This is a genomic window from Echinicola salinicaeni, from assembly GCF_014280965.1.
Classification (GTDB): Bacteria; Bacteroidota; Bacteroidia; order Cytophagales; family Cyclobacteriaceae; genus Echinicola; species Echinicola salinicaeni.
The window spans coordinates 230,686-461,371 of sequence record NZ_JACODZ010000002.1; the positions used below are offsets into that span (position 1 = coordinate 230,686).

Here is a 230,686-nt window from a genome sequence, read left to right on the forward strand (position 1 = left end):
TTAGTTTTGATCAGGTTGGCCAGGCCTCTTCACAGCTCGGTCTATGGCTAAGCCCTGGTTGTCTTTTTGGTGCCCAGAGGGCTGCCAAGAAACTGGGAGAGCAGGGTTTTGAGTTATTGGGTAATTGGATGAGTATGGCTGGTCCTAAGTACATGGGCCTTTTGGAAAAAAGAATGCTGGAACTTACTGAAAGTGGTATTTCCTATTTTAAGTTAGATGGAGTTTTTGGTCATTTAAACATCAGGGAGTTCGAATTGAATGGTAAAGATTATGGTGTTCCGACAATGCCACAATTGGCTACAGCTGGATTAAGTCCCTCGGATTCCTTGCTCAATGATCCCAAATACGATGAATTGAAAACCTACTACCTGGTAGCAGGTACAGAAAGGCTGATGGAAATATTCAAAAAGCAGCATGAAATCAATCCTGAAGTGTATATCGTGATATCCAATGGCGCTTATTTGAGTCCGTGGTGGTTAATGTATATTGATGCTGTATGGATGATCAATGCTGGTGACGCAGCAAGAGGTAGTTCAAGAACGGAGGAATTGGTGTATAGGGATGGGGTATACTATGATATTTGGAAAGAGGAAAAAACACAGTTTCCAATGAATTCTATTTTTAACCATGAGCCTAAAAAGGTCAAAACTGGAGAGAGTAAAGAGGGCTTTATGCAGTACCTATTGATGAATTTGTCCAGAGGGACGGGTTTTGTGGAATTATACCTGAAGACCCCACAATTATCCGAAGATGATTGGGATGTATTGGCCGATGGCTTGAAATGGGCGCACCATGCTTTCCCATATTTTGAGACAGTAGCCATGCATGGTGGTGATCCAAAGGAAATGGAAGTTTATGGGTATACTGGCTGGAATGAAAAGGGCGGTTATTTTTCCATTCATAATCCTAATAAAAATGAAGCGGTTGACTATTCCATCGATCTGGGTTCTGAATTGGTTATGATGGAAAAATCAGGAAATTATGGATTGAAGATGGTGATCGGAGACATGTCTGAAAACAAAGCCTCATATAAGTTGGGTGATAAAATAAGTGTGAATCTAAAGCCTGGAGAAGTGAAGATACTGGAATTTGAACTCATAGATTAATAGCGCATTTCGTTACGACTGGCTTTTTAATAGAGTTTTGTTTAAACTTTTTTGAGCTGCCCTGTAAGGAATTGTAGGGCAGTTTTTTTATGAATTAGATGATTTAAGAATTGAATTAGTAAGAGGTTTTATTAAATCAAATCTTTTAAGTTATTTAGACGAATTAATTAGTTTTTGATCTTAAGTTTAGTAATATGAGTTTTTACAGATTATTGATTTTCTTTTTCTTCATTCTTTTTAATAGTTCAGTATTCGCGCAAAAGCCAAATTCGCTTCTTTTACAAAAAGTGAATATTGAAGAGCTTTCTGGAAGAAATTTTACCTTATCAGGGAAAGTCCTTATAGAAAAATTCAACCATAATTCGGGGGTGATTCCCGTTGCCTTTAATTCAACTGGAACAGAAATTTTGGGAAAGGCAATCATGGACTTAAGTGCTATGGACAAATTTTTCAAGCCAAATGAATGGACAACTTTTACTTTAAAAGGAAAAATTGATAAAAACAGTAAAGAGCTTGCTGTCGGCTTTATGTATTCTGGTAAGTGTAGAATGTATTTTGATGATTTGGAATTGTTTGTTGATTCAAAAAAGGGGAATGGGAAGAACATATTAAATAATGCTGGATTTGAGGATGGGAAGTTATTTCCTTGGTTCCTGTCTAATAAACCAGATGAAACACAGGTAAAAATTGATTCGGAAAGGATCTTTTCAGGAAATCAATCCTTTTTAATTGATAATAGCAGTTTTAAGAGTTTTGAATTGGGTGAAAACTCTAAAGCTGGAAGGTTTAAGTTAATAAATGGCGTAAACCTTTATTATGAAATCTATGGTGAGGGCAAACCTTTAGTGTTGCTGCATGGGAACAATGAATCCATTTCATCTTTTTCTCAACAGGTAAAAGTGCTGTCAACGCAATATAAAGTTATTGCTCTTGATACCAGATGTCACGGTCAGTCCAGTTGCAATGAGGAAAGCCTTAGTTATGAATTATTTGCCGAAGATGTTAATGGACTGTTGGAGGAATTAAATATTGATAAAGCCTATATTTTGGGATGGAGTGATGGGGGAAATACAGGGTTGATTTTAGCGCATCAATATCCTGAGCGAGTGGAAAAGTTGGCGATTATGGCTGCTGTGCTTTATAATGATGATTCTTCTGTAGATAAAAAGGTAAATAGAAATCTACAGCGAAAAATTGAGGAAATGGAATCTCAAGGGATTTCAAAAACTGATATTAATTTCCGATTAACCAAGCTTTTATTGGAAGAGTCCAATTTGGATGCGGAATATTTGAATGAAATAGATTTGCCAGTTTTGGTAATGGCCGGTCAAAAGGATATTGTGAAGTTTGGGCATACTAAATTGATTGCTGAGAATCTGCCGAATTCAAAATTGAAGATTTTCAAAAAAGTAGGGCATGAGGCTCCCTTAGATATCCCTGACATATTTAATAAGACTATATTAGAATTCTTTAATGAATAAGGGCCAAATTCAAGAGTTTTCTAGAATTCCCTTACTGTGTAAAATGAAAAAATCCCGGTCTCAATTAAGACCGGGATTCTTTTTTTGGGATGATTTATTTAAGCAACTATTCTATTTCAATGGTTTGAATTGGTGCATTCCAGCCTCCAATTTCTATCAAGGCATTTGTGCTTTTTAATTGATCATAGTCCAAGGTGATGGTTTTTTCGCCACCTGGAACTATAGATATATAATTATCGCTAAAGAAGGTAGGTAGAAGCCTTTCTTTGGTCTTAGCATCAATTAAAGAGATACGGTTAAAGAAAGAAACCGTGTTTTCAGCATCATTGCTCAGGATCAGGCTTATTTCTGAATCTGATATCTTTTTGGCAGTTGCTGTAACTTTCGCCTCTTCCATATTTTGTAATCCTGAATAATTGCCTTCAGCATCCGGCAACCAGTAGAAATTGTCAGATATTAGTTTTTGGTTTACATCTAGTAGTTGCACAGAAAGGAACATGCCTTCCTCGGCACTCATTTCATCAATCCTTTTCTTCAGGGACATGATTAATCGGATGCTGCTTGGTTCGATATAAGTAAACACTTGCGTCAATTGCTTGCTGTTTCCTTTCATATCATAAGCCGTGACCCGTAGCATAATATCATGTTGCTGCTCAAAGCTATTATTGGCGATCATGATATTGCCTTTAACAGGATCATACATGCCGTGTACAGCTTCACTTCCGTTGCGTAATCCATATAGACAGGCATTAGGATCTAGATAGTAGTCATACATTTGTCCTCTTAAAGCCGTCCAAGGGTTCTGGGTTTTCCATATGATAACTCCAGTATACCAGTCCCACATATGCGCTGAGAATCCTTCCATTAATCCGCGGTATTGGTTGTAGTTGACCAGTTGGGCCTTCTCGGCAAAATCCTCCATGTCCTTTGGGGTGCCATATGGTTCAAGGGAGTTACTATAGTCGATATATTTGTGGTAAGTCCAAACTTCGTCTTTGATCTTTTCAGTGCCTTCTATCTCTACAGGAACTACATGGTTTTCCTCTGGCAGGAACCTTTTCAAGGATACAGCATCTCCTGTTCCAACAGAACCTACTTCAGAATTGAATGGCCAAGTGCGTTCTGCCCAAAATGTAGAGATATCCTGAATACCATAAGGACCGTCACCATTTCCGCCTTTGAAATTATAGGACATTTCATCGGAGTTGGAGTAGTCTATAAACCAACGGGTGCCATCATATTTAGGTAAAATTTCATTTTTAATGGCATGCATAATATCTGCAGGGGGAGTGATTTCATTACCCCCGCACCACATGGCCAAAGATGCGTGGTTTCTCAAAAGCTTTACCACATCCTCAGCGGATTGAATAAATAGGTTGTGATCATCTGGATATTGTCTTCTGGTCCATTGGTCATCCTTTTTCTTAGGATCCAACCATCGGCCATTACAGTCACCGGAAATCCAAAAATCCTGGATCACCAATAAACCGTATTTGTCACAGGCTTCATAGAATTCCGGTCTTTCTGGTAATGCTCCGCCCCAAATACGGATCAAGTTAAGGTTCATGTCTCTATGGAACCTGATTTCTGCATCATAGCGTTCTTTGGAGAATCTTAACATGGCATCGGAGATGATCCAATTACCACCCTTAATGAATATTTTCTGTCCATTTACCGAAATTTGCTTGCTTCGGGTGTGGCTGTTCCATTCAGTTTGTATCTCTCTTATACCAAAATTAATTTTTTCACTGTCTGAAATATTTCCATTGATAGTGAATTTAAGGTCTAGATCATAAAGGTTTTGATCTCCATATCCACTTGGCCACCACAATTTTGGATTTTCAAAACTAAAGTCAGGCAAGGCGACTTCTTTGGTCTCATTTGCTCCAAGAGTTACTGATTGGCTAATCGTCTTTCCATTCAAAATATATTGCAAGGTTCCGTTTACAGGCCCATCTTGGGTGTTTTCCAATTCGGCAGAAACCTTAATGGTAGCGGGTTCTTGAGGCTCTCCTGGGAAACGCTGCCCATCTACCAATGTGACGATGTGAGGGTTCTTCAGGTTGACCGCTTGGGTTTTTTCTATAAATACCTTATCCCATATTCCTGTGTTACGGTCACGAACAGGCTGGATCCAGTCCCATCCAGCTGTATATTGAAGGGCTACTCCTTTTGCTATGGTGCCATCACCACCTTGACCGCCATTGGGATTGCCTACATGATCAGCAGGATGAACCAATACTGCCAAACGGTTTTGGCCATTTTTGGCCAATAGCTCCGTGATATTAAATTGTTTACGCAAGTACATGCCCTTGAAAGGTTCTTTGTTGACTTTTTTTCCGTTAAGGTAAACATCAGCACTGTAGTTGATGCCTCTAAAGTTCAACCAAACCTGCTCGCCTTCCTTGGCAGTTTCTGGAAAGTCTTTTACAAACCAATAAGTATAGTATTCCCTACCAGTATCATAAATATCTTTTATCTTTTCATTGTTCATTCCATAAAAAGGATCGGGTACTTTTCCATTGTTTAACAAGGTGGTCAATACCGTTCCGGGTACAGTGGCAGGCATCCACTTTTTAAGTTTATAGGAAGTATTGGAAATTTCGATTCCATTGGCTTTGGTATCACTTATTGGATTGCAATACCATTCACTGTTCAGCTCATAAATATGCTGTGCGCTGGCTAACTGGATAATGCAAAGGCTAAAAATCCAGATTTTAATGATGAGAAAGTAAGATTTCATAGGCTTGAATAGGTTGTGTTTTAAATATGTGTTTTGTTAAAATTTAACAAAAGGCCCTTAAAGATAATTAATAAAATATAAATAGTATGTTATAGTTGGATAATATAGTGTCGTTTTTGACTTGTTTTATTTGTTTCTGGTGTAAGTGTCTGAAAATAGGTTGTGAAAATAACCTATGATAGGACTTGTTTCGGGTTGAAAGGTGTTTACTGGTTTTTTTTGAAATTCGGACTAAACATGGAGTCATGTTTAAGTTTGATAGGAATTCTATGGAATTGCTGGTTTTTTGTGGAATTATATTCTTTGGCTTGATGATTTTTTCCTATTTTAGATGGCGTTTAAGCATGCTTCATCAATGGGATGGTTGCTGTGAGTTTTTAAACTTGTTCATCTTAATGAAGTAAGCTTAAATTGAAATGAAAGCATCTGCTTTTTCTTGTTAAAGGATGGTTTTTAGCAGATGATTTTCCTTCCCCTACAAGCCCTAATTAAACTGTGTTCGTTTATTATAATCCTTTCAAATGAGGCAGTTTACCATTATTTAATGAATTAAAATCTATTGAGCAAAAGACTTTATGTCTATAAGTCTTCAAGGAAGGGTTTTGTCTAATTAATCAACAATGAGTTCCTTAATATTAATATCAATAATGAATAATATAATTAAAAAAGTAGGCATTTGTGGGATCTTTCTTTTGTTCCTTCAATGGCCAAGTTTTGCGCAACAAGTGATTCCTAAAGACACGGTAAATTGGAATGGCTTTGAGAGGGTAAACCTAGAATTGGATGGTCGAAGTGTAAGAATCATTTCGCCTGAGTCCAGCTTGGAAGGAAAGCCTTGGTTATGGCGGGCAAGGTTTCCAGATTGGCATATTGAACAAGACTTATTATTATTGAAGGAAGGGTTCCATATAGTTTATATTGATACGGATAATTTGTACGGGAGTCCTCAGGCAGTTGAGATTTGGGATAAGCTTTATCAATGGTTGGTAAACAAAAAGGGCTTTAATCCCAAACCAGCACTTTCAGGAGTCAGTCGGGGAGGGCTTTTCGTTTATAATTGGGCAAAGAAAAATCCGGATAAGGTTGCCTGTATATATGCTGAAGCACCTGTTTGTGATTTTAAAAGTTGGCCTGGAGGGCAAGGCAAGGGAAAGGGGAGTGAAGCAGATTGGGAAAGATTAAAGTCTATTTATGGTTTTACTGATGATCAGGCGGCGCAGGATTATAATGACAATCCCATTGATGGTTTGGAAGAGCTGGCAGAAAATAAGGTTCCCATTCTTCATATGATAGGGTTGAACGACCAGGTGGTTCCTCCAGAAGAAAATACTTTTGTTTTAGTAGATCGGTATACCAAGTTGGGCGGTCCAGCTACTGTGGTACCCTGTACAGAAGGTGAGCAAGATCTTTATGGCCATCACTTTCCTATAGAGTCGCCGCGATTGGTAGCAGATTTTGTAAAGTATTATGCGGCGAAGGGACTCAGGCTTTCTTCCTCCGATTTTTATGATTTAAGAAAGGGGCTGAAGAATTCCCAGATCAAATTTGAAAAGAGCAAAAAGGGAAGAGTAGCTTTTCTAGGTGGATCTATCACTTATAATCATGGTTGGAGAGATAGTGTCATGAACTATCTTCAGGAAAGATTCCCGGAAACTGACTTTGAATTTATTGCTGCTGGAATCCCTTCCATGGGGACTGTTCCAGGGGCTTTTAGATTGGAGAGGGATGTTTTGTCCAAGGGACCTGTGGATTTGCTTTTTGAAGAGGCTGCTGTGAATGATGAGTCCAATGGGAGAAGCAATTCCGAACAAATAAGAGGAATGGAAGGTATTGTAAGACATGTGCGGAAGGCAAACCCTTCTGCAGATATAGTGCTGTTCCATTTTGTAGACCCAGATAAAATAGAAACATATAATAAAGGTGGAGTTCCTGAAGTGATCAAGAACCATGAAAGTGTGGCAGAACACTATGATTTGCCTTCCTTAAATTTGGCCAAGGAGGTTACAATGAGGATTGCCAATGAGGAATTCACCTGGGAGGATGATTTCAAGAACCTTCATCCTTCGCCTTTTGGGCAACAGGTATATGCACAGTCAATGATCCATATGCTGGACGCTGCATATTCTGGTCATTTGGACCCAGATGATAAATTTGAAGCATATCCCTTGCCTGAAAAACTGGATGAGGGTGCGTTTGATCATGGAGAATTATTGGAAGTAGAAATTTTCAAAGGTGTCAAAACCTGGAATTTCAATCCTTCTTGGGAGCCAAGTGACGGAAAGGGTACTAGGGCAAATTATGTGAAAGCACCGATGTTGCAAAACGAGGGGCCCGGCAGTAAACTAAAAATCAATTTTGAAGGAAATGCTGTGGGAATTGCTGTGGCAGCAGGGCCTGATGCAGGCATAATCTCCTACAGGATTGATGGAGGAGAATGGCAGTCACAAGACTTGTTTACCAGATGGAGTAGCAATTTGCATTTACCTTGGTATTATGTATTGGGAGCTGATCTTGAGGAAGGAAAGCATAAATTGGAACTGAAGGTCTTGGAAGAAAAAAATCCGAACAGCACAGGTAATGCCGTTCGGATCAGGTACTTCTTTATCAATAAATAAAGGTCAAGTAATGTGGCTATTATAGGGATTATGGTTTGATGCCTACCCTGTAATAGCTGCCTTTATTGCCTGTTTCAAAGGCTTCTTCTAGCTCATCCAATGGATATTCGATCCCTACCAACTCTTTGAAGGGATATTTTTTGTGGGATTTTTCCAAGAATGAAATGGCATTGGCCAAGTCTTCTGGAATATAATTGTGGAGCCCTCTAATCGTCAATAGGTTTCTGACCAGATATTCCGCATTGATGGCCAAATCCCTTTGGGAATATACTGATCCCACCAAAACGATGGTGCCACCAATTCCCAGCAGTTGAATACAATTTTCTATGGCTTCAGGAACACCGGAGGTTTCGATGACCACGTCAATATTTCCATGTTCTTTGGCAAAGTCCTTTAGCTCTTCTTCCCCAAAACTGAATGCTTCATCCGCACCGAATGATTTGGCGTGATTGGCTTTTTCAATATTGATGTCTTGTACCCAAACATTGGAAGCGCCCAATTCTTTGGCCATTGCTGAGGCAGAGAGTCCAAGCATGCCTACGCCATTGATCAAAACATTTTTTCCTGTCAAGTTTCCAGCCAGACGCATGGCTCCGGCAATAGTGGCATGGGTGCAATTGATTGGAGCCGCTTCTGTGTCTGTTAGTGCCGCTGGCAGTTTGAATATTGTGGTTCCTTTACGAAGGTGGCAATGGCTGGAAAAACCTCCGTTAAGTTGGTATTTCTCGCTGATTTGTTCATGTCCGTATTTGTAAAGTCCCTCTGACTTTTGCGGATATCCCTTTTTGGAAGTTGTTGAATTCGGATCATGAGCGTATACCGACCAGGTGATTTTATCTCCTGCTTTTAAAGGAGTCCCATAATAATCCAAAACACCTTCTTCTGAGATCTCCTCAATGATACCGATGATTTCATGTCCCAATATGCTGTGGCTGCAAGAGTGCCTTCTACCATAAAAAGTATGTAAATCACTAGCGCAAATTGTCGCATAGCTTGTTTTGACCAAGATTTCTTCTTCTCCTAAATCGGGGAGGGCTATGCTTGATTTGGTAAAGGGTGTTTCAGCTTTAATAAATACTTTTGCTACAGCTTCTTGTTTCATTTTATGGTGTTTATCTAAGTTCTATAAAGTAAATGACCAGAATGATGGCCTCGGAATCAGTAGTGTTTACAGGCACATGGGGAATATTCCCATTAAAGAATAGAGAGTCTCCTTCTTCCAAGTCGAAGTTCTTGTCTCCCAATTCATATTTGAGGCTTCCTTTTATGACATATAAGTATTCAAATCCTTCAGTGGAAACATGGCTTCTCTGGGCATCAGGCTTGATGGTCAAGAGAGATATTTCCATCGAAGATCTTTCTATTTTGTGATTTAGAATAAGTTGGTAATCAAATCCTATAGATTCTTCTTCCTTTTTAATAGATTGGTAATCAGTTCTTTTTTTGATAATGTATCCTGGGAATTCCTTATCGCCTTTTAGGTCGGCAAAGAACTCGTTTAAATCCACATTCAAGGTGTTGAGCACTTGAATGAGTGAAGGCAGGGTAGGAAAGACACGGCCGTTTTCTATTTTGGAAAGCATGGCAATACTGATGCCTGTCTTATCGGCGAGTTCTCCCAATTTGAGGTTTTGGGATTTTCTTATTTCTTTGATTTTAGCGCCAATCCAAGTGGTTAAGTATTCTGAATTATCCATAGTGTTATTATTGCTTTAACTATGTGAAAGTACGGCTGTTTTTCTTAATATGAAAATTCTTAATGATTGCAATGTCGATATAATTTTCCTTATATGAAAATTAATTTCCGTTAATGAAATATTAACTCATTGATAATACATTTAATTGATATGGGGTTTAGGTATGGGCTTACCTTTGAATAAATCAAGGTTCTCTGGAGATCAAGCTTGATTTTAATTAAAAGGAAAAAAGTGTATGACCAATCTCAATAAAGTATCAATTACCAAAACAGATATATTGCTTATAGGTACTGCTTTTGTGGCTTATACGGGGATGTATGCGGTTAGGAAATCATTTTTAGCAGGTCAATTTGAGGACTTTGAAATTATTGGAGGCTTTCATTATAAGACCATTTTGATCATCAGTCAGGTAATTGGCTATATGTTGTCCAAGTTTATAGGGATAAAGGTGGTTTCTGAGGTTGCTGGAAAGGATCGATTTAAGGTTTTGGTGGGCTTGGTAGCCTTTGGGCTGGCCATGTTATTGGCATTTGCTTATTTACCTGCTAATCTAAAACCCGTAGCCTTGTTTTTTAATGGCTTGCCATTGGGGATGATATTTGGATTGGTATTGGTTTATTTGGAGGGAAGAAGAAATTCCGAATTGTTGGTCGCTGGGCTGAGTGCTACCTTTATTTTTTCCACTGGTTTTGTGAAGTCTATTGGAATTTGGCTTATGCAGGAATTTCAGGTGAGTGAGCTGATGATGCCTTTTATGACCGGACTGGTGTTTTTTCCATTGTTCGTTTTGGCAGTTTATTTTTTAAGTGTTTCCAAGGGACCGGATGATATGGACAAGCAATTACGTACAGAGCGAGTTTCCATGGGGAGTACAGAAAGAAAGGACTTTCTAAAAAGGCACGGCTTTTCATTTCTTGGCTTAGTATTGATATATGTATTGCTTACTGTGGTAAGGGACTTTAGGGATAATTTTATTGTTGAGTTTTGGGGAGACCTTGGCATGTCTGATCAGCCGTCTTTGATGACTTTGACAGAAATTCCTATTGCTGTGGTGGTCCTGATCATTTCTGCCTTGGGAATTCTTGTTCTTAGTAACCAAAAGGCATTTTTATTGGGAATGGCCGCTACATTTATAAGCGCTGTGTTAATGATTATCACTACCCTGCTTTTTCAAGAAAAAATGGTGGGTCCGGTATTTTGGATGATCAGTTCTGGTTTCAGTGTGTATTTACCTTATATCCTATTTCACTGTCTGGTATTTGAACGGTTTATAGCTTTGTTGAAATATAGGGGTACGGTAGGCTTTTTGTTTTATATCGCTGATGCTTTTGGCTACTTGGCCAGCGTAGGAATTATGATCTATAAAGAGATCTCTGGTTTCAATTATTCCTGGGTTAACTTTTTTACCCAACTCAATCTTATTGGTGGAATGTTGATGGCCTTTTTGGTGCTTATTTCTCTGATAATGGTGCAGAGTGACCGAGCAAAGGTGCGCATTAGAAAATTAATGAAATTATATAGTGGAGGTTAAAAGTGGATTTGGTGTGTATGAATTTTTTATATGTATATCCGCAATTGCACCAGTAAGTTTTACCATTCAAAACATTGCCTATAAAGAGAATACATGTCTCTCAGAAATACTAATTTAAATCTGTGTAGATCCGTGGAATCTGTGAGAAATAAGTTTACTGGTGTTACAGCGGATAATCATAATTTTTTATATCCTTTTTTTTACACTAATAATAATATTTCTCAAGGATTACACTGTTACCTACAGATTTAACTAATCAATTTTCATAGGTCTATTTGCTTTTAAAGGAAGAATGGAGGCACTGCTGTCGTAATTCTGGGTGTGGAGAGCTTATATAAACTTTGAAGGGATTTACATAAGGAACTTAGGCAAAATACCTCATGATCATTCAGTTTGGAGTGGTTTTGTGTATTTAATCTAAGCTTGAATGGAAAGAAAAGAAAGGCAGCAGCCAAGGGCTGATGCCTTTCATGATTATGTTAAAAACAATTACTAAGATTTTAAATTTCTGTTGGATATTTTAGATACAATAGGATAGACGCTCAAGCTTGTAGGGATTTTCATGTCTTCAGGACTTGGTCCTACCCAATCAGTTTTTCTTCCTTCGACACTGACTTTTCCTTTTGGAGATATTTCTACCAATGCCCAAAGTGGTTCTTTATAGGGTGCGGTATATTTGATCCAAGGATTGGTTTCATCCACCTCTTTGGAATATCTTATTGTTTTATACTTATCGCCCAACCAGTAATAGCTTGCGCTATTGATTTGTACATAATGAATATCATTGATGTGGTTATAATAATCTTGATGGTGGTGACCAGAGAGAACTAGGATGACTTTTTGGAATCCAGCTTCTTTATTGGCTATTTCCAAAGCATATCTAACTGCCATCCCATTTTCTATCCCAGCCATTTCGTTGTCTAGTCCCTGGTGACAAAAAACAATGGTAGGGAGATTGGTTTGGTTAAGGTCTTCCTCAAGCCATTTTAGCTGTTCAGGTGAAATATAGCGGGCATAGCCTTTTGGACGGTTTGGACTTTCGTTATGTTCGTTTCCATCCAATACCACAAAATGGTATCCGTTTTTGTCAAAGGAATAATATTTTGCTTCAGCATCCCAAAATTTTACTACCTGATCCCTGTTAAAGCCTCCATCGGTGTCATGGTTTCCTATTACATGGTGCTTGTCCCCTTTGAACTTGTTCCAAGTATCCATTAGGGGCTTGTTTTCTGATTTAGGAACGCAAAAGTCTCCTAATTGGATGATGAAATCCGGTTGGTCTTCATTCATCTCATTGATAAATGCGGAGATCCTTTCCTGTCCATCATGCATGATATCATAATGCAGGTCAGTGATGATGCCAAAACGAATGTGCTTGTTTTTCCTCTCTGCAGTGAAAGCCAAAGGGCTAAAGGACATGGCCACTGTGCCTAAAGCTCCAATTTTTATAAATTCTTTTCTATCCATCTTCTTTGTTGTCTTATTTCTCCATGAATATCCCTGAAGGAACCTTGCCAATCCATGATTCAGGAGTTTGATTAATGCCAAATAATTTTGCCACAACAGCAGCGGTGTTGGCGTTTGAATTAGGTGATCTTAGTTCCTTTCCTTTTTGGATTCCCGGGCCTTTTATCATCCACGGAACTTCCATTTCTTGGATACTTGTTCCCCCATGTCCATTTCCAATGCCTCCATGGTCGGTGAAAAGCAAGAAATGGGTGTCTTCATAAAGGCCTTCTGCTTTTAATTTTTCGACAAACTCTCCAATTTTTTTATCTACTTCTTCAATTGCAGTAATGTATTCTGGGGACATCCATTGATGGCTGTGTCCAGCATGGTCCACATGCACTGAGTATAGAAAGGTCAAGGTTGGATTATCTTTGTTTGCAGTCAGGAAATCTAGGGCAGATTGATAATTGCTGTCATATTGGTCATCTTCTTCAAATTTCACTTCATCGAGGTATTTTTCATTGAAGGGTTTGATTAGGCTTTTCCAGTTAAAATAAAATGCAGTCTTAATATTGGGGATATTGTCCTTGGTTACTTTAAATATGGAAGGGTAGTAGCCGTCAGCATCCATTTCCTGAGGATCCAAAGGGTGTTTTTCTTTTTCCCAACCATTGCCGAATACACCATGTTGCTCTGGCCCACCTCCTGTTAGGTGGCTTGTCCAGTTGGGCATGGTGACTGAAGGTATTACTGTTCTGGTATTCGTGGAAATTACTCCATCAGCAAAAAGTGTATCTATATTGGGATGTTTTGCAGTCTGGTATCCTTCCAGGCTAAAACCATCCAATCCGATGAGAATAACATGCTTAGCCCTGGGTGGCTCGCTGGAGCAGCCAATGCTGGAAATCAAAATGAAACATAACAAAAGAAAAGATGACGGATTTTTTAGCATAAGAATATATGATTGAGGTTTAGATAGTCTATTATTTTTCTTTAAAAGAAAAATAATTTGGATCTAAAGGTATTAAAATTTCTGAATAAGAAAAACAATTTGTTTTTAGCCTAATATTATTTAATCTTTAATGAATTGAATATTAGTTTTATTTAGCTTGAATAGAAGCCTAAGTAATTAACATTTTCCGTATTGGAACGATGATTTTTTTGTAATCTGAATAATGAATGTAATTTCTTTTAAGGAAAATATTACGAATAGTTCTTTTTAAAAATGACTTAATTTCATTTATTTACGGAAATATCAAGTCTTTAAAAGCTGTTTGATCTGATTAATAGTGGATTAAGTCTTTGTGGTATTCTTATTATTTGGAGTTAGAAATGCTTTAATTCCTAAAATTAATTGCTTGATAAATGCTTAACTGGATTCAGAAAATTTTACTTGCAAAACATAGACTGCTATTCATTGTATGGTGCGTGGTTGCGTCCTTTGGTGCTTATTTTAGCATGTATGCCTACCGGAAGCCATTTATAACAGGGACTTATGAAGATCTATATTTGTGGGGCCTTGATTACAAAACTGTATTGATTATTGTGCAGGTTTTGGGATATATGGTTTCAAAGTTTATCGGTATAAAAGTAATATCAGAAATGAGGCCTTCTCAGCGAATAAAGCTGATCATGGGATTAGTATTATTTGCTGAATTGGCTTTGCTTGGATTTGGTCTCGTTCCACACCCTTACAATTTTTTGTTTTTGTTCCTGAATGGTCTGCCATTGGGGATGGTATGGGGAATCGTTTTTAGTTTTTTGGAGGGCAGGAAATTTACGGAGGTATTGATATTCGGACTGAGTATAAGTGTGATAATAGGCTCTGGATTATTGAAAACCATTTATTTACAGGTTCAGGAGTGGTTTCCTTTCATTTCGGAGGTTTGGATGCCTTTCACTATGGGCGGAATATTCCTGCCCTTTTTCCTGTTATTTGTTTGGATGCTTTCTGTGATTCCAGCACCCTCTGCGAAGGATATAGCTTTAAGGACTGAAAGAATTCCTATGGACAGAAAAAGAAAGAAGAAGACCTTTTCCTTTTTTAGTGGTGGGCTGATCGGAATGGTACTGATCTATGCTCTGCTATTGACCATGCGGGATTTTAGGGATAATTTTTCAGTGGAAATATGGAATGAGATTGATCCTGATTGGGAGAAAAGTGTATTGTCCATTACGGAACTGATTTCTGGGGTGACGGTCTTGACCTTGATAGGTCTCCTTTCTTTGATAAAAAACAATAGGCTTGGCTTCTGGGCGACGGCCAGCTTGGTTGCATGCGGTTTGCTTGGTGGAGGTATGGCTACTTATTTATATCAAGTGAATTTTTTGTCTCCCTTTTATTGGATGGTATTCTTGGGCATATTCCTGTTTATGGCCTATACCCCGATTCAGACGGTGTTTTTTGATAGGATGCTGGCTGTGTATAAGTTTCGTGCCAATGCTGGCTTTTTTATTTATATCTGCGATTCTATAGGGTATTTGGGCAGTGTATCCCTATTGTTGTATAAAGAGTTTTTTATGGGAAATATGGATTGGCATTTGGTATTGGTGTATTTCAGTTATGGGGTGTCCATTATTGGGAGTCTGCTGTTATTTATGGCAATGATTTATTTTAAAAGGATCTATAACAAGCAAAATTCCGTGCAGGGAAGTGAAATGGTGTCAAAAGTTGTTGAAACGAATTTTCAAATAAAGGAGGTAAATCTATAATGCTTTGATTGATTTTAGCTATTGAAGGTGTTATTAAGATTTTTTAGGCCATTTGCCTAGTTTTTTAATGATTAAATCACGAGTTTTATAGAATTTGAATTTGTAGGATGTATTTTAGTGGGGCAAATATCATTTGTTTTTATACCCAATAACCATAAATAAAATGAAAAAACATATACTTTGTTTATTGCTTTTTTTGATTGGCTTTTCTGCCAAAAGTGAAATCTGGCTTCCTTCCATATTATCTGATAATATGGTTTTGCAGCAAAACTCCAAGGCAATGATCTGGGGCTGGAGCACGCAGACAACTGAAAAGATAGTCGTTACAGGATCATGGAATAACCAAGCTGTAGAAACCAAAGTCCATCAAGGAAAATGGTCTTTGGAGCTGCCCACGCCATCTCATGGAGGACCTTATACCATCAGTATTAAGGGACATCAGGAGATCGTATTGGAAAATATTTTGATAGGGGAGGTTTGGCTGTGTTCTGGGCAGTCCAATATGCAATGGAGTGCCAATAACGGATTTGACAATGCCGAGGAAGAAGTAAAGGCGGCCAATTATCCAAATATCCGTTTTTTTACGGTTCCAAGACACGGAGCAATTACCCCTCAGGATGATGCTCCAGGCCAATGGTCCGCCTGTACACCTGAAACCATGAGGGACTTTAGTGCCGTGGGCTATTTTTTTGGAAGAGAACTGAAAGAAAAATTGGATATTCCTGTGGGATTGATCAACAGCAGCTGGGGAGGAACACCGGTGGAGATCTGGAGCCCTGCCAACTCGGTGAAAAATCCAGAACTCTTGAAGGAGGCATCTTTGGAAATTGCAGAAAACAGTTGGTATGACAGAAGCCCTGGATTTGCTTATAATGCCATGATCCATCCTCTGGCTCCATTTACAATTGCAGGTTATTTATGGTATCAAGGCGAGTCCAATCGTCAAAACGCAGATTATTATTATAAGACATTTCCCATGCTGATAGAGTCTTGGAGAGAAGAATGGGGTAACCCGAACCTGCCCTTTTATTATGTGCAGATTGCTCCTTTTGATTATGAAAACAATAATAGCGAGGATATCGCTCCTGCTATTGTAAGGGATGCTCAGCTGAAGACCATGGATGTACTTGATCATACAGGAATGGTGGTGACCAATGATATTGGGAACCTTAAGAATATCCACCCAGGAAATAAGCAGGAAGTGGGCAGAAGGCTGGCCTTATGGGCCCTGGCCAAAACCTATGGACTAAGTGATATAGATCCTTCAGGACCAACTTTCAAATCCATGGAAATTAGGAAAAACAAAGCCTTGGTAACTTTTGAGCATACTGGAGGTGAATTGCAGGCTAAAGGAAAAGAAATCAAGGAATTCTATATAGCAGGTGAAGACCACAGGTTTTTCCCTGCCAAGGCCAAAATCAAAGGTGATATGGTGGAGCTTTCTTCTAAAGAGGTGAAAAAGCCAGTTGCAGTGCGCTTTGCCTTTTCTGATATTGCCTTGCCCAATTTGTTTGGCAAAAATGGCTTGCCTGCTTCGGCCTTTAGGACAGACAATTGGGAGCTTGAGTGATTTCATGCCCAAGCAATAATGATCTGAATCCTTTTAATTCACTCAAAACAAATACTACTGATTTGACACATTTTCTTAAAACCGCCCTATTTATAGTATTGATAGGTTTCATTAGGATCCAAGTTGGTTTTGCCCAGGATGCTCCAGAAAAACTACATATTCAGGGTCACCTCGAGGCCATAACCGAAGACAATGTCTTCCTTACTGAAGATTATTTCAACTGGGGAGGCTCTATTCTTAAAGGTGAGGATGGTCTTTACCATATGTTTTACAGTAGATGGCCAAAGGCTACCAAATTTACAGGGTGGTTGCTTTATTCTGAAATTGCCCATGCTGTATCTCCCCATCCAAGTGGTCCTTGGACCTATAAAGAGACTGTTTTGAAAGGTAGAGGAAAGGGATATTGGGATGCCATAACGGCCCACAATCCTAAGATCAAATATTTTGAGGGTAAATATTACCTCTACTATATCTCTACGAATTTGGGAGAGAGACAGGATTATACGGAAGAGGAATTGATGGAAACCAGCCACACAGGGTATTCTCATCCCAATTGGAAACTTCTTAGGCCGAATCAAAGAACCGGTGTAGCGGTGGCGGAATCCCTTAATGGAGAGTGGGAGCGTTTTGATAAGCCCTTAATAGCGCCTTCGGGACCTATTACTACGCTGACCGTCAACCCCGCTATTGATAAGGGAAAAGATGGTAGGTATTATTTGATCATAAAAGGGGATAAGCCCAATGAAACCAAATTTATAAGGAACCAGGCCATGGCTATTGGCGACAGCCCTATAGGGCCTTTTGAAATCCAATCTGAACCGGTTATTGATTATTTGGATACGGAAGATATGTCCCTTTGGTACGATAAGAAGCGAGACAAATATTACGGGATTTTTCATACCCATGGTTTTATTGGCTTGGTGAATTCTTCAGATGGTATTCATTGGAAAAAGGCGGAAGAATTTGAGCTGATGCCGAAGGTAATAAAAAAGCAGGATGGCAGTTTAATCAAGCCCGATAGGATGGAAAGACCTTTTGTTTATACCCAAGATGATGAGGTAGTGACGATAGGGGTGGCCTGTAAAAAGGGAAATGAATCTTTTATTGTGACCATACCAGTCAAGCCATAGTATAGGCTTGGTGTATAGAAATTAAAATTATGCCTTACAGAATTTATTCAATCGTATTGCTGCTTTTGATGGCAGCTTGTGCTCCATCTAACCAAACAAAGGAAATATTGCCCATACCTTCTTCTGAACCCAGTCAAGAACAGCTGGCACAGATCAATAGAAAATACGGTATGTTTATTCATTTTGGGATCAATACCTTCCATGATATGGAATGGACAGATGGTTCCAAACCGGTTGCATCTTACCAGCCTACAGCGGTAGATGCGGAACAGTGGGTGCGGACTGCCAAGGATGCAGGGATGAAATATGTCATCCTCATTACCAAACACCATGACGGTTTTTGTCTTTGGGACAGTGAGTATACGGAATACGATGTTGCAGCTTCTCCCAATACCACCAATGTGGTGGAGGCGGTGGCCAAAGCATGTAAGAAATATGATATTGGATTGGGCTTGTACTATTCATTATGGGATAGAAATCTGAATGGAGAGGTGAAGGATGAAACTTTGGACAGTGCCTATAATCAGTATATGATTGATCAGATGGATGAGCTGATCGACATTACCGAAAGACATACAGAGTTGGTTGAATTTTGGTTTGATGGAGGCTGGTTAAAAGAAAATCACCGTTGGCCAATAAAAGAATTGTACCAAACCATTAAGTCACGAGAACCAAACTGTCAGATAGGGGTGAATTGGTCCATAGGACTTCCTAACGATCCTGACCATCATCCTGTCAAGCCTGAAGAGCAGGAGAGGGGTTATCCTATCAGGTACTTCCCAAGTGACTTTAGGCTAGGAGATCCATTTCTGCCTGCTGAAGATGATCCAAAAGTCTTTACCCATGAAGGAAAGGAATATTATATGCCTTGGGAATCTACGGTTTGCATGAGCCAAAGGTGGTTTTATAATACCCAAGATACCGTATGGAAATCCATTGATGAGTTGGAGGCCTTGTATAATAGGGCCACTGCAAATGACAATATTCTTATCCTCAACTGTCCACCAAACAGGGATGGAGTAATCCGCGAGAAGGATGTTCAGGTTTTAGGTGAATTGAAAGAAAGATTAAGTTTGTAGATACTTTCGTTTTCCAGAGCAGCTTGTAGGAAAATAAAAAGGCCTGAGCAGTAAGTCCACTGCTTAGGCCTTTTTAAGTTTAATTTATAATGGGATATGATTATCCGTTATTACACCAGTAAACTTATTTCTCACAGCCTGCATAGATTTATCGGGAGATTCCACAGATCTACCTGGCGGAAGACAGGTTTGCACGGAATAAAATATCGTTTCTTTGGACTTTTGTGTTCTTACTGAAAGAATATCTTATTTACAAAAAGATACTGGTGTCTTTGCGGATATACAGATAATGGGAAATTGCTGGGTTTAGATTAGAGCAAAATGGTTTTTAATTCTGCTAGGCTGTTCAGTATATAATCAGGCTGGGCGACTTTCAATTGTTCTTCTGTCTGTGCTCCACTCAATACACCAATGGTTAGCCCACAGTTGGCATTTTTTCCTTCTTCAATATCAATGGTAGAATCGCCCGCTTTCAATACTTTTGAGCTGTCTTTGATTCCACAGATATCCATGGCTTTTTGAATCATGTCTGGATGAGGTCTGCCATTGATCACATCATCCGCAGTAACCAAACCGTCCATGTCTTCACCAACTTTCCAGTCCAATTTCGCCAATAGGGAAGTGGCAGTTTTTTTGTCATAACCCGTGTTGAGTACGACAAAGATTTTCTCAGCCCTAAGGCTTTCCATCAATTCCTTCACTCCGGCAAAGGTTTTGACATCCAATTCTTCGTAAGCTTGCTTAAGTTCTGCTTTGAAATTGGCGAAGGCATCTTCGGCAAGCTCCGTAATGCTTTTGGTATCTGTGCAAGCGGACAAAACATCCTTAATGGCCTGCAGCTTTTCTTTCCCAGCCCCATACTCTAATACCTGCTCCAAGGAAACATCAAAGCCTTTGTCATTGATGACCTTTTGGACGGTTTTGTAAACTACATTATCCTCATCTATGGTGGTTCCTGCCATATCAAATACGGCCAATTCAATTTTGCTCATTTTTAAAGATTTAGAATTTTTGAAATATTTTCTTTGGCAAAGCCTGCGCTTCCCGTCATCCCCTTGCCGCCAATGCCCGTGACGATGTGAATATTTTCATCGATGGTTTCTTGGAACAGGTCCTTAGTTTTACACTGGGAGTACATACCATACCAGCGATGGGCAATATCATAAGTGGGTAGGTCGATGATTTTCTTGGCTTCTTGGATCATAAAATCATCAATGTCCATGTCTAAGTCATAACCAAGATCATCAATGTCCTTGGCGTCTGCATATTGGTGGGAGTCTCCCAAAATGACAGATCCATCCGTTGCCTGCTTGAACAAGATATGCACGCCCCATTTCTTTTCCAGAGAATCACTGGACTCCTTGGCCTTGATCTTGGCAAATGAAGGACATTCATAAAAGGCTTCATAGCGACGGATAGAAAGGCCCGTTAATACTGAGCCTGGCAAAATATATCCTTTGTTCTGGGCCTTGGTGCGCATCATCTGGAGTTTTGAAACTTCCAGGTCGCTATTCGCGAATAAAGTGGGGTACAGGAATTTGAAGTCCTTGCCATTACAGACTATCACTTTGCCTGCTTCTAAGGAAGTCCCTTTTGCTGTTTCCACCTTGACCTTATCGCCCGTATTTTCACAGGCCATGACTGTTTCATAGGTAAAGACCTTAAGTCCTTTTTCCTGAATAAGATAGTCCAATAATTTGTGGATCATCTGTGTAGGTTCCACTGTCACTTCTTGTGGGAAAAACAGACCAGCTTTTACATAGTCGCTTCTCAAACCAGGGTATTTTTCTAGACATGCTTCCTTGGTCAAGAGGGAGGATGTATAGGCATTGCTTTGGTTGATGCTGTGAAGCTCTTCGATCAGCTGGATTTCTTCGTTATTTGAAGCAAGGTAGACCGTGCCATTATTTCGAATGGAAATATCAAATTTGGATTGGATATCCTTGTATATCTCCAGGCTTTCCCGCCCGTATTGTTGCCATTTGGAGTTCATCCCGGAAGGTACTACCTGCCCAAAGTTCTGGGTGGTAGCACTTTGGGGGGCTTTGTCTTTTTCTATAAGGGCTACCTTAAAACCTTTTTCAATGGCATGGTAGGCGTGAAAAGCTCCCAGTACACCTCCTCCGATAATAATGATGTCAAAAACTTGGCTTTTGTTCATGGCTAATATTGTAATTTCTGATTAGAAATTGATAAAGAATAAATGTCTAATGTAATTGCTGTTTTCCTGTCAGGAAATTTTACCTGCAAATATGGTTATAATATTATCAAAAAATTTACTCAAAGGAAAAGTTTTGATCAATATTAATAAAAATTAATATAGCTGAAACATTGAATTAATTAATGATTAATGCATGTGTAAGCCTTGTTGATGCCTGTTTTTAATGTCGGTTCAAATTTTAAGGGCAGTGTTTTGTTGTTTTCTTTTTAGGAAAAATGAGTGTTTGACTTTTTAAATAGCGGGAAAAAAATAGAAATGGGCGGAATTATTTGACTAAGTAATGAATGAATCCTGCTTTACGATTATTACTAAATAAATTGGTGCCTATAATTAAAATATGGCTACAATTAATATCTTCAATTTTGAAATTATTGAAAAGCCAGTTTTTATCTAACCTAAACCCATAATAAGCCATGAAAACCTATTTACTTTTATCTATAGTTTTTTTAATCAATTTTTCATCGTTTTCCATAGATGATAAAGAAGCATTTAAGGCAGATGTGGTTATTTATGGAGGTACTTCCTCTGCGGTAATAGCTGCTGTGGAAGTCACTAAATCGGGCAAATCTGTATTATTGGTCTCTCCGGACAATCACCTGGGAGGTCTTTCCTCAGGAGGGCTGGGCTTTACGGATACTGGCAAAAAGGAAACCATTGGTGGCTTGGCCAGGGAATTTTATCATAGGGTTTATCTACACTATCAAGAAGATAATGCTTGGAAGTGGCAAAAATCTGAAGAATACGGAAATAAGGGGCAGGGCATCCCTGCTATTGACGGGGAAAACCGGACCATGTGGATTTTTGAACCTCACGTGGCTGAGCAGATTTTTGAGGATTTCATTGCTGAAAACGATATTCAGGTATTTCGGGATGAATGGTTGGACAGGGAAAATGGGGTGCAAATGGAAGGAGGGGAAATCCAAAAAATCAGCATGCTCTCTGGAAAGAGCTTTGAAGCAGAAGTATTTATTGACGCCACTTATGAGGGTGATTTGATGGCAGCATCAAAAGTCTCCTATCATATTGGCAGGGAATCCAATGAGCAGTATGGAGAAACTTGGAATGGGATCCAAAAAGGAGTCTTTCATCATGGTCACCATTTCAAAAGTCCTGTAGATCCCTATTTGGTAAAGGGAGATCCCAGTTCTGGTCTTTTGCCATATATTCAAGCCACTGAATATGGTGAAAATGGTCAGGGAGATAATAAAATTCAAGCCTATTGTTTCAGGCTATGCATGAGCAGCCATCCTGATAACCGTGTCCCTTTTCCAAAGCCGGAAGATTATGATCCAGCCAATTACGAGCTTTTGGCCAGGGTCTTTGAGACAGGCTGGGATGAATGGTTCAATAAGTTTGATGCCATTCCCAACAGGAAAACCGATACCAATAACCATGGTCCTTTCAGTTCTGATTTTATTGGGCAAAACTATGCCTATCCTGAGGCTTCCTATAAAGAGCGCAGGGAAATTATAGCTGCCCATGAACGCTACCAAAAGGGGCTGCTTTATTTTGTTTCCAATGATCCAAGAGTTCCTGAGAAGCTAAGGGAAAGCATGCAGCACTGGGGACTGGCCAAGGATGAATTTAGGGATAATGGGAATTGGCCACATCAGCTTTATATCAGGGAGGCCAGAAGGATGCTGGGGCAGGAAGTGATGACAGAATTAGAGGTGATGGGCAAAAAGGAAGTCAAGGAATCCATAGGAATGGGGTCCTATAGCATTGATTCCCATAATGTACAGCGTTATATTACGGAGGAGGGATATGTGCAAAATGAGGGCGATATCGGCGTGCATCCCAAGCAACCTTATTCCATATCATTTGGGTCTATTTTGCCCAAGGAGGAAGAATGTAAAAATCTATTGGTTCCCGTTTGTGTCTCCTCTAGCCATTCGGCCTTTGGATCGGTAAGGATGGAGCCTGTTTTTATGATCTTGGGCCAGTCTGCTGCTGCTACTGCTGTTTTGGCCATCGAAGCTAAGTCTTCCGTGCAGACAGTAGATTACCAACGATTGGAACAAAAGCTGCTAGAAGAAGGTATGGTGCTGCACTTGGATTAGCTTTGTCAGGGCTGTGCCTTGCTCATATTTAATTGTCGGTATTTTTCAAGTTAATATCCGCTTGGATTTTTGTTTATTATCAATGTATTGAGAGGTCGGTATTCATTTATCTCTATTCCAAAATAGCGCTGGATTGCTATGACTAAAAAGAACAAATGATTAAAAGACCATTTGCTCAGGTTACTCTATTGCATGTTGATTTGGGTCAGATTAAGTTATGTTTTGAATGAATTGTGACATTTTAAAACCGATTTTTAATATTAAAATCAAATTTTAATACCCTTCTTTGTAGTCGATTTTAACTAACATCAATTCAACAATAACTATTTTATGGAATTTGCCATTTGGGACAAAATAATCTTTATCACTTATGGACTGATCATTATCGGTATTGGTCTGTGGGTCTCCAGAGGAAAAGGAGGAACTTCAGAGGACTATTTTCTTGCCAGTAAATCACTGCCTTGGTGGGCAATTGGTGCCTCATTGATTGCAGCCAATATTTCGGCCGAACAGTTTATCGGGATGTCTGGTTCCGGCTTTGCCGTGGGACTGGCCATTGCCTCTTATGAGTGGATGGCAGCACTGACCTTATTGATCGTAGGGAAGTATTTTCTGCCGGTCTTTATTGAGAAAAAACTCTATACCATTCCGGAGTTTGTGGAGGTGCGATATAGTACCACCCTAAAAAGTATTTTGGCAGTATTCTGGATCTGTCTATTTGTATTTGTCAACCTTACTTCGGTATTGTACCTAGGTGCTACGGCTTTGGACACCATTATAGGAGATGGTTCCGGTTCTATTTTTACCTACTGTATTTTTGGCTTGGCCTTATTTGCTGCGGCCTATTCCCTTTATGGAGGGCTTTCAGCTGTAGCATGGACAGATGTGGTGCAGGTAGTATTGCTCGTTGCAGGTGGATTTATCACGACCATCATCGCCCTTTCCCATGTGACCGAAGGTGGTGGAATTATCGATGGCCTAGTAACCATTTATGAGAAGGTTCCTGAGAAATTCTCCATGATCCTTGAGAAAGGAGAGATCATCACACCGAACGGGAAAGATGCTTGGTGGGATCTGCCAGGGCTTGCTGTATTGGTAGGAGGGCTTTGGGTAGCCAACCTTTATTACTGGGGTTTCAACCAGTATATTATCCAGAGAACCCTGGCAGCGAAGAGTCTTAAGGAATCCCAAAAGGGGATTGTCTTGGCAGCTTTCTTGAAGCTATTGATTCCTTTGATCGTCGTTATCCCGGGCATCGTGGCCTTTGTATTGAACAGTAGCCCTGAGGGTGCTGTAGGAGCCATGCACACGGACGGTTCTTTTATCAGTGAGACAGGTGCTATTATCAATGATAATGCGGCGCCATGGTTGATCAAGCAGTTTGTGCCAACCGGATTGAAAGGCTTGGTGCTGGCCGCATTGGCCGCAGCCATCGTTTCTTCTTTGGCTTCAATGCTAAACTCTACCGCAACCATCTTTACCATGGATATTTTTAAGCCTTATTTCGGCAAAAAAGCTTCCGAGCAAAAACTGGTAAATGTAGGCCGTCTTTCTGCATCCATTGCCTTGGTGGTTGCGGTGATTTTGGCGCCCCAGTTGAAGAGCTTAGGACAGGTTTTCCAATATATCCAGGAGTATACCGGGATTGTCAGCCCGGGGATTTTGGCCGTGTTTATGCTGGGATTATTCTGGAAGAAAACCACCAACAAAGCCGCTATTTGGGGTGTGTTGATATCCATTCCATTGGCCTTCTACTTCAAGGTAGCTCCTAATGGCTGGTCAGAAAGCACCTTCTTCCTGAACTTGCCATTTATGGACCAGATGTTCTATACCTGGATTTTGACCATGATCTTTATGGTGGTGTTTAGCCACTTGGAAACCAATGGCAAGACACATCCAAAAGCCATTATCATTACCAAGAACCTGTTCAAAACAGAACCCATCTTCAATATCTGTAGCTTTGCTATTATATTGATTTTGGTGATGCTTTATGCCATGTTCTGGTAAAGGTATTTAAAGAGTTAAATGAAAAGGCAGCTGATCAATCAGCTGCCTTTTTTGGTTTAAAGGGGGATTAGGTCTTTTGATAATTTGTTTGTTTTTTTTTCAGGTATATATAGACTTTTAAAGGTCATCATGAATGCTTCGCATTTCCATGGATGAAAAGAACAGAAGACAAATTAGATCATATAAGATTTGTATACCTGCAAGATTGTGGATAGATATGTTATTAAATATTGCGAAATATAAAATAGCGCAGAAATTTGGAACATAGGTATTATATCAAGTCTCGGGGGCAACAAATTCAAATTCAGTTTTTGATTGGTTTTGCGGCCATGCTGCTGGTGCTTATTGGCTTTTTGATTTCCTGGGCTACGGGGATTTACCTTATTGGGGTTTTGGTCTTTACGATTATCTTGTCCATCATAGCTCCCTTTTTTGATGTACCTTCCTTAAGGGAAAGCGGAAAGCTGAGGTACCATTCCCTGCTGTTTTTTTCAGAAAAGCCAAAAAATGGAATCGTTCAAATTCATGGGGGGACTTTATTTGATTATGTGTTTGTGATCGATCGGAAGTTGCATGGCAAAGAGCGGCAGCGATTGATTATCCAGCAATATCTGGAGGGGCTATTGGACTTGATAGAAGAAATCGAAAGCCAGCAAGCGGATGATATGATTATCCGTGGGACAAGCTATATCATTAATGAAAGAACTGCCAGGAAAATGGGCTTTAAGCTGGTAGAAACGGATTTTTTACAAAAGCTGATTTTGCTTTATAATTTCTTCAATATCATGATAAGTGCTTCCATTGCCAAGGGGAAATTAACCCTTCCCAAATTGAGGGATACCCAAACCTTTGAGGCGAGTCTTCATGAGCTGGTAAAAAGGAAAGCCTATATCAGCAGCTTAAATGAACAACTGAAAAATGTCCTGGATTATACCCTTTGATAAAGCTGTTGGGCTTGTTCAATACCTCAATTTTATACCTAAAAACATCCCTTAAAAATACTATTCAAGTATAGGCCATAGAGGAGGTATAGTGGGCACATAGAGGAGACATAGAGGAAACATCGTGGGAACGTCTAGGGAACGTCCAAATTTTATTTGGTTGTGACTGATTGCTTTATTTTTGCATATTTCCAAGAAATAATTTACCTGTAGGTAACGTATCCCCAAGGAAACCCCAAGGTATCTACTAGGTAAAGGCTAGATAGCAGGTAGGTTGTTTGAAAATAGAATTCTGCCAAATTCAGTCAAATAATGTTTTTCTTCTGATGAGTAGTCAGCTGTGTCTTGGGATTTGGTAATGGATGATTTGATATTTTAGTCGGATGGGACCGATCTAGTTCCCGCGGTTCCAAGTCTTTAGCGTAGCGGTGACTTGGAACGATAAATAAAGGGAGGTTGTCTCAAAATATGTCATTTCTACATTAGGAGAAATCTCTAGATTTGTTTGTTACTGGAAATCAACTCTATGAGATTCTTCCTTTCGTCAGTATGACACAAAAAACCAACTTATGAGACAGCCTCTAATTTTGATCTATCTACCAATCGGCTGGCTTTGTTTTGGGACATTGTTCGACCCCTTTGGGCTCGTGGTTTTTTTTGTGATATGACGTTTACGTATGTTTTACCCCTTTGGGGTAAGTAGCAAATTGATTTTAGGTCAATAAACTGCTAGCCAATTGGTAAATGTTTATACTGGCATTTGTTAACACCGCAAAAATTACTCATCCGGTCAATATTTTAGGCTCTCCTGTATATAGAACTACCCTTCCTGTATCCCTTAGGGTGCTTCCTGTATGTTCGTCTACGTTTCCTGTGCCCCTTGAAGGGCTTCCTGTAGCTTTGGGAGGCCTTCCTGTTTGACCGGAGCACCCTTAGCCCTTACAGGAAGGGCCCATAGTACTACAGGAAGCTTAGGTAAGCCTACAGGAAGGGGGGATATACCTACAGGAAGCCTATATGTCCCTACAGGAAGGCTGACTTTAGCTACAGGACGGGTACTTTGCCTACAGGAGACTAAATTTATCTACAGGACGGTGTTTTGACTTACAGGAAGGGTCTATGGGGGTACAGGACGGCTAAAATTTCTGCTGTAAGGAGGCATGTTTGTCAGGAATCTGAACTAATCAAGTATAAATTCATATCCTCGGGAAGGACTTTTGTGAAGCTGGTTTTAAGGGAATTGGGCAAGCCGTTAAGAAAATGAGCTAGCTCGTGTCGTAGAATATTCCGGTTCTCCGGGGTTCTTGTGGCAATCTACTCTTTTGTCAATTGGCCATTTCAAATGGCATACTAAAGAGAAAGGTGCTAGATGCAAAGGGGGATATTAAGGCGTAGATGCCATCTACACCTAGACTAAGGAAAAGTACAGAAAAATTAAAACTTAAGCATATGAAAATCTAATTCTACATGCAAAGCGCTGAACAGTCATTTTTTATATTTCCCTTAATCCGCCTTTATCCTCATAATTCTCCTTAAATTAGTTTAGAAGCTGAGGCTGTCATTTAGCTAATTGTGAAATTTATCAGAGGCCATACCATTGAATTGGTTTGACGGCCTTGCAGGTATTGAGCGTTAAGAAATTTAAGAAGTGGGTTGGAAAAGATGCAGGCATGGTTGACGTGTTGCTGCTCGCAAAAGTGATTGGCAGATAAACAGGAGGAGTTTGTCTGCATGAGGGAGGACTTCAATTTTAGCTCAATAGATGTACAGCGGCGGGGTTTTTTGGTTACTTTGTGTGTCCTGAAGCAAAAAAGTAACAAAGTAGATGATAGCTAAAATGTCATAAAAGGCGAATTATGGTGAATATGGCACACATTTAAACTTTAGAATACCGTCAATTTAGAATGAAAATTTGTCAAAATGGACACCAAGGTATTAGTAAAGGAACTTTCGGAAATTCTTGCTGAGATCATTGGCAGCGAAACTTTTATCGATGACTATATCAAAAAGGTCCATCCCTATTATCAGCTCAGCGCCAAAAACCTCATGCGCTACCTGGTCCTGCGCAATAAGGATCTGAGGAAATACCATGGTCCCTTGTCTGACCTTGGAATTTCTTCCCTGAGATCTGGGGAAGGTTATGTCTATAGCAACCTTTTTAATGTGGTCAGGAACCTGCACCTGATCCTAAATACCCCATTCTCCTTAAAATATGATTTGGAAAGCATCGGCTATACTAAGAGTTTTGAGCTTATCCGCCTGCATGCCAACAGCCTATTCCACGAAGCCAAGAAGGAGCATTTCACAAAAATCATGGTCACCCTGCCTGATGAAGCCGCCGAGGACAAGGGCTTGATCAAGGATATGATATTGAGCGGTATGGAGATAGCTAGGATCAACCTTAGCCATGGGGACATGGAAATATGGAAAAAGATGATTGTCAATATCCGGGCAGCAGAAAAGGAAACCGCTCGTAAGATCAATATCTATATGGACTTGTCTGGCCCTAAGCTCCGCACGGCTAAAATTGAATATGTTTCCAAGAAGGGCAAAATCAAAAAGAGTATGCCTGTAGAGTTGGGCGAGGAAATTATACTGGTCAAAAAAGAAGCTTCTCATAAAAAGCAGGACAAGGAGGGAAAGGTGATCCGCGTACAACTCAATCAGGTGGTGGATGATGCCAAAATAGGGGATACCATTTTATTTGACGATGGGATGGTGAAAGGAATCGTTATTGATAAAAAGGAAGATCAACTTAAGCTGGAATTGACCGAATGTCATAAATCGAAAATAGGCTCCCACAAAGGGATCAACCTGCCTCAAACCCAGCTGAATCTTCCTGCCCTTACCAAAAAAGATCAAGCGGACCTTTCTTTTGTTTGCGAATATGCAGACATACTGGGGTATTCTTTTGTCCGGACGGCAACGGATGTCCAGGTACTATATGAGGCGTTGGAAAAGCAGCAGGCAGAACATTTGGGCATTGTCTTTAAAATAGAAAACCAGGAGGCTTTCGAGCATCTTCCGGAAATTTTGATCAAGGGTATGGAGCGGGATAAGATCGGGGTGATGATCGCCCGTGGGGATTTGGCTGTAGAGATAGGCTTTGAAAGGATTTCCGAGGTGCAAAATGAAATTCTATGGCTATGTGAGGCGGCACATATCCCGGTGATCTGGGCCACCCAAGTCCTAGAAAATCTGGCCAAGACAGGTATTCCCACCAGGGCAGAGATCAGTGATGTGACCCTGTCGGTACAGGCGGAATGTGTCATGCTGAACAAGGGCCCGAATATCCTCCATGCCATCAGGGTATTAAAAGATATCCTGTTTAGGATGGAAGACCATAGCCATAAGAAAAAGAATGCCATGCGGGCGTTGAATGTAGCGAGCCAGTTTATAAAAAAGCAGCGGCCTGGGGGATAGGTGGAAACGTTTTTGTTTTTTAACCACAGAGGACACAGAGAGCGCTGAGGAAGAAGGTGTTTCGATGAAAGGGTGGGCTTAAAAGCTGTCATCCTGAAGATAGGAAGGATCTCTTCCTGTAATGATGTAGAAAGAGATTATCTCTCCGCTGTTCCAAGTCTTTAGCGTAGCGGTGACTTGGAACGATTAATACTGGGAGTCTCCTGACTCCCTATTTCGGTCATCTCTCTACTTATCACTTCTCCATGAGGCTCCATAATTCAGGTGCCATTTGAGGCCATTGTTCGACCCCTTTGGGGTCGCCTAGATTTTATGAAATATCAGGTCTACGTGTGTTTTACCCCTTTGGGGTAAGTAGCAAATCGATCTTAAGTCAATATACCGTTAGCCAACTAAGGCAGCTTTAATAAATCCAGTAATTCTTCAACTTTTATCTGTGTTAATCCTAGTGTTGCTGGATATGAGGTAGGGAATATCTGTGGTTTAAATACTTCTCGCTGTTCCAAGTCTTTAGCGCAGCGGTGACTTGGGACGATAAAAAAGGGAGTCTCCTGACTCCCAATTTCGGTTTTATCCGTGTTTATCCGTGGTAAAATATTTTACCCTATCCTTTATAAATCACCCAATTCCTTGAACTGAAATTTTTCGGTTGCTGCAGGAGTATGTTCCTCCTTCATGATGGTGGCAATCTTGGAAGTGATTTCCGGGAATTCCTTGGCGATATCATTTTGCTCTTGGGGATCCTTTTCCAGGTCATAAAGCTCAATGTCCATATTGCCCTTGAAAATATCCTTTCGGATCCCTTTCCATTTGCCCATTCTTACAGCTTGTTGGCCTTGGTAAGAAGGGAATTCCCAGTAAAGGAATTCATGTTCTTTTTGGTCAGACTCACCCAATAACTCCGGTAAGAAGCTGATGCCATCGATGTTTTCTGGAGCCTCGGTTCCAGCTACCTCTGCTAGGGTTGGCATTACATCCCAGAAGGCAGAAACCAGGTCAGTGGTGCTTCCTGCTTTGATTTTTCCTTCCCAAGAGGCAATCATCGGTACGCGGATACCGCCCTCATGCACAAAGCCCTTGCCCCAGCCATACTCACTTTTGAAAGGTTTTGCGCTGTCGAAGAATGGTGAGTTGGTGCCCCCATTATAGGTAGGGCCGTTATCGGAAGTAAAGATGATCAAGGTGTTTTCATATTGTCCGGTTTCCTTGAGCTTGGCCACGATTTCTCCCACTTGTGCATCCAGGTAGGTCACCATGGCCGCATAGGTAGCCTTTGGATATCTTGTAGGGAAGTACCCTCTATTGCCCAAATAAGGCTCCTCATCCCCAAATTTCTCTACATACTTGTCCACATATTCCTGCGGCACCTGCAAGGGAGCGTGGGTGAGTGGCGTAGCATAGTACATAAAAAATGGCTTATCCTTATTGTCTTCAATAAAGGCAAGAACTTCCTGCTGCATCAGTTCAGGGGCATAGTCCTGTTGGAAAAATTTATCATAGCTGGCCAATTCATAAGGATCGGCTCCTTCTGCTAATTTGGTGCCTGGGGCGACGATTTCATTGTCCAACCAGACTTTTTCCTTGTTTTTCCAAAGGTGTTTAGGGTAGAGATTATGGGCCTGTCTTTGGCAATTATAGCCATAAAAGAAATCAAATCCCCTGTTATTGGGAATTCCTTCGGTCATGGGGGCACCCAATCCCCATTTACCCACAATGCCGGTGGTATATCCAGCACCTTGCAGGACTTCTCCAATGGTGGTTTCTTCTTTTGGAAATGGTCTTTGGCCTTCTAAATTAGGATCATTGATGGCTTTTTCATAGTTCCAGACATCTCCTCTGGAGGTCCATTCGTCATTTCCTCGAATATAGGCGTGTCCCAAATGCTTGCCGGTCAATAATACAAACCTAGAAGGGGCACAAACTGGAGCGCCGGAATAATGATCTGTGAAGCGCATGCCATTGGCTGCCAAGGCGTCCAAGTTAGGTGTTTCTATGAGTTCCTGCTCATAACTTCCCAATTCGGCATAGCCCAGATCATCGGCAAGGATATAGATGATATTGGGTTTTTCATTTTTCGCTTCCTCGTTCGAAGTGGAGGACTGGCAATTGCTGAAGAGCCCAGTGACTGCAAGGCTTAGCAAAGCAATTAAATAGGAATGTTTCATTGATTTTAGCAATTATGGTATTTTACTACTTCTAGTACGTTTTCAATTTTCTATTAGGAAAATTCTTTAATTTTTTACCAAAACACCCAAGTATTCAATAATAAGTATCACTTGTTTTTGAATGGTAGGAAAATTATTGAATTTCTAAAAGAAAAGGAAATATAAGTAATTGTTTTCGTAATTGCTTGTAAATATGGCTAAATACTGTGTTTAATAGAAAGTAATCGAAAAATAAGTGTCCTGATTTTTCTAATTAAGAAAATTAGGCGAAGACGCTATGCTATATTGTCCTCCTATTTTTTAGAATTAAACAGTTCATAGAAGGGGGGGAGTCCTTGTGTAGAGTCCGCAGTCCATGCCCCGATGGTCATAGGGACATGGACTATTTTCTCTTGGGAGGCGGCTTGGTTTCTTTTCATCGAATGAAAAGTACAATAGGTAAATTGTTATGGCTTAAGCAAGTAAACTTCTCGATAAGCTGATTACTTCAACTTACTCAAAATCTTATTGAACTTACTGCTCTCCTTGATCTCATCAAACATAGGTTCGTTGATCAGTTCTGTCTTGGTCAGGTCAGATAGTTCGATGGACATTTCCAGGTCCTTCAGTGCCTCGCTTTTATTGCCCAGTTTGGCATTGGAGCAGGCACGCTGCCAGTAGGCTAGATAGTATTCCGGATCAATTTCTATGGCCTGATTGGAGAGGGAATTGGCCCATCTGATTTCTCCAATGTCCAGGAGTCCATCTGCCTTATAGGTCAAGGCTTCCACATTATTGGGTACCAATTCCAATATTTGATCGTAAAGGTGGATCTTTTCTTCTATTTTGTCCTCTATGGACACCCTTCTCCAGATACTTTGGATTTGGTTGGTGACGGCCAGTTTTTCCTGGGTTTTCATCAGTTCATTAGTCCGCTTTTTCAGGTCTATTTCTAATTCGGTCAATCGCTTTTCATAGTCGGTAGTAGCCTTATTGATCTTGTCTTCTGTGATTTGTTCCACCCTTCTTTTGATATCACTCAGGGAACGCCAACCGATGACCACCAAAATAGAGGCTGCAATGGTGATGATATAGAATATATTATTGGTGGTGTCCGTGGTGTATTTCATGGCACGGTCAGCACTGTTCAGCTCGGCAGCAGTAATTTTTTCTATGGTTTGCTTTTTAAGATCAGCCTGGTTTTCTCTAAGCGTTTTGAGTTCGTCTAGGATATAGCGCTCAATAAAAGGCTTGAAAAGGGGCTCTTCAAGCTTGTCGGTACTGTCACTTTTTTGTGCCAAGGCATTTAGCTGCAATGACAGCAACAGGAAGAAGGTCAATGACAAGGACCTTAAACAGGTGTTTTCTTTAATCAATAGGGGTACTCTCATAGCGTTGGCAATATTCTATATCGCTGATTAATAATAAATTGAGCTGATCAAAACAGGGTCTGATCAGCTCAATTGGCCGGCGAATATAGTTCAAGAATTTGAGCTTGCCAAAGCTTTGAAGATGAAGCTGCTAATTATTTTTTTTGAAGGGAAAACTGGTAAGCTCCCGAGCCTATTTCCAGGACCACTTGGTCATTTTCTTTTTTGATGCTATGGATGGATTTTATCTTTTCCAAGGCGGTTCCTCCTTCGCTTATGTCTGCTGGGGAATCGACAGGGAAATAGACCTTGGCGGTAGTATTGGCAGGAATATTCAAGTCCACGGAAATCTGTTTCCCTTCTTTCTTCCAGTTACTGCCAATGGTACCGTAATAGGTTTCAAGTTCAGCCTTTACTTCATCGACTGGTTGTTGGACTTTATCCCTTACTTTTTCTGAAAGGATATTGTTGTCCCAATGAGGTTTAATGATAATGGTTTTATATCCGGTTTCACCAGGTTTTTCACTGGAGTTAATGCCTGCCAAAGTCCTGTACATCCAATCCCCAATGGCGCCATAGGCATAATGGTTAAAAGAATTCATGCCCGGGGTCTGGAAGCTGCCGTCGGGCTTTTGTCCATCCCAACGCTCCCAAATGGTGGTGGCCCCTTGAGATACGGGATAAAGCCAGGAAGGATAGCTGGGTTGCATCAATAGGGTAAAGGCAAGGTCATGGTAACCAAACCTGCTCAGCACATGGCACAAGTATGGGGTGCCCAAGAAGCCAGTGGTCAGGTGGTAATTATAGCTTTTGATATTGTTGGCCAATCTTTCTGCAGCCTGTGGTCTAAGGGCTTCCGGGAGCATGTCAAATTGGAGGGCCAGCACATAGGCGGTTTGGGAGCTGGAAACCATTCGGCCATTAGGTGTGACAAATTCCTTCAGAAAGGCCGCTTTGATTTGCTCCAATTGTTGGGAATATTTTTGCACATCTTCCTGCTTGCCCAATACCTCGGCAGTATTGATCAGCAATTGGGTGGAATGGGCAAAGAAACACTGGGCAATCAGGTGCTTGTCGGTTAATGCGGATCTGCCATCATTGTCATCATCTGGTCTATAAAATAGCCAGTCACCAAAGTGGGAACCGGTATTCCAAAGCATGTTTTTACTGTTGTTTTGAATATATGCTACCCAGGATTTCATACTTGGGTATTGCTTTTCCAACACGGCTTTATTGCCATATAGCAAATACATTTCCCATGGAATAATGGTGGAGACATCCGCCCAACCAGCGGAACCTACAGCTGCATCTCCCAGTACATTGGGGATGACATGGGGCACGGCGCCATCTGGGCGCTGGTCGGCAGCTAAGTCCTGCATCCATTTGCTGAAGAAATTGTCCACCTGCATATTATAGGCTGCGGTTCTAAAGAATACCTGTGCATCTCCAGTCCAGCCCAGTCTTTCATCCCGCTGCGGGCAATCGGTGGGTACATCCAAGAAATTGCCTTTTTGTCCCCACTGAATATTATGTTGCAGCTTGTTGAGCTTATCATTGGAGGTCTCAAATGATCCCGTTTTGGCCATGTCGGAATAAAGGGCTACTGCCTTGAAATTGTCCGTATTGATTTCTCCCTCTATGCCTGTGATTTTCACATAGCGGAAGCCTTGCCAGGTAAAGTGGGGCTCAAAATGTTCCTTGCCCTTTCCACTGAGAATATAGGTGTTCTTCTGATCTGCCCCCCTAAGATTGGTTGTATAAAAATTACCTTCCTTATCCAATACCTCCGCATGTTGCAAGGTGATCTTTTCTCCTTTTTGTCCTTCTATATCCACTTCTACAAAGCCTACTAGGTTTTGGCCAAAATCCAGTACTTTTTCTCCTTTTGGCGTGGTGATGAGCTTTACAGCTTGAAAGGTCTCTTGCTTTCTGATGGGCTCATTATAGGTGGCAATAAGGTTGGCATAGCCAAAGTTGGCAGTTTTAGCATTGGGCCATTGGCTATCATCGAAGCCGGTGGTGTTCCAATTTTTCTGGGCTTCTCTGGCGTCAATGGTCTCACCATCATAAATACTGCTGCTTTTGATGGCGCCGGTATTGGATTTCCAGCTGTCATCGGTCCCGAAAGTCTGGCTACTACCATCTGCATAGTGGAGCTCTATCTGCATCAATAGGGCAATATCACTGCCGTAAATATTTTTATTGTCACCCCATGCCAAGGTACCTCTGTACCAACCTGAACCTAATATGGCGCCGATAGCATTGGTGCCAGGTTTAAGCTGCTCGGTAATGTCATAGGTTTGGTACTGCAGTCTTTTATTATAGCTGGTCCAGCCAGGGGTGAAATAGGCATCACCAATACGCTGGCCATTGATATGGGCTTCGTAAATTCCATGGGCTGTGATATAGGCGGTGGCGGAAACCACTTTTTTATCTATTTTGATTTCTTTTCTGAAAATGGGACTTGGCTTTGAGTCTTCAGGTTCTTTATATCCAGGAGTAATCCATTCCGCTTTCCAATCAGATTCCTCCAAAAGGCCCATTTGCCAAGTATGGACTTTTGACCAGGCAGAATTGCCTTTATTGGTGCCTACTTTTACCCGATAATAATAGGTCTTGGAGGAAGCAAGCTTTGGCCCTTTATAAGGGACTTTTACAGATTGGTCAGCGCTGATCCTGCCACTTTTCCAAATGGTATTGCTGTTGAATTTTTTTGGGGAGGTGCTTACCTCAATTTCATAGTGGGTTTGTACAATGTCCCTGGAGGAGCTGGAGATTATCCAAGTAAACTTCGGCTGGGAGGTAGCTATGCCCAAGGGGTTTTCCCTATTTTCTACAAGTAATTTTTCGATTTTTATCTGTTGGGAAAAAACTTGGAGAGAAAAGAAAAATAGACATATACAAAAAATATGTCTGAGAAAAACGGTGTTCATACTTATTGGTTATTTAGGTTAACTATTGTCAAAAAGAACTGAAATAACAGTTGATCAGTTATGAGCAACTGTTGGTCGGATATTTTTATCATACTGGAAAATATAAGCTGTAGCTTATATTACTATCCTGTACTATCGGGGAACATGGTTTAATAAGGACCTAAGCAGTGGTGGGCAAGGAGGAATGGTATTGTTGCCAATAGGGCTTGTTTAGAAATCTGTTTTCCATTTGATAAAAATATTGTCTTTGGGATTGGTTATGCCTGTACACCTTTTTAATTTTTTCTGAATATTGATTTTGTCCATGCCCATTTTGCTCCATTGCATTTTTTATGGTCTCAGCCCCAATGATTCCAGAGTACATGGCGAAGAACATGCCTTGTGAGGATATTGGGTCAAAGGCAAGACAGGCATCTCCTATAGATAACCAATTTTTTCCAATTGGCTGCTCAAGCCTGGATGCACTGGCATCTCTGGCAATGATTTTTTCCAATAATAAATCAGTATCAGTTTCATAGGGAATTAACTGGGCAGCATTGAAAGATAAAAAGAACTGATTGGGGTTTTTCACTTTAAAAGCTATGTCCTTGGGCAATCCATGGAAGACGATTACCCTTGTTCGATCTGGTAAAAGTGCTGTATACCACCAGCCATTGGGAACTGTTTTGATTTTTGTTTGCTGGTCCTGGTCCGATTCTGGTGTTTTGATCCATGCAATGGCGGCAAATTGCGAATGGCTTTGTAGTTGTTTAACACCAAAATGTTTGGCGAGTGAACGTGATCTACCCGTTGCATCGATAAGCCAATGAGCTTTTATCTGTTCGGCTTGCCCTGTTAGTGGACTTTTAATGAATAATCTATGGCCTGTTTTTAGGGATTCGATTTTGCCGAGTTTTGTTGGTAAGAATACTGCCCCCATGGTTTGTGCCTTTTTCAGTAAGGATAGATCGAATTCATTTCTTAAAATATGCCAGCCTCCTCCTTCAGGGTTCCTCATGGCATCAGAATATTGCCAGTGTTCTGATCCCCAAGAAGAAATATTCCCCATACAAGCTTGGAAGCTTTCGTCATCCATCAGCTCATCCAGACCGGAAATGCCCAAGCTGTTCAATAACCTTAAAGCAGCTCCTGGGAGGGATTCTCCGATTCGTCTTTTGGAAAAATCCCTGACATCCATCAGGCAGACCTTCAAATTGTTTTGTCTTAATTTAATAGCCGCAGCAGTGCCGGCTGTACCGGCACCTACTATGGCTACATCAAAATTGTGTTTATCCATTAATTGCCCCGTCTTTTTATGGTCAAAAACTCATTTCGCTGCTCTTCACTGAACCAACCTGCTTCAGCGATAGCTCTGTTTTCAGGTCCGAGTTCGCTGTAGTTTTTCTTGAATACCTTAAGGGCTTCTTTGAGTTCTTTTTCTTTGGTCTCACTGAGGTTTTCCACATAAATATGGTCAGGAAGCCAATCGATATCCTGAGGCTTTTCTTTGGCTTCGATAATGCCCATCTCACCAAAATGCTGTATCATATACATCATTTGTTCCGGCGCAGGATCCTGGGCAGGCAATTGCCTCAGCCAGCTTGGTCGATTATGGAAGGCAGCTATTCTTTCTTCCATCGGCTTGGAACTATCACACAGTGTGTTATAATCCAATTGGGTCAAGACCTGGTTGGGAACCCTCGCAGGCCAAAATGTTGGCAAGTAGGGATCGTACTCCATATCATAGCCCGATCTGCAGAAGGCGGTGTCTCCTTGCCAAGGCAGGGCCATCCACCTGGTAAGGTCTCCAGGGCCCTGTTCGTATAAGGGGCCGCTCATGGACAATACATTGCTGTTGGTCAACATACTGCCATAGCTTGGCTCATCTTTTCCAGCTGCCCTTATTCGGATGCGGTAAGGAGCCCTGTACATAGAGGAATTTCGCATGGGCCAGGTCAGCTCTGCCCCTGGATGAAAAGCATCTGCAAGGCAAAAATGCATGGCCGCTTGGTCCAGCATGTCAGGTTGTTTTTGCAGGTCAATTTCCTCTAAATGGTAATAATGATTGGGCTTTTCCTCAAAATCATCGACAAAATTACCCTCTACCCATTTGCTGAGAATATAATCATACATCTCTGGGAGCTTAAGGTATTTGTTGGGGGAGGGGGCTTTTGAAGGATCCGGATCGGTATATCCAAAGGCATCTCCATAAACCCAAGGCCATGCACCCTCTTCAACAGTCCTGGAATCAGTAGCCCTGAAACTATTATAGATAGTTCTTCTCAATTCCATATAGGGATCAGGATACAGTTGGCTTTCTGGGGCTTTGGCCAATTTTTTTAATAAAGCCTGATCTGAGAAATCCATAGGGGATCCAGCACCAAACATGGCCAGGAATCCTTTGTTTACCCACTGTAGTTTATTCAATCTTTCTAGAATAGGTCTTACCTGATGCTGAAAGGAAATTCTTTCCGGCATCTTCAGCATACCTGATTGAAGGTAGACATTTTGCATCAGGTCATTCATGGTACGCCAGCCTACCAAGTCTGGGGCAAAGTTGGGCGGTCCGGCAATCACCCAGGCCGGGTCAGCTTCGAAATCCTTGCCTCCAATGTTGACTTTAGCATTTACAGGACCATCAGAAATATCATCATACCATCCGGCAGCATTATTGAAACTGTTGGGTTTGGCAGGATTGAAAACGGGTTTGTTGGAAGGACTTGCTGATTTCCCATGGCCAGCCAAGAATAAAAGACGGCCCATTTCATCCGTGCGTAACTCTCCTAGGCTGACAGGGGTCCCTTGGAAATTGCCTGTCATGATATAGCTGGAATCCTTCATATTGATACCCATGATTTTTTTCTCTCCTGGGTCAATGATCAAAGCATCTCTTCCACCACCTGTTACATCCGGGTTTCTTAACGGGACGGTCAGTTGTACCGTGGCAGGAATATCCATGGCGGCATTGAATTCATACCAAGCAGCTTTTTTATTGGCCACATGTACTTGCCATTCAATGCTGGTATTTTCTGATTGCTGGATTTCAGCCACTATATTTCCATTCTTGTCATAGCCGTAGACCCGGAATCTGGCGGCTTGTCTTTTGATCGCGCCGCTTTTATCCCGGGTGCTTCCAAACTTTGTTGGCGCAGGATTGGTCATTTCTGGGCCTATATAATAGTCGGAGGTGCTGTTGCCCACACGGGCCACCCCGATTCCGGGATGAATCCTTACATGGGTTATTTGTTCGATTTGGGTTTGGCTAAGTGCTTTGGGTTTGTCCGGCGCCTTATGGCCTGGAAAGGGACATACCGGATTTTTGATTTTCGGCTTTCCTGGGCTTGATGGCTCTTTTAGACTTTGTTCATTCTTTTCCCTTCTGTAGTTTGCACTGGTTTGGTAAACGCTCATCCTCGCTTCTGCAACGCTGCCCACAGGAGCATTTTCAAGAGGCACCCGACCGACATTGAAAGAGAGCCAGTCTCCATAGATTTCTTGCTCAGACTGAGAAATATCCTGTTTTGGGAAGCTAATGGTAGCTACTTTCTGGGGGATGGCGATTTTTTCATCCCAAACTACAGTGGCTTTGTCCAGTGGAAAATGTTCATCTATATAGCTGCTGCTCATCTCCTCACTGGGTGCTGGTCTTTTTTGTATATATAGGTCCAAGCTGGCTTGTCCAAGAGACATCCTGCCATGGAGGTCTTTGCCTAGAAAATTTGGATCATCCGTGTCAGGTTCTTCAAAAAAAGTAGAACTGCCAGGCCGGACAATATATTTGCAAAATCCTTCTTTGCCCAATTTGAAGGGAACTACACTCCATAGAGAGGTGTCAAAAACCGAACGGATGGGCTTAGCCAGGTCGTTTAACAGTTGGGTCGTTTTGGGAGAATTTTCTTGGATCCATTCATCTCCCCAGCCTTCAAAGGAAGCTTTGGTGAAGCCACACATATCCCTGGCAGTGTCAACAAAGAAATAGGGTACATTTTGGAAGATAAGATCAGCAGTGTTGGCGCCATCGTCCTCGATAAGTTTTTTTCCTGGTATATCGAATAATTTTAATCCTAGCCCTATGGTACTCATCCAGTCAGGCCTTCCATCTGCCAGATCAGAAGAATACCTCGCGTAAACAGGATGTTCCTTGCTTTCTGAAAAGATGCCTTTTTTAAAAGTATCAGGTATGCCCTCCAGAATTTTGATGCTCCCTTTTATGATGCCATGGGTTCTTAAAAATACGGGTCTTCTTGCTGGGCATTGGCCCTCTTCTACCACTCTTCTTTCCTGAGTCATGGTGCAAAACATATGTCTTAAACAGTCGATGGGATCATCACAAGAACAAGTGTGATTGAACTTTTTGCTTTCATTAAAGATGCTTTTCATTGCTTGGTAAATGTTTGGTGATAAAAGAAAAATGCCTAAGAAATCCAGTCTGTTTCTCTGCTGATTATGTAGGGAATGACTGAAATTTGCTTTGTAAATAAATAGCGCGCTTTAAAGAGAAAAGAATGGTAGGATATCCTTGATGTTCAAAAATAAAAGAGCACCTACTGCCTTTCTGTAATACTTTGACCCATAATTTAAACAGTATTATGGTTTGTTATCAAGTAAATATAGGTTAATGCTTTTCTATTGGCAAATTAAATATGGTTCTATGGGGTGTTTATCTATCCGAATAATTGAAGGAATAGCCTAAGGAAAAATAGGCGCGTAGTTTATCGTCATTGGTATTACTGCTTATCCCCACAGTAATAGGTCCTAAAAATGAATTTAAGGAAGCGTCTATGCCATAGCCAAAAAGGAATTCTTCATGGAAGATACTGTCAATTTTCATTTCATTTATGGGAATGTGTTGATGCAAACCGATGATGGATAAACCAGTTCTGATATAAAGGTTTTTTACAGGGGTATATTGGGGAGAAACTCCCAAGGTGAAAAAGTTGGGACTATCCACTTCTGCATAATTATATCCCCATGCACGGGTATCATTGAATTCTACTTTCTGGAATCCTCCAACTTGGAATTCGTTGAATGATTTTTGTCTTGATTCATCGGATATGGTTATTCCTGTGGCAATATTGCTGATAAGCTGAAATTTTGGGTGCAGGGCAGAATACCTGATATGGCTAAAGTATAAGCTTAAGTAGCTGGAAGGTGTGATGTCATCGATTACTTGGTCTAATAGTTCTTTAGGGATTTTTATGGGTTCCCCATCTAAATCAAGGGTTAGGGTGTCGATTCCATTATCCAGTTTGATTTTATAATGGTTGTATAGGTTGAATTTTGTTTCTAGGATTGTTTCTAGTCCTTTGGTAGGGAAGTTTCTGTTATTAAGTGAGTTTTTATTGTAAATAAAACGGATGCCGTAAGAGGAGAAACTACCGGATTTTACTTCAGAGGGAATGGATATGTCGAATTTGGACCTTGAGCGGATCTTTTCATAAAATGCACCAAAGGCAATGCTGCTCTTTAAAGAGTGGGTAGAAAGAATATTGGCATGGACATTCGTGTTTCTATTGATATTGATGTCGGTACTTTTTCCATTTTCATATTCAGGGATCTGTTGTGACAGGTAATCATAGCGAAGATTGAGGGCGTATCTTTTTTTGTTCCCCAGGTATTTGTAATGGTCAATGCGGAACTTTGGGTTTTCTGAAATGTCCGCTATTCCTACTGTTCTTGTTTGTCTTCCGAATAAATCCCTTACAGTAAGGTTGAGCAGGAATCCTGCAGAAAACAGGTTGTCATAATGGAAAGCACTTGAGATAACCGCTTCGGTCTTTTCTTTGGTTTTGATCAATAGTTTGAAATGATCATTGTTTTCAGGGACCAAGCGATAGTCTACCTTTTTGAAGCCATTCATGCCAAAGATTCTTTGGATCCCTTCCCTTAGTTCAGGCCTGCTGACAGTGTCATTAGGGGCTATATCGAGTTTGGAAATGATCAATTGGTCGGAAAAGAGTCTATTGTCTTCAATTTGGATATCAGTGATGATAATGGGCTTTACTTTTAGGCTAATCCCATGGTTGATATCTTTTATGTTTAGGCTATCAGCTAACTGTTTTAGTTTTTGGAAATTGGCTTCGCCGCTTATCTTTCCCAATTGCAATATCTCCTTGTAATTTGAAAAGCTGGAGGTACTATTTCCTTTCAGGTCAGGCTTGATATAGATATCGCAATCATTGATGTTTTGCTGTAGCTTGCTATTGGAAGTGGACATGGCGATTTGCATCAGTATGCTGGAAAATGAACCGAGTTTTTCTGGTGAGAGAAAGCCTTCATCCCCGACATTGACACCAATGATGATTTCGGCGCCCATTTTTTTTGCTTCGTCAACAGGGAAATTGTTCACTACGCCACCGTCCACTACTATGGTGCTGTCCAAGTCAAAAGGAGTGAAGGCAGTTGGGATAGCAAGGCTGCTTCTTATGGCATCGGCCAGGTAGCCGGACTTGAATACGAGATCTTTTCCGTTTCTCAAATCGGTGGCAATACATCTAAAGGGGATGGGGAATTCATCGAATGTTTTATATTGATTGGCTGGCCAAGTATAATAATGTAGGGTTTCAGAAAGCTTTTGGCCTTCTATTAAGCCTGTTGGGACCGTGATTTTTTTGTCGACTATGGGTAACTCAAGCAAGTATCTATTATAATACTCTTTCTCCTCAAAAGCGATATTGTTAAAATTTACCCTGTTAGAGATAATCAAGTCCCAGTTTACTGTATTGATAATGGTTTCGAGCTCATCGGCATTATAGCCAATGGCATAAAGTCCACCTATAACGGCTCCCATACTTGTGCCTACGATATAATCTGGTCGTATTCCAGCCTTTTCCATGGCTTTCAAAACGCCGACATGGGCGATGCCTTTTGCACCACCACCACTAAGTACTAAGCCTATTTTGGGAGGCGCTTTTTGGATTTGGGTTTGGGTTTGCGCATTAAGCAAATTCCCCATCATGGCGATAAGGGATAAGCAAATGATTATGAAACATTTTCTTATTCGAGCCATAAATCCATATTGATTGGAAATACAAAATAAGAAACTTTGGATTATGAATATATAAAACAATGTATTAATTATGTGTTTAGTACAATTAAATCTTGTTTAATTTTAAGTGTTTAGGTTTATTGGTTTGAAAAGACAAAATATAATTTCATAAAATATAACTTGTCATGAGTTTTGAAAAATTTTCCAGGGTTCTGTCGGATATGACAAAATGTCCTGCTATTACAGTGTCTTTTTTTCATGCTCAAAAAAGTACTGACTAATTTTCAGTAATTTTTTTTACTGGTAAAAAACACTAATTTAGTGTTTATACAGATGATAAACTGTTAAAATAGTCTATATTAGCGATAATAACTGTGCCAAACAGCCTGTTTTGGGAAGAAAAAAAAATATAAAATAAAGTTTTTATCAATAAGGGCATCCCCGCACGATGATTGTGGCATAGGTGCTTGTAAAGATTGACAGGGATAGTCCCTGTACAAAATTTAAATAACCTTTCTAATAAAATCATGAAAGTTCTTGTAATCGGTGGAGGCAATATGGGATTGACTTATGCCGAGGCTATTGCCAAATCAAAATTTTTAAAAAATAAGGATCTTATGATCCTTGACAGTGCCAAAGAAAAAACGGAAGAGCTAAAAAAGCGCAGCCACTTTGCGGTTTTTGAAAAGCTTGAAGATTGCGTTCCTCTGGCGGATGTGATTTTTATTGCTGTAAAACCTTATCATGCCAGTTCCTTAATGGAAGATATGAGATCTTTTACTGCAGAAGGTCAGATTTTCATTTCATTAATGGCAGGTGTGTCTATTGAGGCTATTCAAGAGGGCCTTGGTAGAAAGAAAGTGGTGCGTGCCATGCCTAATTTACCTGCTCAAGTAGGAAAAGGCTTGACATCCTTTACTGCTTCAGATGAAGTTTCCCGTTTGGAACTGTCTACAATTGAAAATCTTTTGGATACGACTGGTAGGTCCGTACACTTGGATTCTGAGGCGGATGTAGATGCATCTACTGGTATTTCAGGTAGTGGTCCTGCTTATATTTTCTATTTTATGCAGTCCATGTTGGAAGCTGCATGGAAAATGGGTTTCTCAAAATACGATTCTAGGGTATTGGTAGAGCAAACATTTGCCGGTGCTGTTGAGTTATTTTCTTCATCAGACCTAGATCCTGAGTCTTGGATGGACAGGGTTGCATCCAAAGGCGGAACTACCCGTGCTGCATTGGATTCAATGGAAGATAATAATGTTAAAGAATTAATTAAGGAAGCTGCCTATGCTGCATTTAACCGTGCGGTGGAATTAGGTAAGGAATATAAAAATGCCTAAGATGGAAGAACCAAAAAGAATAGTAATTAAAGTAGGTACCAATGTGATGACCAATAAAGACAACCGTATTGTCAATACGGTGTTGAAAAAGTTGGTGGATCAAATTGCTGCTTTGTATGAGAGAGGAATCATGTCCGTGCTCGTTTCTTCAGGTTCTGTGATCGCAGGAAAGGAAGTCTTGGGAAACAAGGTGGACATCACCGATAAAATCATCCGAAGACAGGTGTTTTCAGCCGTGGGACAACCACGAATGATGCGCCATTATTATAATATTTTCCAAGACTATGGGATGAGATGTGCCCAAGTTTTGGCTACGAAGAGGGATTTTGATCCTGGTAAGCATAGAGAAAATATGATCAATTGCTACGAAGGATTACTCTCTGAAGGTATTATACCTATTGCCAATGAGGATGATGCAGTATCCCTATCCATGTCCACGTTTACGGACAATGATGAATTGGCCAGTCTTGTAGCGGAACTTATCGAAGCAGATATGTTGATATTGCTAACAGACACTGATGGGCTTTATAATGGTCATCCAGATGATGATGATACCCATAGAATTGCTCATGTTGGTACGGATGAAAAAGTAGAACATTTTATCCAGGAGTCCACCAAAGGAGAGGCAGAAGGTAGAGGAGGAATGAAGTCTAAACTGAATGTGGCGAAAGAAGCTGCCCGAAAAAACATACCTACTTATATTGCCAATGGCAATAAAGATAATATGATATTAGATATCGTAGATGGTAAAGAAGTGGGTACCAAGGTTTCCGATGATTAACATACTGAGCTCATTTCCAAAGAATAGTGCTTTGGAGGTGAAATGCTAAAATTAGAATCCTTGAACTAAGAAAAGATAATAAAATGAAGATACTAAGCACAGAAAAAAAGAATAGTGTGTTGGCGTCCATGATCGAGATCATCGACAAAAACCGCGAAAAAATAATTGCTGCCAATAAGGCGGATCTGGATGCTTTTCAAAGAGATGATCAGGCCCTTTTTGATCGGCTAGTAGTGAATGATGCCAAAGTGGATGGTATGATTCAGGCGGTCAAAGAAGTGATGGAGCAGGAAGATCCTGTGGGAAAGGTGATTTCCAAAAGGAAATTGGACAATGGCTTGGAAATAGTCAATCAAACCGCTCCATTCGGGACCATCATGATCATTTATGAATCCCGTCCAGATGTGACCATTGAAGCAGCTGTGCTGGCCTTTAAGGCCAACAGTAAAATTTTGCTCAAAGGTGGAAAAGAAGCCGTTCATTCCAATAAGGCACTGGTGGAATGCTGGCATGAAGCCTTAGAGGAAAATGGATTGGAAAAAAGTTGGATTGAACTGTTTACCTTGAACAGGGAACAAACCCAGGAATTCCTAAGGAATCCATCTGAAAAGCTGGATTTGATTGTTCCTCGAGGAGGTGAACGATTGATCGCTTTTGTAAAAGAGCATGCCCAATGTGCCGTTTTGGTGAGTGGTAGGGGGAATAACTTCGCCTATGTCGCTGAAGATGCAGACTGGGAGCAGGCCAAAAAAGTGATCATCAATGCCAAAACCAATAAAATCTCGGGTTGTAATGCCTTGGATAAGATTTTGGTGGACGAGAAGCTGCCAGATTTTGAGTCCAAGCTTAAGGACCTAGGAAAGTCATTGGCAGACTATAAAGTAGAACTTCTTGCAGAGGAAGCTTTATTGCCAAATATTGAAGGTGCCAAGGAGATTCCTTCAGAAGATGCTTGGTATGAAGAGTTTTTGGCGCTAAAGGCTTTGATAGGAAAAGCCAATGGTGTGGATGAGGTGATTGAAAAAATCAACCAATACAGTGGAGGGCACTCTGCAACCATCCTCACTACTGACAAAGAGAAGGCAGCCAAGTTTATGGAGCAAGTAGATAGCGCAGCTGTTTACCATAACGCTTCCACAAGATTTACCGATGGCGGTCAAATGGGAGTAGGTGCTGAATTGGCCATTAGTACCGATAAATTGCATCACAGAGGTCCTCTAGGTCTTGAGCAATTGGTAACCAATAAATACTATGTATTTGGTAATGGTCAAGTGAGGGACTGATATTCTTTGAGCATTATATTCTGATTAAGAAGTCCTCCGCGTTTTTGCGGAGGACTTTTTTTATGCACTGAATTTTAGGGGTTATGGGTCTTGGTAAATAAGCAATTATATAAGTTGGATGTCAAAATCTATTCAGCCAATCCAATAGTTGTTCGCTGTAAAGGTATTCAAATCGCCTGTCCAATAATTCAAATTCAGGGTTCAATATCAGCATGGTGGGGGGAGCAAATTGCCCCTTTCTGCTCCCTAGTAATAAAGCAAGGTCATGAATGCCTGCTTTCCTCTTTGAGCTTTGACGGTTAATGAATACCTGTCCATCAAAGCGTATGCTATCTTGTGATTCTGCATCCATCCTTACAGCATAATATTCCTTGTTTATCCTTTTGATGACCTCCGTTTTTGTAAAAACCTTTCGGTCCATTTTTTTACAGTAGGAACACCAGTCTGTATAAAAGTCAATAAATACTTTTTTTGGTTTTACCTCCAAAGTGTCCTCTAACTGCTCAAAACTGATCCATTGAATGGATGCTTCTTGGGCAGGGCTTTGGGACCACTGGAAAGTGAATATTAAGGACAATATGAGGGCTTTGATATAATGCATTGATCAATGGAAATTTCCGACTTTTATTGAGAAGAAATAGGTTCTTGGTCTTGAGGGGCCATAGATATAATTGGAGTCCCTCAATGCGCCGCTGTCAAAATCCTTTTGATAACTGTTGAAAAGGTTTTGTACCCCTGTGCTCAATTCAAGGTGGAAATCCTTCATCAGATCAAAGTGGTAAGCAAATTTTATATTGGTATCCATAAAGGGGTTGCTGTCCACCAAGTCCATGTATCCAGAATCGCTGATGACATGAGGGACAATCATGGAACCAGTATAAGTTCCAGTCAGGTCAAGGGCCAAGTGCTCCGTGATGGACCAGTTGGAGGCAAGGTAGCCATAGATATTCGGTGAGCGAACAAAGTTTTTGATGACTACGGCTGGTTCATTTTCATTGCCTTCCTCAGGCTCAAATAGGACTTGGCCATCTCTGTAGATGGAATGTTGTAAGGTTCCACCAGCTTGGAAAAGTAGGTCAGCTGATGGGGAAATGCTTAATTCTAAATTACTTCCCTGAACATAAGCTCCGGTGCCGTTTCTTACTTCATGGAGGATAGAACCATTGGGAAGGCTAGAGCCCGTGCTTACCGTGGTGAAGGGTCTTTTAAGGTTGGTGTGAAACCCTTCGGCGAGGAAGCTGAGCTGTGTGTCTCCCAGGTTATTGCTATAGTTGAAGGATAGGGTATAGGCATCAGAAAGTTCGGTCTCCAAATCATCAGAAAGAATAACAAAACTTGGTTCACCGCCGACTAAAGAGATATGAAGGTCTTCATTGAAAGCTTGTGGAGCACGGAAACCTCGGGCATAACCTGTTCTAAACTGGAGGTTCTCATGGATATCGTAAAGGATATTGAATCGCGGGCTGAATACGCTTGTGTTGATTTTAGAACTTCTATTAATATCACCAATTCCGTATAGTCCATCTACCATGGTATGATCAAACCTACCTCCTCCGAGTACAGTCAGTTTAGTGCTGGGGCGCCATTCGTATTGGCCATAAAATCCAAGTGATTGTACACTTTGGTCTACCAATCTTTGGTAACCGGCAATTACATCCTCTACAGTGCTTAGTTGGTATTCTGTTCCTAGGATCAAGGCATCATTGTCGCTGAAACTTCTTGAAAACTGTGCTCCTGAAACCAAAGACAGGTCTTCTGTTTTGCCATAGGCGTTGGCAGCCATAACACTGTCTGCTGCTGTTCTTCCTCCTCCGAGTCCGCCGTAATAACTGTCTCTTTGGGTGGTTTGGCCAGAAATATAGGTGGAGAACTTGTTCTTCCTGTCCTTGCTAAACAATTCATAGGTTAGTCCTCCGATAATGGTATTATGGTCTAGCTGTTCCGTGATATCCGTAAAGTGTGGTGCCAGGTCCAATTGATCTCCTCCTCTTCGATACTCTTTGATAGCACTAAAGTCCAGGGTGATTTTACTTAGCTCTGTGGGCTTAATAAATGACTTTAAGCCGAAAGTGTTGTTCTCCAAAGAGGTTATTTCAGTGAAACCATCTCCGTTAGCATCGTAGCTGTCCCTGTTTCGGAACATCCCATAAAAAGTAACCCCCGTTTTGAGGTCTTCACTGGTAAAAGAACCATTGAAGTTGAGCATATTGTCCGGGCTTTCTCCTCCCACCAAGGCGCTATTGGTGCTGATTTGCCAAGTGTCTTCTACAGGTTCTTTAGTGATGATATTGATGGTTCCAGCAATGGCATTAGATCCGTAAAGGGCAGAGCCACCTCCTCTTACTACCTCTACACGTTCTATAATATTAGTGGGGATTTGATCTAGGCCATAAACACTGTTCAAGGCACTGAATACAGGTCGGCTATTGATAAGGATTTGGGAGTATGCTCCTTGAAGGCCATTTAAACGGACTTGGGTGAAACCACAGTTTTGACAGTTGGTTTCTACTCTTACTCCTGGTTGGTAATTAAGCCCATCAGATAGGGCCAATGATTGGGTAGCATTGAAGATCTTTGAACTCAATACATTAACTACCACTGGAGCTTCTTTTCTGTCCAGTTCGTACCGAGTGGCACTGATCACCACCTCGTTGAGGTTAAGCTTGTCTTCTTTCAATTCAATTTTTAGGTGGGTTGTTTTTCCAGCCTGAATAATTACTTTTTTCTGTGCAGATTGATAACCAACCAACTTTACTTTGATTTCAGCTTCCCCTATAGGGATTTTATTGATTTCAAATTCTCCATTGGCACTGGTCATGGCTCCTAGATGTGTTCCCATTACCTGAACGGCAGCATAAACGGGGTCATCAGTATCTACACTGATAATGCCAGAAAGCTTACCACCTTCCTGTGCTAAAGCAGGAAGAGAAAATAAGAAAAGAAGAATTGTGAGGCTAACTGAGTTCAGTGTCATGCTATTTTGTTTTACTAAATTATTTATTCTGATACACGAAATTAAATATTAAATGAGTAGAAAAAAAATATTAGGTAAGTCTAAAATAAAATTGTGGTTTATTTTTAAACTAGGGTAAGTAGTTCAGGGTCTTAAGTAAAAGGATTGAGAATTGGCCTGAGAAAGAGCGTCTGATGTTCAAATGGGCCTTAGAAGAATAAATGGTCCATATATTCTACAATTAAGCTGATTTTTATTGGAGGCATTTTGTAGGTTGAAAATACCATTCATCGAGGAATAGGGGAGATTAAATTATTTTTATTGGTACGGGATTATTGAAGGATTAATTTTGATTTTAGATAGGCCAAAAAATGGTCCGTCAGTTAATTTTATACATTTTGTAATGAAAAAATTTAACATTTTGCTGGCAATTCTGTGTATGAACTTGTTTGCAGCGAATGCCCAATCCTCCAATGATGGTGGAGCAGTAAAAGGAAAAAAAGAGCTACGATTTAACTTGAATCAAGATGGTAGTCATTATGTGAAAGGGACTTTTTTGGTGCAGACTTGGCTGAGATATACCCAGGCTAATCCTGGCACGGAGGTTTTTGGAACGGCAGATGATCATATTCTGGATATAGGCTTAAGGAGGACCAGGCTTCAGCTTTTTGGACAATTGACAGATAGGGTGTTTTTTTATACGCAGTTTGGACAAAATAACCTGTCCTACAAGTCACCAAGGAAACAGGGGTTGTTTTTTCATGATGCATTGGGCGAATACAAAGTCGTAAATGAAAAGCTTTCCATAGGAAGTGGATTGACTGGCTGGAATGGTGTTTCCAGATTTTCTTCGCCCTCTATTGGTTCATTACTTACTTTGGATGCGCCTTTATTCCAGCAGGCTACCAATGATGTCAATGATCAGTTTATTAGGAAGTTCAGTGTTTATGCAAAGGGCCAGTTCGGAAAATTGGATTATCGATTGGCTGTTTCAAAGCCCATGGCTATTCAAAACTCTACTGTTCAAGGTAGTGAATTGAGAGAAAATGCCACTTTTTCTTCAGAGCCTAGTTATGCTCAGGTTCATGGATACTTTAAATACATGTTTTTGGATAAAGAATCCAATACAAGCCCTTACCATGCTGGTTCCTATTTAGGGTCGAAAAACGTATTTAATATAGGAGCAGGATTTATGACCCAAAAAGATGCCATGTGGCATGAAGCGGAAAACGGGGTGGATACGGTTAGGACAAATTTGTCCTTATTAGCCGTGGATGTGTTTTATGATAAACCATTAAATCCAACTAAGGGAAATGCGATCACTGCTTATGTTTCTTTTAGCTCCAATGACTATGGGAAGAATTATATCCGGAATATTGGGGCAATGAATCCAGCGACTGGCACCAATGCTGAAGGAAGCTATAATGGAGCAGGAAATGCTTTCCCTACTATTGGGACAGGTAATACTTTTTACGGACAGTTTGCTTATTTGTTTGAAAGGGACTTGCTAGGAGGGGCTGGTACTTTGCAGCCTTATATCTCCAGTCAGTATTCCGATTTTGACCTGTTTTCTGATCCCATGGTAATGTATGACGGAGGTGTGAATTGGTTGATTAATGGAAACAAGGCAAAGCTTTCCTTGAACTATCAAAGTCGCCCAATTTTTACAATGAACACTGCGGGTGAATATATTAGTAGTGATAGAAAAGGAATGATGGTGATACAGTTTCAAGTAGCTATATAAGAACCAGTGTTTTTAAGAAACAAAATGTCCTGAAGGCCCATACGCTCTTCAGGACGCTTTGTTTAAAGTTTAAAGGCTTTGATTATTCCAATGTTTAGTCTATTGCTATGATGGATCTGGTTGCCGTTTAAATTTTGATAAAGCGGGTTTTGCCAAAGAAAACTCAAGGTCCAGTCTTTTCTGTTGACGTCCAGTCCCACTTGGGCAAAAAGGACATTGCCCCCTGTAAGGTTCTGTTGTTCCTTTTCCCAAGTATCCTTGTTCGCTTGTTCATAATAGCCACCGATATTTGGAACCAATAAAAAGTCTTTCATGATAGAAATCTGGTGGAAGCCAATCAGGTTGGCATTTAGGCTATTCCCAAATTGATAGTTTTGGGCTCCCTCGGATGATTTTTTATAGCTAAATCCAGCATTTAGACCTGTTTTGATATAGAATAATTGGTAGTTGATCCTTGCGATATAACTCCATGAACCGGTCTCCGGCTGGATAATGGGGTCAATCAAAGTCCCATTATTGGCTACTCTTTTTGATTGCCCGCTAGGAGCGGAAATAGCCATACCAGGACGGAAAGTATGACGGGCTTTTGTATTATAAACATAAAGGATACGGTCTACAGCAAGCGTAAGGTCTCCCCAGCCATGGACTGAAATAGTGGTGTCCTGAACGGGATTGGGAAGCTCAAGCATTTTCTCATAGTGCACCTTATTGGATTCGTAAGGCAATAAGAAGGTGAAATTCCATTTGTTTTTGAACATAAAATTCCCTCTTAACTCTACTGTTTGGTAAGTCTCCCAGTCTTGGTCTGTTTTGTTGACATAAAGGCCAGCACCTTCCGGTTCATGCATGACGATCATATCCTGATTGAGCTGGTCAAATCCCACGACCTTAGCATTTGGACTATATTTAGCAGTAGCCCCGTTTTGAAAAGCATTGGCCAAGTAGCTGTTGGCAACGGGAGGCGGTGAGGTATAACCATACTGGTCATAGCTTCCAAAGGATCTATGCCTGTAAAATAGGCCAATATAACTTCTGTTGTTTAGCAAACTATATTCAAAGAAATTACAACTGTCACAAGCTTTGGCTTCCTTTGAAAAAAGAGGCAAAGCTATTATAAACAGTAATAGAAGCGTATGTTTTTTCATGTTTTGGTGCTTACTTTTGGTAAGCTTTATTATTAATGAATTTGTAATCAGTCAGGGTTTCCAAAAAGGCAAGCAAATCAGCTCTTTCGTCCGCATTTAATTGGATTCCCATTTTCAGTTCTGGAGCAAGGCTTTCATTTACTTTTATGCCATGCTCATAATGGTTCAGCACTTCTTCCAGGTCGACAAAGCGTCCATCATGCATATAAGGAGCAGTCAAAGCGATATTCCTTAGACTTGGGGTTTTAAATGCTCCTTTGTCCTTCTCATCAAAGGAAATCCTGTATCGACCAAGGTAAATGCCCTCAAGTTCTGTCGGATTAGGATAGCTAATGTCAAGTCCGTTATTATGGTATTCCAAGTCGGTAAAAAGCCCTTCTGTATGACAGCTGCTGCAATGCTTTTGATAGAGTTGATAACCCCGGATTTCCGAACTATCGAATATTGCTTCTTTCCGTTTCCATTGATCATATTTGCTGTCCTGAGAAATCAATGAACGCACAAACTGGGCTAGGGCTCTACCGATCAGGGAACTGGTGATGCTATCTGTTTCAAAAGCAGCTTCGAACATTTCCGTATATTGGGCACTGCCATTGAGGTAGTGAATAATTTCCTTTAGATCTGCGGCCATTTCATCAGGATGGGTGAGCGGGCCAAAAACCAATGATTCTAAGTTGGCCGCTCCGCCGTCCCAGAATAGCCCCTTATGCCAGGCCAAATTAAATAGGGGAGGAGAATTCCGGTGAAGCTTTTTCCCTGAAACTCCCTGATCTGAAAGTGCCAACCCATCTGAAAAGGCTAGGTCTGGAGCATGACAAGTGGCACAGGATACTTCACCGTTTTGCGAAAGTGTCGGCTCATAAAAAAGTGTTTTTCCCAAAAGTATTCCTTCCTTGCTCATTGGGTTTCTTTCCAATTGCGGGAAGGTTTCTTGCTGTAATGAAGAGGCAAGGACAGGAGTAAAGAACTCAGGTCCTTGCCTTTCATTTGGGGATGGATTGTCCAGGCAGGAACTTAATGGTACCAATGCAATGAACAATAAGTGATTTATGTTTTTTATGATATTCACTTTCTGTCTGAAATGGAATTATTTTAAACTGAATAGCCCTTCCTTATAGTTATTGGCAATCTGAATGGCTACATCTCCACCCATGATGCTGGTGTTTTCCAGTTCATGAATTTTGATGGAATTTGGATTGATAAACAATTCGCTTAATTCGGCTTCCAAATCCAGGTTTATACTGGCATTGCTTCCTAGGTTTTTGCCTTTTGCCTCAAGATTGATGCTGATAGCCTTGAAGTTTTGCTCATTTTCAGGGTTATTATTGCCGATATGAACGATTAAACCTGAACGGTCACTGGACTGGTATTCCCATACTCCTTCCAATACCAAAAATTTGTATCCTGTATTCCAGTTCCAAACCATGTCATTGTTCGGATCCAGGTCACCAACTTGATCGGTGGAAAGGTTTCTGGCTTTGTCTATGCCTATAAAAAAGGTCAATTTATCATATTCAGCTGTGGGAAGGGTTACACTAAACTCCTTTTTGCCAGCTTGGTCAATCAGGAAATACCCATCTTCAATTTTGTATGCAGCATCATTCTGGCTGTTTTCAAATGTGATGTTGGAGATATAGTATTTGAATTTCCTTGGAATAAAGCTTTCTCCGGCTGGAAGCGTGTAGGTTTGATTTTTCAATTCAATCTCCTCTCCATTAAAGAGATGAGTAAATGAAAAATTCACTTCTGTTTCAGCTGGAATTCGGTCTTTGTCATCGTTTTGACAAGCTGTAAATCCGATGATGGACAATAATAGTATGGCTAATTTTTTCATTTTAATGTCTTATTTAAAAGGGTCCGAGAATTTCGGGTTGGTAATAAATTTTTCGTCTGTAAGGGTGTGGAGAAAGGCGATGATGGCCTCTTTTTCACTGTCAGAAAGATGGAGCTTTATATCTTCTCCTGGCTTGATTGGTTCATTGCTGGCCTCAAGGATAAGGATATCTAGATTGCTGTTCATCTGTATGTGCTCATTATAATGATCGAGCACTTGCTCCAGTGTTTCAAAGCGCCCATCGTGCATATAAGGCGCCGTTAGCGCTATATTTCTAAGGGTTGGGGCTTTGAATTTTCCTCTATCGGTATCCTTTCCTGTGACTGATGCCAGTCCTTGATTTAGATGCTCATCCATATCCAGGCCGTTATTGTGAAATCCAAGAAATCCATTGCGATCACCAGAGGTCAGGAACCCCAGATGACAGTCGCCACAGTTACCTCCTCTTATCTGAAGGGAAGGATCAGGATGGGTAAAGAAGAGTTCCATTCCCGCTTGTTCTGTGGGACTAAGCGCTATCTCGCCCTTTATCCATTGATCAAATTTGGAATCGCCTGAAATTAGCGTTCTCATAAATTGAGCGATGGCTTTACCAATAAATTCAGGACGGATTTGATCCGTTTCAAAGGCTGTTTTAAAGCGCTCAGGATAGTCTTGGTCAGCCTGAAGTCTAGCGACAGCTTCACCGATTTCCAAGTTCATTTCACGAATGTCTGAGATGGGTTCCAAAGCTTGTTCTTCTAGCGTCTTGGCCCTGCCATCCCAAAAGAACCGTGAGGTCCAGTGGAGGTTGGCCAGTGACATGGAGTTTTTGTCTCCCATTTTTCCATTCACCCCTTCGCTAAACTGTAGCCCATCAGTAAAGGCTTTGGACTGTTGGTGACAGGAGGCACAAGAGACAGTGCCATCTGCTGATAGTTGTTTATCATAAAACAACATTCTCCCAAGCTCCACACCTTTTTCTGTCAATGGGTTATCGGCAGGCATGGGGATATTATTTGGGAAGTATTCTGGATGCTGTAATGTTAGTGCAGGGTTTTGTGGCGTAGGTTCTTCAGGGGAAGAATCGTCACAGGCCCATAACATTGCACACACAGATAACCATCCAAGGAAATGAAGGATAGTGTACCGCATATACATAGGATACAATTGACCTAAACATTAAGCTTAAGCCTGTTAATAAATTGATTGTAATGCTCTAAATAAGATCACCGTTTTGTAGCAACTGAGTGACTGAAAAGATCCCAGTTTGGCTTAATATTTCCTACAAAATTGTAGAGGATAGCCTTCAATCTCAGTGCTTGTGATCGGATATTTAGAGGAATGAGGTAACAAATTATGTCAATAAAAGGATATTAAAGCCTCAACAAGTCAAGGAGTAAAATATCATAGTTTAACTATTGATTCTGTTACCTAAGAAATATTAGGCAATACCTTTTGGGGGATGAAAAATGTCTTTGGTCAGGAAGTTTACATTACTTTCCTGATAGGCTGATTTTGCCTTAAAATTAATCAATTGCGCTTTATTGAAAGCGATAAAGTTGTCATGAATGATGTAAATCCCAAAGTCACGGCTAAAATCTATTGCTCCGGGTTGCTGTTCTTTTTGTTCTTGTGCGGCTTTAAGCTTTTCAGCCAAAAAGCATTTTCCGTCACAATTCATTTCAGGTCTTTCCTTATTGACACAGAAATTCTCAGTTATATATTCCTTGTTAATGGCGTAATCCATTTGGATCACCGAAAAGATCATGCTGTTGAGCACAATGACCATAGAAAGCCATATATGGAACAAGGTGTTTACCATTTGTGCGCAAATATAGATAAAAGCAGCTTACACTAATCAGAATTATAATTCTTTTTGTTTTGCGAAGGTGTAAGAAAAATAGGCCCAAACCAGTTTGATGATTCAGGCCCTAGTGCTGGGGTTTTAAATTATTAAGTGTAATAATTTCGTCTGTAGTTTATATTGCCTTACTGAAGACGAACTTCTTAGATTTTTGATTTCTCATTCTATGATCAAATACTGCACAGATATTTCTGATAAAGGGCATGCCTTTCTCCAATATATTAATAGTGCCTTTCCGAATTTCTACCAATTCATCTTTCTGAAATTCCATTAATTCATTGATCGTATCCATGTGCCAATAAGTATCGATCATTTTGGCCTTTCCCTGACATATCAAGGTCATGATGGTATTCCTAGTTTGGATATCTTCCTTGGACATGAGGTGTCCTTTGGTTAACGGAAAGTGTTCCAAGCCTACCTGCTCTTTGTATAGCTCAATGTCTTTGGTGTTTTGGGCATAAGCATAGTGGATGTCGCTGATTGCACTGTTGCCTAGGCCTAGTAACATGCTGGAGGGTTTTGGCGTATAGCCCATAAAGTTCCTGTGAAGTTGTCCCTGTTCCTTAGCTATGAATAAAGGGTCTTCCTTTAGGGCAAAGTGATCCATGCCTACTTCAAAATAGCCCATGTCAAGTAAGAGCTGGTGGCCTTTTTCATAAAGGCTTCGCTTTTCTTCTTGTAAAGGAAGGAACTCTTCAAAACTTTTTTGGGCTGGAAAGACTGAAGGAACATGGGCATAACTATAAAAGGCAATTCTATCAGGCTTTAACCTTGCTACTTGTTCAAAAGTATTTTTGATAGTGTCCACTGATTGGTGCGGTAAGCCATAAATCAGATCAAAGTTGATGGCCTCAAAGCCTACTAGCCTTGCATTGTCCACGGCTGTCTTTACCTTTTCAAAAGGTTGGATTCGGTGGATGGATTTTTGCACTTGCTCATCGAAATCCTGAATGCCATAACTGACCCTCTTAAAGCCAAGTAGCTTAAGGGTTACTAAATGTTCAAAACTGGTATTGTTTGGGTGACCTTCAAAGCTCATGTCTGCATCAGGCAATAAGTCTGAACTCTGAATGATATAATTCAGCATCTCGTACAGATGCTTGGGAGAAAAGAAGGTAGGTGTGCCTCCTCCCAGATGTATTCCTGCCAATTTTGGTTTGCCGGGAAGGATTTTCAAGTATTCCTTCCATTCTTGCATAATGGCTGTTATATAAGGCTCCTCAATATCATGGTTCTTTGTGATTCTCTTATTACAACCACAATAGGTACATAGGCTTTCACAATAAGGAAGGTGGATATATAAACTGATACCTTCTTTCTTTCCAAAGTCTTGAAACGCTTTTTGAACCGTTTTTTTCCACTGAAGTTCGTCAATATTGTTTTCCCAAAGCGGAACGGTCGGATAACTGGTATATCTTGGGACAGCTACATTGTATTTGCGGACAAGGCTATTGAAAGTGCTCATGGAATCAATTTTTATTTAAGCCAAAATTATTTAGAACAGCTTTAATAAAGTTTGATATCCCTCAAGCTAAAAACTGATAAAAGTCAGGTTTTTGAAGGTCGTTATTTGTTTTTCTATAAGATTTTGAAAAAGAAATGAATTTTATTTTCCCGTTAAAAGGTTGAAGATTTGAGAAGAAACAGCTTCCTGCCCACCTATGAAGGTGCTTCTTCTTTTTGTCTATGCGCCTATAAAAAGTGTTTTACCAATTGCTCCCATTCTTCCTCTAGGCTAAATGAAGGCTTTGGTTTACCCGCATTTCTATACCAATAGGAAGCATTCCACTGGTCACCTTCCTTGCGATGGAGGTAGGCATGTACATAAGCTGAATCTTCATCCATCAGGTCATTAACCAAATCATGGGCATGTTCCCAATTTCCCTTCCCGTCAAACCATAATGATTCTAATTGGATGCTAAGGCCAGTTGGAGGCTGGTTATTGTCTAAGCTTTTTTTGAATTCGGATAATGTCACGATTGCACATGTTTTTGGTGAAAACCAAAATTAATTAATCTTCATGTAAATCCCAGTGCTAGGGAAGAAAAGCCCCAGTGATTTATAGAGATAGATTTAACTATTCTTAAGACAATAAATATGCGTTTTTAATCTCCATATGTTTTTTTTGGAGTATGATGTTTTTAATGATTTTTTTGTTTTGGAGCTCCACTGCCAGCGCTCAGGAAGCCTGGGAGACCTTGGACGTTCCTTTGGTTTACGGAGCTCCTGAGATGGGGTGGGGAAAAATAAATTATCGATTTCAACAGCCCTATGATCCTGATAAGCCGATCTTGATGATTGTCGAAGATGCGTTGACGCAGTTTTTGGATGGCCAAGACTTTGTTGGGGAAGCTATGAACCAGTTTAATGTATTGCTCATTAAAGGAAGGTATGCCCAGCCTAATTTTGGAGCTCGTCTTTGGCTGGAAGGTGAAGAGCTTGACTGGGAAATGGCTTATAAGGTCTTTAATAGTAGCCAGCAAATAAAAGACTTGGAAGCAGTCAGGAAATTGCTTTTAAATAACCGATCCATAAGCTTATTGGGAGAATCCTCTGGAGCTGCCATGGCACAGCATTATGTTTCCAGATATCCAGAAAAGGTAAAGAAGATCTTATTGATTGATCCTATGTTATTGGACCTTCAGCAGGCTATGGGACTTACGATTTATAATATTTTGCCTAATGGTTCAAAAAGTTTCGAAGATGTTTTTTGGGAGTGCTATCAAAAGGAGCAAACTTCCTTAAATCGAGGAACAATATATGGTGAGTCAAATGATATTGCTTTACAGGTTAGGATTTTTGAGCATCTTTATACCTATTTGGACACAAAGGCTAAACTGCCCTCGCCTCTAATTTGGTTGGGAGAAAAAGGAGCTTTATTGGTGAAATCCTATCAAGAAGCTCCCTTTTCAGTAGAGGGAATCCATTATGATCATTTAAGGGATTTTAAAGGTAAGGCACTGGTATTATCTGGAGAGAAGGATAAACTGGTAGATCATCGTGTGGATCAAGTTTTAATATCCTATTATGGAGATGGCTCATTCTTTTTGATTAATGATGGACACCGACTTCCGGCTTTTCAAAATAGCAAATACTATTATGACTTGTTGGTTGGATTGCTGGGAGAGGATATAAAAAAGAAACAAAATATATATAAAAAGTTATGGGATGAGGGTTGGATTTATCCAATTGGAAATAGACGAGAGTTTTAGTATTATTGGGCTGTTTGTCACATTATTATCAAGAGCTTTGAAAACCTTCATAGTGTGTGAAGCATGCCAATAATCCGAAAAACCGATAACTTATGAAAGCTCCCTTTACTTTTCTTCTATTTACCTGCTTTTTCTTATTCGTCTTTCAGTTTTTGGAAGCGCAGTCTTTGACCAAGAAACCAAATATTATTGTAGTTTTTGCCGATGATTTGGGCTATGGGGACCTTGGCTGTTTTGGGCATCCCACCATTCAAACCCCCCATCTGGATCAGATGGCACAGGAGGGCATGCGTCTTACACAGTTCTATGTGGGCGCCAATGTTTGTACACCCAGTAGAGCGGCCTTGATGACCGGTAGACTGCCCATCCGTTTTGGTATGGCAGGCCATAAAAGAGGTGTGCTTTTTCCAGATTCCTCAAGGGGAATCCCCCATGAGGAACTCACTATAGCAGAGGCATTAAAAGCTGAAGGTTACGCAACCGGATTGATAGGCAAGTGGCATTTGGGACACTTACCAGAGTTTATGCCTAATAACCATGGATTTGATTTTTACTATGGCATACCCTATTCAAATGATATGCGTCCCAATAAAGCAAAGAATAATAACCGCCCTCCATTACCATTGTACAGGAACGAAGAAGTTATTGAAAGAGGGGTGAACCAGCATACTTTGACCCAAAGGTATACCCAGGAAGCAATCAAGTTTATCGAGCAAAATAAGGAGCAGCCCTTTTTTCTTTATTATCCTAATAACTTTCCACATGTACCTTTATATGCCTCTGAGGATTTTGAAGGGAAAAGTGAGCGAGGAATTTATGGGGATGTGGTCACAGAGTTGGACTGGTCAGTAGGCCAGATCCTTAAGAAATTGAAAGAATTGGGACTGGATAAGAATACCTTGGTGGTATTTACTAGTGATAACGGACCTTGGCTAACGCAAAAAGAAGCAGGGGGCTCTGCTGGATTATTGTTTGAGGGTAAAGGGTCCACCTATGAAGGAGGGATGCGAGTGCCTGCCATTGCATGGTGGCCAGGTGTAATTGCTCCTGGACAGGTCAGTACTTCCTTGGTTACTAGCATGGACTTGTACCCAACTTTCATGGGGATGGCTGGAGGATCCATACCCAATGATCGCGAAATGGATGGGACAGACTTGATGCCCGTACTTAATGGCAAGCAAAAGGAGGTAAGGGAATTGGTCTATTATTATTTCCATGATAAACTGCATGCTATCCGCAAGGGACCTTGGAAAGCCCATTTTACCACCAAGCCATCTTATAGCAGTGAAAAGCCAGTAAATCATGAGATTCCTTTACTGTATAATTTGGAGCATGATCCTTCTGAAAAATACAATGTCAATGAACAGCACCCAGAGATTGTCCGGGAAATACAAAAAGCCTATGAAGAGCATATCAACAGCTTTATACCAGCCCCTTCAATAATGGAAGGAAGAATTGGAGAGTAATGGTCATGGATAGATATTAAGAAACGCTTTATGCCAGTATGAGATGGAGAGAATTTAAGTAGGCAATGATAAAAAGAGACTGTCTCATAAGTTGGTTTTTGTGTCATTCTGATGAAAGGAAGAATCTCAAAGTATTGATTTTTAGAGATAAACAGGTCTTTGGATTTCTCCTTACGTCGAAATGATAAATTTTGAGACAGCCTCTTCTATGTTCAAATTCAGGCTTTATTTCAAGTATAAGGATGCTGATATCCTTCCCTGTAGACTCTTTTCAATAGTTTGCTTGCCTCGGGGTCATTGGGGATCATTTTTTTGACAGGATCATAACTTAGTGGTCTGCCCAATTCCATAGATAAATTGGCCAAGATGCAAGATGCTGAGGATATATGTCCCTGCTCAATATCAGCTATGGGAAGATGATTGTTTTCGATGGCACTTAGGAAGTCCCGCATATGATTACGGGTCGCAGGTGCTGCATGTAGCTCAATATCCTTTTCTTTAAGATCCTCAGGATATTTTTCTTTTTCATAGACTACATCTCCATGAATGGCTTCTCCTTTTCCTTGAGGTACAAAATCATACCTGGTTACACTTGCAGAAAGGGTGCCTTTTTCTCCATAAAGCTTGAAAGACCAAGGGTAGTCAGGGTCAGCAGGAGTCCCCCAAGAGCGGTGCTGCCATACGCAGTTTAGATCATCGTATTCAAATATCGCTGACTGGGTGTCTGCAATATTTGATTTGCCCTCTTTCTGAACGTAGATACCACCTGTAGAGCTGATTTTGCTAGGCCATCCCAAGTCCAACATCCAGCGTACTGTGTCTAACATATGCACGCACATATCACCCATAATGCCATTGCCATATTCCATGAAGGTTCGCCACCATCTTCTGTGTGGGATATCATCATAAGGCCTTAATGGGGCAGGGCCTGTCCAGCTATCATAGTCCAAAAATTCAGGTACAGGTTTCACCTCAGGGTTGCCATTTGCCCTCATATGGTAATAACAGCACATTTCTACATGGGAGATTTTCCCTAGGAGGCCTTGGTCTACAATTTGTTTTTTAGCCTCAATGAGGTGCGGAGTACTTTTCCTTTGAGTACCCACTTGTACTACTTTATTGTGTTTTCTTGCAGTTGCTAATATGGCTTCTCCCTCCAGTACATCTACGCTGATGGGTTTTTGTAGGTAAACGTTGGCGCCTGATTTGATGGCTTCTATAGCCTGAAGGGCATGCCAGTGATCTGGGGAGCCAATGAGAACAATGTCCAATTGGTTTTCTTTAAGCATTTTCCGGTAATCCTTATATGCTTTTGGGGTTTTGCTAGAATTTTGTCTTTCACTGACCAACTTTTGGGCATTTTCCAAATGCTTTTCGTCTACATCACAGAGTGCTATTACTTCCAGAGGGGTGACTTGAATCAATTTAAAAAGATCACTGGTGCCGTACCAGCCACATCCAATGAGTCCAACCCGGTAGTTTTTACGGATATTGGGAATACTCATTCCCATGACGCCAAGTGAGGTGAGGGCTAATGCTGCGGTACTTCCTTTAATAAAGTGACGGCGGTTAAGGTTTTCTAGGGGCATTTTATTTCTTGGGTTATTGTGAAAATAAAAATTCTGATTTTTACCAGTATTTAGTTTAATGCTTCTGAAGATAAATGGTTTGGTACAAAAATAAAAATGGGTTATTATGTTTGGCTATTGACTTGCTTGGGTGGTCTAATAGATCAATATTGGGGGGCTGTGGTGGATTTTTGTTTTAATCTATCCAACAAGCTTGCACTTTCAATGGAGGAACCTTTTATTAGCGGTTGATTTTAACCTAAGCATTAAATAAGCCAATTTTATGATTGATACTATCAGGTTTCCTTTTTTAACTAAAACCTCGAAATCCCAAAAAGGATGGGTGGTTTTATCCGGGGTTGTTTCCCTTTTATGGTTCTCCTCTTGTAATTCAACATCAAGTGATTTTCCAAAGATAGAAGTTGCCAATCCAAGCGACATGGTCAGGAAATCTGAGACGGTTGAACTGGAGGCAAAACAGTTCCAATCTTTGATAGACGAATATGGCACAGATCAATTGGTGATTGAAGACCTGGAAACAGGTAAAAGTTTGATCAGCCAATGGATAGATCTCGATGGAGACAAAAAGATGGATCAGTACCTGTTCCAGACAGACTTGGAACCAACAGCAAGCAAGCAATTCTTGTTGAGGCCTTTGGAGGAAGGGGAGGAACAGCCAGAGTCAGAAATAAAGACTTTTTCTAGATTTGTTCCTGAACGTACCGATGATTATACCTGGGAAAATGATAAAGTGGCTTTCAGAACTTTTGGACCTGATGCCCAACGAAGGATAGAACAAAAATTACCTGACGGTACACTTTCCAGTGGCATTGATGCTTGGCTAAAAAGGGTAAATTATCCGATTATTGACAAGTGGTACAAAGAGAATGATGAAAAGAAGGGGGCTTATCACCAAGATACAGGAGAAGGATATGATCCCTATCATGTAGGTTCTTCCAGAGGAATAGGTGGTACTGGTATATGGGAAGAAGATTCTTTGTATACTTCAAGAAACTTTATTAGCTATGATAGGATTGCTGTTGGACCGATCAGGACAGTGTTTGAATTGAAATATGCACCTTGGGAGGCCAATGGACAGATGGTTTCCGAAACCAAACGCATCAGTTTGGATCTAGGCAGTAACCTGTGTCGCTTTGAGTCTTCTTATATCAGTGAAGGCAACTTGGATAATGTTACTGTTGGGATTACTTTACATGATAAAAAGGGGGAAGTTTTGATCATGAAGGAAGATGGAATTATGCGGTATTATGAACCTATTGATGGCAGCATGTTAGGGCTTGGTGTGGTTATGGACCCCAAAAACGTGAAAGAGATTTTGGACCACAGAGTGGATTATAGGGACGGAAGTCAGTTGCTCATGGTAGCTGAGCCTAATGACCAATCAATTATATATTTTGCTGGTTTCGGATGGGACAAAAGTGGGCAGTTTGATAATTCAGCAGATTGGGATCATTATCTCCAGCAGTTTGCCAAAAAATTAAAATTCCCTTTAAAGGTAACAGTACAATAAGGGATTATCGATAGAAAATACTCCGATTGGACAAGGGAATAGTTAAATAGGAAAAATGACTCCGTTTTGGATGTTCATTTTCTCCTGATAATTGTTAGCTTTGTTTTTAGAGGGTTTTTGATGACCAAAAGAAGAAAGATCGTAATCGTTTTGAATATTTCTTCCAATCTTATTAAGGTAACAATAAACTGAATTCAAAAAGTGTTTTCAGTTTTATTTTGTGAGGTTGGGTAATCGATTGCACAGTTATTGGATATTGAAATAAATTACATAAACAAACATTAGAAAATATGCATACGAACATCGTAACGAGACATGCTTCGCACCCTGATGATGTGAAAGGGTATGATACCCAAAAGCTAAGAGACCACTTTCTTTTAGAGAATATATTTCAGGAAGATCAGATTACGGGTGTTTACACTACTTTTGATAGGCTTATCGTAGGAGGCATTGCTCCAGTTAATAAAGCTTTGGAACTTGAAACTGTTGATCAGCTGAAGGCAGAATACTTTTTGGAGCGAAGGGAATTGGGGATCATTAATGTAGGCGCACCTACATTGGTTACAGTAGATGGTACAGACCATAAATTGAATACTAAGGAGGCCTTGTATATTGGAAGAGGAGTAAAAGAGGTCGTATTCAATCCTTCAGCAGAAGGGAAGACCTTGTTATATTTTAATTCTGCTCCAGCCCATAAAGCTTATCCTACCAAAAAAGTAGGACTGGAAGATGCGGAAAAAGTGGAATTGGGTTCTTTGGAAAACTCCAACCACCGTGTTATCAATAAATTGATTGTCAATAGTGTGGTGGAATCCTGCCAGCTTCAGATGGGGATGACAGAATTGAAACCAGGTAGTGTATGGAATACCATGCCTGCACATACCCATGATAGAAGGATGGAAGCTTATTTTTATTTTGATTTGGCTGAGGATGCTACAGTATGTCATTATATGGGACAGCCTCAAGAAACCAGACATATCTGGATGACCAATCACCAGGCTGTAATTTCTCCTGCTTGGTCTATTCACGCAGGGTCAGGAACTTCTAATTATACCTTTATTTGGGGTATGGCCGGTGAGAACCTGGATTATGGAGATATGGACAAAGTGGCACCTGTAGACATGAAGTAAAAGTCTTATGGTGGTTGACTATTGATCATCAGTGTAGACCTACAGTATTTCAAAAAAGCATTACCAAAACAACTAATAACCAATCAATGAAAGAATTATTTGACCTGACAGGGAAAGTAGCCTTGGTAACCGGTGCTACGCATGGTCTTGGAATGGCTATGGCTAAGGCATTGGGTAAAAGCGGTGCTACCCTGATAGTGAATGGACATACACCTTCTAAAATGGAGGCGGCTATCAAGGCCTATAAAGAGGAGGGAATAGAAGCTCATGGCTACCTCTTTGATGTAACCAGTGAGGAAGAAGTAGATAAAAACATTGCTGATATAGAAGCTAAATTCGGGACAGTCGATATTTTAGTGAATAATGCAGGGATGATCCAAAGAACGCCAGCCATGGAAATGGAAGTGGCTGATTTTGCCAAGGTGGTGAATATGGACTTGGTTTCTCCTTTCATCATGGCCAAAAGGGTTTCTAAGGGCATGAAGGAAAAAGGAGGCGGCAAAATCATCAATATTTGCTCAATGATGAGTGAATTGGGTAGAAATACTGTTTCTGCCTATGCTGCAGCTAAAGGAGGCTTGAAGATGTTGACCAGAAACCTGGCCACGGAATGGGCCAAGTATAATATTCAGGTAAATGGAATCGGTCCAGGCTATTTTGCTACTGAGCAAACTGCGCCAATCCGCGTGGATGGCCACCCGTTCAATGATTTTATTGTGAATAGAACGCCTGCAGGCAGATGGGGAGATCCTGAGGATTTGCAGGGAACTACCATCTTTTTGGCAAGTAAAGCCAGCAACTTTGTCAATGGACAGATTGTTTATGTAGATGGAGGGATTTTGGCTACTATTGGCAAGCCTTCTAATGAAGATTAAAGATTAACTGATTTGAAAAAGCCCTTTCGGTCTTGTTACCGGAAGGGCTTTTTTTGTTTAATTTTTTACATATTTCCGAGAGGGGTATGGCCCATCATCAAATTCATTAAGTGATCTCGAAGGACTCGTATGGTATATGAGGGGAGATTGCTTCGTTAGGTGACACTTCGACTGAGCTCAGTGGCCACTAAACTTAGTATGAAGGGTAGATAACCTCATGTTTATAAACAAAACTCACCTAGTTTTTTTGTATTAATACTTTTTTGGTACCAGTCATTATATACAAACTCAATATCCTTTACGATAAAGCTACCAAAATCATGCTTATTAAATTCATTAACCAACTGAATAAGTCGGGCTTTTTGCTGAAGTGGTTTGGCAAATCTCATAATGGTGGAATGGGCAGTTTGTAAGGTGTATCTTTTGTCCAAACTTTGCTCCAAAGGACTATTTTTAAAATTTTTTCTGAGTTGGTTTCTTAGGTTTTGAAGACTATTACCTTCTGGATATCCTTTTATTAGCACTCCTGCTGGACTTAAAACGGTCCCTTTATATTGAATTTGAAAAGGAGGGATTTCGCTGATACTTTTTTTGATGATCTTGACATAATCGGTAATGGAAATGTTGTTAATAGAAAATTCAGGATAGCAGGAGATGATGGATAAAATGGTGATGTGTAAATCAGCATTAGGGTAGTAATACTGTTCTGGTTCAGTATCTCTGAGCATGGATATGAAGCCCTGAATTTTTGTTTTTGCGCCATTATCAGGACGGGCTAATAAAGTCAAACCACGTCTGGAATCTTTGATATTATCAGTATGCGGATCAATTTCATATTGATCATTTAAAATTATTTCTAAAGAGGATTGCGCTAAACTGAAATAGTGTGCATCTAGATTCATAATGCTATGATAGTTGCAAGAAGGGAGTTTTACAACCAATTTTGATAATAATGGTTAGCAAATTTAAGAATAAAAGCATATTTGATGTATATACATGAATTATATTTATATTATTTTAGTTATGATAGGGAAAGCAGTCAAATGCTATAGAAGGCGGAGCAGAAATATTTATTGATGAATATGAACAACTTAGCTGATTTTAATCGATTTACAGATGATTTGGAGGAAAACGGAAAAATCATGCCTGTATTATTTATCGGTCATGGATCTCCCATGAATGGGATAGAGAATAATGAATTCAGTGATTATTGGAAAAAACTGGGGAAAGAAATTCCTACCCCAAAAGCGGTATTGGTAGTTTCTGCTCATTGGCTAAGTAGAGGAACAAGGATTACGGCCATGGACTTTCCCAATACCATTCATGATTTTGGAGGATTCCCTCAAGCACTTTTTGAGGTGCAATATCCAGCACCTGGTGATCCTGTGTTGGCGGCTTACACAGTAAAAAATATTCATTCTACCCAGGTGGAGCTTGACCATGAATGGGGCTTGGATCATGGAACCTGGACAGTAGTTCGGCATATGTATCCTAAGGCAGATATCCCTGTATTACAGTTAAGCATTGATTATTATCAAAGTCCAATATATCACTATGAATTGGCGCAGGAGCTTTATCAGCTGAGGAAAAAGGGTGTCCTGATTATTGGTAGTGGTAATATGGTGCATAACCTTAGAATGGTCGCTTGGGATAAGCTAAAGGAACCAGAATATGGCTATGACTGGGCCATAGAAATGAATGAAAAATTCAAAAATTTAATCAAGGAAGGCGATCATAAAGCCTTGATGGACTATCAAAAAATGGGCAAAGCTGCTCAATTGGCCATACCTACACCGGACCATTATATCCCGCTTTTATATACGATGGGCTTGAGCAGGTCTCAGGAAGAAGTCAATTTCTTTAATGATAAAGCAGTAGGAGGATCACTGACGATGACATCAGTAAAATGGGGCTGATGTTGAAGTAGCAAGTAGCTAGTATCAAGGACAAAGTGTTGAGAAAGTTTTAGTGTGTTTGAAAGGCTATAAACTAAAAAACCGCGCTGCAAGCGGGGGGTAGAATTTGTCTTTTTTCTTTATTCTATCCTCTTTCTTCTAAATTATTTCCACTCAATTACGATTTTAAAGGAGTAGTTAGTATCAAGTATCAGTGAGAATTTCCACAGTACTTGATACTCAATACTAGCTACTAGGTACTATTACTACTTCCACTCAATTACTGCCATTACTGGAAAATGGTCAGAAGGGTAGAGGTTATGATAGGTGTCCGTCAGGATACCGTATTTTTTTACGTTGAGGTCTTCACTGACAAAGATATGATCAATCCTTCTGTCAGTGCTTTTAGTATTGTCAAAGCTGTTAAAAGTACCGTTATTGGCATAGCGAACATCAGCAGCCTCATAGCAGTCCTTCAATTCTTTTGAGTCTTTTAATAGAATATAGGCAGGGTTTTCTTGGTCCACATTGAAATCACCGGTCAGCATCACTGGGATGCCTGCTTGGGTAGCCTCTTGCATTTTACTTAGGATCAGTTTGCCACTTTCCTGTCTGGCTTCCAGACCTACATGGTCAAAATGGGTATTGAAAAACCAGAACTGTTGTCCACTCTTCTTGTCTTGAAGTTTGGCATAGGTACATATCCTTGGCAAAGCTGCATCCCAGCCTTTTACAGGTTTGCTGGTGTCAGGGGCAAGCCAAAAAGTGTTGCTTTCCAGTACCTTGAATTTATCCTTATTATAGAATATAGCTGAATATTCACCTTTATCCTTTCCATTATCCCTTCCTACACCGACATAGGCGAAGTTGGAAAGATTTTCATCGATGTACTGTACTTGGTGTTTTAACCCTTCTTGGATTCCAAAAACATCGAATCCATGGAACTTGATCAAATCAACCACGACTTCTTTTCTGTTGTCCCAGTTATTGGGCGCATCTTTTGGGTTGTCATAGCGGATATTAAAGGTAGCTATGGTAAGGTTTTCATTTTGCGCCACTGCAGAAAATGTAGTTAAAAATATCCCTAGGGAAAAAATCGCTAGGAATAGCTTGGTTTGTACTGTCCTCATTTTATTGTTATAGCTTTAAGGGTTTAATTATGTAATTAAATAAAGTATCCTGTTAGAAAATTAATAACCACAGATCTAAAATTCCTAAATCTGTGGTTATAAAATTCTTTGGAAGCTTACCAACCTGGGTTTTGTCCCAAATCAGGATTCATCAAAAGATCATTTTCAGGAATTGGGTAAAGATAGTTTTTTTCTTCCCATTCTCTGGTTTGATGGTCCAACCAATGTATTTCACCTTTGTTTTCTTCGGATAACTGTTGAGGGTTGACACCAGAGTCAATATTTTGTGAAACATTGATATAAGTAACGCCATCTACAGGGTTCGCAGGTATGGAAGTAAAGAAGGCCACATCAAGGATCCCATCCTCATTGAGGTCAATTGGAGTATTCAGTTCTGGTACATAGAAGCCATTCCATGGCATTTCCATCAGTTCGCCTTTTTTCCATCTGACTAGATCATAAAACCTGAACCCTTCAAAAACCAATTCAATTCCTCTTTCTCTTCTTACTTCCAAAAGTACCGGATCATTGATCTCTGGGAAATAAGTCTGCTGAAGATAAGGGTCAATAGTTGTTGGTAAGCTTAGATTTCCTTTTATACCAGCTCTTTCTCTCAATGCCCCAATGGTCATTGCCCAGCCATCGGCATCAAGGGAGCCTAGCTCTGCTTTTGCCTCTGCATAGTTTAATAGGATTTCAGCATATCTCATGATGCTGACACTGTTGATATTTCTGCTGCCGCCATCATAGTACATATCATCTAATGTCCATTTGATAGGCTGATAACCGGTATAAGTATAAGAGAAAACAGGAGGTGCTGGAAGGACTGCTCCAGCATTAGTTCTGGTGTAGTCAGCCATTCGAATGGTCTGTTGCAGCCTTTTGTCTCTACCTTTGGTTTCTTCCATAAAGGTCATGGTTTCATGACCACTTAAGTTGGTGAAAGGGAAGCCGTCAGTGTTCAAATACGTTCTCACGAAATCTCTAGTCAAACTTACCCTTGATCCATAGGTTGAGCTTGTCCACCACCAGTTTGCATCGTGGAAAACACTCAATGCGGGATCTATGACCACAGATAGCATTACCTCTTGGGATAGAGGCTTTTCACTGATAAAAAGAGATCGATAGGAAAGGTCTTCTCCAGCTCCCTGATATAGAGAAAAGTCACCACTATTGATTACCTGTCCAGCAGCATCAGCAGCTTCTGACAGCCATTGGTCAGCAGAAGCGGTAAGGTCATAGTTGGTGTGGTATTTTCTGAAAGTTCCCTCAAAAAGACAAATTCTTGATTTAAAGCCTAGGACCACATTTTTGGTGATTAAACTTCTGCTCTCATCATCTGTAGTTTGAATATTTTCTATGGCATAATCAAGGTCTCTCAATACAGAATCCATCACTAAAGTACGGGAATCACGACCATTAAAGAGGTCTGGATCATTGACATCCATGGTTTTATTGATCCATGGAACATCCCCAAAACGTTTTACTTTTTCAAAGTAAAAGTAGGCCCTGAAGAATTTTGCAAGGGCATTATAGTGATTTTTGGTTGCTGGATTAATTTCTTCACTGATATTGTTTTCTAAGAAGAAATTGATGTTTCTTAATTCACTCCATGACCAACCGCTACTTTGGGTAGGGGTGAAGTTACCAGGCCTAAGGAAATCTGGTACCTGGGTTCTTGCAGAATAATCAGCCATGGCATCTCCAGAATGGATTTCTCTGGCTGTTGGCAGGGCATTGTAAAATGAAGTAGAGTAAAGTTCCAAGCCATTTTCACTATTAAAAACAGCTCCACCAGAGGTAGTTGATTCCGGAAATTGGTCCAGTTCAGCACAGCCAGAGGCGATGGCTCCTAGAAATGCTAATGATCCGATTATATTTTTTATGTTTTTCATTTTGAAGCGTTCAATTTAGAAGGTAATAGAAAGTCCCAGGGTTACACTTTTTAGGATAGGGTAGTTATTGCCATTTCCTGAAGTACCAGATGTAAGGGTCAAATCGGAAGGTCCTGTGCTTTCTACATCAAGGTTTTTGGTGACATCATACAGTGGAGACCAAGACAACAGATTTTCTCCGGATAGGTATACTCTAGCGCCGCCCATCTTAAATTTCGATGCTACATGTTCCGGTAGGTTATAACCAATTTGGATATTCTTCATTCTCAAATAAGCTATACTTTGCAAATACCTTGTTTGTGTGGATGAAAGGGAACGGTTGCTACCAATAGCTGAATAGCCCCTGTATCTTGGGAAATAAGCATCAGGATTATCCTCAGACCAAATATTACCAATCATGGATTTAGGAATATCATTATATGGTCGGTTATACTGTCCCCAGAAAAGTCCGGCTTCGCCACCTGGCCACCAATCTCTTTTGCCAACTCCCTGGAAGAAGGTGCTGAAGAAGAAGTTGTTCCAGTTAAGGTCGATATTAAACCCATAAGTGTATCGTGGTGTGGAATTACCAATGATGGTTTGATCTCCAGGATTATCAACCGTATTTAATCCTTTATTGATTACGCCGTCTCCATTGAGGTCTTTGAACTTGATATCTCCAGGCAAGGTAGTTCTGCTGGTAGACGATTGGATATAAGATTGATCAGCATGGGTGTTGATGTCTTCCATGGATTCAAAGAGGCCTTCAGTCTCATAGCCCCAGATTTCACCAACCTTCATGCCTACATAATAGTCGTTCAACCTTTTGTCAGGATTATTGTATTTGGTGATGGTAGAGGAATAATCTGCCATAAAGAATTTCACGCTGTAGTTAAGCGGCTTGGAAGCTAGACTGACTTGGTCTTTCCAGGATACCACAAATTCCCATCCTTTTGTACGAAGATCAGCATAGTTACCCTTAGGGACTGCTGTTCCAAAAACTGCTGGTAGGGAATTACCAACGGTAAACATATCTGTGGTATTCCTGATATAAGCGTCACCAGTGAAAGTCAGCCTATTCTCCAATAGTCCCAAATCAATACCGATATTGGCAGTAGTGGAGGTTTCCCAAGTAAGTCCGTCAGGCAATACGCCTGGTTGTCCTGTATATTGAGGTCTTACGCCATTTAGTATTCTACCAGATTGCGCAATGGAAAATAGCTCTTGGAAGGCATAGGATCTAATATTACCATTTCCAAGTGAGCCATAAGAAGCCCTTAATTTTAGATCGGAAACTGCTTTATCCGCAATATTGAAGAATGATTCATCTGAGATTCTCCATCCTGTCGAAAATGACGGGAAGAATGCATAACGTTGATCTTGAGGGAATTTGGACGAACCGTCATATCGGCCATTTACTTCCAATAAATATTTGCCCGCATAATCATAATTGGCTCTAAAGAAACCTCCTTGTATATCCCATCTTTCCCATCCACCATTTGTGGTTATAGATTGGCCTAAAGCAAGGTTAATGTCTTGCGCGTCTTCAAAGATCAATCCGTTTCTTTGAGCGGTTAGATTGCTAAAAGTGGATGATTCATAATTGTACCCAGCCATGCCTTTCAGGTGGTGCTCTCCAGATAATTTTGGCTCATACTCCGCATAAATATTGGTAGCCAAATAACGGGTCGCTGATCGGCTATTTCTAATGTCATTGGTGTTCATACCAACATATTCGATCACTCCTTGACTTCGGCTGTAAGGGACAGGCACACGGATTCTTTGCTCATTATTTTGAACATCCTGGAAGGTGAAGTTTCCTCGAACTCTAAAGGTATTATCAAAGAACTTCGAATTGAAGCTGGTGATGTTTTTAATAATGCTTCTTTCTGTGTCGATACCATTTTTGCCGTAATAGAAATCACCAACGGTATAAGCTGCTGAATAAGAAAGCGTACCGTCAGGGTTTAATAGTGGCGCCAAAGGGTGGCCTTCATCTGCAATATTCCTCCAAATACTTCCTCCTTCACCAACGTTTAATGGATTATGGTATTTTCTAAAGGAATAATCAGTATTGTTTTCCACGGTCAACCAATCGGTCATTTCCATAGAACCTTTGGCACGGAAATTATATGATTTGAAGTCATCAGAATTATACCTGAATAAGCCTTCCTGATCGTAATATCTTCCTGTGATATAATAGCCTGTTTTACCATTGCTGCCAGATAAGGAAATGTTCTGCTCCATGGCAAAGAGGCTTTTTTTGTATAGTTCCCCATAATAGTCTGTATTGCCATAGTAGATGTACTCTCCATTCGGTCCTATTTCTATTTTAGGCAAACTAGGATCTTCCGACCTCCTCTTTAATTCTGCCAAGTAATCCTGAGAAAATGGAAGGGTTTTATTGGCATTTTGTGGAGTTTGGGAATAGTCATTCCATGCTGTCCAAGCTTCATTGAACATGGAGGCCCAAGTATAGCCATCCGTTACCAGGTCAGGAACTGTAGTTGGCGATTTGATGGAATAATTGGAGGTATAAGTCAAAGTCATTCTATCTTTCGCAGGAGCCTTTGTGGTAATGAGAATTACACCAAAGGCTCCTCTGGCACCATATATAGAAGCCGCAGAAGCATCTTTCAATACAGAAATACTTTCAATATCTGTTGGGTTAATCATCGAAGGATCCCCTTCTACGCCATCAATAAGCACTAAGGCATTTCCTCCTTGCCCGATAGATGTTGTTCCCCTGATATTGAAAGAAGGAGATTGGGTTGGTTTACCATCTTGGATATTGATATTTAAGTTAGGAATGGCCCCTTGTAGGCCCTGCGCAATATTTGGTACTGGCCTGTTTTCGAATACCTCTCCAGTCACTTGGTCTACAGCTCCTGTTAGGTTGACTTTTTTCTGGGTTCCATAACCTACTACCACGACTTCCTCCAATTCATTTGAAATGAGTTTGAAGTGCATTGGCGCTTTGCTGATGGTCATGCTGGCCCCTTGGTAACCTAAGTAGCTAGCCGTAATTTCCTCTCCCAAAAGTTCTTCTGGAATGTTTAAAGACCATTTTCCATCTAAATCGGAAGCAATACCAATACCAGAACCTGCTATAAATACTGATGCCCCTACGATGGGTTCACCTGTGTCACGGTCGGTTACAGTACCTGATATGGCAATGTCAACCTCTACAGCTTTGGATGAGTTGGCTTTTTGGTTTTTTCTAACAGCAATAGATTCATTGACCTGTCTAAAGTTGAGTCCTGTTTGCTCAGCAATTTGGTAAAGTAGACTTTCCAAGTCACTAGGGCCTTTTACTGAAACACTTTGGTTTAACTCGTTTAATTTAGGATTGAAATGGAAGCGGAAGTCACTTTGCATCTCCACTTTTTCTAAAACTTTGCGTAGGAGGATCTCTCCCTTACTGAGCTCAATTTTTGTCTCGCCCATTTGCTGGGCCTCACTTTCATGTGCTAAAGCAAGACTGCTGAAGCAATACATGAGTGTTCCGATGATTAAGAGGTTCGCTGTTGATTTCAAAACAATGCGAAGTAGTTTTTTTTTCATAACTTTGATTAATAAAGGTTTACTTCCTCACTGCTACATGGTCGAAGATGGAAGCAGTTTGGAAAATCGTTTAATCTTTTAAAATCCGGAGATGGTCCATATCACCGGATTTTTTTATTGCCCATGGCAATTGGGGACTTCTATAAGTACTTCTTTTTCATTGATGGAATAATTGATTTTTAGCGCATATTGAATAATGTTTAAGGCATTTTCCAGAGAGGTGTTTTTAAATTCCCCTGTGTAAAGACAGTTGCCAGGTTTTTTATTAAGCTTGAACTGAATGTCATACCATTTGCTCAACTGCTGAATAACCTCATCCATTTTTGCATTTTTGAAGGTGAGGATTCCTTGTCTCCATTTGGCCATTTCCGACGGCTCAAAAGTTTGTGTCTGGCCAAAGCCTGAATTGGTTTTCCAAGTGGTCATCTGGTTTTTGGTCAAATAGATAGTTTTTCCTTCTTCAAAGGCCTCTTTGACGGCAACTTTTCCGGAAAAAACAGCCACTTCCATATTTTCTTCTGGATAGGCACTGATATTAAAGGAGGTACCTAGGACCTGTGTGCTTAGGTTTCCAGACTTGATGAGGAATGGTTTGTTTGGGTTGAGATGGACATCAAAAAATGCTTCACCCTTCAAAGCCACTTCTCTAGTCGCTCCAAACTTTTCTGGATAGGTAAAGGAAGACCCACTACTCAGCCAGATTTTAGAGCTATCGGGCAAAGTAAAGCTGCTGACCTGACCAATCTTATTGCTGATAGTAATCATCTCAACTGGAACGGGGGTAGGTGCTTCATTTTGCCAAAACTGTAGTCCAATTAATGCTGCCACCAAAAATGAAGCAGCAATTTTTACAATTGATGACAAGGAAATGAGTTGGGCTTTTGGCTCCCTTCTTTCTGGAATTGAAGCAGTATTTTGCTTGATGGATGTCCAGGCTGCTATTTTCCTTTTTTCACGGTCAATTTGGGAATGCTGCAATTCGTCCAATTTAATATCATCGTACCAACTGTTAAGCTCCTCTAATTCGTTATCTGAAATGGTTTTGTTAAAAAGCTTTGACACCAGCTTTTTCCAATATTTATTGATTTCCATATTTTATTGATCGGCTTTCAATCAATAGAGAAGAAATATTGGAATCGTGTCTACTCAGAATACGTTATGTAATTTTTAACTATGAATCCTATTGAGTAACCTTGAGGTAATATGACTTAGCTGAAAAGCATCAATAATAATCCGGCTAGTGCGATGTCTTCAGCTAGTTGTTCCTTAAACGTACCGGTTGCTTTGGCAAGATGGGTCCTTACTGTGGAAGGAGTAATATTAAAATTGTTTGCAATTTCTTCAACTGACATATTTTGGGTTCTGTTCATCAGGAAAATCTCACGACATCTAGGTGGTAAGGTTTCGGTGATAATGGCTATTTTGTTATACAGCTCATTAAATTCCATCAAAGAGAATCCGTTTATTTCATGGAAAGGCTCCGGGTTTCCAATAGAATTTAATTCTTCAAATTGTTGGTCTTTTTGAGCGACCATCTTAAAAAATCCATATTTGATCATGGTGACCAAATAGGCTTTTAACTCTGTTTTTATTTTGATGTTCTGTCGGTATTTCCACAAACTGATAAAGACCTCTTGTGTAAGGTCCTGGGCTAAATCAGGGCTTTTGGTTTTATTGAGCGCAATATCAAAAAGGGAGTCCCAATAGCGATTAAAGATTTCTTGGAATGCCGAATGGTCTTCCTTTTGGGCCATTAGGGTAAAAAGTTCGGTGTCACTTACTATTCTGCTCATGAGACTAAGTTTGAGCCAAATTTAAAGTGAAGGATATGAACTTATGGCAGGAGATGAGTTAAGAAAAGGTTAATAAAAATAGAGGCTTGGGATTTATTATCTTTTTTTGATGGCTACATAGCTCTTTAGATGGGATTTTGTTTGGCCACCATAGCTACCAGAGACTGGCAGGGTCAATTCAGGCATATAACTTATGGCCAAGGGAATATGATAAGCATCAGTTAATAGGCCAAGACTTGGGTCTAATCCTATCCATCCAGCTCCTGGGCAGAACACTTCTACCCAGGCATGTAATTCATGATTTTCTTCCAGTTCTGGATTATAAGCATAGCCACTTACAAACCTGCTGGCCAAGCCTATGCTTCTCAGCATATTGATCAATAGCCATGATAAATCCCTACAAGATCCTTTTTTTTCGGCCAATGTTTTCTCAGGGTTCCATACGCCGGATTCATGTCTGATAATATGTTGGCAATCATCATGGATTTCAGCAGTGATATCGACCAAAAATGATACAGTTCCAGTGGCTTTCGCTTTAATGTTTTTTGTTTTGTTAAATAATAAATCTGATTGAGGATCCTTAAGATAGGGAGCAAGAAAATCGATTTCTTTTTTGCTATAGTTAAAGTTTAGTTCCCCTTCTTCATTACTACCCTCAAAGCCATTATCAAGGATAAAATCAAATGGGTTTATAGGAAGGATCTTCAATTCGGTTTTGATATCAATTTCAAAGATTTTAGTTGGCTGGTCAAACCAAATATGCTGACATAAATTCCCCTCCATATCCATGCGGTAATTGATGCCTTGAGGTGAAGGGCTTATCATGGATTCATAACTCAGTACCTTATAATAGCTGCGCGTGGAAGGTGATAGCAATACCTTTTGGGGATTGAGCATGACTTCCTGGTCATAGCTATATTGGGTAAGATGATGTATAGTAAGAAGGTGCTCAGAATTCATTCAGCGGGCTTTCTTTTTTGTGAAAAGCTTTTTTTAGGACATCGGCAGGCAGTTCATTGATGGCACTCTTCAGTCGGCTATTCCAGAAATCAGAGATATGGACCAACTCATTTTGTTCAAATCGTTGTTCTTTGATTTCAAACTTGTCATTTTCCAGAATGACTGTATCTATTGGGAAGGCCACATCATTGGCGGATATTCTCGTCGCATCAAAGGCCAAAAAGGCACTTTTTAAGGCGAAGTCCAAGGTTTCATCATAAGTGAGAGATCTCCTTAGTACAGGATTTCCAAAACCTGTATTCCCAATAATGACAAAGGGAGTGCCTTTTATAATTTCAATCCAGTTTCCTTGAGGATATAGCAGGTAAAGTTTAGGCTCTGAGTCATCTTGTAATTGCCCTCCGATAATCGCATGGAGGTTAAAGTTAAGTCCAGAGGCTTCAAGGTCTTCTTTATCTTCCTTGGCTACCCTTTTTATTTGGTTTCCAAGTTCATTGACTGCTTGGTAGAGCTTATTGAACTGGTCATCCTGATGTTGGATGACCTCTGTGAAATAAGTTATTGCCTTGTCCCGAACAGATCTGAGGCCTGAAGTCATGACAAAATAGGAGTGCTTCCGTTTGTTTACCACATAGACTTTCTTTGCCGTCGTGGTTTCATTTCCAGAAGTAATACGGGTATCAGAGAGGCCTATGATTCCGTGTTTGGTTTTGATGCCTAAACAAAAGGTCATTCTTGTTCTTGGTTTTGAGGGCTCACACTTGGTTTTAATTGGAAGAAATTTAACTCAATTTCCCTAGAAATAATATTTATTTTTTGCTGTAAATCATCTATGGATTCGTGAAGTCCTTGATCGATGATATCACTGATATCACTAAAACCTAGTTTAGACCTGAGTGCACCAATTTCCTTTTCTGCAGAATTCTTGAATTCATTGGTGCTGGATTCAGTAATCATATGAAGGCAATCTTCAGCTTCTTTTAGACAAAAATAAATAGATCTCGGAAATCTTCGGTTAAAGATTAGGAATTCAAGCACTTTACTGGCACTGATGGTGCCATACATTCGGCGGTAAGTATTGAATGCCGTTACAGATTTTAATAGTGCCATCCAGTGCAGAAAATCCAAAGGACTGCCCACTTCTTGAGGAGAGGGCAATAGCATATGGTACTTTACATCGAGTATCCTACTGGTTTTATCGGCTCTTTCCAAGTACATACCCAATTGTCTAAAATACCAGCCTTCTGTTCGGGCCACTGTGCTATCTGTTAGTCCATAGAGAAGTTGGATCTGGTTTTTAATATTGTCAAAAAAGCTTCTTGGATCCTTTTTGTCCCAAATTTTTCTTTCAGAAGCATTGTTGACATAATGGTATAATTCATTGATCTTTTCCCAGGTTTCTTTACTTAGGTTCTCACGGACAATCCTTGAATTTTCCCTGGCATAGGTGATCGAAGATAATATTGAGTTGGGATTTTCCCTATCTAAAGTCAGGAAGTAAATCACCTGCTTTTTGTCAAATCCCTCATTTTTTTTAATATAATTTTCTTGGTCACCCGTAGCAAAGACCAGCGGTTCCCATTGGGCCTTCATTCCAGGGGGAAGATCCAACATCAGATTGAAATTAACGTCTATAAATCGGGCGTAGTTCTCAGCCCTTTCTAGGTATCTTCCTAGCCAATATATTGAGTTTGCAACGCGACTTAGCATAAATTGAATTTAAGTTTAATATAATACCCATGTATCCTTACTTCCTCCACCTTGGGAACTGTTTACCACAAGGGATCCTTTTTTCAGTGCAACACGGCTTAATGCACCTGGAACGGCTTCTATTTCCTCACCATAGAGCACATAGGGCCTCAGGTCGACATGTCTACTTTCCAGTCCCTCATCTGTAAGTGTAGGTACGGTAGATAGTGAGAGGGTAGGTTGGGCAATATAATTATTGGGGTTTTTCTTGATGAGCTCCCTGAATTTTTCATGTTCTTCTGGGCCCGACTTTGGCCCGATCAACATGCCATATCCTCCAGCCGCATTGGTTTCCTTTACTACCAATTCCTCAATATGGTCCAGTACATATTGCCTTTCATCTGGTTTTCGACAAAGGTAGGTAGGCACATTATTAAGAATGGGGGCTTCATTGAGGTAATATTTGATGATATCGGGTACATACGCATAAACAGCCTTGTCATCCGCTACACCAGTTCCTGGGGCATTGGCCAGTGCAATATTTCCCGCTTTGTAGGCTTCGAAAATTCCGGGAATGCCAAGCATGGAATCCGGATTGAAAACAAGTGGATCCAAAAAGGTGTCATCAATCCGCCTGTAAAGTACATCTATAGGTTCAAAGCCTTTGGTGGTTTGCATATAGACCTTTTTGTCCTTTACTATCAGGTCCTCACCTGTAACTAATTCAGCTCCCATTTGCAGGGCCAAATAAGAATGTTCAAAATAGGCAGAATTATAAATCCCTGGTGTAAGCACCCCTACCACTGGCTTTTCCTTATTAGAAAGGTGCTGGAGCATTTGCAATAGTCGGGTAGGATAGTTAGAAACAGGCATTACACCAGCTTTATTGATTAAATCTGGAAAGGCTCTTTTAATGATTTCCCGGCTTTCTAACATATAGGAAACCCCCGATGGACATCTTAAATTATCTTCCAATACAAAATATTCCCCACTGTTATCCCTGATAAGATCTGTGCCTGTAATATGACACCAAATACCTTTTGGAGGGGTAATGCCTATGCATGGCTTTAAAAAATCTTTACTATTTTCGATCAAATCCCTTGGCACCACGCCATCATTGAGGATCTCTTGTTCGTTATAAATATCCTGAATAAATAGGTTGAGAGCCTTGATTCTTTGCCTCAGTCCGGCTTCTAATTGCAGCCATTCCTGGTTGGCAATAATTCTTGGAATAATATCCAGGTGGAGGATCTTTTCCAATCCCTGTTCATTATGGTAAACATTGAAAGTCATCCCCATAGCCAACTGAGTTTTATTGGCTGAGAATTGAAGTTGTTTCAGTTTTTTTGGCCCTGTCTTTTTTAACAGTTTTTCGAAGGTTTTGTAGTGATCCCTGCAGGAACCATTTTCATCGAACATCTCGTCAAAAAGACCTGCACAATCGTAATTGCTTAAATCCATGTGTGGTTTGTTATGGTCGTATATGAAAAATACATTCTCTTTTTAAGCTAATGAAAATGAGACGGATATCAAAATTTTAATAGGGAGATAAAATTAGGCTATTATGAGTTTATAGCTCCTTTTTAAGCTATTATTGCTTAGATGTTTTCTATAATATTGGACGGATTAATAGGGCGTTTTTTATTCGTTAATTACATTTATTTCTAACGGTTTGTTGTAATTGTTTGGTAATCAGATTGATATTGTTCGGTATTGATTAACGTGATTACTTCCTGCGAGACATCTAAGTTTTGATTAAGGAAAATTAATGTTTGAACAAGTTGAAACGTTTTTTATGTATACTAAAATGGTTTAGCATTTGGTAATGATTTGTTAAGTTCATAAGTTTAATGCAGTTTATAGAAAAAATGGTCTCTAGGAGATTGAAATAAACATTAAGTCATAACGTATTGTCCTTTTGATTAATACGGCTTTTAACAATAACCCTATAAACCAAATGATATCCACCAAAGCATTAGAGGATTTTTCAATTTCCGATAGCAATTTTGCGGATGAGGGAAGTTCCAGTTCTGTTAATGAACGGGAACCTGATATTTGGAGGGAGTTCCAGCAAGGAAGCGAATTGGCTCTGGCCAAGATTTTTAATGCATATGCCCATAATTTATATAATTATGGTAGACAATTAACTGCTCATGAAGACTTGGTTAATGATGCAATACAAGATGTGTTTTATCAATTGATCAAGAGTAAGCATAAGATTTCGGCTGCTAATTCAATCAAACACTATTTGTTCAGTAGTTTTAGAAGAAGACTTATGCGCCTTATAAAGCAGAAAAGAAAAATGATTTATGAGGAGAATCTTGAAAGAGAAGGGCAGTTTTTGATAAGTATAGATCCTGATTATCATTCTATCCAAACCATGTTTACTGTGGATCAGAAAAAGATCCTTGAAGAAGCCTGTAACCAGCTTCCTATACGACAAAGAGAGGTGCTTTCCCTGTATTTTTTTGAAGGATTATCCTATAAGGAGATTGCAAGTGTAATGGATTTTTCCCAAGTGAAATCAGCAAGAAAACTATTATACAGGGCACTTGACAATCTTAATGGTAGATTACATAAGCACAAAGACATTTTAAGGATACTGTTTGTGTTTGTAGGTTAGACTTGTATAAAACTAACTTAAGACTTAATTTTTAAAATTGATTATTTGAGCGAAAGAGTTCTTAGAAATGAAGGGGCTGAAGAATCAATACTCATTAAATATTTTGGTTCTATATGAAATGGTGTGGCTAAACTTTAATAAAGAAAACCATCTTAACTAGCCTGTCGCACGCGATCTCAAGTGTATTTGCAAATCCGCCTTACAGATATTGAGCGTTAAGAAATTAAAGAAGTGGGTAAGCAAGTAGGTAGATTTGTCTGACGAAATGCTGAACAAAGAGTTCGAAGGCAGCTATGTAGGAGGGAGGGCTTTAATTTTAGCACCATAGATGTATCGCTGCGGGGTTTCCTCCTTAGGCGGACAGGTTTTTGTTACTTTTTTCACCTGTAGGAAAAAAGTAACAAATGGGATGAGTTGAAAGTAACTCTGAAAATTGAAAGACAAAGTAAAAGTTATCTACACATCATATAGAAATAATATTTTTTAAAAAAAGTTCATTTGAATGGGGTTACTTTTTTAGTGCATGTCTCTTAAAGGATGTAAGAGAAAAATAGACTTTAAAGTAACCTTATCTGTCAATGAAATTTGACCCTAATAATGAATCAGACTTTTTAAAGCACCCACTTTTTCTGAAGTGGATTAAAGCCCCCAATGCAGAGTTGGATAGGTTTTGGAATGCCTGGGTCAAGAAATATCCAGAAAAACAGTCAATGATGCTGAGGGCAAAGGAACTTTCCAAATCCTTGATGTGGAAGAATAAATATGCCATGGAGCAGGAGCGTCACGAGAAGATGCTTGACAATCTTATACTGTTTAATTCTAAATGGGAGCATGAGCAAAAAATAAAGGAAATAAATCATACCAAAGATTCAAGTAAGCTGAAATGGTGGTTGGCTACAGCAGCCTCTATACTTCTACTGGGCTTTTTGACTTTGAGTTATTTTGAATCCGGAAAAGGATCGAATAACCATGAACAAGAACCCGTTTGGATTACAAAAGCAGCAGCGAAAGGAGTGAAGAAAATCGTCCATTTACCTGATGGCTCTGCAATAACCCTTAATTCGGATAGTGAGATACGATACCCTTCCAGTTTTGAAAAGGGGCGTATGGTGGAGTTGAAGGGACAGGCATTTTTTGAGGTTGTCAAAAATCCAGATCTGCCTTTTAGTGTCCAAAGTGGTGATTTAAAGACTACGGTCTTAGGAACTTCGTTTGATGTTAGCGCTTATCCTGATGATCAGGAATTCCATGTGGCGGTGGTGACAGGGAAGGTTAAAGTAGATACAGAAAATGGTGTATCTACCATGATAACTCCCGAGGAAGCTACTTTTTACGATACCCAGAAGCAATCCCTTACTAAAGGTTCCTATGATTATAACCATTTGATAGGGTGGAAAGAACGCATTCTGAAATTTTATGAAGAGCCCTATGCCCGAGTTTTTGAACGCTTATCGCGGTGGTATAATATCGGGTTTGAGTTTGAAGATGGCCCTGGTTTCGTTGGAAAGTACAGTGGTGAGTTCAAGAATGAAAGCCTGGAAAATGTATTAAAGGGTATGCAGTATTCTTTGGGTTTTGACTATGAGATAAAAGACGGAAAAGTAAAGATCATAAAAAAATAAAATGGCTTTGTGGCCAAAGTATATAATTAAAATAATCCCAAAATAATGAAAGAAAAACTACTCGTGTTCAAGAGGAAGTTGCTGTTGCGCTGTTTTCTTTGTCTTGCTTTTTTAGCTGGAGGAGGAATGGCCGGTCAGCAAGCTTTCGCCAACCAGCAAAAAGACCTGGAGAACGTCATCGTTTCCATCAATATGGAGGATGTCCCAGTCGAAAAAGTCCTAAGAAATCTCCAGCAACAGACAGATTTCAAATTTGCCTATGACTTGAATCAAGTCAGGAATACTCCGATGATCAGCATAAAAGCAAAACAGCAGTCATTGCTTTCAGTGTTGGAAGAAATTTCATGGAAGACAAAGTTAACCTTTAAACAGATCAACAGTACCATCCATATTTTGAAAGACAAAGGTGCTATAAGAGAAAATAATGGTCCTGCAAAACTTGACTTGATTGAGATTACTGGACAAGTGGTGGATGAAAGTGGCGAACCTTTACCTGGAGCAACGGTAATAGTGGAGGGAGATTCAGGTTCAGGAACCGTGACAGACCTCAATGGAAATTATTCAATTGACGTTGCCGAGGGGGCTACACTCGTTTTTTCCTTTATAGGATTTGAATCCAAAAAGGTAGTTGTGGGCAATAGTAATGTGATCAATATTACCTTGAATGTGAGCACCTCATCCTTGGAAGAAGTCGTGGTTGTGGGCTACGGTACACAGAAAAAGCTCAGTGTAGTAGGAGCAGTGGACCAAGTAGGGCAGGAGAAATTGGAGGGTAGGCCAGTAGCAACCATGAGCCAGGCTTTGCAAGGTGTCTCGGCGAACTTGATTGTACAACAACGTAATTCAGAGCCTGGAGCAGGGATTAATTTGAATATTAGGGGGATCAGTACTTTGGGAGATAATAGTCCTTTGATAGTAATAGATGGAGTAATTGGCGGTGATATTAACCTGCTTAACCCTTCTGATATAGAAAGTGTATCGGTGCTAAAGGATGCAGGTAGCGCAGCTATTTATGGTTCCAGAGCAAATAATGGTGTGGTATTGATCACCACGAAACAAGGAGAGAAAAACACAAAACCTAAGGTGACCTATAATGGTTTGGTGGGTGTCAATACCCCTCAATTTTTTACCAGTCCTGTACATGGATATCAGAATGCTATGCTTCGAAATGAATCGGCTTTTAATGCAGGTAGGAGTGAGGCTGTATTCAGTCCAGAAGAAATTCGTCAATTCAGGGAAAATGGTGACACGGAATGGTTTGCCAAAGAGATATTCAAAAACGCCATACAGCAAAACCATAACTTATCAGTTTCTGGAGGTAGTGAAAATTCAACCTATCTCGTTTCCGCAGGATATACTGATCAGCGTAGCAATTTCGTGGGACCTGAAAAAGGCTATACTCGATATAATTTCCGTATGAACCTGACCAATGAATTTGGGAGGTTTAAGATGAGTTCTAGACTTGCTTATACCAGAAGGTTGATCAAGGATCATTCTTATTCCAGTGGTACTTTGATGGCAGATGCGAACAGGGTTCCTCTTTATTATAATCAAAAAGATACTTTGGGAAGGTATTTGACCAATGATATTCTTCAGGAATTCAACCCATTGGGGATTTTGGAAAAAGGTGGTTTCAGAGAGCATATTGATGATAATGTGTTTGGTAATATAAGCGGAGATCTTAAACTGACAAATGACCTAAAAATGCGAGGGGTATTTGGCTTCAATATGTATTCTAATAATATGTATGCCAGGACTATGCAGGTAGATTTTTATCCTAGAGGAGTTTATGGAGGTGATAGGAATACCAATGATGAAAATCGAAAAGGTCTTGACCTCAACACGCAATTGATGCTACAATATGACAAGACCTTTGCTGAGTATCATGAGATCAGCGCCTTGGTGGGGGTGGCAAATGAAAATCACAGTGATCGTGGAATAGCTATTTATAAGCGGTTTACAGATCCTGAACTGGGAACTCCTGTTACAGAAACAGTCATCAATCCTGATTCTTATAATTCCAATCAAAGTTCATCTGAAAACAGTCTGAACTCCTTGTTTGGAAGGGTTTCTTACGATTATGAGAAAAAATATTTCGCGGAATTAAGCTTCCGATATGATGGTTCTTCCAAATTCAGGGAAGGAAAAAGATGGGGCTTTTTTCCATCCGCTTCCATAGGTTACCGGTTGTCTGAAGAAGCTTTTATGAGTAATTACCGCAATCGTTTTGGTGAAGTTAAGATCAGGTCTTCTTATGGTGTCTTGGGTAATCAGAACGTAGGGAATTACCAATATCAGACCACCTTCTTTACTTTCCAAAATGCCTATGGCTTTAATAATTCGGCAGTTGGTGGCACAGGTTTTAATTATGCCAATCCAAATATTCAGTGGGAAAGGGCATCCACTTTCAATATCGGTGCCGACCTTGACTTCTTGGATGGAGCTTTGACCTTGAGCTTGGATTATTTTGATAAGGTAACTTCAGATATTTTAGTACCACCTGCTGTACCTGGTGTGTTTGGTACCTCTTTGCCGGACTTCAACAGCGGAAAAGTGGGGAATAAAGGTTGGGAAATTACCACCACTTACAGGCATAGAGGAGATCTATTTGAGCATACTTTCTCTTTCAACCTAGCGGACTCTAAAAACAAAGTACTGGACTTTCAAGGAGAGGAAAGGCTTACAGGAATAGAAGAGCTACAGGTATTGTTGAAGGAAGGATATCCTTTCAATTCTTATGTGGGATTAAAAAGAGATGGTTACTTCCAGAATATTGATGAGGCTGAAAACGGACCTAAGCCAGAAGGTTTAAATGTTCAACCTGGTGACAACCGATACGTGGATGTAGACGGCAACGGTATTATCAATGATGAAGATAAATACGTTTTTGGTAACCCTTTCCCGAGAATGACCTTTGGATTAACTTATAATGTGCGTGTTAAAGGTTTTGACCTGAATGTTTTTGCACAGGGTGTAGGGAGCAGAACCATGATGATACGAGGGGAAATGGTGGAACCTTTTCATTTCAACTATGGCATGACCATGTATGAGCACCAGTTGGATTATTGGACCCCACAAAATCCGGATGCGCGTTTTCCTAGATTAGCCGATAATGGCAGTCAGTCCAATACCAATAATTTCAGAAGAGGCTCTGACATGTACTTGTTTGATGCGGCCTACCTTCGATTGAAGAATATTCAGTTGGGTTATACACTACCTAGAGGTTTAGCAGAAAAGCTGGGCATGCAAAATTGTCGAGCTTACCTCTCTGGGCAAAACCTGTTTACACTTTCCAAGGTGGACTTTGTTGATCCGGAATTATCTGAATTTGACAACAGTATGAGAAGTGGCGGTGCTAATAGTGCCCGAGCATATCCAACCATGGTGTATTACGGTTTTGGATTGGACATCACCTTTTAATGACCTAAAAAAATGAAAAAAATCAATAAATATACAATCATTCTATCAGCATGCTGCAGTTTGCTCTGGACAGGATGTAAGGAGCTGGATTTGGCTCCGGAAAACACCTTTACAGATTTGACTTATTGGACCTCTGAGTCCAAAGCACAAAGCATGTTGAATACTGCTTATTCGCAGATGTTTGATAGCAATCGCTTTTTTTACAATGAAGGTGCTTCGGACAATGCTTATAATGGGCGTGGAGATAATGCAGGAGCAGCTTCATTGGCCGCAGGAACCTATGATCCTTCTCTTGGTCGTTTGCAGAGCCAGTGGGACAATAATTACAGCGCCATCAAAACTTGCAATATTCTATTGGAAAATATAGATAATGTAGAGAGTATGGACGAAAGTGTGCGGGAACGCATGAAGGCAGAGGCCCGCTTTATTCGTGCTTATCAGCATTTTCAATTAATGACCTGGTTTGGGGATGTTCCCTTATTGGATAGGGATATAACCATAGAGGAAGCCCAAACAGTCAGCAGAACTCCCAAAAGCCAAGTGCTGGATTTTATTGTTAATGAACTGGCTGAAGTAAGTGGTATTCTTCCTACCCAACAGGAATTGTCAGCGGAGGAAAGAGGTAGAATTACCAGTGGAGCAGCCATGGCACTTAAGGCAAGGGTACATCTCTATGAAGGAGAATGGCAGCAGGTCGTGGATGTAACAGAAAGAATGATCTTTGGTGATGATTTTGGCAGTTATGGACTGTTCCCTTCCTATGAAGGCCTATTTATGCCCCAAAATGAATATAATCAGGAGGATATCCTCAGTATGCAATATGTGCCCCAGTTCCGTACATGGGGGCAGTTTTTTGATATGGCACCGCTTTCTGCCGGAGCAAGACTCAATGCCTTGGCACCTACCCAAGAATTGGTTGATAGCTATTTGATGGAAAATGGCCTTCCTATCGAGGATCCTAACTCAGGCTATGACGAAGGGAATCCTTACGTCCGTCGTGACCCAAGGTTGAAGGCTACCATTGTCTATCATTTGTATGAGTGGGAAGACAATGGAGAAACGCACACCATTTATATTGAGCCCGGTACTGATCCTGATGCATCTGCTCCGGATGAATATGTGCCTGGATCTTCGTCTACCACTACCGGATATTATACCCGAAAATATTTTGATCCTTCCCGTATCACCCAATTTGCCTCTGGGTTGAACTTGATGCTGTTCAGGTATGCAGACGTATTGTTGATGTATGCAGAAGCCAAAAATGAGCTGAATCAAATGGACCAAACTATTTGGAATGAGACTATTAGAGCATTGCGGGAAAGAGCCGGTTTTGAAGCATCGGCAGCCTTGGATTTTGATACTGATCTGGGACAAAATGGATGGAGAGAAGTCATTCGAAATGAAAGGAGAGTAGAGTTGGCAATGGAAGGCCTTAGAATATTTGATATCAGAAGATGGCGCATAGCTGAAGAGGTGCTAAATGGTTGGGCGCATGGTGCACAGTTTGGACCACCATCTGAAGACAATGGCTATTTACGGGTCAACTTAAGATCTTTTGATCCTTCCAAGCATTACTTATGGCCGATTCCGCGTGATGAACGTAACCTTAATCCAAATTTAACCCAAAACACTGGTTGGGAATAAACCTGATCAATAACCTGAAAACAATAAGAAAAATGAAAAATATAAATTATCAACTTCTTTCCTTAATAATGGTATTGATGGCCTTTTGGGGCTGTCAAGAAGACGCTGAGATGCATACAGAAGTTAGTCCTGTGCAGAGTTTGTATGCGCCAGAAAACAATGCCTATATGAATTTGGGCGCTCAGAGCGCAGCTATTTTTGAATGGGAAGCAGCAAAAGCTGCTGATAATGGCGTGGTACTTTACGATGTGGTTTTTGATGAAGAAGGAGGAGATTTTTCTGAACCACTTTTTGTAATGCCATCAGATGGTAGAGGGATGCAAAGGACGCTGACATTACCATTTTCTGATCTGAACAGAATCGCAGAAATGGCAGGAATTCAGCCTGAAGGAGTGGGGAGGCTGCAATGGTCCGTTCAGTCCTCCAAGGGGATCAATGTACAGGAAATTATGGACATCAGAACTGTTGAAGTGGAAAGACCAGCTGGTTTCCCTGCTCCAGATGAACTATATCTTACCGGTTCAGCTACTGAGGCCGGAGAAGACCTTTCCAATGCCATTTTGATGAAGAAGACCAGCGCCAATACATTTGAAGTATATACCTCATTGAAGGCTGGATCATACTTCTTTGCTGAAAGGAATTCTGGAGAGCCAGGTACCTATTATATCGAGGGAGAAAAGCTGAGAGCTGAAGGAGAAACGGAATATACTGGAGAGGAAAAAGTATACCGTATCCGCGTGGATTTCTCCAATGGAACTACTGAAATACATGAAATTGGTAATGTGGAGCTTTGGTTTGCACCGGATGGAGAATTTATTACGGGCTTGCCCTATGCTTCCAATGGAACTTGGTCTGTAGAGGACTTCCCTGTGGTATTTAAGCAAGAGGGTTGGGGCAGAGACGAAAGGTATAAATTCCGTTTCATGGTAACTGACGCAGAAGGCAATAGCTCCGAAGAGTGGTTTGGCAGCACAAATGGTGACAACCAACGCCCCAATGAGTCTACTGGACCTGCCTATTGGTATATGGTACCTGTAACCAGCGACCGCTGGAACAACTGCTTTAAGTTTGCTACTGAAGTGGATAATGCTTCAGCTGATATTCAAATTATTTTTAACGCAGAGGTTTCCAATTATACCCATACAGTATCAGTGGAATAAGTTTAGATGAGTTCAATAAACTGCCTTTGCGAGGACGTAGGAAGAAGCCATCGCGAGATGGCTTTACTTCACTATTGTGCCGTTCACAATGAAGAAAACGTGAGGGGCTTGTAAAGGAGGTGCAAGATGATTATTGGTTTGATAAAAATAAGAAAATGAAAACATATAAAATAGCCTTTTCTGTACTGGCCTTGAGCGGGACACTTTCGTCCTGCGTGGATAGCGATCTGGGGCCTTTGCGAAAGGATTTTGAACAGAATGAAGCGGTGAGTTATGATTATGCGGCAACAGCGGATTCTATGCAAAACAGCACTTATTCACTCTATATTGCCCAAGATGGTACCTTTAATTTTAATCCAGGAGGCGCCTATGGGAATTATTGGCCCAATGCCCATGCCTTACATGTTTATGTAGATGCTTATTCTCGAACGGGAGATGGAGCATATTTGGATAAAATGAAGAAGTTACTGCATGGTATCAAATCTAGAAATGGCGACACTTATTCTAATGTATTCAATGATGATATGCTTTGGCTAGGCAATGCCTGTGTCAGGGCTTATAATGCCACTGATGATGACGAATATTTGGAAGTAGCAGAGTTTCTTTGGGAAGATATTTTAGAGAGTTACAGTGAAGTGTTTGGTGGGGGAATTACCTGGAAAAAGGACACGCCAAATCTCAAAAATGCCGTTTCCAATGGTCCAACTATTGTACTGGCCACGAGACTATATAATGTTACCCAAGATGAAAAATACCTGACTTGGGCCAAGGACCTTTATAGTTGGCAAAAAGCAAATTTGGTGGATCCACAGACTGGTTTAGTTTGGGATCATATTGAACTGTTAGAAGGGACACCTACAGTCAAAACGGATTGGATCTTTACTTATAATGCAGGAACTTGGATTGGCTCAGGCCTACGTTTGTTCCAAATCACAGGTGAAAGTGGCTATCTTACAGATGCAATGCAAACAGCCAAATCTGCCATGAACAGGTCCGAACTGACGACAGATGGGATATTGAAAAGTGAAGGACAAGGAGATGGAGGACTGTTTAAAGGTATTTTTGTTCGCTATTTTACAGAATTGATTCAGGAACCTGCTGTATCTGATGGCGATAAAGGCGATTTGGTGAATTTCTTAAGGTTCAATATAGAAACCTTATATAAACAAGGATTGAGACGTCCAGATATGTTGTGTGGGCCTTATTGGAGGGAGCTTCCTGGTGATCAGGTAGACCTTTCTACGCAACTATCAGGAATAATGTTAATAGAAGCAGCAGCCTTATTACAGGGAGATGGTGTTTTGGAATAATTGGTTTATCTATTTCATATCAAGAAGATAAGTTAAACTTAGGATATCGTCAGTCTTACTAATATACTTTGTGGTAAGTCTGACGATATTTTTTAAAACATTACTATAATAAATTTGCTTGTATTACTAAGCTAAATCGATTAATTTTCCGGACAATTACAAATTATCTCTAAAGTAGGCTTGTATTTATTAGCCTGTTTATGGAGAATAATAACCTACATAACTAGAATTTTACATGATCAGAAGGGATTTTATAAAGACCAGTGCGGCAGCCACATTTGGGGTGGCTATGGGACCAGCAGTTTCCTTTGCAGGGAGCATGGCCATAAAAGAAAGCAACCGTCCAAAGATGGCGGAAAGGAATTTTACCAGTAAGGCAGTAGAAAAGACGATTAAGGAAATCAAAAAGAATATCAAAGACCAGGAATTGGCTTGGTTATTTGAGAACTGTTTTCCAAATACATTAGATACTACAGTGGAATATTCGGAAAAAAATGGCAAGCCCGATACTTTTGTCATCACAGGGGATATCCATGCCATGTGGTTGCGTGATTCATCAGCCCAAGTTTGGCCTTATGTTACTTTAGTAAATAAGGATAAGAAGCTTAAAAAGCTAATCCAAGGAGTGATCCATAGACATAATGAATGTATTATCATTGACCCTTATGCCAATGCATTCAATAATGGCCCAGAAGGAGGCGAATGGCAAAGTGACCATACTGATATGAAGCCTGAGCTGCATGAGCGTAAATGGGAAATTGATTCTCTATGCTATGCTGTCCGTTTGGCCAATGGATATTGGAAAGAAACAGGAGATGCTTCTATTTTCGATGATCGTTGGGAAAAAGCCATGAAGCTGGTATTGAAAACTTTTAAGGAACAGCAGCGCAAAGATGGCAATGGACCCTATCATTTTCAGAGAACTACTTCCCGAGCCACTGATACGCTTTCAGGAGGTGGATATGGTAATCCAGTGAAGCCGGTAGGCCTGATTTGTTCTGCCTTTAGACCTTCTGATGATGCCACCATATATCCATTTCTAATTCCTTCAAACCTATTTGCCGTACAGTCTTTAAGACAACTTGCAACTATTTATAAAGAAGTGAAAAAGGATAGTTCTTCAGCCAAGGAATGTGAAGATTTGGCTAATGAAGTGGAAGCTGCTATTCAAAAGTATGCTGTATCTGAACACTTGGACCATGGGAAGATCTATGCTTTTGAAGTGGATGGATACGGGAACAAATTATTTATGGATGACTCCAATGTGCCATCACTTTTAAGTATGGGATACTTAGGCTGTTTGGATATTGATGATCCGATCTATCAAAACACAAGAAACTTTGTTTTGAGCGAAGACAATCCTTATTTCTTCTCTGGAAAGGCAGCCGAAGGAATAGGTGGACCACATGTGGGTATGGATTATATCTGGCATATGAGCATCACCTTGCAGGCCATGACCGCGAGAGATGATAAGGAAATCAAACAATGTTTGGAATGGATAAAATCCACTCATGCGGGGACAGGTTTTATGCATGAAGGATTTCATAAAGATGATCCAGACAATTTTACCCGAAGCTGGTTCGCATGGGCCAATACCCTGTTTGGAGAGCTGATTTATACACTATATAAAGAAAAGCCACATTTGCTAACTTGATGTTATAAAAGGAAGTTGCTCACGAAGTTTCAAAGGTTTTAATCTTCTTAAAATCTATGTGAGGAACTTCCTTCTGATTCCTGTATTCTAGCCTGTTTAAATATCTATTTACTGAATATCTTTTACTAGCTATTGAAAAACACTTTCAAACCTATTAACCTACTGATTTAACCTAAAAGACCTATGCGTTCATTGAGCCTATTTATTTTTTTTCTAGCTTCATTATATCTATATGGATGTGCCAATGCCCAAGAGGATAAAACTGACCTCACCCAGTTTGTTAACCCTTTTATAGGGACTGCTCCCTTGACTGACCCTTCTCAAATTGGTTACACTCCTCCAGAGGGGTGGAGAGTTTGGGCAGGATTGACCTATCCTGGAAGTTCTCTGCCCAATGCCATGGTGCAGCTTAGCCCGATAACCCAATTTGGTTCTGGAGCAGGGTATGAATATGAAGACAATGAAATTATTGGCTTTACCCATACCAATAAAGGTCACTGGAACCTTTGCAATATTCCGATCCTTCCGGTAAAAAGGTCATCGACGAAGCCATTTAAGTCAGCTTTTAGCCATGATCAAGAAAAAGCTTCTCCGGGTTATTATGAGGTTTATCTTGACGATTATAAGGTTAAGGTGAGATTGACCAGCACATTGAGGGCAGGTATTCATGAATATACCTTTGACAAAGCCACAGATAGGACTATACTTTTTGATTTAGGAAAGGCCAATAATAGGGTGTCTGACTGGAAAATCAGCAATCCCTCCAAAACAGTAGTGGAAGGGTTTCAGCGAGTTGGAGGAGATAAGGTGCATTTTTATGTGAAGTTGAGCCATGAAATAGAGACAGTAAATATCATAGAGGAAGGAAAGCGGGATGGATATGCCACAGTGGATTTAAAAGATGGGGGAGATAGTCCTGTGGTATTGCAAATTGGGTTATCTTATGTGAGTGAGGCCAATGCAAAGGAAAATTTGGAAAAGGAAGTAGCTGACAAATCATTTGAGCAAGTTAGGCAGGAAGGAGTAGATTCGTGGAACAAGCTACTCTCTCATATTACAGTCAAAGGTGGTACGCCAAAGGAAAAAGAGCTTTTCTATTCCTCCTATTACCGGTCTTTTTTGTGGCCGGCATTGAGAAGTGATGTGAATGGTGAATTTACTGATGAAACAGGCCAAAAGCGTAAAGAAGATTTCCGATATTATACTTTACCTTCCCTTTGGGATACCTATCGAAATAAAGTAGTACTCCTTAGCATTGTGCGGCCAGAGGTGACGGCTGATGTAATCCAGTCATTAGTGGACAGGGGGCATAGGACAGGCTTTATTCCTACATTCTTCCATGGTGATCATGCCGCATCATTTATTACTGGATCATATAGAAGAGGGATCAAAGATTTTGATATTGATAAAGCTTATGAATATTTACTGAATAATGCCTATAAAGAAGGAGGTACAAGACCTTTCATCAAAGAATATATTGAAAAAGGATATATTTCTGATCCAGAGGTGAAGCATCCTCATGTGGAGACCAAAGCCAAAGCTGGGGTATCCAAGACTTTGGAGTTTGCCTATGATGATTATGCCCTTGCACAGTTTGCCAAAGAAATGGGGGATGATGAGCATTATAAGGATTTGATTAAAAGAGGGCAGAACTACCGAAATGTATTCGATACATCAGTGAATTTTATGCGGGGAAGATTGGAAAATGGGGATTGGATCAGTCCATTTAATCCAGAATATCCTTATTATGAATATATGTATAGGGAAGCAAATGCATGGCAAGTTTCTTTTTATGTTCCTCATGATATGCGTGGGTTGGTGAAAATGTATGGCGGTAAAGGGGCATTTGAAGAAAAATTGGATGCTTTGTTTACAAAACCTTGGAATCCTGAATATATTGCCAGAAATGTATCAGGTTTTATGGGGCAGTATTGTCAAGGCAACCAACCTGGCCATGAGGCGCCCTTTTCCTATTATTTTGTGGATAAGCCCGAAAAGTCTCAAGCAGTGCTAGATAAGCTTTTATCAGATTATTTTGGAATTGGAGAGCATGGGTTGGCGATGTCTGGAATGGATGATGCAGGAGAAATGTCGTCTTGGTATACTTGGACGGCAATGGGACTTTATCCTTTAAGCCCTGCAGATACAGACTATTTGGTGACAGTTCCTATATTTGATGAAGTAAGTTGGAAGACAGCAGAGGGAAAAACGATTACGATACATAATCCTGCCAAGGGAAGGAAGTTAAATGGGATAAAAGTGAATGGTGAATCCATAGAGGGATATTTTATTCCCCATGAACTTTTCAAAACGGGCGGAAAAATAGAGTTGATAACTGAATAGCAAATAAAAGACAATGAATTCAAACAGGGTACTAGGGGTTGATGTGGGCGGTTCTCATATAACTGTCGGACAAGTGGATTTGGTGACCCGTAAACTTGTTGAAGGTAAATTGTCCCGTCAGCATGTTAATTCCAAAGGGAGTGAAGAGGAAATCCTTACTTCATGGTCCAAGGCTATTGAGCCTCTTATGGAAGGAGATAAATCCTTGGTACGTATGGGAGTCGCTATGCCAGGGCCTTTCGATTATGAGAATGGAATTTCTTGGATTGGCAGTACGCAGGATAAATACGAAGTTTTGTATGGGAAAAATATAATGGAACTGCTAGCTGGATTTTTGGGGATTGGACCAAAACAAATAAAGTTTAAAAATGATGCAGCCTGCTTTCTTCAGGGGGAAATTTTTGCTGGCGTGGGAAAAGGCTATACTAGCGCCATTGGATTGACTTTGGGAACGGGAGCAGGAACAGCTTATTATCATGGTGTTGAGGCCCATGATGCAGGACGTTGGGGAGATAAGTTTGGTGAAAGTATTGTTGAAGATCATTTTTCTACCCGTTGGTTTGCCAAAAAATACCTTGAAAAAACAGAGAATCAATTATCTGGAGTGAAGGAGCTGCTGGACCTAGAGGATAAGGATTGGGTCAGAGAAGTTTTTGAAGAGTTTGGCAGTAATTTAGGGCAATATTTGAATAGGTTTATTGAGGAAGAAAGTCCCGAAGTGGTCATAATTGGTGGTAGTATTTCGAAGTCTTCTGATTTGTTTTTTCCTGCTATTAAAAGGAATCTTAATGAAGAGTACCACAAAATTCCATTGCTGAAAAGTGAGCTTGAAGAACAAGCTGCTTTGATAGGCGCAGGAAGTGCTTGGTATAAGGAATCGTTTTAGTGACTCTGAACCAAAAAACCAGATGTTCAAAAGTAGTTGAGTCGATAATTTTCTGATAGGGGGGATGATAACAATAAACCATAGAAACCTATGAACTTTAAATATAGACTGATATTCCTGGTCCTAAATTTTTTTATTGTTTTTCAACCTTTATTGGCTCAAGTCGGCTTGAGATGCGAATACCTTGAAAACCCCTTGGGAATAGATTCAAAACAGCCTAGGTTGACCTGGAAAATGGAAGATGCGCGATCTGGTGCTGAACAGTCCGCTTTTAGGTTAGTTGTTCACCAATCCAAATCTGGGCAGGAGAATAATAATGATATTGTTTGGGATACAGGTAAACAACTGGGAGATCAACAATTGATTACTTATGCGGGGAAGACATTAAGTCCCTTTACATCTTATTCCTGGACGGTAGAAGTTTGGGACAAGGATGGGGTAAGTATAGGGAAATCAGTTCCCGCAATGTTTGAGACGGGTATGATGTCTGTAGAAAATTGGAAGGGTGCTTGGATAGGTGATGGACAGCCCCAAGCATTAAAACCGGCTCCCTATTTCAGAAAGGAATTTGATACTAAAAAGAAGATAGCAAGCGCTAGAGCATATATTGCTGTTGGTGGATTATATGAATTGAGTATAAATGGGAAGCGGATTGGTAATCATCAATTGGATCCTGCCTATACCCGATTTGATAGAAGGGTTTTATATGTGACCCATGATGTAACGGAGGCTCTTCAGCAAGGGAGAAATGCAATAGGCGTTTTATTGGGCAATGGATGGTATAATCATCAGTCCACTGCTGTTTGGAATTTCCATAATGCACCTTGGAGAAACAGGCCAACATTTTGTATGGATGTGAGAATTACCTATGAGGATGGAACGGTAGAGACGATTGGCACAGATAAGGGTTGGAAGACACATTTCAGTCCGGTAATTTTTAATAGTATCTATACCGCAGAACACTACGATGCCAGGTTGGAATTGCCTGGATGGAATCAGGCAGGATATGATGATGGAGAATGGAATGATGTCTATTATCGATCGGCTCCCAGTAAAAAAATCGTTGCTCAAGTGATGCCACCTATTAGGCATAATGTGAGTTTACCAGCCAAGACAATCAATAAAATCAATGACAGTACCTATGTATTTGATCTTGGTAGAAATATTTCTGGTGTAAGTAAAATTACACTTGCAGGGGAAGAGGGAACTGTTTTAAGGCTGAAGCATGGAGAAAGGCTAAAGGAGAATGGTCGTGTAGATATGTCCAATATTGATGTGCATTACAGACCTACAGATGATACAGATCCATTCCAGACGGATATTTTTATTCTAAGCGGGAGGGGTGAGGATTCATTTGTTCCCAAATTCAATTATAAGGGCTTTCAATATGTAGAGGTTATTGCCGACAGGATTGTAGAATTGGATAAGGAGGATTTGACGGGCTATTTTATGTACAGTGATGTACCAGAGGTGGGAGGTATCAAGTCCAGCAACAATACCATGGACTTGCTTTGGTCCGCCACCAACAGTTCTTATTTGGCTAATCTTTTCGGATATCCAACCGATTGTCCGCAAAGGGAGAAAAATGGTTGGACAGGAGATGCACATATAGCCATAGAGACAGGGCTTTACAGTTATGATGGGATTAAGGTTTATGAAAAATGGATGGACGACCATAGGGATGAACAACAACCCAATGGCGTATTACCTTCTATCATCCCAACTTCAGGTTGGGGCTATGAATGGGGAAATGGGCCGGATTGGACCAGCACTATATGTTTGATCCCTTGGAATGTTTATCTCTTTTATGGAGATCAACGAATCTTGGAGGAGAATTTTGAGGCGATGAAAAGGTATGTAAATCATATTACAGATATCAGTGAGGATGGCCTTACCAATTGGGGCTTGGGAGATTGGGTGCCTGTAAAATCAAAATCACCTGTTGAGTATACTTCTTCTGCATACTATTATGTTGACGCCCGTATTTTGTCTAAGGTAGCTGGCATATTGGGCTACAAGGATGATGCAAGGCTATATGCTACTTTGGCAGAGAAAATAAGGAAATCCATTAATGATAAATACCTAGATAGGGAGAGGGGAATCTATGGATCAGGTTTCCAAACGGAGATGAGTGTTGCCCTGCAATGGGATATAGTACCTGAAAACTTAAGAGGGAAAGTTGCAGAAAACCTGGCTAATAAAGTAGAAAAAGATGGTTTTCATCTAGATGTGGGGCTCTTAGGTACCAAATCAATTTTGAATGCACTCAGTGAAAATGGCTATGCAGATGTGGCATATAAAATTGCTTCACAAGAAACTTATCCTTCTTGGGGCTGGTGGATAGTGAATGGTGCTACGACACTTTATGAAAACTGGAATATCGAATCTGAAAATGATATTTCCATGAACCATATTATGTTTGGAGAAATAGGCGCATGGATGTATAAGGCTTTGGGAGGAATTAAGCCAAATCCTGAGCAGGCTGGCTTTAAAAATATACTATTGTCACCTAATTTTGTGGAGGGGCTGGATGCTTTTGAGGCCCATCATAATGGGCCTTATGGCGAGATTCGTTCAGCTTGGAAAAAGGTAAATAAGAATAGGATCAAGTATAAGGTGAATATTCCTCCTAATTCAAGTGCAAATCTAAAGCTGCCCGCAGGTACCATAGTGAAGTTGAATCAAGGTGCAGATCTTCAGGAAGTTAGTGAAAAAGTGGACTGCGATCATTATTTAATCAAGTCTGGAGAATATGATTTTGATATATTACTAAAGCCTTAATTAAGGTGAAACTTACATGTAGCTACCAACTCTTTATAGGTTTATGATTGATTTTTGAAATTAAATTCTGTATTGCTATTTAATTTATGAATTTGTGTATGACGGGTTTGCATTTTTTAAATCTATTGTGTTCATTTAGGGTAGAAGATGTTGAAGTCTTCTTTTTATTTTCTGAAAAGCTAAACCGATTTAGGTTTTTTGGCTTAATTAGATAGATAAACCCTATGACCTGTTTGATCGAAGATTTCCAATTGGTGGAGAGAATAAAAGCGCATGATGAGGAAGCATTTCATCAACTGTACCTCCGCTATTCTGCTAAGATTTATAGAATTTCCAAGAAGATGGATATGAGTCATCATGATGCCGAAGAAATCGTGCAGGATGTCTTTTTATATCTTTGGAATAATAAGGAAAGACTGAATTCGAACCTGTCTATAAATGCTTTTATTTTTTCAATAGTTCGTTCCCTAGTAATCAAAAAGTCCCAAAAGAAGGCTAGGTTTGTGGCCTACCAAAAGTATGCCATACCATTAAATCAGGGGTATTCGACTGTTACTGAGGATGAAATTATATTTGAAGATTTATATGCCTTTGCCCTCCAAGCAATTGAAACCCTACCCGAGAAGCAAAAAGAAGTTTTTGTAATGAAAACAGAACAACATTTGAGTGCTGAAGAAATAGCAAGTCAGTTAGATGTATCTGTTAGGACTGTGGAGAACCAAATATACCGGGCTACAAAATCATTGAGAAAACAGTTGGAAACCAAACATGGAGTGTCATATGGGGTCGTCATCATGTTTTCAGAATTTCTTTTATAAATTCAAGATTTCAATAAGAAGAAATAACAGCCTGGTATTGATAAAGCCGCGATCTATTACAGCATAAATGTGGGCTTTTCCATTATAAAGAATCAAGTGATATGATATTATTAGTCACGATAGGTTATCAGGTGCCTAAGTCCAGATAAAGCCGTGTTTAACCCGTGTTTTAGCCGTGTTTCTTTTATACAAGCATTGGGTAAGTGTTATTTGGAAATTCATGTTTAAGTAGATCTGGTATCTTTTTAATTTTCTAATTCTAATTGTCCCTACTGTTGTGCCTTACAAGTTTTTTAGTAATCAGTTAAGATTGATACGGTTTGACTGCCTACAATAGGTTTACTGCTCCCAAAACGGTTATTGAAAATAGTTGGAATTTTGGTGATATGGTTATGTAGTTTGTTTTTATTCGGTGTTTTGAACTTATATTTAGGTGTCCTTGTGAGGATTGATAAAAAAATAATTGATTTTTTTTTAATGGTACGTGAGTATTTGACTTGACTTAAGGGTATATCCATTTGTAACACAATACAAATGGATAGAGAACGACAGCTAAAAGCATTTTACCAAGGGAATTTATCTAAAGAAGAGGCCAAAGATTTTTTGAAATGGTACCATTCCAAGGATGGTGAGAAATATATGTCCTCAAAACTCAAAGAAGAATGGGATGAGCGAGATCCAGTAATAGAGGATTATAGCTTATGGGATAAAGAAGTGTTGTTTAAAAAGATCAACACCAAAAAGGAAGGCAGTAATCAGTCTTTAAGGTCTCAACAAACCAAGTTAAAGACTGAGCGGAATTGGGGAGTAAGGATTGCGGCAAGCTTGGCAGTGATTTTTACCATTAGCCTACTGGCATATCAATATGTATTGGACCATAAAAAAAATCCGATAGAAACTCATGCAGTGGTTACAAAATCTAATCCTGCAGGTCAAAAATCCAAAATTATCCTGCCAGATGGTACTAAAGTTTATTTGAATGCAGAGAGTACCATCCGGTACCAAAAGGGCTTTAAAACCAACCGTCAGGTAGAACTGGAGGGAGAAGCATATTTTGATGTTTTTTCAGATAAGGAACATCCATTTAGTGTAAAGAGTAAAGGTTTGGTTACTGAAGCACTCGGTACCGCTTTTAATATTCAGGCATATAAAGATTCTCCTATTACAGAAGTAGCCCTTACACATGGAAAGGTGAGAGTAGAGGATATCTCGGGTAACAGGTCAGGTGAATTGATCCCCGGAGAGGCGATTATCAGTGAGGGAGCAGATAATGATTTCAGGAAAGAAAAGATTGATGTGGAAAAGGTCCTTTTATGGAAAGAAGGTATCCTACATTTTGATGATGATACTTTTGAGGAAGTAGTACGGACCTTGGAGCGCTGGTACAATGTCGAGATCCATATCGAAGGAGAATATGATAAAGGATTTTTATGCTCCGGTACTTTTGATAAAAATGAATATCTCGATAATGTTCTTAATATTCTGGGCCATTCCATTGGCTTTGATTATCAGATAGATAAAAGAAAAATAGAAATGAAATTCAACCCATAAATAACCCAGCCTATGATACGATGAATCCAAAACGAAAGAGTCCGGGAATGTACTGGCATACGCTCCCGGACAAGAAATCAATCCAACGAAAGGCAACATATGGACTGGAACTCCAATTGCCTTTAAAACCTATGTTAAATTGATACACCCAAAATATGAAACAAAATTTAACCCAGAAAATTATTATGGTCTCAAAATATGCAGGCTACTGTTTTATTTTCCTGACCTTGACCATGAGCTCTGTCCTAGCAGGCAGTTCATCCGCCCAGGTAAAGAGCATCGAGGAGGTGTTTATAGAACTGTCCAGTGATCAGAAAACTTTGGAAGAAGTGCTCGATCAGATAGAAGAAAATACCTCTTTCCATTTTTTCTATACGGATAGGAATGTCGATAGAAATCAGTCGGTAAGTATTTCCAATACAAAGGCATCAGTGGCTGAACATCTAAAGGAGATGGCGCTGAATCTTGGATTGGAATTTCGACAGGTCAATAACAGTATTAGTGTCAAGAAAATCAAAGAAAAAGGAGTAGTAATAACAAGTCCTCCAATTGAAATATTTAAAGAAATTACTGGTGTGGTAACTGATGAAGAAGGGGAGCCACTTCCTGGAGCTTCGGTATTGATTGAAGGAGAAGCAAACAAAGGTACGGTAACGGATATTGAAGGGAATTATTCCATCGATGTGGAAGAAGGTACGACCTTGATATTTAGTTATATCGGTTTTGAAGCCAAGAAGGTGGTAGTAGGTAATCAAAGTAAGATTGATGTGGTATTAGCAGTGAATGCCGAATCATTGGAAGAAGTGGTGGTTGTGGGCTTTGGTGAGCAGAAAAAGATATCCTTGACCGGAGCGGTTTCTACTGTAAATACGGAAGACCTAAAATCAAACCCAACCTCAAGCTTGTCAAATGCGCTGGCCGGAAATGTACCTGGAGTTTTGGGTATGATGCAATCAGGTCAACCCGGGAAGAATATCTCAGAATTCTGGATTCGTGGTATATCCACTTTTGGTGGAGGGACCAATCCACTTGTATTGGTGGATAATATTGAAAGGGATTTGAATGAGCTTAATATCGAAGATATCAAATCCATTACTGTATTAAAAGATGCTGCGGAGACAGCCATGTATGGTTCTAGAGGAGCGAATGGTGTGATTTTGATTACTACCAAGAGAGGTAGCGCAGGAAAAATAGAGGTTAATTTTAAAGATGAATTTATATATAACACCCGTACTATAACACCAGAGTTTGAAGATGGAGTGACCTATGCAAAACTTTTAAATGAAGCTAGGGTTACGCGTAACCATGCGCCTATTTATCAACCAGAGGAATTGGAAATTTTGCGTCTTGGATTAGATCCCGATTTATATCCAAATGTTGACTGGCAGGACTTACTATTGAAAGATGGTGCAATGACCTACCGAGCCAATTTGAATATGAGTGGTGGTGGACCGACTTCACGTTATTATGCTTCTGCCAGTTATATCGATGAAGGAGGGATGTATGAAATCGATGAGTCTTTAAAGGACGATTATAATACCAATGCCAATTATAAACGTTGGAATTACCGATTGAATGCAGATTTTAATCTTACTGAAACCACAGAAGTGAAAGTGGGTGTTGCAGGATCCCTAAGTAAGCGAAACAGTCCAGGTCTGGGTGATGTTGATTTCTGGGGAGCATTTTTTGGTTATTCACCTATTCGTACTCCTGTTTTGTATTCTAATGGTTATGTCCCTGCAGTGGGGACAGGAAATCAGACCAACCCATGGGTGATGGCCACCCAAACAGGTTTCAATGAAAATTGGGTCAATAGGGTACAGACCAATGTTACAGTTGAGCAGGACTTGAATTTTGTTACGAAAGGCCTTCGTATGAGGGGAATTGTAGGCTACGATACGCGAAACAGTAATAATATTCAGCGTCGTAAATGGCCTGAGCAATGGCGTGCTGATCGTGCCCGTGATATCAACGGAGATTTGGTGTTTACCCATATTTCCAATCCTAGTGAAATGCAACAGTCCAGTAGTTCTTCTGGTAATAGACTTGAATTTTTTGACTTGATGTTCAATTATGATAAGAGCATCGGAGACCATCATATAGGCGCGGCTACTAGGTTGACTAGGGATGCTTATGTGCAGACAGTCAATATAGGAGGTGATATCAAAAATGGTATTGCCCGAAGAAATCAAGCGCTATCCGGTCGCCTTTTATATAATTGGAAATACAGATATTTCGCCAATTTAAACTTTGGATATACTGGATCTGAGAATTTTGCACCCGGCCAACAGTATGGGTTCTTCCCCGCAATTTCATTTGGTTGGAATGTGGCAGATGAGTCGTTTGTTAAAAATAACATTAGTTGGTTGAATCTGTTCAAGATCCGCTACTCTTATGGAAAGGCTGGTAATGACCAATTAATGGGTGGAGAACGTTTCCCTTATTTGTATACTATTTCAGAAATTTTTGATGAAGATGGTGATCCTGCTGGAGGATATCAGTGGGCTGATTATGGCTTTGACCGGTATTTTGGAGGTATGAGGTACTCACAGGTGGCCTCGCCTTATGTAACTTGGGAAGTAGCGACAAAACAAAACCTAGGTTTTGATATCGAAACCAATAGTATTACTGCTAACCTTGATTTCTTTGATGAAGAGCGGACTGGTATCTATATGGCAAGACAGTTTTTGCCTGCAATGGTAGGATTGGAAAGTACTCCAAGGGCCAATGTGGGCATTGTAAAGTCTCGCGGTTTTGATGGACGCTTCAAGTTCATTAAGCGAATAGGAAAGGTAACCTTGACTACTAGAAGTAATATCACTTATAGCAAAAATGAAATTGTAGAAAGGGATGAGGAGAATAATGTTTATGGTTATCAGAATCAAGAAGGCTACCGTGTAGGTCAGTCAAGAGGTTTGGTGGCTTTGGGTCTCTTTAAGGATTATGATGATATCAGAAATAGTCCTACGCAAACTTTTGGAACTTATCAACCTGGAGATATTAAGTATAAAGATGTCAATGGTGATGGAGTGATCAATGATGGAGACCGCGTTGCCATTGGTGCTACCAGAAGACCAAACTTGATTTACGGATTGGGTGCATCGGCCCAATGGAAGGGATTCAGTCTTGGTATTCATTTCCAAGGAGCAGGTAAATCAACTTTCTCTACTTTTGGAAAAACAGTTTATGCCTTCAGTGAAGGAGAGTGGGGACAAGTCATGAAAGGAGTGATGGGTGACAATCGTTGGATTGATTCAGATATATCAGAGGATCCATCTACAGAAGATCCAAACGCCTCATATCCCCGTTTAAGCTTTGGTCCAAACCCTAATAATTTCAGGGAATCTACTTTTTGGCTACGCGATGGGAGATATCTTCGTCTAAAGACATTGGATTTTGGCTATAGTTTACCCAAACATTTGACCAGACTGGTGAGGGCCAAGAATATCCGATTGTTTGTGGTTGGAACGAATCTGTTCACTTGGTCAAGGTTCAAACTTTGGGACCCGGAATTGGCCACACCTAGGGGAGAAGACTACCCTCCTGCAAAATCTTTCACCTTGGGTATTAATGTTAACCTGTAAAAAGAGAAGAGATGAATTTGAAGAGTATATATATATTAATATCGTTTGTGTGCATGGGCTTAATTTCTTCCTGTGCAGGCGACTATTTGGATTCCAGTCAATATTTTAAAGACAGACTTACAGAAGAGAAGGTATTCCAAAGCAAGATCTATTCGGAAGAATGGCTAGCGAATGTATTTGAGGAGCTAAAAGGAATCAATGCTGATGTAGCCAGTAAAGGAGTGACCCCTCATAATTTTGCGGATGGGATGTACTATGGAGATAGGGACAGTGAATATGACCCATCTAAAAATGAGTTGTCCTACAATATGTTCAAGATGGGGCAATATTCTGAAAATGATAAGCAGGGAACATGGACACGATGCTATAGAGGAATTCGAAATGCATCTACTTTCATTCATAATATTGATATGAATTTAGAGCTGTCACGGGTAGAAATAGAAGATTACAAGGGGCAGGCTCGCTTTGCTAGAGCTTATTTATATTGGTTATTACTTCGCAAATATGGTCCGATTCCATTATTGCCTGATGAAGGGTTGGATTATACAGATAGCTATGATGAGTTGGCTGTCCCAAGAAGTAGCTATGAAGCATGTGCTGAGTTTATCAGTGATGAAATGTTAATGGCAGCAAAGGAAATGGAGGCACGAGGAATGGTACGTGGACAGGATGGATCAGCCCGTCCTTCAGTGGGAGCAGCCTTGGCTACCCGTGCCAAAGCATTGATCTATGCGGCAAGTCCACTAGCAAATGGAAATAATACAGATTTTGCGGCTCGATTGGTTGATGATCAAGGAGAACGACTGCTTTCTTCAGATTATCAAGAAGAGAAATGGGCAAGAGCAGCTGCGGCAGCCAGAGATGTAATTGAGCTTGGTGTATACGAACTGTATACTGTACCTGTACAGGAAACAGGAGAAGACGCTACTGTTATTCCTCCATATGATGAAGATTTCTCAGATAAGAGCTGGCCGGAGGGCTGGGCAAATATTGATCCGGCAAAATCATATGCCAGGGTTTTTGATGGCACTTTATTACCGTCAGGTAATCCGGAATTGATTTTTACTAGGGGTAACAACCAAGATGGAGAAAGTATCCGAGCGATGGTTGCCCATCAGTTGCCGCGTTCAGCTACTGGATGGAATACCCACGGGTTGACACAAAAAGTGGTAGATGCCTATGCGATGAATGATGGTTCGGATGTACCGGGTAGAGATAAAGAGATTGGTCGAGGAGATGGTTCCGAACGTGTGAGTGGTTATGTGACCCAAGAGGATTATGATGCTGGAAAGTACAGGCCACTAAGACCGGGCGTTTCTTTGCAGTATGCTAACCGTGAACCTAGATTCTATGCTTCGGTAGCTTATAATGGCAGTTTTTGGACGCTTTTGAATGAGTCTCAAGAAAGAAATCGTAATCAACAAGTATTCTACTACCGTGATAACCCTAGAGGAAATGGCTTTAATTCATCCAATGCCTACTGGCTAAGAACAGGTTTTGGCATGAAGAAATATGTCCATCCAAGTGATACCTATGAGGGTGGAAGCATGGGGAATATCGTTCCTAAAGCTGAGCCTGCCATTCGATATCCAGATATATTACTTATGTATGCAGAAGCATTGAATGAGCTTGATGGGGCCTATAATATTCCATCATGGAATGGCGGAAGTTATAGTATCTCTAGGGATATTGCTGAGATGCAAAGAGGCATTCATCCTGTGCGTATCCGCGCTGGTGTGCCTGACTATCCTGCCAGTGCATACAGCGATAAGGACGAGTTAAGAAAAAGGTTGAAGCGTGAACGGTTTATTGAGCTTTTGGGAGAAGGGCAACGCTATTATGACTTACGTCGTTGGATGGATGCTCCTGTGGAGGAATCATTGCCAATCTATGGTTGCAATGTCCTTATGAATGAAAATGAAAGGGACCTTTTTCATCAACCTGTAGCGATTTGGGCACTTGAAACCACTTTTGCTGATAAGATGTGGTTCTGGCCGATTAGCCATACAGAGCTGAAGCGGAACAACCGACTTACACAGAATCCAGGATGGACTTATAACGATTAATTTAAAAAGCATTATCATGAATAAATCATATATGTCATTTCTTCTGTTCTCACTGCTTATAATCTGCAGCTCGTGCAATGACGAGTGGACTGAAGAACAATTTGAAAACTTTATATCATTTAAAGCTCCTTTGAACAATGAGGGGGTATGTGATATTTATATCCGTTATAAGGGTGAGGAAAAGACCACCTTCCAACAACCTTTGATAGTCAGTGGGTCTACTACCAATAGTAAAGACAGAACTGTGCACGTAGCCGTTGATTCTGATACCTTGGAGGTATTGAACTATGAGCATTTCCAAAATCGTGAGGATTTTTATTATAGGGAATTGAACAGTGAATACTTTTCTATTCCATCCACTGTGGATATTAAAGCTGGAGAAAATACCGCATTAATGGCCATCGATTTTACCTTAAAAGATATCGATATGGTAGACAAGTGGGTGCTTCCTTTAAATATTGAGGACGATCCTTCGAATAGTTATATACCTAACCCGAGGAAATATTACCGAAAGGCCATTTTACGTATTCACCCATTCAATGATTATTCAGGTACCTACAGTGGTACAGCTTTGAAAACAACCATGGAGGGATATGAAGACGAAACGCCAATTGTAAAGGAGGAAATACGTGGGTATGTGGTGGACGAAAATACGATTTTCTTCTATGCAGGTAATATTGATGAGGATCGTCAAGATCGCCGAAACTATAAAGTCTATGCTACTTTCAATACAAATGGGGGAGTGACTTTCCATTCGGATAATCCTGATATGAAGTTTCAGGTCAATAAAGATGCCAGTTATACCATCACAGAGCAGATGGATGATGTGCGTCCATATCTTTTGCACCGTTATATCACCATCAATAATATAGATTACCAATTTTCAGATTACACCATGGTGCCCAATGTCGATATCAATTATAAGGTGACGGGTTCATTGATTTTACAGCGTCAATTAAATACCCAAATCCCTGATGAAGACCAGGCCATCGAATGGTAATAAAGCACAGCAGCGATACGGTTGAAATTGGGCTTGTACCCAAAAAGTATTGTGAACTTTAAATCTAAAAATTATGCAAATAAATATGATAAATATAAAATGGGGCCGATATACACTAAATTTAGTACTGGCTTTATTATTAGGGCTATTTTATAGCTGTCAAGTTGAGGAAGAAGGGCTTGATATCGGAGAGTCCTTTGACCCATCCCAACCCGTAGTGGTGTCCAATTTTACCCCTTCTTCAGGAGGGGCAGGGCAGCGACTAGTGATTTACGGTAAGAACTTTGGTAATGATCCAGATATTGTTTCAGTATTTATAGGCGGAAAAGAAGCCACTGTAATCAACGTGAAAGGGGATGCCTTGTACTGTTTGGTGCCAAGGCAAGCATTTGGAGGAGAAATAGAAGTGCGTGTTGGCGGTGATGGCAGAGAGGTTAGTGGTAGTTCCAGCAAGGATTTTAACTATGAGCGTAAGATGGTAGTATCCACTTTGATCGGATATAAAAATGACCGAGGTGATGAACCCTGGAAAGATGGAAAATTCAAAGCCGATGATCCCAGTGATATGGCGAGTGGTTTTTGGAGACCTTCTTTTCTTAAATTTGACCCGATCAACCCTAAGCATCTATGGGCAGTTTTCGATTTTAATAATGGATTGTATTTGATCGATTTGGAAGATAGTACGGTAACCAAAAAACGTTCTGATTTTGATCGCCCAAGAAGTATTGATTTTACGCTAGATGGTCAACACATGATCATCGCTGAAGATAGAGGTGGTGAAAATGATAGAGCAACTTATCGTTTGTCGCGAGACAAAGATTGGCAAGACCGGGAAGTCATGACCAGGTACAGACAGTGTAATGGGGCAGCAGTACACCCTATAAACGGAGAGCTTTATTTCAATAGTTATGAGAAAGGCCAGTTTTTCCGTTTTGACCTGAACAAGTATTTCGATGAAGGATTGGGTGTAAAGGATTATGAAACCTTGTTCGTGGTGCATGATCCGGGTTGGGAGTATAAGATTTTTATGCATCCTACAGGTAATTATGCTTATATAATGGTCATTAACCAGCACTATATCCTACGAGTAGATTATAATTGGGAGAAAAAGCAGTTCAATCAACCTTATCTGGTCTGCGGTCAGTTAAGAGGTGCAGGTTATCAAGATGGTGTTGGCTCCGATGTGCGATTGAGAAATCCTTATCAAGGTGTGTTTGTGAAAAATGAAGAATACGCAGCAGAGGGTAAGCCAGATGAATATGACTTCTATTTTACAGACCAGCATAATCATTGTATCCGTAAGCTTAGTCCTCAAGGAAGTGTAACGACCTTTGCCGGTAGGGGGAGTTCTAGTATCAATCCTGACCCATGGGGATATGTAGATGGTGACTTGCGTGAGGAGGCTAGATTTGATAGACCTTCAGGACTTGCATATAGTGAAGAAGATAAAGCCTTCTATATTGGAGATCAGATGAATCACCGTATTCGTAAAATAGCACTTGAAGAGATGGATGAAGAGGAATCGGATACTGAGGAAGAAGATTAAGCAATTAGCCTTGGATCAGAGAAAGCGAAATTAGTGCTTTCAAAAATACAATTAAATAACTAAAGCCTTTTGGGGTCGCTTTACCCCAAAAGGCTTTAGTTATGCTGTATGAATTTTTGAATTCTTATTGAAGATAGTCAATGTTTCTCCGGAAAAGTTGAGTAGGACAATAGATCATAATCATCAGCCAAAAAGGAATAATCATTAAAAAATTATATCAACTTATTTTATTGTTTTGAAGCTGTTGAAACAGGTTTTTTTAGGGGTTGAGTTGGGATAAGCATGGTGTATGCAGCAAGCATTATTGTGGAAATCATTTTTATCCTTTTTGAGTACCAAAAAAATCAATTTCGCCAGTAGAACAAACAGTTAGAAAATCAAACCTATGCAACGAGTAAAAAGAGTAAAGCAAGCAATTGCAAAGATCACCTTGGGTTTGGGCTTAATGATAGGCACGGAAACTTTGGCGCAGGATGCGCTTAGGGCGCCTGCCTATCCATTGATTACCCATAATCCTAATTTTAGTATCTGGTCAATGAACGACCAACTCAACCAAGAGTCTCCCAAACATTGGACAACAGCCCATCATGGTCTTTTGGGCTTAATAAAAGTAGATGGAAAGCCATACCGCTTTTTAGGCAAAGAATCTAAGGTGTTCAATTCCATTCTTCCTACTACTGATCAGCGTGGCTATAGTATGAGCTATACAAAAAAAACTCCAAAGTCTGGTTGGAAACAAGCAGGTTTCGATGACAGTGAATGGGAAAAAGGACAGGCTCCCTTTACTGATCGCCGTGATGTGGATGGTACTTTTTGGGATACTGATGATTTGTGGCTGAGAAGAAGTTTTGATCTGAAGGACAGTGAAGACTTGAAAAAACTTTTCCTTAAAATCAGGCATGATGATAATATCAAAGTTTATCTCAATGGAGAGCAAATCTATCAATTGAAGGGATGGGTTCATCGATATGATTATATAGAGATTCCCCAAAGCATTAAAGAAAACCTTAAAGAAAAAGGTAATGTTTTGGCGGTACATATTAGAAATACAGGAGGTGGCAGATGGTTGGATCTAGGATTGGCCGAGGGAGTGGTCCAGCCTGAAATGGAGCAGCTGACTGCCGCTTTGCAGACAGGAGTCCATCTTACTGCCACCCAAACCCAGTATGAATTTGATTGTGGTAATGTAGCCTTGACTGTGAATTTCATGTCTCCTTTGCTATTGGATGACCTAGACCTTCTGGCAAGGCCGATTTCTTATATTACCACGGAAGTCAAAAGCAAAGATGGCAAAGACCATGATGTCCAGATCGCCCTTGGCGTGTCTTCAGATTTGGCAGTCCACCAGCCTAGTCAAGAAGTTGCTGCTTCTAGGTATCAGGATGGGGAATTGGATATCATGAAAGCAGGCACGGTTGACCAAAATGTTTTAGGAAGAAAGGGGGATGATGTGCGCATTGACTGGGGACATTTGTATGTGGCCACTGTGAAAGGTGAAAATACCCAGCATTGGTTAAATAGCGGTGGCAATATATTGGGAACTTGGGATAAAAGCCATTCTACGAATCAAGACCTTCAGTCTAGGGGGATCATGTTGAATACAACAGTGGATATGGGGAATATTGGTTCCAAAGCGAAGGAGCAATTGTTTTTGCTTGGTTATGACGAAGAACTCGCAATTCAGTATTTCGGGAAAGACCTGAAGCCTTGGTGGAAAACCTCTGAAGGAGGCACATTCGAAGCTTTATTGGGAAAAGCTGCGGATGACTATAAGCAAATCGCCAAGCGTTGTGAGGCTTTTGATAAGAAAATGTACAAAGAAACACTGAAAGCAGGTGGAAAGAAATATGCAGATATGTGTGTGTTGGCATACCGTCAGGCTATCGCTGCCCATACTTTAGTGGAAAGTCCAGAAGGGGAATTGCTTTTTATGTCCAAGGAAAATAATAGTAATGGTTCCATCAATACCGTGGATGTAACCTATCCCTCAGCTCCACTGTTCTTGCATTATAACCCAGACTTGATGAAGGGTATGCTGAATGGGATATTTCATTATTCTGAAAGTGGCAGGTGGAAGAAACCTTTTCCAGCACATGATTTAGGAACTTATCCTATAGGCAATGGCCAAACATACGGGGAAGATATGCCCGTGGAAGAAGCAGGTAATATGCTATTGCTGACAGCAGCTATAGTGGATCAGGAAAATGATCCTGCCTATGCCAAAAAGCATTGGGAGGTATTGACCATATGGGCAGAGTACTTGAGAAAAAGTGGTTTTGATCCGGCCAATCAGCTTTCTACGGATGATTTTGCAGGTCATTTGGCCAGAAATGCCAATCTTTCTGTTAAGGCTATTTTAGCATTGGCAGCTTATGGTAAGATGGCCGGAATGATGGGGGACAAGGATGTTCAGGCGGACTATATCAATGAAGCCAGAGAAATGGCCAAAAAGTGGATGAAGTTGGCCGATGATGGGGACCATTATTCCTTGGCTTTTGAAACTCCTGGTACATGGAGTGAAAAGTATAATTTGGTATGGGATGAAATTCTGGATTTAAATGTATTTCCTGAAGAAGTGGCTGATAAGGAAATAGCTTATTATCTGACCAAACAGGAAAAATATGGTTTACCATTGGATAGTAGAAAAACCTATTCCAAATCAGACTGGGTGTTTTGGACAGCTTCCTTGGCAGATAGTCAGGAGGATTTCAAGGCATTTATTGCTCCTATGTGGAAATATGCCAATGAAACCCAAAACAGGGTGCCGATTAGTGATTGGCATGAAACTACGGATGCTCATGTGATGAATTTTAGGGCGAGGTCTGTTGTGGGAGGTTATTTTATCAAATTGCTTTATTAGGACTTGGATGATAAATTAGTTGCGATGATTAATATTCATGATCCAGAATATAGTAGAAACAGTACAGCAGGTGATAATCGATCTAGATTAGGATTTATAGTCTTTATTCATTCAGGACTATAAACTACCAGCTAACTTAGTAATACTGATTGTTATTGTTTTCAGGCTGCCCAGTTATTGGGTAGCCTGTTTCCATTTTATAAATGTGTCAGTCTAGTATAAAAAGCAATAGCCCAAATGACTTTACCTTTTTCAATTTAAAACAAAAATAGTACTTATGAGATTTAAAAAATTAACCCTAGCCCTTTGTTTGAGTGGCATCACCTTTTGGCCCCTTAGTGCTAAAGGAGAAACTGAAGAAAAAGAAGTAGTAAAAAAGGGTAAGTACACCCTTACATTTGTCAATCAAAACCCCAACTTGAATGAAGAGGTTAAAGCTGGATTAATCAAGACCTTCTTCAAAGTGTATCCAAAAATGGTCAAGGATTTTAATAAAGAAGCTATAACAGAGGTCACAGTGACGATTGATACAGCTTATAATGGCGTTGCGTATGCCCATAATGGTAAGATCACCATAGCTTCTCAATGGTTAGATAAAAAACCGGAAGATTTGGATGTGATTACCCATGAAGGGATGCATTTGGTGCAGGCTTATCCAGGTGGTTCAGGTCCTGGCTGGCTCACCGAGGGTATAGCTGATTATGTTCGATATGTCTATGGAGTGGATAATGAAGGTGCTGGTTGGTCGTTGCCTGATTTTGATCCTCAGCATCATTACAAAAATAGCTATAGGATTACAGCTAGGTTTTTGCTTTGGATAAACCAGCGCTTTGACAAGGACTTTGTTCAGCGTATGGATGAGAAAATGAGGAAGAAGGAATATGATGAATCACTTTGGTCCTTATATACTGGGAAAACATTAGAAGAGCTTTGGGACCAGTACTCTATAGATCCAAAAGTGAAAATATGATTTATTAAATAGTAGGATGAGGCTGTCTTATAACTTGTTATTTATATCTTGATTTAAGTCTTTTGATAGTGTAAATCAATTATTGTTTTTGATGATCACTTTAGGTTTGAGTTATTGATAATAAAGTGAATTTCAAAATAATGAGACGGCCTCATTTAATTCTGCCTGGTCTTCTATTAAATTAACAATGGCTAATTGCTTTTCTAGGATTATTTTGTAGTTATTTTTGTCCTAATTATTAGCGACAAAATTCTATTTCCGCAATGCTATGAATTAAAATAGCATAGAATTTGAAATAAATTGAAAGTATAAGTGCTGTACAAACTGCTTTCAATTAGTGTGTTAAAAAAAAGGTGTTAACCTTAAATTAAATTTTTCGATAATATTTAGAATTGATTTGTAGCAATATCATTTCTATCTCCGTCTTGTTGAAGTATTGGCAGACAAAACCAACGAACCACAAATTACTACCACATGAGAATCGGATTTGATGCAAAGCGAGCTTTTAAGAATTTTACAGGACTGGGTAATTATAGCCGGTTTATCCTGAAATCGCTAAGCGATAATTTTCCTAAGAATAATTATTTTCTGTTTACGCCAAATTATGGCCGTAAAAGTGATGAAATAGCCATTGCTTGCAAAAATCCCAATCAAAAAATTGTTTTGCCCACTGATATGTGGAAGTTGCCGGTTTTATCCGGTGCATGGAGAAGTGTGTTTCAGGGGATGAAACATTTTGATAACCAGCTGGAGATTTTTCATGGGCTGAGTAATGAAATTCCTTTTATTAAGAATAAATCAACCAAATACGTGGTGACTGTGCATGATTTATTGTTTTGCAGGTATCCTGAGCTTTTTAATCCAATCGATGTGCAGATTTATAAATTAAAGATGGAAAGGTCCTGTCGGGAGGCCGATCAGGTAATTGCCATCAGCCATCAGACCAAGGAGGACCTGGTGAACTTTTTGGGAATCGATGTCCACAAAATCAAGGTAATTTATCAGGGATATCATGAAAACTATAATAGAGAGGTGACTGATGAGCAGCTCCAGTTGGTCAAGAAGAAATATGGTCTTCCCGATAAGTATTTGTTTTTTGTGAGCACCATCGAAAAACGCAAAAATGTCCAATTGATCCTGAAGGCCATGAAGGAAAAGCGGGATTGGAATCTGCCTTTGGTGGTAGTAGGAAGAGCTACCTCTTATGTGGATACCTTAAAGACCATTGTCCAAGAATATGGTCTCCATGATAAGGTGATTTTTCTTCACCATGTATCCTTTGATGATCTTCCGGCCATGTATAAACTGGCCCATGTATTTATCTACCCATCTTATTTCGAGGGATTTGGTATCCCAATAATCGAGGCACAAAGAATGGGGACTCCTGTGATAACCAGTACCGGCTCTTGTTTCCATGAAGCTGGGGGAGAAGGGGCTCTCTATGGGGATCCAGATGATCCTTCTGCATTGATCCAACATTTGGAAACACTTTCAAGAGAGGATAATCGGGCTGAAATTATTGATAAGGGATATAAAAATATTAGCAGGTTTGATCAAAGTATAATTTCCAGGGATATCATGAATGTATATCAGGAGGTATTACAGACCTATCCTGCGAAACCGGCCTTGGCCACTTAATGGGATTTTAACAAATTTTTATACATATGAAACCTAGTTTATTCATTGTTCTTTTTTTAGCTGTTCTTTTCAGTGCATGTACCGATGATGATAGGCCCTTATTGAAAGCAGAAGGCATGGTGAAGGATACTGGGGATCCTGCTGTCGACGGTTGTGGATGGCTGATTGAAATCAATGGTGAAAACTATAAACCAAAAAGCTTAAAGGATCAGTACAAAATTGATGGATTGGAGGTCTTGGTTTATTATAATTTGTCCGGGGTTTCTTATTGCGGAATGGGCAATACTGAGATCACCTTGATATCCATTGAAAGTATTGAAGAGAAATAGTTCTTTCTAATAAAATCAATAGATTGTTGGAAAGGAGCTATGTGGGTAGAGGATCAAATTCGATTTTATTTTTTCCTTTGGGAATACCCGAATATTTTTCTTCGGATTTTGTGAAAATTCCTTTTAAATGCCCCGTATTGTTTGATAAAAGGTTCGTGTTTTTTAAGTTCTCCAAAAGGATTTTTCTCTGGAATCCAATCCAGTGTTTTAAAGTTTTGAAAGTTTAACTTCCAAATGGAATAATTGAAGGACAACTGATCCCTTCTACTTCTGGTGATGACTTCATTCCACCAAAAATCCAGAAGCTCTTCCAGTCCACTGTCGGATTTTCGAAACTGAAGTCCTCCTAGATTAAGGCCGTATTTTTCAGGAAAGCCTTCTTCTTTATAAAATTTTTCTTGGGCAATAAATTTTTCAGGCTTGTCCATATTATAGAAATGACAGGCTTTAAATTCTTCATAAAGACAATCTCTTTCAGGGTGCTTTAATAAGGCCAATAAGGTGTCATTAGATAAATGTTCTGAAAGGAGATGTTTTACACTTTTTGTTGTGATAAGGTAATGGGCATCGACATAAATATTATAATCGTATTGTTTATTTAGGACCTTATGGGGCTGTAATTTATAAAAGCGGTTTTCTAAGGTTGGATCTTCAAACTGCCTTTTAACCCTTATGACTCTAAAGTTTTGAGACTTCAATAGTTTATTATCAGTAAAGCAGATCAAATCCACCTCTGAAAGTAATTCCTCAGGGAAAAGAGGTTCTCTGATGATATCGTATTTGCCAAAAATGGCGGTATAGATGACAATGTTTTTCTTGTTTTTAAATGAACTCATTTTTAAACAATTTTATTTAGGGTTTTCTTTACAGATTCTATTGAATAAGGTGCTAATGCCGTGTGACAATTTTCAGAAATCTTTGACCAAACTTGTTCATCTTGATAGATAAATAATGTTTTCCGGATGAATTCCTCTGAAGAATTGGCGATAACTACATCCTGACCATCTACTAGCCCCATTCCTTCCGCACCTATGCTTGTTGTAACCACAGGAAGCTTATAGGCCAAGCTTTGTCCTATTTTTCCTTTCATTCCTGCTCCAAATCTCAAAGGTGCTACAAATACCCTGGTATTTTTAAAATATTCAGAGACATCTTGTACAAATCCAGGGATTTTTACTAGATCGCTTCTAAGTTGTAGTACTTCTTCAGTGGGGTTACTTCCCAGTAAGGTAAGCTTCAGAGTGGGGAGTTCTTTCCAGATTTCGGGCATGATTTCCCGTACTAACCAGATGGCGGCGTCAATATTAGGCGGGTGGTCATAAGCTCCAATAAAGAGGAGTCCTTTCCTCTTGTCGAATTTAATATTGTCCATTTTCTCTGGTTCATGGATATTAGGTATTACTTCGACGTTATGTATACCTTCTTTTTCCAACATTGATTTTTCACTGTCAGTTACTGTAAAGGTATGAGTTGCTGCTTTGGCAATATTCAATTCCTGAACTTTTACCTTGTTTGCTTCTAGTTTTAAGGTTTCATCATTGTTTTGGTCAGCTTGCCTTTGTAGCCTTATATGGTGGAGGTCCACCGTGTCGTATATCCATTTGGCTTTAGGGAACTTTTCAATTAGCCATTTAAAAACATCGTTTAATTCGGGGCGACTAATCCAAATAACATCACATGAATTGATCGTTTCATTGATTTCTTTTATCATCCCAGCTCGGTTGGGATACCTAAAAAGCACTTCAATCCCTATTTCAATCATTTGATTATAATAGGGGTGGGTTTTTCTAGTGTCCCCAGGAATAAAGGTAATGTGGTATCCCAGTTCTTTTAGGATTTTCAAGATTTGGTAGGCTCTAAAGGAGCCGGAGTTTTTATCGTATTCTGGAATTATGGTATCGATAAAAATCAGCCTTTTCTTGGACAATAGTCTACGACTTCCATATTCCATGTTATGGTCAGTGTAATGATTGGAAAGTGCTAAATCCCATTTTTTCTTAAACTTGATTTTATTTATATCTTGAAATCTCTTTACTGAATCTTTTTTAGCTCTTTTTCCGGAGGTAATGCCTTCAAAATGGATGACTTCTGAAAGAGGGTGGTAGATTACCTTCTTTCCTAAGTGATTTCTCACTTCAAAACATAGATCGGTATCTTCATAATAGGCAGGAGCATATTGCTTATCAAACGTTCCTAATTTGTCAAAATCTGCTTTACGAATCATCAAACTTGCACCGGAACAATAGTCGACTTCTCTGATATAATTGTATCTAGGCCTGTCAGGAAGATCATTCCTTCCATAATTAGCACCTGAAGCATCACGGAATATCATCCCCCCTGCCTCCTGTAGGAGTCCGTGGGCATAGATAAGTTTACTGCCGACACATCCTACCTCTTCATTATTAAATTCTTCAATGAGTGGATTGAGCCAGGCCTTTCTAACTTGGGTATCATTGTTCAGAAAATACAAAAAGTCACCCTTGGCAATTTGACTTGCCAGGTTACAATTTTGTAAAAAACCTTGATTGTCTTTATTTCTAATATACCTGATCCCTTTAACATTTCTTTTGAAAAATTCTTCCGTATCATCTTGGGAACAGTCATCTATCACTATAATCTCTATGGGAATGTTTTTCGGAAAGTTGTTTTTTATGGACTGTAAACAATTATAGGTGTATGCCAATTGATTATAAACTGGAATAATGATGGTTACGAGAGGAGCAGACTCTTCGGCGAAGGAGAGTTTGTTAGTTAATATTTCTTTTGAAGTTAGCAGTGGAAGGATATTCGAAGGAACGAAATGCCGATAACCTAATAGGGTCAGTAAACATTCTTGAAACCGAATAGATGTATCTGATTTCTGATCAGGGTTTAAAGAAATAGATCTTTTCGTATTAAAAGCCTGTTTTATTTCATTCAAGACACTTCGCTTAAGAAAAATTGCTCCAATTAATAGTGAAGAAATTCTAATTTGATAATAAAGAATAAATTTTGGACGAAATCTGATGGAATCATCCTTTCCGCCATCCTTTCCTTGATAGAATTTTCGGTTGATTTTAAAACAATACTTTGTGTTATACTTGTCTATCCATTTATAGATCTTCATATTGAATCAGTCGATGGTACTTGATAATGAAATTGATTTTGCGAATTCTTATAATAACTTAAGTTGTCCTGCCCCTTTCGCAGCTATTATTTTAATCTCTTGGTTTTCCATAAATAGGACAAATAACTTCTTCCTTCCCATTTATATTCATAGAAGAACCTTTCTTTTGCAGTTAACCTTCGTCTTTCGCGGGTTCGTTTGGTGTTTAATGTTTGGCTTTCCAGATGGTTCACTATGGATGAAGTCACCAGAGCATGTTTGAGGTCATGTTTCTGGAGTGTCATACTGTAGTCATTGTCTGCAAACCAAAATTTGAACTTAGGATCTAGCTTGCCAGTGACAGCCAGTATTTCCCTTTTAAAGAACAAGCACCATCCAGTTAGTTCTTTCCTTACTTCATATCCATAGTACATTCCACTATTAAGCGCTATTCCATGATTTGGATGATGGATAGAACATGCTGGGGAGGCACTACTTAGGTCGGAATCCTCTTCAAAAGCTTTTAAAATTTCACTAGCCCAGCCTTTATGAAATTCTAGGTCGTTATTGCAGATACAAACAAATGGAGATTGGGTCATTTCGATCCCAATGTTCATATATTTATGGTATCCGAATTTTTCTTTTGGATAAATAGTTTTTGTATTGGGGAAATCATACTTTTTAGCGCTTTTATATGATTCAATTACTACTGTATTGAAGCGGATGTTTTTTGGAAGTTCGGAATCATAAAGTGTACTTAGAGCTGTTTCTGTTAGTTTTCTTAGTTCCGGTCCCTTTGCATAACTCAGAATAATGATATCTATGTCAACTGGATTATTCATTTTTGGATGGTGATTTTAATTGCTGATAAACGGCTTTTATATAGTACTTACCAAAATCAATTGTGTCGACATATTTTTTTATCCGCTTTAATTCAGGGAAATTCCATGGGCCTATCTGATAGAGTAGCTTTTTAAAATTCCACTTATAATACTTCTTATTTAAGTCATGAAGCAACTGTTTTTCTTGTCGATTAAATCCAGATTGCTCAATCATTTTGTTGAATAGACTTCTTATTAAGATGTCACCTTCTTTCATCTTAACTAAGTTTTTTTTGCTAACACTCGTGCGATGAAGGCGGTTACTTGTATATGCCTTTGGATGATTTAAGTAATGGAATGAGCAATTGGCGAAACCAAGTCTTGACCAAAATATCCAATCTTCTAGTAAAGCGACGCTATCTGGGAACTGAATCCCTTTTTTGAGAATAGATGATTTTACCAGCGGACTACTAATAACCGCAATATTATGATGCAGTATGGCCTTTACTGTTTCGATTCCCCTGTCTTGGAGTTTGTACATCCACTCCTTATTATTCATTTCAGAATCATAACTTAGAATTTCGGGTTGGTGATCTCTGAAATAAAAATTATTTGTATAGCTAATATCGATATCAGGATTGCTTTCAAAATGCCTGATTTGGAGAGAAAGTTTTTCAGGGCTTAATAAATCGTCTCCGTCTAAGAATTGCAAAAAATCTCCACTTGCAAGCTTAACCCCTTTGTTTCTAGCAGCTGATACACCACTATTTTTCTGTTTGTGATACAGGAATCTCTTTTCTTTACTAAGGTATTTATTGACTATTTCCTCGGTGTTGTCCGTAGAACCATCGTCTACAATTATACATTCCCAGTTTTGATGAGTCTGTTCTAGGACAGATTCCAGGGTTTGGCTAAGCACAAAACCATAATTATATGTAGGGATAATGATAGATACTTTATTCATCATTAACTTAATTGAGACGAATTCTTTTTCCCTTAAAAAACTTATCGTATTGCCTTATGAAGAACAGTACGATGTTTGTATTAAACAATACTTTTTTCCATGGATTTGATCCTATATAAAATCTTGCGGCTGTTGAAGCCATAAACCTTGGGCGCAGTGCATTGCTGTATTTGACAATAAAGTCATTCTTAGCCTTCATAAAAGTATTGTTCAAATTGCCATCACTTTTGTGAATCAGATTAAAATCGATGACATAGACATGATAGCCTAAAATATGAGCTATGAGGCATAGATCAGGACCATACATGTGGAATCCCTGGAGGTCTGCGGACAATGAGAGGTTGGCCTCATTTTTTACTAGCATAAAATTTTCATCAACCGACATGACCTGAATAGGACTATCTTTTTCTGTAAAATCGATTCCTTCAGTACCTTGTTTGAGATTCCTTGCGAAATACTTCATATTTACCCTTCCCGCATTACCTATAACGCCCCACATAGGGTCTTGAAGGTCTAGCTCTGCTATTTTCTGTTCTAGAATTTCCCTACGATCATCATGAAAATAAATGTCCTGATGGCAGATGATGATATATTTCCCTTGAGCTTTTTGTAGAAATAGGTTCAGTCCTTTGTAGGCGTCTATGGAGTTACCGTTGGAGTTGTCAATGATTAAATATTCACAAACGTCTTCTCCAAATCCAGCTTTTAGACAAGATGCTTTCATCTCATTGTACTCAGTATGGTCAGTTACGAGAGTACAAACGGAATATTGATAAGGAAATTCCTTTACTTCAGTTATCTTTTTGGACGGATTGACCTGTTGCTTCATTCTTTATCCTTCTATTTCTGTAAACTGCTGCATATTGACCAGCTTATTGTACAAGCCATCTTTGGCTACGAGTTCCTGATGGCTGCCTTGTTCGATGATCCTTCCATCTTCCAGCACCACGATGATGTCTGCATTTTGGATGGTGCTTAATCGGTGGGCTATGACCAAGGAAGTACGGTTTTTCATCAGCTTGTTGAGCGCATCCTGTACGAGTTTTTCTGACTCTGTATCCAAGGCAGAAGTTGCCTCATCCAATAGCATGATGGGAGGATTCTTGAGTACAGCCCGAGCAATGCAGATTCTTTGTTTCTGTCCGCCTGAAAGCTTTAATCCACGGTCACCCATATTGGATTGATAGCCGTTTTCGGTTTGCATGATAAATTCATGCGCATTGGCAATCTTAGCAGCTGCTTCGACTTCTTCTTGTGTAGCTTCAGGTACGCCAAAGGCTATATTATTGAAAATACTGTCATTGAAAAGGATAGATTCCTGGTTCACCATTCCCATTAGGTCTCTCAATGAATCCATGGTGATATGGGAAATGTTTTTTCCATCGATCAGCACCTCTCCGCTGTCTGGTTCAATGAAACGTGGCAATAAATCCATCATGGTGGATTTCCCCCCACCTGAAGGACCTACCAAAGCCACCATTTTTCCTTTGGGAATAGTCAAGTTAACATCTTTGAGTACTGGCCTTCCTGGATAGGAGAAGGAAAGGTCTTTGATTTCTATTTTCTCATTGAATGATTTGATGTCTATGGCATCTTTAGCGTCTTTGATAGCGGGCTTTTTATCAATTAGGTCCAAGACCCTTTCTCCAGCAGCCAAGCCCGAATGTATGGAGCTAAAGGAGTTGGTCAAAGCTTTTGCAGGACGCATTACTTGACTGAAAAGGGCGATATAGGCGATAAAATCAGATGCACTGAGTTCAGATTGGTTGTTGATGATCAAGGAGCCTCCGTAAAGTACAATACCTGAAACCATGGTTACACCAAGGAATTCGGAGACAGGTGAGCTCATTTGTTGGCGCTTGGCCATTTTCTTTCCAAGCATGGAAAAGCGAACATTCTCTCCATGGAACTTATCTTTGATCATTTCGGTGGCATTGAAGGCTTTGATGATCTTAATTCCTGAAAGGGCTTCATCCAAATAGCTGATCATTACTCCATAAAGGTGCTGGGCTTGGGAAGCTTGTTTTTTTAGCCTTTTGACAATTTGAGCAATGAAAAATGCCGATACCGGAATGACCAAAAGAGAAAAGATGGTCAGCTTATAGGATATGGCAAAGAGCATGAAAATATAGGCGATCAGCTGTAGGGGTTCCTTAAAGATTACCTGCAAAGTCCCAGTGACTGAAAACTGTACCACTTGTACATCGGATGATATTTTGGAAATGATATCTCCTTTTCGCTGGTTGCTGAAATAGCCGACATGAAGGTTCATCACATTATCAAAGACCCTTTTTCTTAAATTTAGTAAGGTATGGATTCTTAGGTTCTCCATGACCAATTGGGAGAGGTAGCGGAAGAGGTTGCCCAAAAGCACTGAAATGATGATTACTGCACATACTGCTTGGAGTGCTCCCAATGGACCATATTCGACTTTAGCGATATTTGCATAATAGTTGAGGTAGCCAAATACGTCAGTCCAACTTTCTGGTTTAAGGACTGCTTCGGTAGCATCTCCTTGCGTATTGAACAAGGTGCTCAATAATGGAGCCAGCATGGCCAAGTTAAGGGTATTGAAAATCACGCCCAACAAGGTGAAGATCAAGTAAGGGACAGCGAACTTTTCAATAGGCTTGGCAAATGCCAGTAATCTGAAATAGGTTTTCATTTAATATTTAAATATTTTTTCGACGGCATGTTTCAGAAATAGATTCGGATGCATGCATCTTAATTTTCTGCAAAGGTACTATTTTTCTTACGTCATTGCGTGAGACCAACATTTTCTCAAACATAAAAGGATCTGAATGACAGTTGGCAATTTATAGGCTGAGTCATCCTGAGCGCCCGCCTTCCGGAGGACAGGTAGTAGAAGGGTTTGTCTTAGGGCTTCGACTCCGATCAGCCTGACAAATTAAGTTATCCCTGTCAATGGTAGGAAGGATGACGAAGCAATCCTCTTTCCTGTAGTTGAGATGCTTCATTCCGCTGTAGCTATATTTGCAATGACGTTTGCGTTTGGTTGTTTAATCAATTCAAGTTTTCAGTTCTTTTGGGAGGTAAAGTAGCCTTTTTTGATATCAAACAGGCTCTTATAACCTTGATGTTTTTGCATTTGATCATTTAATTTTTTCCTTGATAACTGGATTTCAGGTTTCTTTTTTAAATAGGACCAATAGGCCTTCAAGGTCCACCATTTACCAATCAACAGCCTAGGTAGTATCTCCAAGACTATCTGTTGTATTTTCCAAAGCCAGCATTTGAAACCATCCAAGTGTATGGCTTGTAAGATAAATTTGTTCCGGTATAAAATCGGATATAAGGATTTTTTACCATGTTCCTTTTTGGTGGTAGAAGAAACCTCATGGTGGCAAATGGCTTCATGTTCATAGTAACATTTCCATCCAAGCCTCCAGGCCCTGAAACTTAGGTCCACATCTTCTACATAGAAGGGCGAATAAATTTCATCAAATCCTCCAAGTTCAATCAACTTTTTGCGATCCACTAAAGCATTGGCCCCGGAGAGATAGGCCGTTGGCGTTCTTTTAGATGGATCTTCATTGATATAGAAATGGGTGGCTTTGAATTTGAGTCCCTGAAAAGCCATCATCCTGGCCGAGTCTTCTATTTTTCCTGAGGGATTGACAATTCTTCCCATCACTCCAAAAGTGTCAGGAAGGTCAAAATAGCCCCAAAGCTGTTCAAAATAATCTTCCTCGAGCCTGACATCAGAGTTAAGCAGAAGCACCAATTCTTTCTTGGCTATTTTAATGCCTTGGTTACAGGTAAAAGAAAAACCGTGGTTTTCTTTATTGGCCAAGGTGATGACCTGAGGGTGATTTTCCTTCAAGAAAGTCAGAGAATCATCCTTGGAAGCATCATCCACCACAATTATTTCAAAATCAACCCCTGAATGCTGTATTGCCTTATAGGTATGGGGCAAGTACTTTTTGAGTAATGCTTGTCCATTATAATTGGGGATGATTATGGAAATACTTTTTGCTTGAGGCATTAATTATCTGGTCAACTTTTAGCTAATGGTACTTATACGAAGAACTTCCAAAAAATGAGACAATATTGAGTGGATTTTTATTTGGCATAATTACCCGATTTCAAATCAATTATCATGTTTGCTCATGAATTCCACGGATTTTCACAGATTTAAACAATCAGTTTTGATGGCTCTCTGCGCTTTTTGCGGAAATATTTTGAATGGAAACTCCTACTTGTGTAATTCCGGATGTACAGATTATGGACAACAAAACTAATAATTATCGAATAGCTATTTAAAATTTTACTGTTCGTAGAAAATATTTGAGCGGGTTTTCAACAAGATAGTAAAGTAAAATCGATGATAAATAAAGCATTATGAATAGTAATATTACAGAAGAAAATCGAATATGAATAAATTCTTGAAATACACTCACATGAATCAAGTAAAAAGCATAGCTGCTTTTTCCTAAAATTTGAAGAGGTTTAGCACTTAAAAAATTTTGGATCCATGTTTTTTCATTAAGTAAACCCCAGTAGAAAGGTGCAATTCCCACAATTGGTAAAATCAAATTGTTAATTAATATTCCAATCCAATGATTATCCCCTGTGCCAGGAGAATTTGCAATAAGTGATAAAACGTAAATTGAGAGGATTATCCCTAAAATACCTATGGATGTACAATGTCTAACATTGAATTTTTTCTGCTGGACATAGAATTTAGCTAAAATCATACCGAGGAGGAATTCGAATATTCTTCCAAAAAAGGAAAAGTTCAAGAGAAATTTAAAGCTTGGTAGTAAGGTATCAAGCTTTAAGATTTGTCCTAAATATCCAATTACACATCCTATTAGGATTATTGAAAAGGTAAGCGTTATAATTCTCTTATATATGTTCTTAAAAAGTATAAAAGCTAATATGGGTGAAGTTAAATAGAAACATTCTTCTACAGTCAGGGTCCAAGCTTGTGGGATTCCTGTAAATATATAATTGGAGAAGAAGCCTTTTAATAAGGTAAGGTTCATTAGTAGTTCAAAAAATTGTTTAGAAGTAAAATCTTTAAAATACCAGGCAGTAGTCACAAAAGTAAAAATCGTCAGTAGGAAGTATAATGGGTATATTCTAGTAAATCGTTTCCAAAGGTATTCTCTATAGTCAAATTTCTCTTTTAGTAAATATTTATAGGTGATTATAAATCCACTCAGTATAAAAAACATGGTTACACCTACGTATAATTCATTGATAAATTTAGTTAAAAACAAAGGACTGTTTTCTAAAGTAAAAGGGGGGATATGATGGAAAAACACCATCAAAGCAGCAAAAAATCTGATGCCAGTGAGGGCAGGCAAATAAGAATGGGTTAAGTTATTCAAAATCTAGGTGATTTGGGTGATTGGATGGCTTGGTTTTATAATTGGAAATAAAAAGAAACAGATAAAATCAAAGCTATCATAAAAGTGAGATTATTCTCTTATCAATCCGTCAATTTCATGAGTCAAATATAATTTTAAATGGGGAAAATATAAGGATCGTAAATAAAAAGCCTTCTGGGGCTTGTTTAGAAGAATAATTGCCAATTCCTGACGGTTTTTTGCTAACGCCTAAGCAGAGTATTAGCTTACTTTTGAAGTATGGAATTATGATCAATTGATCTTGCTAAATGGATTGGCCCAAAATAATTATAATGAATTTGAATATTTGTAATCATTTCGAGAGTTTTCAAAAGTGGAGTTTAGATCAAAGGCTTTTGAATCTATCTTGTTTGATGTTTTTTCTTATCCCGCTAAGCCCTAAGCTAATGGCTCAAAATGATGCCGTTAGAAATGCCCCTGCGCCAATTTTTCGGGATCCTATATATGATGGAACAGCTGACCCTGTAATGGACTGGAATAAAGAGGAGAAAGTTTCGTGGACGCTATATGCAGCAGGAAGGGCAAGTGTCTTTTATTTCACCCATCCAGGAAGAGATAGCCATTCGGTTACTAAGCCAGAGCAATCATTTCATCAAAACCACAGGACTAGTATCCAAGTGGTGCCTTTGGTATTTGATGGTAAAAGTTTGATGGCAGATAGGGATAAGCCCTTTGATTTTTATTTGCCAGATAAAGAAATAAATTAAAAACAGCAACAAAAAAATAACCCTATACCTATTGAACCTGTTGTGGGCAAGCTTCATAAACTGTGATTTACAGTTTGTGGGCTCAGCCCCAACAAATAAGATGGGTGTTTAATAGAGATAAACAATGCGCATAAATCGAAATACTTTTAGTTTATTATTATTGGTTCTTTTTGCTTTACAAGCCTGTCAAACGGCTAAGGAAAAGAAAGAAGAAGATAAGGCCGCTGCCAAAGTTATTGTAAATCCAGTCTTGCCAGGGGATCGGCCTGATCCCACGGTGGTAAAAGTAGGTGAGTATTATTATGCTTCCACGACATCTAATGAATGGGCCCCGCTTTTTCCGATATACAAGTCTCCAGATTTGGTGCAATGGGAATTGGTGAATTATGTGTTTCCTGATGGGGCGCCAGATTGGGCTAGGAATAACTTTTGGGCACCTGAGCTTTCTTATGATGAGACCCAAGGAAAATTTTATGCTTATTATACAGCTAGAGACAAGGCCAGCAATCGCCTAAGCGTGGCTGTGGCCAGTGCTGATAGTCCAGAAGGAGAATTCAGGGATCATGGCCCATTGGTAGCCCAGGAAGCAGGTTCTATTGATGCCTTTGAGGTGAGGGACGAAAATGGAAAACTGTACTTGACCTGGAAAGAAGATGGTAATAGCAGGGGACTTCCGACACCTATTTGGGCGCAAGAAATCAATGAGGAGCGTACCCAATTATTGGGTGAGCCAAAGGAGCTTTTCAGAAATGATGTGGATTGGGAGCTTAACTTGGTTGAAGGCGTGTGTATTTTTAGGGAAAATGATTATTTCTATGCTACTTATTCCGCCGGAGCTTGTTGTGATAAGGCCTGCAATTATAAAGCTGGAGTAGCCAGATCCAAAACACTGTTGGGACCATGGGAGAAATATGAGCAGAATCCCATTTTGAAGGACAATGAAAACTGGAAATGTGCTGGACATGGAACGGTGGTGAAGAAGAATGGCGAGCATTATTTATTGTATCATGCCTATAGTACCCAAGGGAGTGTGTATGTAGGCAGAGAAGGTGTTTTGGAAAAATTGAATTGGACAGCAGATGGATGGCCAGTTTTTGAGAACAATGCCAGTTATGACCGTGAAAAAGTTTCTCTGACATTTTCGGATGATTTCAATCCTAAATTAAATCCCATCTGGCAATGGAGAGTAACCCAGGATATCAAATATTCCACTGGGGAAAATGGATTATTGTTGAAGGCCTCCGAGGAAAATGAGGGCTTAGGCTCTTTGTTGGTACAGACTTCCACCTCTCCTGATTATGAGATAGAAGTGGGGATTGATCCTTCCAGTTCTGATGCAATGGGCGGTTTACTTTTGGTCGGTGGGGCGAACAACGGATTTGGTGCACCAGTAGCAGGATTTGGGATAGGTATCTCGGCTGATCAAGTGCAGGTGATAGAAAACAGGGATCAAGAGTTAGTGATAAAGGCCAAAGAGAGTTTTAAGGACAGCGAATTGCTCAAGTTGAAAATGACAGTTAAAGAGGGGCATTTGCTGCAATTTGCTTTTACTGATGTAGATGGGAAATGGCAGGAGATTGGTGAAGAGTATGAAGCTGCTCATTTGGTGCCTTGGGGAATGGGGTTTCGCCTTGGGCTTTTTGCCAAGGGTGATACTGACCAAGAGGTCAATTTTAAAAATGTCAATATTAAGCATAAATAAAAGATAAGGTTAAAATACATCAAACCCACTAATGAATATGAAAAGAATAAATGGACTTTTATTATTAGCCCTAGCAGGAGCTTTTTCCTGTAATACCAAGTCTACGGTTGAAGGAAATGCTGAGGGAGAGGTGCAGGAAAGCACTAAAATGTCCGGAAATCCAATCTTTGAAGGTTGGTATGCAGATCCGGAAGCCATCGTTTATGATGATACTTATTGGGTATACCCTACTTATTCTGATGCTTATGAAAAGCAAGTCTTTATGGATGCCTTTTCTTCCAAAGATTTGGTGAATTGGACGAAGCATGAAAGGATAATAGATACAGCCGAGGTGAAATGGGCAGAAAAAGCCATGTGGGCGCCAGGAGTAATCAGTAAGGGTGATAAATATTATTTGTTTTTTGCCGCCAATGATGTCCATGAAGGCGAAGTAGGTGGAATAGGAGTGGCCATTGCTGACCAGCCACAGGGGCCTTTTAAGGACCTATTGGGAAAACCTTTGATCAACGAGATTGTCAATGGAGCTCAGCCTATCGACCAATATATATTTAAAGACCAGGATGGTACTTATTATATGTATTATGGAGGATGGGGACACTGTAATATCGTAAAGCTAAATGACGACTTTACGGGTATTGTCCCTTTTGAAGATGGAGAGATGTACAAAGAAGTTACTCCAGAAGGTTATGTAGAAGGGCCGTTTATGTTTATTAGGAATGGTAAATATTATTTTATGTGGTCTGAAGGTGGTTGGGGTGGCCCGGACTATTCTGTAGCCTATGCCATTGCCGATAGTCCTTTTGGTCCATTTGAGCGTGAGGAACTGATTTTGAAACAAGATGCTGAAGTTGCGACTGGAGCTGGACATCATTCAGTGATTCAAGTACCTGGAGAAGATGAGTTTTATATTGTTTACCATAGAAGACCATTGGAAGAAACCCATCATAATCATAGGGTGACTTGTATCGATAAGATGGAGTTTGATGCAAATGGAAAGATCAAGCCTGTAAAAATTACCTTTGAAGGAGTGGCAGAAAGAGAAATAGAGTAGTTGTTGACCAAGTGAATTAGAATGAATTATCCACAGATGGACACTGATTAACACAGATATTAAAATTGATTTTTGGATCTGTGTCTATCCTTAATATCTGTGGTTTTAAGAAAAAATTATGGGAAATAAGTATTTGAAAATATTGAATTGTTTGGGGCTAATTGCAATTGCTATTAGCTGCGGACCAAAAGGAGGGGCTGGAGAAAAACAATCCGTATCAGAGGCAAAAAATGAGACAGAGGAGACTTCAGAAAGATGGTCCAAGGAGAAAGCAAAGGCCTGGTATGCTGATCAAGAATGGTTGGTAGGGGCCAATTTTAATCCGAGCAATTCCATCAACCAGCTGGAAATGTGGCAAGAGGATACTTTTTCTCCAGAATTAATAGACAAGGAATTGGGTTGGGCTGAAGAAATAGGCATGAATACCATGAGGGTTTACCTTCATGATTTGGCCTATAAGCAGGATCCTGAAGGCTTTTTGGATAGAATGGACACCATGCTTGGGATTATGGAAAAGCATGGGATGAAGCCTTTATTTGTGTTCTTCGATTCCTGCTGGGACCCTTTTGTAGAAGCTGGAGAGCAGCGTGGCCCCAAACCACATGTTCATAATTCTGGTTGGGTGCAAAGCCCTGGCTATTATGCTTTGGCTGATTCTACCCAATATCCTAGACTGGAAAAATATGTGAAGGCTGTTGTTAGTAGATTTGCTAAAGATGAGCGGATTTTAGGTTGGGATATTTGGAATGAGCCAGATAATGATACAGGAGTTTCTTACCGCGAAAAGGAGCATCCCAATAAGGTGGATTATGTGTTGCCACTGATGAGGGAGGCATTTGCTTGGGCCAGATCACAAAAGCCTGTTCAACCTTTGACCTCAGGGGTTTGGTTAGGAGATTGGTCATCAGAAGAGGTGATGAGCCCTATTCAGTTGGCCCAAATTGAAAACTCTGATATCATATCCTTTCATAATTACGATTCTCCTGAAGAGTTTCAAAAGCGTATCAATTGGCTAAAGAGGTATGACCGGCCTATGATCTGTACAGAATATATGGCACGTCCTAATGGTAGTACTTTTGAAGGATTTTTGCCAATTGCCAAAGCAGAAAATATAGGGATGTTTAACTGGGGCTTGGTAGATGGGAAGACCCAGACCAAGTATCCTTGGGACAGTTGGGAAAAGACTTATACAGATGAGCCTGAATTATGGTTTCATGAAGTGTTCCATACAGATGGTAAACCATACAAAAAATCTGAAACAGATCTGATCAAATCATTGACTCAACGATGAAAAAAGGGGGATTGAGCCTATTGGTTTTTGGTATGGTATTGTTCATGGCTTCCTGTTCCGGATTAGGAGCAGGAAGCCCCCCTAATCCTAGGGATTATACCATAATCTGGGATCAATCTAGCCTTGAAAAGGTTTCGGCTGATAATTCTCGATATGCTGGCTATGCCAGGGCCAGGGAGTTGGCCAAGGGGCAATTGGGTGTTGCTTTCGAAGCGGACGGAAATATATTTTTTAGGATTAAAGACCATGGGGTTTGGCAAGACCCCATTTTGGTTGTCCCTAGGCAAGAAGGTATAGGAATGGCTGTTCCTGATTTTACAGTACTTGAAAATGGTGATATTTTGTTGGGCTATAACCCAAGGCCGCGGGGAAATCAATCAGAAAAGCATTTTGCTATTAGAACAGTGAGAAGTAGCGATAATGGTCAATCATGGGCTAATGACCAATTGGTTTATAAAGCAGGGAGCAGTTTTGAGAATGGTTGCTGGGAACCTGTTTTACTTCAATTACCAAACGGCAATATTCAGCTTTATTTTGCAGATGAAGGTGTTTTTACATCTTCCAATGAGCAAAGGATAGCTATGGTAGCGTCCAAGGATGGAGGGCGTAGCTGGACCAGGGAAGCCAAGACCATTAGTTTTCGCAAAGGAAGTAGGGATGGAATGCCTGTACCTATAATTCTTGACGGAGGAAAGAAAATAGCCATGGCGATTGAGGACAATGGTTTTGGACCTTTCAAACCCTATATCATCCATAATAATGGGATGGATTGGGAGAAACCGGTAGATGGCGATAGCAATAACCGAAAATATGCAATGGCGTAGCAAATTCCTCGGGGGGATTATGCAGGAGCACCCTATTTGGCCCAGGGTGAAAACGGCTTGACTTTGCTTTCTTTTCAATGGGGTGCCAAGCTGGAGGATGCACAGATGGCAGTGGCAATAGGTGATGAAGAAGCCCAAAATTTCACCAATCATACTTGGCCGTTTAAATTGCCTGAAGGAAGCATTGGCCATTGGAATAGCATTACTGTTTTAGAGGATGGAAGTATTTTGGCCTTGACCAGTACAAATGGTTATTCGGAGAAAGGAAAAACTGAAGTTTGGATGATCAAAGGACACTTGGAGAAAAAGTAAAAGTGGTTGGATAAATCTTTAGTGTCTGCAATAAAGGCAGGACTTAATATTCTGATGGAGTAGGAAGACTTATAGTCGGTACAGACGGTCAGGTTTTTTTGTTTTTTATATAGTCATAATAAGAATTCTAGGCTTTTTGCGATAACGGTGCAGGGTGATCTTATATTTTTGACTTTATCGGCTGAAAACTAATTGGTATCAAACGGGGCCCGAAATCTTTAGGCCTATGTATTGAAAAGGTAAGTAGGGAAAAATATAGCTTTTCAATTAAATCTTGAATTTTCTAAGCTAAACATTACCCCTAGGCTATAAAAGCAAAAAAGCCATGAAACAATATCTCATAGCTTTAGTCAATTAACAATAAACCCAAAATAACCTGCTGTAGGAGAAGGACTCGAACCTCCACGGAGTAGTTAGGCAAAACACGAGCTCGATATTTGCTTTATCCCAGATTCTCCACCCTCGAGACAGGAGGGCTTGTCTGCCAATTTCAACACCCTACAGTATAGAAAGAAGACCATTTGTCTTTCTTTGTTGTTTCAAAGGTAGGTAAACCTGCTTTTTGGTACAAATTTTTTAATGAAATAATTTAAAAATTATTGAATAGTTTCTGTTTGAGTGTTTTTGTTATTGATTCGGTAATTTTGTTTGCTAGATAAACTTGATGATTGCCAAAAAATAAATGGAGGTTTTTAGGCCGAAATGGTTTTCCTAATTGATTGATATGTATATCCGCAATTGCACCAGTAAGTTTTACCATTCAAAACATTCCCTATTAAGAGAATACATATCTCTAAGAAATACTAATTTAAATCTGTGTAGATCCGTGGAATCTCCCGATAAATCTGGACAGGCTGTGAGAAATAAGTTTACTGGTGTTAAAACCGATAATCATATTGATTTATTGAAATTTGTTAATAGATGAAGGATTTTTGGGGTTTATTTTTACTGATTCCATCTAAATTTATATTGGAAACCCATTGAATATTAAAAAATGAAAAAGCATCATATTAATTTTTGTGACAAGTTAGGATTATTTTTATCAGTAGTAATTTGTTTCTCTGCATGTAGTACGAAGACCAATAACACTACGGAAAAACCTGATAAAGATAAGACAGCACAGTCTACTTACAGCAATCCATTGGATGTTGAGTTCGGAGATCCATATATACTAAATGATGGTGATGGAAAGTATTATATGTATGGTACTGGCGGTGGAGCCAAGGATGGTTTTGCAGCTTATTCATCAGATGATTTGGTGAACTGGGAATTTGAAGGACAAGTATATAGGGGAAATACAGATGAATCTTGGGCGAGCAAATTCTTTTGGGCTCCTGAGGTTTATAAGATGGATGGAAAGTATTATATGTTTTTCAGTGCGCAGTGGAAGGTTAATCCTACCAATGAGGAGGAGAATTTTATGATTGGAGTGGCCGTGTCTGATAATCCTACTGGACCTTTTATGGAAATGTATGATCGTCCCATATTTGACCCTGGCTATCCTATTATTGATGCCAATGTATATCAAGAGAATGGAAAGTACTATCTCTATTATTCCCGAGCCTGCTATAAACATCCTGTAGAGAGTGAAGTCGCAGACTGGGCCAAAGAAAAAGGTTGGTATGATGAGATTGAGGAAAGCTGGGTATATGGTGTGGAGCTGAAGCCTGACTTTTCTGGCGTGATAGGTGAGCCAGTTTTATGTTTAAGACCACCTCTGACAATGGATGATGAGCAGGCAGAATGGGAAAGCCGTTCTGTTGCCAAACAGGAGATCAATAGGAGGTGGACTGAGGGGTCAGTGATTTTTAAAGATGGTGATACTTATTATATCATGTATTCAAGCAATTATTATGCAGGGGAGAATTATGCCGTAGGTTATGCGATTGGGAAAAGCCCTCTAGGTCCCTTCACAAAGGCCAGTAACAATCCGGTGTTAGAGCTGAATACGCATAAAGGTGGTGAGGTTACAGGAACTGGGCACAATAATATTGTCAAACTGGACAATGGTGAAATGTACTGTGTTTATCATGGTAGAACCAAAGCTTCTGGTCAGGATAGAGTTGTGTTTTTGGATAAGATGGAAATCATGGATGATGGTACATTGGTGGTTCATGGCCCCACGACTAGCTTTCAGCCTTTGCCATTGGAGTAAAAAGTAGCAAGAAAGAAAAAAGAGAAAAGAGGAAAGACGGAAGAAATGCTTTTGGTACTTTCTCCTTTTCTCTTGGCCCTAACTATATCATAGTCAAAATAGCCATATTAGACATTTTCTTTACATCGTTTCCGACTTTTTACTAAAGTCTTTGGGCAATTCTCCGAACTGTTTTTGGAAACATTTGGAGAAATAAGATGGTGAATTAAAGCCTACTCTTTCACTTATTTCAGTGACTGTGAATTGACCTTCCAATAACATTTCAGCAGCTTTTTTGAGCCTGACCAAGCGGATATAGCCATTGGGGGTCATTTCTGAAACTCCCTTGATTTTTCGTAAAAGACTGGATTGGCTCATGCATAAGATTTCAGCCAGCTCATTTACTCCAAAAGTTTCATTGCTTAGGTTTTCCAAGATGGCTTCATTGGCTTGGGAAAGAAACTCTTCATCGGCACGTGTATAGGCAATGGTATCCACATTGACCATTGGTTGGTTGGCAAAAGCCCTTCTTATTTGATCTCTGTATTGAAGTAGATTCCTTACTTGTAGACTGAGATGATCAATGGAGAAGGGTTTCTCAATATATACATCAGCACCATGCTCCATTCCTTCAATTTTAGATTGAAGGTTGTTTTTAGCTGTCAGCATGATGAATGGTATATGGCTAAAATTGATATCAGATTTTACTTTTGTACAGAGTTCAAAACCATCCATTACAGGCATCATTACATCACTGATGACCAAATCAATAGGTTTGTTACTTAGTATTTTAATTGCTTCTTGACCATGCTCCGCTCGATGAACATGGTATTGGTTTTTTAGTTGGTCATAGATAAACCTTTGTAATTCTTTATTGTCCTCAACGATAAGCAAAGAAGCTTTATGGGAACTGGTCTCTTCATTTACTATAGGCTTAGCAGCATCTTTTTGTTGTTCAGCTGGCGAAGTAGGTGCGGGAGCAGGTTCATTAAGATGAATGGTATTTTCCTGTTTGATGGGCAATTCAAGAACAAAGGTGTTTAATTTATTGGATTTAGCATCCACATATAATTTTCCACTGTGCATTTCCGCCAATGATCTTGCCAGTGGTAGTCCCAAACCAGTACCTGCGGAAGCTCTCTTGTTTTCATGTCCATCTAGCTGATAGAAGGGTTCGAATATTTTTTCCTGTTTATCTGCTTCGATGATTTGGCCATCATTGCTGACCTGGATTTGGAATTGCCCCTTAATAGGAGCAATAATAGTTTCCACCTGTACAATGCTATCAGCATGTTTTATGGCATTTGAAAGCAGGTTGCTGAGGATTTTCGTGAAAGCTTCTTTGTCTATATCTGCGAAGAAAGGGGCTTCATTTTTTACTAAATGGAAATTAATATATTGTTGTTCCGCACTGGTTTTGAATCGAACAAATATGTCTTCAATAAGTTGCCCTATTTCAATTCTGGTAAAACTGAGTAGAAATCCTTTTTGTTCCGTTTTACGGAAATCCAGTAATTCATTGCTAAGATCGATAAGCCTGTCGGTATTTTTATTCATGATCCCTAGGCTTTCTTTGATATCATTTGGATAAGCATCTGTTTTTTTAAGGATGCTTTCTAGTGGGCCTTTGATCAAGGTTAAGGGTGTTCTGATTTCATGGGTGATATTGGTGAAAAATTCGATTTTGGATTGATAGACTTCTTTTTGTTTTTCGTCTTCCAATTTCTTAAAAGCCTCTTGCTGCCTTTTTATGATTTTATTTCTCGAGGCCCTCAAAATAAGGAAAAGGATTAAAATCGCTAATAAAACATAAGTAATATAAGCCCAGCCTGTCTTCCAGAATGGGGGTAAAATAGTAATGTGGAGCAGACCTTCACGATCACTCCATTCCCCAAAAATATTCGCTGATTTAACCCTGAGTGTATAGTCTCCGGGGGGGAGATAGGAGTAGTTGATGCGTTGGTTTTGACTGAGCTCAGTCCATTCCTGATCAAAACCTTCCATTTTATAGGCATATGGTTTGGCATCTGAAGCTGTATAACTCAAGGCTGCAAAGTCAAAGCTTAGGGAAGATTGATCATGATCCAGTGTTATCGAAGATGTTTTGGTAATAGATTTTTCCAAAACGGATTCCTCGCCACCGATGTTTACTGGGTTATTGAAAATCTGTATGCCTGTGAAGACCACTGGAGGGTCATATTCATAAGGTTTGAAATCCCTTGGATCAAAAGAGATAAAGCCATTTAAGCAACCAAAATATAGTGTCCCGTCGTTTGCCCTGAAACCACTTTTATAATTGAAAGGAGAGGGCATAAGGCCATTGTCTTTGGTGAAAAGCCTGAATTTAGATGTTTGTGGGTTTAGTTCCATTAGCCCTTTATTACAACTCACCCATATGTGTCCAGAGATGTCCTCGAGGATTTTATAAACGGTATTACAGGCAAATCCAGTCTGACCGTTATAAACTGAGAAGTTGTCACTTTTCTCGTTATACCTACAGAAACCACCGCCCTCAGTAGCGATCCATAACCTGTTTTGACTGTCTATAAACAAGTTAATTATTGAGGGGTGTGGTAGACTATTAGGATCTTCTGGATTGGGCAAATACATCTTGGTTTCTCCAGTTTCTTGGTTATACCGAATCAGCCCATCAGAATAGGTGCCTATCCAGATATTTCCGTTTTTATCCTCTAATATATCATATATGAATTTATGGCCTATTTCTTTGGTGAAATGAACACTATTATTCTCTTCATCCAGTTTGAAAAGGCCTGTCACGGTTCCCAGCCAGACCTGCCCTTTTTTGTCTACTAATAAACTGTGGATTTCATTCTCTTCAGAAGGATTTTGATCACTTTTGAACCTAATAATTTCAACTCGATTGGTGTTTAAATTGATTTTATTGAGGCCTACAGCGAAAGTTACTGTCCCCACCCAAAGTTCATCTCCTCTTCTTGCCAATCCATGCACATTATGGTAGGATAAGCTATTGTTGGATTTACCGGGGAGGAAGTGTGTAAAGGTATTGGTTTTAGGATCATATTGATTGAGACCGGCGTCTTCAGTGCCGATCCAGATGGTACTATCATTTCCCTCAATAAACTGTCTTACCCTTTGACCACTGATGGTGTTCGAATTGGGAATTGGGTAGTGTTTTTCAAATTTAGTAGGATGGTTGGGCAGGAAGTTGACCCCTCCAAAATAAGAGCCTACCCACATTCCTCCTTCCTTATCTCTCTCTATACAGTATACGGCATTATCAGATATGGAATAAGGGTCGTTGAGGTTATGACGGAAATTTTTATATTTCTTTTTTTCTAAATCGAAAATGAATAAACCCGATTCAGAAGCAATCCAAAGTTCATTATTTGAAATCTTAAAGAGATCCCTGATTAATAAGTTTTTTCCATTAGTGGCTTTGGTGAGCAAAGGTTCGGCAATTCCGCTGCTTTTGTCCATCACCCATACCCCCGCATTTTTTGTTCCTAAAATTAGATTGGATCCATAGTCCTCTATATGTAGAACAGAGGCTTGTATTACTTCTTCATTGTTGAGGGTAGGGATGAACTTGTCTCTTTTGGGTAGGTATTTATATACCCCCAGTCTGGAGGCACTTATCCATATATCTCCTTTTTCATCTACCTCTACATTGGTGAAATTATTGTCTTCAGGTTCATTCTGACTTAAATTTTGGTATTGGACCAATTGGTCTTTTTCTATGGAGTATTTGAAAAATCCCTTATTATTAACAGCAAAGAGTATTTCGCCCGTAGGGGATTCTTTTATTTCCCCTACGTTGCCAGAGATATATTGACCATGGTTGGAAACCTTATTGAAATAAGTGAATTTTTCGGTATCCGAATCGTAAGTATACACACCATTTCCTGTGCCAACCCAAAGTGTACCTCTACTATCCTCAAACATTCCATAGATGAAGTTGTTGCCCAGCCCATGGCTTTGTTTTGATTCGGCATTGAATACTTTGAAATTATGCCCGTCATAACGGTTAAGCCCATTCTTGGTGCCAAACCACATGAAACCTTGCTGGTCCTGTATTACAGAAAACACGGTACTTCCAGAGAGTCCATCCTCCATATTGATATGCTCAAAATACCTTTCGTGGGTTTGTGCAATGCCAAAATGGGCGCTCAAAAGACTGAGGAATAATAAAAGGAGAGATTTGTAATTGGGGTGCATTGAAACTTAACTGGGTTTATTTGTTTTGCTAAAATACAAAAAAGGCTTATTCATAATTTAATACAATGATTTATTGCTAGTTATTTAAATGGATTGAAGGATTTTTTATAGTGCATGACGGATAGTTTTTATTAATGAAGTTTGTTGAAGGATTTTTCGGATTTAAAAGAATCCAAATGATGTCAATTTTTTTAGGTGTTCCTAGGGAAGGGGAGTGGTTTTAAAGTTGGGGTTTATTTATAAATATGGCTTTTAAATATGTTAGCAAGAGGGTTTGAACGAATTGGAAGCTTTGTAGGATAGCGTCTAACTGTACAGTATTCATTTAAAAAAAAGTCAAGTTTCGTGCTGCGGAATTCACGAAAGGGATAATAAAACCGGTGCTTTAGGTGCTGGGACAATGGAAAAATGGGGATAGCAGGAATTCTTGTGTTTAATGAAGGATTTGTGATAATCATTCTGATAGGCACTTTATACATTAGCAATGTCAAAAGACTGGCTAAATCTATTAAGTAGCTGGTATTTGATCAGATAGTTTAATTAACAGTTACTGTATTTCTACACAGGATATACTGAAACCCAAAATACATGAAGAATAGAACACCCTTTTTCTGGCCTACTCACTTCCTTTGAGTCAGTTGAAACAAACTGAAAGGCCCAATCAACTATAAAATTTCAGGAAAAGCTTTCTCCATTATGAATATAAATAGGAGAAATAATCGGAAGCGAGTTTTTTGGTAAATGAGCCTTAAAACTATGGTAACAGGAGTCGTCGTGCTTTCTGTTTAATATTTGGAGTAATAACCTTAACCCAAAACCTAATTATTAAATGAAAGAAAAATTACTAAGAAATGGCAGTTTGATTTTTATCCTGCTGTGTGGTTTGGTATTTTCTGCTTATGCCCAGTCGGGGAAAACAGTAGAAGGTACCGTAATTGAAAAAGAGACAGGGGAGCCTATCCCTGGTGTAAGTATCCTTGAAAGGGGTACATCAAATGGAACCGTCACCGGTGTAGATGGAGAATTTAAATTAGCGCTTCGTGGAGATAACCCATCAATCCGGGTTTCTTTTATTGGTTTCAGAACCATCGAGGTGGCCGTTGGTAATCAAAGCAATTTTGAGTTTGAACTTGAAAGTGAGCTTGGGGACCTAGAAGAGGTAGTTGTAGTTGGTTATGGTGAACAAAAGAAGGAATCCATTACGGGTGCTGTTTCCAATGTGACCAGTAGGGACATTGAGCAAGTACCAACGGCTACTGTTTCTGGTGCCTTGGCCGGTAAACTTCCTGGCTTATCCTTTAGAATGCCTGATGGTCGCCCAGGAGCCGGAGCAAATATCCAGATCAGGAATCTTGGGAATCCGCTTTTCGTAATTGACGGTATCCAAAAGGACCAAGGACAGTTCAATAACTTGGCCCCTGGTGATATCGAAAGTATCACCATCCTTAAAGATGCTTCTGCGGCGGTTTATGGATCTAGAGCGGCCAATGGTGTAGTCGTGGTGACTACCAAGAGAGGTAGTAGAGGAGAAAAGCCATCTATCAATATCAATGGCTATTATGGAGTCCAAAATTGGTCCAGGTTCCCTGAGGGTGTAAATGGTTATGAATGGATGCAGGGACGTGCTGAAGCTGATATGAACCAGTTCGGAAGTACCAATATCTCCCAAGATGAATTGGACAAGTGGAAAGCTGGAACAGAATACGGCTACCGTTCATTTGATTGGAGAGACTTTATTGTAAAAGGAAATGCTCCACAAAGTAATTTTAGTGCCAGTGTTTCCGGTGGTTCTGAAAAGACCAACTATTATCTGTCGCTTACGAGATTTGATCAGAAGTCAGTTTTCAGTGATGAGTTTGAGTTTAATAGGACCAATATCCAAGCCAATATCAATACTGATGTAACTGATCGCTTGACTATAGGAATGCAGATAAATGGCCGTTTGGAAAACAGGGAAAACCCAGGTGTACCAGGAGTGGATGATTATTGGCAGCCTCGTTTTGCATTATTCAGAAATCGTCCTACTGAACGTCCTTATGCCAATGACAACCCTGATTACCCAGCTAATATCAATAATATTGAAACCAACTGGGCATTGTTGAACTATGACCGAACTGGTTTTTATTCTGATTACTGGAAGAATATTCAGACCAACTTCTCTGCCGAGTATGATTTACCGGTGGAAGGTTTGAAGGCCAAGGGGCTTTATTCTTATTATTTTGCGGATAACTACCGTAACACATTTGAATATACTTATGATGTGTATGATTATCTTCCTGAAACGGATGAGTATATCAGAACCGGTGGTAATGATAACCCTTACAGGGACAGGAACCAACGTAAGATAGAAGAGACTGTAGGGCAATTCCAATTGAACTATGACAGGGTGTTTGCTGAAGATCACAAATTATCTGTTTTGGCCTTGTATGAAAGAATCCAAAGAAGGGATTATAGAAACTTTATTCACTCTGTGCCGACCAATAATTACTTGTCATTGGTACAGTTTGCGGATATGGACCAGTATGATGATTACGACTATGAGGAAGCAAGAATTGGTTATGTAGGACGTATCAACTATGAGTACAAAGGAAAATACCTTTTTGAAGTTGCAGCCAGGTATGATGCTTCTTGGAAATTCTCTCCAGAAAACCGTTGGGGATTCTTCCCATCTGTATCGGGTGGTTGGAGAATTAGCCAAGAGCCATTTATGGACAATATTGCTTCCAGCACCAATTTGGATGAGTTGAAGTTGAGAGTTTCTTATGGTGAACTGGGGGATGATAATATTGGGATAGGACCATTTGATTATATTCCGGGATACTCCTATGGTGTTTCCACTGTTATTATCGATGGAGAAAATGTTCAGGGATCAGCCAATAGAGGTAAGCCGATAGATAACCTTTCGTGGTATACCAGTAAGATGTTTGATGTAGGTATTGACTTTTCTTTTGGTGCAGGTAAAATCACTGGTACAGCGGATTATTTCCGTAGAAAAAGAGATGGCCTAAGGGATATAAGGGATGATGTATTCTTGCCACTTGAACTGGGCTATGGGTTGACAGACGAAAACTTAAGTAGTGATGCCAATGTGGCTTTTGACCTTGGTCTAAACTATAACGGTAAGGCAGGTGACTTAACTTATAGAATCGGAGGTACATTTGGCTATGCCAGAAGTAAATTCCTTTCTTCTTATAATCCTGTATTCAGCAGCTCTTGGGATCATTACAGAAGGTCTGGAGAAGACCGTTGGAATGGTATCTTCTGGGGCTATGAAATCGTTGGCCAATTCCAGTCTCAAGAGGAAATCAACAATTATCCAATAAACATCGATGGCCAAGGTAATGGTACTTTATTGCCAGGTGATTTGATCTATAAGGATGTGAATGGCGATGGCAAGATTGACGGATATGACGAGCGTCCTATTGGATATAGTCTGGATGGTCCTCCTAGTGTCAATTATGGTTTGAATATGTATTTCAACTATAAGAACTTCGATTTGACCATGGACTTCTCAGGTGGTTCTATGGCATCCTATCTGCAGAACTGGGAAATGAGATGGCCTTACCAAAATGGAGGGAACCTATTGGCCTATATGTATGATGACAGGTGGCATAGAGAAGATCCTTATGATCTTAACAGCGAGTGGATTCCAGGTTCTAGCCCTGCTTTAAGATTCAATGCAGGTGGCCATAGTAACTATAACAGGAATTCTACCTGGTGGCTGACCAATATCAAATACATAAGAATGAGAACAGCTTCTATCGGCTATACACTTCCTCCAAAGGTATTGAGCAAGCTGAAAATTGAAAGAGCAAGGGTTTATTTTACCACCTATAATTTGTTCTCTATAGATAATGTGCATCAGTTTGGTATAGATCCAGAAGTTAGAGATCCAAATGGTTTGCAGTATCCGCAAAATGTGAACATGAACTTAGGGTTTAACTTGACCTTCTAAAATGAAACTGGACATGAAAAAATACATATATAGCATTTTCGCATGCTTGATTTTATTCACGGCATGTAATGATGAAGAATTCCTTAACCGAGATCCTCAAAATATACTTTTGGAAGATCAGGTCTGGGAGAATGAGGATTTGGTACTGTCTGTTTTGGCAGATTTATATAATAGGCTTCCTGATTACCAGACCATAGAGAGATGGTGGGAGTTTGCCAATTTTGATGAGACTTTTGCTTCCAATGCCGGTGATTACTGGAGACACCAAAATGTAGATTATGGTTATGGTAACTGGGGCATGTGGGATTATGGTTATATCCGTGATATCAACTTGTTTATTGAGAAGGCAGAAAGAGCTGATCAGTTGGATTCAGAAGTTAAGGCACGTTTTATAGCGGAAGCTAAATTTATCCGTGCCATGGTGTACTTTGAGCATGTGAAAAGAATGGGTGGAGTGCCTTTGATCTTGGAATCATTGGAATATGATTTCAGCGGCGACCCTACTTACTTGCAATATGCAAGGGCCAAAGAGCATGAGGTATATGATTATATCATTGAGGAAATGGAAGCGATCAAAGGAGACCTGCCTGATGGTGGAACCAGATCAAGAGCTACTGTAGGAGCAGCGCTTGCCCTTGAGTCTAGAGCGGCCTTATATGCAGGTTCCATTGCCAATTATGGCCAGTTGACCCCTAATGTTTCATTGCCAGGTGGTGAAGTGGGAATTCCTGCTAGTATGGCAGATCAGTATTATACCATTTCACTGAATGCATCTGAAGAGTTGATGGGATTGGGAACTTATGAATTGTATCAAAATGATCCAGATCCATCAGAAAACTATGCCAATATTTTCTTGAACAAATCAGCCAATAATGAGGTGATTTTTGCCAAAGATTTCTTGGTTCAGGGTAGAACACATGGTTTTACAATAGATAATATCCCAAGATCATTGAGAGAAGAAAATACTTCAGGTGGAAAGATGAATCCATCTTTGAATTTGGTGCAGTCTTTCGAACTATTGGACAATACATTTGCTCCACTACCTACCACGGACGAGAATGGAGATCCTATTTACTATGAAAACCAATTGGATATTTTCGAAGGAAGAGACCCAAGATTGGCCGGAACAGTGATCCTTCCTGGTGCTAGCTTCAGAGGAAGCCAAGTAGATATCTGGGGTGGCTGGAAAACAACAGACGGTACTTTGATCACTTCAGATCAATTGGGAGGTAGAGGTACCTTGCCAAATGGAGAAAATGCACAGTTGGTAGGTTTTGATGGCCCTATTCCTAACTTGGAATGGTCTGCACAGGGTGGTTTTTACCTTAGAAAGTATGTGGATACTTCTGTAGGATCAGGACAGCGTGGTACTGGTAGTGCTGTATGGTGGATCCGTTTCAGATACGCTGAAATCTTATTGAATGCCGCTGAAGCAGCTTTTGAACTGGGAGATAATGCCAAGGCCGCTGCCTATATGAATGAAGTGAGACGAAGAGCAGGCTTCCCTACAGATTTGGCGCCATCAGAAATCGATTTTGATAGAATCGTTCATGAGAGAAAAGTGGAATTGTCTTTTGAAAATCATATCCTTTGGGATTATAAAAGATGGAGATTGGCGCATAGGGTTTGGAATGGTGAGTCGGTTGATTTGACCAATAACCCAGGTGATGCGGAGGCAGTAAGTACTCGTGTATTCGGTTTGAGACCTTATAAGGTGTATGATCCAGGAAGTCCCAATCATGAAAAGTGGGTGTTTGAAGAGTTTATACCGACTCCTGTATTCAACCCTCACAGGTTCCGTTTAGGGAATTACTACTCATTTATTGGGGATAATGTTAGGAATGCCAATCCAAAGATTGTTAGAAACCCTAACCAGTAAAAGGACCTTTAAATTATAGAATTCATGAAAAATAGTATCAAATATATAGCTGGGCTCTTTTGTATGACCTTGGGTCTGACATCATGCGAATATGATAACTATGATGAACCAAAGTTGCTTTTTGAAGGTAACTTGGTTTATCAAGGGGAGCCAATAGGCGTTAGCTACAATGACGTTTATTTTGAATTATGGGAAGAAGGTTGGCAAACTTTCGGAAATATAGGCGTATCGGTGGACCAGGACGGTTCTTTTTCGTCTTTGCTTTTCTCTGGTGATTATAAATTGATCATCCCTGCTAGTCAGGGGCCGTTTATGAGTATGACCAATACGGAAACCAATTCCGACACGATTCCTTTGAACTTAAGAGGAAGCCTAGATATGGATATAGAGGTAATGCCTTATTATATGTTGAGAAATGTTAGTATTTCTGGCAATAGCAATACGGTCAATGCTGACTTTTCTTTGGAGCAGATCATTACAGATGAAAACGCCAAAGGAATCAATGAGGTAGTGCTTTACTTAAGCAAGACTACCTTTGTGGATAGTCGTACCAGTATCAGTTCTTCCAGAATTGGAGGAGCTGATATAGCGGATCTAAACAATATCCAACTGAGCACTTCAGTGCCTGATATGACACCAACGCAAGACTATGTGTTTGCAAGAGTAGGTGTGCGCATTGATGGTGTGGAGGATATGTTGTTCTCTGATATCCAAAGAATTGATTTCTAATATTCAACTAAACCAGCTTGGATTGAGGTGTCGCCTTTCGACTCCGATCAAGGTGATACCTCCCTCCAAGCTGGTTTTATTTTTGATAATTGACCCTAAATAATTAACCTAATGAAATTACCATTACAATCGGTTTTTATATTTCTACTCTCTGTTGGTTTGGCAGGATGTAGCAGCAATGCACAGGAAACCATTCCTAATTACGATGACAGTGAGCCAGAGCAAGTTGAAGGTCAATATACCAATCCAGTTTGGGAACCTGTATTGGCGGATCCTACCTTAGTAAAGGACGGAGATTATTTTTATGCATATGGCACAGAAGATAATTGGGGCAATGAGGGTGGATATCACCTGGTGCCAGTGATCAAATCAAAAGACTTAATCCAGTGGGAATTGGTAGGGGATGCACTTAAAACCAAACCCACTTGGAAATCCGAAGGAGGCATCTGGGCACCAGATGTCAGTAAAGTAGGAGACCAATTTTATATGTATTATTCCTATTCAACTTGGGGGGATGCCAATCCCGGAATAGGTTTGGCCATAGCCGATTCACCTGAAGGCCCTTTTGAGGATTTTGGGAAAATTTTTGATTCAAATAGTATCGGTGTTAATAATAGTATTGATCCATTTTATTATGAAGAGGGAGGGCAAAAGTACCTTTTCTGGGGAAGCTTTAGAGGGCTTTATATGATAAAATTGGCTGAAGATGGCAAGGCTACAGTTGGTGAAAAGATCCAAGTAGCAGGAGACCATTTGGAGGCTACTTATGTATTTAAGAAAGAAGGCTTGTATTATTTATTTGGTTCATATGGATCCTGTTGTGAAGGTGCCAATAGTTCTTATCAAGTATGGGTCGGTAGATCTGATAAACTAGAGGGACCCTATTTGGACAAATCAGGAAATAGCTTGTTGGACGGTCATTATGGAGAGTTGGTTGTAAAGGGAAATTTAGGAAGTACTGGATTTGCAGGGCCTGGGCATAATGCAGAGATCGTGACGGATTCAGAGGGAGAAGACTGGTTGGTTTATCATGGTATGCTCAAGAGTAAGCCAAGAACTAATAATGGTACCAATAGGAGAACACTCCTCATTGATAAAATCATCTGGAATAATGGATGGCCTAGTCTATTCAGACAGGAGCCAAGTACTAAGGCAAATGATGGTCCACAGTTTTAGATTTAATATATAAGAGGTACACAAATGCACTTTCCAACCAAAATTTCAATATTTTTCATACTGCTTTTCCAAGCTTTTTTTGCCTTTGGACAAGTGAGGGTGGATTTGTCTGAGTTTAATGCCAATTCTGGAGCTACGGTAACCCAATCAAAACAATTACTAGAGATTACCTGGCCATTGGAAAATGGAAATAGCGCAGGTATTTCATTTAATCTTGATGGGAGAAGTGAACTGATTGATCAACTTCAAATAGCCAAAGATGGAGAAGTTTATCAAGTAGCAGAACAGCTGAGCCCCTTATTTATTTTGACTGTTGGAGAAAGGGATTTGAGTAAAGGCAGTGGATGGAATATATTTTTTGATAGAACGGCCTATAAGCCCTATGATACCTATAAAGCTACTTTGGATGCTGAAAGAATAAAGTTGATCAGTCAAGGAGCGCGAACCATTATTCAGGTGGATAAAATGAATGCCGGGAATTTTTCAGGACACTTGGAAATCAGCCTTTATCATGGAAGTTCATTGATGAATATGGCAGCGGTATTGAGCACTTCAGAAAATGCCAAAGCAATTATTTATGATGCAGGTTTGGTGAAAGAAAATAAAGCCTGGAATGAAGTTTTTTGGGCAGATACAGAGGATTATTTAAACTCTGATAAACCATTAGGTATCGATACGCCATCTAGGAATTTGGCCGTAAAATACCGCACCATCATCGGTGAAGGCGAGCAGGGGAGTTTGGCTGTTTTTCCTGCACCACACCAATATTTCTATCCATTGGATAATGCCTATAATCTTAAATACGTTTGGTATGGTAGCGATTACAGGGATATTGAACCGGGTTTTGGAATAGGTATCCGCCATGATATGATGGGAGATAGAAGGCATGTTCCTTGGTTCAATGCTCCTCCAAACACGCAGCAAAGGCTGAACTTTTTTGTCTATCTCAGCAATACCAAAGATGGTCAGATATTGGAAGAGGTAAAAGCTTTTACCCATGGAGATCAATATAAGCCAATTGCAGGTTATAGGACGATGGCAAGCCACTTTCATACAGAACATATGGATGATGTGCTTACCCATAAACCCATTCCCGATATACCTGGGCATGTGAAGGCCCTGCGCAGCATGGGAGTAAATATCATGCATTTGGGAGAATACCATCTTGCAGGTAACCCCAGAGATTTAGGACCAAAACGTTTGCCAGAATTACAATTGATGTTTGATGAATGCGCCAGACTTTCGGAAGCAGATTTTCTGATGCTACCAGGAGAAGAACCCAATGTTCATTTTGGAGGTCATTGGATGAATCTTTTTCCCAATCCTGTCTATTGGATTATGTCCAGGGAGGAAGGGAAGCCATTTGTGGAGGAACATCCTGATTATGGAAAGGTTTACAGGGTAGGTAACCAAGAAGAAATGCTAAAGTTATTAGAGACTGAAAAAGGCTTGGCCTGGACTGCCCATGCAAGAACCAAAGGCTCCACGGGTTTTCCAGATAAGTATAAAGAGGAAGCCTTTTTTCATTCAGACCGGTTTAATGGAGCTGCCTGGAAGGCTATCCCTGCAGATTTGTCCATTCCGAATATGGGCAGAAGGGTATTGGACTTGATGGATGATATGGCCAATTGGGGTGAAAGGAAATATGTGATAGGAGAGGCAGATCTATTTAAGCTAGAACCAGACTATGAGATTTATGGTCATATGAATATCAATTATCTTCAGATGGACAAGCTGCCTAAGTTCGAAGAGGGATGGCAACCTGTTTTAGATGCGATGGAGCAAGGGAAGTTTTTTGTAAGTACAGGGGAGGTTTTGATTCCTGAATTTTCTGTGGAGGGTAAAGGAAGTGGAGAAAGTATTCAGTTGAAATCAAATGGAAAGGCAGAGATGAAAGTAAAAGCAGAATGGACATTCCCTCTGAATTATGCAGAAATAGTTTCTGGAGATGGTGAGCAGGTTTACCGCCAAAGGATAGATTTAAGTGACACTAAAGCTTTTGATCATCAAGTTTTTGAATTTTCGGCAACGCTAAAAGGAAGAAAGTGGCTTAGGCTTGAGATATGGGACGTAGCGGCCAATGGCGCTTTCACCCAACCTATTTGGATAGAATAAATATAAATGAATTTAAATAAGAGACTATGATTGTTAAGATGAAAAATTGGGCACAAATCCTAGTAGGAGTTTGTCTTAGCTCTTTGGTAGGGTGTCAGGCACCTGAAGAAAAACAATTGGAGGCAGACTTGGCTACTATCAATGATATTAGGCCACCTGCATATCCATTAATTACGGTAGATCCCTATTTCAGTGTTTGGAGTATGGGAGATGAGCTTCATGGAGATGCTACTAGACATTGGACAGGAGTGGAAAATGATCTTCAGGGTATCATCAGGGTAGATGGAAAGTCCTATTATTTTTTGGGAGAGCCAGTAATAGAAACCAGGGCCGTATTACCACTGACTGGCATGAAAGAAACTTGGTCTTATTCTCTAGAAAAGCCAGCTGGAAAATGGAGCGAAATAGGTTATAAGGAAGGGAGCCAGTGGAAATCCACGCGTGGTGCTTTCACCAATGGAGATGATAGCCCAGCCCCTAATAAGTGGAATACAGAAAATATTTGGGTAAGGAGAAGCTTTGAGTTGTCCAATACTGATTTTCATGACATATTATTGAATATCCACCATGATGATAATATTAAAGTTTATCTGAATGGCGTTTTGGCTTATGAAAAAGAAGGTTGGGTGTCCAGTCCTGCTACATTTGCCATTAATGAAGAAGCCAAGCAAGCCCTAAAAGTAGGGGAAAATGTTATGGCCATTCATTGTGAAAATACAGTAGGAGGGGCATTTTTGGATGCTGGTTTGGTTGAAATACTTCCGCCATCCGTAGACATAGCCGTAGCCGAGCAAGTTCATTCCGAGGTGAGAGCGACTCAGACGCTTTATACTTTTGACTGTGAGGATGTGGAGCTTGAGGTGACCTTTACAGCACCTATGTTACCGGATAATCTGGAGGTGATGACCAGACCTGCCAATTATATCAGCTTTGAAGTACAGTCTAAAGATGGGGCAGAACATGATGTTCAAGTTTATTTTAGTGCTGCTGGAAATTTGGCAGTAAATACTTTGGACCAGGAAGTCTCCTGGGAAAGACCAGAAATTTCCGGATTACAAGTAATGAAGTTGGGGACGAGTGCCCAGCCTGTATTGAAGAAGAAAGGTGATAATATCAGGATTGATTGGGGATACCTTTATCTGGCAGCCAATGACAAGGAGAATACCACTTCTAAGATCGGTGTCAATACCGAGTCTATAGCTGATTTTGTTAAAAATGGTGAGCTGAGCAGCGCAGATGAAATGGATAAGCCACTGGCTTTAAATCAAAAGATGATCACACAGGCAGTTGCATTTGACTATGGTAAGGTTGGAAGCACCGCAAAAGAAAATTTTGTAACTCTGGCCTATGATGATTTGTATGCCGTTCAATTTTTTAAAGAAAATCTTAAAGCTTGGTGGAAAAAATATGGTATGAGTACAGAGGAAATGCTTCAAGCTGCCCAAAGTGATTATAGTAAACTGATAAAAGCCAGTCAAGATTTTGACCAACAATTATATCAGGACGCTTTGCAGGCTGGTGGAGCAGAATATGCAGCGGTATGTGCCTTGGTGTATCGCCAGGCAGTTTCAGCACATAAGACAGTGGAAGGCCCTAATGGAGAGTTGTTTTTCTTTTCAAAAGAAAATTTCAGTAATGGATCCATTGGTACTGTGGATGTTACCTATCCTTCAGCACCATTATTTTTGATCTATAACCCTGAACTCTTGAAGGGAATGCTAGAGCCAATCTACTATTACAGTGAAAGTGGAAAATGGGCTAAACCTTTTCCTGCTCATGATGTCGGTACTTATCCTTTGGCTAATGGACAAACATATGGAGAAGATATGCCTGTTGAAGAAGCCGGGAATATGTTACTCTTGACAGGGGCAATAGCCAAAGTGGAAGGAAATGCTGATTATGCTGCCAAGCACTGGGATGTAATGACCACTTGGGTAGAGTATTTGGCCAATGAGGGATTTGATCCAGCTAATCAGCTTTGTACAGATGATTTTGCAGGGCATTTGGCACATAATGCCAACCTGTCTGTGAAAGCTATCCTGGCCATTGCGGCTTATGGACAAATGGCGGAAACTTTGGGTAAACCTGAGCTGGCAGAAAAGTACACAGCCATGGCCAAGGACTTTGCCCAAAAGTGGATGGACAAAGCAGAAGATGGAGATCATTATAGTTTGACCTTTGACAAAAAAGATACTTGGAGCCAAAAATATAACTTGGTTTGGAACAAGCTGTTGGACTTAAATATCTTCCCAGAAGATGTGGCGCAAAAGGAAATCGCCTATTATTTGACCAAGCAGGAGGACTTTGGCCTGCCACTGGACAGCAGGAAAACTTATACCAAATCTGATTGGGTAATGTGGACCGCTACCATGGCTGAAGATGATGCAGATAAGAAAGCTTTGATCAAACCCATGTTTACCTATATCAATAAAACGCCTAATAGGATTCCTGTTAGTGATTGGCATGAAACCACCAATGCAAAATCAGTTGGCTTCAGGGCCAGATCTGTGGTAGGCGGTTACTTTATGCCAGTCCTAAAAGAGAAATTGTAATCATAATGATTATAAAGAAACACACCCTAATAACCAGTGCAGCCCTGTTTGCTCTCCTCTTTTCCTGTAAGGAGGAGAAGCAAACAGCTGCTGATATTACTTTGGTAGACAGAATTGACAGAACATCTGCCAATGAATATTAAATAAATAATAAGTATATCCGCAATTGCACCACTGGATTTTGAATAGTTTGATAATCTTTCAAAAAGCATATGAAAGTCCCGAGAAATCAGATTTTATTCCGTGCAAACCTGTCTTCCACCGGGTAGATCTGTGGAGTCTCCCGATAAATCGGGACAGACTGTGAGAAATAAAGCTACTGGTGTGAAAACTGATAATCAATATAAATAATCTATCAAACTTAAAATAAACCAAAACAGTAAAATGAAAAAAACAATCTTACTAGGAGCAGGCTTGTTATTAGCCCAATCCTTTGCCTGGGCCCAAAATGGAGCCTGGAAGCCTTCAGAAGGGAAGATCATGACCGAGTGGGCTGAGCAAGTAGATCCTGAAAATGTTCATCAGGAGTATCCAAGACCACAAATGGTCAGAGAAGATAATTGGCAGAACCTAAATGGTTTGTGGAGCTACCAGATCCAAGAAAAGGGAAATGATGTCCCAAGTTCTTATGAAGGAGAAATTTTGGTGCCGTTTGCAGTAGAATCAGCCCTTTCAGGTGTTGGGAAGACTGTAGGTAAAGACCAGGAATTGTGGTATAAAACCACTTTTGATGCCAAGAAATCAAGCAGGGAAAGAGTGCTATTGCATTTCGGTGCAGTAGATTGGGAAACTGAGGTTTTTGTCAATGGAAAATCTGTTGGTGTTCACCAGGGAGGGTTTACTCCTTTCTCTTTTGATATTACTGATGCCCTTAAGGGTAGAAGAAACAATGAATTGGTGGTAAGGGTTTGGGATCCAACTGATGAGGGACCTCAGCCTAGAGGAAAGCAGGTAAACAGACCTCACGGTATTTGGTACACCCCAGTGACTGGGATATGGCAAACTGTATGGACAGAAAATGTGCCGAATAGCCATATTGTAGCCACTAAAAACACCCCGGATGTAGACGCGGGTACATTAACTGTAGAGACCGAAGTGGCTGGTGCTCAGGCTGGTCAAATGGTGAAAGTAAAAGCTTTGGCCAATGGTGCTGTGGTAGCTGAAGAAGAAGTGGCTGTTGGAGATGCTGCTGTTCTAGCTATTGACAATGCCAACCTTTGGGAGCCTGGAAATCCATTCCTTTATGACCTTGAAGTGAGTCTTGTAAAAGGGAATAAGGTCATTGACGAAATTGATGGCTATGCTGCCATGAGAAAAATCAGTATGGAATTGGATGAAGATGGAATCCAACGCATGCTATTGAATGATGAATTCGTGTTCCAATATGGGCCGCTTGATCAAGGATGGTGGCCTGACGGACTTTATACTGCTCCAAATGAAGAGGCTCTGGTATTTGATATTGCAAAGACCCAGGAAATGGGCTTCAATATGATTCGTAAGCACGTAAAAGTGGAGCCGGCCAGATGGTATTATCACTGTGATAAAATGGGTATGTTGGTTTGGCAGGATATGCCAAGTGGGGACCATGGTAATAGATGGAACCCAAGACCGGGGGTAGCTGGAGTAGGAACAGAAAGAGAGCGTTCACCAGAGTCAGAAGCTATCTATAGAAAAGAATGGAAAGACATTATTGATGCCAATTATAACTTCCCTTCCATCATCGTATGGGTGCCATTTAATGAGGCTTGGGGCCAGTTCAAAACTGAAGAAATTGTAAAATGGACAGTCGCTTATGATCCTAGTCGTTTGATCAATGGCGCCAGTGGTGGTAACTTCTTCCCAGTTGGTCAGATCATTGATTTACATAACTACCCAGATCCAGCTATGCCAAGTCCTAGATTGTTTGGTAAGGACATGGTACTTACTTTGGGAGAATTCGGTGGTTTAGGATTGCCAGTTGATGGCCATACCTGGCAAGACAAAGACAACTGGGGCTATCAAAGTTTTAAATCTGTAGGAGAACTAGAGGACAGGTATGCGAAGTTGATGAATGATTTGGAGAAATTGATCCCTATGGGACTTTCTGCTGCTGTTTATACGCAAACTACCGATGTGGAAGTAGAAACTAACGGTTTGATGACTTACGATAGAAAGGTGATTAAATTAACACCAGAATTCTTGAAAAAGGTACATCAAAAACTGTATGAAGCGAAATAAAGTTTAGGATTAGTAGCATCTGCAATTAGTAATAGGGATTATTATTAGATAATGCAGATAAATTAAAAAACCGGGAGAACGATTAGATTCGCCCGGTTTTTTTGTTTCATTCTTCACTGCAAATTGGCCTTAACCACTCCAGACTTTCGCTGCCAATGGGAGAACCGGCAGGAGCTGGAAGCGGATCAAGCACCTGTACCTTTTCTTTGGGTGCTTTGTGCATTTGAGCTACAATAGCCACACAATATTCATAATGGGCCCTTTGTGAGCTATTGATAAGTGAAGCGCTCAATTTTTGGATTAATTTTTCTATTTCAAAATACGCGATACTTCTAGCCTGTGCACTTGCGGCATTGTCCTGGGACAGATTGATTAATTTCTGCAATAATAATTTTTCGGTCATCCTTTTTATTTCCCCTTCGTAACTGACTTCTCCTGAAAGACCGTCCAAATAATTGATGAGCTGCTCGATTAAACCTTCTAATCCGGGAAAGGAATTGTCCATGGCATGTTGGTTGACCAATCTGGATGCCCTTTGTGGGTTGAGCAGAAGAGAAAGGCTGAGATCAGCTGCGACCTGAGGAGCTGCCATTGGGTCAAAGGTGAGGCCTGTTTTACCACTGAAGGTTTCCCGAGGATTGGCCCGGTATCCATAAGGTCTTGGTGGAATCAATTCCAATATTTTTTCTGGTACCTTTAAGTTTTTAGGGGATAGGGTCGCTATAATCGATTCAATGGCCTCTACCTGTTCTTTGGCTGGGACCATGACTATTGGTTTTTCCTTGTTTCCACGTAACCAATAGGAATAATTGACTCCTGCTATCACTTTGGATGCGGCTTCCACTTGGTACCGGTGGAATAGGTACATAGGTACAAAGACTTCTTCTATTGTGGCTAATGGCTCACCCATTTTGATTTTACTTTCATCAAAATCAGCCAAAACCAAAGCCCTTATTTTCATTACCTGATTTAACTCTTCTACTGCATCTTTTCCATTATCCCATAAATGGGTTTTGGGATGGGCACTTCCTGTGGGTCTGGCATCTTGGTCTGATAGGAAATCCAAGCCTTCTTTTCTATAATCTTCTACCATTTTATGGATGGCATCTTTTTCATTTTTCCCTTCTGGGAATACTGCGTAGGCCATTTGTATGGCCACTTTGTCCCATTCTCCGATACCTTCTGCATAAGCATCAGAAATGTCCAGTTTATTTCCTTTAAGTTTGACATTAGGATGAGGGTAGTCCATTACAGAAGCCCTGTTTTGTGAGCTAGCTATATAATTATGGGGCAAGCCCAAAGTGTGTCCCACCTCATGAGCTGCCAATTGACGCATCCTTGCCAGTGCCATATCCAACATGGCTTCATCTTCTACTTCGCCTGTTTCTAGGTAATTGGCTATAAGTCCTTGTGCAATGAGAAAATCCTGTCTTACCCTCAGAGAGCCAAGGGTGACTTTCCCTTTGATGATTTCACCAGTCCTCGGATCAGTGATACCTCCGCCATAGGACCATCCACGAGTAGATCGGTGCACCCACTGGACCAAATTATAGCGGATATCCATAGGGTCAGCATCTTCAGGAAGTAGCTTGACTTGGAAGGCGTTGATAAAACCTGCGGATTCAAAAGCTTCAGCCCACCATTTTGTGCCTTCCATTAAGGCTGTGCGGATTGGCTCAGGTGTTCCCGGATCGATATAGTAAATAATAGGTTCTTTTACCTCACTAGGGGCTGGGCCTGGGGTTACCTTTTCAAGTCTATGGCGTCGAATATATCTCTTGACGATGGATTTATTGATGGGGCTGGCAAAATCATAGAAACTTACCTGATTTACACCTGCTCTGGGATCAAATTCCCTTGGAGTATATCCGTCATCAGGGAGTTCCACAAATGAGTGGTGCATCCTCAATGTCACTGCATCTGGACTGGGGGTGACACTTCTTAAATAACCACCCGCTTGAGTGCCCGTTAGGGTAATGCTGGCTTCTATTTCTGTGTTTTTAGGAAATGCTTTGGTCCTTTCCAAATAAACTGCAGATCGGCTCTTGTCTACTTTATAATTGCCTTGGTTATTTCTACTGATTGATCGTGCAGCGTCAATAGCATCTCGAAGTACAAAGTCAGTCGCATCCACGAGGTAGCGGTCGTTGGTTTGGGCAGAAAGTTCAAATCCCCAAAGTACAGATTCAGCAAATGATTCTTCGACGGCTTTTTGTTCCATGGGGTTATCCGTATTGGCCCGATAATCATAATTGCTCTCAGTCATCAATATTTTATTTCCAGATTTATTGAAACTTACCACATGGGAGCCACCAAGTCTTCCTCTGTCCAATCCAATATCATTAGATCCTAATCCAGCAGCCAAGGAAGGATAATAGAGGATCTCTTTATCTAGGGCAGTGATTTCAAGGTAAATCTTACCATTTGAATCATCCCAGTACAAGGGATAAAAACCATCTTGATTGACCATATTTTCAGTAAAGGACGAAATCGTTGGCAATGGTTTTTGTTGTGCAGCTAGTTGATCCACCCTGGTTAGAAAGACAAAGAGGGCTATGAGCAGTAGGGCTTTTTCTGGTTTAATCTTCATAGTATTCATTAGTGATGATAAGAAATGGTGAAAAATTTAAGTGGCCATTTGGGTCGATAGGTGTACCGAAAATAATAATGAAAGGAGTGTTTCCTCTATACTTGTGAATATAATAATATCTGATTATCCGCAATGATGCCAGTAACCTTAAATCCTTTGCTTAAGTGGTCGGGAGTTTGAAGACTGAAGACCGAAGGAGTTGATATTTAAATTAAAACGAACATTTCGATTCGCTTTTAACTTTTACTGGTGCAATTGCGGATATACATATAATAATAAATAAAAATCAATAATTGACCATGATTAATGGTACGTATGGCTATATATTTTTGTGAAAGAACGCTTAGGCTATATTGTTGAAGGTTTATTGAGGGGCTATGTTAGAAGATATCCTAGCATAGGAAAGAATAGATCTTTTAAATAATAGAATAGTTAACCCTGTATCAGTATTGGTTAGTTTGGTGAAATAGGTTAAGCTAAGATTATTATAAGTTGCATGGTGTAAAATCGTAATATTAAACCTCTTTTTTATGATAAAAAGATATTTGTTTTGTTTGATCCTTGGTACTTTACTCATTCATGGATTGTTTGCTCAGGGTACACTCAAGGACTATAAAAGTGCTGCAGAGGTAAAGGAAGCTTTTTCGAAAGTTTATCATGCTCCAAGGAATTTTAAATGGATAAAGGATACTCCTGATTTCTGGTATTCCATGAAAACCAAAAATGGTACAGAATATATTAGGGTAGCGACTGAAAATACCATTAAGAAGCCACTGTTTGATCAGGAGGATTTGCGTGATAAACTAAATCAAGCATTGGATGATACATTAAAAGCCTTTCAGCTGCCCATCAGAGGAATTGAAATTGAAGAAAAAGGAAAGATTCTTGCGTTTGAGGCGAAATCTTATCATTGGGAATATGATTTGGAGAATGGGAAGTTGAAGAAGGGGAAGGCTGTAAATGGTGATAATAATCGCTATTGGGGAAACAGATGGGACGAGCGTAAAGGAGATCCAGTGCAATCCCCCGATAGTAGTCAGGAGGCATTTATTAGAGAACATAATGTTTGGGTCAAAGACCTGAAAAGTGGTGAGCTGACCCAGCTAAGTTTTGATGGCTCTCCAGGAGAGTTTTATGCAGCATCACTTAAATGGTCACCAAATGGAGAAAAATTAGCCACTTATAAAGTGCGACCTGCACCTGTACGAAAATTAACTTTGATATCTTCTGCTCCTGTAGGACAGCTACAGCCCTCCATAGAAACAAGAGATTATGTAAAACCGGGGGATGCCCTGCCTGTTAAGCAACCTGTTTTGATTCATGTGGAATCTCAACAGTGCTTGCCTGTAAAAACAGATCTAATAGATCATCAGTTTTCTCTTTCGGGGATCAGGTGGCGTGAAGATAGCCGGGCATTTACATTTGAATACAATCAAAGGGGACACCAAGTGTATAGGGTCTTGGAGGTTAATGCTGAGAATGCTTCTATCAGGACATTAATTGAAGAAAGAAGTGAGACCTTTATCCATTATAGTGGGAAGAAATTTCGCAAAGACCTTGCAGACGGGAAGGAAATTATTTGGGCTTCAGAACGTGATGGTTGGAATCATTTGTATTTGTATGATGGGAAAACTGGGAAGGTTAAAAGACAAATTACAAAAGGATCTTGGGTGGTCAGAGAGGTGTTGCATATAGATGAAGAAGCTCGCAAGGTTTTCTTTTTGGCCAGTGGTTTAAAAAATGGAGAAGATCCCTATCACCTTCACCTGTGCTGTATTAGCTTGGACAAAGATGATTTGAGACAGTTGACAAAAGAAAAGGCCAATCACCAAATCACACTTTCTCCGGATAAGAAGTATTTCGTCGATCACTATTCTCGCCAGGATATGCCTGCAGTTGCTGTACTCAAAAGCTTAGAGAGTGGAGATAAGATAATGGGTTTGGAAAAAGCTGATATCAGCGAAATTAAAAAAGAAGGATGGAAAGCTCCCGAGATTTTTTCTGCCAAGGGAAGGGATGGGAAAACGGATATCTGGGGATTGATTATCAAACCAAGAAATTTTGATCCTAAAAAGTCCTATCCAGTGATCGAGTATATCTATGCGGGTCCGCATGACTCTTTTGTACCCAAATCATTTGCCCCCAATTATCGTGGTTTGAATGAGCTTGCAGAATTGGGTTTTATAGTAGTTCAAATTGATGGAATGGGTACTTCCAATCGTTCCAAAGCCTTCCATGATGTTTGCTGGAAAAATCTTAAGGACGCTGGTTTTCCCGATAGAAAATTATGGCTGAAGGCAGCAGCAAAGACCAGACCTTATATGGATTTGGAAAGGGTGGGGATTTTTGGAACCTCTGCTGGAGGCCAAAGCTCCACAGGTGCCTTATTATTCCATCCGGAATTTTATAAGGTGGCTGTTTCTTCCTGTGGTTGCCATGACAATCGGATGGATAAAATCTGGTGGAATGAGCAATGGATGGGCTATCCAATAGGAGAGCATTATGCAGCATGTTCCAACGTGGTCAATGCAGGTAATTTGGAAGGAAAACTACTCTTGATTGTTGGTGAAATGGATGATAATGTTGATCCTTCGTCCACCTATCAATTGGTAGATGAATTGATCAAAAACGATAAGGATTTTGAATTTTTGATGGTTCCTGGCATGGGGCATAGCTCAGGTGGAAGTTATGGAGAGCATAAGCGAAGGGACTTTTTTGTAGAGCATCTACTTGGGGTTGAGCCACCAGCTTGGAGTAGTTTTTAATTAAACCAATTTTGGAATTACTTTGTCTGAATTACTGGTAAATTCAGGGAATGGAGATGAATTTTAGAACAGGCTATGCTAGTGCATGGCCTGCTTTTTTATTCATCATGTACCATGATGAATGGGCCTAGCAATACAAAAGGCTATTAAAATCATATTCATTGATTTTTCTGATAGTCTTAATTATGTATTTTTTGTATATTTATTGCGTTAATAAGTAAAATATTTCAATAAGATTGATTAGTTGATTAATTAATATTGAAAATAGAATTGATGGCTTTTTTATAAATTAAAATATTAGATAAATGAGGCTTCTAATCCAGAATAACTATGATTTGCTTTCGAAATGGGTAGCAAATTATATTGCAGACAAAATCAATGAGCATCAAAAAAAACATAGCAGACCATTTGTGCTAGGTTTGCCCACAGGTTCTTCACCAATAGGTACATACAAGGAACTGGCGGAGTTGAACAAAAGTGGAAAGCTCAGTTTTAAAAATGTCATTACTTTCAATATGGACGAATATGTAGCATTGGAAGAGTCCCACCCTGAAAGTTATCATTCCTTTATGTACAAGCATTTCTTTGATCATATTGATATTCCTAAGGAGAACATTAATATTTTGGATGGTAATGCGGAAGACTTAAGCTTGGAATGCGAAAAATATGAAGGTAAGATCAAAGAAGTAGGAGGGATTGATTTGTTCTTGGGTGGAATAGGAACTGATGGGCATATTGCCTTTAATGAACCAGGCTCTTCTCTAACTTCCAGAACGAGGGTCAAAACCCTGAATACGGAAACCAGAATGGTCAATTCAAGATTTTTTGAAAATGATATCAATAAGGTGCCGAAGTTAGCCCTGACTGTGGGAGTGGGTACTGTAATGGATGCGAAGGAAGTAGTGGTGATTGTAAGTGGACATCAAAAAGCCCGGGCATTGCATAAGGCTGTAGAGGGGGGCGTTTCCCATATGTGGACCTTAAGTGCCTTGCAGTTACATAATAAATCCATGATTGTATGTGATGAGGATGCGACTATAGACTTAAAAGTGGGGACTTATAAATACTTCAAGGATATTGAAAAACACAATATTGAACCTACCAAGGATAAGGAAACTGATCAGTATTTGTATTAATAGTTGATTTATTTTGTTTTCTTATATGCTGCATCATTGAAAAATAAGTGCTTATCCAATATCTTGTCATTGGTACGATAGGAGAAATCTCTTGATTTTTTTTGCTTTTAGAAATCAATCATTTGAGATTCTTCCTATCGTAAGTATGACACAAAATCAGCTTTTTGAGAGAACTATTTTTTGTTTCAAGTAATTGATCTTTTTAGTCCTTTAAAAATTCCCACTGGGTCTTATGGTTTTTGGAAAGCGTCTCATTTTTCATCCTAGCCCTGATCAGTTCCACCGGAATGGCATTTTGACTAAGGATCATATCATGGAATTCCTTTTCGCTCAAATTGCCATTATCGACTAATTCTTGTTTCAAGGAGTAAAATTGAAGTCCTCCAACCATATAGGCAATTTGATATAAAGGGCCATAGTTGCCTTCAAAGGATCTTCTTACTTCTGCTTCTGCATTGGCATATTCATGTCCTACTTTTTCTACCAAGAAATCGATGCATTGCTGAGGACTCATATTGCCCAAGTGGTAATTCAGAGAAAAAATGATTCTGGCACATCTGTGCATTCTCCAAAAGAGCATCCCTATTTTATCTTCTGTGTTTCTTGGGAATTCCTTGTCCCAAAGGTTCATTTCCCAATAAAGAGCCCATCCTTCCATCCAGAATGGTGTATAGAACATTCTTCTATGTGGCTTGTGCCTTTGGATCATGAATCCTTGTAAGTGATGTCCAGGAATGATTTCGTGGTGCACTACTGCGCGTGAAAAGTGAGGGTTATTCCCTCTCATGCTCATCAATTTTTCTTCTTGGCTCATTTCAGCCGTAGGATAAGAAATAATGATGGTCTCACCACCTAAAAAGAATGGACTGACCCTTTGACGTTCTGCAGACATCATTTTGGTTCTCCATACTTCTTTGGCCAATTCGGGAATGGTAATCAAATCATGTTGTTCTACATATGCTGTAGCTTCCGTAACCATTTTAGCAACATCCTCAGGCCATTGCCCTGCAGGAACATAGGTGTTTTTTACATGTTCAAGGGCTGCTTTCCAGTCTTTTCCATAGCCCAATTCTTCTGAGGCCTTTAGCATTTCTTTCTCACACCATGCAAATTGCTTTTCTGCTTCGGCTATCAATTCTTCGGCAGTATAAGGAATAAGCTCAAATTCCAGTTCTTTCTGTATGGCTTTTGCTCCAATGGGGTGGCCGATGATGCCGCTGCCGTCATCTTTCACGCTGGTGTTTTCGAAGTTTTTTTCTAGGAATTCAGTATAGGCATTTAATTTTTTATTAAGCTTTTCCCATGGGTCGGCTACCCACCAAGTAAATTCAGGGTCATAATCATAGTAGAAATCATATGATTCCTTTACTTCCTTCTGCAGGGATTTTATGGCTTTTGCAGCTAAATCTGCTTTTTGCCAGTTGTCATAAGGGCTGTCTTTGAGTTGCGCTATTTGTTTGTCAATGGCTAGCTTGGCTTCATTGAACTGCTTGGCAATGGCCTTGGCATCTGGTTTTGTAGCCCTTCTTCTAGCGATATAAAAAGCTTCTAAATCGCTTGAAAATTCCAGTACTTCTTTAATTTCAAGGAATTTTTCATGATCTGCCTGGTGAAAATAAAGTTGCTTTTCCAAATAGTTCTTGAAGGCCAAGTAATCAATTTTTCCGTCAGCACTGAGTTCCTTATAATCGATGGAATTGACCTTTTGTAGCCAGTTACTGAAAAAGTTATTCATTCTTTGAAAATACTCTTCACTAAGGTGGTTACTGTATTTCCGGTTCAGGGCTGCCCGGTCAGCTTGGAAGCTCATGATAGATTCAGATAGATCGCTGGCCCTAATCAATAATGGAACAAAGAGAATGAAGAATACCGCAAGCGTTTTTTTCATAGTGTCAAAGTAGGTTAAACTTAATTGTAATAAATTTTCAAATGATGAAAAAAATTATCTGGATGGTAAAGATTTATCAGGGATTCAAAAATCAGTGATTTTTTTATCTGATAAAAGCTTAAATTCCAAATTCATCGATAATGTGGAATAATTTATACTTGGTTGTACTCGTAAAATGTCAATCAAGTATCAGGCTAAGCAATATTGTATCATTAATCACTAATTTGGTGCAATATTCTCATTTTGAGCTATACTACCTTTGTTTCAAACATAAACTTGAAAACTATGAATTGGAATGGAGTTTTTCCTGCCGTCACTACTAAGTTTCACGCTGATGGCAGCATCGATTATGATACGTTTTTCTTGAATCTGGAAGCGCAGGTTGAAGGGGGAGTAAAAGGTGTGATCTTAGGTGGAACGCTTGGAGAGTCAAGTGTGCTAGAAGATGATGAGAAAATTGAATTGACTCAAAAGACCGTTGAAAAGCTTGCGGGGAGAGTGCCTGTGATATTGAATATTGCGGAAGGAGCTACAGCCAAGGCCATTCATTGGGCCAAGAAGGCAGAGGAATTAGGGGTGGAAGCTTTGATGTTATTGCCTCCAATGAGATACCCATCAGATCATAGAGAAACAGTAGCCTATTTCAAAGCCGTAGCGGATGCGACCACCTTACCGATCATGATCTATAATAATCCAGTGGATTATAAAACTTATGTGACTTTGGAGATGTTTGAGGAATTGACGGCATGCGAGAATATCCAAGCTGTAAAGGAATCTACGAGAGATGTTTCCAATGTGACCAGAATGAAGACCAAATTTGGTGACAGATACAAAATCCTTTGTGGAGTGGATACCCTCACCATGGAGAGTGTTTTGATGGGAGCTGATGGGTTGGTAGCTGGATTGGTTTGTGCTTTCCCTAAGGAAACTGTAGTGCTATTTGATTTGATCAAAGCCAGGAAAATAGATGAAGCATTAGCAATTTATAGATGGTTCCTTCCACTCTTGGAATTGGATATCCATCCTAAATTGGTACAATACATTAAACTTGCTGAACAAATGGTTGGTATAGGTACTGAAAATGTACGGGCTCCTAGATTGACTTTGATAGGTGAGGAAAGAGAAAGAATTGAAAAGATAATTCAAACTGGTATTGATAACAGACCAGAACTAGCATCTTTAAAAACAAGCGTATAATGCAAATTAATAAGGTATTAGAACAATCCGCTCAAGCTTTTACTACTTATAAAAAAACATCCTTGGCAGAAAGAGCTAGTTTCTTAAGAAACATGGCCGCCTCCTTGGGTGAAATAAAAGAGGAGTTGATCCCAACAGCCTGTGAAGAATCCCATTTGCCTGAAGGTAGAATTACTGGGGAATTGGGTAGGACCACGGGACAGATCAACCTTTTTGCAGATTATATTGAAGAGGGGAGTTGGCTTGAGGCGACTATTGATCATGGAAATCCTGATAGGACTCCAGTACCTAAGCCTGACTTGCGCAGGTATTTGGTGCCCATAGGTCCAGTGGTGGTCTTTGGGGCCAGCAATTTTCCCTTGGCCTTTTCTACGGCTGGTGGGGATACTGTTTCTGCCTTGGCAGCAGGTTGTCCTGTAGTTTATAAAGGTCATCCATCCCATCCCAAAACTTCTCTTTTGGTATATGGAGCTATTAAGAAAGCTTTGGAAAAATCTGGTTTGCCAACAGCAGTCTTCCAACACGTGGAAGGAGGTATCAAAGAAGGACAGGACTTGGTGAAACATCCTTTGACCAAGGCAGTAGGCTTTACTGGCTCTTTTAAGGGAGGCAAAGCCTTGTTTGATTTGGCCAACAGCCGTGAGGAACCTATTCCAGTTTATGCAGAAATGGGCAGTACCAATCCGATTTTTGTCACAGAGAAACCTTTGGGTGATTTGGATAAGTTGGCAGCACTGTATGCCCAGTCGCTTACCATGGGAGTGGGGCAGTTTTGTACCAATCCTGGGGTCATCTTTATTCCTGAAAAATTTGCCCAAAGATTTGCACAAACTGCAGGAGAAAAATTGGAAGCCATTGAAGGTCAGACGATGTTGAATGCCGGTATTCAGCGCGTCTACAGTGAAAGTCTATCTGAAATGGAAAAGCTTAGTACTGTCACTTGGTCCAAAAAAGCCGAGCAATCAGATAAAGGATACCCTGCTTTGGCCTTGACGGATACAACATCATGGTTGGCAGATAAATCTTTGCAAGAAGAGGTTTTTGGTCCATTTGGAATCGTGGTTTCTTATAACAGCCAGGAGGAACTGATGGAAGTTGCCCAATCACTTCAGGGGCAATTGACCATAACCCTTTGGGCTGATCAATCTGAGTTAGTAGGGCAAGATGATTTGATCAGCACTCTTCAGGAAAAATGTGGAAGACTGTTGTTTGGGGGAGTTCCAACAGGGGTGGAAGTCGGCTATGCCATGCAACATGGAGGGCCATATCCTTCCACTACTGATAGCAGAACAACTTCAGTGGGAGTTTATGCCATCAAGCGATTTGTAAGACCTTTTGCTTTACAGAATTGCCCTGATGAGTTACTACCCGAGGCTTTAAAAGAAGCTAATCCGCTAGGGATTCCTAGAACAATGGATGGTAAATTGGTGTCTTAATATTAGGTTCTAAATACTTGAATGAAGAAAACATTTAGTTGTATTGATTCCCATACCTGTGGCAACCCTGTGCGGGTCGTTACAGGTGGGATTCCCTTTTTGGAAGGGGAAAATATGTTCGAAAAACGACAGTTTTTCATGGAACATTATGATTGGATCCGCAGAGGGCTGATGTTTGAGCCCAGAGGGCATGATATGATGTCTGGATCTATGCTCTATCCGCCTCATGACCCAGAAAATGATGTGGCAGTGCTATATATTGAGACCAGTGGATGTCTGCCCATGTGTGGCCATGGAACGATCGGAACAGTAACAGTAGCGATTGAGGAGGGCTTGATTGTGCCCAAAACACCTGGCAAACTAAGGCTAGAGACTCCAGCAGGTTTGGTATTGGTGAGCTATGTACAGGAAGGAAAGCATGTTAAATCAGTAAAGCTGACCAATGTGGCCAGTTTTGTCAGTGCCAAGGACCTGAGTATCCATTGTGAAGAACTGGGTGAATTGAGTTTTGATGTTTCCTATGGCGGGAATTTTTATGCGATCATAGATCCTCAGGGGAACTTTACTGGACTTCAGGATTTTAGTGCAGAACAACTTATTGTGATGAGCCGGAAATTGAGAAAGGCCATCAATGAGAAGTATGAGTTTATCCATCCGGAAAATCCAAGGATCAATGGACTTAGCCATATTCAGTGGATTGGTAAAACTTTGGATGAAAATTCAGACAGTAGAAACGCTGTTTTCTACGGAGATAAGGCCATAGACCGCTCACCATGTGGAACTGGGACTTCCGCTAGAATGGCCCAACTCCACGCGAGAGGTAAACTTCAGGCCCATCAACCATTTGTCAATGAAAGTTATATAGGGTCAAAATTTACTGGTGAAATAGTGAATACCACCCAAGTTGGAGATATTCCGGCTATTATACCTACTATTGAAGGTTGGGCTAAAATCACAGGTTATAATACCATCTTTTTGGATGACGAGGATCCCTATATGGATGGTTTTCAAGTGATTTGATATAGACTTGAGACATGAGATGGGAGACAGATGGTTCAATACGATCAAGAATTGAAATGTCTTTTATCCCATTTGGGACAGTAACCCTTTTTGAATAAAAACCCATTTAGTATTCGGAATTTTTCTAAATACTTCAAATAATGATGAGAAAGCGTTTATGAAACCAACGATTGTTATAGGAGGAGGAATAGTCGGTCTTTTTACCGCCTATTTCCTTCAAAAAGAAGGAGAAGAAGTGATCGTCATCGATAAGGGTGATATGGAAGAGAATTGCTCAACAGGCAATGCAGGAATGGTTGTTCCAAGTCATATAGTGCCATTAGCTTCTCCTGGTATGATTTCCAAAGGAATATCATGGATGCTGTCTTCAAAAAGCCCTTTTTATATTCAGCCGAGGCTGGACAAAAAGCTAATTGAATGGTGTTTGTTGTTTTATAGGAACTCCAATTCAAAGCATGTTCAAAAATCCATTCCCTTTTTAAAAGGGATAAGTTTGTTCAGCAAGCAATTGTATATGGAATTCATTGCCGAACATGACAATGGTAATATCAATTTTCAGGACAGGGGCCTTTTGATGCTTTATAAGAGTAGGGAAGGAGAAAATGAGGAGATTGAATTTAGTCATCTTGCCAAGAAAAGTGGGATAGAGGTGGAGGTGCTGGGTAAGGAGGATATCCGAAAACTCGAACCGCATCAGGAAGTAGATGTGCGAGGTGGAATATTTTTTCCTGATGATGCCCATTTATCTCCAAAGGACTTGTACCAGTATTTAAAGCAATATTTGGTTAAGAATGGTGTGGTCCTAAAGTCAGGTGTGCGTATTACTGGATTTGAAAAGGGAGCAGATAAAGTAAAAGCTGTAATAACTTCAGAAGGCAAAATTGACTGTAAGCAAGTGATGGTCTGCGCAGGTTCCTGGTCCGGCGAGATAGCCAAAATGCTTGGTTTTAAATTACCTATGATGGGAGGGAAGGGCTATAGCTTTGTTTTGCCCAATAATCCTCAATTGATGCAATCAAGTATTCTTACCGAGGCAAGGGTTTCACAAAGTCCTTATGGAGAAAAGGTGCGTTTTGGGGGAACAATGGAAATATCCAATAAGGCTGATCATGTAAACCTCAACAGGGTTAAGGGGATATTTGAATCCATCAAAGCCTATTATCCTGAATTTAAGGCGGAATTTCCTCAGGAAGACCAAATATGGAAGGGAATGCGGCCTTGTTCCCCGGATGGATTGCCATATATCGGTAAGGCACCCAAATGGAAGAATGTGGCTTTTGGAGCGGGACATAGTATGATGGGGCTTAGTTTAGCTCCTGCAACTGGAAAAATCCTTGCAGATCTTGGCAAAGGGAAAGAAGGAGAAGTAAAGTTGGAAGGATTTGCAGTGGATCGATATGCTAGGTGAATGTTTTGCTTTTAACCCGCTTTATGCATTAGGAATCGTTATGAGAATTGAAACTACAAGAAAATCAGGCTGTTTGGAGATTGAATCATAGCATCGTTATGGTGAAATCGAAAACAGCAGCGAAGCGACTGATTTTTAAGTAGTTTCAGGTCGTAATAGATAGGTTAATGTATAAGGCGGGTTTAAGTTAATCCGGATGGACAAGTTGATAGAAAATTTTTCCCTGGCCATCCGCTTTGTGGCTTGGCGTTTAAGGTTTGATTTGGCTAGCTAAACCCTACTTTACCCTAACTTTACCCCAGCTATGATATAGCTTTACCCTAGCTTTGCTATGACTTTAATGATAGTTTGAAGGACATTTCAAAGTCATTCTGGTTTTTCTTAGGATTTTGGTGATCGATGAAGGTACCAAGGAATGTTTCTGATAAATTTCAAACATAACATCTCTGAAAGTTAGTGCCGAGAGCTTTGGTACCTTGTAATGACCATCACAGGGAGAGGGTTCGAATCCTTCCGCGTGTACATTTGGTAAATTGTCTTCGGAAATGCGTCAGCATTTATGGGGGCCATAAGTAGAACAAAGAACCAAGATATAAGATAAATCGAAGATGAATTCATGTTTGTGAGCTTATGGCTTAAATACCGATAAAAGACAAGATCAGATTTTTCAAGTTGTGCCAGGATCTATTTTCAGGCAGAGGGAATTAATTTGGAGAATTACCGTTGTTTTTGCTAACTCGGACAGTGTATTATGTATTGTTTGAGGCGCAATATATGGTTGGTGTAAGAGGATGGTCTTGTGAATTGCTTTCAGAAATGCGTAAGCATTCATGAGAACCATTGAAAAACAAAAGTTCACGAATACTTGTACCTTGCAATGGTAATCACAGCAAACGACATTCAACAAATCATCAAGGCTACGTTGTGAATTGCTTTCAGACTTGTACCTTGCAATGGTAATCACAGCAACAAAGCCACCACCTTCCAAAAGCTGGAAGTTGTGAATTGCTTTCAGACTTGTACCTTGCAATGGTAATCACAGCTTTGAAATCGTAGAATATGACCATGCCACCGTTGTGAATTGCTTTCAGACTTGTACCTTGCAATGGTAATCACAGCGTGCCGCATGAGGTGCATCCATGATCACCTGTTGTGAATTGCTTTCAGACTTGTACCTTGCAATGGTAATCACAGCAATGACCTGGTTACCTCTCCCCTGAAGTCCGTTGTGAATTGCTTTCAGACTTGTACCTTGCAATGGTAATCACAGCGAATTCGGTCTTTTGGTCTTCGTTTCCTTGTTGTGAATTGCTTTCAGACTTGTACATTGCAATGGTAATCACAGCAGGATGAAATATTTTGTTACCCCGACTATGTTGTGAATTGCTTTCAGACTTGTACCTTGCAATGGTAATCACAGCTTCGACAAGTATCAACCCTTTTGTTTTTGTGTTGTGAATTGCTTTCAGACTTGTACCTTGCAATGGTAATCACAGCGACAGGTCATTTTACTATGATGTCAACCTTGTTGTGAATTGCTTTCAGACTTGTACCTTGCAATGGTAATCACAGCGGGCACCCAATGATTTTAAGGCTAAAAACCGTTGTGAATTGCTTTCAGACTTGTACCTTGCAATGGTAATCACAGCAAAAAACACCAACTCAATTGATTACACCCAGTTGTGAATTGCTTTCAGACTTGTACCTTGCAATGGTAATCACAGCGGACTTACCCGATTGCCTTTGGCCAAAGCAGTTGTGAATTGCTTTCAGACTTGTACCTTGCAATGGTAATCACAGCGGAATTCATTTTCTAAACTATCCATGGAGAGTTGTGAATTGCTTTCAGACTTGTACCTTGCAATGGTAATCACAGCTCTGATGCAATTCATCAAGAGATACCGGCTGTTGTGAATTGCTTTCAGACTTGTACCTTGCAATGGTAATCACAGCTCTCTGTAATCATTCCATTCTTCTCTTGATGTTGTGAATTGCTTTCAGACTTGTACCTTGCAATGGTAATCACAGCATGTGCTCGGTCAACCTTTTGTTGACAAGTGTTGTGAATTGCTTTCAGACTTGTACCTTGCAATGGTAATCACAGCCGCTGTGCTCCTATGGGTTGTCCCCAGAGCGTTGTGAATTGCTTTCAGACTTGTACCTTGCAATGGTAATCACAGCATACCCCATGTCAAGTGGTTGGTATGCTGTTGTTTATGTGTGTTTTTTGAATTAAAAAACGGAAGGTTTTTTTGGAAAAAAGCCAAGATATCTGACAGGTTTTTAAAACCTGTCAGATATCTTTTCTCAAATTCAAAATAATTCCAGTTGTTGGGAAGGTGTTTCTTTTTCGGCGACTTTGGTACCATAGAAAAGTTCCATCATACCGAATTGTTTATCCGTGATACACATAATGCCCACTTTTCCTTTGGGCGGTAGGTTCTTTTTTACCCGTTTGATATGGACATCGGCATTTTCACGACTGGCACAGAAACGCATATAGATGGAAAACTGGAACATAGAAAAGCCATCATCCAGCAGCTTTTTACGAAAGGAACTGGCTATTTTTCGATCCTTTTTGGTTTCGGTAGGGAGATCAAAGAATACTAATACCCACAAACTTCGATATTGGTTAAGTCTTGAATAAAAGCTTTCATCCATATTCGGGATATATGATTTTTCTACTGATGCCCGCAAAGCATTCAAATAATGAATTGGTCGTTCTACTGGCAGCCACCATTAATGGGCTTTTTTGCCCGTCAATCCTAACATCCAATGCAGGGATGGTGAGAAGTTCTCTTTTCAAATGAATGTCCAGTTCATCTATTTGGTCTTTTGTTTCTACCAAATGCCGTACTACCTTATCGACAAATGGACGATAGGGTTCCATGATATCATCAGCCAAACAATAGGCATTGTATTTATTTCGATGCCAGATGCCCAAAGTGGGCAGCATGCCAGAGCTGACCAATGCCCTGGCAATAATTCCCCGCAATATGGCATAGCCATAGTTCAGGAGGTTGTTAGGCGGCAGTCCTTTTTGCTCTCGGTTAAAATCTGGTAGGTCAAAGATATGCTGCCAATAATAAGCAGCAGCCTGAGCCTCGTTGTTTCCGGTATCGCCGGATTGGACCGATTTGGCCAAATGTTTTAATTTTTGAATAGGAATATCCCTTTCTGCCAAGAGTGCTCCTTGATTTTGAATTTTGGCAGTGATGGTCTGAGCCCATAGATTTTTTCTTAATGGTTGACTGGCATTGATCTGATGCCTGATCCGCTCGGTTTGCTCCGAATGCCCATGCAAGGGGAGGAGTAGGCCATCTGGAAGATGTTGCCCATTACAGTTTACCAGGGCTACCTTATTGTTGACCAGTTTTCCCATCAGCCCATTGGTGATGGTGATTTGTGGATTTTCCAGTACGACCATACCAATGTCTTCGATGGGAACCGTTTTATCAGGTTGGTCGTCCGGGAAACTGACAATTAGCTGCTCGTTTTTGGTGCTAAGGTAGGCAGGGTTGCCGAAGAAAAGCGTGCGTTTGATCATAAGATAGATTTCTGAATGTTGCCTAACCTGTCTACTTTTATTTTGATACAATTCTCCTTTATTCTAATAGGAGCATCAATATCAATAGTGATTTCAAGCTTATTTAAACTTCCCATTTCTCCAAATCTACTTTTCGTATCATATTTTTTGATTAAAGATGCTATGCTAGCTTGAATAAAATGGCATTCATTTCCTGTACTGCTCACCATCTTATAAATTCTACTGGCTTGATCTTTATTCAGATTAGAAAAGTCAATCAAACCAGGATTTTCATTTTCTTCTTCGGTAGGTACATAGACCAAGTCATTGGGTGACAAGGTAAAAAGAAGCTTTCCTTTATTTGGGTTGGACTGAATAGGTGTTCTTTGGCTTTTTGGTAAATGCGCCACCTGTTTTTGGTGTTCGATGACTTCATTTAGTGGAACCGTTTCAAACGTTCTTTTTTGTTTTTTTTCATCCCAATAAATGGCAAAAAACAGGTTGGTGCCCTTGGCTGCTTCTACATATTTTTTGGATTTATTATCTGTTTCACCTATTTGGAATTTATTACCTACTTCGTAAAGTTTGACTTTTAATATAGGTTGATGAGGTTTCCCTTCGTTTAGATGGGTGATGTTCTCATTTAAATCCTCTATCCCGGCAGGGCTAAATGCTTCGGGAAAATTTATTTTACCTTTTTCATCGATGTAGTTTTTTAGGTGGTTGGGGATGATGATATTTCTGATGCGGGAATCGACGATTTTATCAATGTGTTTTTGGGTTTTGATTTCTGTCAGGGAGGTACGGACGGAAACAGCTATTTTATCTTTGGGTACATCAATTCCATTTACTATGCCCGATACAGTTTCTTTATGTAGAGATTTTCTTATGGCCCAGTGATCACCCATATTCTGTTTTCTGAGTTTTTTCTCCGGTTTGCCATTTTTGCCAATATTAAGGTTCCCATTTACATCTTTATATGACCAGAATTTATTATTGGCTTTATTTATAACCCGCAGATTTTGCTTAAAACTGATAATGGTTGTTTCCAGTTTGTTTTTGGCTTCCACCGGGAATGAACTCCATGGCATTTGAAATGTTTTGGTATAATGGCCATGTTCGTTTTGGATTAATAGTTTACTTCTTAAATTATGATTCTTTTTTTCAGCATTTAGTGCATTTAAATAGTGAGTGTGATTTCGGGTAGTGCAAGCAGTGACCAGCGCATCCAAGGCATGATGCCTATGGTCTATACGCTTTTTATTGAATCCTTTACTGATTTCATCTGGGACTTGGATTCGATAGGCGTTTATATCCTTATCCCAAAACCCAAAATTTTTAGACTTTGTCAATTCATTCAATCGCTGAAATCGCGGTGTGATCAGCTCATTCCATTTGTCGTTCAATCCCCAATCATTTTTCAATTTGGAGGTGATGGCTCCATTTACTGGGATTAGATTTTTTGAAGTTGCTTCTTTTTCATTGTTTTCCCTGACAATATTGCTCAGTAACCCTTTTACCAGTTTACTTATGTATCTGCTGTCGTTAAGTTGTCGGTTGATAAATCCCTCTGGAATATCCTCACTCAGTAGGTTTTTAAGCTTGGTTTTATTGCGCTTGAAATAGCGGCTTACATGGGCTTCATATTCGTCCAGTTTAAATAATAAATGTCCATCGACGATACTGCCTCCTTTGGCTTTTAAATATTCGTAGGCCGTTTTATTGTCCTTGTCTTCATTTATGGCACTTTCACAGATTACCTTATTCCCGAAAGAATTGTCAAAATACCGGGACTGAGGGATGATATGTTCTATTTGGTATGCTGTTGTGAAGAGTTTGGAAAGTTGGATTGGCTTTCCAGTATAGGGGGAGATGTAGCCTTGTTCCAACCATAATTTATAGCGGAGAATGTCTGATTTTGAAGGATTGTTGTTTCTTCTGATTTTTTTGATTTCATCCTCACTTACGGTGTCATATGTTGTGTTTGGGTTTTGATAAATACCTTCTTCATATAGCTTTAGAATTTCTTGCTGTCCAGGGGAATAAGACCGCACATCTCCTTCAATCATGGGGTCATTCGTGAGTTCTTTTAGAATTTCTTTTATGCGATGGTTGGTGTTCTCATTTTCATTGATTTTATCAGACAGTTGTTTTCGTTTCTCAGCTGAATTTTTCATTTCCCTGCCCAATTCCAAATGGATTTCATCAAATTGAAAGTGGGGGTCCTCAGATCTTTGTTTTTTCCAGATATCGCGCACGACTCTCAAGGTTTCGCAGACTACTTGCTCGACTATTGGATTTCTTAGAGAATGTTGCTTGAATCCTTTTAGGTATAGATCAATGTCTTCAGCTGCTCTCCAGTATTGAATGTCTCCGACTTCGGAATGGCGGCCATACACGGCATAGCATGCTTGATAGGTGTTTAAGCCGGTATATGGTTGGTTTGATAAGGGGACGAAGCTTTTGACGACCTGTTTGGGGATGTCATCATCACTTACTTTTTCCAGTTTCTCCGCTAGCTCTTTTTTTGAGTAGCCCTCTTTCAGCTTCAATGAATTGACTCGTTCCAAAATCTCATCTATTCGTTCTTTTGAAGTGTCAAGAATGGCGTTTTCATCCCAATACTTTCCACGTCGCATGAGGGGAAGGAGTTTGTTTATCGCTTTTTTGGAGTAGCTGCCGTAATCACTGTCAAAAGGAGGAAACTTAATGAAGGCTTCCACGAATGGGTCTACATCGATCCCGTGTTTTTGGGCAAATTTTCCCAATGCACTTTGGTATTCCTTTTTGTCTGTTACGGAATATATAATATGCCAGAGCTGTTCTTCTCTACTGAGGATTTGGCCGCTGTTATTTTTGCCTAAACAAGTTTTTTCTGTGAGAAAATCGGTGGGCTCTATCCCCTTTATCTTCTTTAAGCGCGATATAAATTGGGAGCGGGTATCATAGGCCGGGTATTTCTTGTCTTCTACGTAATTCCAGCGGTAGTTGTCTTTAGCGTTGTTTGAGAGTAGTCCTTTATCAATAAAATATTTGATGATATGCTTTTGTTCGACTTCCCTTTTGCTGGTCATGAAGTCAAATAGGTTTGACCAATCCTCTTCAGTCTTCAAGAGTTCGGAAGTGATATCCACGTCGATTTCGATTTTGTCTCCAGTAGTTCTGTTTTTTTGATGGATTCGTATGTTATGGAGCCATTGCCAAAGCCTGAATTCTTGGAATAGGGGATGGGATTTGGGGATGGCTTTGACCCCTTGATGGACGATTTCGGTTTCTCCTGTTTCGATATCTTTTTTCTTGAACACCCTGAATTCATAGGGACAAGCCGAAATATCAGACTTTTTGCTTTTTAGCGGTCGCTGGTAGAAGATGATGTCTTCTGAAAATAAATGGATAAAATCTTGATCCTTGAGCTGTGATTGATGGGCCTCGTTTCTAGGGTAAAGCTCCTCAATACAGGCTTGGTAAAGTTCCCGAGAGAATAGGTCGGGTTGTAAGGAGACTTGTTTTGAAATGATTTTTTTGAACTCCTCTTTGTAGAATTTTCGTTCGATGGTTTTTACCAGCTCTCCCCTGATTTTTTGGTTGGGACGATCAAGCAATGTTTCATATATGAACTCCCCAACTGTCTTTTGGGAATTTTCAATGTCTCTTTCGGTCTTAGCCTTAATTGCAGCCCAATCTTTTTCGGAATCAACTGCTTTATAGGAATATTTAGTCTCACCACTATTCAACGTTGAAATGGTTACGATAAACTCTTTCGTGCGTCCGATCCAGTCCTCCGTTTTTGTGATTTGGCGGTCGTATTTCCATCCATTTTCAAAGAGGACATCATAGAGTGATTTGCCTTTTACTTTTTCGCCAGTGTCGATTACTTCTTTTACTTTTAACTGGACGAATTGTTTATTCTTATCTTCATCCAAATCTTCCCCTCGAAGTTGATAATACCCTCTTTTTTGGTTAAAGTTTAAAATAACCCAAGCTAATTCTTCTTTGGAAATGGCCTTTGAAAGTGCCTTTTTCCTTAAATAATAAATTGTCCAGTCGTAAGGGATTTGAGGTGTTTTTCCCTTGTGGTTTGCCTGAAATATGTGGGGCTGTGTGGCCTTAAACTCATGAAGCATTTCGTCAAATGAATCTTTAAAAATAAATTCATATTTCCCATCAGCATTTTTTATATAATTTAGTTTTACTTCAGTTTCTGGTTTGAATTGTCCCAATTTCCTATCGAAGTCGATGGCATCAGCATAATGCTGTGGTAGGAAACCTAAAAGGTTTAAAACACGGTGGAGTCGTTCCCTACGTAATTTGTCTCGTTGGTAAAGTCTCCTAATGCCTCTGTAGTCAGTTCTTTCAGCCGTTTGAGAAATAGATTGTCCCGCTTCAAATTTCCCAAGAATATCTTGGCCCATTGGAATAATGCGACTGCCAATATCTTGAATCCGACCATCTTTGTTTTCAAAGTCGTGTTGGATCAATGCCCAGCCAATACTATTTGTTCCTAAATCCAGTCCTAATATCCTTTTCATATTATCTTACTTTTATATCATAAAAATTATTGCTTCTATAAATATCATCTACCTTATCTGCTGGTAGTTCATTGAGTTTTTCTGATGTGGCGGCATTGGAATTGATGATTATTTCTGTCCAAATCCCAATGCTGACTTCATAGATAGAGCCTTTTGAAGTGATCATTCCTTCTAGTTTTCCACCGGCATCCATCAGGTTGGCCAAAACAATATTTTCATAAGCGGGTAGATAGCCCAAGAAATATTTCTCCCATTCCACGCTAATGGCAAAGCGATCGTATTTATGATCTGCAAATCTCTTTAGGTCTACTTTATCTCCTGGCTTTATCAGTTTCATGCATTTACCCAAATCATAATATTGTACCCCTTTGATATAGTTGTCATAAATTTTTATTGACTGGGAAAGTAGTTGGGGACTTAAGTTGGATGGAGCAGCTAATGGAGGGAGAATTAGGTTGGCGCTCCCTAAACCGACGACTTTTAAAAATTCTTTTCTGTCTATTTTCATATAATGCTTTGGTTTTTTGGGAAGATCATGTATCTTTCTTGCCTGAAAGCAATTCACAATAAGGATTATTCCGTTGTGAAAACATTTAGTGCCTCGACTATCTTCGGGGCTTTTTTATTTTCTGTTTTTTTTTGAAAATCCCTAACATAGAATTTGGATCTAAGAAAATTCTATGGTAACCGTACTTTTTGAAATATGAGCTTGACTGTTTATTGCTTAGATCAATGCGATAAACTTTATTCATTAGGAAATGCCTTATCCTAAAAATGAAATTAAAGTATTTGTGGTCGTTCAATTTTATCAGTGGTACAAAGTTGTTTCGCTTGAAATAGCAAAAAATCATAACCAAAATAGGAAGTCTATTAGTTAAAAGGAATGGCATTTTAGGTATTAGTGTGTGGAATGAGGAAAATAGTTTTACATTTTAATCACAACTAAAATAGTAATTAAAAAGCTGACAAGAAATACCTTAATTATGGTATTTTTTGATATTAATATCGTTTTTTAGGAAATGAATTAATCAAATAAGGTAATAAGTTATAAATGGTTCTCTGTGAAAAGAGCTAAAAAATGACTGAAGGGTGTGCTAACCGAATAGCTGGGATAGGAGTAATTAGAGACGGCTATTTTTATTAAGATTGATCAATTCTGTATAAAGTACAAATCACGAGCTTTATCTTTTTTCATATACAGTCCTTAATGATTCCAAAATAAATCATCCCGTTGATAGCTTTTCAAGCAGTCCTTATTTGAACTTGTAAAATTGTAATTAAACGTCCAACAGTTTCCTGTCTCATTGATGGTTCTACCTAGGTGGTTCGGTCTATTATGCCTGTTTCTGTTTATACTGACTTTGGTCTGTCTTAACCTTAGTTAGGGGTAAAACAAAATATTCTTCGGATCACTCAGGGATCACCTTAGGATCTCCTTCGGATTACCCTCGGAACATACCGTGTAAAATCCGAAGATAATTTGGGTGGAAATCATGTTTGATCCAAGAGAAAGTAAATAGGGCAATGGATATATCCAGGAGTAATTGTACAAAGGTTGGAGGGAGGTCGTAGATTGTAGGTATAAAAATCACGCGTTTCCCATGCTTCACTAGACAGTAAAAAGTACTGCCCAGTGGAGTGTTAAAAGTGAATATAAATTATCAGAAAATATTGATCTTGAAAATGGGTGTTTTCTTAAAGCAAAAAGCTAGATGTATTTATATTTTTCTGAGAAACTCAAATGATGTTATCACCTTATTTTTTGGAATGCTTTAGTCCTAAAATTTTATGAAATGCCATAAAGCTTTAAGTTAACTTGCCCTATTATGATTTTGTTTGTGGGTTTTTATGTATTCGGAGGGGGTATAACCGGTAATGGCTTTAAATTGACGATTGAAATAGGAAATATTATAATACCCACTATCAAATGCCACTTCTTTTACACTATATCCTTCTTCTATGAGTTGTTTGCAGGCATGGCCAATACGGATTTCATTAAGGAACTGGGAAAAGGTTTTTCTTGTATGCTGCTTGAAAAAACGGCAAAAGGCGTTGATACTTAGGTTAGCTACATCTGCAGCTTCTGAGAGGGATATGTCCTTAGCAAAATTTTCCATAATGAAATTGATGACAATATTCACCTTCTTGGTGTCTGTGGGCTTGGGTTCATGATCAAAATCTATATGGCTTAAGGCAAGCAGTTCATTGCTTTTAGATAATTTTTGTAGTTGTTTGAGGAGATAAATCAATCTATCGATCCCTTTTTTGCTCGCCAATTTATTGGCAGATTTAAAAAGTTTATTTCTAGCATTCCCATGGACCATCAAGCCCCTTTTACTGTAATATAATAATTGTTTGATGGCATGAAATTCAGGTATTTCCAAAAAACCTTCACTTAGGCTTTCTAAGGAAAAAATGATTGAAATATTTTTAGACCTTAAACTGGTGTTTTCTTCATAATAGATTTTGTCACTTCTGAAGAAATGGGGGAGATTGGAACCCAAGATAAAAATATCACCCGCTTTGAAATTACCGATGGCATCACCAACGAAATAGGTGCCCTCTCCTTCCAAAATAACCATGATCTGTGTTTCAGAATGGTAATGAAGATTATCATAAAAATAAGGGTAATCTTCTTGCAGAATTCTGACAGATTCTTCCTCTGTTTTGGCGATTTTGAATAATAGGGGTTTCATTATGTTTGTGTAGTCGAATACTTGAGTAAGTTTACGATATGACAAGGAAAATGAAAAATTATTTGTTTGATATTATATTTGAGGAAGTACTATTTTATTCGATGCGTTTAATGTGAGATATGGCCTTGGTTTTGGCTTGATGTATTTTGTTTTTAGGAGGAAAAAGCTGGATAAGCTGACCTATATTAAAGAGATGAATAATTGATCCTACAAAAGAAAATTTGATTTATGTCCACGAAAAGATTTTACAGTTCCCGGTTTTATTTAGTGAGGGTATTTGTTTTAGCAGTTTTTGTAAGCCATTTTTTTGCTTGTTCAAAAAGTTATGAAGAAGGAAAAACAGTGATTGGCAATAAAGCCATGGTGGTAACTGCTCATCCCGAAGCAAGCAGGGTTGGAATAGAGGTTTTGGAGAATGGGGGGAATGCTATTGATGCCATGGTAGCTGTTCATTTTGCATTAGCTGTGGTATATCCTGCTGCAGGAAATATTGGAGGCGGGGGATTTATGATTTACCGGCCTGTGGATGGCGAAGTGTCCAGTTTAGATTTTAGGGAGAAGGCACCTCTTGCAGCTTTTGAGGAAATGTATCAAGACGAAAATGGGGAAATTATAGATGGATTGAGCTTGGCCGGTCCAATGGCTTCAGGTGTTCCTGGTTCCGTGGATGGGATGATCCAGGCCCATAAAAAGTATGGCTCTGTTCCCTTAAAGGAGCTGATAGCACCCGCTTATAAACTGGCCAAGAAAGGCTTTTACATAACAGAGAAGCAAGCTAAAAATTATAATCGATATAAATCGGTTTTCATCGAGCAGAATCAGGACAGTACTAATATTCCTTTGGTAAGGTTTGACAGAAAATGGCAGGAGGGAGATTTACTGGTTCAGCAAGACCTGGCAAGCACATTGAAAAGGATTCAGGATAATGGTCGGGATGGGTTTTATAAAGGAGAAACGGCCCAACTTTTAGTGGCAGAAATGAAAGCAGGAAATGGAATCATAGAATTGGAGGATATGGCCAAGTATGAAGCCAAATGGAGAACGCCCATAACAGGTGAATACCGGGGGTTAAAGGTGTACAGTATGGGACCTCCCAGTAGTGGGGGAATAGCGCTAATGCAACTATTAAAAATGTCAGCTCACTTTCCCTTGGGTGATTTGGGCTTTCATCAAGCTAAGACCATTCATTTGATGACAGAAATGGAAAGAAGGGTTTATGCAGACAGAGCAAAACATTTAGGGGATTCAGATTTTTGGGATGTGCCTAAGGATGATTTGTTGGATGATGGATATTTAAAAAGTAGGGTCGATGAAATCCATTTAACTAATGCTACGGATAGTGAGCAAGTATTGGCTATGAATTTTGATCATCAGGAAAGTGAAGAGACTACGCATTACTCTATCGTAGATGCCAATGGGAATGCGGTTTCAGTAACCACCACGATCAATTCTGGATATGGGTCGAAGGTATTTGTTACAGGTGCTGGATTTTTAATGAATAATGAAATGGATGATTTCAGCAGTAAACCTGGAGTTCCCAATGTTTATGGCCTTTTAGGGGGGAAGGCAAACGCGATTCAGCCAGAAAAACGTATGCTAAGTGCTATGACGCCAACTATACTAGAAAAAGACGGAGAGTTGTTTATGGTAGTAGGGACTCCTGGTGGAAGCACGATTATTACCTCAGTGTACCAGACTATATTAAATGTCGTAGATCATGGAATGGACATGAGGGAAGCTGTTTCCTCAGCAAGGGTCCATCATCAATGGAAACCTAATTTTATTTTCCCTGAAAAGGGAGGGCTTGAGGAAACTACTAAATCTGCTTTGGAAGAAATGGGACATACTATTAAAGAAAGAGGTAGTATTGGTAGGGTGGATGCCATACTCGTAAACGAAAAAGGACTTCTTGAGGGTGCTGGAGATCCACGCGGTGATGATTGGGCTGCAGGTTTTTAGGGTTAATTTAAAAATATCATGTTAGATTTGTTGAGCACTGAATAAAATCTATAAAATAAGTAGGTTGATTAATTTTGGCTTTATGAAATTATTGTAATACCTTTCCTATCTAAATTTGAAATAAATTTAGATCATAAGTGTTGTATATCAAGTGATTATAGGGTTTTGATACTTGCGTTTGTCTCACCAGCAAACAATTTGGTATTAAAATTGTTCACTTAATAACTTTTATAAAATCTGTTGCCACACACACCAGAAAAACTATGTCTAAAGTCGTAATTCTAGAGAAAGATTTTGATCTAGCTGACAATATTAAAGAAATCCTTAGTTATAAGGACTATGAGGTTTGCAGTATTGGTTCGGGGATCAATTCAAAAGCATTGATTAATCAATTTTCACCTTCCTTTGTGATTTTGGGAACAAGATTGAATGGGGGAAAGGATGGCATCGAAACTGCCAGGGATATCAGAAAAGATCATTCTTGTCCTTTGTTGTTTTTAAGTACAAATGAAACCAGTGAATCTATAAAAAAGCTGATAAAAAGGATTCCAAATAGTTTTATTTTACAAAAACCTTTTTCTTTCAAATCGCTACACCTGGCAGTTGACCGGGTAATGAGTCCTAATCTATAGGAGTTTCTAAGGTAAATTATTGATATTATAAGAATCCATACTTAATTTAAAAAGTATGGATTTTTGTTTTTTTAGCCATACTTTTCATTGACCTGTAGAATAATGTTTTGTCTATTGACAAATGTCATTTTCATGCCATCAAAAATCACTTAATTTTATAAACAATCTTTAAGGTCAGGATTCCATTTTTGGTGATTGATTTATACAAGGTTCCAATATAAATTTTAATCTCATCCTATGAAAGTAAGTGTGTTCAGTGCCCATAAATTTGAACAAAGCTATCTAGAAGAAGCTGTTCACAATCATCAACTTCGTTTGATAGAAACTCGCCTAACTACCAATACAGCAGGACTTGCAGAAGGCTGCGATGCTGTATCGGTTTTTGTAAGTGATGATGCCTCGGCACCGGTATTGGAAAAGTTAAGTCGTTTAGGCGTGAAGTATTTGGCATTGAGATCTGCAGGGTTTAATCATGTGGATTTACAAAAAGCCGAAGAATTAGGTATAAAGGTGGCTAGGGTGCCAGAATACTCCCCTGCGGCTATTGCAGAACATACTGTTGCCTTGATGTTGGCTTTGAATCGAAAATTACCCAGGGCTCATCATCGTATTAGGGATCTTAATTTTTCTTTGGATGGTTTAGTAGGGTTTGATATGGAAGGAAAGACAGTTGGGATAGTAGGGACGGGGAAAATAGGAAGTAAAGTAGCCGCTATTTTACATGGATTTGGCTGTCATATTTTAGCGTATGACCCCTATGTGAATGAGTCACTGGTAAAGAAATATGGCGTCAAATATATTGATTTCGAGGAGCTTTGTCAATCGTCCCATATCATCAGCTTTCATTTACCACTTAGTCCAGCCTCGCGATATATGGTCAATAAGGAAAGTATTAAGAAAATGAAAAAAGGAGTGATGCTCGTGAATACCAGTCGGGGGGCATTAGTAAATACTGTGGATGTAATAGAGGGGTTGAAGAATGGACAAATAGGGGCAATGGGAATGGATGTGTATGAAGAGGAGGAGGATTTGTTTTTTGAAGATCATTCTGAAGATATCCTGCAAGATGATGTAATTGCTCGTTTGTTGACTTTTCAAAATGTGTTGATTACTAGTCACCAGGCTTTTCTCACCAAAGAAGCCTTGGAGAAAATAGCTGAAGTAACTGCGTTTAATTTGGATTGTTGGGATAAGAATAAACCATGTCCTAATGAGCTAAATGTTTAGAGGGCAGGTTTATATAAAGAAATAGGGATATTTTTCATAAAAATATTGCCAATAGCAGTGTATTTGGTTAAATTAAGATAAAGCAAAGCAGGAATGGGCAAACGTCCAACCTGCCTGGTGCAAAGAATGATTATATTCTTTGATGTTAAGGGTATAAGCTGATTTTAATGGCTTGTGCAAATTAATATATAATGCTGTTGGTTGTATTGACAGCGGAAGTTATTTAAAGGAGCAAAAGCTTTGGTTATGGCAGGGCTAGTAGGAACGCGGACAGGAATAGGGTTTAATATTAACCTTAATGGGGATGTTTTAACGAGTTATTATGCGCTAGGGGAACATTGGCGTTCAGATATGGCTTTCTATAAAGATGAAGTCAGGTTCCTAAGAGGGCTATTGGGGAAGTATTTCTACCGTTTTATTGAGGATATTGATATTAACCATGTGCGCCGAATTGAGAATAGGCTTATGATTTTGGATAGAAGAAGGGAGGAAATTGATTTTAAGATAGGCCGTCAAATGAAAGCAATTAGTGAGCAATTAAAGAAAAATAATAATTCAGCTAGCGAAACTATTGTTTCCAATCATGAAGAATTAGAATATTTATTATCCATCCTTGCTAAGGATTTTAGAAAATTAAAAAGGATTATTTTTCAATTGGTAGAGGAGGGATTAGACCGATTTCAAGTAGAGGGAAACGAAGAATAATCATTTAAAACTGGATATTTAGGTAGTTTAGCATGGTTGTTGCGAAGTTAATGAGTGTCAAGATATTTGATTTTTATATTAAGCAGATGTTTTGATGAAATAAATGTTTAATCAAATTGTTAACCACTAAAATTTGTAAAATTATGGGTGAAGGAAAAGTATTGTTAGGCGTAGCAGCAGGATTGCTTGCAGGTGTAGCTTTGGGAGTAATGTATGCTCCAGATGAAGGTGGAAAAACTAGAAAAAAAGTTCAAAAGCAAGGTGAAGACTTAGCCCATTCCTTAAATGGTAAAATGGACAAGAAGTTTGATGAATTGAAAGGTTCTATCAATGAGCTTTCACAGAAAATCAAGATGAAAAAAGAAACCATCGTTAATAATGAATCCTAATAATGATTGAGGATTCTTAGTATTTTAGGCTTCCCCATTGACCTGGGGAGGCCTTTTATGTTTAACCGGAAATATGCTTAGCCTATCTACGCCGCGGCGCACAAGTATTACGATTCCCAATGGATAATCCGGGTTTAAAAATTACTGGTTTATATTTAGCTTTTCTCAGAAACAAATTAAGAATTATGATTATCCGTTTTAACACCAGTAAACTTATTTCTCACAGCCTGTCCAGATTTATCGGGAGATTCCACGGATCTAGACAGATATAATTTAGTGTTTCTGAAAGATATGTGTTCTATTTTTAGCAAATGTTCTGAATGGTAAAACTTACTGGTACAATTGCGGATATACATATTAAGAATTATTCTTTTATTTCAATCCCTAATACATGATCCATTTGCCTTTGGTAATAACTGTTGTTTTTTGATATAAAATTTTTGAAGGATATTTTCGAAAACTTGTTTTTCATTTGTGATTGATTGGTTTTAATAATTATTCGTATTTTTAAAGCTTAATTCATAAGTAAATTATTTTGAAATATTACAGAATGAGTAGAGTGAAATTTATTTTAGCTTCAGTAATTGGGGGGCTATTTGTTTTAGGTTCGAGTTCAGAATTAAGTGCCCAAGAGAAGCCTAATATAGTATTTGTATTGGTTGATGATTTGGGTTATCATGATTTAGGAGTTACAGGAAGTACTTTTTATGAAAGTCCGAATATAGATGAGTTGGCCAGGTCATCTTTTCAATTTGTACAAGGATATACAGCAGCGAGGGTTTGCAGTCCAGCAAGAGCCAGTATCATGACAGGAGTGAGCCCTGATGTTCATAAAATCACGGATTGGATAGGTGCACCGGAAGGAGAAAAATGGAGGAATTATGGTAGGGAGACCAAGCTATTGCCTCCGCATTATGAACACCAATTGAACAGTGATTTTATTACACTCCCAGAGGCTTTGAAGGATGAAGGATATGCGACTTTTTATGCAGGTAAGTGGCATTTAGGAGATGAAGGATCTTATCCTGAAGATCATGGGTTTGATATTAATAAAGGTGGATGGGATAAGGGTAGTCCTATGGGTGGTTATTTTGCACCCTATGTAAATCCTAAATTGGAGCAGGGCCCTGATGGTGAAAACCTAAGTATTAGACTAGCCAATGAAACTGCCCAGTATATCAAAGGGAATCACGAAAAGCCTTTCTTTGCCATGTTGGCATTTTATGCTGTTCATGGTCCTATACAAACTACAGAAGAGAAATGGGGCAAGTACAGAGAGAAAGCTATAGAGAATGGAGTGGCTGAGAGCGCTTATTCTATGGAAAGAAGACTGCCTATCAGAGAGGTACAGGATAACCCGGTTTATGCAGGCTTGGTAGAGACGATGGATGAAGCTGTGGGTATTGTGATGGATGCCTTAAAAGAAACAGGTTTGGATAAAAACACAATCATAGTATTTACTTCGGATCATGGTGGAGTAGCTTCAGGAGATAATTTTTCAACTTCCAATTTACCGCTAAGAGGAGGCAAAGGATATCAGTGGGAAGGAGGACTTCGAGTGCCTTACTTTATCAAAGTTCCCGGAATGAATCCATCTATGTTGATTGATTATCCGGCCAGTGGAATAGATTTTTATCCGACGATACTGGACTTGGTAGGAGCTAAAGACAAAGATGAAAGAGTAGAGGGGATAAGTTTGCTGCCTGTAATGAAAGGGAAATCCATGAAAAAAAGAAGCCTTTTTTGGCATTATCCACATTATGGGAACCAGGGAGGCGATCCAAGTTCGATCATAAGAGAGGGCAAATGGAAATTAATTCATTATTGGGAGAATAATCAAGCCGAGCTCTATAATTTGGAAAAGGATCCTTTTGAACATAAAGATTTGGCTTCGCTTGAGCCTAAGATGACAAAGAAATTGCAGCAGAAGCTTTTAAAAAGGCTGGACAGAACTTCAGCCAATATGCCGAAAAAAGATCCTATGTATGATGCTGATAAAGAGCAGGAAGTGTTAAATAGGGCAAAAGAGGTCAGACTCCCCCAATTGGAAAAGCAAAGGATGAATATGTTCAAGGAAGACTGGCAACCTAATCCAGATTGGTGGGGTTCAAAAGTCACCAAGGACTAAGTCTTCATTGCATCAATTAATAATTAACCCAAAACCGACCTTTTAATATATGTTTAAGCTAAAGCATTTGATTTTTGCTTTACTCCCTTTATTCTTTGCCTGTAAAAATGAGGTTCAAGAACGCCTGGTAAATTATGTAAATCCTTTTGTCGATACGCATAAGAGTCGTTGGTTTTATTTCTCATCAGCGAGCAGGCCTTTTGGAATGGTCAACTTAAGTCCTGATACTTGGACAGCAGGAAGTTGGAATAGTGGCTATTTGTATGATAGCACCGAGGTGAGGTGTTTCAGCCATATCCATGCTTGGCAAATGGCTGGGGTTCCAGTAATGCCTACATCTGGTGATTTTGAAGGTCATAAAGGGATGGAGGCTACCAAATCATCTTTTGACCATGACTCAGAAATTGCAAAGCCAGGCTACCATCAAATCAACCTAGATCGATATGGTATTAAGGCTGAACTGACCTCTACAACACGTGTAGGCTTTCACCAATATACCTTTCCATCGGATCAGGATGCATATATTAGTTTTCATACTGGTGAATTTTTGGCTCATGGTAAAGTGGATTCTTCTATGGTAAGGAAGATAGGTGAGCGTAAAATAGAAGGATTTTCTTTGATGGGTGGAACCAGGAGAAGACCCAAATCCACTTATGTATATTTTGCTGCAGAACTGGACCATGCTATAGAAGCCTTTGGTGGCTGGGAAGATGGAAGGCTGCTGGAGCCCAATAAAACCGTAAAAGGAAAGAATAATGGCGCCTACTTAAAGGTCAGTTTGGATGGGCAGCCCGTAAAAATGAAGGTAGCTATTTCGTATACCAGCTTGGAAAATGCATGGAAGAATATGACGGAGGAATTGCCGCATTGGGATTTTGACCAAGTTGTGATTGATTCAGAAAAGGAATGGGAGGAAAAGCTTTCCCGAATTAAGGTCGAAGGAGGAAAAAAGGAAGAAAAGGTTAAGTTTTACACTGATCTTTGGCATGCATTATTGGGAAGAAGGATAGTGAGTGATGTTAATGGGGACTACTGTGATATGACCGGAGAGAAGCCTATGATCAGAAAAGTACCCTTGGATGAGCAAGGGAAGCCTGTTTTTCCGCAATATAACTTTGATGCATTATGGGGCAGTCAGTGGACGTTAAATGTTTTATGGTCCATGGCCTATCCAGAAATCATGGATGGATTTTGTGCCAGTATGGTGAATATGTATAATGATGGAGGATTAATCCCAAGAGGTCCATCCGGAGGGAATTATACTTATGTGATGATAGGCGATCCAGCTACTTCATTTTTTGCTACTGCCTATAACAAAGGGATCCGCGGATATGATATTGACAAGGCCTATGAAGGATTGATGAAAAATGCCTTTGTGGCCGGAATCAGGGACCGTGCAGGATATGAACATGATTTGAATCCTACAGGTGGAGGAATGAAATATTATGAAAGCAGAGGATATGTACCAGAGGGAGTCGAAGGAAATGGAGGTCACAAAGACGGTGCATCCATGACTTTGGAATATGCTTATCAAGATTGGTGTTTGGCTCAGTTGTCCAAGGCGCTGGGCAAGGAGGAGGATTATAAAATGCTTATGCAAAGGTCCCGAAATTATAGGAATCTTTGGAATCCAGAATCCATGGCCATCCATCCTAAAGATATGGAAGGTAATTGGATCCCTGATTTTACCTTGATAGGGGAGGGTTTCAATACCCTAGGCTTTTGTGAAAGTAATTCAGCGATATATTCCCATTTTGTTCCACATGATATGGAGGGCCTGATTAGCTTATTTGGTGGAAATGAAGCATATGCAAATTTGCTTAATGGATATTTTGAAAAGGCAAAGAGTAACAAGTTTATTACTGATCATGGAAAGCATGCTGAAAGTTGGGTGGATTATGAAAACCAACCTTCCTGCCAAATGGCCCATTTGTTTAATTATGCTGGTAAGCCTTGGTTAAGCCAATACTGGGTAAGAGAAGTTAAAACAACCACTTTTGGTAATACCAGTCCGTATGGTGGCTATAATGGGGATGAGGATCAAGGTCAAATGGGTGCTTTGGGTGTATTGATGGCTATGGGCTTATTTCAGGTAGATGGAGGAACTTCTATACGGTCAGCATATGAAATTACCAGTCCAATTTTCAATAAGGTTACCATTGATTTAAATAATGATTATTATCCTGGAGATAAGTTTGTAATTATCGCTAAAGCAAATGATCTTATTGAAGATGTTTATATCCAGTCTGCAAGACTTAATGGCGAAGCATGGGACAGTTATCGTTTTCCGCATGAAGTATTTGCAAAAGGCGGTAAGCTTGAAATTAATTTAGGTGCGAAACCCAATAAACAATGGGGGGTAAAATGAGATTGGTAAGAAGCCATCAATCAAATTATAAAAAGCAAATGATATGATACGTTTAAAAAGTGTGCTAATATTAGTTTTTGCTCTTTCCATTTGTAGTTGTCAGCAGGCAAAGGAGAATCAAGCGAAAAAGCCCAATATCTTATTTCTGTTTGCAGATGACTATACTTTCGAAGCTATCCATGCTTTGGGAAATGAAGTCATAGAAACGCCCAATTTAGATCGCTTGGTAGATGGAGGAACTACTTTTACCCATGCTTACAATATGGGAGGTTGGAATGGGGCCATCTGTGTAGCTTCCCGGGCCATGATGATTTCAGGTAGGCATGTTTGGAGAGCCCAAGAGATATCTAAGCAATGGTCTGCTGGAGATTCACTTTCCCTGCAACAAACCTGGGGACAGTTGATGAAAAATGCAGGCTATTCTACCTATATGACCGGTAAATGGCATGTGCAAGCACCAGCAGAAACTGTTTTTGAGGTGGCCAAGCACATCCGTCCAGGAATGCCCAATGATTTTAGGGGAGAGCTAGGAAAGCGTGTGCCAAGTATTAGAGAAGCGTTGAAAAATGGAGAGGATATATCTGATTTGAGACCAAAAGGCTATTTTAGACCTCTGAACGAAAATGATACGTCCTGGTTTTCGTCAGATCCAAATAATGGAGGCTATTGGGAAGGAGGTAAACATTGGAGTGAGGTGGTAAAGGATGATGCATTAGCATTTTTGGATGATGCCCAAAAGAGAGAGAATCCATTTTTTATGTATATAGCCTTTAATGCTCCTCACGATCCGCGTCAGGCTCCTCAATCCTTTTTGGACAAATATCCTTTGGAGAATATACCTCTTCCTGAAAACTGGTTGCCTGAGTACCCTTATAAGGATGATATTGGAAATTCAATTGGGTTAAGGGATGAGGCTCTGGCACCTTTCCCTCGGACTGAATTGGCTATAAGAACGCATAGGAAGGAATATTATGCTATTATAACTCATTTAGATGAGCAAATAGGAAAAATATTAGATGCTTTAACAGCTTCTGGAGAATTGGAAAATACCTATATCTTCTTTACTGGAGATCATGGATTAGCAGTTGGTCATCATGGGTTAATTGGTAAGCAAAGCTTATTTGATCATAGTATTCGGGTGCCTTTTATGGCTATGGGGCCGGATTTACCTGCTGGCAATAAAGTGGACAGTGATATCTACTTACAAGATGTCATGGCTACTTCCTTGGAGCTGGCAGGGATAGATAAGCCAGATTATGTAGAGTTCAACAGCTTTTTGTCTTTGGCAAAAAATGAAACCCAGGAAGGAGCCTATGAAAAAGGAGTTTATGGTGCATATGTGAACTATCAAAGAATGATACGCAAGGATGGCTATAAACTTTTGGTCTATCCAAAAATCAATAAGGTATTACTGTTTGACATGAAAAATGATCCTTTGGAAATGAATGATTTGTCAGGTAAACCTGAAGAAGCTGAAAGAGTCAAGGGCTTATTCGAAGATTTGATGCATTTGCAGGAAGAAATGGATGATCCGTTGGATTTAGAGCCTGTTTATTCACAGCTTTTCATCTAACCCGGAATATCATTAGCTTATCTATGCCGCGGCGCACAAGTATTACGGGCTGATCCGCCGCGGGGGATAAAATCAGTCGCTTTGCTACTGTTTTCGACTCTACCTGACGGTAGGCAGGTTCAGCATCCGCCACGGCGGATGCCTCAGTCTCCAAACAGCCTGATTTTCTTGTGTTTTTAGTCCTCACTATGATCACAAATGAATAATCCGGTTTTAAAGATTTACCCTATTTCTCAAGTAGAAGAAATTAGTTTTTCCTTGAATTTTCGATATGAATTGCTCCTCCTCTTTGTGTGGTTTCACTGGAGAGGAGGAGCAGTTTTTTTATATGCTCAATAAAAAAAAAGTATTAGTGATTTGTTGAAATGAACATTGCTTGGGAATGGTTTTAATGTGAAAAATTCAAGATTTGTAAGTTTAATTTGGAGGTAAGAATTTTCTAATTCCTTCGTGTTGTCTTATCTTTAATTTGCCTGATTTCTTAAATTTTAATGCTAATTTTTTCTTACGTTTTTATGGGGTAAAACTGCATAAATACTGATTTGATTAGCTTTACCAACTTTTGCTACTATTATGAGTAAATCCGTTTTAAATATTAATGGACAGTCTGAAACTTTTATATACAACCAAAATTCCCAAAAATTGGGAAGGTTGTTGCAGTTGCTGATACTAAATTTAGATTTTCCAGCAGCTATTATTTTTAGGCAATTTGATGAAAAAGTTGAGTTTGTAAAAGGTGTAGGTATTGATGAAAGCGAATTCAATGCCCAAAAAGATAGTTTTAAAGAATTAAGCCTAAAGTTTCCGGAAGGATCAGACTACAATAAACTCGACCTGGGGAAAGGATTTGAATATGAAAATACCCGTCTAAATTTTGTAGAGGTTTTGCCCATAAAAGGTGAAAATCAAGCGGCTGGTATATGGCTTGTTTTATTGGGAGAAGAAGGTCGTGAGTTCTGTGAAAATCAGTTAAAATCCAAAAGACTGATTTTAGAGGAAATTGGGGAATGTTTTGCTCAACTGGCAGAAGAAAAGGGGAATGATGAACAAAGATTTAGAAAGTTTTTTGAAAACTCTTTAGGCTTGATGTGTATTCATGATCTTTCCGGAAAGCTCTTAATGGTCAATGAGTCCAGTGCAAAAAGCTTGGGTTATGGAAAAGACGAGTTGATAGGAAGCAGGCTTCCGCACCTAATGCCCAAACACCTGCAGGAAGGATTTGACGGTTACCTTAAGACAATTGAAGAAAAAGGATATGCCCAAGGAACTATGAAGATTTTGGATAAGTCCGGAGAGCTTAAGACCTGGCTGTTTTCAAATGTCATGGAACAAAGTAAGCATGGAGGTAAATATGTTTTGGGCAATGCACTTGATATTACAGAACGGAATAAGTTGGAGTTGGAATATAACCGGCTTAAGGAAATTCTAGAGCAGACCAGTAAGACTGCACGAGTGGGGGCTTGGGAATGTGATTTCGTAAATAATATAATTCACTGGTCCAAAGTAACCAAGGAAATTCATGAGGTGGAGGAAAATTACCAGCCTGATATCGAGGAAGCAATAAATTTTTATAAAGAAGGAGATAGCAGGGAAAAAATAACAAAGGCAATAGCATTAGCTATAAATGAAGGAATACCCTATGACCTGGAACTGCAATTAATCACAGCAAAAGGAAAGGAAATTTGGGTCAGGGCCATTGGGCATTCAGAGTTTGAAAATGGAGTATGTATAAGGCAATTTGGGACCTTCCAAGATATAGATGAAAAAAAGAAGGCAGAAATTGAAATCATAAGGTCTAAGAAATTATTAGAGAATGTACAAAATGCTTCTTCAGAAGTAAGTATTATTTCTACAGATAAGAATGGATTGATTACCGTTTTTAATAAAGGGGCAGAAAAAATGTTGGGGTATAGTGCGGATGAAATGGTTAACAAACAAAGCCCAACGGTATTTCATGATTCCGAGGAGATAGCACAGCGAGGAGAAGAATTAAGTAAAGAATATGGTGCGTCCATAGATGGTTTTAATGTATTTATCCATAAGTCGAAATTAGAAGGAGCAGAAGAGCGAGAGTGGACCTATATCAGAAAGGATGGAACTAAGTTGTTTGTTTCTTTGGCTGTCACTACTATTAGAGATGAAAATGGTAATATAATAGGGTATTTGGGCATTGCTACAGATATTACTGAAAGGAAAGATACCGAGAGACAACTTATCATAGAAAAAGCCAGGTTAAATGAATTTGTTACGCATGCTCCAGCGGCAGTGGCCATGTTTGATACCGAGATTAAATATGTAGCCTATTCCAATAGATGGTTGGAAGAATATAAGCTGCAAGATCACGATTTGAAGGGTAAGTCTCATTATGAGGTGTTTCCTGGTATTTCAGACGAGTGGAAGCATATTCATTCCAGGTGTCTGAAAGGAGAGGTCATTAGTGATGAAGAGGATGTATGGAGACCACCGGGATGGGAACATGATCAATATTTGAGATGGGAAGTGAGGCCTTGGTACCAGTTTGACGGAGAAATCGGTGGCATCATGATGCTTACTCAGGATGTAACAGAGTCCTGTCTACAGCGTGAAGAACTTAAACGTGCCAAGATACTTGCCGAACAGGCAAGTATTGCCAAATCGGAATTCTTGGCCAATATGAGCCATGAGATTCGAACACCCTTAAACGGTGTGATAGGTTTTACAGATTTGGTATTAAAAACCGAGCTTACAGAAACCCAAACCCAGTACCTTTCCATTGTGAATCAATCGGGGAACTCCTTGTTGAACATTATCAATGATATTCTTGATTTTTCGAAAATTGAAGCGGGTAAACTTGATCTAGACGTTGACAAGAATGACTTATACGAACTCACTAATCAAGCAAGTGATATCATCACTTATGAAGTTCATAGAAAGGGGCTGGAAATGTTGTTGAATATAGATCCTGATATTCCCCGGTATATATGGGTGGACAGTGTAAGGTTAAAACAAGTTTTGGTCAACTTATTGGGCAATGCTTCCAAATTCACAGAAAAGGGAGAGATAGAATTGAAATTAAGTCCCTTGGGTAAAGTCAATAAAAAAGGAGAGATAGGGATCAGATTCTCTGTGAAAGACACTGGGATAGGTATCCATCCTGATAAGCAAAAGAAAATCTTCAAGGCATTTTCCCAAGAGGATGTGAGTACCACCAAAAAATATGGAGGAACAGGATTGGGTTTGACCATTTCCAATAGCTTGTTACATATGATGGGAAGCAAAATGAATTTGGAAAGTGAATTGGGAAAAGGGAGTACCTTTTACTTTGACCTCAAAGTGAAGTGTGAGCATGGAGAGCCAGCGGTTTGGGATGAGGATCTAAATATCAAGAGTGTTTTGATAGTGGATGATAATGAGAATAACAGAATGATCCTGGAACGAATGCTGGAATTAAGGGGGATATCTACTGTTCAAGCGAAAAATGGGTTTGAAGCTATTCAGAGACTTATCAATGAAGAAAAGTTTGATGTGATTTTGATGGACTATCATATGCCCATGATGGATGGAATCGAAACGATCAGGAAGATCAGGGAAAGTTTCGAAGCTCAGCCAATTATTTTCTTGCACAGTTCTTCTGATGATGAAAAAATAGTAAAGGCATGTAAGGAATTGAACGTTCAACTTAGACTGGTGAAGCCCATTAAGTTAAGGGAGATGTATGACTCTCTTCTATCGCTAAACAGAAAGGAAAACAATAAAAAGAAGCAGGGCGATAAGGTAGAAGAAATTTCAGTACTGTCCAATGACATTAAAGTGTTGTTGGTAGAAGACAATAATATAAATATGTTATTGGCAAAAACAGTAATCGAAAACATATCTCCAGGGATCAAAGTTTTAGAAGCTTTTAATGGAAAAGAAGCACTGGAAGTCTGTGCAAAAGAACTTCCAGATATGATTTTTATGGATGTGCAAATGCCAGAAATGAACGGGTATGAGGCTACAGCGGCCATTAGGGAAAAGTATAAACAACATAATATCCTCATTATAGCCTTAACGGCTGGGAATATAAAGGGAGAAAAAGAAAAGTGCCTTAAATCTGGGATGAATGACTTTATCGCAAAACCATTTGTTGAAGAAGATTTGGTCAGGTTACTTGATAAATGGGATTTCAATTCTGATCGATTTACAAATTCAATAAAGTATTCAATGCCAGATTTTTATAGTGATTTTGATGTTGAGCAGCTTAAGAGATCATTGGGAATCAAAGAGGTAGATGATGAAATGTTCCAAACTATCTTGAAATCTGGATTGAAGGAATTGGAAAGTTCCCAACGTGATATATTAAAATTTTCTGAGTCAAAAGATCCTCAGTTGACCATTGCAGCACATAAATTATATGGTTCGGCTAAATCCCTAAGAATGGAGAAATTGGCTGAATTATCTGGTGGAATAGAACGGTCAGGTTGTAAGGATTTTGAAGATCTGGAACTTGTTATATTAATAGAGAAGGTTTTAGAAGAGTTGAAATTAGCCATAACGGCAATAAAGGAATATATTAAAAGTTAATAGCTTTCGGAGGGAGAATCTCCCTCGAAAGCTTCACTTAAAGTGTAATCGAGTTGGTAATCGGGTGATCAATCAACTTTTACTAACTAACCTTAAGCGTTATTATACTTTACTTCGATAAATATATCTCAATTGATGTGCCTTAAAGGTAAAACGTTGAATTAGAGTAGTGTGCGTCTTTTTTTGTAAGGCCATTATTCCAGAATTTGGAATACATTCTAAATTCTGTACTGTGAATCAGTGATATTTTGTATATATTAGATTTTTAGACTTTGCTCAAATCAATTCTTTAATTGTCATGAAAACGAACGGATTTCAAATTTTTATAGTGGAGGATGACCCTTGGTATGGACAAGTTATAGAGTATCATTTAGGACTAAATCCAGATTATCAGTTACAGAGATTTGAAACGGGCAAAGCACTATTGGCCAACTTGCATAAGAAGCCTGACGTGGTCACCTTGGATTTTTCTCTTCCAGATATGAAGGGAGATGAATTGTTTAAAAAGATCAGGGAGATACAGCCAGAATTGCCTGTAATAGTGGTGAGCTCACAAGAAGATATTGCTGTCGCGGTTAAGTTACTTAAAATGGGCGTAAGTGATTATCTGTTAAAAGATGATGCTACCAAAGATTTATTATGGAACAGTATCATTAGAATCAGGGAAAACCAAAGCCTGAAAATGGAGGTGGAAACCCTTAAGGAGGAGTTGGGGCAGAAATTTAATTTCCAAAAGAACATTATAGGAAGCAGTGAATCGCTTCAAAAAGTGTTCAGGTTAATAGAAAAAGCCATTAAGACCAATATCAATGTTTCCATCTCTGGTGAAACAGGAACTGGTAAGGAGGTAGTAGCCAAGGCCATCCATTATAATAGCAAAAGGAAGAATAAAAAACTGGTAGCTGTAAATATGTCGGCAATACCTGATGAGCTTATTGAAAGTGAGTTGTTTGGTTATGAAAAAGGAGCGTTTACCGGTGCTGTGTCCAGAAAGATAGGGAAGTTTGAAGAGGCTGATGGTGGAACTATTTTTTTGGATGAGATCGCGGAATTGGACCTCAACAATCAAAGTAAGTTACTGCGGGTTTTGCAGGAGCGTGAAATTACCCGTGTGGGAGGGAATTCCAAGATTAAACTGGATGTAAGGTTAATAGTGGCCACCCATCAGGATCTGGCTGAAAAAGTAAAGAAAAATGAATTCAGGGAAGATTTATATTACAGGGTGATGGGGCTGCCCATATTATTGCCACCTTTAAGGGAAAGAGGGAATGATGTTTTAATACTTGCTAAGTATTTTATTGATGAATTTACCCGGGAAAATGATATGGAGGACATTGTTTTGAGTCAATCTGCCAGGGATAAGTTATTGAAGTACCACTATCCAGGGAATGTTCGAGAGCTTAAATCTGTGATTGAACTGGCAATAGTCATGTCAAATGAAAAGGAAATTACAGCGGAAGACCTTTCGTTCAATAGCATCATACGCGAGGAAACATTTTTAACAGAGCAAAAATCTTTGAGGGACCATACTATTGATATCATAAAATATTATTTAAGTAGGAATAATAATGATGTGGTCAGTACGGCCAAACAATTGGAAATAGGAAAGAGTACCATTTATAAAATGATTAAGGATGGAGAAATTTGACTTGTTGATAAATAGGTTGTAATCAATAAGACCATCTGTTCAGGTCTTAAATAATTGTTTTGAGGCTGAAAATTTATTACTGCGTTTTTAAAGTATTATAGAATCCGGGAAATTGCTGAAGATTTTAGATCATCAAAGTGACAAAGCTAATATAGAAAGCGGTAAGCTTTCATTGGAATATATTGTTTTTGACCTTAATCAGTTATTGCTAAGAACAATAAAGTTCATAAGGCCTTATGCTGAGGAAAGAGGGCAGAACTTGAACTTTACTGTAGAAGATCCTAAGATTTTTGAAGTTATTATAGGGGATCCTTTTAGGCTTAATCAAGTTGTTTGCTATCTTATTCTCCAAGGTTTATCTTATTCTGTCAAGGGTGGATTGGAAATTAGTTGTGTGCTAATGGAAGAAAATGAATCAGAGAAAATTGTTCAAATAAGGTTGAAGGATAAAGGGAATGAAGGAATAAAATCTTCTCCCTATGCTAGGTCTTCTGAGGAATCAGTTGGTGACTTTTTTAAGTTTTATAATCGGAATACGGACTACAAATTAATTTCTTTGATTCAAGGTCATTTGATTTATACTATTGATAAGCAGTGGCAAGAAGTGGTTTCTTTGGAAGTCAATTTTAAAAAAGTAAGGTCTGAAGGACAACTATTGCCAAGGGATAGCAATGTTGATTTTCTTAGAGATAAAAAGTTATTATTAGCTGAAGAAGATAAACTCAACAGTATAATGATCAAGGGACTTTTGCAGGAAAAAGGAGCAGAAGTGCAGCTATGTAAAAATGGATTGGAGGTATTGGAAAAGTTGGAGATGAATCCAGTGGACTATGTGCTTTTGAGTAATGATTTACCTTTATTGGATGGTTTGAGAACTGCTAAAATTATTAGGGAAAAGGAGGGGGCGGGGTTGCCTATCATCGGTATATTTTCAGGAATGGACATGGTAGGAGCAGAAGGTTATAGTAATTCTGGGATTAATGATTATATAATAAAGCCATTTGATGAATCTGAATTGTTTGAAAAACTGAAAAAATGGAAAAGCAGTAATGGCCAGTTTGAAGCACCTGGAAAGGAACTATTATATGACCTAGATAAATTACACCGTATTTGCAGTGGAAATGTAGAATTTATGCAAAATATGATAAGCTTGTTTGTTCAAGTGTCAGAAAGCTCTTTAAAGGAAATGAAAGCAGCAATTAGGCAGCAAGAATTAGTAGAGGTTCAAAGAATAGCTCATAGACTAAAACCATCACTTAATAGTATGGGAATTGTTAGTGTTTTAAAAGAAATTGATTTTTTGGAAAAGGCAAAGCCTAGTGAAGAAGAGACCTTAAGAATTTTAAATAAATTGGAAACTGTGATAGGTGAAGTAAACAAGGAATTAAAGAAGCTGAAGTTGTTCTAACTCTGATAATGGTTTAGCTGATTATAGGCTACGGATCCAGTGAGCCAAAATCCTTTGATGAAGTGGTCTTAAGCCTGTCTAATGGCCAGATAGACCTTAAGACCGAAGTGGGTAATATTTTATTTAAATGATAATTTCAATCCTTTCTGGCCCAATTGCAGATATACAAATTAGTTTATATGATTATCCGTTATTACACCAGTAAACTTGTTTCTCACAGCCTGTCCATATTTATCGGGAGATTCCACAGATCTACCTGGCGGAAGATAGGTTTGCACGGAATAAAATATCGTTTCTTTGGGCTTTTGTGTTCTTACTGAAAGAATATCTTATTTACAAAAGCTACTGGTGTCTTTGCGGATATACAGATTAGTTTTAGTTGATTTTCCAATTATTGGGTTTGATTCCAATAATTGGAAATATGAGATATAGGGAGCCTTAGTATTACCTTTTTGGGCTTGATTTTAAGCTTGGCACAGGGTTGGTATTACATTTAAAGAATATCCCTCAATCGTTAATCTTCCAACGTTGCGATCACCTCATATAGGGATGCTTTTTGATAAGGATGATCATTTTAAAGTGTCCAGCTGTTTTGTCTGGGCACTTTTTGTTTATTCATGTGCTACTTCTTTTTAATTGATAGGATAGTTTTGATATCGCTATATGTATTTGATTTGATTTATTGTTTTGTTGGACTTTGTATTTTCGTGTTTTTTAGTTGTCGTTAAGTGAAAAAAGCATTTAATATTAGGTTTTGAAAACGAATATTTTTTATTTTCAAGCTGTTTTAACTAATGATATTTCATTAACCTTTAAATTAACAAAATCCCAAAGTAATGAATCAGACTATAAAAAAGTATGCATTATTTAATGCCAGTTGTTTGGCATTGATTGTAACCTCAATGACCTTTGCCGTTAGGGCAAAACTAGAAGGTGTTTTAGAAACAGATTTTCAATTATCAAGCACAGAAATAGGTTTGGCCTTTGCACCTGCATTTTGGGGATTTACGCTTGCCATGATCATAGGAGGGCCCTTGGTAGACTATTTTGGCATCAAGAAAATAGTTTGGATGGCTTTTTTTAGTCACTTGATTGGAATTGTATTGACTATTTTCTCCACTGAGTTTTATTCGTTTTTTCTTGGTACCATGTTTATTGGGATAGGTAACGGAATGGTAGAGGCTGCATGTAATCCTTTGGTGGCTAGTTTGTTTCCTGAGAATAAAACCAAAATGTTAAATCGTTTTCATGTTTGGTTTCCAGGTGGGATAGTGATAGGCAGTCTAATTGGTTATTTCATGATGGACATGCTTAGTTTACCATGGCAAGCTTTAGTAGCTGTTTTGTTTATTCCACTTGTCCTTTATGGAGTTTTATTCATGGGAAAAGATCTGCCAAAAACTGAAAGAGTGGCGATGGGAGTTTCCAATAAACAAATGTGGAAGGCTGTAGTCTCACCTTTATTTTTGTTGATGGGATTCTGCATGTTGTTGACAGCTTCTACAGAATTGGGGACAAATCAGAGAATTGAATCATTATTGAGTGAGACAGGTGTTTCTGGCATATTGATTTTGGCATTTGTCAATGGAATTATGGCTATCGGTAGAGGGTTTGCTGGACCAGTAGTGAAGAAACTGGATACTACTGGAATGTTACTTTTTTCTGCCGTTTTTAGCTGTTTAGGTTTGATCTGGTTAAGTAACGCGAGCGGTGTTATTGTATTTGCAGCTGCTTTTGTCTTTGCCATTGGGATTACCTATTTCTGGCCAACGATGTTAAGCTTTGTAGCTGAAAGAATTCCAGAAAGTGGAGCACTTGGACTTTCTCTAATGGGAGGTTTGGGGATGTTTTCAGTTTCTATCGTTTTACCTGTAATGGGATCATTTATGGATGCGGATAGCGGTGCATCTACTTTGTCTTACGTGGCCATTTTACCCGCCATATTGACTGTGATATTCTTCTTTTTGTTTATGAAATTTAAGGGGAATAAAATACAAAGAGGTGTAGAAGTTGAGAAGTCTGTCTCATAAAAGTAATTATAAGCCAAAACACAAGGCCTCATCGTTCTGATGTGTAGCTTTGTGTTTTGGTGATAGTTTTAATTTATGATTGATTTCCCTTATTTAAGGTGTTTTTTTATAAGGTTATATAGTTTCAGAGGCTCAAATGGCTTGCTCATTATTTCATTTACTCCAGCAGATTCGGCTTTTTGAATATCTTCTTCCATAACAACCGATGAAAGTCCAATTATTGGAATTTCAAGCCTTTTTTCCTGCATTTCTTTTTTGATAATTACTGTAGCTTCAAATCCATTCATTTCAGGCATATACATGTCCATTAAAATAATGTCGAAGCTTTTTTCATTGAACAATTGGACAGCCTCGGTTCCTGTTTCTGCTATTTCCAAGTTTACGTTCCAATCTTTCATGACGTGTTTTGCAGCAAACTGATTGATCAGATTGTCTTCTGCCATTAAAATGGAAACTGTATCTTCAAAAGGTTTGATTTTCTGATCATTCTGACTTTTTTGTTCCATAAGCACTTCCTTTCAAAACACAAAACCAATGCTGGATGCGAAAGTTTTTCTTTCTTCTAAAATATATCCTTTCTCCCCTTATATACTTTAATATTTTTTGCTTTGTCTGCTGGTCCAATACCTCGCCATTGATGTTATAGAGTGATTAGGAGGTGGACTGGGGATTATGCGTTGTTTTTTTGATATAAATTCTTTCTATGTTGAAAGATTCGCTACCGTTTCATTTTATAATTTATTTGGATTGGGATTAAGTTACTTATCCTTGCTCTGTAAAATTAAATGCATTTGTTAATAAAGCCATTAAAAATAGATTAATGTTTAAAGAATCTGCTATAATTAGTTTTGGAACTGTTTCGTCCAACTCATAATGCAGATCGATATTTTCCTCTTTGGCTTTATAAAAAAGTAAATCACATACCGATTTGATTTTTTCCTTGATATTCATTTTCAGATACATGTAGGGAAATACTCAGGTCTCTTCGCGCAAGAATATGGTAACCCAGATGGGCCACATACCAGGTGTTGGGGTTTTACAGTTTTTCTCCACAGCCTCTTTAACAGCTAAATTGGGATTATAATTTTTCAATATGTCCAATATTAATTTGGGTTCTACACGCTTACCTCGATGAATGCCAAAGTTTACAGGCTAGGGGAAATACGTATTCTTGGCCTTGACCATTTTGACTAGAGTCGGAAAATTTACAAAAGACTATAAAATTGAAGATGGTTAAAGTTAATTTGATTAGGTCCTGATTTTATTGTGTCAAAAGGCGAGAACGACCTTTCAATTTGCTACAAATTAAATGTTCGTTCTAATGGGGGGAATTGAAATGGGTTTTTTGGTGGAAGTATAATATTTTTGTTTTGTGTTAATTTATAGAAAGAAAATGTAGTAGATTGTATAGGGGTGTTATATAATTTTGATTAAGTTTAATTAGGGTTTAAGTCAGTTTAATGCTTCAAGGCAATTTTTTCTAAACCTGAACGGGATAAAATTATTTCTTAATTGTATTTAAATGGACGGATCAAGTATAATAATTAATAGGCCAAATAAGAAAAATGACATCAGTTCGGCGATTCAGAATATAGGCAGGAGTTATGCGATAGATGTGTTTCGCGCATTCACTATGTTTCTGATGATCTTTGTGAACGATTTATGGAGTTTGGCAGGCTATCCCGCTTGGATTGGACATGCTGCATTTGGCGAAGATAGACTCGGGTTTTCAGACGTGGTGTTTCCAGCTTTTTTGTTCATTATGGGACTATCCATCCCATTCGCTATTCAAAGTAGGCTTAGAAAAGGATCTAATACCATAAGCATTATAGGGCATATATTTATCAGGTCAGCCGCCCTGCTTATTATGGGGATTTTTCATGTTAATCTGGAGTCATATAGTGATGGAGCCGTTTTACCGAAACCTGTATGGCAAATCTTGATTACCATAGGTTTCTTTATGATTTGGTTGGATTTTCCAAAGGATCTTGCGAAAAGCAAGAAATATTTAATTCAGGCAACTGGAATTTTACTATTAACTGTCCTGGCATATGTCTACGAGGGTGGGACAGTCGAAAATCCTGAATGGATGCGTACTAAATGGTATGGGATTTTGGGACTTATTGGCTGGGCCTATATGATCTGTGCTACAATTTATGTTACCACTAAGGGATCCAGTGCGTGGCAGATAATTGCCTTTGTGTTTTTCTTTGCCTTTAATTCTTATAATGAATTGGGTTGGTTGGATTTCTTGGCCCCAATTAAGGAATACATATGGATAGTAGGTAATGGAGCAATGGTGGCCTTTACCATGGCAGGAATTATTATTTCATTAAGTTACCGAATGTGGTTTCTCAAAGGGAAGCACAAGCCTTTCTGGCTGTTATCTTTTGGTTTTTCAGCTCTCATGTTGGTTTATGGAATAGTAACTAGGCCCATTTGGGGGATTCATAAGATCGGGGATTCACCATCATGGTTAAGTATTTGTATTGCCATTAGTGTCGTGGGATTTGTATTTTTTGTATGGCTGATAGATATTAAAAAGCAATTGAAGTGGTTTAACATCATTAAACCTGCAGGTACAAGTACACTTACTTGTTATTTGTTGCCCTATATCCATTATGCTATTTATACGATAGTAGGGATAAGCCTACCGCTTGTATTACGGTCAGGTGTATTGGGTATCATAAAGTGTCTTCTTTATTCTTTGGTGATTATTATAATTACGGGTGTTTTGGAGAAGTTAAGATTGAGGTTGAAACTTTAATAACTTATCCTTGTAGACACCAATTAACCCTAAAAACAGAAAGATGAAAATAGTAAAGATTTTAACATTGATATTGATAAGTTGTCTACAATCCCTAATGGCTCAAGTGACTAATGAGGTTTTGCCTGTAAAAGGCTTTGCCATCGCAGCTCCAATGCCTGAGGAGGTGAATCGATTTGTGAAGTTTATCGATGAGGAATTAGCCCCAAGAGGAATTAATGCCTTGATACTTAGAGTAGATTATAGATATGAATATGAGGCTCGTCCTGAGTTAATAGGTGATGATCCTTTAAGCAAAGAACAAGTGAAAAAAATGGTAACAGTCTGCAAAGAAAATAATATCAGACTTATTCCTCAGATCAACCTACTAGGGCATCAATCTTGGCATAGCAAAATCGGGAAATTATTGGAGGTATATCCAGTGTTTGACGAGACGCCAAATGTGGAATTGCCTGAAGAATATAAGTGGCCCAATGAGGATGGACTGTACTGCAAAAGTTATTGTCCGCTTCACCCTGATGTACATGCTGTGGTTTTTGATATGGTAGATGAAATATGTGAGGTCTTTGAAGCTGATGCTTTTCATGCGGGTATGGATGAGGTGTTTTATATAGGTGATGATAATTGTCCGAGATGTTCTGGAAGAGACAAAGCAGAATTGTTTGCAGGAGAAGTAACCAAAATCCGCAATCATCTAGCCCAAGATAATAGGGAATTATGGATATGGGGAGATCGGTTGTTGGATGGTAAGACCACAGGATATGGAATGTGGGAGGCCAGTATGAACAATACTCATCGGGCCATCGACATGATTCCAAAGGATGTGGTAATCGGGGATTGGCATTATGAAAGAGCAGACCAATCCGCAGTTTATTTTGCGATGAAGGGATTCCGGGTTTTGACCTGTAATTGGAGGAAGCCAGATGTTTCAGTAGCTCAGGTTGAGGATATGTTTAAGTTTAGAAAGTCCGCAACCATGGAAATGAAGCCTCGGTTTTATGGAATGATGCAAACGGTGTGGTCAGGAGCAGGAAGCTTTATGGATGGTTTTTACGAAAATAAGCCAGATAGAGATGGAGGACAAGAGACTGCTTGGAATACTTTTCGTAAAATGTTTGCCAAAATCCAAGAGTTGGAAGATTGAACTACTGCTAAGTTTTTGACTATAAATCCTGGGGTAAAATGATGAATTGGTACCAGGATTTTTTCTGTAAATCTATTGGCAAAAAAGAAATGTACCCTCCTTATCTTTTCCTATTTGAGCCATTCTATCAGTAGGGAAATTGGTTTTTGATATTTGAAAATTTAGGTCCTTTGGTTATTAATTTGGGCTTTTGGACAAAAAACATCTCTGAAGTTTTGCATTTACGCGTACTATTTTTGCATAACTGATAATGAATATGGGATAATGTGTAAATTTTTATAATTTGTAAAAAGAAAAATGATTTTATGGTTTATGGTTGATTATTATTAAAATTATAAATAAATGAAGTGCATTGGGAATATTTTTATTGGTTTAGCATTGTTGATAATAAGCTCTAGTTATTTAAATGCCCAAGATTATGAGGCTAATTGGGAGTCATTGGATCAGCGACCCGTTCCCGAATGGTTTGAGGATGCCAAGTTTGGGATATTTATCCACTGGGGACCCTATTCGGTGCCCGCTTGGTCACCTAAAGGTACCTATTCAGAATGGTACCAGTTTTGGCTTCAGAACAAAGCCTTGTTTGGAAATGGGGAATTCAAAGGAGATGAAGTATATCAGTACCACAAGAAGACTTATGGGGAACATTTTGACTATTATGAATTTGGAGATATGTTCACCGCGGATTTGTTTGAACCTGAGGAATGGGCTGGATTATTTGAGGAGGCCGGAGCCAAATATATAGTGCTTACCTCAAAGCACCATGATGGATTTACCCTTTGGCCAAATGAGCAGGCCAATGATCGAGGATTTGCCTGGAACAGTATGGAAGTGGGGGCCAAGCGGGATTTGGTGGGTGAGCTAAGTGAAGCTGTAAAGAATACTTCTGTAAAGATGGGGCTTTATTATTCGCTTTATGAATGGTATCATCCATTATGGCAAAATGATAAGGAGAAATTTGTAGATGAACATTACCTTCCACAGATAAAAGATTTGGTACAAAGCTACCAACCAGATATACTCTGGACCGATGGTGAGTGGGAAATGGAAGGAGATAAGTGGAAGAGTGAGGAATTTTTGGCTTGGCTTTATAATGAATCAGCCGCCAAAGATAAAATTCTGGTAAATGATCGTTGGGGGAAAGGTTTAAGGCAAAAGCACGGCGGTTACTATACTACGGAGTATGAAGCAGGAAAAGTGTTTGATAAGCCATGGGAAGAATGTAGGGGGATGGGATTTTCCTTTGGGTATAACCAAAATGAAGATGCCCAAGATTATAATAGTACTAAGGCATTGTTGTTAATGTTGGTGGATATAGTGAGTAATGGAGGGAACCTGCTTTTGGATATAGGCCCAGATGCGAGGGGGAATATTCCGCCTATAATGCAGGAAAGACTTTTGGAGATGGGCGCCTGGCTCAAGGTAAATGGAGAGGCTATCTACGGCAGTAGGAAATGGGAAAGAGCAGCTCAATGGTCTGAAGGAGATCGAAGCATTGATCATGGAAATAGCTATTTAGGAGGTGACTATATTTTGAAACAAACTGTAGATCCTGCACCAGGAAAAGCCGTAAAAGAACTTTTCTTCACCCAAAAGGGAGGTGACCTTTACGCTATTAGCCCATTAATTCCTAAGAAACAATTGGTGATAGAAGATGTTAAAATTAGTAAAGACACAAATGTGAGCTTATTAGGTTACAATGGTGATTTGAAATATAGGGCAGAAAATAACAAGCTGATTGTTGATGTGCCGGATTTATCATTGGATCAGCTTCCTTGTGAGCATGCCTGGGTATTTAAGATCAGTCATGTTAAATAAGGATTCTCCATATTGGTTTAGGAACAAAGAATGAGAATAGCAGAAAAGAAAGATAAGGTCAAGGTGATATCCATTTTGTGTAAATCCTTTCGCGATAATCAAAGCGTGAATTATTTGGTGAAGCAGGATAAGTATAAAAGGAAGAGGGCAGTCGGGCTGATGGATTATTCTTATGAGAGTTGTAAACTTAATGGTCAAGTTTATTTAAGTGATGATGAAAATGCTTGTGCCTTAGTTCAATATATGGATTTGAAACCTCCTTTGTTTAAAGCAGCTTTATTGGATATTAAATTGATTATTAGTACTATAGGAATAGGCAATATCTTTAAAGCACTTAAAAGGCAGTCCACCATTAAAGGGTATTATCCTGAAGGATCAAAATTATACCTCTGGTATATTGGAGTGGATCCAGCTAAACAAGGTGTGGGTATAGGCTCCCGCCTATTGAATGAAGTAATGGAAAAGGAAGGTGAAAAGTTTGAAACAATTTGCCTAGAAACTTCTACACCTTTGAATGTTCCTTGGTACCAAAATCATGGTTTTGAATTATATGGACAAACTGATGATTTTGGGTTCCCATTTTATTTTTTCAAGAGATCAAGGACAGCATAATTTTCCAAAAGGTGATCCAGCGATGATTTTATTAAAGATATTTAAGATAATAACGAAGAAAAATATGTTAGAATAAGAAAAGCAATTGGTTATGATTAATTGCTTTTAGGAAATAATTTTCACATATTTGTTTAAACAAACTGACAAATTAAAAATAAGCATGAAAACCCCAATTAACCTTCTACTTACTGGAGTGTTAGGTGCTTTAATTTTAAGCTCTTGCGATTCTGGATCAGATACGAGCAGCCCAATGGTTTCCTCTGATCAGATTAGCTATAATTTTCATATTCGGCCGATTTTGTCGGATAAATGTTTTGCTTGCCACGGTCCAGATGCCAATAAGCGAGAAGCGGGCTTAAGGCTGGATACTGAAGCAGGAGCTTATGCCGCCCTAAAGGATTCACCTGAGGAGCATGTGATTGTACCAGGCAAACCTAAGGAATCTGCTGTTTATCAAAGGATAACTACAGAAGACCCTAGCATTCAAATGCCCCCACCTGATTCGAATCTAAAACTCACTGAAGAAGAAGTTGATCTCATTAAAAAATGGATCAATAAAGGTGCTAAATATGAGCCCCATTGGGCTTTTACTCCTCCTGAAAAATCAGCATTGCCATTAGAGGATGAGTGGTGTAGAAATGAAATAGATAATTTTACGCTTGCTCAAATGAAGCAACATAAGCTTTCTCCAAATGAGGAAGCAGATGCTGCTACTTTAGTTAAGCGTTTGAGTCTTGATATCACTGGACTTCCACCTAGTTTGGAATTAATAGATAAGTATTCAGATCTGAGTGGAGACAATTATGAGGCGTTGGTAGATGAGTTGATGGCCAAACCATCTTATGGTGAAAAACTAGCTGTGCTATGGATGGATGTATCCAGGTATTCGGATAGCTATGGGTATCAGGATGATGAAATGCGTACCCAATGGCCTTACCGTGATTGGGTGATTCATGCATTCAATGAGAATATGTCCTATGATCAGTTTATCACCTGGCAGCTTGCTGGAGACATGCTTCCGAATGCCACTAAAGAACAAATATTAGCTACGGCATTTAACAGAAATCATAAATACACAGAAGAAGGTGGGATTATTCATGAAGAATATAGGGTAGAATATATCCTAGACAAGACCAATACATTCACAAAAGGGATTTTAGGAATCACCATGGAGTGTGCCCAATGTCATGATCATAAATATGATCCTTTTTCTCAGGAGAACTACTTTCAAATGTATGCCTTCTTTAATAACACTCCTGAAAAGGGGTTTGAAGGAGATGTTTCAAGAAGTAAACCTGCCAAAACTCCAATATTATGGATTAACAAAGAAGATACGGATCCAGATGGAGTTTTGAGTTATTTGAATGCCCCAGATACATCACAGATTATGGTTTCTGTGATGGACGAACTGGATACACTGCGTAAGACTTATATTTTAGATAGGGGAGTATATGATGCGCCTACTGTGGAGGTTCAGGCTTCTACCCCTCCATCTATTATGAAATATGCTGAAGGATTGCCCAAAAACCGTCTTGGTTTGGCTGAGTGGACCACTGATAAGAAAAACCCACTTACTGCAAGGGTATTTGTGAATCTTATCTGGCAAGAAATATTTGGTCAGGGCATAGTGGCCTCTGCCGGTGATTTTGGCATGCAGGGAGACTTGCCAACCCATCCTCAACTTTTAGATTGGTTGGCAGTGGACTTTATGGAGAATGACTGGGACATCAAGAGACTGATGAAGCAGATTTATTCTTCAGCTACCTATAGGCAGTCTTCCGTTATCACAGAGAAAAAACTTTCCAAGGATCCAAGTAATCTTTATTTGGCCAGGGCGCCAAGGTTAAGACTGACTGCTGAAAACATCCAGGATTTAGTCTTGGCCAGCAGTGGTCTTTTGAATAAGGAGATTGGAGGAATGAGTATAAAACCTTACCAGCCAGAAGGCCTTTGGGAGGCGGCCACTTCAGGAAGAGGTTCTTTAGCAAAATATGTTCAGGATAAAGGGGATAAGATTTACAGAAGGGGACTTTACCACTTTATTAAATTGACTGTTCCACCACCAAAAGCAATCATCTTTGATGCCAGTAACCGAGATAGATGCGAGGTAACTAGAGGGAGGACCAATACACCGTTACAAGCACTGGTTATGCTCAATGACCCTTTTGTGCTAGAGGCAGCAAGAGTCATGAGTACTCAAATGGAGAAAGACGGTTTAAGCCCAGAAGAAGGAATAGAGACCGCTTTCAAAAAGATCCTCTGTAGGAATATTAAAGATGAAGAGAAGGAGGTATTGATGGATTATTTTGCTCAGGAAAAAGAGCGATTTAAAGGAGATCCTGACGTGATTGAAGAAAGCTTGGATGTCGGTGAAAAGCCATTGCTTGAGGAAGGTGTCAGCGCTGAGTCGGCTGCTATGATGCAGGTCATCGTCTCACTGTATAATTTAGAAGAAACCATAACTAAGATTTGATATGGAAAAGGAAATATTAGAGCACGGATTAAATCAAAATAGGAGAAAATTTCTTTCCAAATTAAGTCTTGGAGTAGGAAGTATGGCTTTAGGCTCCCTATTGATTCCTGATCTTTTTAAAGGGAAATCAGGTATGGAGGATGAGCTGATGGCTGCGATCCCCCATTTTGCTCCAAAAGCCAAAAGGGTGATCTATCTTTTCCAAAATGGTGCCCCAAGTCAATTGGAAAGTTTTGATTATAAGCCTATGTTGAGAGAACGCATGGGGGAAGATCTTCCTGCCAGTATCAGGAACGGTCAAAGATTAACTGGGATGACAGCTGGTCAAAGTAAATTTCCATTGGTAGGTTCTTATTATGATTTCAAGCAGTATGGTGAAGCTAGGGCCTGGATCAGTGATCTGTTCCCTCATACCGCTAAGATTGTAGATGATATTTGTATTGTGAAGTCAATGCATACTGAGGCGATTAACCATGATCCTGCCTTGACCTTTTTCCAAACGGGAGCACAGGTAGGTAATAGACCAAGTATGGGGTCTTGGCTGAGCTATGGTCTTGGAAGTGAGAATAATAATTTGCCTGCTTTTTGTGTGCTTTTGAGTAGGGGGAAAGGTAATGGCCAGGGAGTTTATTCCAAGCTATGGAGCAATGGCTTTTTAGATGCTGTGCACCAAGGTGTTCAGTTTTCCAATTCTGAGGATCCAGTATTGTACCTTGGGGATCCTGATGGGATGAAACGTTCCGATAGAAGAAGGATGCTGGATCAGATTTCATCCTTGAACCAAATATCCTATGATCAGTTCGGTGATCCTGAAATTCAGGCTAAGATCCAGCAATATGAGATGGCTTTTAGGATGCAGACAGCAGTTCCTGAGGTTACAGATATCAGTAAGGAACCAGATAGCATCATCAAAATGTATGGGCCGGATTGTTTAGTTCCTGGTACCTATGCTGCCAATTGCCTTTTAGCAAGGAAGCTATCTGAAAGTGGTGTTCGTTTTGTTCAGCTTTATCACCAAGGGTGGGATCAGCATGGAAATCTTCCAAATGAAATGGCAGGTCAAGCCAAAGATGTTGACCAAGCTTCTGCTGCTTTAATTAAAGATCTCAAACAGAGAGGTTTATTGGACGAAACTTTAGTCATCTGGGGTGGAGAATTTGGACGTACCAATTACTGTCAGGGTAAGATGTCTGTTGAGAATTATGGTAGAGATCACCACCCAAGGGCATTCTCCATTTGGATGGCAGGTGGAGGAGTGAAGTCAGGCATTGTACATGGAGAAACCGATGATTTTGGCTATAACATCACCAAAGATCCTGTACATGTTCATGATTTCCAGGCTACTGTCCTTCATTTAATGGGGATCAATCATGAAAAAATGACCTATAAGCATCTTGGTAGAAGGTATAGACTCACTGATGTGGCCGGTACTGTAGTGAAAGAAATCATCGTTTAGTAGAAGAATTATCACCCGTGAAAATTTAGCTTGTCCCATTCCGGGCCGCTCTCTTAAGCTTAGTCGAATTAAAAAATGAATATTAGAAATAACCTACAAGGCTGGTTGGAAAACCTGTTGATTGTTTTTTCCGGCCTTATTGTCATATTTATCATAGGTGGTGATGGATTGATGGTGCCTCCTGTTCTACAAGTGTTGGGGAGAAGTCATCCCTTGATCTTGCATTTTCCCATTGTATTGATGGTTTTGGCTTTGGTCTTTGTTTTAGTTCCTAATTTACTGCCATCACCTTATCAGCAAAAAGTAGCAAAGTGGTCATTGTTGTTTGCTTGTTTTTTTGCAGGTATAACCGTGTTGACCGGTTGGATGCTAAGCCGGGAAGAAGGCTATGAAGGAGATAATCTTGTACTTCACAAATGGATGGGGGTAGCCGTATTTTTCTTGGCTGTTCTAGTTTATTTCTTTTTGGAAAAACAGCCCAAAATGCAAAAAGGCATGGGCTTAGCCTTATTATTGGTGTTGATTGGCGCAGGACATTGGGGAGCAAACCTTACCCATGGTACTGATTTTTTGATGGCACCTATAGCTGGAAAAGATGGTGTGCAGGTAAGCTTAGAAGAGGCTGAGGTTTTTGCCCATTTGGTGCAACCTATTTTGGAACAAAAATGTAATTCATGTCACCAAGCAAGTAAGAGCAAGGGACAGTTAAGACTGGATGAGGTTGCGATGATCCAAAAGGGTGGTAAAAACGGTGTGCTATTTGATGAAAAGGATTGGGAGAACTCCCTGTTTGTAAAACGTCTGGTAAAGCCAATTGAAGAAAAGGGGCATATGCCTCCAAAAGGCAAACCTCAATTGAGTCCAGAGGAGCTGCAAATTCTACAGGAATGGGTGAAAGGAGGGGTAAAATATGATCAAAAACTAAAGGAAACGGGAGAGGAAAGTCCGCTTTTCCAATTGGCCAGTTTACAATTGGAAAAAGAAGCTCCTTTTGATTTTGAAGCTGCAGATCCAGATGTGGTTGTTTCGTTGAATAATTTTTACAGGATAGTAGAGCCGCTTTATCCGGAGTCGCCTGCATTGGAGGTATCTTATTTTGGTGCAAATGCTTTTGATCCTGCTTCATTAGAGGAATTGAAAAAAGTTAAGGAGCAAATTGTAGGGATTAGCCTTAATAAAATGCCATTGGATGGGGTGGATTTATCAATTCTTGCTGAATTCAAGAACCTAGAAGAGCTTAAGCTTAACTTTTCTAATCTTAGTACTGAACAGTTGAAAGTACTGTCTTCTTTACCAAAATTGAGGAGTTTGACTTTGGCTGGAAATGAGCTAGATGAAGGGATTTTCGAGGTTTTGGCCAATGTGAAAAATTTGGAATACGTGTATTTATGGAGTACTGGACTCAAAGAGGTGGATGCCAAAAGTTATCAGAAAGCAGCCCCTCATGTTATGTTGGAATGGGGCTATAGCGATGACGGTTTGGTCTATACACTTAATCCCCCACAGATTAAATACAGCAAGGTAATATTTGATGAAAATGAAAAGGTGGAGATCGAGCACCCAATCAGCTCCGTGGAGGTGTTTTATACGCTTGATGGTACAGAGCCAGATAGTATAAGCAGCCTTAAATACGAAGCACCTATTTTGATTGACAATACTTCCAGCATAAAGGCCAGGGCTTATGCCAAAGGGTGGCTGAAAAGTGAGCAGGTAGATGCTTATTTTTATAAATCAGGTATTCAGCCTAAAGATGTAGAGTTAAAGACTTCACCTTCTGGCGAATATCAAGGTAATGGCAAAGCCACTTTATTTGATTTGGTAAAAGGCGATAGTAATTACGCTTCTGGAGATTGGTTAGGATTCAAGGATGAGCCTATGGTCTTAGAAATTAGTATTCCTGAGGGACAGGATGTTGAAAACATAGCCTTTAGTTTAATGTATCATGAAGAGGCCCATATCTTTCCTCCCGTAAAAATATTGGTAGAGGGGAAATCCAGAGCCGGAGCTTGGAAAACCATAGTACAGGAAGCTCCAGAGGTGCCGGCAAAATCAAAAAGAAGCAGGATGAAGCAATTGTTCTATCAGCTTGACCTATCCAATTATGACAAATTAAAATTGACACTATACCCCAACCAACATTTGCCTGCTTGGCACAGGGGAGCTGGTGACAAGGGCTGGGTGTTTATAGATGAGGTGGTGTTGAATTAAAGGAAATAGAAGGGTTCATTGATGAAAGGAAGAAATGAAACGAACCAGAAGCATTTTTAAATGGATATGCTTCTGGTTTTTTACTTTGTAAATTATTTTTCATGTGGGTTGATAAATAATTAATGAAAAGAATGGATATGTAATTTAAATTTTGTTAATTAATTTTGATTTAATCATTAATAGTAAGTTTTTGAACATTGCCCTTAGCCCAAAATAATACTGAAAATAAGTGGATCCTTGGATTAATCTCTGGGGAAGAGGATGCATTTAAATTGTTTTTTGATGCTTATAATAAGCGGATATATGGGTTTGCATTGAAATTTTTGAAATTAGAAGAACTAGCTCAAGATGTTACACAGGAGATCTTTATAAAAATCTGGCAAGAACGAAGAAAGCTGCAAGATGTCGACAATTTTGAGGCTTATCTATTCCAAATTGTTCGAAGAAAATGTATAGATAATATTCGAAAAATCTCCAGGGATCAAAAACTGATGGATCATGTAAAAGATAAAATGGAACCATCAGTCAATCCATTTTTAGATTTTGAAAATACTGGTTTTTTGGAAAAAATCATGGAGCATTTATCTCCTCAACAAAAAGCTGTATTTGAAATGAGCCGCACTAAAGGGCTGAGTTATGAGGATATTGCAAAAGAACTAAAAATTTCGAAAAACACAGTTAGAAACCATATGGTGGAAGCATTAAAGGTTTTAAGAAAGTTGATGGAATATTCCATTTATTTATTAGTACTAGAAGTTTATTTTCACTGATTGGAGATAATGGAAATAAAAACTTGATTTTTTTTCAACTTCACTAGTCCTCCCCAAGCTTACGAGACGTCATCCCTATAATAAGTAAGCAAATTTCACTTTGGAAAGGAAAGAACAAACAATAGAGTTAATTAAGAAATACCTATCAAATCAATGTAATCCTGATGAGATAGATGAACTTTTTACTGAAATAACCAAGCCTGAAAATGAAAGCTTGGTAGAAAAAAGTATGCTTGAAACATGGTATACAGAAGAGGGACTTCCAGAAATAGACAGAAGTAATCAAGATCAGCTGTTCAATAATATCAATAGAGATAAAGCTGCTCACCTGCGTGTGTCCAAAAACAGGGAACATAGGATAGTGAGTAGATGGTGGGGAGCTGCAGCCATATTTTTGATTTCAATTATTGGTAGCTGGTTGTTTTTTGAGAGTAGTCCTGAGGCTGTAGATGAAGTTCCTTTGGCTGAAGTCGTGGCTGGTATCGGAGAAAGGAAACATTTGACTTTACCTGATGGGAGTGAAGTCTGGCTTAATTCAGGGACTAAGATTATCTATCCTCATGATTTTGAAGAAAGGAAGGTGAAATTGATAGGCGAAGCATTTTTTGATGTGGAAAGGGATGAGTCCCGTCCATTTATAGTAGAAAGTGAGGCTATCAAAACTAAGGTATTGGGAACTTCCTTTAATGTTCGTGCTTATGATGAAGACAATGGTGTTCAAGTAACCGTAAAAACTGGAAAAGTAGGCGTAGGGAAATCAAATAATGAGTTTGCGTCCATTACCCCAAATCAGCAAATTTCTTATGATGACCAAAATCAAGGATTTTCTTTTCAGGAAGTTGATGCATCATCACTATCCTCATGGAAAGATGGCAATTTGGTATTTGAAAATGTAACATTTGCAGAAGCGGTAACCACACTTAAAATGCAATATGGCAAGGATTTTAAATTTGAAAATCCTGCTTTAAGTAAATGTAGGTTTACCTCGAAATTTGATATAAATGAAGATTTGCCCCATGTGCTAGAGGTTTTAACAACTTTGAATGGTATCGACTATAGGACTGAGGGGAATACAATTTATTTCAGTGGAATTAGATGTCTTTAAGCTTAAAAATAAAAGCCTATGTAACAAATATGTGAAAAAAAGCTGTTTCGGCGGCCACCGAAACAGCAAAAACCTCCGGTTAGGAGGCATTAGATTCAGTCATTTAACAAATACTTAATCCAACTCAAAATTATGAAAATATCTTTACATGGGTTAATGAATGCCCTATTTAAAACAAGGATTTTCTCAACCACTTATTGGTTGAGAAAAAGCAGAAAACTGAGCAGTGCCACGTTTGCATTGGTCTTTTTTTCTACCCTATTGCCTGTATTAGCCAATGATCAATTGCCAGATTTGAAGGATGTTTATATCAATGTTGAAATTCATGAAGAGCCCTTGGTTTCTGCATTTAGAAAAATCGAGACCAATACCCCTTATAAGTTTTCTTACAAATTAGAGCATGTTAAATCTTTTAGGAGTGTAAGCCTCACTAAGTCCAGAAGAACATTGAAAAGTGCATTGGATATTTTGCTTAGTGATACCAATTTGCAATACCAAAGGATTGAAAACAGTATCGTAATAACACCAAGGCCATTAAATGTGCCTGAGAAAGTCAGTTCGCAACCATCCAATGATATTATTGTAAAAACGGTCAAGGGCCGGGTTACTTCTGAAGCCGAACCTCAAGGTGTACCTGGAGTAAATGTTTTGATAGTAGGTACCCAAACAGGTACTGTTACAGATTTGGATGGTAGCTATCAAATAGAAGTAGAAAATGATGAAGCTGTTCTTGAGTTTTCCTTTATAGGTTATAAAACCGTTAGACAAACTGTAGGTAATAGAACGGAAATAAATATTGTCTTGGAGGAATTGCTAAGTAGTATGAATGAGGTGGTAGTAGTGGGCTATGGCGTTCAGAAAAAGAGTGATCTTACAGGGTCAGTAGTTTCCTTATCAGAAGAAAATTTTACCCAAGGAGCGAATTCAAATGCCCTTCAATTATTGAACGGACGTGCACCAGGGGTGACCATTAGTCAGCCCAATTCAGCACCTGGAGCAAACACTAAAATTCAAATCAGAGGAGCAGGCTCAATAAACGGGGATAATAGTGCACTGGTAGTAGTCGATGGATTACCTGGGGTAAATCCACAAGATTTGAGTCCAGATGATATCGAGTCTATAGAGGTGCTTAAGGATGCATCTTCTGCTGCAATTTATGGTACAAGAGCGGCCAATGGTGTCGTGCTGATTACTACCAAAAGTGGTAAAAAAGGGGAACCTGTTCTCAAGTACAATACCTATTATGGGGTGCAGTCAGTTGCCAAGCAGGTGGATGTGTTGAATGGTAGGCAATATATGGAAACCCTTAATGCTATAAGAGAAGAGGGGGGTGGAAATCCAATATACACTCAGGATGAAATTAATCAGGTTGGAGTAGGAACCAATTGGCAGGATATAATTTTCAAAAACAATGCCCCTGTTCAAAATCACCAATTATCCATGTCAGGTGGATCTGATAAAAGCACTTATTACGCTGGCTTGAATTATTTCAACCAACAAGGATTGGTTAAAAATTCTGATTTTAAGAAGCTTAACTTGCGGACGAATGTGGATTTTAGACCAAAGGATTTCTTGAGATTCAAGTTTAATTTGAATTATACTCGGTCCGTTCAAAATGAAATATTGTTTTCAAATTCAGCAAATGAAAGTGCTGGACCAATAAATTCCTCCATTCAATTTGATCCTACCTTGCCGTCAGGATTGGATGAAAATGGGATGTATTACAGAAATGATTTTATTGCACTGGATAATCCGGAGGCCCTTATTAATGGTGTTACGGATGAAGGCCTTAGAAATAGGTTTTATGGGACATTTACAACGGAAATTGAGCCATTGGAAGGATTAGTAGGGTCTGTTAGGCTGGGAGGTACTACCGTTGGAACCATGAATTCTTCCTACAGGGACCGGTCAACTCTCATAGGACAAAGTAATGGAGGGGTAGGTTCTCGAGGAGCTTCTGATTATGTTCAGTGGTTAGCGGAATTTTTGATTAGGTATGATAAGCAATTTAATGAAGATCATCACCTTAATATCTTGGGTGGAGCTACCTTTGAGGAGTTTTTGAATGTGGGGGTGAATGCAAGTTCTCGTAGTTTTCTATCCGATGTAACCTATGCGGATTTATTACAAAGTGGTGATGGTGATGAAGGGGATAATGTGAGTTCATCAAGGAGCAGAAACAGATTAAATGGCTTTTTAGGAAGATTGAATTATGATTATAAGGGGAGATATTTATTGACGGCTTCCTTTAGAGCTGATGGAACCTCAAGGTTCTCAGATGAGAATAAGTATGCATTTTTCCCTTCGGGAGCATTTGCCTGGAGAATTTCAGACGAGCCTTTCTTTCAGAATATCAATAATACAGTTAGCACAGCAAAGTTGCGATTAGGCTATGGACAGCTAGGGAATCAGGGAATCGATAATTTCAGTACCATCCAGACTTTAGTCGCAGGTGGAAGTGCCGTGTTTGGCGATGCTATTTATCAAGGTGTGGTACCTGCTAGACTACCCAATCCTAATCTTAAGTGGGAAACTACAGAGGAAATCAATTTTGGATTGGATTATGGTTTTGCTGAGGATAGAATTTATGGTTCCATTGATTATTATATAAGGAATACCAAAGATCAGATCTTTAGAAAACCAATTCCATCGGTAGTAGGCTTTACCAATATTTTGGTGAACTTCGGTGAGGCAAGGAATTCAGGTTTGGACTTTTTAATCAATTCTGTAAATATCCAAAACAGTGATTTTAAATGGGGTTCTACCCTGAATTTCTCTCTTCTTAAAAATGAGGTAACGAAATTGCCTGATTTTATTCCTGAGATAGTATCTGGAAATATTGGGACATTTATCAGTAATTACCAGCTAATTAGAGAAGGCGTGGCCATGCGTTCTTTTTATGGATTTGAAACAGAAGGTATATTCCAAACAGGTGATGATATCCAGAATTCTGCGCAGCCCAATGCAGCACCTGGTCATATCAAATTCAAGGATCAAAATGGGGACAATGTTATCGACCTGAATGACCGTGTTGTATTGGGTGATCCATTCCCGGATTTGACCCTAGGTTTTAGCAATACCTTTAACTATAAAAATCTATCATTGGATATTTTTATGCAATGGGTAAACGGTATTGAGACCCTTGATGCCAATGTAACCGAATCATTATATCCTACCAATGAGTATAGAAACAGGATATCAAAATACCTCTTAAACAGGTGGACCCCGGATAACCCTACCAACGAATATCCAAGTGGAGTGAACCCTACAGCTTATGGTGGGGATTATATCATCAACTCGATCACTGTTCAGGATGCTTCTTTCTTTAGGCTAAAGACAGTGACTTTAGGTTATAACTTCCCTATCAAAAACAAGAAGGTGTTTAATAATATCAATGCTTATGTAGCAGCGGATAATTTATTTACCATTACAGATTTTGAAGGATTTGATCCGGATGCGAGTGCTACAGGTACTGGTAGCGTGTCAAAAGTTAATTACAACAGTTATCCCTTGAGCAGGACTGTACGCTTTGGACTGAATGTAACCTTTTAAATAAAAGAACGATGAAGACGATTAACAATAAATATATAAACGGAATCCTTGCTTTAGTTCTATTATTTAGCACTACTTCTTGCTTGGATTTTCTTGAAGAAAAAGTTTATACGCAATACGACCCAGATTCCTTCCTGAAGGATCCATCTGGGGTGGATGCTTTGCTGACGGGGGCATATAACCGATCCAGGATAATAGCCTATGATCATAGAAATTATACGTATTTGCTCAATGAGTTCTGTACCGATGTGTCCTTTGAGACGGGTGGTGGTCTGGAACGGGTAGCTGCACCATTTATCCAGTTCAACTGGCCTATTAATAATAATATATTGAATGGGCAGTGGAATAAAATGTATTCGGCTATAGCAAGTGCAAATACAGTGTTGATTGTGGCCAATGGGCTTACAGACTTGCCTGAAACAGAACTCAACGCCATTAAGGGAGAGGCCAGGTTTATCCGCGCATCAGCCTATTATTATTTATACAATATGTTTGGCCCAACCCCAATAATTGAAATTCCCGAGGGAGCTTCTCCAGATGAAATAGAAGAAATTGGACAGAGTACCCCTAGGGCTACTAAAGAAGAATTCTTCGATTATGTGATTTCTGATTTGACTTTTGCTTCGGAGAATCTTCCCACAGAGGAAACATTAATAGGTAGGGCTACCAAGGGCGCAGCGTTGGGATACTTAATGAAATTTTATCTTAATGATAAAAACTGGGAATTAGCAGCTTCAACTGCACAGCAGATCATGGACTTGAATTATTATTCACTTTATGATGATTATGAGAAATTGTTTTCTGTCGATGGGGAAGCGAATAGAGAATATATATTCAGGGCCCCATGTTTGCCTCAGGGTGGGTATCAAAATAACTATATGGCCCATGCATTTCCTCCAGGCTATCCTGTGTTGAGCTCTTGGGCTAATTACGGTGCACAATTTAGAACATACACTGCTTTCTACAAGACCTTTGAAGAGCAAGATTTAAGGAGAAATCTCTTTGTGACAGCATATACTAATACAAGCGGTAATATGGTGGAGTTGGTAGAGGATGAAAATGGTAACCCTTTGGATAATGTCAGAAGCTTTAAATACTGGCCAGATCCTGATGGGGTGGGGGAATCTCATGGGAATGATATCGTTTATATTCGTTATGCGGATGTTTTGCTAAGTAGGGCGGAATCCTTAAATGAACTGAATGGTCCCAATACTGAGTCCATTGACTTAATCAATGAAGTGAGGAGAAGAGCCAATGTTTCCGAAATTTCGTTGGCTGATTATCCATCTACTGAGGCGTTAAGGGATTTTATTCTTGAGGAGCGTGGAAGAGAGTTTTATAGTGAAGGCTTGAGGAGAGAAGACCTTATCAGACATGGAAAGTTTATCTCAGGTGCTGTCTCCAGAGGATATAATGCTGAAGCACATCAAGTATTATACCCGATTCCACTGCAGCAAATAGATACAAATCCTAATTTAGAGCAAAACCCAGGTTATTAATAGGAGGACAAACTTAGGTCGGTGATTTTTCACCGACCTTTTTTATAAAGAAAGCAATGAGAAAGATTATATTATTACTAATTCCATTATTGGCTTGCTTGATCTCTTGTAGTGAGAAAAAAAACAGTAGCTACCGAAAGCAAGATATAGCTGAAGATCTGAATATAATCGTAATACATGTTGATGACTTAGGCTGGACAGATGTAGGGGCATTTGGTAGTGATTATTATGAAACGCCCAATATTGATAAGCTAGCTAATCAGGGGGTGAAATTCACCAATTCCTATGCAGCTGCAGCTATATGCTCTCCAACACGGGCAGCGATGCTAACGGGTAAGCATCCTGCAAGAACAGGGATTACAGATTGGATCAGAGCCAGGTTTCAGGGAGGAATAATTCCTGAGGACGGAAGTAATCCTCAAGGTTATGATGAAAACGGAGATAGGCCACTAAAGACTCCTAAAAACTACCTATATATGCCATTGTCAGAGGTAACTATAGCAGAGTTACTGAAGGAAAGAGGATACCAGACAGGTCATATAGGTAAATGGCATTTGGGTCCTGAGGAATATTTTCCCGAAAACCAGGGGTTTGATGTGAATATTGGTGGATGTGATTTGGGGCAACCACCTAGTTATTTTGATCCATATGAGCCTTTTAATGGAAATGAGGAGTATATTATTCCTAACTTACCTAGCCGCAAAGAAGGAGAATACCTTACTGATAGGGAAGGGGATGAGGCAGTAAAGTTCATCGCTGAAAATAAAGAAAGCAAGTTTTTCCTTCAATGGGCAAGTTATACCGTTCATACGCCATTGATGGCAAAGGATGAGTTGGTGGATAAATATGATTCCTTAGAGAAGGGGAAGCAGGATAATGCAGTCTATGCAGCAATGGTAGAAAGTCTGGATGATAATGTTGGGAAAATAATGCATGCCTTGGATAGTTTGGGATTAACAGATAATACTCTTTTGATATTTACTTCCGATAATGGAGGTTTGATGGGGAATCCTAATAGTCAGGTAACTAACAACTCACCACTGAGATCTCAAAAAGGTTACCCTTATGAAGGTGGTATCAGGGTTCCTACTATCATGAGGTGGCCGGGGAATATTCCTGCAGGCAAGACTTCCAAATCACCTATAATAACAATGGATATTTTACCTACTGTTTTGCGATATGTTGATGGAAGTGTAGATGAAAGTAAATGGGATGGAAAAGATCTTTCAACAGTGATTAGCCATCCAGAGAAAGAGTTTAAGAGAGATTTGTTTTGGCATTTTCCACATTACAGAGGTAGAGATGTTGTGCCTTATTCTATTATTCGATCTGGTGATTTCAAGTTGATCAAATACCATGATGGTAGCGAGGGAGAACTGTATGATTTGAAAAATGACTTAGGCGAAAATGAAAATTTAATTTCAGAAAATCCTGAATTAGCTCGGGAATTGGAGTTGAAATTAGAGGAATGGCTGATTGATACAAAAGCAAAAATGCCTGTTAAAAAATGAAGAAATGAAATATTGTTCTTAAAATAGAAAAGGGGCTTTCTAGCCCCTTTTCTATTTATTATAACCAAACAGGCATTGGCTTATTATTTTTCTTCTTCTTCCTGTTCAGAAGCCAATTCCTCATCTTCCAATTGTTCTTCTTCCGTTTGATCAATTGGCTCTTCTTCCGAAACTTCTTCATCTGGCTCTGTAGGTGCTTTATCCTCAGGTGCCACAGGTTCTTCATAATTGTCTTCAGCAATTACATCATCAGCCGCTTCTTCCTCATCTTGCGTGTCTACAGGAGCGTTGGCCGCTCTTGCTTCTTCTCTTCTAGCCTGATCTGCCCTTACTTCACTGACAGGTTTAAGATTGGATGGTGGAGGAGGAAGCAACTCTTCATCTTCACTTTCATAAGGGAATATTTCTACTATTGGGCTTTCATTGATGTCTGGTACCCTAAAGCTAACCAACATATTGCTTAGGCTTTCATGGATCCTGTCATAAGCTTCTTTTACATCATGTGCTGAAACCAACATGTATTGGGTAACCTTCTTCTCCTTACCACTATCTGCATCAGTAACTACATAAGTGATTTTACACTTATGCCAGATGTCAATATCCTCATAGAAAAATACATCAACTATATTACTTTTACTGATGTTGGTTACCTGAAAATCCCCTCTAATCACACTGCCTAGCATGTCATAAATTCTTGCCTCAGCTTCAGTAAATGATACAGCATCGATAAGATATTGTTCATTTACATTTTTTAGCAATCCCTGCTCATTTTCCTTGGCATATTTTACCTTACACAAAAACCAAATTCTCATATTTTTCCTCTTTAGACTTTTCGGATGACTAAGGTAATACCTATTGTAGAAAGCCCAAATATAAATTTTTAATATTCGTTAAATCAATGAATAAAAGGTCAAATGGTCCAGATTCTTTTTTAGGTAATCCTTACCGATAAGCCACCAAAAAGTGTATATTAACTATTATAAAAATACAATTTATGTGGCATAGCATTTTGCACAGTTTCCCGGTTCAACTGCTCGTACTTCATTTTAAAAAGAATATTGCTTTGGTGGCAATTTGGGGGCTGTTGGTTTTAGTACTTTCTAATAATTTCGGTAAGGTCTTAGGTATTCCCTATCTCTTTTTGGATCCAGAATACCTCAATGAAGTTTCATGGATTGGTTTTTTTATGATGGGAATTGGATTGGCTGTTTTTACCATGGCCTTTCATATGACCACTTATATTATGGACGCGGCCCGCTTTAAGTTTTTAGCAGTGCTTTCTCGTCCTTTTATTAGATTTTGTATCAATAATAGCCTGATACCTTTAATAGCTTATTTGGTCTATATCATCAGTATTATCAATTTTCAACTGGATAATGAGTTGGAGAGTAATTGGGAGATTTTCCGGTATATCATTGGTTTTTTGATAGGGAATTTGCTCACTTTCCTGTTTTTGTTTGCCTATTTCGCTTTGACCAATAAAAATTTCTTTTTGATGTTTACAGATTCCTTGGACAAAAAACTGAGAAAGACCAAGGTTTCTAGAGCCAATGTAATCAAACGCTATAAAGATCGAAAAAGAGCGCTGGACTCTGTAGGGACCTATTTGGATATTGACTTGAGGTTCAAAGAAGTCAGACCTGACCTCTCACAGTTTGAGGGAAATATGTTGTTGAAGGTATTTGATCAAAACCACCTTAACTTGTTTATCATTGAAATTGCCCTGGTAGCCATAATATTGATATTGGGATTTTTCAGGGATAATGAGCTATTGCAGTTTCCGGCCGGAATGAGTGTGATGTTAATGTTTTCCATTTTGACATTACTCGTGGGAGCAGTGACATTTTGGTTGAGAAGTTGGTCAACCTTTGCCGCCATTTGCATCTTTTTGATTTTTAATAATGCTTCTAAAACAGAGATAATGAATAGACCCCATTCTGCCTTGGGGATGAATTATGACACTGAACCAGCTGTGTATAATTTAAATCGGCTGGACAATTTGCTGCACCCCGATACTATTCAAAAAGACAAGCAGAATACCATTCAGATATTGGATAAGTGGAGGGAACAGTTTCCTGAGGAAGAGAAACCAAAGATGGTGCTGATTACATGTAGTGGAGGAGGACAGCGAGCTGCTTTATGGACTTTGCATGTTTTGCAACAAATCCATTTGGTAACCGAAGGTAAGTTTATGAAGCACACGCGATTGTTTACTGGAGCCTCTGGTGGAGTAGTAGGAGCAGCTTTCTTCAGGGAGCTTTATCTCAGGTATATGCAGGGAGAAAATATTGACTTGACTGATGCAGTTTATCGAGATCAAATTTCAGCGGATAATTTAAACCCTATAATTTTCACCTTGATGGTCAATGATCTATTGATCAGAAATCAAAAGGTAGAATATAATGGACGGAAATATTTACAAGATAGGGGCTTTGCTTTTGAAAAACAGTTGAACATTAATACCAAAGGGGTCTTGGACAAACCACTCAGGGCTTATGAAGAGCCGGAAAAAGAAGCGCTGATTCCGATGCTGCCAATCACCCCCTTGATAGTGAATGATGGTAGGAAATTGTTTGTGTCACCCAATTCTATGAGCTATATGGGGGTTTTTATTAATAGATTAATGGATGAGGGTGAAAAAAGTCAAGCCATAGATTTTATGAGGTTCTTTAGAGAGCAGGATGCGGAAGATTTAAGGTTTATCAGTGCCTTGAGGATGGGGGCGACATTTCCATTTATTACTCCAAATATCCAACTACCCTCAGATCCATTAATGGAAATAATGGACTCCGGATTATCAGACAATTTTGGTATCAGTGATGCCTTGCGATTTCTTTTTGTTTTCGAAGACTGGATTGCAGAAAATACTTCTGGTGTATTATTGATTACCATTCGTGACTCTGAGAAGATACTTGAAATTGAACAGAAAACTCCTCCTACCATCTTTCAGAAATTGGTTACGCCATTGAAAAATATTTATATCAATTGGGACAATGTGCAGACATTGAATAATGAAACGCTCTATAATTATATGAAGGAAACCACCCCGTTTTCCCTTGATAAGGTGGAATTTGAATATTCATCTAAAGACTATCTTGAAGCCAAAGAACAAAATGGACTCGATGATGATGTGACCATAAAAGAATTGGAAATTCAGCGGGCATCGCTCAATTGGAGATTGACTTCCAAGGAGAAGAAAGATATTATTGACTGTATAGGAAGCAGGCAAAATAGGGATGCATTAAAAGAACTACAGACCATTTTTGAAGAATACTAAATGGTCTGTTGAGGTTCAGTTATTTTTCCTTGACTTCTGATTCGAATTGATTGAGCGCATCAGGTTTCCCGACTACATAAACCACATCTCCTAACTGAAGCTTGGTGTCGCCATCTATTTTTGAGGTGGTTTTACCATCTCTTTTTATGGCTACTAAATTTACTCCAAGGTTTTCTCTTATTCTCGCTTTTTTCAAGGGTTCATTGATATAGTTTCCGGAATCTCTTCCTACTCTTAGACTTACAAAATTAATTTCTGGAAGGTCTATGTTAAGCCGATCCCTTCCTTTAGTGAGTGGTGTTCTAAACATCGCATAATTTCCTGATCTAACTTCTTCAGTGAAATCCTCTATTTCATCCTTGGCGATCAGGTATTTGTTTAGAACCCGAGTGAAAATTTCGATGGAAGTCTCAAATTCTTCTGGGATTACTTCGTTGGCTCCCATGGAAAGATTATCAGAAATTTCATTGACATAACGTGTTCTGACAATTATGGAGGCATTTTGGGTCAACTGTCGAATTGCGGCAATTATGCTCTTTGTGGCATCGCTATTGGAAATGGCGATTACAATGACCCTTGCGCGGTGTATATTGACATGTTTTAGTACCGTTTCATTGGAAGCATTTCCGAAAATAATGGGTTCGCCTTTTTCCGCTTCTACTCTTACTGTTTCAGGGTTCATTTCTATGATGGCATAAGGGATTTCCGCTCTTTTGGCTGCTTTGGAAAGGTTTCGTCCATTTAGACCATAGCCTATGATGACCAGGTGATCACCCAATTCATCTCCGCCAATATTTGCCATGGAAATATTTTCAGTATTGCGCACAAAATGTGTTTTAAGGCCATTGGGTAAGGGGAGATTGACCAGTTTGTAGGAAAGCTTTTCGCGGTTGTTCAATATAAATGGCGTGATGGCCATGGTCAATATGGAGACAGCCAGAAAGTATTGGTAATTGGTAGCATCCAATAGTTGGTGTTCCATGCCCACTTTAGCTAGTAGAAGGGAAAATTCCCCAATTTGGAAAATGGAAAAGGCGACCATAAAGGCTTCTCTAAAACTCATGCCAAGCACTTTGACTGAAATAGTGGTCATGATGAATTTAGAAAGAAAAACGATCAGTACGATGATCAAAATGACCGCAATATTCTGAAATAGGAAGCTTACATCGAATAGCATTCCTACAGATACAAAAAAGAAACTCAGGAATATTTCACGGAAAGGGAGGATTTTTCCAGTAGCATGATGTCTGTAATCCGATTCGGAGATGATCAAACCCGCTAGAAAGGCACCCAATCCTAAAGATAGTCCTAAAAGAGAAGTTAAAAAGGCTACCGAAAAACAGATCACAATGATGCTTAGTAGAAATAATTCCTCATTTCTTGTTCTTGCAATCCTGTATAATAAATTTGGAACAAGGTATTTTGCTGAAAGTATGGTGATTAAAACGACTAATGCACCCTTAAATAGCATAAGCAATAAAGAAACCGCAATGTTTTCTGATTCTCCTGCAAGCATGGGAGTGAGTAACATCATGGGGACAATAATGATGTCCTGAAATATCAGAATTGCCAAAATAGTTTTTCCAGATAAATTATTTACCTGTCCACCTTCTTGTAGTAATTTTAAGACAATGGCGGTACTACTTAATGCCAAAAGGAAACCAATAAAGACCGCTACATTCCAGTCAAAACCGAATAAATGGGCAAGCAGGGCAGTTACAAAAATGGTCAGTCCAACCTGTAATGTCCCCCCAATAAATACGGCTTTTTTAATAGACATCAGACTTTTTAGGGAAAATTCCATTCCTATCACAAATAGCAGAAGGATAACCCCTATTTCGCTGAGCACATCCACCGTGGTGGAGGCATTTACCAAAGATAGTCCATATGGACCTGCCAAGGCACCAGTAAACAAAAAGCCAATTATGGTAGGTACTTTTAAACGCATGAAAAGCAGGATCACCAATGTTGCTAATCCAAAAATGATGACGATGTCCTGCAACATTGGAAGCTGTGCAGCAGCTAATAAAGAATATATCATTATGGTAAAATAAAAGGCTAAGTGATTACTGCCTTAAAAATACAACAACATCCATGAATTACATAAAAAGTAAAGACATTCTCAGATTAATAGGCAAAGCCCCATTTTTTGTAAATCATATGCATCAACCAAGCAGGCCCTATCAGTAAGAATTGAATGTCTTTGAAAAAAGATGGTTTTTTACCTTCGATTTTATGTCCATAAAGCTGAAAGGTCCAGGAAAAAATAAATATGGCCAAACTGATCATCCAAAGTGGAATTGGAGAAATTATGGTGATAAGGTTACACATAAAGACACATAGAGAGACAAACAAGAACATCCCAAGCGATAAGGGCGGTGATAAGGAATAGTAATAGAATAATACGATAATAAGTGCAAAAGTGGCCCAATTGGCAAATGGCCCAAGATAATCAATCAAAAAGTCAATAGGCCCAACTGGAATGCTATAAATCAGGCCCACGATGCTAAAGAATATAGCTGGCACGCAAACCCAATGTATCCTCTTGTTTATTGGATGCTGATGGCTAGTTCCATATTCTTGCAGTAATAAGTCTATTTTTCTAGTTGTGGCCTGGGGCATTGCAATTGGATTTGGTACGGATAATACTTTCTATTAATTTAAGGAATCTTAATGAAAAAATAATTTACCCAACCATATATGTTAAGTTACTGGGAGAAGAAAAACCTTATAAATTATGATTTAGTGGTTGTTGGAGCTGGCTTTGTAGGATTATCTACAGCCATCCATTATAAAGAAAATTTTCCTGGTAGGTCCGTTCTGGTTTTGGAAAGGGGAGTATTTCCCAGTGGAGCTAGCACTAGGAATGCTGGTTTTGCTTGTTTTGGCAGCCTTACGGAGATCTTAGATGACCTTGAGGCTACTTCAGAAGAAACAGTTTTTGATTTGGTTGTAAAGCGGAGGTTAGGGCTAAAAAATATTCGGAGTGTTTTTGGTGATGAGGCATTAGATTATGTTTCTACAGGTGGTTTTGACCTTATCAGGCCCCAAGATGAATACTGTTTAGAGAAAATGGGCTATTTAAATGGTATGCTCAGAACAGTTTTTGGTGGAGAAGTTTTTGAGATGGCCGATCCCAAGAGCTTTGGTTTTGGTGGAGAAATATCACATTTAGTGAAAAACAGGTTTGAGGGCCAATTGGACCCAGCCAAATATCTTAAATGCCTTTGGCAAAAGTGCAGGGATTTGCAAATAACCATTCTTACAGGCGCAGAGGTGAAAAGTTTGGATGAAGCCTCTTGTAAAGTCCATGTTCATTCTTTCTATGATGAGGATATTGTTTTCCAAGGAAGATTACTCGCAGTATGTACCAATGCCTTTGTGAACCAATTAGTAGAAGGGTTGGATATCAAGCCAGGACGAGGGATGATCATGGTTAGTGAATTTATTCCTGAGTTTCCATGGCAAGGTACTTTTCATATGGACAGGGGATATGTTTATTTTAGGAATGTAGATAACAGACTTTTGATTGGTGGAGGGCGGAATTTGGATGAATCCACAGAGATGACTACCGATCGTGGGATAAATAGCACCATTAAAGCTTATTTGGAAGAGCAGGTCAATAATATTGTTTTTCCCGGTAAAAAACTGGTGTGGGAAAGTGAGTGGTCAGGTTCTATGGCTTTTGGAGAAATAAAAAGGCCTATCATACAGCAAGTTAATGCAAGGGTAGCAGTCGGGGTAAGGTTAGGAGGAATGGGGGTGGCTATTGGATGGGAGGCTGGAAAGGAGTTAGCCAATCTCCTCGGTTCTTAAAAAAATCATATATTTTGTTAATTTTGACTTTCTAATACTATTTTGATACAATATCAATGACCAATCTTCAAAGAAAGCCCAGTCTGGGAGAGGCTTTAGTCCCTATTATATTTCTGATTCTATTATTGGTGATCAATATCCGTATTTTTGGAACTGACAGCTTATCTGGTTCCAACCAAATGGTCCTGATTATTTCATCAGCAGTTGCCGGCTTGGTGGCTATCCTTAGGTTGAAAATAGGCTGGGAACCTCTCCAAGAAGGAATTGTAAACAGTATTGGAGCGGCTATGCCTTCCATTCTGATATTGCTTTTGATTGGGGCCTTGGCGGGGACATGGCTGCTTAGTGGCATTGTTCCAGCCATGATTTATTATGGACTTCAGATATTAAGTCCGGGGATATTTTTAATAGCGGCCTGCGTGGTGAGTGCTATTGTTTCTATTGCTACAGGGAGTAGTTGGACAACAGTTGCCACTGTGGGGGTGGCATTATTGGGGATAGGTAAGGCATTGGGATTTGAAGAAGGGGTGATAGCGGGAGCTATTATTTCTGGAGCTTATTTTGGTGATAAGATGTCGCCACTTTCTGATACGACCAACTTGGCGCCGGCTATGGCTGGAACAGATTTATTTACCCATATCAAACATATGACTAAGACCACCACCCCGTCTATTTTGATCACACTGGGGATTTTTGGTGTCATGGGCTATACGATCAGTGCAGAAGGTTCTGTAGAACAGGTAAGGGGGATTTCTGAGGTGATTTCTGATAAATTCAATATTTCTGGTTGGTTATTTATTGTTCCAATATTGGTATTGGGAATGATCGTGAAAAAGGTGCCCGCAGTTCCTGCACTGCTCGCCGGGGCATTATTAGGAGGGGTCTTTGCTGTGATCTTTCAGCCACAAATAATTCAAACCATAGCTGATGAAGCAGAGACTGATTATGCTTACCAGTCATTCAAGGCGGTGATGATGGCACTTTATGGAGATATTAGTGTTGTTACTAGTAATGAGATGGTAAATGATCTTTTATCCACCGGAGGCATGGCGGGGATGTTAAATACGATTTGGTTGATCATCAGTGCCATGATATTCGGGGGGATTATGGAGAAAAGTGGAATGCTAGTAGTAATCGCAGAAGCAGTTATCGCCAAGGTCCATTCTTTGGGTTCTTTAATAGCTTCTACAGCTGCTACCTGTGTTTTCTTTAACCTTACCACCTCAGATCAATACTTGGCCATTTTGGTGCCTGGAAGGATGTATGCAGATATTTATAAGAAACGAGGTTTGAAGGGAGAGAATCTAAGCAGGACACTTGAGGACAGCGCCACAGTGACTTCCGTATTGGTGCCTTGGAATACATGCGGGGCCACTCAGGCTTCCGTTTTGGGTGTTGCTACCATGACTTATGCGCCCTATTGCTTTTTTAATATAATTAGTCCCTTTATGACTGTATTGTATGGTTATTTGAAATTGGGGATTAATTATTATACAGAAGATGAAATGAGAGAAATTCAAAAAGAACTGGCTGTATGATACCTTTTAAGATTGGAAAAGAACAAGTAAATGAGTTACCCCTCGGGCATTTTGAGGGAGATATAGTGCTTATTGAGGATGAGAAGCTGGTTCCTGAAGCTATTGATGAACTTAAGAAATATAGGTTGATTGGTTTTGATACCGAAACCCGACCATCTTTTAGAAAAGGGGTGAAATATGATGTTTCCCTTTTGCAATTGTCTACACCGGAAAAAGCTTATTTATTCCGCCTAAATCATGTGGGCTTTCCTAGTGAGGTGAAAAAACTTTTGGAAGACCCCAATAGGGTGAAAATCGGCGCTGCTGTGAGAGATGATATCAAAGCCCTAAAAAAGCTGGATCCATCCTTTAAGCAGGCTAGTTTTTTTGACCTAAATGAGGAACTCAAAAAGGTAGGTTTTCATAATGTGGGGGTAAGGAACCTCAGTGCAATGGTCTTAAACATCAGGATTTCAAAATCTGAACAAGTTTCTAATTGGGAGGCAGAGAAACTGAGCAAAAAACAGCAGCTTTATGCAGCAACTGACGCATGGGCATGTTTGGAAATTTTTGAAGAACTTTACAAAAAGGGGTATTTGGACGAGTTATTCTCTAATCAATGATTTTAACAGAATTTATATCAGTTAATTTATCCATTACCTCTTCATAAAGAGATGCTCTAATGGAAAGATGCATTAGGCAGGTATTATCAAATTCCTGCTTTTTTATTTCCAATTCATCATCTTTGATCAACCTCATGACATCGTTCATATCCAGGTAGTCAAAATAAAATTTAACCGTCTTTTTTATGATGGCAGTAACGATTTTTCCATTGGATACGGCCTCAGCGGCAGCGGTTTTATAAGCATGGATTAATCCACCAACTCCCAGTTTTGTGCCACCAAAATATCTGACAACAACTATTAGTGCATTACTTAGATTGTTGGATCTTAATTGCCCAAGAATAGGATCACCAGCAGAATGGTTAGGCTCTCCATCATCATTGGCGCGGAACTGTTCCTGATCCTTGCCAAGGATATAAGCATAGCAATGATGCCTGGCATCATAGTATTTCTTTTTTAATCCTTCAATCTTTTCCTTGATCTCTTCCTCATTTTCTACGGGATAGGCATAAGCCAAAAACTTACTGCCTTTTTCTTTATAAAGTCCCTCTGATTCCCCTTCCAAGGTTAAAAAAGTGTCTTCTGCGTTCATAATTATTGATTCCTCTTTCTTGCTCAAGCAGCCAAAAGTAAAACCTCTTTTATGGATAGACAAAAATATTGGCTAATAATGCCCTTTATTTTGATGAAATGGAATAATTGAAAAAGGTGTTTTAATTCTTTAGGCTTAAAGTAAGGAGGCATGGTGAAAATATTTAAATTAGCCATTGATATTATAATTTAAAAAAGCGATATACGTAGTCATTAGAATGGTTGAACCTTATGTTTTTTCTTTGGGAGCAGTGAAGCGTGAAGCTGGAAATCTTTGCTTTTGGAACCAGGAAATTTTTCCTTTTGAAATAGCGCGTTCTTTTTGGATAACCGAGGTTCCGGCTGGCGAGAAAAGAGGTGTGCATGCGCATTATTCTGATGAACAAATTACCATATGTTTGCAGGGAAAGGTTACTGTGGAATTAGAGGATTTGGCCAAGAGGAAGTATCAGTTCGTTTTGGATGATCCAGCGGAAGCCCTTTATTTGCCAGCTATGGTTTGGTCCAGTTTTACCTTTGATGCTAACAGTGTTTTATTAGTGCTTTCCAATAAGCCTTTCTCAGAAGCCGATTATATCAGAAATAAAGTTGATTTTGAAAAACTCCAAAATGGATCCTAAAAACTATGAATTTGTAATTCGTGAAAATCCAACTGATGTTCATGATTACTTTTTGCAAGAAGGTATATTATCCAAAGGTGACAGGTATTTCTGTGCCAAACTTCTGAAAAAAAACAAAAGCAAAATGTTATTGTATTTTGTTGTACTTTCAGATGGCCATGTTGTATCTCTTAAAAACACCCCCTTTGGTGGTTTTTGGGTAGAGAAAAAGGTGTCATCTGAAGCTGTTCAGTTTTTTTTGGAAGAATTGATCATTGTGCTAAGACAACTTTCCTGTAGGTCTATAAAAATAGTCCAAGCTCCTGACTTATATGAACATAATAATCCCTTGATCCATTATATGTTATCTGGTTTTGGTTTTGAGCTTAAAGGAATGCTTCTCCATCAGTTTTTGGAAGATAGGAAGGTCATCAAGGGACTTTTAATGGCTAAGCTACCTAAGCATAAAAAGAAGATGAAAAAACTGGGCTATACCACTGAGCTCGGGAGCATTAAAAACTTCAACTTTTTAAAGGATATCAAAAATTGGCGTAAGATTAGAGGACATGAATATAATGTGCAGGAAGAAAGTTTGATCAATCAGATCAGCAGTTTTCCTGATAGGTACTTTTTGATATCAATTTTTCAGGAAGGAATAGCCGTTTCACATGTACTTTGTGTGAAATTGACTAGTAATAGCTTGTATTATTACCTTCCTGCTATTAATCCTCAAATGCAGGTAACTTATAGTGGTGAAGCCATGATCATAGAAGTTATACAATTGGGAGATAGCTTAGGGGTTGATTTTATTGATTTTGGTTCTTCAGATTTAGATGGAGAGGCCAATCATAGTTTAATTCGGTTCAAAAGTAAATTTACCAATAGCACCGCCAATAAATTGACTTGGGTTTTGGAGCTTTAAAATTGAGGATGGAAAATAGCTTGGTTTCTATAATCTGTATTTGCTATAATCAGGAAGATTTTGTCGTAGCCTCGCTAAATAGTGTGCTCTACCAATCTTATAAGAATATTGAGCTTATCATTGTTGACAATGGCAGTAAAGATGGTAGCGAAGAGAAAATCAAATCCTGGCTAAATGAAAGAGGACGCTTAAATCAAATAAAAACTATATTTCATTCCCATTCTATTAATTATTGTAAAGCCTTTAATGAAGCCCTTCAATTGGCCAATGGAGATTATATAATAGATCTTTCCGGAGATGATGTACTTTTTCCTGAACATGTTGAATTGTCTGTAAAAGCCTTGAAAATTTCTCCCGAGGCTGCATTATGTTCTTCAGATGCTGAATTATATGAGGAGGAAACCCAGAAGATAGCTAATTTTTTTCCGCTTTCGAATAAATTTCTTCCAAGCGGTTGGGAACCAAAGGGGAATATTTATAAAGAAGTTGTTGGGAACCATTGTCTGAGTACACCAACAATGGTTTTTCGATCAAGTATTTTAAAACAGGAAGGGGGCTATGATGACAACTTGGTTTATGAGGACTTTGATATTATAGTAAGGCTTGCCCGTAAATATAACTTTGCCTTTAGTTCTCATATTGGTGTAAAAAAAAGACTCCATAAGACTTCATTTGCTAAACAACAATATAAAGCTCGCGAATCTAAAATGCTTTGGTCAACCTACAAAGTTTGCCAAAAGATTAAGGGCATGAACCAATCCAAGGAAGAAGATTTAGCCTTGGTCTTCAGGTGTAAGCATGAGGCAAAGCATGCCCTTGCCTCAGCAAATTTTGAAGTTGCTCGATGTTTATTGGAACTAGCTGTAGAATCAGGAGCAAAAGGGCTCGGCATTATATTTCTTAAAGCTTGGTGTTTCCTAAAGCTTGATCTTTCTTATATGTATAAAATTTACTCGGGAACTTAACCCACAACTACCTCAATGATGTTTTTTGGGTCAAAATATTTTTGGCCAACTTCCATAATTTCCTCTGGTTTGAAGGATCTAAAATAATTCAATTGCGCTTCATAGAAATCATAATCCAATCCTGCATGATGTATGCCCTTAAAGCGGTTGATCAGGTCAAAAGCATTACTGAAATTGGAAAGGAAATGTCCGATCATATAATTCCTTACTGTTTCTATTTCCTTTTGGCCAATAGGGATGGTTTTCAGCAATTCAATTTCCTTATATACTTCCTCGATGACTTCATCAGCATAGCTTTTTTGGACATCAGCCATCACTACCCAGTAATCAGCTTTTTCCAGGCTACCAATTGAGCTATAAATTCCATAAGTGTGCCCTTTGTCTTCGCGGATATTCTTGATCAATCTGCTTCCGAAATACCCCCCTAATATAGTGTTAAAGACGGTGAGAGAATGGTAGTCGGGATGTGTTTTAGGAATTAGGTGTTGTCCTAATCGGATGCTGGATTGTACTGATTTATCCTTTAATTCATTGATCCTTTTTTCTGGCCATATTTGAAAATCAGTGCTAAGTTTTGATGATTTTATGATTTCCAGATTTTCAAACTCTGAGATGATATTATCAATTTCAACCTCATTCAAATTCCCAATGACAAATATCTCTGGCTGCACCAGAAATTTGTGTTGGTAGAAATCATTTAATTTTTCAGGAGTGACCGCATCGACATGCTTTTCTTCAGCAATAAATCCATAAGGGTGGTCAGTACCGAAAATGGCTTTTCTATAAAGCTGATTAGCCCTGGCGCCATTTTGTTCACGTTGTAGTGAAATGGTAAGGGCTTTTTGGGATTTCCTTTTTTCTAATTCCTTTTCGGGGAAAATCGCATCTGTAAGTAGGTTGCGGAATACTGGCAAAACGCTACCAAAATGCTTTTTAGTGGTCAGTAGAGAGAGG

Annotated in this window: 152 protein-coding genes and 1 CRISPR repeat array (2 of these 153 running past the window's edge); of the genes, 96 read left to right on the plus strand and 56 right to left on the minus strand. The window is 39.4% G+C overall.

Going from position 1 to position 230,686, the window contains the following annotated elements; all coding sequences use genetic code 11:
• Both H7U17_RS04385 and H7U17_RS04390 read left to right on the plus strand, forming a co-directional pair.
• Nucleotides 1-1,106, plus strand: the 3' portion of a protein-coding gene (locus H7U17_RS04385) for an alpha-galactosidase (RefSeq protein WP_186755257.1). It extends 976 nt beyond the left edge of the window; 1,106 of the gene's 2,082 nt are visible here — the last part of the coding sequence; its start codon lies off the left edge, out of view; it ends in the stop codon at nt 1,104-1,106.
• Between the two features lie 194 nt (nt 1,107-1,300).
• Complete coding sequence (locus tag H7U17_RS04390; protein ID WP_186755259.1) at nt 1,301-2,587, plus strand: alpha/beta fold hydrolase; 1,287 nt, start codon at nt 1,301-1,303, stop codon at nt 2,585-2,587.
• A gap of 106 nt (nt 2,588-2,693) precedes the next feature.
• Here the strand turns inward: H7U17_RS04390 and H7U17_RS04395 are convergent, their stop codons facing one another.
• Nucleotides 2,694-5,330 (minus strand): glycoside hydrolase family 2 protein, encoded by a 2,637-nt coding sequence (locus H7U17_RS04395; protein ID WP_186755261.1) that lies wholly within the window; start codon nt 5,328-5,330, stop codon nt 2,694-2,696.
• A gap of 647 nt (nt 5,331-5,977) precedes the next feature.
• On the opposite strand from H7U17_RS04395, the gene H7U17_RS04400 reads away from it, so the two are divergent.
• Entirely contained in the window at nt 5,978-7,945 is a 1,968-nt protein-coding gene (locus H7U17_RS04400) for an SGNH/GDSL hydrolase family protein (protein ID WP_186755263.1), read from the plus strand.
• Nucleotides 7,946-7,973: 28 nt separating this feature from the next.
• On the opposite strand, the gene H7U17_RS04405 is transcribed toward H7U17_RS04400, so the two are convergent.
• Both H7U17_RS04405 and H7U17_RS04410 read right to left on the minus strand, forming a co-directional pair.
• Complete coding sequence (locus H7U17_RS04405; RefSeq protein WP_186755265.1) at nt 7,974-9,047, minus strand: zinc-binding dehydrogenase; 1,074 nt, start codon at nt 9,045-9,047, stop codon at nt 7,974-7,976.
• 10 nt (nt 9,048-9,057) lie between these two features.
• Nucleotides 9,058-9,642 (minus strand): helix-turn-helix domain-containing protein, encoded by a 585-nt coding sequence (locus H7U17_RS04410; RefSeq protein WP_186755267.1) that lies wholly within the window; start codon nt 9,640-9,642, stop codon nt 9,058-9,060.
• Between the two features lie 235 nt (nt 9,643-9,877).
• Between H7U17_RS04410 and H7U17_RS04415 the strand changes: the two genes are divergently transcribed.
• Nucleotides 9,878-11,173, plus strand: a complete 1,296-nt coding sequence (locus tag H7U17_RS04415) for a DUF5690 family protein (protein ID WP_186755269.1) — start codon at nt 9,878-9,880, stop codon at nt 11,171-11,173.
• A gap of 492 nt (nt 11,174-11,665) precedes the next feature.
• Here H7U17_RS04415 and H7U17_RS04420 read toward each other — a convergent pair whose 3' ends face one another.
• Together H7U17_RS04420 and H7U17_RS04425 are read right to left on the minus strand one after the other, a co-directional pair.
• Nucleotides 11,666-12,640, minus strand: a complete 975-nt coding sequence (locus H7U17_RS04420; RefSeq protein ID WP_186755271.1) for a metallophosphoesterase family protein — start codon at nt 12,638-12,640, stop codon at nt 11,666-11,668.
• Between the two features lie 13 nt (nt 12,641-12,653).
• Nucleotides 12,654-13,574 carry an alkaline phosphatase family protein gene (locus H7U17_RS04425; RefSeq protein ID WP_186755277.1) on the minus strand — a complete coding sequence of 307 codons (921 nt, stop codon included), beginning with the start codon at nt 13,572-13,574 and terminating at the stop codon, nt 12,654-12,656.
• A 413-nt stretch (nt 13,575-13,987) separates the two neighbouring features.
• Between H7U17_RS04425 and H7U17_RS04430 the strand changes: the two genes are divergently transcribed.
• The 4 genes from H7U17_RS04430 to H7U17_RS04445 all read left to right on the plus strand — a co-directional run bounded on the left by H7U17_RS04430 (nt 13,988) and on the right by H7U17_RS04445 (nt 19,113).
• Complete coding sequence (locus H7U17_RS04430) at nt 13,988-15,334, plus strand: DUF5690 family protein (protein ID WP_186755279.1); 1,347 nt, start codon at nt 13,988-13,990, stop codon at nt 15,332-15,334.
• Between the two features lie 163 nt (nt 15,335-15,497).
• Complete coding sequence (locus H7U17_RS04435; protein WP_186755281.1) at nt 15,498-16,904, plus strand: sialate O-acetylesterase; 1,407 nt, start codon at nt 15,498-15,500, stop codon at nt 16,902-16,904.
• A 62-nt stretch (nt 16,905-16,966) separates the two neighbouring features.
• Nucleotides 16,967-18,034, plus strand: coding sequence for a glycoside hydrolase family protein (locus tag H7U17_RS04440; protein WP_186755283.1), 1,068 nt, complete (start codon nt 16,967-16,969; stop codon nt 18,032-18,034).
• Between the two features lie 29 nt (nt 18,035-18,063).
• Nucleotides 18,064-19,113: an alpha-L-fucosidase gene (locus H7U17_RS04445; RefSeq protein ID WP_186755285.1), complete on the plus strand. Its 1,050-nt coding sequence runs from the start codon at nt 18,064-18,066 to the stop codon at nt 19,111-19,113.
• 311 nt (nt 19,114-19,424) lie between these two features.
• Here the strand turns inward: H7U17_RS04445 and H7U17_RS04450 are convergent, their stop codons facing one another.
• Nucleotides 19,425-20,105, minus strand: coding sequence for a phosphonatase-like hydrolase (locus H7U17_RS04450; RefSeq protein ID WP_186755287.1), 681 nt, complete (start codon nt 20,103-20,105; stop codon nt 19,425-19,427).
• Between the two features lie 2 nt (nt 20,106-20,107).
• The gene (locus H7U17_RS04455; RefSeq protein ID WP_186755289.1) at nt 20,108-21,274 is read right to left on the minus strand and encodes a TIGR03364 family FAD-dependent oxidoreductase; all 1,167 of its coding nucleotides are present in this window, start codon (nt 21,272-21,274) and stop codon (nt 20,108-20,110) included.
• Nucleotides 21,275-21,747: 473 nt separating this feature from the next.
• Between H7U17_RS04455 and H7U17_RS04460 the strand changes: the two genes are divergently transcribed.
• From H7U17_RS04460 to H7U17_RS04485, 6 genes are all read left to right on the plus strand, one after another.
• Complete coding sequence (locus H7U17_RS04460) at nt 21,748-23,394, plus strand: FAD-dependent oxidoreductase (RefSeq protein ID WP_186755291.1); 1,647 nt, start codon at nt 21,748-21,750, stop codon at nt 23,392-23,394.
• 330 nt (nt 23,395-23,724) lie between these two features.
• A complete protein-coding gene (locus tag H7U17_RS04465) occupies nt 23,725-25,401 on the plus strand; it encodes a sodium/sugar symporter (protein WP_186755293.1) in 1,677 nt (558 codons plus the stop codon).
• Nucleotides 25,402-25,658: 257 nt separating this feature from the next.
• Nucleotides 25,659-26,342 (plus strand): hypothetical protein, encoded by a 684-nt coding sequence (locus H7U17_RS04470; RefSeq protein WP_186755295.1) that lies wholly within the window; start codon nt 25,659-25,661, stop codon nt 26,340-26,342.
• 744 nt (nt 26,343-27,086) lie between these two features.
• Entirely contained in the window at nt 27,087-27,263 is a 177-nt protein-coding gene (locus H7U17_RS04475) for a hypothetical protein (protein ID WP_186755296.1), read from the plus strand.
• Nucleotides 27,260-27,445, plus strand: coding sequence for a hypothetical protein (locus H7U17_RS04480; RefSeq protein WP_186755298.1), 186 nt, complete (start codon nt 27,260-27,262; stop codon nt 27,443-27,445). Before H7U17_RS04475 ends, H7U17_RS04480 begins: the two co-directional genes overlap by 4 nt.
• 817 nt (nt 27,446-28,262) lie before the next feature.
• Nucleotides 28,263-29,765, plus strand: coding sequence for a pyruvate kinase (locus H7U17_RS04485; RefSeq protein WP_186755300.1), 1,503 nt, complete (start codon nt 28,263-28,265; stop codon nt 29,763-29,765).
• Nucleotides 29,766-30,376: 611 nt separating this feature from the next.
• On the opposite strand, the gene H7U17_RS04490 is transcribed toward H7U17_RS04485, so the two are convergent.
• The 6 genes from H7U17_RS04490 to H7U17_RS04515 form a co-directional block, all read right to left on the minus strand.
• On the minus strand, nt 30,377-31,930 hold the full coding sequence (locus H7U17_RS04490) for an arylsulfatase (protein ID WP_186755302.1): 1,554 nt from the start codon (nt 31,928-31,930) through the stop codon (nt 30,377-30,379).
• Nucleotides 31,931-32,412: 482 nt separating this feature from the next.
• Nucleotides 32,413-33,300 (minus strand): tetratricopeptide repeat protein, encoded by an 888-nt coding sequence (locus H7U17_RS04495; RefSeq protein WP_186755304.1) that lies wholly within the window; start codon nt 33,298-33,300, stop codon nt 32,413-32,415.
• 134 nt (nt 33,301-33,434) lie between these two features.
• A complete protein-coding gene (locus tag H7U17_RS04500; protein ID WP_186755306.1) occupies nt 33,435-36,212 on the minus strand; it encodes an alpha-L-rhamnosidase in 2,778 nt (925 codons plus the stop codon).
• Nucleotides 36,213-36,372: 160 nt separating this feature from the next.
• Complete coding sequence (locus H7U17_RS04505) at nt 36,373-37,488, minus strand: NAD(P)/FAD-dependent oxidoreductase (protein WP_186755308.1); 1,116 nt, start codon at nt 37,486-37,488, stop codon at nt 36,373-36,375.
• Complete coding sequence (locus H7U17_RS04510; RefSeq protein ID WP_186755310.1) at nt 37,488-40,571, minus strand: LodA/GoxA family CTQ-dependent oxidase; 3,084 nt, start codon at nt 40,569-40,571, stop codon at nt 37,488-37,490. Before H7U17_RS04510 ends, H7U17_RS04505 begins: the two co-directional genes overlap by 1 nt.
• A 280-nt stretch (nt 40,572-40,851) precedes the next feature.
• Complete coding sequence (locus H7U17_RS04515; RefSeq protein WP_230981263.1) at nt 40,852-43,149, minus strand: patatin-like phospholipase family protein; 2,298 nt, start codon at nt 43,147-43,149, stop codon at nt 40,852-40,854.
• Between the two features lie 557 nt (nt 43,150-43,706).
• Between H7U17_RS04515 and proC the strand changes: the two genes are divergently transcribed.
• From proC to H7U17_RS04530, 3 genes are all read left to right on the plus strand, one after another.
• Nucleotides 43,707-44,522: a pyrroline-5-carboxylate reductase gene (gene proC / locus H7U17_RS04520; RefSeq protein ID WP_186755315.1), complete on the plus strand. Its 816-nt coding sequence runs from the start codon at nt 43,707-43,709 to the stop codon at nt 44,520-44,522.
• Between the two features lies 1 nt (nt 44,523).
• The gene (gene proB, locus H7U17_RS04525; protein WP_186755317.1) at nt 44,524-45,303 is read left to right on the plus strand and encodes a glutamate 5-kinase; all 780 of its coding nucleotides are present in this window, start codon (nt 44,524-44,526) and stop codon (nt 45,301-45,303) included.
• Between the two features lie 83 nt (nt 45,304-45,386).
• Nucleotides 45,387-46,586, plus strand: a complete 1,200-nt coding sequence (locus tag H7U17_RS04530) for a glutamate-5-semialdehyde dehydrogenase (RefSeq protein ID WP_186755319.1) — start codon at nt 45,387-45,389, stop codon at nt 46,584-46,586.
• 121 nt (nt 46,587-46,707) lie between these two features.
• Here the strand turns inward: H7U17_RS04530 and H7U17_RS04535 are convergent, their stop codons facing one another.
• Nucleotides 46,708-47,187 (minus strand): thioredoxin family protein, encoded by a 480-nt coding sequence (locus H7U17_RS04535; protein WP_186755321.1) that lies wholly within the window; start codon nt 47,185-47,187, stop codon nt 46,708-46,710.
• Between the two features lie 3 nt (nt 47,188-47,190).
• Nucleotides 47,191-49,560: a TonB-dependent receptor gene (locus H7U17_RS04540; RefSeq protein ID WP_186755322.1), complete on the minus strand. Its 2,370-nt coding sequence runs from the start codon at nt 49,558-49,560 to the stop codon at nt 47,191-47,193.
• A gap of 382 nt (nt 49,561-49,942) precedes the next feature.
• Between H7U17_RS04540 and H7U17_RS04545 the strand changes: the two genes are divergently transcribed.
• Nucleotides 49,943-51,283 carry a hypothetical protein gene (locus tag H7U17_RS04545; protein ID WP_230981264.1) on the plus strand — a complete coding sequence of 447 codons (1,341 nt, stop codon included), beginning with the start codon at nt 49,943-49,945 and terminating at the stop codon, nt 51,281-51,283.
• A 62-nt stretch (nt 51,284-51,345) separates the two neighbouring features.
• Here the strand turns inward: H7U17_RS04545 and H7U17_RS04550 are convergent, their stop codons facing one another.
• The 7 genes from H7U17_RS04550 to H7U17_RS04580 all read right to left on the minus strand — a co-directional run bounded on the left by H7U17_RS04550 (nt 51,346) and on the right by H7U17_RS04580 (nt 58,085).
• Nucleotides 51,346-52,428 (minus strand): hypothetical protein, encoded by a 1,083-nt coding sequence (locus tag H7U17_RS04550; protein WP_186755324.1) that lies wholly within the window; start codon nt 52,426-52,428, stop codon nt 51,346-51,348.
• Nucleotides 52,429-52,438: 10 nt separating this feature from the next.
• Nucleotides 52,439-53,497, minus strand: coding sequence for a cytochrome-c peroxidase (locus H7U17_RS04555; protein ID WP_317172686.1), 1,059 nt, complete (start codon nt 53,495-53,497; stop codon nt 52,439-52,441).
• Between the two features lie 18 nt (nt 53,498-53,515).
• Nucleotides 53,516-54,262 carry an MbnP family protein gene (locus tag H7U17_RS04560; protein ID WP_186755326.1) on the minus strand — a complete coding sequence of 249 codons (747 nt, stop codon included), beginning with the start codon at nt 54,260-54,262 and terminating at the stop codon, nt 53,516-53,518.
• Between the two features lie 9 nt (nt 54,263-54,271).
• Nucleotides 54,272-55,348, minus strand: coding sequence for a cytochrome-c peroxidase (locus H7U17_RS04565; RefSeq protein ID WP_230981265.1), 1,077 nt, complete (start codon nt 55,346-55,348; stop codon nt 54,272-54,274).
• A 337-nt stretch (nt 55,349-55,685) separates the two neighbouring features.
• Complete coding sequence (locus H7U17_RS04570; protein WP_186755330.1) at nt 55,686-56,066, minus strand: hypothetical protein; 381 nt, start codon at nt 56,064-56,066, stop codon at nt 55,686-55,688.
• A 157-nt stretch (nt 56,067-56,223) separates the two neighbouring features.
• Complete coding sequence (hemN, locus tag H7U17_RS04575; protein ID WP_186755332.1) at nt 56,224-57,573, minus strand: oxygen-independent coproporphyrinogen III oxidase; 1,350 nt, start codon at nt 57,571-57,573, stop codon at nt 56,224-56,226.
• Between the two features lie 227 nt (nt 57,574-57,800).
• Nucleotides 57,801-58,085 carry a hypothetical protein gene (locus H7U17_RS04580; RefSeq protein WP_186755334.1) on the minus strand — a complete coding sequence of 95 codons (285 nt, stop codon included), beginning with the start codon at nt 58,083-58,085 and terminating at the stop codon, nt 57,801-57,803.
• 167 nt (nt 58,086-58,252) lie between these two features.
• On the opposite strand from H7U17_RS04580, the gene H7U17_RS04585 reads away from it, so the two are divergent.
• Nucleotides 58,253-59,320: an alpha/beta fold hydrolase gene (locus H7U17_RS04585; protein WP_186755336.1), complete on the plus strand. Its 1,068-nt coding sequence runs from the start codon at nt 58,253-58,255 to the stop codon at nt 59,318-59,320.
• Between the two features lie 92 nt (nt 59,321-59,412).
• The gene (locus H7U17_RS04590) at nt 59,413-60,786 is read left to right on the plus strand and encodes a sulfatase family protein (RefSeq protein WP_186755338.1); all 1,374 of its coding nucleotides are present in this window, start codon (nt 59,413-59,415) and stop codon (nt 60,784-60,786) included.
• Between the two features lie 230 nt (nt 60,787-61,016).
• Here the strand turns inward: H7U17_RS04590 and H7U17_RS04595 are convergent, their stop codons facing one another.
• Nucleotides 61,017-62,375: a Gfo/Idh/MocA family oxidoreductase gene (locus H7U17_RS04595; RefSeq protein ID WP_186755340.1), complete on the minus strand. Its 1,359-nt coding sequence runs from the start codon at nt 62,373-62,375 to the stop codon at nt 61,017-61,019.
• Between the two features lie 262 nt (nt 62,376-62,637).
• Here H7U17_RS04595 and H7U17_RS04600 point away from each other — a divergent pair, with 262 nt between their 5' ends.
• The 3 genes from H7U17_RS04600 (at nt 62,638) to H7U17_RS04610 (ending at nt 65,890) form a co-directional block, all read left to right on the plus strand.
• A complete protein-coding gene (locus tag H7U17_RS04600) occupies nt 62,638-63,885 on the plus strand; it encodes a DUF4861 domain-containing protein (protein ID WP_186755342.1) in 1,248 nt (415 codons plus the stop codon).
• 290 nt (nt 63,886-64,175) lie between these two features.
• Nucleotides 64,176-65,015 carry a 5-dehydro-4-deoxy-D-glucuronate isomerase gene (kduI, locus tag H7U17_RS04605; RefSeq protein WP_186755344.1) on the plus strand — a complete coding sequence of 280 codons (840 nt, stop codon included), beginning with the start codon at nt 64,176-64,178 and terminating at the stop codon, nt 65,013-65,015.
• 86 nt (nt 65,016-65,101) lie between these two features.
• Nucleotides 65,102-65,890 (plus strand): gluconate 5-dehydrogenase, encoded by a 789-nt coding sequence (locus tag H7U17_RS04610; RefSeq protein ID WP_186755346.1) that lies wholly within the window; start codon nt 65,102-65,104, stop codon nt 65,888-65,890.
• A 221-nt stretch (nt 65,891-66,111) separates the two neighbouring features.
• Here H7U17_RS04610 and H7U17_RS04615 read toward each other — a convergent pair whose 3' ends face one another.
• Complete coding sequence (locus tag H7U17_RS04615; RefSeq protein ID WP_186755348.1) at nt 66,112-66,792, minus strand: 2'-5' RNA ligase family protein; 681 nt, start codon at nt 66,790-66,792, stop codon at nt 66,112-66,114.
• Between the two features lie 180 nt (nt 66,793-66,972).
• Between H7U17_RS04615 and ygiD the strand changes: the two genes are divergently transcribed.
• A complete protein-coding gene (ygiD, locus tag H7U17_RS04620) occupies nt 66,973-67,806 on the plus strand; it encodes a 4,5-DOPA-extradiol-dioxygenase (RefSeq protein ID WP_186755350.1) in 834 nt (277 codons plus the stop codon).
• A 245-nt stretch (nt 67,807-68,051) separates the two neighbouring features.
• Here ygiD and H7U17_RS04625 read toward each other — a convergent pair whose 3' ends face one another.
• From H7U17_RS04625 to H7U17_RS04665, 9 genes are all read right to left on the minus strand, one after another.
• Nucleotides 68,052-68,915: an endonuclease/exonuclease/phosphatase family protein gene (locus tag H7U17_RS04625; RefSeq protein WP_186755352.1), complete on the minus strand. Its 864-nt coding sequence runs from the start codon at nt 68,913-68,915 to the stop codon at nt 68,052-68,054.
• 116 nt (nt 68,916-69,031) lie between these two features.
• On the minus strand, nt 69,032-70,810 hold the full coding sequence (locus tag H7U17_RS04630) for a RagB/SusD family nutrient uptake outer membrane protein (protein ID WP_186755354.1): 1,779 nt from the start codon (nt 70,808-70,810) through the stop codon (nt 69,032-69,034).
• Between the two features lie 15 nt (nt 70,811-70,825).
• Entirely contained in the window at nt 70,826-74,353 is a 3,528-nt protein-coding gene (locus H7U17_RS04635) for a SusC/RagA family TonB-linked outer membrane protein (RefSeq protein WP_186755356.1), read from the minus strand.
• A 114-nt stretch (nt 74,354-74,467) separates the two neighbouring features.
• A complete protein-coding gene (locus H7U17_RS04640) occupies nt 74,468-75,445 on the minus strand; it encodes a FecR family protein (protein ID WP_186755358.1) in 978 nt (325 codons plus the stop codon).
• A 116-nt stretch (nt 75,446-75,561) separates the two neighbouring features.
• Nucleotides 75,562-76,146: an RNA polymerase sigma factor gene (locus tag H7U17_RS04645; RefSeq protein WP_186755360.1), complete on the minus strand. Its 585-nt coding sequence runs from the start codon at nt 76,144-76,146 to the stop codon at nt 75,562-75,564.
• Between the two features lie 96 nt (nt 76,147-76,242).
• Nucleotides 76,243-77,106, minus strand: coding sequence for a transglutaminase family protein (locus H7U17_RS04650; RefSeq protein WP_186755362.1), 864 nt, complete (start codon nt 77,104-77,106; stop codon nt 76,243-76,245).
• On the minus strand, nt 77,096-77,839 hold the full coding sequence (locus H7U17_RS04655) for a peptidase (protein WP_186755363.1): 744 nt from the start codon (nt 77,837-77,839) through the stop codon (nt 77,096-77,098). Before H7U17_RS04655 ends, H7U17_RS04650 begins: the two co-directional genes overlap by 11 nt.
• Nucleotides 77,836-78,816, minus strand: a complete 981-nt coding sequence (locus H7U17_RS04660) for an alpha-E domain-containing protein (RefSeq protein WP_186755365.1) — start codon at nt 78,814-78,816, stop codon at nt 77,836-77,838. Before H7U17_RS04660 ends, H7U17_RS04655 begins: the two co-directional genes overlap by 4 nt.
• A gap of 15 nt (nt 78,817-78,831) precedes the next feature.
• Nucleotides 78,832-80,256, minus strand: a complete 1,425-nt coding sequence (locus H7U17_RS04665) for a circularly permuted type 2 ATP-grasp protein (protein ID WP_186755366.1) — start codon at nt 80,254-80,256, stop codon at nt 78,832-78,834.
• 496 nt (nt 80,257-80,752) lie between these two features.
• Between H7U17_RS04665 and H7U17_RS04670 the strand changes: the two genes are divergently transcribed.
• The 20 genes from H7U17_RS04670 (at nt 80,753) to H7U17_RS04765 (ending at nt 114,600) form a co-directional block, all read left to right on the plus strand.
• The gene (locus H7U17_RS04670) at nt 80,753-81,418 is read left to right on the plus strand and encodes an RNA polymerase sigma factor (protein ID WP_186755368.1); all 666 of its coding nucleotides are present in this window, start codon (nt 80,753-80,755) and stop codon (nt 81,416-81,418) included.
• A 578-nt stretch (nt 81,419-81,996) separates the two neighbouring features.
• A complete protein-coding gene (locus H7U17_RS04675; protein WP_186755370.1) occupies nt 81,997-83,040 on the plus strand; it encodes a FecR family protein in 1,044 nt (347 codons plus the stop codon).
• A 45-nt stretch (nt 83,041-83,085) separates the two neighbouring features.
• On the plus strand, nt 83,086-86,460 hold the full coding sequence (locus tag H7U17_RS04680) for a SusC/RagA family TonB-linked outer membrane protein (protein WP_186755372.1): 3,375 nt from the start codon (nt 83,086-83,088) through the stop codon (nt 86,458-86,460).
• A gap of 12 nt (nt 86,461-86,472) precedes the next feature.
• Complete coding sequence (locus H7U17_RS04685; protein ID WP_186755374.1) at nt 86,473-88,104, plus strand: RagB/SusD family nutrient uptake outer membrane protein; 1,632 nt, start codon at nt 86,473-86,475, stop codon at nt 88,102-88,104.
• A gap of 32 nt (nt 88,105-88,136) precedes the next feature.
• Nucleotides 88,137-89,264 (plus strand): SusE domain-containing protein, encoded by a 1,128-nt coding sequence (locus tag H7U17_RS04690; RefSeq protein ID WP_186755376.1) that lies wholly within the window; start codon nt 88,137-88,139, stop codon nt 89,262-89,264.
• Nucleotides 89,265-89,419: 155 nt separating this feature from the next.
• Nucleotides 89,420-90,574 (plus strand): glycoside hydrolase family 76 protein, encoded by a 1,155-nt coding sequence (locus tag H7U17_RS04695; RefSeq protein WP_186755378.1) that lies wholly within the window; start codon nt 89,420-89,422, stop codon nt 90,572-90,574.
• A gap of 235 nt (nt 90,575-90,809) precedes the next feature.
• Nucleotides 90,810-92,228, plus strand: a complete 1,419-nt coding sequence (locus H7U17_RS04700; RefSeq protein ID WP_186755380.1) for a glycoside hydrolase family 125 protein — start codon at nt 90,810-90,812, stop codon at nt 92,226-92,228.
• A 183-nt stretch (nt 92,229-92,411) separates the two neighbouring features.
• A complete protein-coding gene (locus tag H7U17_RS04705; RefSeq protein WP_186755382.1) occupies nt 92,412-94,571 on the plus strand; it encodes a GH92 family glycosyl hydrolase in 2,160 nt (719 codons plus the stop codon).
• Nucleotides 94,572-94,584: 13 nt separating this feature from the next.
• Complete coding sequence (locus H7U17_RS04710; protein WP_186755384.1) at nt 94,585-95,457, plus strand: ROK family protein; 873 nt, start codon at nt 94,585-94,587, stop codon at nt 95,455-95,457.
• Between the two features lie 90 nt (nt 95,458-95,547).
• Nucleotides 95,548-98,238 (plus strand): alpha-L-rhamnosidase, encoded by a 2,691-nt coding sequence (locus tag H7U17_RS04715; RefSeq protein ID WP_186755386.1) that lies wholly within the window; start codon nt 95,548-95,550, stop codon nt 98,236-98,238.
• Between the two features lie 224 nt (nt 98,239-98,462).
• Nucleotides 98,463-99,056, plus strand: coding sequence for an RNA polymerase sigma factor (locus H7U17_RS04720; RefSeq protein ID WP_186755388.1), 594 nt, complete (start codon nt 98,463-98,465; stop codon nt 99,054-99,056).
• Nucleotides 99,057-99,590: 534 nt separating this feature from the next.
• Nucleotides 99,591-100,607, plus strand: coding sequence for a FecR family protein (locus H7U17_RS04725; RefSeq protein ID WP_186755396.1), 1,017 nt, complete (start codon nt 99,591-99,593; stop codon nt 100,605-100,607).
• A gap of 155 nt (nt 100,608-100,762) precedes the next feature.
• Complete coding sequence (locus tag H7U17_RS04730; RefSeq protein WP_230981266.1) at nt 100,763-104,191, plus strand: TonB-dependent receptor; 3,429 nt, start codon at nt 100,763-100,765, stop codon at nt 104,189-104,191.
• Nucleotides 104,192-104,244: 53 nt separating this feature from the next.
• Nucleotides 104,245-106,257 (plus strand): RagB/SusD family nutrient uptake outer membrane protein, encoded by a 2,013-nt coding sequence (locus H7U17_RS04735; RefSeq protein ID WP_230981267.1) that lies wholly within the window; start codon nt 104,245-104,247, stop codon nt 106,255-106,257.
• Between the two features lie 16 nt (nt 106,258-106,273).
• Nucleotides 106,274-107,257, plus strand: a complete 984-nt coding sequence (locus tag H7U17_RS04740) for a DUF4973 domain-containing protein (RefSeq protein ID WP_186755399.1) — start codon at nt 106,274-106,276, stop codon at nt 107,255-107,257.
• An 85-nt stretch (nt 107,258-107,342) separates the two neighbouring features.
• Complete coding sequence (locus H7U17_RS04745) at nt 107,343-108,803, plus strand: IPT/TIG domain-containing protein (RefSeq protein ID WP_230981268.1); 1,461 nt, start codon at nt 107,343-107,345, stop codon at nt 108,801-108,803.
• A gap of 385 nt (nt 108,804-109,188) precedes the next feature.
• Complete coding sequence (locus H7U17_RS04750; RefSeq protein WP_186755409.1) at nt 109,189-111,663, plus strand: glutaminase family protein; 2,475 nt, start codon at nt 109,189-109,191, stop codon at nt 111,661-111,663.
• 277 nt (nt 111,664-111,940) lie between these two features.
• The gene (locus tag H7U17_RS04755) at nt 111,941-112,633 is read left to right on the plus strand and encodes a basic secretory protein-like protein (protein WP_186755411.1); all 693 of its coding nucleotides are present in this window, start codon (nt 111,941-111,943) and stop codon (nt 112,631-112,633) included.
• Between the two features lie 474 nt (nt 112,634-113,107).
• Nucleotides 113,108-114,271, plus strand: coding sequence for a glycosyltransferase family 4 protein (locus tag H7U17_RS04760; protein ID WP_186755413.1), 1,164 nt, complete (start codon nt 113,108-113,110; stop codon nt 114,269-114,271).
• 26 nt (nt 114,272-114,297) lie between these two features.
• Complete coding sequence (locus tag H7U17_RS04765; protein ID WP_186755415.1) at nt 114,298-114,600, plus strand: hypothetical protein; 303 nt, start codon at nt 114,298-114,300, stop codon at nt 114,598-114,600.
• A 65-nt stretch (nt 114,601-114,665) separates the two neighbouring features.
• On the opposite strand, the gene H7U17_RS04770 is transcribed toward H7U17_RS04765, so the two are convergent.
• The 8 genes from H7U17_RS04770 to H7U17_RS04805 form a co-directional block, all read right to left on the minus strand.
• Complete coding sequence (locus H7U17_RS04770) at nt 114,666-115,436, minus strand: glycosyltransferase domain-containing protein (protein WP_186755417.1); 771 nt, start codon at nt 115,434-115,436, stop codon at nt 114,666-114,668.
• A 2-nt stretch (nt 115,437-115,438) separates the two neighbouring features.
• A complete protein-coding gene (locus H7U17_RS04775) occupies nt 115,439-117,706 on the minus strand; it encodes a glycosyltransferase (RefSeq protein ID WP_186755419.1) in 2,268 nt (755 codons plus the stop codon).
• A gap of 86 nt (nt 117,707-117,792) precedes the next feature.
• A complete protein-coding gene (locus H7U17_RS04780; protein ID WP_186755421.1) occupies nt 117,793-118,527 on the minus strand; it encodes a glycosyltransferase family 2 protein in 735 nt (244 codons plus the stop codon).
• Nucleotides 118,520-119,473 carry a glycosyltransferase family 2 protein gene (locus H7U17_RS04785; RefSeq protein ID WP_186755423.1) on the minus strand — a complete coding sequence of 318 codons (954 nt, stop codon included), beginning with the start codon at nt 119,471-119,473 and terminating at the stop codon, nt 118,520-118,522. Before H7U17_RS04785 ends, H7U17_RS04780 begins: the two co-directional genes overlap by 8 nt.
• A 4-nt stretch (nt 119,474-119,477) precedes the next feature.
• Nucleotides 119,478-120,299 (minus strand): glycosyltransferase, encoded by an 822-nt coding sequence (locus H7U17_RS04790; RefSeq protein ID WP_186755425.1) that lies wholly within the window; start codon nt 120,297-120,299, stop codon nt 119,478-119,480.
• A gap of 3 nt (nt 120,300-120,302) precedes the next feature.
• Nucleotides 120,303-122,135: an ABC transporter ATP-binding protein gene (locus H7U17_RS04795; protein ID WP_186755426.1), complete on the minus strand. Its 1,833-nt coding sequence runs from the start codon at nt 122,133-122,135 to the stop codon at nt 120,303-120,305.
• Nucleotides 122,136-122,507: 372 nt separating this feature from the next.
• Entirely contained in the window at nt 122,508-123,476 is a 969-nt protein-coding gene (locus H7U17_RS04800; RefSeq protein ID WP_186755428.1) for a glycosyltransferase family 2 protein, read from the minus strand.
• Nucleotides 123,477-123,750: 274 nt separating this feature from the next.
• Nucleotides 123,751-124,827, minus strand: a complete 1,077-nt coding sequence (locus H7U17_RS04805) for an acyltransferase family protein (RefSeq protein ID WP_186755430.1) — start codon at nt 124,825-124,827, stop codon at nt 123,751-123,753.
• 425 nt (nt 124,828-125,252) lie between these two features.
• Here H7U17_RS04805 and H7U17_RS04810 point away from each other — a divergent pair, with 425 nt between their 5' ends.
• From H7U17_RS04810 to H7U17_RS04840, 7 genes are all read left to right on the plus strand, one after another.
• The gene (locus H7U17_RS04810; RefSeq protein ID WP_186755432.1) at nt 125,253-125,573 is read left to right on the plus strand and encodes a hypothetical protein; all 321 of its coding nucleotides are present in this window, start codon (nt 125,253-125,255) and stop codon (nt 125,571-125,573) included.
• Nucleotides 125,574-125,697: 124 nt separating this feature from the next.
• Nucleotides 125,698-127,275: a family 43 glycosylhydrolase gene (locus tag H7U17_RS04815; protein ID WP_186755434.1), complete on the plus strand. Its 1,578-nt coding sequence runs from the start codon at nt 125,698-125,700 to the stop codon at nt 127,273-127,275.
• A 37-nt stretch (nt 127,276-127,312) separates the two neighbouring features.
• The gene (locus tag H7U17_RS04820) at nt 127,313-128,326 is read left to right on the plus strand and encodes a glycoside hydrolase family 43 protein (RefSeq protein ID WP_186755436.1); all 1,014 of its coding nucleotides are present in this window, start codon (nt 127,313-127,315) and stop codon (nt 128,324-128,326) included.
• A gap of 118 nt (nt 128,327-128,444) precedes the next feature.
• Entirely contained in the window at nt 128,445-129,617 is a 1,173-nt protein-coding gene (locus H7U17_RS04825) for a cellulase family glycosylhydrolase (protein WP_186755438.1), read from the plus strand.
• Nucleotides 129,614-130,441, plus strand: a complete 828-nt coding sequence (locus H7U17_RS04830) for a sialidase family protein (RefSeq protein WP_186755440.1) — start codon at nt 129,614-129,616, stop codon at nt 130,439-130,441. Before H7U17_RS04825 ends, H7U17_RS04830 begins: the two co-directional genes overlap by 4 nt.
• A 63-nt stretch (nt 130,442-130,504) precedes the next feature.
• Entirely contained in the window at nt 130,505-130,753 is a 249-nt protein-coding gene (locus H7U17_RS04835; RefSeq protein WP_186755442.1) for a hypothetical protein, read from the plus strand.
• Between the two features lie 994 nt (nt 130,754-131,747).
• Nucleotides 131,748-132,908: a glycoside hydrolase family 43 protein gene (locus H7U17_RS04840; RefSeq protein WP_186755456.1), complete on the plus strand. Its 1,161-nt coding sequence runs from the start codon at nt 131,748-131,750 to the stop codon at nt 132,906-132,908.
• A gap of 120 nt (nt 132,909-133,028) precedes the next feature.
• Here H7U17_RS04840 and H7U17_RS04845 read toward each other — a convergent pair whose 3' ends face one another.
• On the minus strand, nt 133,029-137,039 hold the full coding sequence (locus H7U17_RS04845; RefSeq protein ID WP_230981270.1) for a hybrid sensor histidine kinase/response regulator transcription factor: 4,011 nt from the start codon (nt 137,037-137,039) through the stop codon (nt 133,029-133,031).
• Nucleotides 137,040-137,913: 874 nt separating this feature from the next.
• Between H7U17_RS04845 and H7U17_RS04850 the strand changes: the two genes are divergently transcribed.
• From H7U17_RS04850 to H7U17_RS04885, 8 genes are all read left to right on the plus strand, one after another.
• Nucleotides 137,914-141,039, plus strand: a complete 3,126-nt coding sequence (locus tag H7U17_RS04850) for a SusC/RagA family TonB-linked outer membrane protein (protein ID WP_186755459.1) — start codon at nt 137,914-137,916, stop codon at nt 141,037-141,039.
• A gap of 13 nt (nt 141,040-141,052) precedes the next feature.
• Nucleotides 141,053-142,918 (plus strand): RagB/SusD family nutrient uptake outer membrane protein, encoded by a 1,866-nt coding sequence (locus tag H7U17_RS04855; protein WP_186755461.1) that lies wholly within the window; start codon nt 141,053-141,055, stop codon nt 142,916-142,918.
• Nucleotides 142,919-142,942: 24 nt separating this feature from the next.
• Nucleotides 142,943-143,647, plus strand: a complete 705-nt coding sequence (locus tag H7U17_RS04860) for a DUF3823 domain-containing protein (RefSeq protein ID WP_186755463.1) — start codon at nt 142,943-142,945, stop codon at nt 143,645-143,647.
• A 111-nt stretch (nt 143,648-143,758) separates the two neighbouring features.
• Nucleotides 143,759-144,823: a family 43 glycosylhydrolase gene (locus H7U17_RS04865; protein ID WP_186755465.1), complete on the plus strand. Its 1,065-nt coding sequence runs from the start codon at nt 143,759-143,761 to the stop codon at nt 144,821-144,823.
• 24 nt (nt 144,824-144,847) lie between these two features.
• Nucleotides 144,848-146,938, plus strand: coding sequence for a CehA/McbA family metallohydrolase domain-containing protein (locus H7U17_RS04870; RefSeq protein ID WP_230981272.1), 2,091 nt, complete (start codon nt 144,848-144,850; stop codon nt 146,936-146,938).
• Between the two features lie 26 nt (nt 146,939-146,964).
• Nucleotides 146,965-149,490: a glutaminase family protein gene (locus tag H7U17_RS04875; RefSeq protein ID WP_222439138.1), complete on the plus strand. Its 2,526-nt coding sequence runs from the start codon at nt 146,965-146,967 to the stop codon at nt 149,488-149,490.
• 5 nt (nt 149,491-149,495) lie between these two features.
• On the plus strand, nt 149,496-149,633 hold the full coding sequence (locus tag H7U17_RS04880; RefSeq protein ID WP_186755467.1) for a hypothetical protein: 138 nt from the start codon (nt 149,496-149,498) through the stop codon (nt 149,631-149,633).
• A gap of 241 nt (nt 149,634-149,874) precedes the next feature.
• Nucleotides 149,875-151,707 carry a glycoside hydrolase family 2 protein gene (locus tag H7U17_RS04885; RefSeq protein WP_186755473.1) on the plus strand — a complete coding sequence of 611 codons (1,833 nt, stop codon included), beginning with the start codon at nt 149,875-149,877 and terminating at the stop codon, nt 151,705-151,707.
• A 106-nt stretch (nt 151,708-151,813) separates the two neighbouring features.
• Here H7U17_RS04885 and H7U17_RS04890 read toward each other — a convergent pair whose 3' ends face one another.
• Complete coding sequence (locus tag H7U17_RS04890; RefSeq protein ID WP_186755475.1) at nt 151,814-154,297, minus strand: zinc-dependent metalloprotease; 2,484 nt, start codon at nt 154,295-154,297, stop codon at nt 151,814-151,816.
• Nucleotides 154,298-154,827: 530 nt separating this feature from the next.
• Here H7U17_RS04890 and H7U17_RS04895 point away from each other — a divergent pair.
• Nucleotides 154,828-157,062 carry a S9 family peptidase gene (locus tag H7U17_RS04895; protein WP_186755477.1) on the plus strand — a complete coding sequence of 745 codons (2,235 nt, stop codon included), beginning with the start codon at nt 154,828-154,830 and terminating at the stop codon, nt 157,060-157,062.
• A gap of 305 nt (nt 157,063-157,367) precedes the next feature.
• The gene (gene nagB, locus H7U17_RS04900) at nt 157,368-158,198 is read left to right on the plus strand and encodes a glucosamine-6-phosphate deaminase (protein ID WP_186755479.1); all 831 of its coding nucleotides are present in this window, start codon (nt 157,368-157,370) and stop codon (nt 158,196-158,198) included.
• 202 nt (nt 158,199-158,400) lie between these two features.
• Here nagB and H7U17_RS04905 read toward each other — a convergent pair whose 3' ends face one another.
• Nucleotides 158,401-160,086 carry a DUF885 family protein gene (locus H7U17_RS04905; protein ID WP_186755481.1) on the minus strand — a complete coding sequence of 562 codons (1,686 nt, stop codon included), beginning with the start codon at nt 160,084-160,086 and terminating at the stop codon, nt 158,401-158,403.
• A 285-nt stretch (nt 160,087-160,371) separates the two neighbouring features.
• Here H7U17_RS04905 and H7U17_RS04910 point away from each other — a divergent pair, with 285 nt between their 5' ends.
• From H7U17_RS04910 to H7U17_RS04925, 4 genes are all read left to right on the plus strand, one after another.
• A complete protein-coding gene (locus tag H7U17_RS04910) occupies nt 160,372-161,283 on the plus strand; it encodes a dihydrodipicolinate synthase family protein (protein ID WP_186755482.1) in 912 nt (303 codons plus the stop codon).
• Nucleotides 161,283-162,719 (plus strand): aldehyde dehydrogenase (NADP(+)), encoded by a 1,437-nt coding sequence (locus tag H7U17_RS04915; protein WP_186755484.1) that lies wholly within the window; start codon nt 161,283-161,285, stop codon nt 162,717-162,719. The genes H7U17_RS04910 and H7U17_RS04915 overlap by 1 nt, the downstream gene beginning before the upstream one ends.
• 21 nt (nt 162,720-162,740) lie before the next feature.
• Nucleotides 162,741-163,739 (plus strand): 4-hydroxyproline epimerase, encoded by a 999-nt coding sequence (locus H7U17_RS04920; protein WP_186755486.1) that lies wholly within the window; start codon nt 162,741-162,743, stop codon nt 163,737-163,739.
• Nucleotides 163,740-163,896: 157 nt separating this feature from the next.
• The gene (locus H7U17_RS04925; protein WP_186755489.1) at nt 163,897-165,147 is read left to right on the plus strand and encodes an NAD(P)/FAD-dependent oxidoreductase; all 1,251 of its coding nucleotides are present in this window, start codon (nt 163,897-163,899) and stop codon (nt 165,145-165,147) included.
• A 921-nt stretch (nt 165,148-166,068) separates the two neighbouring features.
• Nucleotides 166,069-167,328: a CRISPR direct-repeat array (repeat unit 46 nt; unit sequence GTTGTGAATTGCTTTCAGACTTGTACCTTGCAATGGTAATCACAGC).
• Nucleotides 167,329-167,460: 132 nt separating this feature from the next.
• On the opposite strand, the gene cas2 is transcribed toward H7U17_RS04925, so the two are convergent.
• The 5 genes from cas2 to H7U17_RS04950 all read right to left on the minus strand — a co-directional run bounded on the left by cas2 (nt 167,461) and on the right by H7U17_RS04950 (nt 175,898).
• Entirely contained in the window at nt 167,461-167,808 is a 348-nt protein-coding gene (gene cas2 / locus H7U17_RS04930; protein WP_186755497.1) for a CRISPR-associated endonuclease Cas2, read from the minus strand.
• Nucleotides 167,801-168,694 carry a type II CRISPR-associated endonuclease Cas1 gene (gene cas1 / locus H7U17_RS04935; protein WP_186755504.1) on the minus strand — a complete coding sequence of 298 codons (894 nt, stop codon included), beginning with the start codon at nt 168,692-168,694 and terminating at the stop codon, nt 167,801-167,803. Before cas1 ends, cas2 begins: the two co-directional genes overlap by 8 nt.
• Nucleotides 168,691-173,202 (minus strand): type II CRISPR RNA-guided endonuclease Cas9, encoded by a 4,512-nt coding sequence (gene cas9, locus H7U17_RS04940; protein ID WP_186755506.1) that lies wholly within the window; start codon nt 173,200-173,202, stop codon nt 168,691-168,693. The genes cas1 and cas9 overlap by 4 nt, the downstream gene beginning before the upstream one ends.
• A 1-nt stretch (nt 173,203) precedes the next feature.
• Nucleotides 173,204-173,710 carry an HIRAN domain-containing protein gene (locus H7U17_RS04945; RefSeq protein WP_186755508.1) on the minus strand — a complete coding sequence of 169 codons (507 nt, stop codon included), beginning with the start codon at nt 173,708-173,710 and terminating at the stop codon, nt 173,204-173,206.
• A gap of 1,303 nt (nt 173,711-175,013) precedes the next feature.
• Nucleotides 175,014-175,898: an AraC family transcriptional regulator gene (locus H7U17_RS04950; protein WP_186755510.1), complete on the minus strand. Its 885-nt coding sequence runs from the start codon at nt 175,896-175,898 to the stop codon at nt 175,014-175,016.
• A gap of 228 nt (nt 175,899-176,126) precedes the next feature.
• On the opposite strand from H7U17_RS04950, the gene ggt reads away from it, so the two are divergent.
• The 12 genes from ggt to H7U17_RS05010 all read left to right on the plus strand — a co-directional run bounded on the left by ggt (nt 176,127) and on the right by H7U17_RS05010 (nt 196,507).
• A complete protein-coding gene (gene ggt / locus H7U17_RS04955) occupies nt 176,127-177,857 on the plus strand; it encodes a gamma-glutamyltransferase (protein ID WP_230981274.1) in 1,731 nt (576 codons plus the stop codon).
• Nucleotides 177,858-178,120: 263 nt separating this feature from the next.
• Nucleotides 178,121-178,489: a response regulator gene (locus H7U17_RS04960; RefSeq protein ID WP_186755513.1), complete on the plus strand. Its 369-nt coding sequence runs from the start codon at nt 178,121-178,123 to the stop codon at nt 178,487-178,489.
• Nucleotides 178,490-178,726: 237 nt separating this feature from the next.
• On the plus strand, nt 178,727-179,716 hold the full coding sequence (locus H7U17_RS04965) for a 2-hydroxyacid dehydrogenase (protein WP_186755515.1): 990 nt from the start codon (nt 178,727-178,729) through the stop codon (nt 179,714-179,716).
• A 246-nt stretch (nt 179,717-179,962) separates the two neighbouring features.
• Nucleotides 179,963-180,421 carry a hypothetical protein gene (locus tag H7U17_RS04970; protein WP_186755517.1) on the plus strand — a complete coding sequence of 153 codons (459 nt, stop codon included), beginning with the start codon at nt 179,963-179,965 and terminating at the stop codon, nt 180,419-180,421.
• A gap of 143 nt (nt 180,422-180,564) precedes the next feature.
• Nucleotides 180,565-180,810, plus strand: coding sequence for a YtxH domain-containing protein (locus tag H7U17_RS04975; RefSeq protein ID WP_186755519.1), 246 nt, complete (start codon nt 180,565-180,567; stop codon nt 180,808-180,810).
• A gap of 550 nt (nt 180,811-181,360) precedes the next feature.
• Nucleotides 181,361-182,938, plus strand: coding sequence for a sulfatase-like hydrolase/transferase (locus H7U17_RS04980; protein ID WP_222439139.1), 1,578 nt, complete (start codon nt 181,361-181,363; stop codon nt 182,936-182,938).
• 49 nt (nt 182,939-182,987) lie between these two features.
• On the plus strand, nt 182,988-185,306 hold the full coding sequence (locus H7U17_RS04985) for a GH92 family glycosyl hydrolase (protein ID WP_186755521.1): 2,319 nt from the start codon (nt 182,988-182,990) through the stop codon (nt 185,304-185,306).
• Nucleotides 185,307-185,349: 43 nt separating this feature from the next.
• Nucleotides 185,350-186,879, plus strand: a complete 1,530-nt coding sequence (locus tag H7U17_RS04990) for a sulfatase-like hydrolase/transferase (protein ID WP_186755523.1) — start codon at nt 185,350-185,352, stop codon at nt 186,877-186,879.
• Between the two features lie 573 nt (nt 186,880-187,452).
• Entirely contained in the window at nt 187,453-191,421 is a 3,969-nt protein-coding gene (locus tag H7U17_RS04995; protein ID WP_186755524.1) for a PAS domain-containing hybrid sensor histidine kinase/response regulator, read from the plus strand.
• A 298-nt stretch (nt 191,422-191,719) separates the two neighbouring features.
• Nucleotides 191,720-193,069, plus strand: coding sequence for a sigma-54-dependent transcriptional regulator (locus H7U17_RS05000; protein ID WP_186755526.1), 1,350 nt, complete (start codon nt 191,720-191,722; stop codon nt 193,067-193,069).
• Between the two features lie 112 nt (nt 193,070-193,181).
• Nucleotides 193,182-194,477: a response regulator gene (locus H7U17_RS05005; protein ID WP_186755534.1), complete on the plus strand. Its 1,296-nt coding sequence runs from the start codon at nt 193,182-193,184 to the stop codon at nt 194,475-194,477.
• 836 nt (nt 194,478-195,313) lie between these two features.
• Nucleotides 195,314-196,507 carry an MFS transporter gene (locus H7U17_RS05010; protein ID WP_186755536.1) on the plus strand — a complete coding sequence of 398 codons (1,194 nt, stop codon included), beginning with the start codon at nt 195,314-195,316 and terminating at the stop codon, nt 196,505-196,507.
• An 89-nt stretch (nt 196,508-196,596) separates the two neighbouring features.
• On the opposite strand, the gene H7U17_RS05015 is transcribed toward H7U17_RS05010, so the two are convergent.
• Entirely contained in the window at nt 196,597-197,013 is a 417-nt protein-coding gene (locus H7U17_RS05015; RefSeq protein ID WP_186755538.1) for a response regulator, read from the minus strand.
• A gap of 256 nt (nt 197,014-197,269) precedes the next feature.
• Entirely contained in the window at nt 197,270-197,458 is a 189-nt protein-coding gene (locus H7U17_RS05020) for a hypothetical protein (RefSeq protein ID WP_186755540.1), read from the minus strand.
• Nucleotides 197,459-198,029: 571 nt separating this feature from the next.
• Here H7U17_RS05020 and H7U17_RS05025 point away from each other — a divergent pair.
• The 12 genes from H7U17_RS05025 (at nt 198,030) to H7U17_RS05080 (ending at nt 217,422) form a co-directional block, all read left to right on the plus strand.
• Nucleotides 198,030-199,274, plus strand: a complete 1,245-nt coding sequence (locus H7U17_RS05025; protein ID WP_186755541.1) for a DUF5009 domain-containing protein — start codon at nt 198,030-198,032, stop codon at nt 199,272-199,274.
• 43 nt (nt 199,275-199,317) lie between these two features.
• Entirely contained in the window at nt 199,318-200,418 is a 1,101-nt protein-coding gene (locus tag H7U17_RS05030) for a family 20 glycosylhydrolase (protein ID WP_186755543.1), read from the plus strand.
• Nucleotides 200,419-200,760: 342 nt separating this feature from the next.
• Nucleotides 200,761-202,236, plus strand: a complete 1,476-nt coding sequence (locus H7U17_RS05035) for an alpha-L-fucosidase (protein WP_186755545.1) — start codon at nt 200,761-200,763, stop codon at nt 202,234-202,236.
• 30 nt (nt 202,237-202,266) lie between these two features.
• Complete coding sequence (locus H7U17_RS05040) at nt 202,267-202,848, plus strand: GNAT family N-acetyltransferase (RefSeq protein WP_186755547.1); 582 nt, start codon at nt 202,267-202,269, stop codon at nt 202,846-202,848.
• Between the two features lie 160 nt (nt 202,849-203,008).
• Complete coding sequence (locus tag H7U17_RS05045; RefSeq protein WP_186755549.1) at nt 203,009-205,321, plus strand: PSD1 and planctomycete cytochrome C domain-containing protein; 2,313 nt, start codon at nt 203,009-203,011, stop codon at nt 205,319-205,321.
• 1 nt (nt 205,322) lies between these two features.
• A complete protein-coding gene (locus tag H7U17_RS05050; protein WP_186755551.1) occupies nt 205,323-206,777 on the plus strand; it encodes a DUF1501 domain-containing protein in 1,455 nt (484 codons plus the stop codon).
• 75 nt (nt 206,778-206,852) lie between these two features.
• On the plus strand, nt 206,853-208,985 hold the full coding sequence (locus tag H7U17_RS05055; RefSeq protein WP_186755553.1) for an FN3 associated domain-containing protein: 2,133 nt from the start codon (nt 206,853-206,855) through the stop codon (nt 208,983-208,985).
• Nucleotides 208,986-209,182: 197 nt separating this feature from the next.
• A complete protein-coding gene (locus H7U17_RS05060) occupies nt 209,183-209,755 on the plus strand; it encodes an RNA polymerase sigma factor (protein WP_186755555.1) in 573 nt (190 codons plus the stop codon).
• Between the two features lie 100 nt (nt 209,756-209,855).
• Nucleotides 209,856-210,860 carry a FecR family protein gene (locus tag H7U17_RS05065; RefSeq protein ID WP_186755557.1) on the plus strand — a complete coding sequence of 335 codons (1,005 nt, stop codon included), beginning with the start codon at nt 209,856-209,858 and terminating at the stop codon, nt 210,858-210,860.
• A gap of 132 nt (nt 210,861-210,992) precedes the next feature.
• Entirely contained in the window at nt 210,993-214,412 is a 3,420-nt protein-coding gene (locus H7U17_RS05070; RefSeq protein ID WP_186755559.1) for a TonB-dependent receptor, read from the plus strand.
• 11 nt (nt 214,413-214,423) lie between these two features.
• Nucleotides 214,424-215,911: a RagB/SusD family nutrient uptake outer membrane protein gene (locus H7U17_RS05075; RefSeq protein WP_186755563.1), complete on the plus strand. Its 1,488-nt coding sequence runs from the start codon at nt 214,424-214,426 to the stop codon at nt 215,909-215,911.
• Nucleotides 215,912-215,967: 56 nt separating this feature from the next.
• Nucleotides 215,968-217,422: a sulfatase gene (locus H7U17_RS05080; protein ID WP_186755564.1), complete on the plus strand. Its 1,455-nt coding sequence runs from the start codon at nt 215,968-215,970 to the stop codon at nt 217,420-217,422.
• 83 nt (nt 217,423-217,505) lie between these two features.
• Here H7U17_RS05080 and H7U17_RS05085 read toward each other — a convergent pair whose 3' ends face one another.
• Nucleotides 217,506-218,234, minus strand: coding sequence for a DUF4494 domain-containing protein (locus H7U17_RS05085; protein WP_186755565.1), 729 nt, complete (start codon nt 218,232-218,234; stop codon nt 217,506-217,508).
• A gap of 182 nt (nt 218,235-218,416) precedes the next feature.
• Here H7U17_RS05085 and H7U17_RS05090 point away from each other — a divergent pair, with 182 nt between their 5' ends.
• Nucleotides 218,417-220,699, plus strand: a complete 2,283-nt coding sequence (locus tag H7U17_RS05090) for a patatin-like phospholipase family protein (protein WP_186755566.1) — start codon at nt 218,417-218,419, stop codon at nt 220,697-220,699.
• Between the two features lie 19 nt (nt 220,700-220,718).
• Here H7U17_RS05090 and H7U17_RS05095 read toward each other — a convergent pair whose 3' ends face one another.
• Both H7U17_RS05095 and H7U17_RS05100 read right to left on the minus strand, forming a co-directional pair.
• On the minus strand, nt 220,719-222,740 hold the full coding sequence (locus tag H7U17_RS05095; RefSeq protein ID WP_186755567.1) for a cation:proton antiporter: 2,022 nt from the start codon (nt 222,738-222,740) through the stop codon (nt 220,719-220,721).
• 86 nt (nt 222,741-222,826) lie between these two features.
• Nucleotides 222,827-223,321, minus strand: a complete 495-nt coding sequence (locus tag H7U17_RS05100) for an Mpo1 family 2-hydroxy fatty acid dioxygenase (RefSeq protein ID WP_186755568.1) — start codon at nt 223,319-223,321, stop codon at nt 222,827-222,829.
• Between the two features lie 78 nt (nt 223,322-223,399).
• Here H7U17_RS05100 and H7U17_RS05105 point away from each other — a divergent pair, with 78 nt between their 5' ends.
• The 3 genes from H7U17_RS05105 to H7U17_RS05115 are packed head-to-tail and all read left to right on the plus strand — an operon-like array spanning nt 223,400 to nt 226,655.
• Entirely contained in the window at nt 223,400-224,515 is a 1,116-nt protein-coding gene (locus H7U17_RS05105) for an NAD(P)/FAD-dependent oxidoreductase (protein ID WP_186755569.1), read from the plus strand.
• A 56-nt stretch (nt 224,516-224,571) separates the two neighbouring features.
• Entirely contained in the window at nt 224,572-226,053 is a 1,482-nt protein-coding gene (nhaC, locus tag H7U17_RS05110; RefSeq protein WP_186755570.1) for a Na+/H+ antiporter NhaC, read from the plus strand.
• Nucleotides 226,050-226,655 carry a 3'-5' exonuclease gene (locus H7U17_RS05115; RefSeq protein ID WP_186755571.1) on the plus strand — a complete coding sequence of 202 codons (606 nt, stop codon included), beginning with the start codon at nt 226,050-226,052 and terminating at the stop codon, nt 226,653-226,655. The genes nhaC and H7U17_RS05115 overlap by 4 nt, the downstream gene beginning before the upstream one ends.
• Here H7U17_RS05115 and H7U17_RS05120 read toward each other — a convergent pair.
• Nucleotides 226,645-227,247 (minus strand): IMPACT family protein, encoded by a 603-nt coding sequence (locus tag H7U17_RS05120; RefSeq protein WP_186755572.1) that lies wholly within the window; start codon nt 227,245-227,247, stop codon nt 226,645-226,647. The two genes, H7U17_RS05115 and H7U17_RS05120, sit on opposite strands and share 11 nt — an antisense overlap.
• 217 nt (nt 227,248-227,464) lie before the next feature.
• On the opposite strand from H7U17_RS05120, the gene H7U17_RS05125 reads away from it, so the two are divergent.
• Genes H7U17_RS05125 through H7U17_RS05135 form a run of 3 tightly spaced genes read left to right on the plus strand, consistent with a single transcriptional unit; the run spans nt 227,465 to nt 229,732 of the window.
• The gene (locus tag H7U17_RS05125) at nt 227,465-227,866 is read left to right on the plus strand and encodes a sugar 3,4-ketoisomerase (RefSeq protein WP_186755573.1); all 402 of its coding nucleotides are present in this window, start codon (nt 227,465-227,467) and stop codon (nt 227,864-227,866) included.
• Nucleotides 227,856-228,767 (plus strand): GNAT family N-acetyltransferase, encoded by a 912-nt coding sequence (locus H7U17_RS05130; RefSeq protein WP_186755574.1) that lies wholly within the window; start codon nt 227,856-227,858, stop codon nt 228,765-228,767. Before H7U17_RS05125 ends, H7U17_RS05130 begins: the two co-directional genes overlap by 11 nt.
• A gap of 8 nt (nt 228,768-228,775) precedes the next feature.
• Nucleotides 228,776-229,732 carry a glycosyltransferase gene (locus H7U17_RS05135; RefSeq protein WP_186755575.1) on the plus strand — a complete coding sequence of 319 codons (957 nt, stop codon included), beginning with the start codon at nt 228,776-228,778 and terminating at the stop codon, nt 229,730-229,732.
• On the opposite strand, the gene H7U17_RS05140 is transcribed toward H7U17_RS05135, so the two are convergent.
• A protein-coding gene (locus tag H7U17_RS05140) for a M16 family metallopeptidase (protein ID WP_186755576.1) crosses the window boundary here: on the minus strand, nt 229,729-230,686 show its 3' portion. Its footprint extends 317 nt past the window's final position; only the last 958 of its 1,275 coding nucleotides appear in the window; its start codon lies off the right edge, out of view — the gene reads right to left on this strand; the stop codon is at nt 229,729-229,731. The two genes, H7U17_RS05135 and H7U17_RS05140, sit on opposite strands and share 4 nt — an antisense overlap.

Bases quoted from the DNA above. Each gene is read 5' to 3' on its own strand.
- H7U17_RS04895 (WP_186755477.1), top strand. From the start codon at position 154,828: ATGATAAAAAGATATTTGTTTTGTTTGATCCTTGGTACTTTACTCATT.
- H7U17_RS04560 (WP_186755326.1), bottom strand. From the start codon at position 54,262: ATGAAAAAATTAGCCATACTATTATTGTCCATCATCGGATTTACAGCT.
- H7U17_RS04860 (WP_186755463.1), top strand. From the start codon at position 142,943: ATGAAAAATAGTATCAAATATATAGCTGGGCTCTTTTGTATGACCTTG.
- H7U17_RS04505 (WP_186755308.1), bottom strand. From the start codon at position 37,488: ATGGATAAACACAATTTTGATGTAGCCATAGTAGGTGCCGGTACAGCC.
- H7U17_RS04655 (WP_186755363.1), bottom strand. From the start codon at position 77,839: ATGACCTTTTGTTTAGGCATCAAAACCAAACACGGAATCATAGGCCTC.
- H7U17_RS04425 (WP_186755277.1), bottom strand. From the start codon at position 13,574: ATGCTAAAAAATCCGTCATCTTTTCTTTTGTTATGTTTCATTTTGATT.
- H7U17_RS04690 (WP_186755376.1), top strand. From the start codon at position 88,137: ATGAAAAATATAAATTATCAACTTCTTTCCTTAATAATGGTATTGATG.
- H7U17_RS05090 (WP_186755566.1), top strand. From the start codon at position 218,417: ATGTGGCATAGCATTTTGCACAGTTTCCCGGTTCAACTGCTCGTACTT.
- H7U17_RS04790 (WP_186755425.1), bottom strand. From the start codon at position 120,299: ATGAAGCAACAGGTCAATCCGTCCAAAAAGATAACTGAAGTAAAGGAA.
- H7U17_RS04950 (WP_186755510.1), bottom strand. From the start codon at position 175,898: ATGAAACCCCTATTATTCAAAATCGCCAAAACAGAGGAAGAATCTGTC.
- H7U17_RS04995 (WP_186755524.1), top strand. From the start codon at position 187,453: ATGAGTAAATCCGTTTTAAATATTAATGGACAGTCTGAAACTTTTATA.
- H7U17_RS04390 (WP_186755259.1), top strand. From the start codon at position 1,301: ATGAGTTTTTACAGATTATTGATTTTCTTTTTCTTCATTCTTTTTAAT.
- H7U17_RS04890 (WP_186755475.1), bottom strand. From the start codon at position 154,297: ATGAAGATTAAACCAGAAAAAGCCCTACTGCTCATAGCCCTCTTTGTC.
- H7U17_RS04820 (WP_186755436.1), top strand. From the start codon at position 127,313: ATGAAAAGAATAAATGGACTTTTATTATTAGCCCTAGCAGGAGCTTTT.
- H7U17_RS04545 (WP_230981264.1), top strand. From the start codon at position 49,943: ATGAAAAAATTTAACATTTTGCTGGCAATTCTGTGTATGAACTTGTTT.
- H7U17_RS04615 (WP_186755348.1), bottom strand. From the start codon at position 66,792: ATGAATCTAGATGCACACTATTTCAGTTTAGCGCAATCCTCTTTAGAA.
- H7U17_RS04715 (WP_186755386.1), top strand. From the start codon at position 95,548: ATGAACTTTAAATATAGACTGATATTCCTGGTCCTAAATTTTTTTATT.
- H7U17_RS04980 (WP_222439139.1), top strand. From the start codon at position 181,361: ATGAGTAGAGTGAAATTTATTTTAGCTTCAGTAATTGGGGGGCTATTT.
- H7U17_RS04550 (WP_186755324.1), bottom strand. From the start codon at position 52,428: ATGAAAAAACATACGCTTCTATTACTGTTTATAATAGCTTTGCCTCTT.
- H7U17_RS04720 (WP_186755388.1), top strand. From the start codon at position 98,463: ATGACCTGTTTGATCGAAGATTTCCAATTGGTGGAGAGAATAAAAGCG.
- H7U17_RS04570 (WP_186755330.1), bottom strand. From the start codon at position 56,066: ATGGTAAACACCTTGTTCCATATATGGCTTTCTATGGTCATTGTGCTC.
- H7U17_RS04775 (WP_186755419.1), bottom strand. From the start codon at position 117,706: ATGAAGATCTATAAATGGATAGACAAGTATAACACAAAGTATTGTTTT.
- H7U17_RS04875 (WP_222439138.1), top strand. From the start codon at position 146,965: ATGATTGTTAAGATGAAAAATTGGGCACAAATCCTAGTAGGAGTTTGT.
- H7U17_RS04635 (WP_186755356.1), bottom strand. From the start codon at position 74,353: ATGAAAAAAAAACTACTTCGCATTGTTTTGAAATCAACAGCGAACCTC.
- H7U17_RS05135 (WP_186755575.1), top strand. From the start codon at position 228,776: ATGGAAAATAGCTTGGTTTCTATAATCTGTATTTGCTATAATCAGGAA.
- H7U17_RS05130 (WP_186755574.1), top strand. From the start codon at position 227,856: ATGGATCCTAAAAACTATGAATTTGTAATTCGTGAAAATCCAACTGAT.
- H7U17_RS05020 (WP_186755540.1), bottom strand. From the start codon at position 197,458: ATGAATATCAAGGAAAAAATCAAATCGGTATGTGATTTACTTTTTTAT.
- H7U17_RS04510 (WP_186755310.1), bottom strand. From the start codon at position 40,571: ATGAAAAGCATCTTTAATGAAAGCAAAAAGTTCAATCACACTTGTTCT.
- H7U17_RS04540 (WP_186755322.1), bottom strand. From the start codon at position 49,560: ATGACACTGAACTCAGTTAGCCTCACAATTCTTCTTTTCTTATTTTCT.
- H7U17_RS05075 (WP_186755563.1), top strand. From the start codon at position 214,424: ATGAAGACGATTAACAATAAATATATAAACGGAATCCTTGCTTTAGTT.
- H7U17_RS04800 (WP_186755428.1), bottom strand. From the start codon at position 123,476: ATGCCTCAAGCAAAAAGTATTTCCATAATCATCCCCAATTATAATGGA.
- ggt (WP_230981274.1), top strand. From the start codon at position 176,127: ATGTCCACGAAAAGATTTTACAGTTCCCGGTTTTATTTAGTGAGGGTA.
- H7U17_RS04850 (WP_186755459.1), top strand. From the start codon at position 137,914: ATGAAAGAAAAATTACTAAGAAATGGCAGTTTGATTTTTATCCTGCTG.
- H7U17_RS05105 (WP_186755569.1), top strand. From the start codon at position 223,400: ATGTTAAGTTACTGGGAGAAGAAAAACCTTATAAATTATGATTTAGTG.
- H7U17_RS05040 (WP_186755547.1), top strand. From the start codon at position 202,267: ATGAGAATAGCAGAAAAGAAAGATAAGGTCAAGGTGATATCCATTTTG.
- H7U17_RS04500 (WP_186755306.1), bottom strand. From the start codon at position 36,212: ATGAACACCGTTTTTCTCAGACATATTTTTTGTATATGTCTATTTTTC.
- H7U17_RS04730 (WP_230981266.1), top strand. From the start codon at position 100,763: ATGAAACAAAATTTAACCCAGAAAATTATTATGGTCTCAAAATATGCA.
- kduI (WP_186755344.1), top strand. From the start codon at position 64,176: ATGCATACGAACATCGTAACGAGACATGCTTCGCACCCTGATGATGTG.
- H7U17_RS04780 (WP_186755421.1), bottom strand. From the start codon at position 118,527: ATGAATAATCCAGTTGACATAGATATCATTATTCTGAGTTATGCAAAG.
- H7U17_RS04960 (WP_186755513.1), top strand. From the start codon at position 178,121: ATGTCTAAAGTCGTAATTCTAGAGAAAGATTTTGATCTAGCTGACAAT.
- H7U17_RS04880 (WP_186755467.1), top strand. From the start codon at position 149,496: ATGATTATAAAGAAACACACCCTAATAACCAGTGCAGCCCTGTTTGCT.
- H7U17_RS05095 (WP_186755567.1), bottom strand. From the start codon at position 222,740: ATGATATATTCTTTATTAGCTGCTGCACAGCTTCCAATGTTGCAGGAC.
- H7U17_RS04945 (WP_186755508.1), bottom strand. From the start codon at position 173,710: ATGAAAATAGACAGAAAAGAATTTTTAAAAGTCGTCGGTTTAGGGAGC.
- H7U17_RS04630 (WP_186755354.1), bottom strand. From the start codon at position 70,810: ATGAAAAACATAAAAAATATAATCGGATCATTAGCATTTCTAGGAGCC.
- H7U17_RS05070 (WP_186755559.1), top strand. From the start codon at position 210,993: ATGAAAATATCTTTACATGGGTTAATGAATGCCCTATTTAAAACAAGG.
- H7U17_RS05115 (WP_186755571.1), top strand. From the start codon at position 226,050: ATGATACCTTTTAAGATTGGAAAAGAACAAGTAAATGAGTTACCCCTC.
- H7U17_RS04905 (WP_186755481.1), bottom strand. From the start codon at position 160,086: ATGAAAAAAACGCTTGCGGTATTCTTCATTCTCTTTGTTCCATTATTG.
- H7U17_RS04795 (WP_186755426.1), bottom strand. From the start codon at position 122,135: ATGAAAACCTATTTCAGATTACTGGCATTTGCCAAGCCTATTGAAAAG.
- H7U17_RS04910 (WP_186755482.1), top strand. From the start codon at position 160,372: ATGAATTGGAATGGAGTTTTTCCTGCCGTCACTACTAAGTTTCACGCT.
- H7U17_RS04460 (WP_186755291.1), top strand. From the start codon at position 21,748: ATGAAAACCTATTTACTTTTATCTATAGTTTTTTTAATCAATTTTTCA.
- ygiD (WP_186755350.1), top strand. From the start codon at position 66,973: ATGAACAACTTAGCTGATTTTAATCGATTTACAGATGATTTGGAGGAA.
- H7U17_RS05085 (WP_186755565.1), bottom strand. From the start codon at position 218,234: ATGAGAATTTGGTTTTTGTGTAAGGTAAAATATGCCAAGGAAAATGAG.
- H7U17_RS04710 (WP_186755384.1), top strand. From the start codon at position 94,585: ATGAATTCAAACAGGGTACTAGGGGTTGATGTGGGCGGTTCTCATATA.
- H7U17_RS04920 (WP_186755486.1), top strand. From the start codon at position 162,741: ATGAAGAAAACATTTAGTTGTATTGATTCCCATACCTGTGGCAACCCT.
- cas1 (WP_186755504.1), bottom strand. From the start codon at position 168,694: ATGATCAAACGCACGCTTTTCTTCGGCAACCCTGCCTACCTTAGCACC.
- H7U17_RS04660 (WP_186755365.1), bottom strand. From the start codon at position 78,816: ATGCTAAGTCGCGTTGCAAACTCAATATATTGGCTAGGAAGATACCTA.
- H7U17_RS04595 (WP_186755340.1), bottom strand. From the start codon at position 62,375: ATGCCCCTAGAAAACCTTAACCGCCGTCACTTTATTAAAGGAAGTACC.
- H7U17_RS04645 (WP_186755360.1), bottom strand. From the start codon at position 76,146: ATGAGCAGAATAGTAAGTGACACCGAACTTTTTACCCTAATGGCCCAA.
- H7U17_RS04670 (WP_186755368.1), top strand. From the start codon at position 80,753: ATGATATCCACCAAAGCATTAGAGGATTTTTCAATTTCCGATAGCAAT.
- H7U17_RS04855 (WP_186755461.1), top strand. From the start codon at position 141,053: ATGAAAAAATACATATATAGCATTTTCGCATGCTTGATTTTATTCACG.
- H7U17_RS05035 (WP_186755545.1), top strand. From the start codon at position 200,761: ATGAAGTGCATTGGGAATATTTTTATTGGTTTAGCATTGTTGATAATA.
- H7U17_RS04430 (WP_186755279.1), top strand. From the start codon at position 13,988: ATGCTTAACTGGATTCAGAAAATTTTACTTGCAAAACATAGACTGCTA.
- H7U17_RS04450 (WP_186755287.1), bottom strand. From the start codon at position 20,105: ATGAGCAAAATTGAATTGGCCGTATTTGATATGGCAGGAACCACCATA.
- H7U17_RS04675 (WP_186755370.1), top strand. From the start codon at position 81,997: ATGAAATTTGACCCTAATAATGAATCAGACTTTTTAAAGCACCCACTT.
- hemN (WP_186755332.1), bottom strand. From the start codon at position 57,573: ATGAGCACTTTCAATAGCCTTGTCCGCAAATACAATGTAGCTGTCCCA.
- H7U17_RS04760 (WP_186755413.1), top strand. From the start codon at position 113,108: ATGAGAATCGGATTTGATGCAAAGCGAGCTTTTAAGAATTTTACAGGA.
- H7U17_RS04680 (WP_186755372.1), top strand. From the start codon at position 83,086: ATGAAAGAAAAACTACTCGTGTTCAAGAGGAAGTTGCTGTTGCGCTGT.
- H7U17_RS04990 (WP_186755523.1), top strand. From the start codon at position 185,350: ATGATACGTTTAAAAAGTGTGCTAATATTAGTTTTTGCTCTTTCCATT.
- H7U17_RS04925 (WP_186755489.1), top strand. From the start codon at position 163,897: ATGAAACCAACGATTGTTATAGGAGGAGGAATAGTCGGTCTTTTTACC.
- H7U17_RS04745 (WP_230981268.1), top strand. From the start codon at position 107,343: ATGATAAATATAAAATGGGGCCGATATACACTAAATTTAGTACTGGCT.
- H7U17_RS05045 (WP_186755549.1), top strand. From the start codon at position 203,009: ATGAAAACCCCAATTAACCTTCTACTTACTGGAGTGTTAGGTGCTTTA.
- H7U17_RS04735 (WP_230981267.1), top strand. From the start codon at position 104,245: ATGGGCTTAATTTCTTCCTGTGCAGGCGACTATTTGGATTCCAGTCAA.
- H7U17_RS04485 (WP_186755300.1), top strand. From the start codon at position 28,263: ATGGACACCAAGGTATTAGTAAAGGAACTTTCGGAAATTCTTGCTGAG.
- H7U17_RS04490 (WP_186755302.1), bottom strand. From the start codon at position 31,930: ATGAAACATTCCTATTTAATTGCTTTGCTAAGCCTTGCAGTCACTGGG.
- proC (WP_186755315.1), top strand. From the start codon at position 43,707: ATGAAAGTTCTTGTAATCGGTGGAGGCAATATGGGATTGACTTATGCC.
- H7U17_RS04435 (WP_186755281.1), top strand. From the start codon at position 15,498: ATGAAAAAACATATACTTTGTTTATTGCTTTTTTTGATTGGCTTTTCT.
- H7U17_RS04640 (WP_186755358.1), bottom strand. From the start codon at position 75,445: ATGGAAATCAATAAATATTGGAAAAAGCTGGTGTCAAAGCTTTTTAAC.
- H7U17_RS04750 (WP_186755409.1), top strand. From the start codon at position 109,189: ATGCAACGAGTAAAAAGAGTAAAGCAAGCAATTGCAAAGATCACCTTG.
- H7U17_RS05025 (WP_186755541.1), top strand. From the start codon at position 198,030: ATGGACGGATCAAGTATAATAATTAATAGGCCAAATAAGAAAAATGAC.
- H7U17_RS04770 (WP_186755417.1), bottom strand. From the start codon at position 115,436: ATGAGTTCATTTAAAAACAAGAAAAACATTGTCATCTATACCGCCATT.
- cas9 (WP_186755506.1), bottom strand. From the start codon at position 173,202: ATGAAAAGGATATTAGGACTGGATTTAGGAACAAATAGTATTGGCTGG.
- H7U17_RS04810 (WP_186755432.1), top strand. From the start codon at position 125,253: ATGGCTCAAAATGATGCCGTTAGAAATGCCCCTGCGCCAATTTTTCGG.
- nhaC (WP_186755570.1), top strand. From the start codon at position 224,572: ATGACCAATCTTCAAAGAAAGCCCAGTCTGGGAGAGGCTTTAGTCCCT.
- H7U17_RS04700 (WP_186755380.1), top strand. From the start codon at position 90,810: ATGATCAGAAGGGATTTTATAAAGACCAGTGCGGCAGCCACATTTGGG.
- H7U17_RS04455 (WP_186755289.1), bottom strand. From the start codon at position 21,274: ATGAACAAAAGCCAAGTTTTTGACATCATTATTATCGGAGGAGGTGTA.
- H7U17_RS04650 (WP_186755362.1), bottom strand. From the start codon at position 77,106: ATGAATTCTGAGCACCTTCTTACTATACATCATCTTACCCAATATAGC.
- H7U17_RS04725 (WP_186755396.1), top strand. From the start codon at position 99,591: ATGGATAGAGAACGACAGCTAAAAGCATTTTACCAAGGGAATTTATCT.
- H7U17_RS04840 (WP_186755456.1), top strand. From the start codon at position 131,748: ATGAAAAAGCATCATATTAATTTTTGTGACAAGTTAGGATTATTTTTA.
- H7U17_RS04785 (WP_186755423.1), bottom strand. From the start codon at position 119,473: ATGATGAATAAAGTATCTATCATTATCCCTACATATAATTATGGTTTT.
- H7U17_RS04830 (WP_186755440.1), top strand. From the start codon at position 129,614: ATGAAAAAAGGGGGATTGAGCCTATTGGTTTTTGGTATGGTATTGTTC.
- H7U17_RS04755 (WP_186755411.1), top strand. From the start codon at position 111,941: ATGAGATTTAAAAAATTAACCCTAGCCCTTTGTTTGAGTGGCATCACC.
- H7U17_RS05120 (WP_186755572.1), bottom strand. From the start codon at position 227,247: ATGAACGCAGAAGACACTTTTTTAACCTTGGAAGGGGAATCAGAGGGA.
- H7U17_RS04495 (WP_186755304.1), bottom strand. From the start codon at position 33,300: ATGAGAGTACCCCTATTGATTAAAGAAAACACCTGTTTAAGGTCCTTG.
- H7U17_RS04740 (WP_186755399.1), top strand. From the start codon at position 106,274: ATGAATAAATCATATATGTCATTTCTTCTGTTCTCACTGCTTATAATC.
- H7U17_RS04885 (WP_186755473.1), top strand. From the start codon at position 149,875: ATGAAAAAAACAATCTTACTAGGAGCAGGCTTGTTATTAGCCCAATCC.
- H7U17_RS04610 (WP_186755346.1), top strand. From the start codon at position 65,102: ATGAAAGAATTATTTGACCTGACAGGGAAAGTAGCCTTGGTAACCGGT.
- H7U17_RS05030 (WP_186755543.1), top strand. From the start codon at position 199,318: ATGAAAATAGTAAAGATTTTAACATTGATATTGATAAGTTGTCTACAA.
- H7U17_RS04590 (WP_186755338.1), top strand. From the start codon at position 59,413: ATGAAAGCTCCCTTTACTTTTCTTCTATTTACCTGCTTTTTCTTATTC.
- H7U17_RS04825 (WP_186755438.1), top strand. From the start codon at position 128,445: ATGGGAAATAAGTATTTGAAAATATTGAATTGTTTGGGGCTAATTGCA.
- H7U17_RS04410 (WP_186755267.1), bottom strand. From the start codon at position 9,642: ATGGATAATTCAGAATACTTAACCACTTGGATTGGCGCTAAAATCAAA.
- H7U17_RS04975 (WP_186755519.1), top strand. From the start codon at position 180,565: ATGGGTGAAGGAAAAGTATTGTTAGGCGTAGCAGCAGGATTGCTTGCA.
- H7U17_RS04965 (WP_186755515.1), top strand. From the start codon at position 178,727: ATGAAAGTAAGTGTGTTCAGTGCCCATAAATTTGAACAAAGCTATCTA.
- H7U17_RS04970 (WP_186755517.1), top strand. From the start codon at position 179,963: ATGGCAGGGCTAGTAGGAACGCGGACAGGAATAGGGTTTAATATTAAC.
- H7U17_RS05080 (WP_186755564.1), top strand. From the start codon at position 215,968: ATGAGAAAGATTATATTATTACTAATTCCATTATTGGCTTGCTTGATC.
- H7U17_RS04445 (WP_186755285.1), top strand. From the start codon at position 18,064: ATGCCTTACAGAATTTATTCAATCGTATTGCTGCTTTTGATGGCAGCT.
- H7U17_RS04400 (WP_186755263.1), top strand. From the start codon at position 5,978: ATGAATAATATAATTAAAAAAGTAGGCATTTGTGGGATCTTTCTTTTG.
- H7U17_RS04415 (WP_186755269.1), top strand. From the start codon at position 9,878: ATGACCAATCTCAATAAAGTATCAATTACCAAAACAGATATATTGCTT.
- H7U17_RS04600 (WP_186755342.1), top strand. From the start codon at position 62,638: ATGATTGATACTATCAGGTTTCCTTTTTTAACTAAAACCTCGAAATCC.
- H7U17_RS04685 (WP_186755374.1), top strand. From the start codon at position 86,473: ATGAAAAAAATCAATAAATATACAATCATTCTATCAGCATGCTGCAGT.
- H7U17_RS05055 (WP_186755553.1), top strand. From the start codon at position 206,853: ATGAATATTAGAAATAACCTACAAGGCTGGTTGGAAAACCTGTTGATT.
- H7U17_RS04565 (WP_230981265.1), bottom strand. From the start codon at position 55,348: ATGTTATGGGCCTGTGACGATTCTTCCCCTGAAGAACCTACGCCACAA.
- H7U17_RS04625 (WP_186755352.1), bottom strand. From the start codon at position 68,915: ATGAGGACAGTACAAACCAAGCTATTCCTAGCGATTTTTTCCCTAGGG.
- nagB (WP_186755479.1), top strand. From the start codon at position 157,368: ATGAGGCTTCTAATCCAGAATAACTATGATTTGCTTTCGAAATGGGTA.
- H7U17_RS05100 (WP_186755568.1), bottom strand. From the start codon at position 223,321: ATGCCCCAGGCCACAACTAGAAAAATAGACTTATTACTGCAAGAATAT.
- H7U17_RS04465 (WP_186755293.1), top strand. From the start codon at position 23,725: ATGGAATTTGCCATTTGGGACAAAATAATCTTTATCACTTATGGACTG.
- H7U17_RS04865 (WP_186755465.1), top strand. From the start codon at position 143,759: ATGAAATTACCATTACAATCGGTTTTTATATTTCTACTCTCTGTTGGT.
- H7U17_RS04985 (WP_186755521.1), top strand. From the start codon at position 182,988: ATGTTTAAGCTAAAGCATTTGATTTTTGCTTTACTCCCTTTATTCTTT.
- H7U17_RS04530 (WP_186755319.1), top strand. From the start codon at position 45,387: ATGAAGATACTAAGCACAGAAAAAAAGAATAGTGTGTTGGCGTCCATG.
- H7U17_RS04665 (WP_186755366.1), bottom strand. From the start codon at position 80,256: ATGGATTTAAGCAATTACGATTGTGCAGGTCTTTTTGACGAGATGTTC.
- H7U17_RS04405 (WP_186755265.1), bottom strand. From the start codon at position 9,047: ATGAAACAAGAAGCTGTAGCAAAAGTATTTATTAAAGCTGAAACACCC.
- H7U17_RS04815 (WP_186755434.1), top strand. From the start codon at position 125,698: ATGCGCATAAATCGAAATACTTTTAGTTTATTATTATTGGTTCTTTTT.
- H7U17_RS04705 (WP_186755382.1), top strand. From the start codon at position 92,412: ATGCGTTCATTGAGCCTATTTATTTTTTTTCTAGCTTCATTATATCTA.
- H7U17_RS04915 (WP_186755484.1), top strand. From the start codon at position 161,283: ATGCAAATTAATAAGGTATTAGAACAATCCGCTCAAGCTTTTACTACT.
- H7U17_RS05010 (WP_186755536.1), top strand. From the start codon at position 195,314: ATGAATCAGACTATAAAAAAGTATGCATTATTTAATGCCAGTTGTTTG.
- H7U17_RS04695 (WP_186755378.1), top strand. From the start codon at position 89,420: ATGAAAACATATAAAATAGCCTTTTCTGTACTGGCCTTGAGCGGGACA.
- proB (WP_186755317.1), top strand. From the start codon at position 44,524: ATGGAAGAACCAAAAAGAATAGTAATTAAAGTAGGTACCAATGTGATG.
- H7U17_RS04585 (WP_186755336.1), top strand. From the start codon at position 58,253: ATGATTTTTTTGTTTTGGAGCTCCACTGCCAGCGCTCAGGAAGCCTGG.
- H7U17_RS04515 (WP_230981263.1), bottom strand. From the start codon at position 43,149: ATGATGGGGAATTTGCTTAATGCGCAAACCCAAACCCAAATCCAAAAA.
- H7U17_RS05000 (WP_186755526.1), top strand. From the start codon at position 191,720: ATGAAAACGAACGGATTTCAAATTTTTATAGTGGAGGATGACCCTTGG.
- H7U17_RS05050 (WP_186755551.1), top strand. From the start codon at position 205,323: ATGGAAAAGGAAATATTAGAGCACGGATTAAATCAAAATAGGAGAAAA.
- cas2 (WP_186755497.1), bottom strand. From the start codon at position 167,808: ATGGATGAAAGCTTTTATTCAAGACTTAACCAATATCGAAGTTTGTGG.
- H7U17_RS04420 (WP_186755271.1), bottom strand. From the start codon at position 12,640: ATGGATAGAAAAGAATTTATAAAAATTGGAGCTTTAGGCACAGTGGCC.
- H7U17_RS05125 (WP_186755573.1), top strand. From the start codon at position 227,465: ATGGTTGAACCTTATGTTTTTTCTTTGGGAGCAGTGAAGCGTGAAGCT.
- H7U17_RS04535 (WP_186755321.1), bottom strand. From the start codon at position 47,187: ATGCATTATATCAAAGCCCTCATATTGTCCTTAATATTCACTTTCCAG.
- H7U17_RS04765 (WP_186755415.1), top strand. From the start codon at position 114,298: ATGAAACCTAGTTTATTCATTGTTCTTTTTTTAGCTGTTCTTTTCAGT.
- H7U17_RS05015 (WP_186755538.1), bottom strand. From the start codon at position 197,013: ATGGAACAAAAAAGTCAGAATGATCAGAAAATCAAACCTTTTGAAGAT.
- H7U17_RS04395 (WP_186755261.1), bottom strand. From the start codon at position 5,330: ATGAAATCTTACTTTCTCATCATTAAAATCTGGATTTTTAGCCTTTGC.
- H7U17_RS04870 (WP_230981272.1), top strand. From the start codon at position 144,848: ATGCACTTTCCAACCAAAATTTCAATATTTTTCATACTGCTTTTCCAA.
- H7U17_RS04475 (WP_186755296.1), top strand. From the start codon at position 27,087: ATGTTTATACTGGCATTTGTTAACACCGCAAAAATTACTCATCCGGTC.